Annotated in this window: 215 protein-coding genes, 2 tRNA genes, 1 pseudogene and 1 riboswitch (2 of these 219 running past the window's edge); of the genes and pseudogenes, 146 read left to right on the plus strand and 72 right to left on the minus strand. The window is 69.3% G+C overall.

Going from position 1 to position 228262, the window contains the following annotated elements:
* The 3 genes in view from ACX1D1_RS07600 to ACX1D1_RS07610 are tightly spaced (at most 4 nt apart) and all read right to left on the minus strand, a layout consistent with a single transcriptional unit that may run on beyond the window.
* Positions 1-260, minus strand: the 5' end (the start) of a protein-coding gene (locus tag ACX1D1_RS07600; protein WP_459054196.1) for a transglutaminase TgpA family protein. Its footprint begins 1900 nt before the window's first position; only the first 260 of its 2160 coding nucleotides appear in the window; the start codon lies at positions 258-260; the stop codon falls past the left edge of the window.
* Positions 257-1483 (minus strand): DUF58 domain-containing protein, encoded by a 1227-nt coding sequence (locus tag ACX1D1_RS07605; RefSeq protein WP_459054197.1) that lies wholly within the window; start codon positions 1481-1483, stop codon positions 257-259. The genes ACX1D1_RS07600 and ACX1D1_RS07605 overlap by 4 nt, the downstream gene beginning before the upstream one ends.
* 4 nt (positions 1484-1487) lie before the next feature.
* A complete protein-coding gene (locus ACX1D1_RS07610; protein WP_182782635.1) occupies positions 1488-2387 on the minus strand; it encodes an AAA family ATPase in 900 nt (299 codons plus the stop codon).
* Between the two features lie 233 nt (positions 2388-2620).
* Here ACX1D1_RS07610 and mraZ point away from each other — a divergent pair, with 233 nt between their 5' ends.
* The 25 genes from mraZ (at position 2621) to pyk (ending at position 26634) form a co-directional block, all read left to right on the plus strand.
* Positions 2621-3055 carry a division/cell wall cluster transcriptional repressor MraZ gene (mraZ, locus tag ACX1D1_RS07615; protein WP_182782601.1) on the plus strand — a complete coding sequence of 145 codons (435 nt, stop codon included), beginning with the start codon at positions 2621-2623 and terminating at the stop codon, positions 3053-3055.
* Between the two features lie 132 nt (positions 3056-3187).
* Complete coding sequence (gene rsmH / locus ACX1D1_RS07620; protein ID WP_459054198.1) at positions 3188-4150, plus strand: 16S rRNA (cytosine(1402)-N(4))-methyltransferase RsmH; 963 nt, start codon at positions 3188-3190, stop codon at positions 4148-4150.
* Positions 4147-4656, plus strand: a complete 510-nt coding sequence (gene ftsL, locus ACX1D1_RS07625) for a cell division protein FtsL (RefSeq protein ID WP_182782603.1) — start codon at positions 4147-4149, stop codon at positions 4654-4656. The genes rsmH and ftsL overlap by 4 nt, the downstream gene beginning before the upstream one ends.
* A 283-nt stretch (positions 4657-4939) precedes the next feature.
* Positions 4940-6697, plus strand: a complete 1758-nt coding sequence (locus ACX1D1_RS07630; RefSeq protein ID WP_459056557.1) for a peptidoglycan D,D-transpeptidase FtsI family protein — start codon at positions 4940-4942, stop codon at positions 6695-6697.
* A complete protein-coding gene (locus ACX1D1_RS07635) occupies positions 6697-8253 on the plus strand; it encodes a UDP-N-acetylmuramoyl-L-alanyl-D-glutamate--2,6-diaminopimelate ligase (protein ID WP_459054199.1) in 1557 nt (518 codons plus the stop codon). Before ACX1D1_RS07630 ends, ACX1D1_RS07635 begins: the two co-directional genes overlap by 1 nt.
* Positions 8231-9664, plus strand: a complete 1434-nt coding sequence (locus ACX1D1_RS07640; protein ID WP_459054200.1) for a UDP-N-acetylmuramoyl-tripeptide--D-alanyl-D-alanine ligase — start codon at positions 8231-8233, stop codon at positions 9662-9664. The genes ACX1D1_RS07635 and ACX1D1_RS07640 overlap by 23 nt, the downstream gene beginning before the upstream one ends.
* Positions 9661-10731, plus strand: a complete 1071-nt coding sequence (mraY, locus tag ACX1D1_RS07645; protein ID WP_182782606.1) for a phospho-N-acetylmuramoyl-pentapeptide-transferase — start codon at positions 9661-9663, stop codon at positions 10729-10731. The genes ACX1D1_RS07640 and mraY overlap by 4 nt, the downstream gene beginning before the upstream one ends.
* Entirely contained in the window at positions 10713-12182 is a 1470-nt protein-coding gene (murD, locus tag ACX1D1_RS07650; protein WP_459054201.1) for a UDP-N-acetylmuramoyl-L-alanine--D-glutamate ligase, read from the plus strand. The genes mraY and murD overlap by 19 nt, the downstream gene beginning before the upstream one ends.
* 16 nt (positions 12183-12198) lie before the next feature.
* Positions 12199-13431, plus strand: a complete 1233-nt coding sequence (ftsW, locus tag ACX1D1_RS07655) for a putative lipid II flippase FtsW (RefSeq protein WP_182782608.1) — start codon at positions 12199-12201, stop codon at positions 13429-13431.
* A gap of 1 nt (position 13432) precedes the next feature.
* Positions 13433-14524 carry an undecaprenyldiphospho-muramoylpentapeptide beta-N-acetylglucosaminyltransferase gene (murG, locus tag ACX1D1_RS07660; RefSeq protein WP_459054202.1) on the plus strand — a complete coding sequence of 364 codons (1092 nt, stop codon included), beginning with the start codon at positions 13433-13435 and terminating at the stop codon, positions 14522-14524.
* Positions 14525-15976, plus strand: a complete 1452-nt coding sequence (gene murC / locus ACX1D1_RS07665) for a UDP-N-acetylmuramate--L-alanine ligase (RefSeq protein ID WP_459054203.1) — start codon at positions 14525-14527, stop codon at positions 15974-15976.
* Complete coding sequence (locus ACX1D1_RS07670) at positions 15973-16701, plus strand: cell division protein FtsQ/DivIB (protein WP_459054204.1); 729 nt, start codon at positions 15973-15975, stop codon at positions 16699-16701. Before murC ends, ACX1D1_RS07670 begins: the two co-directional genes overlap by 4 nt.
* A 79-nt stretch (positions 16702-16780) precedes the next feature.
* The gene (locus tag ACX1D1_RS07675) at positions 16781-17350 is read left to right on the plus strand and encodes a hypothetical protein (protein WP_459054205.1); all 570 of its coding nucleotides are present in this window, start codon (positions 16781-16783) and stop codon (positions 17348-17350) included.
* Positions 17351-17353: 3 nt separating this feature from the next.
* Complete coding sequence (locus ACX1D1_RS07680; RefSeq protein ID WP_459054206.1) at positions 17354-17545, plus strand: hypothetical protein; 192 nt, start codon at positions 17354-17356, stop codon at positions 17543-17545.
* Positions 17542-18399 carry a hypothetical protein gene (locus tag ACX1D1_RS07685; RefSeq protein WP_459054207.1) on the plus strand — a complete coding sequence of 286 codons (858 nt, stop codon included), beginning with the start codon at positions 17542-17544 and terminating at the stop codon, positions 18397-18399. The genes ACX1D1_RS07680 and ACX1D1_RS07685 overlap by 4 nt, the downstream gene beginning before the upstream one ends.
* Complete coding sequence (locus tag ACX1D1_RS07690) at positions 18390-18998, plus strand: ATP-binding cassette domain-containing protein (RefSeq protein WP_459054208.1); 609 nt, start codon at positions 18390-18392, stop codon at positions 18996-18998. Before ACX1D1_RS07685 ends, ACX1D1_RS07690 begins: the two co-directional genes overlap by 10 nt.
* Positions 18995-20032, plus strand: a complete 1038-nt coding sequence (locus ACX1D1_RS07695; RefSeq protein ID WP_459054209.1) for a hypothetical protein — start codon at positions 18995-18997, stop codon at positions 20030-20032. Before ACX1D1_RS07690 ends, ACX1D1_RS07695 begins: the two co-directional genes overlap by 4 nt.
* A gap of 109 nt (positions 20033-20141) precedes the next feature.
* Positions 20142-21281, plus strand: coding sequence for a cell division protein FtsZ (gene ftsZ / locus ACX1D1_RS07700; protein ID WP_182782616.1), 1140 nt, complete (start codon positions 20142-20144; stop codon positions 21279-21281).
* A 107-nt stretch (positions 21282-21388) separates the two neighbouring features.
* Entirely contained in the window at positions 21389-21841 is a 453-nt protein-coding gene (locus ACX1D1_RS07705) for a cell division protein SepF (protein WP_182782637.1), read from the plus strand.
* Positions 21842-21844: 3 nt separating this feature from the next.
* On the plus strand, positions 21845-22129 hold the full coding sequence (locus ACX1D1_RS07710; protein WP_182782617.1) for a YggT family protein: 285 nt from the start codon (positions 21845-21847) through the stop codon (positions 22127-22129).
* Positions 22130-22240: 111 nt separating this feature from the next.
* A complete protein-coding gene (locus tag ACX1D1_RS07715; protein WP_182782618.1) occupies positions 22241-23182 on the plus strand; it encodes a DivIVA domain-containing protein in 942 nt (313 codons plus the stop codon).
* 105 nt (positions 23183-23287) lie between these two features.
* Positions 23288-23713, plus strand: coding sequence for a TraR/DksA family transcriptional regulator (locus ACX1D1_RS07720; RefSeq protein WP_182782619.1), 426 nt, complete (start codon positions 23288-23290; stop codon positions 23711-23713).
* Entirely contained in the window at positions 23677-24222 is a 546-nt protein-coding gene (gene lspA / locus ACX1D1_RS07725) for a signal peptidase II (protein WP_370585723.1), read from the plus strand. The genes ACX1D1_RS07720 and lspA overlap by 37 nt, the downstream gene beginning before the upstream one ends.
* Positions 24219-25139 carry an RluA family pseudouridine synthase gene (locus tag ACX1D1_RS07730; protein ID WP_459054210.1) on the plus strand — a complete coding sequence of 307 codons (921 nt, stop codon included), beginning with the start codon at positions 24219-24221 and terminating at the stop codon, positions 25137-25139. The genes lspA and ACX1D1_RS07730 overlap by 4 nt, the downstream gene beginning before the upstream one ends.
* A gap of 67 nt (positions 25140-25206) precedes the next feature.
* The gene (pyk, locus tag ACX1D1_RS07735) at positions 25207-26634 is read left to right on the plus strand and encodes a pyruvate kinase (protein WP_182782621.1); all 1428 of its coding nucleotides are present in this window, start codon (positions 25207-25209) and stop codon (positions 26632-26634) included.
* A gap of 57 nt (positions 26635-26691) precedes the next feature.
* On the opposite strand, the gene ACX1D1_RS07740 is transcribed toward pyk, so the two are convergent.
* A tRNA-Leu gene (locus ACX1D1_RS07740) sits at positions 26692-26774 on the minus strand.
* Positions 26775-26907: 133 nt separating this feature from the next.
* Here ACX1D1_RS07740 and ACX1D1_RS07745 point away from each other — a divergent pair.
* Positions 26908-27486, plus strand: a complete 579-nt coding sequence (locus ACX1D1_RS07745) for an ANTAR domain-containing response regulator (protein ID WP_182782622.1) — start codon at positions 26908-26910, stop codon at positions 27484-27486.
* A gap of 14 nt (positions 27487-27500) precedes the next feature.
* The gene (locus tag ACX1D1_RS07750) at positions 27501-27899 is read left to right on the plus strand and encodes a hypothetical protein (protein WP_182782623.1); all 399 of its coding nucleotides are present in this window, start codon (positions 27501-27503) and stop codon (positions 27897-27899) included.
* Positions 27900-28200: 301 nt separating this feature from the next.
* Here the strand turns inward: ACX1D1_RS07750 and ACX1D1_RS07755 are convergent, their stop codons facing one another.
* Positions 28201-28605 (minus strand): PaaI family thioesterase, encoded by a 405-nt coding sequence (locus tag ACX1D1_RS07755; protein ID WP_182782624.1) that lies wholly within the window; start codon positions 28603-28605, stop codon positions 28201-28203.
* 38 nt (positions 28606-28643) lie between these two features.
* Here ACX1D1_RS07755 and polA point away from each other — a divergent pair, with 38 nt between their 5' ends.
* Positions 28644-31319, plus strand: a complete 2676-nt coding sequence (gene polA, locus ACX1D1_RS07760; RefSeq protein ID WP_459054211.1) for a DNA polymerase I — start codon at positions 28644-28646, stop codon at positions 31317-31319.
* 3 nt (positions 31320-31322) lie between these two features.
* Here the strand turns inward: polA and ACX1D1_RS07765 are convergent, their stop codons facing one another.
* Complete coding sequence (locus ACX1D1_RS07765; RefSeq protein ID WP_459054212.1) at positions 31323-32093, minus strand: class F sortase; 771 nt, start codon at positions 32091-32093, stop codon at positions 31323-31325.
* Positions 32094-32296: 203 nt separating this feature from the next.
* Here ACX1D1_RS07765 and rpsA point away from each other — a divergent pair, with 203 nt between their 5' ends.
* Positions 32297-33736: a 30S ribosomal protein S1 gene (rpsA, locus tag ACX1D1_RS07770; protein WP_182783085.1), complete on the plus strand. Its 1440-nt coding sequence runs from the start codon at positions 32297-32299 to the stop codon at positions 33734-33736.
* Between the two features lie 56 nt (positions 33737-33792).
* On the opposite strand, the gene ACX1D1_RS07775 is transcribed toward rpsA, so the two are convergent.
* On the minus strand, positions 33793-33948 hold the full coding sequence (locus ACX1D1_RS07775; RefSeq protein ID WP_182783084.1) for a lmo0937 family membrane protein: 156 nt from the start codon (positions 33946-33948) through the stop codon (positions 33793-33795).
* 59 nt (positions 33949-34007) lie between these two features.
* On the opposite strand from ACX1D1_RS07775, the gene coaE reads away from it, so the two are divergent.
* Positions 34008-34604, plus strand: coding sequence for a dephospho-CoA kinase (gene coaE, locus ACX1D1_RS07780; protein ID WP_182783083.1), 597 nt, complete (start codon positions 34008-34010; stop codon positions 34602-34604).
* A gap of 10 nt (positions 34605-34614) precedes the next feature.
* Here the strand turns inward: coaE and gcvP are convergent, their stop codons facing one another.
* The 9 genes from gcvP to ACX1D1_RS07825 form a co-directional block, all read right to left on the minus strand.
* Positions 34615-37446, minus strand: a complete 2832-nt coding sequence (gcvP, locus tag ACX1D1_RS07785; protein ID WP_459054214.1) for an aminomethyl-transferring glycine dehydrogenase — start codon at positions 37444-37446, stop codon at positions 34615-34617.
* Positions 37443-37805, minus strand: a complete 363-nt coding sequence (gcvH, locus tag ACX1D1_RS07790; RefSeq protein WP_182783081.1) for a glycine cleavage system protein GcvH — start codon at positions 37803-37805, stop codon at positions 37443-37445. The genes gcvP and gcvH overlap by 4 nt, the downstream gene beginning before the upstream one ends.
* Positions 37806-37816: 11 nt before the next feature.
* Positions 37817-38929, minus strand: a complete 1113-nt coding sequence (gene gcvT / locus ACX1D1_RS07795) for a glycine cleavage system aminomethyltransferase GcvT (RefSeq protein WP_459054215.1) — start codon at positions 38927-38929, stop codon at positions 37817-37819.
* Positions 38930-39063: 134 nt separating this feature from the next.
* Positions 39064-39150: riboswitch (glycine riboswitch) on the minus strand.
* Positions 39151-39197: 47 nt separating this feature from the next.
* On the minus strand, positions 39198-40196 hold the full coding sequence (locus tag ACX1D1_RS07800) for an ABC transporter ATP-binding protein (protein ID WP_459054216.1): 999 nt from the start codon (positions 40194-40196) through the stop codon (positions 39198-39200).
* Positions 40193-41725 (minus strand): ABC transporter permease, encoded by a 1533-nt coding sequence (locus ACX1D1_RS07805; RefSeq protein WP_459054217.1) that lies wholly within the window; start codon positions 41723-41725, stop codon positions 40193-40195. Before ACX1D1_RS07805 ends, ACX1D1_RS07800 begins: the two co-directional genes overlap by 4 nt.
* 5 nt (positions 41726-41730) lie before the next feature.
* A complete protein-coding gene (locus tag ACX1D1_RS07810) occupies positions 41731-42777 on the minus strand; it encodes an iron ABC transporter substrate-binding protein (RefSeq protein ID WP_459054218.1) in 1047 nt (348 codons plus the stop codon).
* 100 nt (positions 42778-42877) lie between these two features.
* On the minus strand, positions 42878-43873 hold the full coding sequence (locus tag ACX1D1_RS07815; RefSeq protein ID WP_459054219.1) for a Gfo/Idh/MocA family protein: 996 nt from the start codon (positions 43871-43873) through the stop codon (positions 42878-42880).
* A gap of 54 nt (positions 43874-43927) precedes the next feature.
* Positions 43928-45982 (minus strand): excinuclease ABC subunit UvrB, encoded by a 2055-nt coding sequence (gene uvrB, locus ACX1D1_RS07820; RefSeq protein ID WP_459054220.1) that lies wholly within the window; start codon positions 45980-45982, stop codon positions 43928-43930.
* A 52-nt stretch (positions 45983-46034) separates the two neighbouring features.
* A complete protein-coding gene (locus ACX1D1_RS07825; protein WP_182800010.1) occupies positions 46035-46724 on the minus strand; it encodes a maleylpyruvate isomerase family mycothiol-dependent enzyme in 690 nt (229 codons plus the stop codon).
* A gap of 25 nt (positions 46725-46749) precedes the next feature.
* Here ACX1D1_RS07825 and uvrA point away from each other — a divergent pair, with 25 nt between their 5' ends.
* Positions 46750-49602 carry an excinuclease ABC subunit UvrA gene (uvrA, locus tag ACX1D1_RS07830; protein WP_459054221.1) on the plus strand — a complete coding sequence of 951 codons (2853 nt, stop codon included), beginning with the start codon at positions 46750-46752 and terminating at the stop codon, positions 49600-49602.
* An 846-nt stretch (positions 49603-50448) separates the two neighbouring features.
* Here uvrA and ACX1D1_RS07835 read toward each other — a convergent pair.
* Positions 50449-50838: a Rieske (2Fe-2S) protein gene (locus ACX1D1_RS07835; protein ID WP_459054222.1), complete on the minus strand. Its 390-nt coding sequence runs from the start codon at positions 50836-50838 to the stop codon at positions 50449-50451.
* Positions 50839-50869: 31 nt separating this feature from the next.
* On the opposite strand from ACX1D1_RS07835, the gene uvrC reads away from it, so the two are divergent.
* From uvrC to ACX1D1_RS07855, 4 genes are all read left to right on the plus strand, one after another.
* Positions 50870-52789, plus strand: coding sequence for an excinuclease ABC subunit UvrC (uvrC, locus tag ACX1D1_RS07840; RefSeq protein WP_182800007.1), 1920 nt, complete (start codon positions 50870-50872; stop codon positions 52787-52789).
* 65 nt (positions 52790-52854) lie between these two features.
* The gene (locus ACX1D1_RS07845; RefSeq protein WP_182783071.1) at positions 52855-53445 is read left to right on the plus strand and encodes a biotin transporter BioY; all 591 of its coding nucleotides are present in this window, start codon (positions 52855-52857) and stop codon (positions 53443-53445) included.
* Complete coding sequence (locus tag ACX1D1_RS07850; protein WP_459054223.1) at positions 53442-54137, plus strand: energy-coupling factor ABC transporter ATP-binding protein; 696 nt, start codon at positions 53442-53444, stop codon at positions 54135-54137. The genes ACX1D1_RS07845 and ACX1D1_RS07850 overlap by 4 nt, the downstream gene beginning before the upstream one ends.
* The gene (locus ACX1D1_RS07855) at positions 54134-54757 is read left to right on the plus strand and encodes an energy-coupling factor transporter transmembrane component T family protein (RefSeq protein ID WP_459054224.1); all 624 of its coding nucleotides are present in this window, start codon (positions 54134-54136) and stop codon (positions 54755-54757) included. Before ACX1D1_RS07850 ends, ACX1D1_RS07855 begins: the two co-directional genes overlap by 4 nt.
* Here the strand turns inward: ACX1D1_RS07855 and ACX1D1_RS07860 are convergent.
* A complete protein-coding gene (locus ACX1D1_RS07860; RefSeq protein ID WP_459054225.1) occupies positions 54754-57261 on the minus strand; it encodes a thioesterase domain-containing protein in 2508 nt (835 codons plus the stop codon). The genes ACX1D1_RS07855 and ACX1D1_RS07860 overlap by 4 nt on opposite strands.
* Entirely contained in the window at positions 57258-58559 is a 1302-nt protein-coding gene (locus ACX1D1_RS07865; protein WP_182783067.1) for an SWIM zinc finger family protein, read from the minus strand. The genes ACX1D1_RS07860 and ACX1D1_RS07865 overlap by 4 nt, the downstream gene beginning before the upstream one ends.
* Before the next feature lie 72 nt (positions 58560-58631).
* Between ACX1D1_RS07865 and rapZ the strand changes: the two genes are divergently transcribed.
* The 8 genes from rapZ (at position 58632) to ACX1D1_RS07905 (ending at position 65457) form a co-directional block, all read left to right on the plus strand.
* A complete protein-coding gene (gene rapZ, locus ACX1D1_RS07870; protein WP_182783066.1) occupies positions 58632-59495 on the plus strand; it encodes an RNase adapter RapZ in 864 nt (287 codons plus the stop codon).
* A complete protein-coding gene (locus ACX1D1_RS07875) occupies positions 59492-60439 on the plus strand; it encodes a gluconeogenesis factor YvcK family protein (protein ID WP_459054227.1) in 948 nt (315 codons plus the stop codon). Before rapZ ends, ACX1D1_RS07875 begins: the two co-directional genes overlap by 4 nt.
* 33 nt (positions 60440-60472) lie before the next feature.
* Positions 60473-61456, plus strand: coding sequence for a DNA-binding protein WhiA (whiA, locus tag ACX1D1_RS07880; RefSeq protein WP_182800003.1), 984 nt, complete (start codon positions 60473-60475; stop codon positions 61454-61456).
* A 121-nt stretch (positions 61457-61577) separates the two neighbouring features.
* Entirely contained in the window at positions 61578-62573 is a 996-nt protein-coding gene (gene gap, locus ACX1D1_RS07885; RefSeq protein WP_459054228.1) for a type I glyceraldehyde-3-phosphate dehydrogenase, read from the plus strand.
* Between the two features lie 100 nt (positions 62574-62673).
* Entirely contained in the window at positions 62674-63888 is a 1215-nt protein-coding gene (locus ACX1D1_RS07890) for a phosphoglycerate kinase (protein WP_182783062.1), read from the plus strand.
* Positions 63888-64667, plus strand: a complete 780-nt coding sequence (gene tpiA / locus ACX1D1_RS07895) for a triose-phosphate isomerase (RefSeq protein ID WP_459054229.1) — start codon at positions 63888-63890, stop codon at positions 64665-64667. Before ACX1D1_RS07890 ends, tpiA begins: the two co-directional genes overlap by 1 nt.
* A gap of 132 nt (positions 64668-64799) precedes the next feature.
* A complete protein-coding gene (secG, locus tag ACX1D1_RS07900; RefSeq protein WP_370585751.1) occupies positions 64800-65060 on the plus strand; it encodes a preprotein translocase subunit SecG in 261 nt (86 codons plus the stop codon).
* Between the two features lie 40 nt (positions 65061-65100).
* Positions 65101-65457, plus strand: coding sequence for an RNA polymerase-binding protein RbpA (locus tag ACX1D1_RS07905; protein WP_182783060.1), 357 nt, complete (start codon positions 65101-65103; stop codon positions 65455-65457).
* 24 nt (positions 65458-65481) lie between these two features.
* Here the strand turns inward: ACX1D1_RS07905 and pgl are convergent, their stop codons facing one another.
* Genes pgl through zwf form a run of 3 tightly spaced genes read right to left on the minus strand, consistent with a single transcriptional unit; the run spans position 65482 to position 68658 of the window.
* Positions 65482-66213: a 6-phosphogluconolactonase gene (gene pgl, locus ACX1D1_RS07910; RefSeq protein WP_459054230.1), complete on the minus strand. Its 732-nt coding sequence runs from the start codon at positions 66211-66213 to the stop codon at positions 65482-65484.
* 1 nt (position 66214) lies between these two features.
* Positions 66215-67117, minus strand: a complete 903-nt coding sequence (locus tag ACX1D1_RS07915; protein ID WP_182783058.1) for a glucose-6-phosphate dehydrogenase assembly protein OpcA — start codon at positions 67115-67117, stop codon at positions 66215-66217.
* Between the two features lie 11 nt (positions 67118-67128).
* The gene (zwf, locus tag ACX1D1_RS07920) at positions 67129-68658 is read right to left on the minus strand and encodes a glucose-6-phosphate dehydrogenase (RefSeq protein ID WP_220489349.1); all 1530 of its coding nucleotides are present in this window, start codon (positions 68656-68658) and stop codon (positions 67129-67131) included.
* A 111-nt stretch (positions 68659-68769) separates the two neighbouring features.
* On the opposite strand from zwf, the gene ACX1D1_RS07925 reads away from it, so the two are divergent.
* The 3 genes from ACX1D1_RS07925 to ACX1D1_RS07935 all read left to right on the plus strand — a co-directional run bounded on the left by ACX1D1_RS07925 (position 68770) and on the right by ACX1D1_RS07935 (position 72637).
* Positions 68770-69696, plus strand: coding sequence for a heme o synthase (locus ACX1D1_RS07925; RefSeq protein ID WP_182783056.1), 927 nt, complete (start codon positions 68770-68772; stop codon positions 69694-69696).
* 130 nt (positions 69697-69826) lie between these two features.
* Positions 69827-71152, plus strand: coding sequence for a DUF4921 family protein (locus ACX1D1_RS07930; protein ID WP_459054232.1), 1326 nt, complete (start codon positions 69827-69829; stop codon positions 71150-71152).
* Positions 71153-71206: 54 nt separating this feature from the next.
* On the plus strand, positions 71207-72637 hold the full coding sequence (locus tag ACX1D1_RS07935) for an MDR family MFS transporter (RefSeq protein ID WP_182799999.1): 1431 nt from the start codon (positions 71207-71209) through the stop codon (positions 72635-72637).
* A gap of 10 nt (positions 72638-72647) precedes the next feature.
* Here the strand turns inward: ACX1D1_RS07935 and ACX1D1_RS07940 are convergent, their stop codons facing one another.
* Positions 72648-73214: a DinB family protein gene (locus ACX1D1_RS07940; protein ID WP_182799998.1), complete on the minus strand. Its 567-nt coding sequence runs from the start codon at positions 73212-73214 to the stop codon at positions 72648-72650.
* An 85-nt stretch (positions 73215-73299) separates the two neighbouring features.
* Here ACX1D1_RS07940 and ACX1D1_RS07945 point away from each other — a divergent pair, with 85 nt between their 5' ends.
* The 5 genes from ACX1D1_RS07945 to ACX1D1_RS07965 all read left to right on the plus strand — a co-directional run bounded on the left by ACX1D1_RS07945 (position 73300) and on the right by ACX1D1_RS07965 (position 80971).
* A complete protein-coding gene (locus ACX1D1_RS07945) occupies positions 73300-75729 on the plus strand; it encodes a PEP/pyruvate-binding domain-containing protein (RefSeq protein WP_459054233.1) in 2430 nt (809 codons plus the stop codon).
* 1151 nt (positions 75730-76880) lie between these two features.
* Complete coding sequence (locus ACX1D1_RS07950) at positions 76881-77948, plus strand: DUF222 domain-containing protein (RefSeq protein WP_459054234.1); 1068 nt, start codon at positions 76881-76883, stop codon at positions 77946-77948.
* Positions 77949-78112: 164 nt separating this feature from the next.
* A complete protein-coding gene (istA, locus tag ACX1D1_RS07955) occupies positions 78113-79639 on the plus strand; it encodes an IS21 family transposase (RefSeq protein ID WP_459054235.1) in 1527 nt (508 codons plus the stop codon).
* Positions 79636-80433 carry an IS21-like element helper ATPase IstB gene (gene istB / locus ACX1D1_RS07960; RefSeq protein WP_291918600.1) on the plus strand — a complete coding sequence of 266 codons (798 nt, stop codon included), beginning with the start codon at positions 79636-79638 and terminating at the stop codon, positions 80431-80433. The genes istA and istB overlap by 4 nt, the downstream gene beginning before the upstream one ends.
* A gap of 73 nt (positions 80434-80506) precedes the next feature.
* Positions 80507-80971 (plus strand): HNH endonuclease signature motif containing protein, encoded by a 465-nt coding sequence (locus tag ACX1D1_RS07965; RefSeq protein WP_459054236.1) that lies wholly within the window; start codon positions 80507-80509, stop codon positions 80969-80971.
* Between the two features lie 720 nt (positions 80972-81691).
* Here the strand turns inward: ACX1D1_RS07965 and ACX1D1_RS07970 are convergent.
* Genes ACX1D1_RS07970 through ACX1D1_RS07985 form a run of 4 tightly spaced genes read right to left on the minus strand, consistent with a single transcriptional unit; the run spans position 81692 to position 85989 of the window.
* Positions 81692-83668 (minus strand): M3 family metallopeptidase, encoded by a 1977-nt coding sequence (locus ACX1D1_RS07970; RefSeq protein ID WP_459054237.1) that lies wholly within the window; start codon positions 83666-83668, stop codon positions 81692-81694.
* Positions 83619-84545 carry a COX15/CtaA family protein gene (locus ACX1D1_RS07975; protein WP_370585750.1) on the minus strand — a complete coding sequence of 309 codons (927 nt, stop codon included), beginning with the start codon at positions 84543-84545 and terminating at the stop codon, positions 83619-83621. Before ACX1D1_RS07975 ends, ACX1D1_RS07970 begins: the two co-directional genes overlap by 50 nt.
* A complete protein-coding gene (locus tag ACX1D1_RS07980; RefSeq protein WP_459054238.1) occupies positions 84533-85291 on the minus strand; it encodes an ABC transporter permease in 759 nt (252 codons plus the stop codon). Before ACX1D1_RS07980 ends, ACX1D1_RS07975 begins: the two co-directional genes overlap by 13 nt.
* Positions 85288-85989, minus strand: coding sequence for an ABC transporter ATP-binding protein (locus ACX1D1_RS07985; RefSeq protein ID WP_182783048.1), 702 nt, complete (start codon positions 85987-85989; stop codon positions 85288-85290). Before ACX1D1_RS07985 ends, ACX1D1_RS07980 begins: the two co-directional genes overlap by 4 nt.
* A gap of 149 nt (positions 85990-86138) precedes the next feature.
* Here ACX1D1_RS07985 and ACX1D1_RS07990 point away from each other — a divergent pair, with 149 nt between their 5' ends.
* The 11 genes from ACX1D1_RS07990 (at position 86139) to ACX1D1_RS08040 (ending at position 96322) form a co-directional block, all read left to right on the plus strand.
* Positions 86139-86819, plus strand: a complete 681-nt coding sequence (locus ACX1D1_RS07990; RefSeq protein ID WP_459054239.1) for a helix-turn-helix transcriptional regulator — start codon at positions 86139-86141, stop codon at positions 86817-86819.
* Positions 86820-86830: 11 nt separating this feature from the next.
* Positions 86831-88273, plus strand: a complete 1443-nt coding sequence (gene sufB / locus ACX1D1_RS07995) for a Fe-S cluster assembly protein SufB (RefSeq protein ID WP_459054241.1) — start codon at positions 86831-86833, stop codon at positions 88271-88273.
* Between the two features lie 64 nt (positions 88274-88337).
* On the plus strand, positions 88338-89516 hold the full coding sequence (gene sufD / locus ACX1D1_RS08000) for a Fe-S cluster assembly protein SufD (RefSeq protein WP_459054242.1): 1179 nt from the start codon (positions 88338-88340) through the stop codon (positions 89514-89516).
* The gene (locus ACX1D1_RS08005) at positions 89513-89842 is read left to right on the plus strand and encodes a non-heme iron oxygenase ferredoxin subunit (RefSeq protein WP_182783044.1); all 330 of its coding nucleotides are present in this window, start codon (positions 89513-89515) and stop codon (positions 89840-89842) included. Before sufD ends, ACX1D1_RS08005 begins: the two co-directional genes overlap by 4 nt.
* Positions 89843-89902: 60 nt before the next feature.
* Entirely contained in the window at positions 89903-90667 is a 765-nt protein-coding gene (gene sufC, locus ACX1D1_RS08010; protein ID WP_182783043.1) for a Fe-S cluster assembly ATPase SufC, read from the plus strand.
* A 30-nt stretch (positions 90668-90697) separates the two neighbouring features.
* Complete coding sequence (locus tag ACX1D1_RS08015; RefSeq protein ID WP_459054243.1) at positions 90698-91948, plus strand: cysteine desulfurase; 1251 nt, start codon at positions 90698-90700, stop codon at positions 91946-91948.
* Between the two features lies 1 nt (position 91949).
* Positions 91950-92396: a Fe-S cluster assembly sulfur transfer protein SufU gene (sufU, locus tag ACX1D1_RS08020; protein ID WP_182783041.1), complete on the plus strand. Its 447-nt coding sequence runs from the start codon at positions 91950-91952 to the stop codon at positions 92394-92396.
* Positions 92397-92458: 62 nt separating this feature from the next.
* A complete protein-coding gene (locus ACX1D1_RS08025; protein WP_182783040.1) occupies positions 92459-92857 on the plus strand; it encodes a metal-sulfur cluster assembly factor in 399 nt (132 codons plus the stop codon).
* A gap of 58 nt (positions 92858-92915) precedes the next feature.
* On the plus strand, positions 92916-93743 hold the full coding sequence (locus ACX1D1_RS08030; protein ID WP_182783039.1) for an alpha/beta fold hydrolase: 828 nt from the start codon (positions 92916-92918) through the stop codon (positions 93741-93743).
* A 55-nt stretch (positions 93744-93798) separates the two neighbouring features.
* Complete coding sequence (gene rarD, locus ACX1D1_RS08035) at positions 93799-94677, plus strand: EamA family transporter RarD (RefSeq protein WP_459054244.1); 879 nt, start codon at positions 93799-93801, stop codon at positions 94675-94677.
* A 46-nt stretch (positions 94678-94723) separates the two neighbouring features.
* The gene (locus ACX1D1_RS08040; protein WP_459054245.1) at positions 94724-96322 is read left to right on the plus strand and encodes an ABC-F family ATP-binding cassette domain-containing protein; all 1599 of its coding nucleotides are present in this window, start codon (positions 94724-94726) and stop codon (positions 96320-96322) included.
* A gap of 34 nt (positions 96323-96356) precedes the next feature.
* Here the strand turns inward: ACX1D1_RS08040 and ACX1D1_RS08045 are convergent, their stop codons facing one another.
* From ACX1D1_RS08045 to ACX1D1_RS08065, 5 genes are read right to left on the minus strand one after another with little or no spacing between them, the layout of a single operon-like run.
* Positions 96357-98324, minus strand: coding sequence for an alpha-glucosidase (locus ACX1D1_RS08045; RefSeq protein WP_459054246.1), 1968 nt, complete (start codon positions 98322-98324; stop codon positions 96357-96359).
* Positions 98302-99666, minus strand: a complete 1365-nt coding sequence (locus ACX1D1_RS08050) for a glycoside-pentoside-hexuronide (GPH):cation symporter (protein ID WP_459054247.1) — start codon at positions 99664-99666, stop codon at positions 98302-98304. The genes ACX1D1_RS08045 and ACX1D1_RS08050 overlap by 23 nt, the downstream gene beginning before the upstream one ends.
* A 25-nt stretch (positions 99667-99691) precedes the next feature.
* Entirely contained in the window at positions 99692-100483 is a 792-nt protein-coding gene (locus ACX1D1_RS08055; protein ID WP_459054248.1) for a putative RNA methyltransferase, read from the minus strand.
* A complete protein-coding gene (locus ACX1D1_RS08060) occupies positions 100480-101295 on the minus strand; it encodes an SURF1 family cytochrome oxidase biogenesis protein (RefSeq protein WP_459054249.1) in 816 nt (271 codons plus the stop codon). The genes ACX1D1_RS08055 and ACX1D1_RS08060 overlap by 4 nt, the downstream gene beginning before the upstream one ends.
* Positions 101292-101612, minus strand: a complete 321-nt coding sequence (locus ACX1D1_RS08065; RefSeq protein WP_182783032.1) for a DUF3099 domain-containing protein — start codon at positions 101610-101612, stop codon at positions 101292-101294. The genes ACX1D1_RS08060 and ACX1D1_RS08065 overlap by 4 nt, the downstream gene beginning before the upstream one ends.
* A 127-nt stretch (positions 101613-101739) precedes the next feature.
* Here ACX1D1_RS08065 and fabG point away from each other — a divergent pair, with 127 nt between their 5' ends.
* From fabG to ACX1D1_RS08090, 5 genes are all read left to right on the plus strand, one after another.
* The gene (fabG, locus tag ACX1D1_RS08070) at positions 101740-102393 is read left to right on the plus strand and encodes a 3-oxoacyl-ACP reductase FabG (protein WP_459056558.1); all 654 of its coding nucleotides are present in this window, start codon (positions 101740-101742) and stop codon (positions 102391-102393) included.
* 14 nt (positions 102394-102407) lie between these two features.
* Positions 102408-103181 carry an enoyl-ACP reductase FabI gene (fabI, locus tag ACX1D1_RS08075; RefSeq protein ID WP_182783031.1) on the plus strand — a complete coding sequence of 258 codons (774 nt, stop codon included), beginning with the start codon at positions 102408-102410 and terminating at the stop codon, positions 103179-103181.
* A 198-nt stretch (positions 103182-103379) separates the two neighbouring features.
* On the plus strand, positions 103380-104165 hold the full coding sequence (locus tag ACX1D1_RS08080; RefSeq protein WP_182783030.1) for an ABC transporter ATP-binding protein: 786 nt from the start codon (positions 103380-103382) through the stop codon (positions 104163-104165).
* The gene (locus tag ACX1D1_RS08085) at positions 104162-104638 is read left to right on the plus strand and encodes an NfeD family protein (protein ID WP_370585748.1); all 477 of its coding nucleotides are present in this window, start codon (positions 104162-104164) and stop codon (positions 104636-104638) included. Before ACX1D1_RS08080 ends, ACX1D1_RS08085 begins: the two co-directional genes overlap by 4 nt.
* 69 nt (positions 104639-104707) lie before the next feature.
* A complete protein-coding gene (locus tag ACX1D1_RS08090; RefSeq protein ID WP_370585754.1) occupies positions 104708-105889 on the plus strand; it encodes an SPFH domain-containing protein in 1182 nt (393 codons plus the stop codon).
* Here ACX1D1_RS08090 and ACX1D1_RS08095 read toward each other — a convergent pair.
* Complete coding sequence (locus ACX1D1_RS08095) at positions 105880-106836, minus strand: bile acid:sodium symporter family protein (RefSeq protein WP_182783028.1); 957 nt, start codon at positions 106834-106836, stop codon at positions 105880-105882. The genes ACX1D1_RS08090 and ACX1D1_RS08095 overlap by 10 nt on opposite strands.
* A complete protein-coding gene (locus ACX1D1_RS08100) occupies positions 106833-108554 on the minus strand; it encodes a chorismate-binding protein (protein ID WP_459054250.1) in 1722 nt (573 codons plus the stop codon). Before ACX1D1_RS08100 ends, ACX1D1_RS08095 begins: the two co-directional genes overlap by 4 nt.
* On the opposite strand from ACX1D1_RS08100, the gene ACX1D1_RS08105 reads away from it, so the two are divergent.
* Positions 108553-109404, plus strand: a complete 852-nt coding sequence (locus ACX1D1_RS08105) for a TrmH family RNA methyltransferase (RefSeq protein ID WP_459054251.1) — start codon at positions 108553-108555, stop codon at positions 109402-109404. The genes ACX1D1_RS08100 and ACX1D1_RS08105 overlap by 2 nt on opposite strands.
* Positions 109405-109416: 12 nt before the next feature.
* On the opposite strand, the gene def is transcribed toward ACX1D1_RS08105, so the two are convergent.
* Positions 109417-110034 carry a peptide deformylase gene (gene def / locus ACX1D1_RS08110; protein WP_459054252.1) on the minus strand — a complete coding sequence of 206 codons (618 nt, stop codon included), beginning with the start codon at positions 110032-110034 and terminating at the stop codon, positions 109417-109419.
* 101 nt (positions 110035-110135) lie between these two features.
* Here def and ACX1D1_RS08115 point away from each other — a divergent pair, with 101 nt between their 5' ends.
* Entirely contained in the window at positions 110136-111041 is a 906-nt protein-coding gene (locus ACX1D1_RS08115; protein WP_459054253.1) for a tyrosine recombinase XerC, read from the plus strand.
* 23 nt (positions 111042-111064) lie between these two features.
* Here the strand turns inward: ACX1D1_RS08115 and ACX1D1_RS08120 are convergent, their stop codons facing one another.
* Entirely contained in the window at positions 111065-111976 is a 912-nt protein-coding gene (locus tag ACX1D1_RS08120) for a M23 family metallopeptidase (protein ID WP_459054254.1), read from the minus strand.
* Between the two features lie 287 nt (positions 111977-112263).
* Between ACX1D1_RS08120 and rpsB the strand changes: the two genes are divergently transcribed.
* The 7 genes from rpsB (at position 112264) to gdhA (ending at position 118885) form a co-directional block, all read left to right on the plus strand.
* A complete protein-coding gene (gene rpsB, locus ACX1D1_RS08125; protein WP_459054255.1) occupies positions 112264-113208 on the plus strand; it encodes a 30S ribosomal protein S2 in 945 nt (314 codons plus the stop codon).
* A 30-nt stretch (positions 113209-113238) separates the two neighbouring features.
* Entirely contained in the window at positions 113239-114048 is an 810-nt protein-coding gene (gene tsf / locus ACX1D1_RS08130) for a translation elongation factor Ts (RefSeq protein ID WP_459054256.1), read from the plus strand.
* Between the two features lie 108 nt (positions 114049-114156).
* A complete protein-coding gene (pyrH, locus tag ACX1D1_RS08135; RefSeq protein ID WP_459054257.1) occupies positions 114157-114864 on the plus strand; it encodes a UMP kinase in 708 nt (235 codons plus the stop codon).
* Between the two features lie 31 nt (positions 114865-114895).
* Positions 114896-115450 (plus strand): ribosome recycling factor, encoded by a 555-nt coding sequence (gene frr / locus ACX1D1_RS08140; RefSeq protein WP_459056559.1) that lies wholly within the window; start codon positions 114896-114898, stop codon positions 115448-115450.
* Positions 115450-116310, plus strand: a complete 861-nt coding sequence (locus tag ACX1D1_RS08145) for a phosphatidate cytidylyltransferase (RefSeq protein ID WP_459054258.1) — start codon at positions 115450-115452, stop codon at positions 116308-116310. Before frr ends, ACX1D1_RS08145 begins: the two co-directional genes overlap by 1 nt.
* Positions 116311-116335: 25 nt before the next feature.
* Positions 116336-117457 (plus strand): dual-specificity RNA methyltransferase RlmN, encoded by a 1122-nt coding sequence (gene rlmN, locus ACX1D1_RS08150; protein ID WP_459054259.1) that lies wholly within the window; start codon positions 116336-116338, stop codon positions 117455-117457.
* Positions 117458-117544: 87 nt separating this feature from the next.
* Positions 117545-118885, plus strand: coding sequence for an NADP-specific glutamate dehydrogenase (gene gdhA, locus ACX1D1_RS08155; RefSeq protein WP_459054260.1), 1341 nt, complete (start codon positions 117545-117547; stop codon positions 118883-118885).
* 165 nt (positions 118886-119050) lie between these two features.
* Here gdhA and ACX1D1_RS08160 read toward each other — a convergent pair whose 3' ends face one another.
* Positions 119051-119743 (minus strand): phosphotransferase, encoded by a 693-nt coding sequence (locus ACX1D1_RS08160; protein WP_459054261.1) that lies wholly within the window; start codon positions 119741-119743, stop codon positions 119051-119053.
* Between the two features lie 64 nt (positions 119744-119807).
* Here ACX1D1_RS08160 and dxr point away from each other — a divergent pair, with 64 nt between their 5' ends.
* The 5 genes from dxr (at position 119808) to ACX1D1_RS08185 (ending at position 126335) form a co-directional block, all read left to right on the plus strand.
* Positions 119808-121007, plus strand: coding sequence for a 1-deoxy-D-xylulose-5-phosphate reductoisomerase (dxr, locus tag ACX1D1_RS08165; RefSeq protein WP_182783014.1), 1200 nt, complete (start codon positions 119808-119810; stop codon positions 121005-121007).
* Positions 121004-122290 carry a M50 family metallopeptidase gene (locus ACX1D1_RS08170; RefSeq protein WP_182783013.1) on the plus strand — a complete coding sequence of 429 codons (1287 nt, stop codon included), beginning with the start codon at positions 121004-121006 and terminating at the stop codon, positions 122288-122290. Before dxr ends, ACX1D1_RS08170 begins: the two co-directional genes overlap by 4 nt.
* 71 nt (positions 122291-122361) lie before the next feature.
* Positions 122362-123504, plus strand: coding sequence for a flavodoxin-dependent (E)-4-hydroxy-3-methylbut-2-enyl-diphosphate synthase (gene ispG / locus ACX1D1_RS08175; RefSeq protein WP_182783012.1), 1143 nt, complete (start codon positions 122362-122364; stop codon positions 123502-123504).
* Positions 123505-123514: 10 nt separating this feature from the next.
* The gene (locus ACX1D1_RS08180) at positions 123515-124351 is read left to right on the plus strand and encodes a GNAT family N-acetyltransferase (protein ID WP_459054262.1); all 837 of its coding nucleotides are present in this window, start codon (positions 123515-123517) and stop codon (positions 124349-124351) included.
* Between the two features lie 214 nt (positions 124352-124565).
* Positions 124566-126335, plus strand: coding sequence for a proline--tRNA ligase (locus ACX1D1_RS08185; RefSeq protein WP_182783010.1), 1770 nt, complete (start codon positions 124566-124568; stop codon positions 126333-126335).
* 3 nt (positions 126336-126338) lie between these two features.
* Here ACX1D1_RS08185 and ACX1D1_RS08190 read toward each other — a convergent pair whose 3' ends face one another.
* Positions 126339-127268: a hypothetical protein gene (locus ACX1D1_RS08190; RefSeq protein WP_459054263.1), complete on the minus strand. Its 930-nt coding sequence runs from the start codon at positions 127266-127268 to the stop codon at positions 126339-126341.
* Between the two features lie 65 nt (positions 127269-127333).
* Between ACX1D1_RS08190 and rimP the strand changes: the two genes are divergently transcribed.
* From rimP to ACX1D1_RS08210, 4 genes are all read left to right on the plus strand, one after another.
* On the plus strand, positions 127334-127819 hold the full coding sequence (rimP, locus tag ACX1D1_RS08195; protein WP_182799599.1) for a ribosome maturation factor RimP: 486 nt from the start codon (positions 127334-127336) through the stop codon (positions 127817-127819).
* Positions 127819-128793, plus strand: a complete 975-nt coding sequence (gene nusA, locus ACX1D1_RS08200) for a transcription termination factor NusA (protein WP_182783122.1) — start codon at positions 127819-127821, stop codon at positions 128791-128793. Before rimP ends, nusA begins: the two co-directional genes overlap by 1 nt.
* Positions 128794-128805: 12 nt before the next feature.
* Complete coding sequence (locus ACX1D1_RS08205) at positions 128806-130680, plus strand: LTA synthase family protein (RefSeq protein ID WP_182783007.1); 1875 nt, start codon at positions 128806-128808, stop codon at positions 130678-130680.
* A 92-nt stretch (positions 130681-130772) separates the two neighbouring features.
* Positions 130773-131915, plus strand: coding sequence for a resuscitation-promoting factor (locus ACX1D1_RS08210; protein ID WP_459054264.1), 1143 nt, complete (start codon positions 130773-130775; stop codon positions 131913-131915).
* 65 nt (positions 131916-131980) lie between these two features.
* On the opposite strand, the gene ACX1D1_RS08215 is transcribed toward ACX1D1_RS08210, so the two are convergent.
* A complete protein-coding gene (locus ACX1D1_RS08215) occupies positions 131981-132559 on the minus strand; it encodes a hypothetical protein (protein WP_459054265.1) in 579 nt (192 codons plus the stop codon).
* A gap of 127 nt (positions 132560-132686) precedes the next feature.
* Here ACX1D1_RS08215 and ACX1D1_RS08220 point away from each other — a divergent pair, with 127 nt between their 5' ends.
* From ACX1D1_RS08220 to ACX1D1_RS08240, 5 genes are all read left to right on the plus strand, one after another.
* A complete protein-coding gene (locus tag ACX1D1_RS08220) occupies positions 132687-132920 on the plus strand; it encodes a YlxR family protein (RefSeq protein ID WP_182799601.1) in 234 nt (77 codons plus the stop codon).
* Positions 132921-133118: 198 nt separating this feature from the next.
* Positions 133119-136043 (plus strand): translation initiation factor IF-2, encoded by a 2925-nt coding sequence (infB, locus tag ACX1D1_RS08225; RefSeq protein ID WP_459054267.1) that lies wholly within the window; start codon positions 133119-133121, stop codon positions 136041-136043.
* Entirely contained in the window at positions 136043-136483 is a 441-nt protein-coding gene (gene rbfA / locus ACX1D1_RS08230; RefSeq protein ID WP_459054268.1) for a 30S ribosome-binding factor RbfA, read from the plus strand. The genes infB and rbfA overlap by 1 nt, the downstream gene beginning before the upstream one ends.
* The gene (gene truB / locus ACX1D1_RS08235; RefSeq protein WP_459054269.1) at positions 136480-137349 is read left to right on the plus strand and encodes a tRNA pseudouridine(55) synthase TruB; all 870 of its coding nucleotides are present in this window, start codon (positions 136480-136482) and stop codon (positions 137347-137349) included. The genes rbfA and truB overlap by 4 nt, the downstream gene beginning before the upstream one ends.
* A 14-nt stretch (positions 137350-137363) precedes the next feature.
* A complete protein-coding gene (locus ACX1D1_RS08240) occupies positions 137364-138251 on the plus strand; it encodes a bifunctional riboflavin kinase/FAD synthetase (protein WP_459054270.1) in 888 nt (295 codons plus the stop codon).
* A 10-nt stretch (positions 138252-138261) separates the two neighbouring features.
* Here ACX1D1_RS08240 and ACX1D1_RS08245 read toward each other — a convergent pair whose 3' ends face one another.
* Complete coding sequence (locus tag ACX1D1_RS08245) at positions 138262-138741, minus strand: GNAT family N-acetyltransferase (RefSeq protein WP_182782999.1); 480 nt, start codon at positions 138739-138741, stop codon at positions 138262-138264.
* 205 nt (positions 138742-138946) lie between these two features.
* Between ACX1D1_RS08245 and rpsO the strand changes: the two genes are divergently transcribed.
* Positions 138947-139210 (plus strand): 30S ribosomal protein S15, encoded by a 264-nt coding sequence (gene rpsO, locus ACX1D1_RS08250; protein ID WP_182782998.1) that lies wholly within the window; start codon positions 138947-138949, stop codon positions 139208-139210.
* Between the two features lie 68 nt (positions 139211-139278).
* On the opposite strand, the gene ACX1D1_RS08255 is transcribed toward rpsO, so the two are convergent.
* Positions 139279-142626: a bifunctional proline dehydrogenase/L-glutamate gamma-semialdehyde dehydrogenase gene (locus ACX1D1_RS08255; protein ID WP_459054271.1), complete on the minus strand. Its 3348-nt coding sequence runs from the start codon at positions 142624-142626 to the stop codon at positions 139279-139281.
* Between the two features lie 211 nt (positions 142627-142837).
* Here ACX1D1_RS08255 and ACX1D1_RS08260 point away from each other — a divergent pair, with 211 nt between their 5' ends.
* Positions 142838-145039: a polyribonucleotide nucleotidyltransferase gene (locus ACX1D1_RS08260; protein ID WP_182782996.1), complete on the plus strand. Its 2202-nt coding sequence runs from the start codon at positions 142838-142840 to the stop codon at positions 145037-145039.
* Between the two features lie 136 nt (positions 145040-145175).
* On the plus strand, positions 145176-145916 hold the full coding sequence (dapB, locus tag ACX1D1_RS08265; RefSeq protein ID WP_182799604.1) for a 4-hydroxy-tetrahydrodipicolinate reductase: 741 nt from the start codon (positions 145176-145178) through the stop codon (positions 145914-145916).
* Between the two features lie 23 nt (positions 145917-145939).
* Here the strand turns inward: dapB and ACX1D1_RS08270 are convergent, their stop codons facing one another.
* Both ACX1D1_RS08270 and ACX1D1_RS08275 read right to left on the minus strand, forming a co-directional pair.
* On the minus strand, positions 145940-147613 hold the full coding sequence (locus ACX1D1_RS08270; protein ID WP_220489243.1) for a BCCT family transporter: 1674 nt from the start codon (positions 147611-147613) through the stop codon (positions 145940-145942).
* A gap of 115 nt (positions 147614-147728) precedes the next feature.
* A complete protein-coding gene (locus ACX1D1_RS08275) occupies positions 147729-148256 on the minus strand; it encodes a GNAT family N-acetyltransferase (protein WP_182782994.1) in 528 nt (175 codons plus the stop codon).
* A 47-nt stretch (positions 148257-148303) separates the two neighbouring features.
* Here ACX1D1_RS08275 and ACX1D1_RS08280 point away from each other — a divergent pair, with 47 nt between their 5' ends.
* From ACX1D1_RS08280 to ACX1D1_RS08335, 12 genes are all read left to right on the plus strand, one after another.
* A complete protein-coding gene (locus tag ACX1D1_RS08280; protein ID WP_182782993.1) occupies positions 148304-149980 on the plus strand; it encodes a ribonuclease J in 1677 nt (558 codons plus the stop codon).
* 121 nt (positions 149981-150101) lie between these two features.
* A complete protein-coding gene (gene rplU, locus ACX1D1_RS08285; RefSeq protein ID WP_182782992.1) occupies positions 150102-150410 on the plus strand; it encodes a 50S ribosomal protein L21 in 309 nt (102 codons plus the stop codon).
* Positions 150411-150422: 12 nt separating this feature from the next.
* Positions 150423-150674 carry a 50S ribosomal protein L27 gene (rpmA, locus tag ACX1D1_RS08290; protein ID WP_182782991.1) on the plus strand — a complete coding sequence of 84 codons (252 nt, stop codon included), beginning with the start codon at positions 150423-150425 and terminating at the stop codon, positions 150672-150674.
* Between the two features lie 90 nt (positions 150675-150764).
* The gene (gene obgE / locus ACX1D1_RS08295) at positions 150765-152273 is read left to right on the plus strand and encodes a GTPase ObgE (protein ID WP_459054272.1); all 1509 of its coding nucleotides are present in this window, start codon (positions 150765-150767) and stop codon (positions 152271-152273) included.
* Positions 152263-153360, plus strand: coding sequence for a glutamate 5-kinase (proB, locus tag ACX1D1_RS08300; protein WP_182799606.1), 1098 nt, complete (start codon positions 152263-152265; stop codon positions 153358-153360). Before obgE ends, proB begins: the two co-directional genes overlap by 11 nt.
* A gap of 90 nt (positions 153361-153450) precedes the next feature.
* Entirely contained in the window at positions 153451-154053 is a 603-nt protein-coding gene (locus ACX1D1_RS08305; RefSeq protein ID WP_182782988.1) for an SWEET family sugar transporter, read from the plus strand.
* A 123-nt stretch (positions 154054-154176) separates the two neighbouring features.
* Complete coding sequence (locus ACX1D1_RS08310) at positions 154177-155418, plus strand: glutamate-5-semialdehyde dehydrogenase (protein ID WP_182799608.1); 1242 nt, start codon at positions 154177-154179, stop codon at positions 155416-155418.
* A 598-nt stretch (positions 155419-156016) separates the two neighbouring features.
* A complete protein-coding gene (locus ACX1D1_RS08315; RefSeq protein ID WP_182782986.1) occupies positions 156017-156154 on the plus strand; it encodes a hypothetical protein in 138 nt (45 codons plus the stop codon).
* Positions 156155-156213: 59 nt separating this feature from the next.
* On the plus strand, positions 156214-156819 hold the full coding sequence (gene nadD, locus ACX1D1_RS08320; RefSeq protein WP_459056560.1) for a nicotinate-nucleotide adenylyltransferase: 606 nt from the start codon (positions 156214-156216) through the stop codon (positions 156817-156819).
* Positions 156806-157210, plus strand: a complete 405-nt coding sequence (gene rsfS, locus ACX1D1_RS08325) for a ribosome silencing factor (RefSeq protein WP_370585746.1) — start codon at positions 156806-156808, stop codon at positions 157208-157210. The genes nadD and rsfS overlap by 14 nt, the downstream gene beginning before the upstream one ends.
* Positions 157207-157824 carry a histidine phosphatase family protein gene (locus ACX1D1_RS08330; protein WP_182782983.1) on the plus strand — a complete coding sequence of 206 codons (618 nt, stop codon included), beginning with the start codon at positions 157207-157209 and terminating at the stop codon, positions 157822-157824. Before rsfS ends, ACX1D1_RS08330 begins: the two co-directional genes overlap by 4 nt.
* 7 nt (positions 157825-157831) lie before the next feature.
* Positions 157832-158848, plus strand: a complete 1017-nt coding sequence (locus tag ACX1D1_RS08335; protein WP_182782982.1) for an LLM class flavin-dependent oxidoreductase — start codon at positions 157832-157834, stop codon at positions 158846-158848.
* 6 nt (positions 158849-158854) lie between these two features.
* Here the strand turns inward: ACX1D1_RS08335 and hemQ are convergent, their stop codons facing one another.
* The 3 genes from hemQ to ACX1D1_RS08350 are packed head-to-tail and all read right to left on the minus strand — an operon-like array spanning position 158855 to position 161891.
* Positions 158855-159583, minus strand: a complete 729-nt coding sequence (gene hemQ, locus ACX1D1_RS08340; protein WP_255422208.1) for a hydrogen peroxide-dependent heme synthase — start codon at positions 159581-159583, stop codon at positions 158855-158857.
* Entirely contained in the window at positions 159580-160626 is a 1047-nt protein-coding gene (locus ACX1D1_RS08345) for a ferrochelatase (protein WP_370585744.1), read from the minus strand. Before ACX1D1_RS08345 ends, hemQ begins: the two co-directional genes overlap by 4 nt.
* A complete protein-coding gene (locus ACX1D1_RS08350) occupies positions 160623-161891 on the minus strand; it encodes a glutamyl-tRNA reductase (RefSeq protein ID WP_459056561.1) in 1269 nt (422 codons plus the stop codon). The genes ACX1D1_RS08345 and ACX1D1_RS08350 overlap by 4 nt, the downstream gene beginning before the upstream one ends.
* Before the next feature lie 56 nt (positions 161892-161947).
* On the opposite strand from ACX1D1_RS08350, the gene hemE reads away from it, so the two are divergent.
* The 8 genes and pseudogenes from hemE (at position 161948) to ACX1D1_RS08390 (ending at position 169974) form a co-directional block, all read left to right on the plus strand.
* Positions 161948-162955 (plus strand): uroporphyrinogen decarboxylase, encoded by a 1008-nt coding sequence (gene hemE, locus ACX1D1_RS08355; protein ID WP_370585743.1) that lies wholly within the window; start codon positions 161948-161950, stop codon positions 162953-162955.
* Positions 162952-164235: a protoporphyrinogen/coproporphyrinogen oxidase gene (locus ACX1D1_RS08360; RefSeq protein ID WP_459054274.1), complete on the plus strand. Its 1284-nt coding sequence runs from the start codon at positions 162952-162954 to the stop codon at positions 164233-164235. The genes hemE and ACX1D1_RS08360 overlap by 4 nt, the downstream gene beginning before the upstream one ends.
* A pseudogene (gene hemC, locus ACX1D1_RS08365) lies at positions 164232-165116 on the plus strand (hydroxymethylbilane synthase); the annotation flags it as partial. The gene ACX1D1_RS08360 and the pseudogene hemC (ACX1D1_RS08365), both read left to right, overlap by 4 nt.
* 150 nt (positions 165117-165266) lie before the next feature.
* Positions 165267-165866 carry a uroporphyrinogen-III synthase gene (locus ACX1D1_RS08370; protein ID WP_459056562.1) on the plus strand — a complete coding sequence of 200 codons (600 nt, stop codon included), beginning with the start codon at positions 165267-165269 and terminating at the stop codon, positions 165864-165866.
* Complete coding sequence (hemB, locus tag ACX1D1_RS08375; protein WP_463612234.1) at positions 165863-166828, plus strand: porphobilinogen synthase; 966 nt, start codon at positions 165863-165865, stop codon at positions 166826-166828. The genes ACX1D1_RS08370 and hemB overlap by 4 nt, the downstream gene beginning before the upstream one ends.
* Positions 166829-166830: 2 nt before the next feature.
* Positions 166831-168108, plus strand: a complete 1278-nt coding sequence (hemL, locus tag ACX1D1_RS08380; RefSeq protein WP_459054275.1) for a glutamate-1-semialdehyde 2,1-aminomutase — start codon at positions 166831-166833, stop codon at positions 168106-168108.
* A gap of 47 nt (positions 168109-168155) precedes the next feature.
* Entirely contained in the window at positions 168156-169808 is a 1653-nt protein-coding gene (gene hemC / locus ACX1D1_RS08385; RefSeq protein ID WP_459054276.1) for a hydroxymethylbilane synthase, read from the plus strand.
* A 93-nt stretch (positions 169809-169901) separates the two neighbouring features.
* Positions 169902-169974 (plus strand) — tRNA-Ala (locus ACX1D1_RS08390).
* Between the two features lie 48 nt (positions 169975-170022).
* Here the strand turns inward: ACX1D1_RS08390 and ACX1D1_RS08395 are convergent.
* Positions 170023-170706, minus strand: coding sequence for a ferredoxin--NADP reductase (locus tag ACX1D1_RS08395; RefSeq protein WP_459054277.1), 684 nt, complete (start codon positions 170704-170706; stop codon positions 170023-170025).
* Between the two features lie 103 nt (positions 170707-170809).
* Here ACX1D1_RS08395 and ACX1D1_RS08400 point away from each other — a divergent pair, with 103 nt between their 5' ends.
* Positions 170810-171223: a thioesterase family protein gene (locus ACX1D1_RS08400; protein WP_459054278.1), complete on the plus strand. Its 414-nt coding sequence runs from the start codon at positions 170810-170812 to the stop codon at positions 171221-171223.
* 62 nt (positions 171224-171285) lie between these two features.
* On the opposite strand, the gene ACX1D1_RS08405 is transcribed toward ACX1D1_RS08400, so the two are convergent.
* The 3 genes from ACX1D1_RS08405 to mmsA form a co-directional block, all read right to left on the minus strand.
* A complete protein-coding gene (locus ACX1D1_RS08405; RefSeq protein ID WP_182782972.1) occupies positions 171286-172404 on the minus strand; it encodes a substrate-binding domain-containing protein in 1119 nt (372 codons plus the stop codon).
* A 136-nt stretch (positions 172405-172540) separates the two neighbouring features.
* Positions 172541-173839, minus strand: a complete 1299-nt coding sequence (locus ACX1D1_RS08410) for a sugar ABC transporter permease (protein WP_182782971.1) — start codon at positions 173837-173839, stop codon at positions 172541-172543.
* A gap of 22 nt (positions 173840-173861) precedes the next feature.
* A complete protein-coding gene (gene mmsA, locus ACX1D1_RS08415) occupies positions 173862-175391 on the minus strand; it encodes a multiple monosaccharide ABC transporter ATP-binding protein (protein WP_459054279.1) in 1530 nt (509 codons plus the stop codon).
* A gap of 285 nt (positions 175392-175676) precedes the next feature.
* Here mmsA and ACX1D1_RS08420 point away from each other — a divergent pair, with 285 nt between their 5' ends.
* From ACX1D1_RS08420 to ACX1D1_RS08430, 3 genes are read left to right on the plus strand one after another with little or no spacing between them, the layout of a single operon-like run.
* A complete protein-coding gene (locus ACX1D1_RS08420) occupies positions 175677-176849 on the plus strand; it encodes an ROK family transcriptional regulator (RefSeq protein ID WP_182782969.1) in 1173 nt (390 codons plus the stop codon).
* Positions 176850-176854: 5 nt separating this feature from the next.
* Entirely contained in the window at positions 176855-177607 is a 753-nt protein-coding gene (locus ACX1D1_RS08425) for an ATP-binding cassette domain-containing protein (RefSeq protein ID WP_220489249.1), read from the plus strand.
* Positions 177608-177618: 11 nt separating this feature from the next.
* The gene (locus ACX1D1_RS08430; protein ID WP_459054280.1) at positions 177619-178623 is read left to right on the plus strand and encodes a LacI family DNA-binding transcriptional regulator; all 1005 of its coding nucleotides are present in this window, start codon (positions 177619-177621) and stop codon (positions 178621-178623) included.
* An 11-nt stretch (positions 178624-178634) separates the two neighbouring features.
* On the opposite strand, the gene ACX1D1_RS08435 is transcribed toward ACX1D1_RS08430, so the two are convergent.
* Positions 178635-178931 (minus strand): hypothetical protein, encoded by a 297-nt coding sequence (locus tag ACX1D1_RS08435; RefSeq protein WP_459054281.1) that lies wholly within the window; start codon positions 178929-178931, stop codon positions 178635-178637.
* On the minus strand, positions 178928-180172 hold the full coding sequence (locus ACX1D1_RS08440; protein WP_182782966.1) for an inorganic phosphate transporter: 1245 nt from the start codon (positions 180170-180172) through the stop codon (positions 178928-178930). Before ACX1D1_RS08440 ends, ACX1D1_RS08435 begins: the two co-directional genes overlap by 4 nt.
* 155 nt (positions 180173-180327) lie before the next feature.
* Between ACX1D1_RS08440 and ACX1D1_RS08445 the strand changes: the two genes are divergently transcribed.
* From ACX1D1_RS08445 to ACX1D1_RS08455, 3 genes are all read left to right on the plus strand, one after another.
* Positions 180328-181023, plus strand: coding sequence for a M48 family metallopeptidase (locus ACX1D1_RS08445; RefSeq protein WP_182782965.1), 696 nt, complete (start codon positions 180328-180330; stop codon positions 181021-181023).
* A 169-nt stretch (positions 181024-181192) separates the two neighbouring features.
* Positions 181193-182338 (plus strand): L,D-transpeptidase family protein, encoded by a 1146-nt coding sequence (locus ACX1D1_RS08450; protein ID WP_459054282.1) that lies wholly within the window; start codon positions 181193-181195, stop codon positions 182336-182338.
* 101 nt (positions 182339-182439) lie between these two features.
* The gene (locus tag ACX1D1_RS08455; RefSeq protein ID WP_182782964.1) at positions 182440-183381 is read left to right on the plus strand and encodes a DMT family transporter; all 942 of its coding nucleotides are present in this window, start codon (positions 182440-182442) and stop codon (positions 183379-183381) included.
* A gap of 432 nt (positions 183382-183813) precedes the next feature.
* Here the strand turns inward: ACX1D1_RS08455 and ACX1D1_RS08460 are convergent, their stop codons facing one another.
* Positions 183814-184458 (minus strand): hypothetical protein, encoded by a 645-nt coding sequence (locus tag ACX1D1_RS08460; protein WP_459054283.1) that lies wholly within the window; start codon positions 184456-184458, stop codon positions 183814-183816.
* An 84-nt stretch (positions 184459-184542) separates the two neighbouring features.
* On the opposite strand from ACX1D1_RS08460, the gene ACX1D1_RS08465 reads away from it, so the two are divergent.
* The 6 genes from ACX1D1_RS08465 to holA all read left to right on the plus strand — a co-directional run bounded on the left by ACX1D1_RS08465 (position 184543) and on the right by holA (position 193360).
* Positions 184543-185439 carry a DUF4192 family protein gene (locus ACX1D1_RS08465; protein ID WP_182782962.1) on the plus strand — a complete coding sequence of 299 codons (897 nt, stop codon included), beginning with the start codon at positions 184543-184545 and terminating at the stop codon, positions 185437-185439.
* A gap of 45 nt (positions 185440-185484) precedes the next feature.
* Positions 185485-186405 carry a carbohydrate kinase family protein gene (locus ACX1D1_RS08470; protein ID WP_459054284.1) on the plus strand — a complete coding sequence of 307 codons (921 nt, stop codon included), beginning with the start codon at positions 185485-185487 and terminating at the stop codon, positions 186403-186405.
* Between the two features lie 105 nt (positions 186406-186510).
* Positions 186511-188976 (plus strand): leucine--tRNA ligase, encoded by a 2466-nt coding sequence (gene leuS / locus ACX1D1_RS08475; RefSeq protein ID WP_459054285.1) that lies wholly within the window; start codon positions 186511-186513, stop codon positions 188974-188976.
* Between the two features lie 60 nt (positions 188977-189036).
* The gene (locus ACX1D1_RS08480; RefSeq protein ID WP_459054286.1) at positions 189037-189813 is read left to right on the plus strand and encodes a helix-hairpin-helix domain-containing protein; all 777 of its coding nucleotides are present in this window, start codon (positions 189037-189039) and stop codon (positions 189811-189813) included.
* A 180-nt stretch (positions 189814-189993) separates the two neighbouring features.
* On the plus strand, positions 189994-192336 hold the full coding sequence (locus ACX1D1_RS08485) for a ComEC/Rec2 family competence protein (RefSeq protein ID WP_459054287.1): 2343 nt from the start codon (positions 189994-189996) through the stop codon (positions 192334-192336).
* Positions 192337-192391: 55 nt separating this feature from the next.
* Positions 192392-193360, plus strand: a complete 969-nt coding sequence (gene holA / locus ACX1D1_RS08490; protein ID WP_182782957.1) for a DNA polymerase III subunit delta — start codon at positions 192392-192394, stop codon at positions 193358-193360.
* A 69-nt stretch (positions 193361-193429) separates the two neighbouring features.
* Here holA and rpsT read toward each other — a convergent pair whose 3' ends face one another.
* Positions 193430-193690 (minus strand): 30S ribosomal protein S20, encoded by a 261-nt coding sequence (gene rpsT, locus ACX1D1_RS08495; RefSeq protein WP_182783118.1) that lies wholly within the window; start codon positions 193688-193690, stop codon positions 193430-193432.
* A gap of 174 nt (positions 193691-193864) precedes the next feature.
* On the opposite strand from rpsT, the gene lepA reads away from it, so the two are divergent.
* Entirely contained in the window at positions 193865-195700 is a 1836-nt protein-coding gene (lepA, locus tag ACX1D1_RS08500; protein WP_182799651.1) for a translation elongation factor 4, read from the plus strand.
* 9 nt (positions 195701-195709) lie between these two features.
* On the opposite strand, the gene ACX1D1_RS08505 is transcribed toward lepA, so the two are convergent.
* The 16 genes from ACX1D1_RS08505 to pduA are packed head-to-tail and all read right to left on the minus strand — an operon-like array spanning position 195710 to position 208458.
* Positions 195710-196693, minus strand: a complete 984-nt coding sequence (locus ACX1D1_RS08505; RefSeq protein ID WP_459054288.1) for a malate dehydrogenase — start codon at positions 196691-196693, stop codon at positions 195710-195712.
* On the minus strand, positions 196690-198081 hold the full coding sequence (locus ACX1D1_RS08510) for an aldehyde dehydrogenase family protein (protein WP_459054289.1): 1392 nt from the start codon (positions 198079-198081) through the stop codon (positions 196690-196692). Before ACX1D1_RS08510 ends, ACX1D1_RS08505 begins: the two co-directional genes overlap by 4 nt.
* Positions 198078-199088: a cob(I)yrinic acid a,c-diamide adenosyltransferase gene (locus ACX1D1_RS08515; protein ID WP_459054290.1), complete on the minus strand. Its 1011-nt coding sequence runs from the start codon at positions 199086-199088 to the stop codon at positions 198078-198080. Before ACX1D1_RS08515 ends, ACX1D1_RS08510 begins: the two co-directional genes overlap by 4 nt.
* Positions 199089-199090: 2 nt before the next feature.
* Positions 199091-199363, minus strand: coding sequence for a EutN/CcmL family microcompartment protein (locus ACX1D1_RS08520; protein WP_459019972.1), 273 nt, complete (start codon positions 199361-199363; stop codon positions 199091-199093).
* Between the two features lies 1 nt (position 199364).
* Positions 199365-200102 carry a flavoprotein gene (locus ACX1D1_RS08525; protein ID WP_459054291.1) on the minus strand — a complete coding sequence of 246 codons (738 nt, stop codon included), beginning with the start codon at positions 200100-200102 and terminating at the stop codon, positions 199365-199367.
* Positions 200099-200920, minus strand: coding sequence for an ethanolamine utilization protein EutJ (gene eutJ / locus ACX1D1_RS08530; protein ID WP_459054292.1), 822 nt, complete (start codon positions 200918-200920; stop codon positions 200099-200101). The genes ACX1D1_RS08525 and eutJ overlap by 4 nt, the downstream gene beginning before the upstream one ends.
* Positions 200921-200924: 4 nt before the next feature.
* Entirely contained in the window at positions 200925-201560 is a 636-nt protein-coding gene (pduL, locus tag ACX1D1_RS08535; protein ID WP_459054293.1) for a phosphate propanoyltransferase, read from the minus strand.
* 1 nt (position 201561) lies between these two features.
* Complete coding sequence (locus tag ACX1D1_RS08540; protein ID WP_459019968.1) at positions 201562-201834, minus strand: BMC domain-containing protein; 273 nt, start codon at positions 201832-201834, stop codon at positions 201562-201564.
* A complete protein-coding gene (locus ACX1D1_RS08545; RefSeq protein WP_459054294.1) occupies positions 201831-202280 on the minus strand; it encodes a BMC domain-containing protein in 450 nt (149 codons plus the stop codon). Before ACX1D1_RS08545 ends, ACX1D1_RS08540 begins: the two co-directional genes overlap by 4 nt.
* A 13-nt stretch (positions 202281-202293) precedes the next feature.
* Positions 202294-202644 (minus strand): glycerol dehydratase reactivase beta/small subunit family protein, encoded by a 351-nt coding sequence (locus tag ACX1D1_RS08550; RefSeq protein ID WP_459054295.1) that lies wholly within the window; start codon positions 202642-202644, stop codon positions 202294-202296.
* Positions 202641-204464 carry a diol dehydratase reactivase subunit alpha gene (locus tag ACX1D1_RS08555; protein ID WP_459054296.1) on the minus strand — a complete coding sequence of 608 codons (1824 nt, stop codon included), beginning with the start codon at positions 204462-204464 and terminating at the stop codon, positions 202641-202643. The genes ACX1D1_RS08550 and ACX1D1_RS08555 overlap by 4 nt, the downstream gene beginning before the upstream one ends.
* A gap of 42 nt (positions 204465-204506) precedes the next feature.
* Entirely contained in the window at positions 204507-205034 is a 528-nt protein-coding gene (locus ACX1D1_RS08560) for a diol dehydratase small subunit (RefSeq protein ID WP_459054297.1), read from the minus strand.
* Positions 205035-205043: 9 nt separating this feature from the next.
* Positions 205044-205706 carry a propanediol/glycerol family dehydratase medium subunit gene (locus tag ACX1D1_RS08565; protein ID WP_459054298.1) on the minus strand — a complete coding sequence of 221 codons (663 nt, stop codon included), beginning with the start codon at positions 205704-205706 and terminating at the stop codon, positions 205044-205046.
* Between the two features lie 10 nt (positions 205707-205716).
* Positions 205717-207378, minus strand: coding sequence for a propanediol/glycerol family dehydratase large subunit (locus ACX1D1_RS08570; RefSeq protein WP_459054300.1), 1662 nt, complete (start codon positions 207376-207378; stop codon positions 205717-205719).
* Between the two features lie 14 nt (positions 207379-207392).
* On the minus strand, positions 207393-208169 hold the full coding sequence (gene pduB / locus ACX1D1_RS08575) for a propanediol utilization microcompartment protein PduB (protein WP_459054301.1): 777 nt from the start codon (positions 208167-208169) through the stop codon (positions 207393-207395).
* 1 nt (position 208170) lies between these two features.
* On the minus strand, positions 208171-208458 hold the full coding sequence (gene pduA / locus ACX1D1_RS08580) for a propanediol utilization microcompartment protein PduA (protein WP_459054302.1): 288 nt from the start codon (positions 208456-208458) through the stop codon (positions 208171-208173).
* Positions 208459-208637: 179 nt separating this feature from the next.
* Between pduA and ACX1D1_RS08585 the strand changes: the two genes are divergently transcribed.
* The 7 genes from ACX1D1_RS08585 to ACX1D1_RS08615 are packed head-to-tail and all read left to right on the plus strand — an operon-like array spanning position 208638 to position 214808.
* Positions 208638-208988: a BMC domain-containing protein gene (locus ACX1D1_RS08585; RefSeq protein WP_459019959.1), complete on the plus strand. Its 351-nt coding sequence runs from the start codon at positions 208638-208640 to the stop codon at positions 208986-208988.
* On the plus strand, positions 208985-209437 hold the full coding sequence (locus ACX1D1_RS08590; protein WP_459054303.1) for a EutP/PduV family microcompartment system protein: 453 nt from the start codon (positions 208985-208987) through the stop codon (positions 209435-209437). Before ACX1D1_RS08585 ends, ACX1D1_RS08590 begins: the two co-directional genes overlap by 4 nt.
* On the plus strand, positions 209425-210783 hold the full coding sequence (locus ACX1D1_RS08595; protein WP_459054304.1) for a PocR ligand-binding domain-containing protein: 1359 nt from the start codon (positions 209425-209427) through the stop codon (positions 210781-210783). The genes ACX1D1_RS08590 and ACX1D1_RS08595 overlap by 13 nt, the downstream gene beginning before the upstream one ends.
* Positions 210780-211883 (plus strand): 1-propanol dehydrogenase PduQ, encoded by a 1104-nt coding sequence (locus ACX1D1_RS08600; protein ID WP_459054305.1) that lies wholly within the window; start codon positions 210780-210782, stop codon positions 211881-211883. Before ACX1D1_RS08595 ends, ACX1D1_RS08600 begins: the two co-directional genes overlap by 4 nt.
* A 24-nt stretch (positions 211884-211907) precedes the next feature.
* Positions 211908-213098 (plus strand): radical SAM family heme chaperone HemW, encoded by a 1191-nt coding sequence (hemW, locus tag ACX1D1_RS08605; protein ID WP_182799659.1) that lies wholly within the window; start codon positions 211908-211910, stop codon positions 213096-213098.
* 56 nt (positions 213099-213154) lie between these two features.
* Entirely contained in the window at positions 213155-214000 is an 846-nt protein-coding gene (locus tag ACX1D1_RS08610) for a DUF3097 domain-containing protein (protein WP_182799660.1), read from the plus strand.
* A gap of 28 nt (positions 214001-214028) precedes the next feature.
* Positions 214029-214808: an inositol monophosphatase family protein gene (locus tag ACX1D1_RS08615; protein ID WP_182782947.1), complete on the plus strand. Its 780-nt coding sequence runs from the start codon at positions 214029-214031 to the stop codon at positions 214806-214808.
* Between the two features lie 13 nt (positions 214809-214821).
* Here the strand turns inward: ACX1D1_RS08615 and ACX1D1_RS08620 are convergent, their stop codons facing one another.
* Entirely contained in the window at positions 214822-215592 is a 771-nt protein-coding gene (locus ACX1D1_RS08620) for an MBL fold metallo-hydrolase (protein WP_182782946.1), read from the minus strand.
* Between the two features lie 64 nt (positions 215593-215656).
* Here ACX1D1_RS08620 and hrcA point away from each other — a divergent pair, with 64 nt between their 5' ends.
* Genes hrcA through tgt form a run of 4 tightly spaced genes read left to right on the plus strand, consistent with a single transcriptional unit; the run spans position 215657 to position 219804 of the window.
* Positions 215657-216661 (plus strand): heat-inducible transcriptional repressor HrcA, encoded by a 1005-nt coding sequence (hrcA, locus tag ACX1D1_RS08625; RefSeq protein ID WP_182799663.1) that lies wholly within the window; start codon positions 215657-215659, stop codon positions 216659-216661.
* A gap of 31 nt (positions 216662-216692) precedes the next feature.
* On the plus strand, positions 216693-217853 hold the full coding sequence (dnaJ, locus tag ACX1D1_RS08630) for a molecular chaperone DnaJ (RefSeq protein WP_182782944.1): 1161 nt from the start codon (positions 216693-216695) through the stop codon (positions 217851-217853).
* On the plus strand, positions 217850-218584 hold the full coding sequence (locus tag ACX1D1_RS08635; protein ID WP_182782943.1) for a 16S rRNA (uracil(1498)-N(3))-methyltransferase: 735 nt from the start codon (positions 217850-217852) through the stop codon (positions 218582-218584). Before dnaJ ends, ACX1D1_RS08635 begins: the two co-directional genes overlap by 4 nt.
* Positions 218581-219804, plus strand: a complete 1224-nt coding sequence (gene tgt / locus ACX1D1_RS08640; protein WP_182799664.1) for a tRNA guanosine(34) transglycosylase Tgt — start codon at positions 218581-218583, stop codon at positions 219802-219804. The genes ACX1D1_RS08635 and tgt overlap by 4 nt, the downstream gene beginning before the upstream one ends.
* Here the strand turns inward: tgt and ACX1D1_RS08645 are convergent.
* Positions 219786-220508 carry a queuosine precursor transporter gene (locus tag ACX1D1_RS08645; protein ID WP_370586091.1) on the minus strand — a complete coding sequence of 241 codons (723 nt, stop codon included), beginning with the start codon at positions 220506-220508 and terminating at the stop codon, positions 219786-219788. The genes tgt and ACX1D1_RS08645 overlap by 19 nt on opposite strands.
* 118 nt (positions 220509-220626) lie before the next feature.
* Here ACX1D1_RS08645 and ACX1D1_RS08650 point away from each other — a divergent pair, with 118 nt between their 5' ends.
* From ACX1D1_RS08650 to ACX1D1_RS08685, 8 genes are all read left to right on the plus strand, one after another.
* Entirely contained in the window at positions 220627-221061 is a 435-nt protein-coding gene (locus ACX1D1_RS08650; protein WP_182799665.1) for a DUF5709 domain-containing protein, read from the plus strand.
* A gap of 220 nt (positions 221062-221281) precedes the next feature.
* Complete coding sequence (locus tag ACX1D1_RS08655; protein WP_182782940.1) at positions 221282-222301, plus strand: PhoH family protein; 1020 nt, start codon at positions 221282-221284, stop codon at positions 222299-222301.
* On the plus strand, positions 222298-222756 hold the full coding sequence (ybeY, locus tag ACX1D1_RS08660) for an rRNA maturation RNase YbeY (protein ID WP_182782939.1): 459 nt from the start codon (positions 222298-222300) through the stop codon (positions 222754-222756). The genes ACX1D1_RS08655 and ybeY overlap by 4 nt, the downstream gene beginning before the upstream one ends.
* Positions 222729-223982 (plus strand): APC family permease, encoded by a 1254-nt coding sequence (locus ACX1D1_RS08665; protein WP_370586092.1) that lies wholly within the window; start codon positions 222729-222731, stop codon positions 223980-223982. Before ybeY ends, ACX1D1_RS08665 begins: the two co-directional genes overlap by 28 nt.
* A 47-nt stretch (positions 223983-224029) precedes the next feature.
* Positions 224030-225340, plus strand: a complete 1311-nt coding sequence (locus ACX1D1_RS08670; RefSeq protein ID WP_459054306.1) for a hemolysin family protein — start codon at positions 224030-224032, stop codon at positions 225338-225340.
* The gene (era, locus tag ACX1D1_RS08675) at positions 225333-226259 is read left to right on the plus strand and encodes a GTPase Era (RefSeq protein ID WP_182799667.1); all 927 of its coding nucleotides are present in this window, start codon (positions 225333-225335) and stop codon (positions 226257-226259) included. The genes ACX1D1_RS08670 and era overlap by 8 nt, the downstream gene beginning before the upstream one ends.
* 150 nt (positions 226260-226409) lie before the next feature.
* Complete coding sequence (locus tag ACX1D1_RS08680; RefSeq protein WP_459054307.1) at positions 226410-227684, plus strand: extracellular solute-binding protein; 1275 nt, start codon at positions 226410-226412, stop codon at positions 227682-227684.
* 73 nt (positions 227685-227757) lie between these two features.
* Positions 227758-228262 carry the 5' portion of a carbohydrate ABC transporter permease gene (locus tag ACX1D1_RS08685; protein ID WP_220490943.1) on the plus strand. It continues 452 nt past the right edge of the window, so only the first 505 of its 957 coding nucleotides appear in the window; the start codon lies at positions 227758-227760; its stop codon lies beyond the right edge, outside the window.

A 228262-nucleotide genomic window follows, 5' to 3' on the forward strand; every position in this document is an offset into this window, starting at 1 on the left:
TCCGTGATGCCCGCGCCGGCCAGCGACGTCGCCCGCCACACCACGTAGGCGCCGCCCGCGAGGATCTGGAGCATCAGCACCAGCATCCGCGGCAGGTGGAGCGCGGCGAGCGCGGCCCCGGTGACACCGACGATCCCCAGCACGACGGCGGACTCGACGAGGTAGCCCGCGCCCTGCACCATCGTCGAGAGCGGGAGCAGCCCGAGCCAGAGCGCGACCGCGGCCACGAGGCTGGTCCAGGGGTGGTAGCTGAACCTCACCGCGACACCCGCTTCCACACCTGGGGCATCGGCTCCCCCGGCGCGTAGGCCTCGATGGTCCAGCCGTGGTTGCGCAGCAGCCTGCAGGCGTCGTCGTGCTCGTCGTCGGCGGCCCCCCAGGCGCGCGCGTCCGGCACCAGCGCCACCAGGCTCCGCGCCCGCCCCCCGGCGGCCACCAGCGCCGCCGCGTCCGCCGCGCGCAGCAGGCCGGTGGCCGCGACGATCGAGGACGCCGAGGTGAGCGCCTCGGTGTCCGTGACGGCGCGCCCCAGCCACGTCTCCTCCGACGGCGCCAGGTCCGTCATGGCCTCCACCATCGCGTGCCGCGCCCCGTGCCCGACGGCGTGGCCAGACTCGAACACCGTCCCCGACGGCGCCACCACGGACAGCCGGTAGCGGCCCTCCACCAGCAGCGCCGCGATCGAGGTGACGGCGGAGACCGCCCACTCGAGGCTGCCCGTGGGGCCCTCGCCGAGGTGCGCGTCGAGCCTGTTGTCCACGATGAGCGTGCTCGACGGGTCCCACGGATGCTCCTCGAGCCGGACCATGAGGTCGCCCTGCTTGGCGCTCATCTTCCAGTGCACCCGACGCATGTCGTCGCCGTGGCGGTGCTCGCGCACCAGCACGTCGTCCTGACCGGCCTGCCCGATCCGCTGCGGGGTGGCGTCGCCGGCGGCACCGAGCCCGGCGCCCCCCGTGAGCTCGCCGAGCGGCCACACCCGGGGCGTGACGCGCAGGAGGGAGGTGTCGCCGGCGGCCGTGAACGTGCGGTGGGCCAGGCCGAACGGGTCCGCGGCGGAGCCCAGCAGCGGGCCGATCTCGAACCGCCCCCGGAGCGCAGCCTCCAACGTGTAGCCGACGGCCTGACGCCACCGGCCGAAGCCGCGCGCGATCACGAAGGCCGCCCCACCCCCCAGCGGGTCGGGTGCGGTGTCCAGGAAGCGCAGGGCGCTGGCCTGCGCCGGGGACTGGTTGGCCACCTGCAGCACCACCCGGGTGGAGGTGCCGACGGGGATGGTGGGCGGGGTGAGCGAGCGTTGGTGGCTGACGCGTGGGCGCGCCAGCACGAGGTAGCCCGCGGCGAGCAGGGGCAGCACCGCCAGGGTCAGCGCCACCCACATGAGGTCGCGCTCGCCCAGGTAGCCGGCCCCGGCGGTGGCCGCGACACCCAGGACCAGCAGCATGATGCCGCGGCCCGTCAGCCGGGTTCCCCGCTTGGGCAACGCCTCAGCCCCGGTTCGGTGCGGGGGTGGCGTCGACGATGGCCCCGATGATGCTCTCCGGGTCCCGCCGGGACACCTGGGCCTCCACCGTCGGCAGCACCCGGTGCGCCAGCACGGCCACCGCGAGGCTGCGCACGTCCTCGGGGATCACGTAATCCCGGCCCGCCAGCGCGGCCTCCACGCGGGAGGCCCGCATGAGGTGCAGCGACGCGCGGGGGCTGGCCCCCAGCCGGAGGTCCGGGTGGCGCCGGGTGCCCTCGGAGATGGCGACGATGTAGTCGTTGATCACCGGGGCCACGTAGACGCTGCGGATGGTGCGGACGGCGGCGGCGATGGCGGCGGCGTCGGTGACCGGCGAGATGCTGGCCAACTGGTCCCCGCCGGCGTTGTGGGTGAGCATCGCCACCTCGGCCTGCCGCGCCGGGTAGCCCATGGTGATGCGCGCCATGAACCGGTCGCGCTGAGCCTCGGGGAGGGGATAGGTGCCCTCCATCTCGATGGGGTTCTGGGTGGCGATCACCATGAAGGGCTCGCTCAGTTGATACGTGTGCCCGTCCGCGGACACCTGGCCCTCGGCCATGGCCTCCAGCAGCGCGGACTGCGTCTTGGGGGAGGCGCGGTTGATCTCGTCGCCCAGCACGATGTGGGCGAAGATGCCGCCCGGCTTGAACTCGAACTCGCGCGTGGCCTGGTTGAACACCGACACGCCGGTCACGTCGCTGGGCAGCAGGTCAGGCGTGAACTGGATGCGCTTGACGTTGCCGGAGATGGCGCGGCCCAGCGATTTCGCCAGCACCGTCTTCCCCACCCCGGGGACGTCCTCGATGAGCAGGTGGCCCTCCGCGAGCAGCACCGCCACGGCCATCCGGATCTGATGCGGCTTGCCCTCGATCACCCGGCCCATCTCTGCGGCGATGTCGCGGGCGAGCTTGGAGACCTCGGCGAGCGAGGGGGTGACGGGCTGGTTCACCGGGACTCCTTCTGGTGGCGGGCCGGGACGGCGGTTCCAGCGTAGTTGCCAGCGGCAACGACCAGCCAACACGCCACAAAGTGGTGCCCTTGTGGGGGGAAGTGGGGTACGGTGGGGCGAAATGGAGCGAAGTGGATGGCTAGTGGAGCGAAGGGGGGCGCACACCGATGTTTCTGGGGACCTACACACCCAAGTTGGACGAGAAGGGGCGCCTCATCCTGCCCGCCAGGTTCCGCGACGCCTTGGAGGCCGGACTGGTGGTCACCCGCACCCAGGAGCGGGCGTTGGCCGTCTACCCCAAGGACACGTTCGAGGCGCTGATGGCAGAGGCCATGAGCGCCCCGAGCACCGTGAAGCAGGTCCGCGACTATCAGCGCATGATGACGGCGGGCGCCAGCTTCGAAGTTCCGGACCGGCAAGGGCGGGTGACCATCCCCCAGATCCTGCGCGACTACGCCGGCCTGGATCGCGACGTCGTGGTGATCGGAGCGATGAACCGCGCCGAGATCTGGGACGCCGAGACCTGGCAGACCTACTCCGCGGCCAGCGAAGAGGGTTTCGCCGGCATGGACGACGAACTCAGCGCCTTCCACAGGCTCTGACGGCCCACCCGGTGGCTCCCGGCCGGCGGCCCTGACCTCACTTCCCCGATGTCAGGTCCACTCCGGAAGGGAACCTCCGGGTGGGGCGCACGAGACGGACGAATTTCCATCAGAAGACAAGGGTCGAGACACATGCAGGGCTACGCGGACGTTCACGAACCGGTCATGGAAGACCGCATCGTCGAACTCCTGCGCCCGGCCCTGCAGCGCCCGGGATCGGTCTACGTCGACGGCACCCTCGGCCTCGCCGGCCACGCGATCGCCGTGCTGGAGGCCTGCCCGGAGGCCCGCCTGATCGGCATCGACCGGGACCCCGACGCCCACGCCGTCGCCCGCGACCGCCTGGGCCCGCTGGCCGAGCGGGCCACCCTCGTGCACGCCGTCTACGACGAGCTCCCCCAGGTGCTGGAGGATCTCGGCGTCGCGAAGGTGGACGCCATCCTGCTGGACCTCGGCCTCTCCTCGCTCCAGATCGACCGCCTGGAGCGCGGCTTCGCCTACCGCGTCGACGCGCCCCTGGACATGAGGATGAACCCGACGGAGGGCCCCACCGCCGCTGACGTGCTCAACACCTACCCGGCCCGTGAGCTGGCGCGGATCCTCAAGTGGTACGGCGAGGAGCGGTTTGCCGACCGCATCGCCCGCGCCGTCGTCGACGAGCGGCAGCGCGCCCCGTTCACCAGCTCGGGGCGCCTGGTGGAGACCATCTCGGCGGCCATCCCCGCCGCCGCCCGCCACACCGGCGGCCATCCCGCCAAGCGCACCTTCCAGGCGCTGCGGATCGAGGTCAACCGGGAGCTGGCCGCCCTCGAGGGGGTCCTGCCGGCGGCCGTCGACGCCCTGGCCGTGGGCGGCCGGATCGCGGTGCTCAGCTACCACTCGCTGGAGGACCGCCTGGTCAAGCGCACCCTGGCCGCGAAGTCCGCGGACCGCGCACCCCGCGACCTCCCCGTCGTCCCCGAGTACCTCAAGGCCGAGTTGATGCTGCTGACCCGCGGCGCCGAGCGGCCCAGCGAGCACGAGACCGCCAGCAACCCCCGGGCCGCCTCCGCGCGGCTCAGGGCAGCGACACGAATCAGGGAGGCCACCGCATGAGCGCCCAGCCGATCACCGCCGCCGGGAGCCCGCCCGCCCCACGCCTGCGCGTCGTCAGGATGCCCGGCGGCACCGTCTCCCCCCTCGGCTTCGCCGTCATCGTGGTCCTGTTGATCGCCGCCGGCCTGGGCCTGGTGATGGTGGTCACCACCTCCGTGGGCGCCCAGTCCCGCGAGCTGGCCGGCCTCCGCAGGGAGGCCACCGAGCTCGGCTACACCCAGGCCGCCCTCACCTCCCAGCTCCAGAACGTCTCCAGCGCCAACGCGCTGGCGCTGCGGGCCTCCCAGCTCGGCATGGTTCCCAACCCGTACCCGGCGTTCATCCACCTGGCGGATCACACGGTCACCGGCGTGCCGACGGCCGTCACCGGAGACGAGCTGCCCTACCTGCGCGGCCGCCGCTCAGAGGCGCCCTCGACGGCGGCGCCAGTCACCACGCCGAGGCCGGAGGCGCCGGTGGTAGAGCTGCCCGACGATCTCGTCGCGGCCGGAACGACGGGGGAGTAAGGCCATGGCGGAACGCAAAGGGCGGCCGCGGGCCACCAACGGGACTCGTGCGTCATCGTCCTCGCGCCCCCAGAAGGGCGCCGCCGCGGGCGGGAGGAAGCCCTCCGGCGACCCGACCCAGCGCTCCACCGCGCGCCCGGCAGCCAAGCCCGCCGGCAGGTCGTCTGCCAAGCGAGCCTCGTCGTCGCGCCCGGGCGCGCCCAGCCGTCGGGCCGAGGCTCGGCGCTACCGCAAGACCCTGCGGCTCCCGGTGGGACGCACCAGCGTCCGGATCCGCGTGTTCATGGTGACGCTCGCGGTCCTGCTCGGGATCGCCGGCGTGCGCGCCGTCCAGCTGCAGGGGATCGACGCCCAGGCGTTCGCGGCGGAGGCGGCTGCCAAGATGAAGTCCACCAGGGACCTGCCCGCCACCCGCGGCACCATCACCGACCGCAACGGGGCGGTGATGGCGGCCACCGAGCCCGCCATGATCGTCTCGATCGACCCGGACATGATCCGCACCAACGGCGCGGACAAGCGCTACGCGATGAGCGCCAAGAAACAGGAGGAGGCCGCAGCCGCGCCCAGCGCAGTGGCCGACATCCTCGTCGAGCACCTCGGCGGGCAGAAGTCCACCTACCTCAAGCTGATCAACACGCCGGACTCGCTCTACGAGATCGTGAAGCGGAAGGTGCCGGCCGCAACCTACACCGCCATCCAGAAGGACATGAAGGAAGGCTTCGGCGGCGACGGCAGCCGCCCCTGGAAGGGCGTCTTCGGTGACCCGGACCCCATCCGCGTCTACCCGAACCGCTCGGTGGCCGCCAACGTGGTGGGCTTCGTCAACGGTGAGGGCGAGGGCGCCGCCGGGCTTGAGTACGCGCTCAACGCGGACCTCAACGGCACCGCCGGCAGCATGGTCTACGACTGGTCCACCTACGGACGCATCCCGCTGGGCACCAACATCATGACCCCGGCCGTCGACGGCAACTCCTACCAGACGACGCTGGACTCGGACCTCAACTGGATGACCGAGCAGATCCTGGCCGAGTACGTGAAGCAGGCGGGCGCCACCACCGGCAAGGCCTTGGTGATGAACGTCAAGACCGGCGAGATCCTCTCGCTGGCCAACGGACCCGGCTACGACGCCGCCAATCCCGGGCGCGCGGACACCTCCGACCTGGGCAACCGCGCCGTCACGGAGGCCTACGAGCCCGGATCGGTGCAGAAGGTCGTGACGATGGCCGCCCTGGCTGACCAGGGCCTGGTCACGCCCACCACCAAGGTGGTCGTGCCGGAGCGGATCGCCTCGGGCGCCGGCTACGTGCGCGACTCCTTCGATCACGGCCGCATCAAGCTCACCGGCGCCGGCGTGGTGGCGCAGTCCTCCAACATCGGCACCATCCTGCTGGCCCGGCAGATGGAGAAGGCCACGCTGGCCGAGTACCTCGCCGGATTCGGCCTCGGCACCAAGTCCGGCGTCGGCCTCCCCGGCGAGACCTCCGGCAGCCTGCCGGGCGCCGACATGGCGGACTACACCAGGGACCAGATCTCCTTCGGCCAGGCCCTGTCGGTCAACGCCATCCAGATGGCCGCGGCCGTCAACACCGTCGCCAACGGCGGCGTCTACGTCCAGCCCACCATCCTCAAGTCCGCGACGGCGGCCGACGGCACCCCCGTCGAGCTGCCCGAGCCCGTCACCCGCCGCGTGGTCTCCGAGGAGGCGTCCGACACCGCGCTGGCCATGATGGAATCGGTCATCACCCTCAACGAGAACCGGGCCATCCCCGGCTACCGCACCGCAGGCAAATCCGGCACCGCCCAGCGCTTCGACCCCTCCTGCAAGTGCTACAACGGCTTCACCGCCAGCTTCGTGGGCGTCGCTCCCGCCGAGGACCCCCAGATCCTGGTCTACGTGGTGCTGGATCAGCCCACCAACGGCAACCTCGGCAGCCGCCTGGCGCTGCCGGCCGTCAACGACATCCTCGAGCTCGCACTCCCGCGCTACAACGTCGCCCCGTCGACGACGCCGGCGCCCGAGATCCCGCTAACGTTCGAGTAATGAACCACACGCTCCGCCCCGCGACCACGCCGCCGGCGCCGCTCGCGGTGCTCGCCGCCGGGCTGGGCCTGCTGGGCGACGCGCAGGGCGATGTCGCGGTGTCGGGGGTCACGCTTGACTCCCGGGCCGTGCAACCCGGCTGGCTGTACGTGGCACTCCCCGGCACCCGCACGCACGGGGCCGCGTTCGCCGCCGCCGCGGTCGCTGCCGGCGCTGCCGCCATCCTCACGGACCACGACGCCGGGGGCGATCTCGCCCTGGGCGTCCCTGTGCTCTACACCGAGGACCCCAGGCACGCAGCGGCCGTGATCTCCGCCAGGTTCTACGGCGAGCCCGCCCGCGCCATGACCATGTTCGGCGTCACCGGCACCAACGGGAAGACCACCACCGTGGCGCTGCTCCAGGCGGGCCTCGCGGCGGCCGGACGGCTGGCCGGCACCATCGGCACCATCGGCTTCCGGCTCGGCGACGAGGAGCTGCGGACCGCCCGCACCACGGTCACCACCCCCGAATCGCCGGACCTGCAGGCGCTGCTGGCGGTCATGCAGCAGCGCGGAGCGGACTCGGTGGCCCTGGAGGTCAGCTCCCACGCCATGGCGCTCAGCCGCGTGGACGGGATCGAGTTCGACGTGGCCGGCTTCCTCAACCTCGGCCGCGACCACCTGGACTTCCATCCCAGCCTGGAGGACTACTTCGAGGCCAAGGCCGCGCTGTTCGCCCCCGGCCGGGCGAAGGCGAGCGTGGTATGGATCGACGATCCCAAGGGCCGCGAGATCGCCCGGAGGGTGACCAGCCACAGCGGCAGCCGCCTCGTCACCGTCGGCAGCACCCCGGATGCCCACTACGTGCTCTCGGACTACCGCGGCGTCGCCCCATTGGGCGGCCGAGCGAGCCTCACCAGGGAAGGGGAGCGGCTGGAACTCGAACTGACCCTCCCCGGGGCCTACAACATGATCGATGCCGCGGTGGCGTTCGCGATGCTCGAGGCGGTTGGGGTCCCCGCCGACGCCGCCCTGGCCGGGCTGCGCCGCGCCCAGGTGCCGGGGCGGATGCAGCGCGTGGACCTGGGGCCGCACGCTCCGCTGGTGGTGGTGGACTTCGCGCACACGCCGCAGGCCGTGGGCGCCGCCGTCGAGTCCCTGGCCGGCCTGGGGCGAGTGGTCACGGTGCTCGGCTGCGGCGGGGACCGCGACGCGGACAAGCGGCCGGAGATGGGCGCCGCGGCCGCGCGCGGCAGCGACCTCACCATCGTCACAGACGACAACCCGCGCACCGAGGACCCCGCCCTCATCCGCGCCCAGACCCTCGCAGGCGCCGAGTCCGCCCGACGCGACGGCGCCCGCGTGCTCGAGGTGGCCGGCCGACGCGCCGCCATCGAAGCAGCGCTCCGGGGCGCCGACGCCGGTACGGTGGTGGCAATCCTCGGCAAGGGACACGAACGAGGCCAGATTCTGGCCGACCGCGTCGTCGACTTCGACGATGTGGAGGAAGCGACGCGCGCCTGGCGCCGCCTGAGGCAGGAAGGAGCCACCCATGAGGCCCCGCCTGATGAGTGAACTCGTCGACCTGATGCAGCCCGCCCCCGTCGAACTCGTGGGGGAGGACGCCGTGGTGGGGCCCGCCGTGGTGATCGACAACCGCGAGGCCTCCGAGGGCGCCCTGTTCGTCGCCATCCCCGGGGAGCGCGTCGACGGCCATTCCTACGCCGCGGCCGCCGCCCGGTCAGGCGCAGGGGGCGTGCTGGGCATGACGGTCACCGAGGCGCCCGTCCCGCACATCCTGGCCGAGGACTCCGTGGCCGCGCTCAGCTGGCTGGCCCGCGGCATCGTCCGCGAGGCCCGCGCCCGCGGCATGGTCAGCATCGGCGTCACCGGCAGCTCCGGCAAGACCAGCACCAAGGACCTCATGGCGCAGGTGTTCGAGGCCGCCGGCCCCACCGTCGCCCCCGTCGGCTCGCAGAACAACGAGGTGGGGGTCCCGCTGACCGCCTGCCGCGTCGGCGACGACACCGCCTACCTGGTCTCCGAGCTCGGCGCCCGCGGGGTGGGGCACATCGCGTGGCTGACCTCGCTGGTGGGGCTGGACGTGGGCGTCTGCCTCAACGTGGGCCGCGCCCACGTCGGGGAGTTCGGCGGCCTGGAGGCCACCGCGCAGGCGAAGTCAGAGATCGTCGCGGACCTCGCCGAGGACGGCTGGGCCGTCCTCAACGCCGACGACCCGGCCGTGGCCGCGATGCGCGACCGGACCCGCGCAAGGATCGCCTGGTTCGGCGAGGGGGAACTCCCCGCCGGGCAGTTGCGCGTCACGGCACGTGACGTCTCCCTCAACGCCCTCAGCCAGGCAGGCTTCGAGCTGGTGGCCGACGACGGCGCGGGCGAGCGCACCGCGCCGGTGACCCTGCGGGTCATCGGGCGCCACCAGGTGGGCAACGCGCTGGCCGCCGCGGCGGCCGCCCTCGCCGTCGGGCTGGACCTCGAGCTGATCGCCGCCGCGCTGTCCGGCGCGGCGCCCCGCTCCAACTGGCGGATGGAGCTGCACCCGCGCGCCGACGGGGTCCTGATCCTCAACGACGCCTACAACGCCAACCCGGACTCGATGGCCGTGGCCCTCAGCACCGCCGTCGAGCTGCGCCAGGGCACCCGCGCCGAGCATCCCGATGCGCGCGTGATCGCCGTCCTCGGTGACATGCTGGAGCTGGGGCCCCTCGCGCCGCAGCTGCACGAGGAACTCGGCCGGCTCGCCGCCGATCTCGGCATCTCCGAGGTGGTCGCGGTGGGGGATCTGGCCGGGCATGTCGTGGCCGGCGCCGCCGCCGAGGGGCTACCGGCACGGGTCTCGGATCGGGAAAACGTGGCCGGTTCCCTTAGCCTTGGCCCCGGCGACGTGGTCCTCATCAAGGGGTCCCGCGGCGTCGGACTGGAAACCGTCGCGGCCGAACTGGCTGACGGAAACGGAGGCGTCAAGTGATCAACATCCTCACAGCGGGGGCTTTGTCCCTGCTGTTCGCCATGGTGGGCACCCCCATGCTGATCAAGTTCCTCACCCGCCGCCAGTACGGCCAGTTCATCCGCGAGGACGGGCCCACGGCCCACTACGTCAAGCGCGGCACCCCCACCATGGGCGGCCTGATCATCATCGGCTCCGCGGTGCTGGCCTACGCGCTGTCCCACCTGGTGCGCTGGCAGGCGCCCAGCCTGTCCGGGATCCTGGTGCTCGGCCTCGCCGTCGGCATGGGCTTCCTCGGCTTCCTCGACGACTGGTCCAAGATCTCCAAGGAACGCAGCCTCGGCCTCACCCCGCGCGGGAAGCTGCTCGGCCAGTTCCTCATCGGCGGCGTCTTCGCGCTGCTCGCCCTGAACTTCCCCGACGAGCGGGGCCTGACGCCCGCGTCGCCCGCGATCTCGTTCCTCCGCGACGTCCCATGGCTCACACTGCCGCTGGTGGTGGCGGTGGCGTTCATCATCTTCCTCATCATGGCCTGGTCCAACGCCGTCAACATCACCGACGGCCTCGACGGGCTGGCCGCCGGCAGCGCCACGCTGGTGTTCGCGGCCTACACCATCGTCAACATCTGGCAGTTCAACCAGTGGTGCGCCCGCACCTCCACCGCCGGGCCCCGCTGCTACGAGGTCCGCGACCCGCACGACCTGGCCGTCGTGGCGGTGGCCTTCGCCGGCGCCTGCTTCGGGTTCCTCTGGTGGAACGCCAAGCCGGCCAAGATCTTCATGGGCGACACCGGCTCGATGGCCATCGGCGCCGCGCTGGCCGGCCTGTCGATGATGACCCGCACCGAGCTGCTGCTGGTCATCCTCGGCCTGCTGTTCGTGATCGAGGTGGGATCGGTGGCGCTGCAGGTCAGCTACTTCAAGGCCACCAAGGGCAAGCGCATCTTCAAGATGTCCCCCATCCACCACCACTTCGAGCTGCTCGGCTGGGATGAGGTCACCGTCGTGATCAGGTTCTGGATCATCGGCGGGCTCTGCGTGGCGCTGGGGGTTGGCATCTTCTACGCCGAATGGGTGGTGGGTCAGTGACGAAGCACTGGATGACCGAGGCCACCCGACTCTCGGACTGGCCCTCCGCGCAGGTGGTCGTGGCCGGGCTGGGCGTCTCCGGCTTCGCCGCCGCGGACGGCCTGATCTCGCTGGGCGCGAGGGTGATCGTGCTGGACGAGTCGACGGCGCACGCGGACAAGGCCACGCTGCTGGAGCACCTCGACGCGACGGTGGTGCTGGGCCCCGGCGCCACCGCGCAGCTCCCGCCGGGCACGGACCTGGTGGTCACCTCCCCGGGCTGGCGGCCCAGCGCGCCGCTGCTGGGGCAGGCGGCCGCCGAGGGGATCCCGATCTGGGGCGAGACCGAGCTGGCCTGGCGGATGATGCAGCCGGACCGGGCCATCCCGTGGCTCGGCATCACGGGCACCAACGGCAAGACCACCACCACCCAGATGCTGGAATCCATGCTGATCGCCGACGGGAGGAAGGCCGCCGCGGTGGGCAACATCGGCCGGCCCATCATCGAGGCCATCCTGGACGACACCGACTACGACGTGTTCGCCGTCGAGCTGTCCAGCTTCCAGCTGCACTGGATGAACAACGTGAACCTGCACTCGGCCGCGGTGCTCAACCTCCACCCGGACCACCTCGAGTGGTACGAGGGCGACCCGGAGGCCATGGCGCTCTACGCCGCGGACAAGGCCAAGATCTATTCCGGTGTCACCCACTCCTGCGTCTACAACGTGGCCGAGGAAGCCACCGAGACCATGGTGGAGAACGCCGACGTGGTGGAGGGCGCCCGCGCGATCGGCTTCACGCTCGGCACCCCCGCGGTCTCGATGCTCGGGATCGTCGACGACCTCATCGTGGACCGCGCGTTCGTGGCTCAGCGCCGCGACTCGGCCCTGGAGCTGGCCAAGGTCTCGGATGTCCAGCCTTACGCCCCCCACAACGTGGCCAACGCGCTCGCCGCGGCCGCGCTGGCGCGCAGCTACGGGGTCAAGGCCACCTCCGTGGCCGCCGGCCTGAAGCGACTTCAGCTGGGCGGGCACCGGATCCAGCAGATCGCCGACGACGGCGGGGTCCGCTGGGTGGACGACTCGAAGGCAACCAACCCCCACGCCGCCAACTCCGCCATGCAGGCCTTCCCCTCGTTCGTGTGGATCGCGGGCGGCCAGGCCAAGGGCACCACGTTCGACGACCTGATCGCCCGCCACCACGACAAGATGCGCGGCGCCGTGGTCATCGGCGTGGACCGGCACCTCATCGCCGACGCGCTTGCCCGACACGCGCCGGAGGTCCCCGTGCGGGTGCTGGACAGCACTGAGACTGGGGTGATGGACGAGGTGGTGGCCCTGGCGGGCGCCATGGCCCGGCCGGGGGACACCGTCCTCCTGTCCCCGGGCTGCGCCAGCCTCGACATGTTCGACAGTTATTCAGCACGAGGCGAGAAGTTCGCCGAGGCGGTCCAGCGGTACCTGGCCGGGTAGGGGAGGAGAGCACCTGATGGCGTCCGACGCAGCGTCTCCCGCCCGGCCGGTCAGCCTCTGGTCCGAGGCCAAGGCCCTGGCGGCCTCCCCGATGGCACCGTTCTACTTCATCGTGGCCAGCGTCACCGTCCTCGTGCTCGTCGGCTCCCTCATGGTGCTCTCGGCCTCCTCCGTGCTGGCCCAGGCCACCGAGGACGGCCCCTACTACTTCATCATCCGGCAGCTGCAGTTCCTCGTCGTCGGCGTGGCCGCCGCGGTGGTGCTCAGCAGGCTCAAGCCCGACTACCTCCGACGGCTGGCCTGGCCGGCCTGGACGCTCGCCGTGGTGCTGCTGATCCTGGTGGTGGTGATGGGCGCCGAGATCAACGGCAACCGAAACTGGCTGGCCTTCGGGCGATTCCAGTTCCAGCCCTCCGAGTTCGCCAAACTCGCCCTGGTGGTGTGGTGCGGGGCGGTGTTTCACATCAAGCGTGGCCGGCTGCACGAGCCCGCCCAGCTGGCCATCCCCCTGGTGCCCCTCGGCGGCCTGATCCTCGCGCTCGTGCTGGCGGGCCGGGACCTCGGCACCGGCCTGATCATCGGCGCCATCCTCGTGATGGTGCTCTTCTTCGTCGGCACCTCGATGCGAGTGCTCGTGCCGCTCGGCGCCCTGGCGCTCGGCCTCGTCGGCCTGCTGGTCTACGGCTCCGGCAACCGCATGGACCGGATCAGCATCTTCCTCAACCCCGAGTCCAATACGGACCTCTCCTCCCAGCCCATGGCGGCTCTGTACGGGCTGGCCTCCGGCGGATGGTGGGGGCTGGGGCTGGGGGCCAGCAAGCAGAAGTGGGGTGGCCTGAAGACCGGCGCCCACACCGACTACATCTTCGCGGTGATCGGTGAGGAGCTTGGCCTGTTCGGGGTGCTGCTCATCATCGCCCTGTTCGCGCTGCTCGGCTGGGCCGGCCTGGAGGTGGCCATCCGCTCGGATGCCATGTTCAACAAGGTGGTGGCCGCGGGTATCACCGGCTGGTTCCTCGTGCAGGCCGTGATCAACATCTTCGTCGTGCTGCACCTGCTTCCCGTCCTCGGCGTGCCGCTGCCGTTCGTCTCCTACGGCGGATCCGCGCTGCTCTCCAGCCTGATGGCGGTCGGGGTGTTGCTGGCGCTCGCCCGCGACACACCGGACGCGCGGGCGTTCATCGCCTCCCGTTCCAGGAAGGCGCGGCCCCGGATGACCAGCGTCATGGCTGCCACCAAGGAGGATTGAGATGCCCAGCATCGTCATGGCCGGCGGCGGGACGGCGGGGCACACCTCGCCGCTGATCGCCACGGCCAACGCCATCAAGGAGCGGGCGGAGGTGTCGATCGTCTGCGTCGGCACCGCGAAGGGGCTCGAGACCCGGGTCATCCCGGAGGCCGGGCTCGAGCTGCGCCTGATCGACCCGGTCCCGCTGCCGCGCACCGTCAACCTGGACCTGCTCAAGCTGCCCGTCACCCTCACCCGGTCCGTGCGGCAGGCCCGCCGCATCCTCACCGACGCGCGCGCCGACGTGCTGGTGGGCTTCGGCGGCTACGTCTCCATCCCGGCCTACCTCGCCGCCCGCCTGTCGGGCGTGCCGGTGGTGGTGCACGAGGCGAACAAGCTGCCGGGCATCTCGAACCGGATCGGCGCCCGGTTCGCCCGCTTCGTGGGCACCACCTTCCGGGAGACGACCATGAAGGGCGCGCGCCTGATCGGGATGCCGATGCGCCGCTCCATCACCCACCCCACCGTCGCCCCGGCGGAGGCGAGGGTGTCGTTCGGGCTGGACCCGGACCGCCCCACCCTGCTCGTCAGCGGGGGGTCGCAGGGTGCGCGGAGCATCAATGTCGCGGTGACCGAGGCCAAGGACGCCATCCTCGCCGCCGGCATCCAGATCCTGCACGTGCTGGGGCCGAAGAACTTCACCCCGGAGCTGGTGCCAGTCCGCGGTGCCTCCGGCGCGGTCTACCTCCCGGTCGAGTTCGTCGACGACATGGCCCTGGCCTACGCCGCCGCGGACCTCATGCTGGGCCGGGCCGGGGCGGGCACCGTGATGGAGACCGCGGTCTCCGGGGTGCCGGTGATCTTCGTCCCGCTGCCCTACGGCAACGGTGAGCAGGCGCGCAACGCCGCCGAGCTCGTCGCCGCGGGGGCCGGTTTTCTCGTGTCGGACGACGAGTTGACGCCGAGTAGACTGACCGCGCTGGTGCTGGACACGTTCGGGGATCCCGGGCGGCTGGCCGCCATGTCAGAGGCGTGCCGCGGGATGTACCCGTCGGACGCCGCCGATGTGCTTGCAGAGGCCGTCCTCGCGGTGGCCTCAGACGGAAAGGTTTGATTGATGCTCCTCAATCCCGTTGAGGTCGTCCCGGTCGATCAGGTCGGCCCCGTCCATTTCATCGCCGCCGGCGGATCAGGCATGAGCGGCGTCGCCCGCCTTTACGCCGAGCTGGGGATCAGGACCTCCGGGTCTGACCGTTCGGATTCGACGGCGCTGCGGAGCCTGGCCCGCGCCGGCGTCACCACCTACGTGGGCCACGACGAGTCGCAGCTCGGCGATGCCCGCACCGTCGTCATCTCCTCGGCCATCCGGCCGGACAACGTCGAGCTGGTGGAGGCCCGACGGCGGGGTCTGCGGATCTGGCACCGCTCCGCGGCGCTCGCCGCCCTCATGCAGGGCAAGCGAGGCGTCTCCGTCTCCGGCACCCACGGCAAGTCCACCACCACCGCCATGACGGCCGTCATGCTGAGCGAGGCCGGGCGGGACCCCAGCTACGTGATCGGCGCGCCGCTGTCCACCACCGGCGCCAGCTCCGCCGTCGGATCCGGGCCGGCGTTCGTCGTCGAGGCCGACGAGTCGGACGCGTCCTTCCTGCAGTACCCCACCGAGATCGCCGTCATCACCAATGTGGAGGCGGACCACCTCATCAACTGGGGCACCCCCGAGGCCTACGCCGACGGCTTCCGCGCCTACGCCACCCGCCCGCACGTCCAGCACGTGGTGATCAACGTCGACGATCCGGGGTCCCGGGCGCTCGCTCACGACCTGGTCGGCGAGGCCAAGCACATCATCGCCTACGGCGAGTCCGAGGACGCGGACGTGCGGATCACCGACGTGGAGGCGCACGGCAACGGCGTCGCGGCCACGCTCACCTACGGCGAGGAGTCCGGCCGGATCGTGCTGCAGGTGCCGGGCAACCACAACCTGGCCAACGCGTCGGCCGCCTACGCGGTGGGCCGCATCCTGGGGCTCAGCCATCAGGAGGCCATCGACGCGCTCGGCCGCTTCGAGGGGACTCTGCGCCGATTCCAGCTCATCACGGACACCGCCGGGATCCGCGTCTACGACGACTACGCGCACCACCCCACCGAGATCCGCGCCGCGCTGACGGCCGCCCGCCGCGCCACCGCCGCCGGCAACGAGGCAACCGGGCTTCAGGGCCGCCTCATCGCCTGCTTCCAGCCGCACCTCTACAGCCGCACCGTGGACTTCTCCGACGAATTCGGGCAGGTGATGACGCTGGCGGATGTCGCGGTGATCAACGACGTCGACGGCGCCCGCGAGGATCCCGTCCCCGGCGTCACCGGCGAGCTCGTGGTGGACGCCGCCATCCGGCACGGCGCCAAGGACGTGGTCTACGTGAAGGAGAAGTACGACCTCCCCGCCGCCCTCGACGAGATCGCCCGCCCCGGAGACCTCATCATCACGCTCGGCTGCGGCGACGTGACCATCGTCGGCCCCCTGCTCGCGGACCTGTTGAAGCAGCGGCCGGACGCCCGGACGTCGTGACGGAGGCCCTGCCGCCGGGGGAGTTCGCCAAGGCGCTGCAGGAGAAGCGGACCTCCGAGCGGCGCCGTCGCTGGATCATCCGCGGCTCGCTGGCCGCCGCGGTGGTCCTGCTGATCGCGGGTGGCTGGCTGGCGTTCTTCTCACCGGTGTTCGAGGCCCGCGCCGTCGTCGTCGAGGGCACCTCGCTGCTCACGGTCGACGAGGTGACTGCGGCGGCCGGCGTCGAGCTGGGGGTGCCGCTGATGCGCCAGGACGTGGCCGCCATCACCGAGCGGGTCCGGGCGTTGACGCCGGTGCGCGAGGTGCGGGTGTCGCGGCGGGTGCCCAACACTGTCGCGGTGGAGGTGACCGAGCGGGAGGTCGCGTTCCAGCGGAGGCGGGAGGGCGAGTGGGACTGGGTGGATGCCGACGGCGTGGTGTTCCACCGCACCGCGGATCCGCGCCCGGGCACCATCCAGGTCACCAGCAGCAGCACCGACGAACGGCTCCTGCGCGACGTCGCGGTCGTCGCGGCGCACGTGCCCGAGGACCTGCTGCCCGAGGTGCGCAGGATGACGGCGGAGGCGGTGGACAGGATCACGCTCACCCTCGACGGGGGACGGACGCTGGTGTGGGGGAGCGCGGAGGAGTCCGAGCTCAAGGCGGAGGTGGCTGCGGCGCTGCTGGCGTCGGTGGAGGCGGAGGTCTACGACGTTTCGGCCCCCCGCCACCCCACCACCAAGTGAAGTGACCCACCCCGCCTGTTATGGTGCGTCACGATGCAATGTCGCGTCGAAAATTCACCGCGGGGGTCGAATGAATGCAATGAAGAGGAGTGCGTCGCTGATCTGGCGCTTGGCGCTCCTCCCGCTCGCGGCTCTGCTCCTCGCCGGAGGGTGTTCGCCCACCGTTGAGCCGGAGCCGTCGGCATGGCGCGAGGATGTGATTCGGGCGGCCGAGGAGGCCACCTCGCCGCTGGAGCGCGAGATCCTGAGCGACGGTGCCATCACCGAAGCGGAGTTCCGCGAGGCGTTCGCCGCGTTCCAGGAGTGCATGGATGGACTCGGCGTCGCCATCGAGATGACGGAGAGCCACGGCCAGTTCGCGGGGTTCAGCACGGGAAGCGGTGACGCGGACCAGGCGGCGGAGACCTGTCGCCCAGGGACGATCGACATCATCGAGCCCTGGTTCGTGCAGATTCGTGGTAATCCGGCGCGAGACTCCCAGCCGGAGGTCACGGTCCGGTGCCTCAAGCGGATGGGCGTCGTCGGCGAGGGTTACAGCGTGGCGGATCTGGAGCGCGACCAGACGTCCGCCGACACGGCGTACGGGCCCGGACTCCAGCTCTACCTGGACTGCCTCACCCTGGGCGATGCTCTGCCCAAGGCGGAGTAGCCGGTGACGCGCCCCGCCGGGGCCCAGCCGCCGGCCCGCTCGGTGGTGGTGCTGTTGATGCTGCTGTCGGCGGTCCTCGCCGGCGCCGCCGTGGCGGTGGGGGCGATGGTCGTCGGGCGGCAGGCGAAGGCGGTGTCGTCGAGGCCGGACTCGGTGGCCGTCAGCCCGGAGGCTTCGACGACGCGCGCCAGGTGACGCTCACCGTCACCCAGGGTCCGGAGTTGGCCGTGGACGCCCGGGCGGAGGGGATCCTCATCTGGACCGCCTGCGAACCCGGCCTGCAGTTGGCGTCCGCGGCTCCCGTGTTCCGGGTGCGGTCCGCCGTGGGCACGACCACCACCGTCGCGCTCTCTACGCAGCTGCCGTGGACGACACCTGTGGGCAGGCTGGACCGCGGCGCGGCCGTGGCCGATCTGCAGGCGGCGTTGGTCGCGGCGGGCGCGCTCGCCGACAACCCTGGCGAGGCCTTCACCGACGCCAGCTGGCGGGCCTTGACGGCGCTGGTCGAGGTCCCGGAGAAGGCTGATCAGATCCCGGCTTCTGCGCTGCTGTGGCTTCCGGAGTCGCCGATGAGTTGGCAGAGCTGCGCGAGCCCACGAGGGTCGCGCGTGGCTACGGATCAGCGGATTGGCGGGCTGACCTCGGTCACGGCCTTCTCCGTCGACCCCACCGTCGTCGGATCGATCGAGGGGGCCCGACACCTCGTCGTGGAAGACATCGAGGTCGTCGTCGAGGACGACCGGGTGACCAGCCAGCCCGACATCGCCGCGCTGATGGGCACGGCGGCCTACTCCCAGTGGAGGCTGACCGGTGGGCAGGTGCCCATCGTGGGCACGTATCGGTTGGCGGAGATGCTGGAGGTCGGGGTTGTCCCCGCATCCGCGGTTGTACCCGGCACGTCGGCCCCCTGCGTGATCTCGGACTCGGGAAGCGCCGTGTCCGTCGCGGTCGTGAGCTCCAGGTTGGGCAGGACACTCGTGGAGTTCCCGGGCGGATCGGCACCATCCGCCGTTCGCATCGACCCTGATGTGGCGTCGCGATGCCCGTGAGCGTGCGTGCGCTCGGGCACCGATTCGGCGATGCGTGGCTGTTCCGGAACGTCACATTCTCGGTGCCGCAGCAGGGGAGCGTGGCCGTGGTCGGTCCGTCGGGGAGCGGGAAGTCCACGCTGCTGCGCATCCTTGCCGGAACGCTGGCTCCGATCGAGGGGAGTGTGGAGATCCCACCTTCGACGAGGATCAGCCTGGTCCATCAGACCCCCCACGGCGTGGGTGCGCGCACGGTCGTCGACCACATCGCGCTGCCCTGGTGGGCACGCGGCGCCGACCTGAGGACGGGCTGGCATGAGGCCGAACGGATCGCCGCGACGCTGGGACTCGACGGTGCGCTGCACCGACCCTTTTCTGAGATGTCCGGCGGCGAGGCGCAGCGGATCAGGCTGGCGGTCGCCATGGCCGAGCAACCCGACCTCATCCTCGCCGACGAGCCGACGGCGTCCCTCGACGCCGGCAACGCCATGTCGGTGGTCGCCTCGCTGCGTCGCGTCACGGACCTGGGCGCCACTCTCATCGTGGCCACCCACGACCCACGAGTGGCGGACGCCTGTGGCCAGGCCTTCCGCCTGTCGGGACCGTCGGGGGACGGGTGAGGGCCCGGCTCGTGGCGCGCGAGGCGCGCGTCAACCTGATCACCGGGGCCGCGCACGCCGTCCCCCTCAGCCTCGCGGTGGCCGTCATCGTGGCGGTCCTCGGGCTCGTGGCCATGGAGGAGTCCTGGGTCGTCCAGGCGGAGGAGCAGCGCTATGTCGCCATGGGCGGCGACGTCGTCATCGTCGAGGCACCCGGCGCGATCGACGTGCGTCGCTGCGACGCTCTGCATGGGTCGTCCGCGGTGGAGGCGTCAGGCGCCGTGCGCCGCGAGGGGGCCGTGGCCCTCACCGTTCTGCCCGCCCACGACCTGGAGCTCTTCTCGGCCTCGCGCTCCTGGATTCAGTGGCACACCGGAGGTGCCGCGTCGGTGGTGGCGGCGTCGGCACTCAGCGATGCGTTGGGCGCCCGCCTGATGATGGAGGGCAACCTGACCCCCGTCGACGCGACGTTCGCCTGGCCCGAGGACGGACGCAGATCCCCTGTCGGGGCCGGCATCGTGCAGGGCGGCCTGACCGACGTCGCCGACCAGTGCTGGGTCCGGCTCGCGGACCCGAGGCGCGAGGCCCCCTCGTGGCTGACGGTGGTGGCGCTGGCGTCCACCGAGGATGCGAACCTGGCCGTGACGCCGCTGAATCCGGCCGCCGGCGGGGTGCTGAGCGCGCCGACGGGCGGTGTCCGCGCCTATGCCTGGTTGCTCGCGCTGATCTGTGGCGCCGTCGTCGGGTGGCTCTCCTGGCGGGCTAGGGCGGTCGAAGCCATCTCCGCTCGGGCAGCGGGGGTCCCGGCGGCGGCCCATGCGGCCCAGTCGCTGATCGAGTCCCTGGCATGGGGGACCGCCGGTGCCGCGCTGGGAGGGTCGATCCTGGTGATCGCCGCCGCCTTCCGGTGGTCCGCGGCGGCCGCTGTGCCGCTCGCCGAGCTGCTGCCGATCGCGCTGTCGGCGCCCCTGGGGGCGAGCTTGGCGGCGGCTCTGTCGCTCGGCTGGCACCGCCGTCGGCCCTTGGACAACTACCTTCGCGCGCGGGTGGGTTGAAGCGTCGGCGCGCCGATGTCTCAACCCTGAAGTAGCACTTGAGGTCAATCCTGATCGAATACGACGTGGCGTTGGACGCTGGACGTGGCGCTCCCATAGCCTTCGGGGCATGGCAAGCGCATCTCAGAACTACCTCGCGGTGATCAAGGTCGTCGGCGTCGGGGGCGGCGGCGTCAACGCCGTCAACCGCATGATCGAGGCCGGGCTCCGCGGTGTGGAGTTCATCGCAATCAACACGGATGCGCAGGCGCTGCTGATGAGCGACGCCGACGTGAAGCTGGACATCGGCCGCGAACTCACCCGCGGGCTCGGCGCCGGGGCAGACCCGTCGAAGGGCCGCCAGGCCGCCGAAGATCATTCCGATGAGATCGAGGAGGCGCTCAAGGGCGCCGACATGGTCTTCGTCACCGCCGGAGAGGGCGGCGGCACCGGCACCGGCGGCGCGCCCATCGTGGCCAAGATCGCCCGCTCGCTGGGTGCGCTGACCATCGGCGTGGTGACGCGCCCCTTCTCCTTCGAGGGCCGTCGCCGCTCCTCCCAGGCCGAGACCGGGATCGAGGGGCTGCGCGAAGAGGTGGACACCCTCATCGTCATCCCCAACGACAAGCTGCTCCAGATGACGGACCGCCAGGTGGCCATTCTGGACGCGTTCAAGCAGGCCGACCAGGTGCTGATGCAGGGCGTCTCCGGCATCACGGACCTCATCACCACCCCTGGTCTGATCAACCTGGACTTCGCGGACGTCAAATCGATCATGAGCCAGGCCGGCTCCGCCCTCATGGGCATCGGCTCGGCCCGCGGCGAGGACCGCGCCCGCGCCGCCGCCGAGATGGCCATCTCGTCCCCCCTCCTGGAAGCCAGCATTGATGGCGCACACGGCGTCCTGCTGTCGATCGCGGGCGGCTCGGACCTGGGCCTGTTCGAGGTCTCTGCCGCGGCCCAGCTGATCGAGGAGGCCGCGCACGACGAGGCCAACATCATCTTCGGCACCGTGATCGACGACGCCCTCGGCGACGAGGTACGGGTCACCGTCATCGCCGCCGGCTTCGACGGTGGCCAGCCCCAGAAGCGCCAGGCCCGCCCGGTCGAGCAACGCGCGGGCCAGCCGTCGCGCCCCTCGTCGCAGCCTCCGGTCAGCAACGCGCCGCAGGTCAGCCCCATGCCTGGCCAGCGCCCCGCACCGACGGCGCAGCCTTCGCCCCGCCCGATGGACGACGACGACCTGGACGTGCCCGACTTCATGAAGTGATCGGCGCGCTTCGGTGCGTCGCCCGCCCCACAGTTGCAAACGGGCGCTAGCCTCATTCCCATATCTATGAAGGAGGCACCGTGGGCGTTCGACAGCTTGCCGCGTGGATGGGTCTCGTCGAGGACGGCCGCTATCGTGACGAGGACCATCGTGACGACGACGCGGAGCTCACCGACGACGTCTACGTGGATGAGGAGAGCGAAGAGATGAGCAAGGTGGCTTCACTTCCCACGCGCCGCCCCACCGTGGTGCCGCCGGCCGCGCAGAAGGAAGTGGCCGATCTCAGCCGCATCGTCAGCGTCCGGCCCCGCTCCTACAACGAGGCCCGGGTGATCGGGGAGAACTTCCGCGACGGGATCCCGGTGATCATGAACCTCTCGGACATGGAGGACGGCGACGACAAGCGGCTGGTGGACTTCGCAGCGGGGCTGATCTTCGGTCTGCGCGGAAACATCGAACGCGTCTCAAGCAAGGTGTTCCTGTTGTGCCCGCACAACCTTGTGGTAGGGCCTGAAGACAAGGAGCGCATCGCAACCGGTGGCTTCTTCAATCAGAGCTGACCCGTGGTCGCCTACATCCTCTGGTGGCTGATCGGCCTCTACATCTGGGTGCTGCTGGCCCGGGTGCTCCTCTCATGGATCCCCATGTTCGCGCCCCAGTGGACCCCGAAGGGGCTGATCCTCGTCATCGTGGAGTTCGTCTACACGCTGACAGACCCGCCCGTGAAGGCGCTCGGCAAGGTGATCAAGCCCGTGCGCATCGGCAACGTGTCGTTGGATCTCAGCGTGCTGGTGTTGTTCATCGGATTGCAGATCCTGCAGTCATTCGTGGGATTCATTCCCTTCTAACAGAAGGTTGAACCCGTCCGTTAGCTGTTGGCACAGGCGCGAAGCGCTACGCTAGCCTGAAACTGAGCCGGGCTTGTCCGGCCCGATTCCTTTCGATCTATTGGAGCAACAATGAGCCTGACCTTGGATGAGGTTCGCCAGATCCGCTTCCGCATGTCGCGCCGTGGCGAGACCGGCTATCAGGTGGGTGACGTTGACACGTTCATCGACAAGGTGGAGCTGACCTTCGACGAATTCGACAAGGAGCGCGAGCGCATGCGCCGCGAGCTCGAGTCGGTTCAGCAGGCCAGCGTCTCGGGCGGCGACGAAGCCTCGGCGGGGCCAGCGCTCCAGGAGAAGGACCGCGAGATCGAGTCCCTGCGCTCAGAGGTGGACCGGCTCAACGGCGCCCTCAGCGAGGGTGGAGACGCCAACGCAGCGCTCTCGGCCTCCGAGCAGCGGATCCGCGAGCTCACGGCAGAGAACGAGCAGCTGCGCAACCAGCTGGAGCAGGTGCGTTCCGAGTACGACAGGCTGCGCTCCGAGCGTGTCACCTCCGTGGGCGGCGCCGAGCACCTCACCGTCACCTCCAGCGCCGAGGCCGCGCCCGCGGTCACCCGCCTGCTGCAGATGGCCACAGAGCAGGCCACCACACTCGTCAACGAGGCCCAGGTGGAGGCTCAGCGCAAGCTGGATGAGGCTGAACAGCGCGCCGGTGAGATCAAGACCGATGCCCGCACCAAGGCCGAGCGCATCGAGTCCGAGGCCCGCGTCAACGCGGAGCAGATGACCCACGAAGCCTCCACACGCGCCGCTGCGGTGGACCACCAGGCGGCCGAGCGTCGTCGCGAACTCTTCGCGGACCTGGAGCGCGAGCAGGGCGAGCTCACCACCAAGGTGGACCACCTGCGCGGCTTCGAAGCCAGCTTCCGCGAGAACATGTCCAGTGTCCTGCACCGCTTCATGAGCACCCTGGACGGGGCGAAGTCGGAGCCGGAGGACGTGCCCGAGCTTGCCCAGGGGCAGTCCGGCACCCCGCGCCTCGACGCGCTGGCAGGCGGCGATCAGGGCTAGTCACCCCAGCATCACCACACAGGCCGGCGCCCACGGGCGTCGGCCTGTTGACTTGACCGGCCGGTGGTGTACCCTTCCCGAACAGCCCTGACAGGAGAGCACAGAATGCCCACGTCGAAGAAAGCCGCAGACCCCAACGCGGTGCTGCCGGTCCTCGAGGGAGAGGAGCCCTGGACGCCCGAAGAGGTCGCAGAGCAGCGCGCCGAACTTCAGGACGAACTGGAGCGGCTCGAACGCCGGATCGAGGTCACCGAAGCCGAGTTGGAGGCGCTCCTGAAGGGCGGCACAGACGGCGCCGGACGAGATCCGGCAGACGTCGGCTCCAGCAACTTCGAGCGGGATCAGGAGTTGTCGCTGGCACAGAACGTGCGCGAGATGGCCGAGCAGCTGAGGCTGGCCATCCACCTGTTCGACAGCGGCGAGTACGGCAACTGCGAAGTGTGCGGCAACCCCATCGGCAAGGGTCGCCTCCAGGTGTTCCCCCGCGCCACCATGTGTGTCACCTGCAAGCAGCGCGAGGAACGGCGCTGACCCCCCGACGCCGCGGCATCCGTCGGATCGCCGTCGGCATCGGGCTCCTCGGCCTCGGTGTGGATCAGCTCGTCAAGATCGCCAGCGTGGCCTTCCTCGAGCCCGGCCAACCGGTCGAATTCGTCGGCCAGTTGCTGAAGCTGAACCTCATCCGCAACCCTGGCGCCGCCTTTGGCATGGGGGCGCAGGCCACCATCGTGTTCTCCATCTTCGCGATCGTGGCCCTCACGGCCTGCCTCGTCGTTGCTCTGCCCCGGATCACCAGGCTGTGGCACGGTGTGGCGCTGGGCCTGCTGCTGGCCGGCATCACCGGAAACCTGGTGGACCGCATCACACAACCGCCCTCGTTCCTCCGCGGACACGTCATCGACATGTTCCAGCTGCAGTATTTCGGCGCGATCTTCAACGTCGCCGACGTCTGCATCACCGCCGCAGCCGCGCTCATCGTCATCGGTGGATTCCGCGACGAGCGTGCGGAGGCCAAGCAGGCCGCCGAGGCGGACGCGTGAGCGTCTTCATCGTCCCGGACGCACTCGCCGGCGAGCGGATCGACGCCGCGGCCGCCCGAGTCTCCGGGTACAGCCGGTCCCGCATCGAGTCGATCATCGAGGCCGGGGGAGTGCAGCTCGACGGGGTGCTGGTGGCCAAAGGGTCCCAACGCGTATCCGGCGGAGAGCTCCTGGAACTGGCCGACGATGCGGCCCCCGCCGGGGTGCGGGTCTCCCCCCACCTGGCAGACGGGGTCCGGATCGTGTTCGAGGACTCGGACCTGGTGGTCGTCGACAAGCCGGTGGGCGTGGCGGCGCACCCCACCGTCGGCTGGGACGGGCCGTCTGTGGTGGAGCACCTGGCGGCGGCCGGGGTGCGGATCTCCACCTCGGGTGTCGCGGAGCGGCAGGGGATCGTCCAACGCCTCGACGTGGGCACCAGCGGGCTGATGGTGGTGGCCAAGTCCGAGATCGCCTACAGCGTGCTCAAGCAGGCGTTCCGCGACCGCACCGTCGCCAAGACCTATCACGCCCTTGTCCAGGGGCATCCGGATCCCTTCGAGGGCACCATCGAGGCCCCCATTGCACGCCATCCCGGGTCGGACTGGAAGATGGCGATCGTCGAGGGGGGCCGCCACTCCGTGACGCACTACGAGACCATTGAGGCACACCGCTCCGCCACCCTGCTCCGGATCCACCTGGAGACCGGGCGCACCCACCAGATCCGGGTCCACATGGCCGCCATCGGACATCCCTGCGCGGGCGATCCCCTCTACGGTGGAGATCCGGTGCTCGCGGCCCGGCTGGGGCTGGTGCGCCAATGGCTGCACGCCGTCGAGCTCGGGTTCACCCACCCGACCTCAGGGGAGCAGGTCACTTTCCGATCGCCGTATCCGCCGGACCTCAGTCGCGCGCTGGACATCGTCCGCGAGGGCTGAGCCCGCCTGTGGTGTCGTTGGCGCCACCTCCGCTGCGCCACGGCACCCATTCCGGTAGGGTTGCCCCGTGCGTAGAGCAAAAATCGTCTGTACCCTCGGCCCCTCCGCCGAGACCGTTGACCGCCTGATCGAGCTGATGAACGCGGGCATGAACGTCGCCCGTCTCAACATGAGCCACGGAGACTACGAGGAGCACGGAAACCGCCTCAGGAATGTGCGGGCCGCCTCAGAAGCCGTCGGCAAGACTGTGGGTGTGTTCGCGGACCTCCAGGGCCCCAAAATCCGCCTGGGCCGTTTCGTGGATGACCAGAAGGTCTTCCTCGCCACCGGCGCCCAGTTCACCATCACCACCGACGACATCCTGGGTACCGTCGAGCGCTGCTCGACCACCTACAAGGGCCTTCCGGGCGATGTCCATGTGGGTGACCACATCCTCATCGACGACGGCAAGGTGGGCCTCCAGGCCCTCGAAGTGACCGACACCGACGTGGTGTGCGTCGTCACCGTCCCCGGCCCCGTGTCCAACAACAAGGGCATCAACCTGCCAGGTGTCGCGGTGTCCGTCCCCGCCCTGAGCGACAAGGACGAGCGGGACCTCCGCTGGGCCCTCCACCAGGACATCGACATGGTCGCGCTGTCCTTCGTCCGCTCCGGCGACGACATCAAGCGCGTGCACGAGATCATGGACGAGGAGGGGCGCCACGTCCCCGTCATCGCCAAGCTCGAGAAGCCGCAGGCGATCGCCAACCTGCAGGACATCATCGACGCGTTCGACATGTTCATGGTCGCCCGCGGTGACCTGGGCGTCGAACTGCCCCTCGAAGACGTCCCGCTGGTGCAGAAGCGCATCATCCGCGCCGCCCGCAAGTGGGCCAAGCCGGTCATCGTCGCCACCCAGATGCTGGAGTCGATGATCACCAACCCGCGGCCCACCCGCGCGGAGGCCTCTGACGTCGCCAACGCCATCCTCGACGGGGCTGACGCGGTCATGCTCTCGGGCGAGACCTCCGTCGGTGACTTCCCCGTAGAGACCGTCTCCACGATGGCGCGCATCGTCGAGAAGACCGAGCGCGAGGGCCACGCCGAGATCCACATCATCGACTGGGACCCGCACACCACCGGAGGCATCCTGGCCAAGGCCGCCGCCGAGGTGGCCGAGCGCATCGGCGCCCGCTACCTGGTGGCCTTCACGAAGTCGGGCGATACGGGGCGCCGGCTGTCGCGGCTTCGTTCCCCCATCCCCATGCTGGTGTTCTCGCCGGAGCGCTCCACCCAGCAGACCATGACCCTGTCGTGGGGCGTGGACACCCAGATCACGCCCGAGTTCGCGGAGCAGGAGGAGATGGTCGAGGCCGTCGACCGCCACCTGCGTGACCGCGGCATGATCGAAGTTGGCGAGCGCATCGTCATCGTGTCGGGCTCGCCCATGGGCATCCCCGGCAAGACGAATACCCTGCGCGTGCACAAGGTCAAGGAGCTCGGCGAACTCAGCTGAGCCCGTCACAACAGCGAAAGGGAGCCCCTCGGGGCTCCCTTTCTGCGTTCCTGCTCGTGCCCGGGAGGGGAGTCGAACCCCTAAGGCCTTTCGGCCAGACGGGTTTGAGCCGTCCGCGTATGCCATTCCGCCACCCGGGCGCAGCGCGTGAAACATTGTGCCACACCGCCCACCCTCGGCGCTGAGTGGGAATCCCGCGGCAATGCCGAGTAGGATCAGCGCAGGTATTTCAGGCCCTCTTGCGGCCGGCCGCCAGAAAGAAGTGACCAACGGATGAATAAGAAGCCCACAGTGATCGTCGCCGAGGATGAGGCGCTGATCCGCCTGGACCTGGTGGAACTCCTGACCGAGGAGGGCTATGAGGTGGTCGGCGAAGCCGGCGACGGCGAAGAGGCCGTCAAGCTGGCCCGTGAGCTGGAGCCGGATCTGGTGATCATGGACGTCAAGATGCCCAAGATGGACGGCATCACCGCCGCGGAGATCATCGCCGAGGAGCGCATCGCCCCCGTCGTGATGCTGACCGCCTTCAGCCAGCGTGACCTCGTCGAGCGCGCGCGCGAGGCCGGCGCCATGGCCTACGTCGTCAAGCCGTTCGGCGCCTCCGATGTGGTGCCCGCCATCGAGATCGCGCTGGGCCGTTTCCAGGAGATCAAGGCCATCGAGGACGAGCTGGTCTCGCTCGAGGAGCGCCTCGAGTCGCGCAAGGTGATCGACCAGGCCAAGGGCATCCTGCAGCAGGACCTCGGACTCACGGAGCCCGAGGCGTTCCGCTGGATCCAGAAGACGGCCATGGATCTGCGCAAGTCCATGCGCGACGTCGCCGACGGCGTCATCTCGCACAAGAAGAAGTAGGTCGCGGGGTCGCGGTGACTCGATTCGTCGTCGACGCCCCCGTCCTGCTGTCGATCATCGACGGCGGGGTTCCGGTCCACCCAGACCACAGCCTCGTCGCGCCCAACCCTGTCCGGGCCCAGGCCCTCGAGCTGGTGCTCGCTCGCGTCCGCGACGGGTTGGACAGGCGGGATGCGCTGGGACTGTTGGATCGGGTGGCTGAGGCGAAGCTTCGGGTACTCAACGACCGGGTGTCGCGGCGGTTGGCCTGGGAGATGGCGCTCGAGCACGGCTGGGAGTCGCTGCGGGATGCGGAGTATGTCGCGGTGACGCGGCTTGCGGCGGATGCCCTGGTGTGTGGGGAGCCGCGGCTGGCCGGGCGCGCCGACGGGCTGGTCCGCATTGCGCCGTACGAGTCCTTGTTCCTTCCCTGAGGCACGACCCACCCCGTCGCGTGGCTGTGGACAGGCCGCAGGTCGCGCACGAAACGCCGTCGGAAGCTCTCTGTTTGGCCAGGGGTGTGGGTGGGAGCGGACTCGGGCGGCGTGTCGTGCTCCGGTGGGTGCCTCGGCATGGGGCGCGACGGTGGGGCGGGCGCATCGGTGGGGTGGGCACGAAACGCCGTCGGAAGCGCGTTGCTTGGCCAGGGGTGTGGGTGTGAGCGGACTCGGGCGGCGTGTCGTGCTCAGTTGGGTGGCTCGGAGCGGGCTCGACGGTGGGGCGAGAGCGACCGAACTACCGGGGCGGCGAGATCATGTGGCACGTCAACCGACCCGTCGCAGTGAGCCGACCCTCGTCGTCGACGATGTCGACGCGGTACGTGGCGATGGACCGGCCCAGGTGGATCGCGGTCGCCGTCCCCGTCACGCGCCCCGTCCTGGCCGCCCGAACGTGCGTGACGTTCAGGTCCACCCCTACACCGACGCGGTCCGGATAGCCGTGCGCCATCGCCCCCATCGACGCCAGCGTCTCCACCAGGACGCCCGAAGCTCCCCCGTGCAGGAGCCCGAACGGCTGCAGGTTGCCCTCCACGGGCATCGAGCCGACGACGCGCTCGGGCGTCAGCTCGGTGATCTCGACGCCCAGCTTGTCGTCGAGGGGCGAGGTGATGTCGGGCAGCCAGGGGGGCACGCTGTTCATGGGCCGCACTCTTCCACACCTTCGGTAGGCTCGCCGGTGTGACTGACTCGGGCAAGCTGCTGTTGATCGATGGCCATTCGGTGGCCTACCGCGCTTTCTTTGCGCTGCCCGTGGAGAATTTCGCCACCACGACGGGGCAACACACCAACGCGGTGTTCGGCTTCACCTCGATGCTGATCAATGTGCTGCGCGACGAGCAGCCCACGCATCTGGTGGTGGCGTTCGACGTGGCGCGGGAGTCGTTCCGGACCGAGCAGTACCCCGAGTACAAGGCCAACCGCGCCAAGTCACCCGAAGAGTTCAAGGGGCAGGTGGCGCTGGTCAAGGACGTCCTCGACGCGCTCAACGTGCCCTACCTGGAGATGCCGGGCTATGAGGCCGACGACATCATCGCGTCGCTCTCGACGAAGGCCGAGGCGGAAGGTTACGACGTCTTCATCGTCTCGGGGGACCGGGACGCCATGCAGCTGGTCACCGACCACGTCACCGTGCTCTATCCCCGCAAGGGGGTCTCCGACCTCGCCCGGATGACCCCCGCGACCGTCACCGAGAAGTACCTGGTTGCCCCCAGCCGATACCCGGAGCTCGCCGCGCTCGTCGGCGAGACCAGCGACAACCTCCCAGGCGTCCCGGGCGTCGGCCCGAAGACCGCAGCCAAGTGGCTGGACCAGTTCGACGGCCTGGACAACCTCGTCGCCCGGGCCGAGCAGGTACCTGGCAAGGCGGGGGAGTCGTTCCGCGCCCACCTCGACGGCGTGGTGCGCAACCGCCGACTCAACGCGCTCGTCCGCGACCTCGACCTCGACATCACCCTCGACGCCACCGCCCGCCACGAGTGGGACCGCGAGCGGGTGCACCAACTCTTCGACGCGCTCGAGTTCCGGGTGCTGCGCGAGCGGCTCCTGGACCTGGCGCCCGCCGAGCCCGTGGCCACCGAGAGCTTCGCTGTGCAGGGGGACCGTCTGGCGGAGGGTGAGGTCGCTGCCTGGCTCGACGCCCACGCCACGGAGCGCACCGCGCTGCACCTGGTGGGTCGCTGGGGCGGCGGCACCGGGGACGTCACGGCGCTGGCGCTGGCAGCCGCAGACGGCGCCGGAGCCTATGTGGACACGGCAGACCTCACCCCCGACGACGACGCCGCGCTCGCCGCCTGGCTGGCGGACCCGTCGCGCGGGAAGCTGGTGCACGAAGCCAAGGGACCCACCCTGGCGTGCTGGGCCCGCGGATGGGATCTGGTCGGCGTCGCGCAGGACACCCTCCTGGCGGCCTACCTGCTGCGCCCTGACCAACGGACCTACGACCTAGGGGACCTGGTTGTGCGCTACCTGCAGCGCGACCTCTCCGCAGAGCCCATGGCCCCGGACGACACGCAGGCCACGCTGGACTTCGGCGAGCCCGACGACGGGTCCATGGAGCGGGCGCTCCTGCTCGCCCGGGCCGTCTTCGACCTGGCCGAGGCGCTGGAAGGCCAGCTGATGGAGCGCAACGCGGCGGCCCTGATGGCCGACGTCGAGCTTCCGCTCCAACGGACCCTGGCGACGATGGAGCGGGTGGGTGTGGCCGTGAACATCGCCCGGCTGCAGGCCCTCCGCGATGAGTTCGACGGCGCCGTCGCGGCCGCGCAACAGGCAGCCTTCGACGTGCTGGGGCACGAGGTGAACCTCGGCTCCCCCAAGCAGCTGCAGTCCGTGCTGTTCGACGAGCTGGGCATGCCCAAGACCCGCAAGACGAAGTCCGGCTACACCACCGACGCCGATGCCCTGGAGTCGCTGTTCGTCAAGACCGAGCATCCCTTCCTGGGTCACCTGTTGGCCCACCGCGACCAGATCCGGCTGCGCCAGACCGTCGACGGGCTGCTGGCCGCCATCGGCGACGACGGCCGCATCCACACCACCTACGTGCAGACCATCGCGGCCACCGGCCGGCTGTCCTCGACGGATCCCAACCTGCAGAACATCCCCATCCGCACCTCCATGGGGCGCCAGATCCGTTCCGCGTTCGTGCCGGGGGCGGGGTTCGAGTCGCTGATGTCGGCGGACTACTCGCAGATCGAGATGCGGCTGATGGCCCACGCCAGCGGCGACGAGGGCCTGATCGAGGCGTTCACCTCCGGTCGCGACTTCCACAACGAGATGGCCTCGCTGGTGTTCCGCGTGGAGCCGCAGGACGTCACCGGGGAGATGCGCGCCAAGATCAAGGCCATGAACTACGGGTTGGCCTACGGGCTGAGTGCCTTCGGCCTGTCCAACCAGCTCAAGATCTCGGTGGGCGAGGCCAAGACCCTGATGGAGGACTACTTCACGCGGGTCGGGGGCGTGCGCGAGTACCTGGCCGCCGTCGTGGAGGAGGCCCGCAAGCGGGGCTTCACCGAGACGATGCTCGGCCGACGCCGATACCTGCCGGACCTCACCACCACCAACCGGCAGCGCCGGGAGATGGCAGAACGGGCCGCGCTCAACTCACCCATCCAGGGGTCCGCGGCTGACGTGATCAAGGTGGCGATGATCAACGTGGCGCGGGCCATCGAGGCGGAGGGACTGGCCAGCCGCATGCTCCTCCAGGTCCACGACGAGCTCGTGTTCGAGGTGGCCCCAGGCGAACGCGAGCGGTTGACTGACCTGGTCCAGGCGGAGATGACGGGTGCGTTCAGCCTTGCGGTTCCGCTGGAAGTCTCCGTTGGGGTGGGCGATTCGTGGCAGTCGGCGGCCCACTGAGGATCAGGCCGAGGCGCTGACCGGCGTGCCGTAGAAGAAGATCCGCGAGTCCCACTCCCCGCTGGAGCGGTTGTAGTCCCAGCAGATGATGATGGCCAGCTGCGGGGCTCCCTCGAAGTCCACCATCACGTCGGAGTTCGGGTCGTAGTCCGCCACCCACACCTTGGTGGAGCGGGTGAACTCGTAGCACTGGACCACGCCGTCGTCGCCGTACAGCTTGATCAGGTCCCCGGCCACGAGCTGCGGCTCACCGCCGGCGTACAGCTCGTTGCCCAAGGCCTTGCCCGTGCGGTACGTGTGGATGGAGAGGAGGGCCTTCCCCGCGTCGCCGCCGGGCATCGGGCCGGCGTTCCACCAGGACGCGGTTCGCGGTTCGTCCTTGGGCGGCGCGGCGATGTTGCCGTCTTCGTCGAGGTTGAGCGAGACCACGCGCTCGTCAGCGCCGACGGCCGGGATCGCGAAGCGGGTTGGGACAAGGCCGGCGGCCGGATCCGTGCAGTCAGGCGTCGCGGTGCCGAGGGTGGGGGGCCCGGCAGCCGGAGAGGAGCTCGCCGGCAGGGGAGAGGGGCTGACGGAGGGCGTCGGGGGAGCCGTCGACGGCGAGGGCCGCGCGGAGGCGGCGGGGACGGGCGTGGAGGTGGCCGGGACGGGGAGGGCGTCAGTGTCCTCGCCCCTGGGAATCATCAGCGCGATCAGCGCAACGACCACGAGCGCCGCGGCAAGGACGATGAGCAGGGGGAGGCGCGAGCGCGACTGCTGCGGAGGAGTGGTCACACACCAAGCTTAGGCAGCGCCCACGACCGGCGAGAAGCCCTGTGGACAACCCACCGTGGCAGGGGCTGACCCAGGTTGCTCCTGAACCCCATCAAAGCTAGGCTGGGGAGGCATTGTGGCCTGCGATCCCTCGGACGGAGTGGGGACCGCGCGTTTCGGCAGGGCTGCTGTGCACTGTCATTCACTTTCGGAGCCCTTACTACATGACCTCCTCCACTGAGGCACCGACCGTTACGGTCGATGACTACGGCACCCCAGAGGCCTTCATGGCCGCGGTCGACGCCACCATCAAGTACTTCAACGACGGAGACATTGTCTCTGGCACCGTCGTCAAAGTCGACCGGGACGAGGTCCTGCTCGATATCGGTTACAAGACCGAAGGCGTCATCCCTTCCAAGGAACTCTCCATCAAGCACGATGTGGACCCGTTTGACGTGGTCCAGGTCGGCGATGTGATCGAGGCCCTCGTTCAGCAGAAGGAGGACAAGGAGGGTCGCCTCATCCTGTCCAAGAAGCGGGCTCAGTACGAGCGCGCCTGGGGCACGATCGAGAAGGTCAAGGAAGAGGACGGCGTCGTCACCGGCCACGTCATCGAGGTGGTCAAGGGCGGCCTCATCGTCGACATCGGCCTCCGCGGCTTCCTTCCCGCCTCGCTTGTCGAGATGCGGCGCGTCCGCGACCTTCAGCCCTACGTGGGCATGGAGCTCGAGGCCAAGATCATCGAGCTGGACAAGAACCGCAACAACGTGGTCCTGTCCCGCCGCGCCTACCTGGAGCAGACGCAGTCCGAGGTGCGCCAGACGTTCCTCACGCAGCTGCAGAAGGGCCAGATCCGCAAGGGTGTCGTGTCCTCGATCGTCAACTTCGGCGCCTTCGTCGATCTCGGCGGAGTCGACGGCCTCGTGCACGTCTCCGAGCTCTCCTGGAAGCACATCGATCACCCCAACGAGGTGGTCGAGGTGGGCATGCCCGTCACCGTCGAGGTGCTCGAGGTGGACATGGATCGTGAGCGCGTCTCCCTGTCGCTGAAGGCCACCCAGGAAGATCCGTGGCAGACGTTCGCCCGCCTGCACCAGATCGGCCAGATCGTCCCGGGCAAGGTCACCAAGCTCGTTCCGTTCGGCGCGTTCGTGCGGGTCGGCGAGGGCATCGAGGGCCTGGTGCACGTCTCCGAGCTGGCCGAGCGTCACGTGGAGATCCCCGAGCAGGTTGTCTCCGTCGGCGACGACCGCATGGTCAAGGTCATCGACATCGACCTGGAGCGCCGTCGCGTCTCCCTGTCGCTGAAGCAGGCCAACGAGGGCGTCGACGTCGCAGCTGACGACTTCGATCCGCTGCTCTACGGCATGCAGGCGTCCTACGACGACCAGGGCAACTACATCTACCCCGAGGGCTTCGATCCGGAGACCAACGACTGGAAGGAAGGCTTCGACGAGCAGCGCGCTGCTTGGGAGGCCCAGTACGCCCAGGCGCACGCCCTGTGGGAGACCCACAAGCGTCAGGTCGAATCGGCCGAGACCGCGGACCGCGATGCGGCCACGGTTGCGGCTGCTGGCTACACCACCGAGTCCGAGGGCTCCGGCGAGCTCGCCTCGGATGAGACCCTGCAGGCACTGCGGGACAAGCTCACCGGCGGTCGCTGACTCGTAGCATCAAGGAGCCGCCCCCTCTCGATGAGAGGGGGCGGCTCCTTGCTTTGTCAGAGTGCGCGCCGGCCGGTGATCAGGTTGTAGACGAGGATGGCCAGGGCCACCAGCAGCAGCAGATGAATGAACCCGCCCGCCACCTTGGCGATCAGCCCGATGAGCCAGAGTGCGATGATGACTGCGAACACGATCCACAGAATTCTTGCCATGATTTACCTCCTGAGGTGGGATGATCGTGCATCCAGCCTAACCCCAGTAGCATCGGGCCATGGCACGCATCGCTTTGACCGGCGGGATCGCCTCGGGCAAGTCCATGGTGGCCGACGAGCTCGCCCGCCTGGGCGCCGTCGTGATCGACTCGGATCTTGTCGCCCGGGAGGTGGTGGAGCCCGGCACCGATGGGCTGCACCGCATCGTTGAGCGCTTCGGCTCCGGGATGCTGAATGCCGACGGGACGCTGGACCGCACCAAGCTGGGCGACCTGGTGTTCGTCGACGACGAGGCCCGCTCGGACCTCAACGCCATCGTCCATCCGCTCGTGCGGCAGCGCGCCGACGAGCTGGTGGCAGCCGCCCCGCCAGGCACGGTGGCGGTCCAGGTGATTCCGCTGCTGGTCGAGACCGGCCTGGACAAGGCCTTCGACCACATCATCTGCGTTGACGTGCCCACCGAGACCCAGGTCAGGCGGTTGATGCAGCGCAACAACCTGAGCCTGGACCGAGCGTGGGCCAGGGTCCGGGTCCAGGCGTCGCGGGCGGACCGGCGCGCGGCGGCGGATTGGGTGATCGACAACTCGGGGGACCAGGCCTCCACCGTGCGTCAGGTGGAGGCCCTGTGGCCCGCCCTCGTCGCCCTCAGCGGCTGAGCCGTCAGGCTCAGGCGTCGGTCCCCTCCCAGGGAGGGCAGGCGCAGACCAGGTTCCGGTCGCCGTAGGCGTTGTCCACCCGGCCGACGGGGGGCCAGTACTTGTCCACCCGGAACGCGCCCGGCGGGAAGCATCCCTGCTCCCTGGAGTACGGCCGGTCCCACTCGCCCACCAGGTCCTGGGCGGTGTGCGGGGCGCGTCTGAGGGGGGATTCCTCAGCGCTCATGCCGCCCGCGACCACCACGTCGGCCTCGCGGGCGATGTCCAGCATCGCGGTGACGAACCGGTCCAGTTCGGCCAGGGTCTCGGACTCGGTGGGTTCCACCATGAGGGTGCCCGGCACCGGGAACGACATGGTGGGGGCGTGGAAGCCGTGGTCCACCAGGCGCTTGGCGATGTCGTCGACGGTGATCCCGTGGTGGGCGTACTCCCGCGGATCCAGGATGCACTCGTGCGCGACGCGGCCCCGGGCCCCGCGGTAGAGGATGGGGAAGGCCCTGCCGAGCCGGGTGGCAAGGTAGTTGGCGCTCAGGATGGCCACCCGCGTGGCCTGGGTCAGGCCGGCCCCGCCCATGAGCAGGATGTAGGCCCACGAGATGAGCAGGATCGACGCCGAGCCCAGCGGAGCGGCCGACACCGCCCCCGCCTCACCGGTGCGCGGATCCGAGGGAAGGTGCTCCACCAGGTGGCTCTTCACGCCGATGGGACCCATGCCGGGGCCGCCGCCGCCGTGGGGGATGGCGAAGGTCTTGTGCAGGTTGAGATGGCTCACGTCGCCGCCGATGTCGCCCGGCCGTACCAGGCCCACCATCGCGTTCATGTTGGCGCCGTCGATGTAGACCTGCCCGCCGAACTCGTGGGTGATGTCGCACACCTGTCGCACCGACTCCTCGAACACGCCGTGCGTCGACGGGTAGGTGATCATCACCGCCGCGAGCGCCTCCCCGGCGGCGGCAGCCTTCGTGCGGAAGTCGTCGACGTCGATCTCGCCATCTGCGGTGGCCTTGACCGCCACCACCTTCATCCCCGCCATCTGCGCGGAGGCGGGATTCGTGCCGTGGGCAGAGGTGGGGATGAGGCACACGTCGCGCCGCTCACCGCGTGCACGGTGGTACTCGGCGATGGTCAACAGTCCCGCGTACTCGCCCTGGGCGCCCGAATTGGGCTGCATGGAGAACGCGTCGTAGCCGGTGATCGCGCACAGCTTCTGCTCCAGGTCCGCCACCATCTCCGCGTACCCGGCGGCCTGGTGCGAGGGCGCGTAGGGGTGCAGGGCCCCGAACTCCGGCCAGGTGAGTGGCATCATCTCGGCGGCGGCGTTGAGCTTCATCGTGCACGAGCCGAGCGGGATCATCGCCCGGTCGAGCGCCAGGTCGCGGTCGCTGAGGCGCCGCATGTAGCGCATCATCTCCGACTCGGCCCGGTTCATGTGGAAGACCGGATGCGTCAGGTAGTCGCTGGTGCGCAGCAGCTCGTCGGGGATGGCGGGCTCCTCGCCCAGGTCCGGCCGCTCGTCGATGCCGAACGCGTCCAGCACCCGCCACACGACGTCGAGGTCCGTGGTCTCGTCCACTGAGATGCCCACCCGGCTCCGGCCGACCCGGCGCAGGTTGATGCCACGCTGCTCGGCTGCGGCCAGGATCCCGGACTGGCCCACGCCGACCCGCACGGTGATGGTGTCGAAGAAGTGCCGAGGCTCCACCTCAGCGCCGTTGGCCCTGAGCGTGGCTGCCAGCGTGGCGGCCATCAGGTGCGTGCGCTGGGCGATGGCCCTGAGCCCGAGGGGACCGTGGAACACGGCGTAGAACGAGGCCATCACCGCCAGCAGCGCCTGGGCTGTGCACACGTTGGAGGTGGCCTTCTCGCGGCGGATGTGCTGCTCGCGGGTCTGGAGGGCGAGCCGGTAGGCACGGGTGCCCGCCGCGTCCACGGAGACGCCGACGAGCCGCCCGGGCATGGCGCGCTTCAGGTCGTCTCGGCAGGACATGAACGCGGCGTGTGGGCCTCCGAATCCCATCGGCACACCGAACCGCTGCGCCGATCCGATGGCGATGTCGGCGCCCATGGCGCCGGGTTCCTTCACCACGCAGAGGGCCAGCAGGTCCGTGGCCACGATGGACACCGCGCCCGCGGCGCGCAGCGCGGAGCACTGCGCGGTGAGGTCACGCACGTGGCCGTGGGTGCCGGGGTGGGCGAAGATCGCGCCGCACAGGTCGTCGGCGACGAAGTCCTCCGCCGGGCCGGTCACGAGCTCGATGCCCAGGGGCTCGGCGCGCGTGGCGAGGACCGCGAGCACCTGCGGGTGCAGGTCCTCGGCCGCGAAGAACCGCGAGCTCTTGGACTTGGCGGTCCGCTTGGCCATGCCCATGGCCTCGGCGGCTGCGGTGGCCTCGTCCAGCAGGCTGGCGTTGGCGATGGGCAGCCCTGTCAGGTCCTCCACCATGGTCTGGAAGTTGAGCAGCGCCTCGAGCCTGCCCTGCGCGATCTCGGGCTGGTAGGGCGTGTATGCCGTGTACCAGGCCGGGTTCTCCAGCACGTTGCGCTGGATCGCCGGTGGCGTCACGGTGCCGTAGTAGCCCTGGCCGATCAGGGAGGTGGCCACCTGGTTCCTGGCCGCGACGGCGCGCAGCTTCTGCGTCAGCCGGTACTCGGTCAGTGGCTCCCAGGTGAGGGGCTCAGACTGGCGCAGCCCCTCAGGGATGGTCTGATCGATGAGCTCATCGAGGGAGTCGACACCGATGGCCTCGAGCATCCGCTGCATCTCTGCCGGGCTGGGGCCGATGTGGCGACGGTGAGCGAAGTCGTCGGGGTTGTAGTCGACCCTCTGCCAGGCCCCCGTCATGCGCCGATGTGCGCCGCATAGGCGACCTCGTCGAGGAACTCCTCGGCCTCGGAGGGATCCGACGGCGCCACCCGGAAGAACCAGGTGCCCTCCGCGTCCTCGTTGACGAGCGCGGGATTGTCGGTGAGCTCCTCGTTGACGGCGGTCACCACGCCGCTCAGCGGCGACATGATCTCGGAGGCCGCCTTGACGGACTCGATGACCACCACCTCGATCCCCGCGGTCACCTCGGTACCCACCTCGGGCAGCTCGATGAAGACGATCTCGCCCAACTCGTTGGCGGCGTACTCCGTGATGCCGACGGCGAACTCGGGCCCGGTGGTGTCGATCCATTCGTGACTCTTGGTGTACTTGATCATGGCTGGTCTCCTCAACGCTTGTAGGACGGGGTGATGAAGGGGAGGTCGACGACTGAGACGGGGACGCGCCTGCCGCGCAGCTCCGCCACGACGGTGGGCCCGGTGCCCGCGGGGAGCATGGCCATCGCGATGGGGCCGCCGACGGTGGGGCCGAACCCGCCCGAGGTGACGGTGGCGATCGGCTCGGTGGCCGCGTCGTCGGCGTAGACCGGCACGCCCTCCCGGATGGGGGCACGGCCGTCGGGCCGGAGACCGCGGCGCACCCGCGGGGCACCGTCGCGCAGCTCCGCGAGGACCACGTCAGCGCCGGGGAAGCCGCCGGAGCGTGACCCACCCTCGCGGCGTACCTTCGGGACGGCCCACCCGAGCGCGGCCTGCGCGGGGGTCACGTCTGGGGAGAGATCGTGCCCGTACAGGGGCATGCCGGCCTCCAGCCGCAGCGAGTCCCGCGCGCCGAGGCCGGCCGGGAGCACGCCGTCGACGGAGAGGAGGGCGCGGGCGAACCGCTCGGCATCCGTGTCGGGCACCGAGATCTCGAAGCCGTCCTCGCCGGTGTAGCCGGACCGCGACACCCACACCTCGCGGCCGTCCCATTCCATGGGAAGGGAGTCCATGAAGGTGCACCGCGTCACTGAGGGGATCAGGGTGGCGAGCGCCGCCTCGGCCTCCGGGCCCTGGAGGGCCAGCAGCGCTCGATCGGTGACGTGTTCGACGGTGACGCCGTCGAGCTGCGCCAGCCATTGAAGGTCGTGGGCCGTCCGCGCTGCGTTGACCACCAGTAGGAACCGGTCGCCGTGGTGGGAGACCATCAGGTCGTCGAGGATGCCGCCGCGCTCATCGGTGAACAGGCCGTAGCGCTGCCGATGCTGAGCCAGGCCGAGGATGCTCGAGGGGATGAGCCGCTCCAGGGCCGCGGCCGCATCCTCCATCGAACCCGAGGCGGGGCGAACCAGGACCTGGCCCATGTGCGAGACGTCGAACAGGCTGGCCTGCGCCCGCGTATGCAGATGCTCAGGCATCACCCCGGCGAACTGCACGGGCAGCTCCCAGCCGGCGAACTCGACCATCTTCCCGCCTGTGGCGAGGTGGAGGCTGTGCAGCGCAGTGGTCAATGACGAGGTCATGTTTCTCTGCCCCTTCCGCCGGGTACCGGCGCCGTCGGGTGGCGTGTCCCACCCTAATAGTCAGCGCCCCCTCTGTCGCGGTGCCTGAGATCTTGATATCCGTCGGCGGGCCTGGCGGCCACTTTCCAGAGTGCAGTGCGTGCGCGGTCCTGGGGCCTGAGAGTTTCCGGGGCGGTTGCTCCTTCGGCATCGGCCTCGGCCGATTCTCCCGCGTACGCGCCCATCCTAGGCGATCGAGGGCCCCGGCGTCATCGGCCCCCGGCCAGGATCACGCCGCGCAGAAGAGCGCGGCGTGGGACACCCTGATCCGCACCTCGTCGCCGGGGGCGCAGGTGGCCCGCTGCACGCGTGCCACCATCTCGATGCCTCCCGGCAGCCCGTGGAGCTGGACGTCGGCGTCGTGACCGTAGAACGTCACGTCGCGCACCCGGGCCGACACCGCACCCTCCGGGTCAAGGGTGATCTGTTCCGGCCTGACCAGGACCATGCCCTCGCCGTGCGCGGACACCCCGAGTGGGATTCGGCCGACGGAGGTATCGGCGGCCATGCCGCGCGCCGTCGCGTGGATCATGAACGCATCGCCGGCCAGCAGCGCGGCCTGTGGGCTGACGGGGTGGTCGTAGACGTCACTCGGGGGTCCGTCCTGGATGACACGCCCGTCCGCCATCAGGATCAGGTGGTCGGCCAGGGACAGCGCCTCTTCGCGGTCGTGGGTGACCAGGATCGCGGAGGCGCCGGCGTCGTGGAGGACGCGCCGGACGTCGCTGCGCATCGCCGTGCGGGTGGCCGCATCCAGCGCAGAGAAGGGCTCGTCGAGGAGCACCAGGTCCGGCTGCACCGCAAGGGCGCGTGCCAGCGCCACCCGCTGGGCCTGGCCGCCGGAGATCTCGTGCGGCATGCGGTCGCCCAGGTCCTGCAGGCCCACCAACTCAAGCATCTCGGCGATCCGGCTCTGACGATGCCGCCCCCTCACCGCGAAACCGACGTTGCCGGCCACGCTGAGGTGGGGGAAGAGGGCGCCCTCCTGGGGCACCAGAGCGATGCGTCGGTGCTGCGCGGGGATCCCCGTGAGATCCCGACCGGCGAGCACGACGCTGCCCTGGTCTGGGCGGGTGAGGCCTGCGATGATGCGCAGCAGGGTGGTCTTCCCGCAGCCGGAGCGCCCGAGGATGGCGGCCAGGTGCCCGCGTTCCACCGTGAAGTCGACGTCGCGGAGCACAGTGTTGGCGCCGAAGGCGTGCCTCACTCCGCTGATCTGGAGGCTCATGGGGTTCTCCTTCCGCGCTCTGCAAGCGAGAGCGCAAGGGTGGCGGGGACGGCGGCCAGCACGAGCGCCACACCGTAGGGTGCGGCGGCCGCGTAGGCGAGGTTGTCGGTGTTCATCCACAGCCGGGTGGCGAGCGTGTCCACACCCGTGGGCTTGAGGAGGAGCGTGGCGGGAAGTTCCTTCATGGCGGTCAGCAGCACCAGAACGAACCCCGAGACCACCCCTGGGGTAGCCAGAGGGAGGGTGACCCGGAAGAAGGTGGCCAGCGGGCCAAGGCCCAGGGAGCCTGCCACCTCCTCCAGCGACGGGGGGCACTGCAGAACGGCGCTCCGGATGGCCCCCACGGCCAATGGGGCGAACAGCACCAGGTAGGCCAGGATGAGCACCGGCGTGCGCTGGTACCAGGGCTCGAGGAAGCGGACGCTGAAGAAGACCAGCGCCAAGGCCACCACCAGGCCAGGCAACGCGTGGGCGACGTAGAGGCTGTGCTGGACCCACGCCGAGGCCCTCGACTCGGAGCGGCCGGTGACCCACCCGACGGGCAGACACACGGCCACGATCACGGCCGCGGCGAGTGTACAGATCCAGAGCGTGGACCACGTCGCCAGGCCCAGGTCGGCCCAGTCCACGCCCGCGCTCCGCCCGGCGAACGTCCACCCGGTGACGACGCTCAGCGGGTAGGCGAGGCTGAGCCCGAGCACAACGGCGGCGGCGGTCGAGGCGGGTGTCGACCAGGCCCCGAGGAGCAGGGGCTGCTGGGTGCGGTGGGCCACCGCGTCGGATCGGGCCGCCCGGCCCCGCATCCGGATCTCCGCCCAGGTGATCGCCAGCGTGCACGCCATCAGGAGCAACGCGAGCACGGCCGCGGTGGTCCGGTCGAAGGAGGCGCGGTAGCTCATGAAGATCGCGCGGGTGAACGAGTCGTAGCGCAGCAGTGAGACGGCGCCGAAGTCCGAGAGCGCGTAGAGGGCCACCAGCAGGGCGCCCGCTGCCATCGATGGCCTCAGATGGGGGAAGGTGACCCGCCCGAACACCGCCCAGCCGGACAGGCCCATGCTGCGGGCCACGTCCTCGGCGTTCTGGTTCGCGCGGCGCAGAGCGGCGGACACGGACAGGAAGACATAGGGGTAGGTGCCCAGCCCCAACACCACCACCGACCACCAGAACCCCTGGGCGCCGACGGTGGAGACCCAGGCGTAGGCCGCCACGTAGCTGGGCACCGCCAAGGGCAGGGCGAGGGCCACGCGCCACACCCGTCGGCCCCGCAGGTCGGTGCGCTCGACGAGGAACGCCAGGATCACGCCCACCACGCAGGCCACCGCGGTGACGGCCGCCACGAGGAGCAACGAGCTGACCAGCAGCTCCGCCGCCCGGCTTTCCACCAGGATCTGCACCAGCCCGCCCAGCCCCGCCTGGCCGGCGCGGACGACAAGGTAGATCCCCGGAATCAGGGTCACCAGAACGACCGCCAGCGTCCACACCCACAGCGCGATGCGCGGGAGGTGCGGACGCTGAAGCGCGACGCTCATGACGCTCAGATCAGTCCGACCTTCCTCAACAGTGCCTGGGTGTCGGCCAGGGAATCGAGGTCGTTGAGATCGACGCCCTCCTGGCTCGACGCGTCGATGGGTGCGAGATCGAACTCGCTGGTGATGCCCGACACCACCGGGTACTCGGCGGTTTCGTCGGCGAAGAACTGCTGCGCCTCGTCGCTGACCAGGAAGGCAGCGACCTTCGCGGCGGCCTCCTGATCGTCGGCGGAGTTGAGGATGCCGACCCCGGCGACGTTCAGCAGCGCACCCGGGTCCCCGGCGTCCAGGTAGACGAGTTCGGCGACGATGTCATCGCCCACCTCGGCCTGCAGCTGGTGCCAGTAGTAATGGTTGATCAGTCCGATGCCGATCTCCCCGGAATCCACCGCCTCGAGGATCGCGGTGTTCTTCTCGTAGGTCTTCGGCTCGAGGGCGGTGAGCGAGGTGAGCCACTCCTCGGCCGCGGCCTCTCCCTTGGCGACGCGGAGCGCGGTCACGAACGATTGGAAGCTGGCGTTGGTGGGGGCGATGCCGATCTGGCCGCGGTTGGCGGGATCGAGAAGGTCGTCGATGGTCGAGTAGCCGAGGGCCTCCGGCGCCGTCTCGGGATTGACGGCGAGCACCCGGATCCGCCCGGACGTGGCCACCCAGCTGCCGTTGGGGTCGCGGAAGGCCGGCTCGACGGTGTCCAGGATGTCCTGCGGCATCGGGGCCAGCAGTCCGGCCTTGTTCAGCTCACCGAGCGCCCCGGCATCCTGGGAGAAGAACAGCGAGGCGGGTGAACGGTCGCCTTCCTCGAGCAGCTGGCCGGCCAACTCTGCGGTGCCGGCGTAGCGGACCTCGACCGTCACGCCGGTGGCACCTTCGATCTTCTCGAGCAGCGGGGCCACCAGATCCTCGCTGCGGCCGGAGTACAGCGTCAGGGTGGTGGCCTCATCCAGCGATGCGTCGGCCGCCGGCGTCGCCTCGGTGGCGGGCGTTTCCGGGGAGCAGGCCCCCAGAGCGAACAGGCTCACCACAAGGGGAAGAGCAAGAAGGGTCCGCGACATATAAATAGCTCCTAAGAACATTGCAAAAATGTAACTTAGGTAAGGCTAAGTCCTCGAGGTGACCCCCGGCAACTCTGTTCAGTCCATGGACACCGGGGCGTCAGGCCCAGGGGACGGCTCGCCGCGGCTCGAGCCCTGCCGCCCGGTAGCACGCGTCGATGACCTCCATGGTGGCGATCGAGTCCGCGGCGTCGATGACCACGGGGCCGCCCTCCTCGACGGCCGCCACGAAGGCGCTCAGCTGGGCCCCGTAGCTTGTCACATCCGGCGCCACGGTCTCCGTCGTGGAGTGGTCTCCCACCGTGACCGTGAGGCTGTTCCCGCCGTGTGGCTTGACGAAGCCCTCGAACTCGATGGTGCCGAGCGTGCCCACCAGGCGCGCGGTCTGGGCCTGGACGTCCTCCAGCAGCGAACTCGACGCCGTGGCCGTCACGCCGCCCGGGAACTCCAGCTGCGCGGTGAGGGCCTCGTCGATCTGGCCCCCCTCAAACCGCCGGGCCTGGGCCGACACGACGGTGGGCTCCGCCTTGAGCAGAGTGCGCAGCAGGTGGATGGAGTAGCAGCCCAGGTCCATGGTGGCGCCCCCGGCGAGCTCCCAGTTGTACCGGATGTTGCTGCGGTCAGGCACCTGGACGTCGAACACGGCGCTCGCGGAGGTGACGGTGCCGATGGTGCCGGCGGCGAGGATCTCCTCAACCCGGTGGATGAGGGGGTGGTGGCGGTAGTGGAAGGCCTCCATCACCACCACAGGCAGGCCCGCGATCTCGCTGACGACACGCCGGGCCTCCTCGGCGTTGGAGGCGTAGGGCTTCTCCACCAGGACGTGCTTGCCGGCGCTCGCCGCACGCACGGTCCACTCGGCGTGGGCGGAGTTGGGCAGCGGGATGTAGACGGCGTCCACATCAGGCGACGCGAGAAGGTCGTCGTAGGAGTCGAGCACCTGGTCGATGCCGTGCTCGGCGGCGAATTCCTCGGCGCGGGCCCGGTTGCGGGCGGCCACAGCAGTCAGCCGCACATCAGGGTTGGCGTGGGCGGGGGCGATGAGGGCGGACGGGGTGATCCCGGCGGCGCCGAGGATACCGAAACGCACGGTCATAGTGGGCCTCTCTCAGGTGGGGTGGGGTGAAGTCTAGGGGCGCGCCCGGAGGGGCTACTTCGTCGCCTCGATCATGCCGCGGAGCTCCTTCTTCAGGTCCGAGATCTCGTCTCGGTGCCGCGCCGCCACCTCGAAGTGAAGCTCGGCAGCGGCCTGGTGCATGGCCGCCGTGAGGTCCGCGATCAGTGTGGTCAGCTCGTCCTGGGCCAGCCTCGTCGGATCCAGGCCCTTGCGGCCCGACGGCCTGGCCGCCTCGAGCAGCTGATCCGTGTCCGCGTCCTCCCGTGCGAGCATCTCGGAGACATCTGCGATGCGCTTGCGGAGGGGCTGGGGATCCAGACCGCGCTCCTGGTTGTAGGCCACCTGGATGGTGCGCCGGCGGTTGGTCTCGTCGATCGCCTGGGCCATCGACGGTGTGATCTTGTCCGCGTACATGTGCACCTGGCCGGCCACGTTTCGGGCGGCGCGCCCGATGGTCTGGATCAAGGAGCGCGCCGAGCGCAGGAATCCCTCCTTGTCCGCGTCCAGGATGGCCACCAGCGACACCTCGGGGAGATCGAGGCCCTCGCGCAGGAGGTTGATGCCCACCAGCACGTCGTACTCGCCCAGGCGCAGCTCACGCAGCAGCTCGATCCGCCGGATCGTGTCGATGTCCGAGTGCAGGTACCGGGTGCGGATCCCGTGATCCATCAGGTAGTCCGTCAGATCCTCGGCCATCTTCTTGGTGAGAGTGGTGACGAGCACCCGCTCGTTGAGCTCGACGCGCTGCTTGACCTCCGCCATGAGGTCGTCGATCTGACCCTTGGTGGGCTTCAGCACCACCTCAGGATCCACGAGGCCGGTGGGACGGATGATCTGCTCGACGAAACCGTCCGAGCGCTCCATCTCGTAGGGCCCGGGGGTGGCCGAGAGGTAGACCGTCTGCCCGATCCGTTCCACGAACTCGTCGAACTTCAGCGGCCGGTTGTCGATGGCACTCGGCAGCCGGAAGCCGTGTTCCACGAGGGTGCGCTTGCGGGAGGCGTCGCCCTCGTACATGCCACCGATCTGGGGGATGGTGACGTGGGACTCGTCGACGACGAGCACGAAGTCCTCCGGGAAGTAGTCCACCAGGCAGCTCGGCGCCGACCCGGGGGCTCGGCCGTCGATGTGCAGCGAGTAGTTCTCGATGCCCGAGCAGGTGCCGATCTGGCGCATCATCTCGATGTCGTAGCTCGTGCGCATCCGGAGGCGCTGCGCCTCGAGGAGCTTGCCCTGCGACTCGAACTCGGCGAGCCGCTGCGCCAACTCCACCTCGATGGTGGAGATGGCCCGCTCCATCCGGTGCGCGCCCGCCGAGTAGTGCGTGGCAGGGAAGATGTAGGTCTCCTGCTCCTCCCGGATCACGGACCCGGTGAGGGGGTGCATGGTGGCGATCCGCTCGATCTCATCGCCGAAGAACTCCACCCGCACCGCGTTCTCCTCATACATCGGGAACACCTCCAGCGTGTCACCCTTGACCCGGAACGTGCCGCGGCCGGCGCCGATGTCGTTGCGGGCGTACTGGATGTCCACCAGGTGCCGCAGCAGCTGGTCCCGGTCCATCTCGTCGCCCACGCGCAGGGTGACCCGCTGCTCCAGGTACTCCTGAGGCGTGCCCAGACCGTAGATGGCCGAGACCGTGGCCACGACGATCACGTCTCGCCGCGTGAGCAGCGAGCTGGTGGCCGCGTGCCGCATCCGCTCCACCTCCTCGTTGAGCGAGGAGTCCTTCTCGATGTAGGTGTCCGTCTGGGGGAGGTAGGCCTCCGGCTGGTAGTAGTCGTAGTAGGAGACGAAGTACTCGATGGCGTTGTTGGGCAGGAGCTCCCGCAGCTCGTTGGCGAACTGGGCGGCAAGCGTCTTGTTGGGCTGCATCACCAGCATGGGCCTCTGCAGCCGCTCTGCGAGCCAGGCGACGGTGGCCGTCTTGCCCGTGCCGGTGGCGCCCAGCAGCACCACGTCCTTCTCCCCGGCCCCGATCCGGCGCTGCAACTCGGCGATGGCGCGCGGCTGGTCCCCGGCAGGCTCGTAGTCGGAGATCACCTGCAGCGGCGCCACCTGGCGCTGAAGCTCTTCGAGAGGACGCATGAGAGCCAGGGTAATAGTGCCCACCGACAGCCCGCCCGAGGGAAGGCTCCCGTCAGGAGAAGGTGCGGATCAGGCGGGGGGAATTGACGCCCCGCGCCAGCCACGCGATGAGGTCCGCGGCGGGGCCGCGCACCTCGGTGAAGTCGCCCTCGCCGTCGAGGACGGCCTCGTAGCCCTCGTCGGCCACCAGGCGCACGGCAGGGCGGTCGTGGCGATGCGCCAGCCGCTCGACCTGGAAGGCCAGCAGCGACACCGCGGTCTCAGATGCCAGGTCCATGGTGGTGGAGCGGCTGTCGAGATCCATCTCGTGCACGACCACCTCGCCGAGCCGGGACAGCGGGATCTGCCACGCCTTGATGCGGTATCCGGGCCGAAGATCCACCGGCGACGAATCGCCCTCCAGCGAGCCGAACAGCTCCTGCAGCTCGCTGGCGGTGGTGTCGAGCTGGATCTGCAGCTCCAAGCCACCGGCGAGGGCGCCCAACTCGATGGTGCGTCGCTCCTCGGCCTCGGAGTCGTACATCGTCCGCGACTGCCCGGAGTGGAGCCCGTCGATGACGCGCACGAGTCTACGGGCCCCGTCGACGAGATGAGCGGCCACGTGGCTGCGGGTCCAGCCGGGCAAGGCCGTCGGCGCGGCCCAGTCCTCGTCCGACAGGCCGATGGTCCGCCCCAGCAGTTGGGACGTGTGCTCGCGCACCGCGGCAACCACGTCGACGAAGGGGGCACGGCTCGTGGGCATGGCCCCAACCTAGCAAAGCCGTACCATGGCGGGCGTGAATGATCGGCTCGTCGTGCGGGGTGCCCGCGTGCACAACCTGAAGAATGTCTCCCTCGAGCTGCCGAGGGACTCTCTGATCGTCTTCACCGGGTTGAGCGGCTCCGGCAAGTCCTCGCTGGCCTTCGACACGATCTTCGCGGAGGGGCAGCGGCGCTACGTCGAATCGCTGTCGGCCTACGCGCGCATGTTCCTCGGTCAGATGGACAAGCCGGACGTGGACTTCATCGAGGGGCTGTCACCCGCGGTGTCGATCGACCAGAAGTCCACCAGCCGCAACCCGCGCTCCACCGTCGGCACCATCACGGAGGTCTACGACTATCTCCGCCTGCTGTTCGCCAGGATCGGTGTACCCCACTGCGAGGTGTGCGGGGCCGTGATCGGGCGGCAGACGCCGCAGCAGATCGTGGACCGGCTGATGTCGATGGACGAGGGGACCCGCTTCCAGATCCTCGCCCCGCTGGTGCGCGGCCGCAAGGGCGAACATGCCGAGCTGTTCCGCCAGCTCGTCGGGGACGGTTACAGCCGGGTCCGCATCGACGGTGAGACATACCCGCTCACGGAACTGCCGTCGATCGACAAGAACCGCAAGCACGACGTTGAGGTGGTGGTGGACCGCGCAGTGGTGCGGCCCAACGCCAAGCAGCGCATCACCGAGTCCGTGGAGACCGCGCTGGGCCTGGCCGGCGGAGTGGTGACCATCGACTTCGTGGACCTGCCCGAGACCGACCCGGAACGGGAGCGCCGCTTCTCGGAGAAGATGGGCTGCCCCAACGAGCACGATGTCAACATCGACGAACTGGAGCCGAGACAGTTCTCCTTCAACGGGCCATGGGGCGCCTGCCCGGAATGCTCAGGCCTCGGCACGCTGCTGGACCCGGACCCCGAGCTGCTCATCCCCAACGACGACCTGTCCGTGGCCGAGGGTGCCATCGCGCCCTGGACCACGCCCACCATCAAGTCACACTACGAGCATGTGCTGCGCTCCCTGGCCGAGGAGCACGGGTTCTCGGTGGACGAGCCGTGGCGCGAGCTGTCGCCGGCGGCGCGGAAGCTCCTCCTGCACGGCGCCAAGGGCAATGTGGTGGTGAGCTACCGCAACCGTTTCGGCCGGGTGCGGTCCTTCTCACAAAAGTATGAGGGTGTCATTCCCTTCATCCGCAGGCGCCACGAAGAGGCGGCGACCGACTCGGCACGGGACCGCTGGGGCGGATACATGCGGGAGATCAACTGTGCCGCATGTGGCGGGGCGCGGCTGAAGCCCTCCAGCCTGGCGGTCACGGTGGCCGGCCGCACCATCGCGGACCTGTCCAGCCTCTCCATCGGTGAAGCGTCCAGCTTCCTCGCCGCATTGGAACTCACCGAGCGCGACGCCGCCATCGCCGAGCGACTCGTCAAGGAGATCAACGCCCGGCTCCGCTTCCTGCTCGACGTGGGGCTGGACTACCTGACGCTGTCGCGGGCGGCCGGCACCCTCTCCGGCGGCGAGGCGCAGCGCATCAGGCTGGCCACCCAGATCGGTTCCGGCCTCGTCGGGGTGCTCTACGTGCTGGACGAGCCGAGCATCGGCCTCCACCAGCGCGACAACCTGCGCCTCATCGAGACCCTGCACAGGCTCCGCGACCTCGGCAACACGCTCATCGTCGTCGAGCACGACGAAGACACCATCCGAGCCGCGGACTGGGCCGTCGACATCGGCCCCGGCGCCGGGGAGGGCGGCGGCGAGGTGGTCGTGTCCGGCCCGGTCGAGGCCCTCCTCAACCATCCGGAATCACGAACCGGCGCCTACCTCTCCGGCCGGCTGTCCATCCCGGTCCCAGCGGTGCGGCGCCCCGGAAACGGACACCAGATCGTCGTCAAGGGCGCCCGCGAGCACAACCTGCGCGGCATCGACGCAGCCTTCAACCTGGGCCAGTTCATCGCCGTGACCGGCGTCTCCGGCTCGGGCAAGTCCTCGCTGGTCAACTCCATCCTCTACACCGCGGCGGCGAAGGCCATCTACGGCTCGAAGGCGGTACCGGGCCGGCACAAGTCGCTGGAGGGGCTGGAGCACATCGACAAGGTCATCCAGGTGGACCAGTCGCCGATCGGTCGCACCCCGCGGTCCAACCCCGCCACGTACACCGGCGTCTTCGACAAGATCCGGACCCTCTTCTCCCAGACGCCGGAGGCGAAGGTGCGCGGCTACCAGCCGGGCCGGTTCTCCTTCAACGTCAAGGGTGGCCGGTGCGAGCACTGCATGGGCGACGGCACCATCAAGATCGAGATGAACTTCCTTCCCGACGTCTACGTGCCGTGCGAGGTGTGCCACGGCGCCAGGTACAACCGGGAGACACTCGAGGTGCACTACAAGGGCAAGACCATCGCCGAAGTACTGGACATGCCGATCAGCGAGGCGGTGGAGTTCTTCGAGTCCATCCAGTCCATCGCGCGGTTCCTCCGCACCCTGACGGAGGTCGGCCTCGGATACGTGCGGCTTGGACAGCCTGCCACCACGCTCTCCGGCGGAGAGGCGCAGCGCGTCAAGTTGGCCGCCGAGCTGCAGAAGCGCTCAACCGGGCGGACCCTCTACGTCCTCGACGAGCCCACCACGGGCCTGCACTTCGAGGACATCCGGCGGCTCCTGGCGGTCCTACAGAGGCTGGTGGACGCCGGGAACACGGTGGTGACGATCGAGCACAACCTGGACGTGATCAAGTCGGCTGACTGGGTCATCGACATGGGACCCGACGGCGGCAACCGGGGCGGCCAGGTGATCGCGACGGGGACCCCTGAGGAGATCGCCGTCACCGAGGGGTCCGCCACCGGTACGTTCCTCAAGACCCTTCTCGACCGCTCCTGAGGAGCCCTGGGTTCCCATCGTCCAGCGCATCTGGTTGGGGCGCCCGCCCTGCCCGCGGTTGCTGTTCCTCCAGATCGGCTCTCGATGCCCCAGGGCTCCCGGCCATCGTTCTGGAGGAACAGGAACCGCGAGGGGCTTCGCGACATTGAACGATGGGACCCGAGGTTGGCGCGGGGTCGGGTTGGACGGCGGGTGGTGGGGGCCGGGCCGCCCATGATGCCGGCGGCGGCGCTTCGCGCTGCCGCGCCGTCATCAACGCCCACCCAACCTGCCCCGGCCCCCACCACCCGCCGTCCTGCTGTCCCCGTCTCGTCGCCTGGCTTATGTCTTGCGTTTAGTCGCCTGGCTTATGTCTCGGCGCCTGCGCTACAGCGCAGGCGCCCACCAGACGCCTGTCCTATATCTGGCCGCCGGCGCTGTAGCGCTGGCGGCCAGACTTACCGCAGGCGCCAGTTGGTCGCCTGTCTTGCGTTTGGTCGCCTGGCTCGTGTCTCGGTGCCTGCGCTACAGCGCAGGCGCCCACCAGACGCCTGTCCTATATCTGGCCGCCGGCGCTGTAGCGCTGGCGGCCAGACTTACCGCAGGCGCCAACGCTGCCGTCCTTCACCCTCGCGTCGTCTTCCAATGTGCCCCGCAGCTGTCGCCGTCGCCTGGCTGTCACTTCTGGGTAGTCGACACCAGAAGTGACGGTCAGCGCTCGTGCCTCCAACTTCCTCCCGCTAAACGTCAGAGGTGGTGCCGTAGTCGACACCAGAAGTGACATTTAGGCTGTCGGACCCCGTCGATCGGCTCGCAGGGCGTCCCAACCCCGACAGCGCGGGGGTATTCCCGGTCCGCCGCGTCGGGTCAGGCGGTGACGATCAGGTCGGTGCCCGATTCGGTGAGGGTGGCGCGCACCAGCGGGTCCGTGGCCGGGCCCTGAAGCGGAGTGCCGTCGAGGAGCGCGAACAGCGAGCCGTGGCACTTGCAGAAGATGCCGTCGTCGCGCACGTCGGAGACCGTGCAGCCCTGATGCGTGCAGCGCGACGAGAAGGCGAAGTACGAGCCCTCCTCGGGCTGGGTGACGACGAACCCGCCGTCGAGCACGAGGCCGCCGCCGACTGGCACCGAATCCTTGGCCACCGTCACCTCGTCGGCGGGGGCCGAGCTGGACGACGTCTCATCCGCCGCACATCCGGCCAGGAGGGCAGCGGCGATGGCGGCGCCGCCGGCGATCAGCTCTCTCCGCGTGGTCATGGCCTCAGCCTACGCACCTACACTTGCGCGCATGGCCGATCCCGCGAGCTATCGCCCCCCACAGGGCAGCATTCCCACAGGTCCCGGGGTCTACCGATTCTTCGACGCGTTCGGCAATGTCATCTACGTTGGCAAGGCCAAGAACCTGCGCCAACGCCTCAACTCGTACTTCGCTGACCCGTCGGCGCTGCACTTCCGCACTCAGACCATGGTCCGCACAGCCGCCAAGGTGGAGTGGACCGTGGTGGCCAACGAGCTTGAGGCGCTCCAGCTCGAGTACACCTGGATCCAGCAGTTCGACCCGCGGTTCAACGTCAAGTACCGCGACGACAAGTCCTACCCGTGGCTCGCGGTCACCATGAGCGACGAGTACCCGCGCGTCTTCGTGGGCCGCGGTGCCAAGAAGCGCGGCACCCGCTACTTCGGGCCCTTCGGCCAGGCCTGGGCCATCCGGGAGACGGTGGACCTTCTCCTGCGCGTCTTCCCCATGCGCTCCTGCACCCAGGGCGTGTTCAACCGCGCCCGTTCCTCGGGCAGGCCGTGCCTGCTGGGAGACATCGGCAAGTGTTCGGCGCCCTGCGTGGGGCGGGTCTCTGCAGAGGAGCACAGGGCCGTGGCGGAGGACTTCTGTTCCTTCATGGGCGGAAACACCGGTGGCATCATCGGCCGGATCGAGCGCGACATGTACGCGGCGTCCGCCGAGCTCAACTTCGAGCGGGCGGCGGTCCTGCGGGATTCGCTGGGGGCGCTCAAGCGGGTGCAGGAGAAGAACTCGGTGGTGCTGGCCGACGGCACCCGTGCGGACATCGTCGGGTTCGCCGACGACGGGCAGCAGGTGGCGGTGCAGGTCTTCCACGTCGTCGACGGGCGCATCCTGGGGGAGCGCGGCTGGATCGCGGACCGCGCCGACGACACGGAGCTCACAGAGCTGCTGGAGGTGTTCCTCGAGCAGGTCTACACCGACGACCTTGAGATCCCGCCGCACATCCTCACCTCCGTGGAGGCCGAGGACACCCTCGTCGAGCACCTGAGCGCGCGGCGCGGGGCGCGCGTCAGCATCAAGGTCCCTCTCCGCGGCGACAGGCGGGCGCTGCTGGACACGGCGGTGAGGAACGCGGAGATGGCGCTCGCTCAGGCCAAACTCCGGCGCGCCTCAGACCTCACGACCCGCAACATGGCTCTCGACGAGATCGCCGACGCCCTCGGGCTGTCCGAGCCGCCCCTGCGCATCGAGTGCTACGACATCTCCCACACCATGGGCGAGGAGGTGGTGGGCTCGATGGTGGTGTTCGAGGACGGGCTTCCCCGCACGAGCCAGTACCGGCGGTTCATCATCAAGAGTTTCGAGGGCTCCAACGACGTGGCGGCCATCAGCGAGGTGCTTCAGCGGAGGCTCCGCCGCCTGGTCGACGACCGCGCCTCGGAGGTCAAGGTGGACGCCACCACGGGCGAGGCGGCGAAGTTCTCCTATCCTCCGGCGCTGATCGTGGTCGACGGCGGCCTCCCGCAGGTCAACGCCGCCGCGGCCGCGCTGGCCGCGGCGGGGCTCGACGGTGAGATCGCGCTCTGCGGCCTGGCCAAGCGGCTCGAGGAGGTGTGGGTGCCGGGGGAGGAGTACCCGGTGATCCTGCCCCGGGCGTCGGAGGGGCTCTACCTCCTCCAGAGGCTGCGCGACGAGGCCCACAGGTTCGCGATCACCCACCACCGGTCGCGACGGGCCAAGCAGGTCGTCGAATCCGTCCTCGACGACGTTCCGGGCCTGGGCGAGCTGCGCCGCAAAGCGCTCCTCACGTACTTCGGAAGTCTGCGCAAGCTGCGGCAGGCCAGCGTCGACGAGATCGCCGCCGTCCCCGGATTCGGACCCCGGCTCGCGCTCACCGTCAAGGCGGCGGTGGCCGATACGGGCGGCGAGGCCATCAATCTCACCACCGGCGAGGTGACCGAGACGTGAGCCGATTTGAACAACGTTCAAACTCTGATGCAGGATGGGGCGACACCTCACCACAGGAGCCCTTCATGAGCGCCACCACCGCACCAACTGTCCGCAGCTTCGCCCCGGCGGACCTCGCCTACGTCGCCGTCTTCGCGGCGCTGATCGCAGCCCTCGCGCTGACACCGCCCATCCCGATCGGAAGCCTGGGCGTGCCCATCACGCTGCAGACGCTCGGCGTCGCGCTTGCCGGGCTCTGCCTCGGGGCCTGGCGCGGCGCCGCCGCGGTTGGGCTGTACCTGCTCGTCGGCCTCGCGGGGCTGCCGGTCTTCTCCGGGGGGCGCGCCGGCCTCGCCGTGCTGGTCGGCCCCACCGGCGGCTACCTCGTGGCCTTCCTGTTCTCGACGTTCGCGGTGGGCCTCGTCGCCCAGTGGGCGGTCCGCCGCGGTCTGAGCAGGTGGACGCCCGTGCTGTTCTTCCTCGGTGTCTTCGCCGCCCGGGTGCTGATCATCTGGCCGCTCGGCGTGGCGGGCATCGCGCGCGCGGTCGGCAAGCCCATCGGCGAGATCTGGCTGAGCGACCTGGCCTTCTGGCCCGGCGACATCCTCAAGGGAATCGTTGCCGCCGTCATCGCGTTCGCCGTGCACAAGGCATTCCCGAGGCTGCTCGGCCGATGATCAGCCTGCGCGGGGTCACCGTCGTCATCCCGGCCGTGCGCCGGGGCGACGCCGACCGCGTGCTCCTCCATCCCCTCACCCTCGACCTCGCCGAGCCGCGCATCGCGCTGGTCGGCGCCAACGGATCGGGCAAGTCCACCCTGCTGCGTCTCCTCAACGGCCTCCGGCGTCCGACGGTTGGCACGGTCACCGTCGACGGATTGGACACCGTCAAGGAGGCCAGGGCGGTGCGTGCGCGGGTCGGTTTCGTCTTCACCGACCCGCTCGCCCAACTGCTGATGTCGACGCCCATCGAGGACGTCGAGCTCAGCCTCCGTGGCCGGATCAGGGGTCGGGCCGAGCGGAACCGCCGCGCGCAGGAGATGCTTGACGCCCGTGGGCTGGGGCACCTGGCGCACCAGAGCATCTACGACCTCAGTGGCGGCGAGCGTCAACTCGTCGCGCTCACCAGCGTGCTTGCGGTGGACCCCGCGATCCTCGTCGCCGACGAACCCACCACCCTCCTCGACCTTCGCAACCGCCGAGCGCTGAGGCGGACGTTCGCCGGACTCGAACAGCAGATCATCTTCTCCACCCACGACCTCGACATCGCCGCCGATGCGGACCGGGTGATCGTGGTGCACGAGGGCCGCGTCGTGGCCGACGGAGTCCCCGCCGAGGCGCTCGCGGCCTACGAGGCGGTGGTGGTGTGAACGCGCACGCGTCCTTACTGGGGCTCTACGAGCCAGGGGAGGGCTGGTTGTTCCGGCTCGGCACGGGGGCCAAGTACCTGCTTCTTCTCGCGGTGACCATCCCTCCGCTGGCTGCCGGCACATGGTGGGTGACGGCCGCCGCTCTGGCGGTGGTGCTGGGGCTGTTGTGGAGTTCTGGCGTGATGCCGTCGCGTGCTCTGCGCATCGGTTGGGTGCTCTGGTTCCTGCTTGCAGCGATGGTCGGGTACCACCTCGTCACCTTCAACCCGTCCGGTGCGGTGGTGCAGTCCGGCAACATCCTCGTGGCGGTCCTGGCGGCGCGGATGCTCACCCTGACCACGTCGACGCCGGTCCTCATGGACGCGCTCGGCCGGGCGCTCACCCCGCTGCGATGGCTGAGGATCCCGCCTCAGCAGGTGGCACTCGCCGTCGCCCTGATGATCCGCTCAGTGCCGTACCTCATCGGCTCCATCGATGACGCGCGTGACGCCGCGGGCGCGCGGGGTCGCGATCGCAACACGATGCTCCTGCTGACGCCTGTCGTGGTGGGGGCCGTCGCCTACGCGGAGCGCACAGGCGAAGCCCTCCACGCGAGGGGCCTCCCCGAGGACGGTTCCTAGCCGGCCCCCGTGCCACCACGGAGCACGTCGCGCAGGCGTCGCGCCTCTGTGGCGATCCGGCTTCGACCCGGGCGTTCGGCCACCTCGTCCAGCCCGGGAACCTCGCCTCCTGCACCGATGGCCAGCGCAGCCTCCGCGGCCAGGCCCACCAGATCCGCCGCCCCGGCACGTTTCGCGAGGCCTGTGGGGAGCCCGAGCGCGAGCACCTGCCGGAGCACGTCCCAGACGTACTCGTTTCCGGCGACGCTGGAGCCCGCCACGTCGCGCAGGTGTGCGTGCCAGCGAGGCAGCTTGACCTGGTGATGGGGGACGAGCCTCGCCCAGGCGGCGCCCGCCGCGTCGCCGGTGATCTGCCCCGTCGCCAGCAGGCCCAGGGTGGCGTCGGTGGCTCCCGCCCGGGCCGGGATCTGATCGCTCGACGCTCCCAGGGCGAGCAGCGTTGCCGTCACGGGACCGGTCGGCCCCTGCTGGTGGGGGAGGAGGGCCAGCAGCGGGGTCTGTCCCCCCATCCAGAAGGCGACGGTGCGGAGGAGATACGCGGCGAGCAACTCCCGCTGTGTGGGGAAGAGCGCCACCTCGGGCAGCTGCGTCGACAGGTCGTACCTGTCCAGTGCCGGCAGGTCCCCCCAACTGGCCAGCACCTTTCCGCCGCGCCTCCTCGCCCCGGGCCAGGAACCTCTCAGGCGGACTTCCTCACCGGCGCCGCGTTCCCGCTGGACGTTCTGCAGAGCCAGGACCGGAGGCTCCAGCTTGTGCCCCAGCTGCGCCGACAGCCACGCCGCATCGGGGCCGCCCACAGCCGCGATCCGGGGGGCCAGGTCGGCGGAGTGATTCAGGGGGAGCCGGAGCCAGGCGACCTCCAGGTCGGTGGCGGGGACCCGGCGCCGCTCGGACAGCGCACGCTCGAGGCCCGCGATCACGGCGTCAGGGTCGACCAGGCCGGAGGCGTCCCGGGGGAACGACACCAACGGCGCGGACGTGCCGGCGCGGACGGCGGCCAGGACGTCGTCGGCCCGCTCGCCCTGTCCTCGCGTGATTCCGTTGCGTCGCGTGCCAGGCACGGAACCCAGGAGCCTCCCGAGGAGGCCGGGTGCCGGTCTGGTGAGGCCGTCGATGAGGAGATCGGTCAGCCCCCAGCCGGGACGGTGCTGCGAGAGCTCCGCCCTCTGCTCCCGGGTGAGCCGGGCGCCGAACGCGGCGACGCCATTGAGGAGGCGCTCGTCGTCGCCGAAGCGCCCCTCCACGCTCGCGATGCGCCGAGCAAGGTCCACCAGCTCATCGCCGGAGGTCACAGGTTCAAGAGGCGGGCAGGCGGGGAGCGGCGGCCGCTCCGGGAGCAGGTCGGACGCGCGCACCGTGGCGCCGCGCACCGTCGCGTCCACGCCCTCCAAGGCCCACGCCACCTCCGCGGATGAGGCGTCGTCGACGGGGCCCAGGTGCTCGATGAGCGCGAGAGCCTTTTCCTGGACGGCCCGCTTGGGGTGGCCCAGTCCGACCGTGGCCGCTCGAACGACCTCCGAGACGGCTGCCGGCTCCCGTGCCGCGAGGAGCCGCAGCCAGGAGAGCGCCGCCTGGGGCAGCGAGGTGTCCGCGCGGGACAGCAGTCGGGCACACGCGTCGGTGAGTGTCGCGGCGACGAGGTGCTCCTCCGCGTCCATGGCTCGGACCGACCGCAGGGCGCGAGCGGCGACGAATCCCTGCCGACTGTCCAGGAGTGCCAGATAGTCGCGCAGCAGGGGGCGCAGCTCAGCGGGGTCAGGAGCCAACTCCTCGAGGATCCACACCAGAACGCGCAGGTGCGGCTGCATCCCGCCGCGGATCAGGGCGGCGACCACCCGACGGTGCAGCTCGGCGCGGTCCAGCGCGCCCCAGGCGGCCCAGGCCGCGGCGATCTCGGCCCAGCGCCGCTCCCGGCCCTTGGCGTGGGGATTCACCCAGTCGGCCACGACTGCGTCGTGCAGGCGATCCGACTCAAGGGCGCGCAGCAGCAGGTGTGGCAGCGCGGGATCGACGGCGAGCTGCGCCGCGGCGTCGAGCCGCGGATCCTGCCTCCGCAGATAGTTCAAGGCGTAGTCCGGCGTGTCCAGGTGGCTGAGGCCGCAGCGGTCCAGCAGCGCGTCGACCACCTGCCACGGCACCTCCGCGCGCCCAGTCTCGGCGCTCACGCTCACGGTGGTCAGCAGAACGAGAAGCTTCGGCAGCCAGCTCACCCGCCGCTCCAGGATGACCTGAGTGCGGACCGGGTGGTCGCCCCCGCGCAGCACGCTCGCCGCACCCTCCGCCGACGGCGTGGTGGCGAGCCGCGCGGTGTCAAGGGCGAATTCCCCCACCGGTCGCGCCGGTCGGCGTCCGGTGCGCCAGTACTCGGAGCGCTCCTTCTGCAGAGCGCGAAGGAACGGGCGGACCTGCTTTCGATCCGCCTCGGAGGCGCCGGTGAACGCCGAGGCGACAGCGGCGGAATCGTCGCTGCGCAGGGCTGCCTCCAGCCGCCGCAGGTCGATCATCGTGTGAGCTCCACGGCCAGCGTATGCTTGCAGGGGCCGCGATGGCCCTCGTAGCGGGTCCACCACGGGCAGGTGCAAGCCCATCCATCGCCGTGACGGCGCAGCCGGTAGAGCGTGCCGTCGGAGTCGACGACAGCACGATCACCCTCCCACGTCACGGCGCCCGCGGCGACGAGCCGCTGGGCGCCGACGAGCCGGGGGTTCCGACGCGCAGCCGCTGCCGAGTCGTACGGCAGCTCGCGGTGGAAGTAGGTGCTCTCTGCCGTATCGAAGCCGACGCGCCCCGACGTGCCCAGCAGCGTGAGTGCGCGGACCACCCGCGACTCGTCCCAGCCGAGCGCGAACGCCACTGTGTCGGAGGCTGCACCGGGGGTCCATGCGAGTTGCTCCAGCACGGCGTCGGCATCCTCCGGGTCTCCCGCGGCCAGGTCCGTCAGGACAGCCCCTTCCCCGCTGAATCCGCGTGGGACCTCGGGGGAGATGGTCAGGGTCAGCCGGGCCGACCGAAGGACCAGCTCCCATGCGCTCGCTGTCGGGGACGCGTCGGGGGACTCAGGCGCGTGGACCCGCAGTGCGGTCGCCCAGCGCAGCAGCGGCTGCAGCTCGGTCAGGCGGGCGACGCCGTCGAGGTGGATCGCGCCTGGCGAGGCGACGGCGGAGACCCGCAGCGACCGACCCGAGGGGACGATCCAGAGGCGGCGGCCGTCGCGCGGAAGTGACCGGAGGAACCGGAGCGCATCGGCCGGCCCCACCTCCGCACGAAGTCTCATGGAGGAGGCCGCGACCGAGGCCTCCCCGAACCCGCGGATCCATCGCTCCGGCAGCTTCACCTTGCGCTCGGTGACCTCCCCGGTGACCGTGGACGCCTTGAGCGAGTCAGCGCCCACCTCGAGCCGAAGCGGCTCGCCCGAGCGCACCGTGGCGAGCGCGTGTCGCAGGGGCTGGTTGACGTCGATGTTCGTTGTCCCCAGCTCGCCGGGCGCTCCGGACAGGGCCTCTGGCAGCAGGTCGAAACGGGCGTAGACCCCGCCGCAGCCAGAGAACGACTCGAACCGCAGGCGCTCCCCGTCGCTGGTGACCACAGGGTCCAACGAACTCCACTCGATCCGCCGGTAATAGCTGGTGGCCGCCACGTCGGCGACGGCGAGGATCCCCCGAGCGCACTGTTCGGCGTCGACGACAGTTCCGGAGAAGAAGTGCGGACTCTCCACCCTCCCGGCGGGCCCGATGCCGGGGCCGGCGGCAAGGGAGACCGAGTGCGGCCCGGCGGTCGACGATGCGGCAGAGGTCAGCGACATGGACCGAGCATAGGGTCCGGGTTCGCCCAGCGTGGGGGCGCTCACTGGCGCTCCGGCTACTAGGCTGACGCCATGACCGATGCCACGCAGGAGATCGCCATCATCACCGGCCTGTCCGGCGCGGGCCGTCGCACCGCAGCTCACACCATGGAGGACCTGGGCTGGTATGTCGTGGACAACCTCCCGCCCGTGATGCTGCCGACGCTCGCCCAGACCCTGCGTGGCTATGGGGTGGTGCGGATCGCCGTGGTGGCGGACGTGCGCTCGCGCGAGCAGTTCGAGCAGTTGCCCGACGCCATCAAGCGGCTGAAGTCCGAAGGGGCCTCGGTGACCAGCGTGTTCCTCGAGGCCGCCGACGACGTGATCGTGCGCAGGCAGGAGTCCAACCGTCGTCCCCTCCCGCTGCAGGGTGGGGACCGGCTCATCGAGGGCATCGACCGGGAGCGGCGGCTGCTCGCCGACCTCCGCGCGGAGGCCGACATCGTCGTGGACACCACGTACCTGTCGGCGCGGCAGCTCACCCAACGGGTGTCGAACCACTTCGGTGACGAGGCGACGGACAAACTGAAGATCGCGCTGATCTCCTTCGGTTTCAAGAACGGGGTGCCGATCGACGCCGACATGGTCTTCGACGTGCGCTTCCTGCCCAACCCCTTCTGGATCCCGGAGCTGCGCCCGAAGTCCGGCCTCAGTAAGGACGTGGCGCAGTACGTGCTCAAGCACGACGCGGCCCAGCACTTCCTGGGGGCCATGCTCAACCTGGTGGAGACGGTTGCCCCCGGATACCTCGCGGAGGGGAAGCGCCAGGTCACCGTCGCCATCGGCTGCACGGGCGGCAAGCACCGCTCCACCTCCATGAGCGAGGAGTTCGCGGTCAGGCTCCGCGAGAAGGGCTTCCCCACCACGGTTCTCCACCGGGACCTGGGCAAGGAATGACCCTTCAGCGGCTTCCCCGAGTGGTGGCGCTGGGCGGTGGACATGGGCTGGCCGCGTCGCTGACCGCCCTGCGGCGTGTCACCGACCGGTTGACGGCGGTGGTGACGGTCGCCGACGACGGCGGCTCGTCGGGTCGTCTGCGTCAGGAGCTGGGTTGCCTCCCGCCCGGTGACCTCCGGATGGCGCTGGCGGCGCTCTGCTCGGACGATCACGTGGGCCGGACCTGGGCCAGTGTGCTGCAGGCCCGCTTCCATGGAGAGGGTCCGCTCGGCGGTCATGCCATCGGCAACCTCCTCATCGCCGGCCTCTGGCAGCAACTCGACGATCCGGTCGCCGCCCTGGACATGGTCGGGGACCTCCTGCGGACCCGCGGCCGGGTGCTGCCGATGAGCTCCGTGCCGCTGGAGATCGAGGCCGATGTGGTGGGGCTGGACCCGATGGCCCCCGACGAGGTGTGCACCCTGTCCGGGCAGGCCACCGTCGCGAAGACGCGCGCCACGGTCCAGTCGGTGAGGCTGATTCCCCACCGTCCCCCCGCGCGCCCGGAGGTGATCTCCGCGATCCGCGAGGCGGACAGCGTGGTGTTGGGCCCCGGTTCGTGGTTCACCAGCGTGATCCCGCATCTCCTGGTGCCAGATCTGGCGCGCGCCCTGCTCGAGACCTCCGCGCAGCGGATCCTCGTCCTCAACATCGCCTCAGCGGAGGAGACCGACGGGTTCTCGGCGTCGCGCCACATCGAGCTCCTCGCCGAGCACGCGCCTGGCCTCACGCTCGACGTGGTGATCGCCGACGGCCGCTTCGCCGACACCGACGAGCACCTCGCGGCCTACGTCCACTCGCTCGGCGGACGCCTTGTCACGGCAGACATCATGGCCCGCGACGGCTCTCCCACGCACGACCCCAACCGGCTGGCCGCCGTGTTCAGTGAGGTCATCGGCGGCTGACGGGCGCTCTGGAGGGTGTGGCAGACTGCCAGCATGGCGCTGACACAAAAGGTGAAGTCCGAGCTCGCGACGGTCGTCGCGCCTCACCCGTCAGTGCGCCGCGCGGAGGTTGCCGCCCTGCTGCGGTTCGCGGGAGGGCTGCACCTGGTGGGGGGTCGGATCGTCGTGGAGGCCGAGCTGGACACCGGCGCCGCGGCCCGCCGTCTGCGCACCTTCATCACCGAGCTCTACAACGTCGAGAGCGATCTGCTCGTGATCAACGGCTCCGGCGTCAGGCGCGGCCCCCGCTACACGCTGCGCGTGGTGCGCGACGGCGAACAGCTGGCCAGGCTCAGCGGCCTGGTCGACCAGCACCGCCGCCCCGTCCGCGGCCTGCCGCCCTCGGTCGTGGGCGGGTCTGTGGCTGATGCCGTGGCCATGTGGCGCGGTGCCTTCCTGGCCCGAGGCTCGCTCACCGAACCCGGCCGGTCGATGGCGCTGGAGATCACCTGCCCCGGCTCGGAGGCCGCGCTCGCGCTCGTCGGCGCCGCCCGACGGGTCGGTGTCGCGGTGAAGGCGCGCGAGGTGCGCGGGATCGACCGGGTCGTCATCCGCGACGGCGACGCCATCGCAGAACTGCTCACCCGCATGGGTGCGGGAGAGACCCGGCTCGCCTGGGAGGAGCGGCGCAAGCGGCGCGAGGTCCGAGCGAGCGTGAACCGCCTGGCCAACTTCGACGACGCGAACCTCCGTCGGTCGGCCCGCGCGGCTGTCGCGGCGAGCGCACGGGTGGAGCGCGCCCTGGAGATCCTCGGCGACGATGCCCCGGAGCACCTGCGGACCGCAGGCGAGCTGCGGCTCGCGCACCGCCAGGCGAGCCTGGAGGAGCTGGGCAGCCTCCACGAACCGCCCCTCACCAAGGACGCGGTGGCGGGCCGCATCCGTCGGCTCCTGGCCACGGCGGACAAGCAGGCAGAGGACATGGGCATCCCCACGACGGAGGCCAGCCTGCCCGCGGATCTCCGCGACGACGAATGACCGCGAAGTAGAGGTCAGGCGAAACTGACCCCCCATCTTCCCTGAAGGCCACAACTGGTTAGGATGAAGGCGTCCACATGCGCTTTTTCGCGCAAGGTAGCTGAAAGGGATCGATTTCCTCATGACCGTTAAGGTTGCAATCAACGGCTTTGGCCGTATCGGCCGTAACTTCTTCCGCGCGCTCGTCGCGTCGGGTGCCGATCTTGATGTCGTCGCAGTCAACGACCTGACCGACAACAAGACGCTGGCCCACCTGCTCAAGTACGACTCGATCCTCGGTCGCTTTCCCGGCGAGATCAGCTACGACGACGACGCCCTGACCGTCGACGGCAAGGAGATCAAGGCCTTCGCCGAGCGCGACCCGGCCCAGCTCCCCTGGGCGGACCTCGGCGTCGACATCGTCATCGAGTCCACCGGCTTCTTCACCGACGCCACCAAGGCCAAGGCCCACATCACTGCCGGCGCCAAGAAGGTCATCATCTCGGCCCCGGCCAAGAACGAAGACATCACCATCGTGATGGGCGTCAACGACGACAAGTACGACGCCGCGGCGCACACGATCATCTCGAACGCTTCGTGCACCACCAACTGCCTCGCCCCGATGGCCAAGGCGCTCAACGACGGCATCGGCATCGTCAAGGGCCTGATGACCACCATCCACGCCTACACCCAGGACCAGAACCTGCAGGACGGCCCACACAGCGACCTGCGTCGTTCGCGCGCCGCCGCCCTCAACATGGTGCCCACCACCACCGGTGCCGCCAAGGCCGTGTCCCTGGTGCTCCCCGAGCTCAAGGGCAAGCTGGACGGCTACGCCATGCGCGTGCCCACCCCCACCGGCTCCGCCACGGACCTCACCTTCGAGGCCGCCCGCGAGACCACCGTCGAGGAGATCAACGCGATCGTCAAGGCGGCCGCAGACGGCCGGTTCCTCGTCTACACCGACGACGAGATCGTCAGCAAGGACATCGAGACGGATCCCGCGTCCTGCGTGTTCGACTCCAAGCTCACCAAGGTGATCGGCAACCAGGTCAAGGTGCTCGGCTGGTACGACAACGAGTGGGGCTACTCCAACCGCCTCGTCGACCTGTCCGTCCTGGTCGGCTCGAAGCTCTGATCCGACTCCCAGTGGTCTGAACGACGGCCCTGTGATCCCCGCGGGGGTCGCAGGGCCGTCGTCGCCCCACCGAACAACACCGACCAAAGAAAGGCTCACTGTGAAGTCTGTTGCAGATCTGGGCGATCTCCACGGCACGCGGGTACTCATCCGCTGCGATTTCAACGTCCCCCTGGACGCTGACAAGAACATCGGGGACGACGGCCGCATCCGCGCCGCGCTCCCCACCCTCAACGCCCTGCGCGACGCCGGCGCCCGCGTCGTAGTCATGGCCCACCTCGGCCGCCCCAAGGGGCAGGTCAACCCCAAGTACTCGTTGGCTCCGGTCGCAAAGCGGCTCGGTGAGTTGCTCGGCGCCGAGGTGAAGCTCGCCGACGACGTCGTCGGCGAGTCCGCCAAGGCCACCGTCGACGCGCTCGCCGACGGCGAGGTGGCCCTGCTCGAGAACGTGCGCTACGAGCCGGCCGAGGAGTCCAAGGACGAGGCAGCCCGCCAGGAGCTCGCCGCCAAGTACGCGGCCTTCGGTGACCTGTTCATCTCCGACGGCTTCGGCGTGGTGCACCGCAAGCAGGCCTCCGTCTACGATGTGGCGAAACTGCTCCCCAACGCGGCCGGCTACCTCGTGGCCAAGGAGGTCGACGTGCTGCGTCGGCTCACCGAGACCCCCGAGCGCCCCTTCGTCGTGGTGCTGGGTGGCGCGAAGGTCGCGGACAAGCTGTCGGTGATCGACAACCTGCTCAAGGTGGCCGACACTCTCGTCATCGGCGGCGGCATGGTGTTCACGTTCCTCAAGGCCCAGGGCCACGAGATCGGTGACTCCCTGCTCGACGAGACCAACCTGGAGACCTGCCGCGGCTACCTGGAGGAGGCCAAGGCCAAGGGCAAGACGATCCTGCTGCCGGTCGACGTGCGCATCGCCGACGGGATGGACTTCGACGCCCGGGAGGTCAAGGGCGACGTGGACGTCGTCTCGGCTCATTCCATCCCCGCCGGGAAGCAGGGCCTTGACATCGGCCCCGAGTCCGAAAAGCTGTTCGCGGACGCCATCACCGGCGCCAAGACGGTGTTCTGGAACGGCCCCATGGGCGTGTTCGAGATCGAGGCCCTGTCGCACGGCACGGCCGCTGTGGCCAAGGCGCTGACCAAGGTCGAGGGTCTCTCGGTGGTCGGTGGCGGAGACTCCGCCGCGGCCGTGCGGGTCCTCGGCCACGCCGACGACGAGTTCGGCCACATCTCGACGGGCGGCGGCGCCTCCCTCGAGTTCCTGGAGGGCAAAGAACTGCCCGGCATTTCCGTTCTGGAGGAGGACAACTGATGACCCGCAAGCCGATCATGGCCGGTAACTGGAAGATGAACGTCGACCACATCGAGGCCACTGGACTGGTGGAGAAGATTCACTACGCACTGCTGGACAAGGACTACGACCCCTCGAAGTCCGAGGCCGTCCTCATCCCGCCGTTCACGGACCTGCGCACGGTGCGCACCCTGATCGACGGCGACCGCCTGCCGTTCCAGCTGGGCGCGCAGAACGTGTCGCAGTTCGACAACGGCGCCTACACCGGCGAGATCTCCACCTCGATGCTCACGAAGCTCGGCGTCAGCTACGTGGTCGTCGGCCACTCCGAGCGTCGCCAGTACTTCGGCGACACCGACGAGATCATCAACGCCAAGGCCGCCAAGGCCCTGGCCGCGGGCATCACGCCGATCATCTGCGTGGGCGAGGGTCTGGACATCCGCAAGGAGGGGCGCCACGTCGAGTACACCCTCGATCAGGTGCGCGGCACCCTGGCCGGTCTGACGGCCGAGCAGGTCGCCGGCCTCGTCATCGCCTATGAGCCCGTGTGGGCCATCGGCACCGGCGAGGTGGCCACCCCGGACGACGCGCAGGAGGTGTGTGGCGCCATCCGCAAGGAGGTCGCCGCGCTCTACGACGAGCCCACGGCCGAGTCCGTGCGCATCCAGTACGGCGGTTCCGTCAAGGCGGACAACGTGGCCCAGATCATGAGCAAGCCGGACGTCGACGGTGCCCTCGTCGGGGGTGCCGCCTTGAAGCCCGATGAGTTCGCGGCCATCGTGCGGTTCTACCAGCTCTGAGAAAAGCAAGCAGGCGGGCGGCGCGGGACGATAGGTCCCGCGCCGCCGGCGTTGCGGCCCACTGCGCCGTCCAGGGCCGGACAGGCGGGGGCGAATGTGGATAACCGGTCGTCGTCGGATAGTCTGTACGGCGTGATTGTCCCCCTCGTGTCTTGGCCGGTGACGACGCTCTCAATCATCGCGATTGTCCTCAGCGTCCTCCTCGCGGCCACCGTCCTCCTCCACAAAAGTCGTGGCGGCGGAATGTCTGATCTCTTCGGCGGCGGCATGTCGACCTCCATGGGTGGAGCGTCGACGGCGGAGCGCCGGCTGGACCGGATCACGGTCGTGTTGTCGCTGGTCTGGCTTCTGACGATCATCGGGCTGCTGGTGCTGTACCGCATCGGCGCCTGACCCGGCACGACCCCTTCATCACGTCTCAAGGAGAACACAAGTGGCAAGTGGCAACGCCATTCGCGGCAGCCGTGTCGGCGCCGGACCGATGGGTGAGGCAGAGCGTGGCGATACCGCGCCGCGGCTCCACGTCTCGTACTTCTGCGCCAGTGGGCATGTGACCCGGCCGGCCTTCGCCGTCGATGCGCCGATCCCCGAGTCGTGGGACTGCCCCCGCTGCGGGCTCCCGGCGAACATGGACGCAGACAATCCGCCGCCGCCGCCGAAGATCACCCCCTACAAGACGCACCTGGCCTACGTGAAGGAGCGCCGCACCGACGCGGAAGCTGCCCAGATCCTGGAAGAGGCCGTGTCCGCCCTGCGCGCGCGCCGCGCCTCCGGCGAGGTCATCTACTGAGTCCCCTGCGGTGCAGCTGCCTGCTCAGAACGGGCAGCTGTACTGCGCAGGAAGGCCGCTCGCGGCGGCGTCATCCAGATACCACAGGGTGACCTTCTCCCCGCGCACGTGAGAGGCGGGAAGCCTCCGATCCCCCTGCAGGGCCCCGGCGACGGCGCCGGCCTTGGCCGCACCGGTGGCCATGATCCACATCTCCGTGGACCTGTTGAGCGCCGGGATGGTGAGCGAGATCCGCTCCGTCGGGGGCTTGGGTGCATCCGTGACGCCGATCACGCTGCGCGTAGTGGGATCGAAGCTCGGGTGCCCCGGGAAGATCGAGGCGACGTGTCCGTCCTCCCCGACGCCCAGCAGCATGATGTCGAAATGGGTGGCACCCAGTTCGGCCTCGTACTCCGCGGCGCACTCGTGCGAGTCCTTCCGCCCGTCCTGCGCGGCCATCATGTGGGTGTCGGCCGACTTGATGGACACGGTTCGGGCCAGCCGCGACACCGCCTGCAGCGAGTTGCGCTCCGGATCCGTCGCGGGGACGAACCGTTCGTCGCCCCACCACAGCTGCAGTTTCGCGGCGTCGAGGTCTGAGCCCACGGCCAGCTCGGCGAAGCGTTCATACATGGCGTTGGCGGCATTGCCCCCGGTCAGGCAGACGTGCACGATCGGCTGGGTGTCCTGAAGCTCGACGAGGCGGTCCAGCAACCGCTGCGCCACCAGGTGGCTCACCTCGTCCGCGCCCGGCATCCGGACCACTCGGGTGTACACCTCAGCGCCCCTCGGCGTCGGCCACGAGACGGCTCGTGGCCGCCTCGAAGATGTCGTCGGCGTCCATGCGTTGCAGTTCCTCGGTCAGGAGGTCCGTCAGCGGCCGGCGCCTGAGTGCGACGGTGCGCTGCGGTTGATGCGGCACCTGGTAGAGGGCGGTGCCCTCCGCCACGCGACGCACCGTGATGTCGCCCTCGAGGGTGGTGAGCCGCACCTCGTTGACGCCGGGCTGGTCGCCGTCACGGCGTTCGACGTGGACGTCGAGCCTGTCGCTCAGCCACGCGGACAGGAGTGTCGCGGGGGCGTTGTCCGGGGCGGCGGAGACCATGGCGCCGATGACCTCGGAGCGCGTCTGGTCCATGGCCGCCGCGAGCAGGGCGCGCCACCGGGTCAGCCGGGTCCAGGTGAGGTCAGTGTCGCCTGGGGCGTGGTTGCGGGCGCGGCGCAGCAGCGCATCCTGAGGGTCGTGACAGCCGGCCGCGTCTGTGATGCGCCGATCGGCGAGGCCACCGATGGGGTCGTCGGCGAGATGGTCCGGCGCCTCGTGCGGCCACCACACGATGGTCGGGGAGTCCGGCAGCAGCAGCGGAAGGCAGATCGAGTCCCCGTGGTGGCGCAGCTCCCCGTGGAGCCTCAACACGACGAGATCCCCGGGAAGGCCCTCGCCCACCTCGATGGTCGCGTCGAGCCGGGCCTGGTCGGCCTCCACGTAGGTCACGAGGATGACCCGCGACGGGTGGGCGGTGGCTGAGGCCTTCGCGGCCTCTAGCACCTCGTCGAAGTGCCCGTCAGTGGTGACGATGAGGAGGGTCAGCACGAGGCCGCTGGCCCCAGCGGTGCGCTTGGCGCTGATGAGGGCGGACGCCACTTCTCGGGACGACGTGTCGGTCAGTTCGATGATCATGACAATCCTCCTCAGGGCCTACGCCAGTTGAAACCGTCACGGGCCAGCATCTCGTATGCGGAGGCGGGGCCCCAGGTGCCGGACGCGTACTGCTCAGGTTGACCCTCGACGGAGGCCCAGTACTCGATCACCGGGTCCAGGATGCTCCAGCTGAGCTCCACCTCCTCCTGCTGCGGGAACAGCGGCGGGTCGCCGAGCAGGACGTCGAGGATGAGCCGCTCGTAGGCCTCCGGGGACGATTCGGTGAACGACCCCCCGTAGCCGAAGTCCATCGACACCTCCCGGATCTCCATCTGGGTGCCGGGGACCTTGGCCCCGAACCGGAGCGTGACCCCCTCGTCGGGCTGGATCCGCATCACGAGGGCGTTGGTTCCGAGCTCCTCGGTATCAGTGGCGGTGAAGGGCAGGTGGGGTGCCCGCTTGAAGCTCAGCGCCACCTCCGTGACGCGGCGGGGCATGCGCTTGGCGGAGCGGAGGTAGAAGGGCACCCCGGCCCAGCGGCGGTTGTCGATGTCCACGCGCATCGCGGCGTAGGTCTCCGTCTTCGAGCCCTCCGGCACGCCCTCCTCCTGCAGGTACCCGATCACGGGCTTGCCGCCCTGCCATCCGGCGGCGTACTGGCCGCGCGCGGTGTGCAGGTCGTATCGCGAGGGGACGCGGGCCGCGGCGAGGACCTTCTGCTTCTCGGCACGCAGCTGGCTGGCCTCGAACGAGGTGGGCTCCTCCATCGCCGTCAGCGCCAAGAGCTGGAGGAGGTGGTTCTGGATGACGTCGCGGGCGATGCCGATCCCGTCGAAGTAGCCGGCGCGGCCACCGATGCCGATGTCCTCGGCCATCGTGATCTCGACGTGGCTGACGTAGTGGTTGTTCCAGATCGGCTCGAACATCTGGTTGGCGAAGCGCAGCGCCAGCATGTTCTGCACCGTCTCCTTCCCCAGGTAGTGATCGATGCGGAACACCTCATGGGGTTGAAACAGCGCTGAGACCACGTCGTCGAGCTCGCGCGCCGAGGCCAGGTTGTGGCCGAACGGCTTCTCGATGACCACCCGGTTCCAGTTGCCTTCGGAGCGCTCGGTCATGCCGTGGCGCCGCAGCTGCGTCATCACCTGCTCGAAGCTCGACGGGGGGATGGACAGGTAGAACGCGTGGTTTCCGCCGGTGCCGCGGGCAGTGTCCAGCTCCCGGATGGTGCCGCGCAGCCGCTCGAACGACTCGTCGTCGTCGAACGTGCCGGAGACGAACCGGATGCCTTCCAGGAGCTGCTCCCACACCTCCTCCCGGAAGGGTGTGCGCGCGTTCTCCTTCACCGCATCGTGGACGACCTGCGCAAAGTCCTGGTCCGCCCAGTCCCGGCGCGCGAATCCCACCAGGCCGAAGCCGGGGGGAAGCATGCCGCGATTGGCAAGATCGTAGACGGCCGGCATCAGCTTCTTGCGGGACAGGTCCCCGGTCACCCCGAAGATGACGAGGACGCAGGGCCCGGCGATCCGGGGGAGCCGTCGGTCCTGCGGATCGCGCAGTGGGTTCTCGTAGCTGTTCATCGTCGCCAACCCTATCCCTGCGAGGGCAGCGGGGGAACGGATCCCGCGCCGCGCTTTGGGTGCCCCCCATCGGGCGAGATAGACTGCCGGGAGCGAAGGTGAGGGAATGAGGTGCATGTGGCGGTCGGCTCTGTCGCTGCGTCCTCGGGGGCCCGCTTCTGGGATGTGGTCAAGGCGTATGTTGCCCTGACCAAGCCGCGCATCATCGAACTGCTGCTCGTCACCACCGCTCCGGCGATGTTCCTGGCGGCCGGCGGGCTGCCGCCGTGGGAGCTGATCGTGGTGGTCATGATCGGCGGGCTGTTCGCCGCGGCGTCGGCCAACACCTTCAATTGCGTGATCGACGCGGACATCGACGAGGTGATGCGGCGCACCCGCCGCCGACCCGTCCCGCGACACCAGGTCTCCACGCGCAACGCGCTGGTCTTCGGTGTCGTGCTCGGAGTCCTTGCCACGCTCGTGCTCGGATTCGGCGCCAACTGGCTCTCCGCCGTCCTGGCGCTCACCGCGAACGCGTTCTACGTGTTCGTCTACACCATGTGGCTCAAGCGCCGCACCTGGCAGAACATCGTGTGGGGCGGCATCGCGGGCTGCTTCCCGCCGCTCATCGGCTGGACAGCTGTGACGGGCAGCGTCGCCTGGCCGCCGCTGATCCTGTTCGCCGTCGTCTTCCTCTGGACGCCACCGCACACGTGGGCGCTGGCCTTCCGTTACCGCGAGGACTATGCGGCAGCCGGGGTGCCGATGCTGCCGGTGGTGTCGACCCCGCCGCGGGTCGCCGCTCAGATCTTCTGGTACACGCTGGCCACCGTCGTGGTGTCGCTGCTGCTGTGGCCCGTCACCCCCACCGGGCCGCTGTACCCGATTGTCGCGGGCGTGCTGGGCGCGGTGTTCCTCGCCGAGGCCGTGGCGCTGTGGCGTAGAGCCAGGGCGGGCGCCGAGGGGCCCCAGCTCAAGGCAATGCGGCTGTTCCACTGGAGCAACACCTATCTGGCCCTGCTGTTCCTCGCGGTGGCCATCGACCCGCTCCTGTTCTAGTGTCCTGCGCCAGAATTCGCTGCGATTGACGGCGCCCCAGCGGCGCCTCGCCGCGTTCTCCTCGCTCGACGAACAGTAGGAGCTGCCGAGCAAGCCTCCGCAGCCCGCCACTGCGCACTATCGTCGGGGGATGCAGCCCTTCGCCCGGGAGCCGGATTACGTCACTGTGCTGCGCGATGGCACCGTCAAGCAGATCAATCCCCTCACCGGCACCGAGGTGTGGACGGTCGCGGGGCGGGCCAACCGCCCGCTCGGCCTTCCCGTCCACGAACCGCGGCCGGTGGATCCCGGGCTGCACGGCCGGCACTGCCCGTTCTGCGAGGAGCGTTACCTGGAGACTCCGCCGGAGAAGTCCCGCGTGATCCTGGGGGAGCGTGGCTGGAAGACGATCTACCGGAACCCCGCGGAGGACCTCTTCGCCACCGTCGCTGAGTTCCGGCGCGTCCCCAACCTGTTCGAGATCCTGAGCTTCGACTACTGGCATCAGAACTACGGGTTCGAGCTGCCGGACCGGGTGCGCCTGCGCCGCGACGCGTACCTTGCCTCAGCCGAGGGCAAGGCTCACGTCCTCAGCGTCATCGGCGCCAAGCTGCGCGCCTCCGGGATGACCGACGCCGAGATCGCGGCCCTCCCCGAGGAGGAGAGGATCGGCCGCGCCTCCGGGTTCTTCGGCGGCGGCCACGACCTCATCGTGGCCCGTCGCCACTTCGTCGACGGGGCCACCGACGACTCCCAGCTCGCCTCGTCCGGGACCCTCACCCCCGACGAGCACGCCCGATTCGTCGCCTACACGATCGAGTCGGCCCGGATGGCCTACGAGATCAACCGGTACGCGCGCTACGTGGCCGTGTTCCAGAACTGGTTGAAGCCCGCGGGCGCCTCGTTCGACCACCTGCACAAACAACTCGTGACCATCGACGAGAGGGGCGCGCACCACGAGGCCACCCTTGCCCGGCTGAGGGGCAACGCGAACCTCTTCAACGAGGCCGGCCCCAACTACGCGGCTCGCCGCAACCTCGTCATCGCCGAGAGCGGCTATGCCGTCGCCTTCGCGGGATTCGGGCATCGGTATCCCACCATCGAGATCCACTCCACCAGCGAGGCCTCCGACCCGTGGGAGCAGCGCGACGACGAGGTGCGGGGGATGTCGGACATGATCCACGCCATGCACGCCGCCACAGGGTCGGCCATCCCCTGCAACGAGGAATGGCACTACCGCCCGATCGACGTCACCCTCCCGATGCCGTGGCGGGTGATGCTGAAGTGGCGCATCTCGACGCTGGCCGGGTTCGAGGGGGCCACGAAGGTCTACCTCAACACCATCGCACCGGCTACGCTGCGTGATCGGGTGGTCAGCGCTCTCCTCGATCTGCGCGGGCGCGGGCTCATTGCCCCGGGCCTGGCGATCGGTTCCGAGGCGCCGGGCCGTCCCAACCCGCTGCGGTACCGCCGCTAGCGAACCGCTGCAGTGTGGCGGGACGCACTCCGACCGCCACGAAGGGACTCTCCCATGTCCACCGATATGCCTCGGCCCACCGACCGCAGGGTCATCCCCATCCTCCTGGTCGCCGCGTTCGTCGTGATCCTGAACGAGACCACCATGAACGTCGCCCTGAGTTCGATCATGTCCGATCTCGGCATCACCGAGCGCTCCGCCCAGTGGCTCACCACCGCGTTCATGTTGACCATGGCCGTCGTCATCCCGGTGACCGGCTGGCTGCTGGACCGGCTGCCGACGCGCCGCGTGTTCGTCCTCGCACTGAGCCTGTTCAGCCTCGGGACACTGGCATGCGCGGTCGCGCCGAGCTTCGGGTTCCTGGTGCTGGGGCGCGTGATCCAGGCCACCGGCACCGCCATTATGATGCCGCTGCTGATGACCACCATCATGCAACTCGTCACCCGGGAGCATCGCGGCCGGGTGATGGGCAACGTCTCGATGGTGATCTCGGTGGCCCCCGCCGTCGGCCCCACCCTGTCCGGCGTGATCCTTCAGGTGGCGTCGTGGCGCGGGATCTTCTGGGTCGTGCTCCCGATCGCGCTCCTCATGCTGTGGCTCGGCTCCCGCCGATTGACCAACGTGGGGGAGACGAAGGACACGCCCCTGGATCTCGTCTCGGTGCCGCTCACCCTGCTGGGGTTCGGCCCTCTGGTCTACGGGCTGAGCCTGGTCGGGTCCGACGAGGTGGAGTTCTGGGTGCCCCTGCTGGCCATCGGGATCGGCGTCGCGGGCCTCGCGGCCTTCGTGGCGCGACAGTCCGCGCTCCAGGCCCGCGGCGCGGCGCTGCTGGACCTGCGGACTTTCACCTACGCCACCTTCACGGTGGCGGTGGTGATGATGGCGATCGCGATGATGGCGCTGTTCGGGACCATCATCATGCTGCCGCTCCTGCTCCAGCGGGCGTTCGGGCTTGAGCCTCTGCAGGTCGGGTTGATGCTGCTGCCGGGCGGAATCGCGATGGGGCTCCTGTCGCCGGTGGTCGGCCGGCTCTACGACCGGGTCGGGCCGAGGGCTCTCGTGGTGCCGGCGAGCGTCGTCGTGATGGGCGTGTTCGTGTTCTACTCCACGATCAGCCTGGCCACCCCGTGGTGGGCGATCATGCTCGGCCACGTGGTGATGAGCGTGGGGTTCGCGTCGATGTTCACCCCGCTGTTCACCGTGGCGCTGGGCTCGCTGCCGCGGCACCTGTACTCCCATGGGTCCGCCGTCGTGGGCACGGTGCAGCAGGTCGCGGGCGCCACGGGCACGGCCATCTTCGTCACGATCTTCGCCATCCAGTCGGCGGCGGCCGCCCCGACGGCCGCCTCAGAGGCCGAGGCCCTGCTGGTGGGTGCCCGGTGGGCCTTCATGGCGGCCGGAGCCATCTGGACCGCCGCCGTTGTCGCGGGGCTGTTCCTCAGGAAGCCTGCCGACGTGGAGAACCTGGTCGCCGCGGCTCACTGAGCAGCCTCGGTCACGCCTCGTCCGCGAGCCGGGTCAGCATCGTGCGGTGGGCCGCCCACCCTTCGGCCGGTACCCACAGGTTCGTGTTGCCGCTGAGTAGTCCGGCGGCCCCGTCGATCCCCTCCCGGATGATGTCGGCCTGCCCCGCGTGCCGGGTGATGTCGTTGAGAACGTGAACGAGGATCCTGGCCAGCGTGGTCTCGCCCCTCTCGCCCCACCAGGCGACGCGGCCAGGCGTCTCCAGGGGCATCTCTTCGATGGCGCTGTCCACCACCTGGCCCACCTCGCGGTACTGCCGGACGAGGTCCACGGCCCGCTCGTCGCGTGTGGCGTAGAAATCGGCATTGGGGTCGGCGCCGTAGTCCAGTGCCGGGATCACGATGGGGGAGGTCCTGGCGAAGCAGTCGATGAAGTATCCGTGCTCCACGAAGGCGCAGTGCTTGACCAGCCCCAGCAGGTTGGTCCCGGTGACGGTGCGGGGGAGTCTGAGCTCGCGTTCGCTCAGACCCTCGGTCTTCCACAGGAGCGCCTCTCGGGAGGATCGGAGGTGGTTGAGCAGGATCTCCTTGATGTCCATGCCGTCATTCTGCCCCTCAGCGCCGGCAGATGTCTGTGACTCCCGAAGCCGACGGGCCGCGCCCGGCCGGGGGTAGCGTGGCCCCATGGTGCGCCTCTGCCGTCCGCTATCGGACCTCACACGCGACGACCTCGCTCTGGCAGGTGGCAAGGCCGCCAACCTCGGTGAGTTGATCGGCGCCGGGTTCGACGTCCCGCCCGGGTTCGTGGTCACCACCGACGCGTACCGGCTCGCCGTCGGCCCGCTTCAGCCGACGAGGGCGGCGATCGCCGCGGCACCCATACCGGATGCAGTGGAGACGGCCATCCGGGAGGCGTACCGAAGCCTGGGGGAGGGCCCTGTGGCTGTGCGGTCCAGCGCGACGGCGGAGGACCTGCCGGGGGCCACCTTTGCCGGGCAGCAGGATTCGTTTCTCAATGTGATCGGGGCCGATGCGGTGGTCGCCGCGGTGCGCGGCTGTTGGGCGTCACTGTGGACCGACCGGGCGATCTCCTATCGCTCCCGGCTCGGTATCCCCGACGACGCCGTCGCGATGGCGGTGGTGGTGCAGACCATGGTCGACGCGGAGTGGGCTGGGGTGATGTTCACCGCGCACCCGGTGACGGGGGCGCGGGACCGGGTCGTCGTCGAGTCCAACCCGGGGTTGGGGGAGTCTGTGGTGTCGGGCGCGGTGACTCCGGACCACGCGGTGGTGGGCCCGGACGGAGCGGTCGTCGACCGGCGGATCGGCCACCGGGAGTCGGTCGTGCTCCCGGCCGCGGGTGGCGGGACGACGACGGCGCGGGGAGACAGGGGCGTCCACGAGTTGCCGGACGCCATCCTGCGCCGCCTGGCGGAGCAGGGCCGACGGGCGGCCGGGCACTTCGGCGCCCCGCAGGACATCGAGTGGGCCCTGGCAGGCGACGCGATCCTTCTCACTCAGTCGCGCCCCATGACGGCGTTGCCGCCTGCGCCGATCCGGCTCAGCCGCGTGCAGCGGTTGACCGGGCCGGTGGTACTCGAGCTGTTGCCCCGCCGCCCCCTGCCGATGGAGTTGACGGCCTGGATCGAGCCGGTTGTCTTCCCGCACCTGGAGCGCCTCACCGACGCAATCGTCGGAGTCAGGATGGGCGTGGCCGACTCCCTGCTGGCGAACGACGGCGTCCTCAGAGAGTTGGTCCCGCCGAGCCCGCGCCCCACGCGCAGGACCCCCGCGCGACTCGTCCGCACCTTCGTGCGGGCCGCGCGGCACAGGGCGAAGGACTGGCGCCTCGACCCTCGATGGCCGGACATCGTTCGCCGTGGGAGGGAACTGCAGGCGTTTCCTGTCAAGCGGGCGACCTGGGCGGAGCTGACCGCCATCCCGCACCGGGCCTCGGTTCTCGCTGTCGAGCTCGCCGAGCTCCGCGGCCGCTACCTCCCCGCGGGTGGGCGGGCCCTCGCGGTGCTCAGTCTGATCCTCCCGCGCCTGGGTGCCCCGGAGGGCGCGATGTCCGCGGCGCTCGAGGCCACCACCGACACGATGCGCGCCAACGCCGCGCTGGAGGCCCTCGCCGAGATCGTGCGGTCGAACGCAGCGCTGGCCCGCGACTTCTCCGCACTCTCGCCAGCCGAGCTCGTCCCCGTCGTCGAGGCGCTGCCCCGCGATGGCGAGTTCCGCACAGGCCTCGACGCGCTGATGGCCGGCTTCGGGCACCGCGAGACGGGGAGCATCCTCCTCCCGATGGATCCGTCGTGGGGAGACTCGCCGTCGACGGTCCTCGGCCTGGTTCAGGTGCTGGCCAGGCAGCCGGCCGGTGAGTCGAGGGACGAGGGCAGCGGAGCGAGCGCGGTCCTCGAGCTTCCCCGGGTGCGCCGACTCCGGCTCGGCCGCCCGCTCCGCTCGTTGCTGAGCGACGCCCGTGAGGGGATCGGGCTTCGCGAGGACACACACTTCGAGCTGGTCCGCACCATGCCCGCGGTCCGCCGCGCGGTGCTCGAGATGGGTCGTCGCATGGCCCTCCAGGGAGCGATCGACGAGCCGGAGGACGCCTGGTTCCTCGTGTGGAGCGAGGTCGACCGGCTGCCCGATCCCGCGAATCACCCCGTCGACGGCAGTCTGCGGGACGCCATCGCGCGGAGGAAACGCGCTGCCGCGGCACTCTCCGGCGCCCCCCTCATCGCGTCGTCGACGCTGTATCCACGCCGCCCCTCGGGTGAGGCCCTCGCTGCGGGCATGCCCGGGGGCGGGGGCCTCGCGACTGGCGCGGTCCGGGTCATCAGGAACCAGAGCGAGTTCCCCACCCTTCGCCCCGGCGAGGTGCTGGTGTGCCCCGCGACGAACCCGTCCTGGACGCCACTGTTCGCGGTGGCGGCCGCCGTCGTGGTGGATCACGGCGGTCCCGCGTCGCACGCTGCCATCGTCGCCCGCGAGTACGGCCTCCCTGCGGTGCTGGGGGTCGGTGACGGCACCTCGACGCTGGCAACGGGTCGGCGGGTCACCGTCGACGGCGACCACGGTCTGGTCCTCGCCGCAGAGGACACCCCTGGCGGCTAGGGGGCATCCTCATTGGTTCCTTGGGGTCCTGGTTCTGGCGGCGAGGTCGTCCCCTTCGCTCCCTGAGGAGGGCCGCCCGCGGAGCGGCGAGGCCCGTCCCCTTTCGGTCCCTGAGGAGGGCCGCCCGCGGAAGCGGCGTGACCGGTCGACTCCCGCTCCCTGAGGAGGGCCGCCCGCGGAAGCGGCGTGGCCGGTCGACTCCCGCTCCCTGAGGAGGGCCGCCCGCGGAAGCGGCGTGGCCGGTCGACTCCCGCTCCCTGAGGAGGGCCGCCCGCGGAAGCGGCGTGGCAGGTCGACTCCCGCTCCCTGAGCAGGGCCGCCCGCGGAGCGTGTCCCGTCCCTTCGGTCCCTGAGGAGGGCCGCCCGCGGAGCGGCGAGGCCCGTCCCCTTTCGCTCCCTGAGCAGGGCCGCCCGCGGAGCGTGTCCCGTCCCTTCGGTCCCTGAGGAGGGCCGCCCGCGGAGCGGCGAGGCCCGTCCCCTTTCGCTCCCTGAGCAGGGCCGCCCGCGGTGCGTGTCTCGTCCCTTCGGTCCCTGAGGAGGGCCGCCCGCGGAGCGGCGAGGCCCGTCTCGAAGGGTCGTGACTACCACCTTCGTGCGAATCTCATGGTCGGGTGCGGTGAGCCGTGAGTCGATGTCCGGGCGGCCGTTGTCCAGAGTCCCGTTGTCGACTGCTGGTCTGGTTGGTGGCTGGGGTGTTGAGGCCGCCCGGGCATCGTCTCCCGTCTCCCCGCACTCGGTCTGGGGTGGCGTGCCTGGCCCGGGTGCGGGCCGGCAGGGCGGCGTCGGGGTTGGGTCTGCTTGGGCGGGATGCCAGCTGGGTGATCGTCGGGTTGGGCACCGCTGCGCAGTGCCGCCCCGCCGTCCATCACCCTTGTTCTAGTGTGCGGGTTTCCATATTCCGAGACTTCCTCGGTTGCTTCGCGACGGGGCCCCTCGGGAACCGAGCTCCCTGAGGAGGGCCGCCCGCGGAGCGGCGTGGCCCGTCTCGAAGGGTCGTAACTGATGCTGACAAGCAATCTTGACCTGGCTGCAGGGCTGCGATGAGCCCCAGGGGCTCGTGTCAGGGGTGCTCAGAAATTGCCTGAACTTTCTTCTGCGGGGGCGGGGTTCTGGGCCCGGTTTTGTCGGTGGCCGGTGACAGAATTGTTCACATGAGCGAGACGGTGGCAGACCTGGGGCAGCGATACATCGCCGCCCTGTGGGACGCCGCCGCATCCATCGGGGCAGACGAGATCGCGATGCAACGCCTGGCCGGTCTGGTGGACTCCATCAGTGAGGCCGAGGCCCAACTGGCCGGGCTGCGTCTGCACCTCCTCCACGAGGCCAAGCTCTCGGCCGCGGACGCGGTGATCGACGGGGTGCGGCAGTCGGTGCGCACCACCCCCGCCCAAGACACCGCGACACTGCGCCTCGCGCAGGATTTGGGGGACCGGTTCCCGCTGATCGGCGCCGCGTTGAGTGAAGGCTCAGTGTCGGTGGCGCAAGCTGAGGCGATCGTCGCCGGGCTGCGGAAACTCCCGGCGCGCCTGACCCTCGCCCAGCTGATCGAATGCCAGGAACTGATCCTGGCCCACGTCGACACCCTCGGCCCCACCGAGCTACGCATCCTGGCATCGCGGCTGGTCGAGGTGATCGACCCCCACGGGTCGGATGCCGAGGACGCGACACGTCTGGCCCGGGAAGAGACCGCGGCGCGGCGCGACAGGTTCCTGCACTTGTCTCCCGATTTCCACGGGTCGATGCGGATCACCGGCCAACTCCCCGTCGCCGACGCCGCCCTCCTCACCGCCCAGCTCGATGCCCTGATGCCCGCGGCCTCCACCTACGGCACCACCGGCGAGACCCCGAGCCGCGGCGCGCGCCGCGCCGACGCCCTGGTGCTGCTGACCCAGCACGCCGCCAGTGGCGGCACCCTGCCCTCGCATGGGGTGGACCGTCCCCAGGTCCACATCGCCCTCAACTACGACACCCTCACCACCGGGCTGGGTGAAGTCAGCGTCCTCGGCGCCGGCGGGGTCGATGGTTTGTCGGCGGGGGAGGCCCGCCGCCTGGCCTGCGACGCGCGGCTGATCCCGATGGTGCTGGGCACCGCGTCGCGGCCACTGGACGTGGGGCGCACGCATCGCCTGTTCACCCCCGCCCTCCGGGCCGCACTCGTCGAGCGGGATCAGGGCTGTGTGTTCCCCGGCTGTCGGCGGACACGGAAAAATGCCCAGTGACGGTCATGTAGTTGCCCGCTGGCGGTCATGAAATCTGCCCGGTGGTGGCCATGGGATCTGCCCGACACGACATCCGTTGCCTGGCCGCGTCCGCGGTCGGCGTCCCTTCCTCGAGTGCGATGAGTGGTGCTGAAGCACTGTTCGTCACCCGGGGAAGGGACATCTTGAAGTCTGCCGAGGAAATCATGGAAATCTTGGATGCTTACGATCTGACTGGGTCGTTGCGTGATTCTGCCGAGTTGGTGGGGTGTTCTCATCACACGGTGAAACGCTATGTGGAGGCCCGCGACAAGCTGGGTGGCCCGCCGTCGGGGACGGCCCGCCGGCCTCAGTTGATCGACGACTACCTGGACAAGGTCGAGGAGTGGGTCGAGCGGTCGAAGGGGAAGGTCCGCGCCGACAGGGTCCACCAGAAGCTGGAGTGGCTGGGCTACACCGGCTCGGAGCGCACCACCCGCCGCGCGGTCGCGGCCGCGAAGACCGCGTTCCGGGTCGGGAACCGCAGGGTCCATCGGCCGTGGGTGACCGAGCCGGGGATGTGGTTGCAGTACGACTACGGCGACGGGCCGTTGATCGACGGGGTCAAGACGGTCCTGTTCGTCGCCTGGGTCGCGTGGTCGAGATTCCGGGTGGTGCTGCCGCTGCGGGACAAGACCCTGCCCTCGGTGTTCGCCGCCTTGGATGTCACGTTCCGCCGGATCGGGGGCGTCCCGACGTATGTGTTGACCGACAACGAGAAGACCGTCACCAGCGAGCACATCGCCGGGATCCCGGTCCGGAATCAGCAGCTGGTCGCCTTCGCTTCCCATTACGCGGTGACCGTTCATACGTGTCGGCCGGCCGATCCCGCGTCGAAGGGTGGCACCGAATCATCGGTGAAGCTCGCGAAGGCCGACCTGGTGCCCACCGACGCGAACCTGCGCGACGCCTACGACACGTTCGCCGACCTCGAAGCCGCCTGCGAAGCGTTTGGTGAGATGGTCAACGCCCGCCCGCATCGGGTCACCCGACGGGCCCCGGTCGAGATGCTGGCCGAGGAACGCCCACGGTTGCATCCTGTCGCGGCGGCGCCGTTCACGGTCGCGTTCGGGACCACGAGGGTGGTGCCGGACAACACGCCGATGGTGAACTTCGAACACGGCCAGTACTCCGTCCCTCACCGGCTCTGCGGGGCCACGGTCTGGGTCCGCGTCCACGGCCGCGGCGCGGATGAGCAGATCGTGATCACCCACCTCGACGCCGCGGGCCCGGTCGAGGTCGCCCGCCACCGACGCGCGACCCCCGGCACGCCGATGCTCGACGACACGCACTTCCCGCCCGCACCAGCCGGCGCCCTGGAACGGACCCCCACACCCAAGTCGGTGGCTGACAGCGAGTTCCTCGCCCTGGGTGAAGGGGCGCGGATCTGGCTGGTCGAGGCCGCCGCCGCGGGCACCGGGAAGATGCGGGTCAAGATGGCCGCCGCGGTCCAGCTGGCACGCCTGTTCAACCCCGCCGACGTCGACTGGGCATTGGGACATGCCGCCGTCCACGGCCGCTTCGCCGAGGCCGACCTCGCCTCCATCCTCGACCACCACCGCAGCAGACCGAACCCGACACAGCTGCAGGCCAGCGAGGACCAGTCCCTGACCCAAGGCACCCGCGGCTGGGCCACCTACGGCACCACCAACCCCGAGGAGATCGCCTCATGACCGGCCAGAGCGCCCCGGTGGCTGGGGTTCCGGTCGCCCCGCCGCTACCGGCCGACCTGGAAGCGTTGCTGCGCCGGATGCGGTTGCCCTACATGCGCACCGCAGCACCTGACATCCTCGCCACCGCCCGAGCGCAACGCTGGGACCCCGCCGAAGTCGTCAAAGCCCTCCTCGTCGAGGAGGTCACCGGAAGGGAACGCTCCGCGCTGGCCACCCGCCGGACCGCCGCCGGGTTCCCCACCGGCAAAACCTTCGACGCCTGGCAGGACACAGCATCCTCGATCCCGGCCCCCACCCAACAAGCACTGCGGACCCTGGAATGGGTCGGCCGGCGGGAGAACCTCGTCGTCTGCGGCCCCTCCGGCACCGGGAAGACGTTCTTCCTCGAAGCACTCGGCCACCTGGCTGTCGAACAAGGACTCCGCGTCGCCTGGTTCACCCTCGAAGACCTCGGCCTGCTGCTACGCCGGCACCGCGCCGACGACACCGTGTCGAAAGCCATCGCCCGGATCCTGCGCGCCGACCTGGTCGTCGTCGACGACATCGGCCTGCTACCCGTGTCCCACGACGCCGCCGAGGGCCTCTACCGCTTGGTCGACGCCGCCTACGAGAAACGCTCCGTCGCGATCAGCTCCAACCTGCACCCCGCCGGCTTCGACGAACTCATGCCCAAAACCCTGGCCACCGCCACCGTCGACCGGCTCCTCCACCACGCCCACGTCTGCCAAACCAGCGGCGACAGCGTCCGACTCACCCAAGCCCTCGCCGGCCGGGGGGTGACCCCCTTGCACTAACCCAGCCTCGACCGAGGTGGATGGCCAACAACCCCCCAGGGGCAGATCCCATGGCCACCACCGGGCACATCTCGTGACCGTCACCGGGCAGGTTTCATGTCCGCCTCCGGGCAGAAACCAGTGGCCCTTGACACCCGGCTGTGCCGCAACACCGGCCGGCTGTGAGGCGCATCACATCATTCCGTGGTGGCAAGGCGGCGCAACATGCCTCGCCAACGGCGTGTTGCTCTGCCCGTTCCACCACCGCCTCGTGGAACCCGACCCCCGCCAATCCGAAGAATCCCAATGGCAGGTCCACCTCGACCCCGCCACAGGTATGCCGTGGTTCACCCCACCCCGGCACATCGATCCGGCGCGCAGGCCGAGGCAGCATCAACGCCACCGGCTGCAGCAACTCACGCCCCTTGCCGGGGGACCACCCTGCCCACCCGACCCCGGCCTGCCTGACTCGGTCTCGCCGGTCGTGCCTGAGCGCCGTGCGCCGGATCTCGACGAACTCATCGGCCGCAGCTCCGCCGTCTGGGCTTCCGCCGGCTAGCGTCATCCGCGAGTGCAGCAGGGGTCAACGACCCGCTCACGAGCGCAGCGGCCTCGATACGTCAGGGATTGCTTGTCAGCGCCCAGTTACGACCCTTCGAGACGGCCCGCGCCGCTCCGCGGGCGGCCCTCCTCAGGGAGCGGATGGGACCTCCCGCGCCGCGCAGCGACCGCGCAGAATGTCTCGAAGAATCGAAAACCCACACCCGAAAGCCAGGGTGAGGGACGGCAGGGCGGCACTGCGCAGCGGTGCCCAACCCGAGGATCGCCCAACCGGCATCCCGCTCAAGCAGGCCCGACCCCAACGCCGCCCTACCGGCCCGCACCCGGGAACAGGCAACGCCACAAGCAGGGCGAGTGCGGGGAGACGCGAGACGATGCCCGGGCGGCCTCAACAACCCCGACCACAAACCCCGTCCGCGGCGATCTCAAGAACATGGACATCGGCCGCCCGGGCATCGACTCACGGCTCACCACACCCGACCACAAGACCCGCGTGAAGGTGGAAGTCACGACCCTTCGAGACGGCACCCGCGCCTTCGGCGGCGCGCCTCCTCAGGGAGCGATGGGGACGGGCCACGCTCCGCGGGCGGCCCTCCTCAGGGAGCGGGGAACCCAGGCCACGCCGGCTTCGCGGGCGACCCTCTTCCGCCCAGGGAGCGGCAGGAGACCGGCGCCGCCGCAGGACCAGAACCCCGGACGAACTAGCGAAGACGAACCATTAAAGGGTCAGGCCCAACCGGTCCAGCAGCGGGGCGAGCTGCGGATCCCGGCCGCGGAAGCGACGGTAGGTCTCCATCGGGTCCACCGAGCCGCCGGGGGCCAGCAGCGTCCTGCGGAAGTGGCTCCCGGCCTCGCGCAGAGGGCCGGTCTGCTCGTCGAACCATGCCACGGCGTCGGCGTCCATCACCTTCGCCCAGGCGTAGCCGTAATAGCTGGCCGCGTATCCGCCGCCCCAGATGTGGGCGAAGTACTGCGACCGGTAGCGCGGCGGGACCAGGTCGTCGACCAGACCCCAGCGCTCGAGGGCCGCTCGCTCGAAGGCCTCTACCTCATCCGGCGAGGACGGCAGCTCGTCGAGGGGGGTCATGTGCCAGGCCAGGTCCAGGAGTGATGCCAGCTCGGTCTCTGCCGTGGCGTAGCCCTGGCCGAACCTGCTGGCGTCCTCCAGCTTGGCCACCCACTCGGGCGGCAGCACCCGCCCCGGCGTCCAGGCCCAGTGCTCGTTGACCTGGCTGGGGAACTCCACGAAGTCGCGAGACACGTTGGCGCCCGAGCGGGACGCGTACTTCGACTGCGCGAGCAGACCGTGGAGGGCGTGCCCGAACTCGTGGAACATCGTGATCACGTCATCCCAGGAGATCGACGTGGTGGCACGGGTGTAGTTGCAGTTGTTGGTTACCACTGGCAGCGTCGAGTCACGGGTGGACTGGTCAACGATGTTGCTCATCCAGGCGCCGCCCTGCTTGGTGGGGCGGGCCCAGAAGTCCATGAGGAACATCCCGAGGGTGGTGCCGTCGGCGTCCCGAACCTCGAAGACCTGGGTGTCCGGCGCGTGCCCCACCACGCCGTCGACGGGGACGAACGTGATGCCGTACAGCTCGGTGGCGGCGGCGTACACGGCCGCCAGCACCTTCTCCACCTGGAGGAACTCGCCGAGTTCGGCCTCGTCGAACGCGAACCGTTCCCGGCGCACCACGGCCTCGACGAAGCCCCAGTCCGCCGCGGAGAACTCAGCCCCCGGGGCGAGCTCGGCGTAGCGCGCCCGCAGGTCCGCCGCCTCCTCGCGGGCCTTGGCGAGCGCTGCCTGCGCGAGCGGCACCAGCATCTGCAGGATGGCGTCCGTGCGCTTGGCGCACCCAGCCTCGGCGACGATCGCCGCGTGGTGCGGGTACCCCAGCAGGGTGGCGCGTTCGGCCCTGGCGCGGGCGATGGCGACCACCACGGCACGAGTGTCGAACTCGCCGTCGAGGGCCCGCGTGGTGGAGGCCTCGAAGAGACGACGGCGCACGCCCGCATCGGCGAGCTTCACCGCCAACGGCTGCTGCGTGGTGTTGACCAGCTCGATCCGGTAGCCGTCGCCCGCGCGGAGGGAGGACCGCTCGTCGTCGGCCAGCCCCGCCAGCTCCTGCTCTGTCACGACGACGCCACCGGCGTTGCGGGCCTCCCGGTTGAGCTGCTCGAATCTCGTCGACAACTCCGCCAGCTGCTGGTTCAGCGCCCGGACCCGGGCCTGGGCCTCGTCATCGAGTTCAACACCTGCCCGGCGGAAGCTGCGGAGGAGCTCGTCCAGTGCGTAGCGGTCCTGCTTGTCCGCTAGGGTCAGGCCGCCGTCGATTCGTGCGCGCAGCCCCTCCAGTCTGGCGAACAGCGCCCTATCCAGGAAGATCGAGTCTGCGTGCGCGGCAAGCCTCGGCGACATCTCCTCGTCGATGGCGTCCAGATCCGGGGAGCCATCGGAGGAGTGCACGGCGTAGAACGCGTTGAGGGCGCGCCGCAGCGTGGCCTCGGCATCCTCCCAGGCGCCCAGGACGTTCTCGACCGTGGTCTCCGACTCGCCGTCGCGGATGAGCGCCAACCCGGCCAACTGCTCGGCCATGCCGATCTCGAAGGCCGAGCGGTAGTCCGTCGGGGTAGCGGCGGCGAAGTCAGGAAGCGCGAACGGCAGCGCGTTCGTCAGGACCGGATTGGTGGGCATGGGATCTCCTCGTCGTCGACACCAGTAGCCACGACACTGCCGCCGTGAGCACGGTCAATCCCACCATATGCAGGATCACGATGCCGACGGGCAGGCCGAGGAAGTACTGCAGGTAGCCGATGACGCCCTGGAGGGCCACCGTGATCAGCGTCAGCCTGGCCGCGCGGGCGGGGCGCGCCTGACGGGTGCGGGTGAACAGCCATACACAGGCCACGACGAGGGCCACCACCAGCCACGCGGACAGCGCATGGATGCGGGCCACCGACTCGATGTCGGCGCCGTTGCGCGGCGAGGCGGCGTCACCGGCGTGCGGGCCGGCCCCGGTGACCACGGTGCCGAGAACGATGGAGACCATCGAGGCCGCGAAGGTCGCGACGACCAACCAGCGGGCACCCGGCGCCACGGGGGTGGGGGAGACCCCGTAGCCCACGCGCAGCGCCCAGACGCACACCACGATGAGAACCACCGACAGCAGGAGGTGCGGCGCCACCCACACCGGATCCAGCTGGGTGAGCACGGTGATCCCGCCGACGATGGCCTGCAGCGGGATGCCGAGACCCACGCCGAGCGTGATCCACCACAGCTTCGAGCGGGCCCCGCGGTTGCGCCAGGCGGCGATGAACGCGCCCAGCGCGGCAGCGATCAGGACGAACGTGAGCAGCCGGTTGCCGAACTCGATCACGCCGTGGATCCCGTAGGCCTCGTGAGGGGTGTAGGACTCGTCGGTGCAGCGCGGCCAGGTGGGGCAACCCAGCCCGGAGCCCGTCAGCCGCACGACGGCGCCGGTCACGATGATGCCCATGTTGCAGATGAGGGAGATCCACAGCCAGCTGCGCAGCGCGCGCTCGCCGTCGACAAGTTTGGTCAGGACGTCCACTTGAATACCTTCCACGCCAGCGCGAGGGCCGCCGCACACCACAGTGCGGCCACCAGTACCGGCCAGCCTAGGGCCTGGCCCTGTGCCGCCGCCCTGAGGGTCTCGCCGAGGGCGCCCGTCGGCAGCGCCGCAACTACTGGCTGGGCCCACCCGGGAAACCGCGACACCGGCAGCAGGACGCCCAGCGGCATGCCGACCAGGTAGAGCAGGTTGGCCACCGCCAGGGTGGCCTCGGGCCGCAACGATCCGGCGATCGCCAGGGCCAACCCCGCGAAGGCGCCCATCGCGAGGACAGTCACGATGAGGGCCACGAATAACGACAGGGGCGTGAACTCGGGCCGCCACCCCAAGGCTGCGGCGATCAGTGCCAGGACCGTCACCTGGCCGGCGGTGATCAGGCTGATGCCCAGTCCCTTGCCGACGAGGATGCCCGGCTTTCCGAGTGGCGTGGCGGCCATCCGCTCGAGGACGTTGTAGCGGCGCTCGAACCCGGTGGCGATCGCCAGGGTGGTGAGGCACGAACTCCACATCGCCAGCGCGAGCACCGAGGGGGCGGTGTCCTGGAGGGCCAGCCCCAGCCTGTCGCCGAAGAACCGTCCGCCCACCAGGATGGCCACCGGGATGACCACGGCCAGCAGCGCCTGCTCGCCGTTGCGCAGGATCAGCGAGGCCTCGGTCGTAGCGTGCGCCCACACCCGGCGCCCGAGCGGTGCCGCGACGGCTGAGGGGGTGAAGTCCAGTGTCATGGGCGGTCTCCGGTGGTGTGGTGGAGGAACGCGTCCTCGAGGCTGCCGTTGACCGTCAGGGCCGCCACGGTTCCCTGGGCGGTGACGCGCCCGCGGTCGACGATGTAGACGTGGTCCGCCAACGCCTCGGCCTCGTGCATGTCGTGGGTGGTGAGGACCACGGCGACACCGGCGTCGCGCAGCCGCTCCAACAGCTGCCACGTGGCTCGCCGCCCCCGCGGGTCCAGGCCTGCCGAGGGCTCGTCGAGGAAGACCAGGTCAGGGCGTCCGATCAATGCGCCGGCCAGGTTGACGGCCTGCTGTTGGCCGCCCGACAGCCGCCGGTAGGGCGTGCGGGCGAAGCCGTCGACGCCCAACAGGCCCATGAGTTCGTCCACCGGCTGTGGCGTGGCATACAACTTCGAGAGGTACCGCAGGAGGCGCTCGGGGGTGATACCGGACCAGGCGCCGGTGGCCTGGGGCATCAGGCCGATCCGGGGAAGGACCAGCGCAGAGCCGGGCGCCTCGCCGAAGAGCGTCAGCTCGCCGGCGTCGGGGTGCGCGAGCCCCGTGCAGCAGCGGATGAACGTCGTCTTTCCAGCCCCGTTCGGGCCGAGGAGGGCAGTGATCCGCCCAGCGTCGGCCTGCAGGGTGAGGCCGGCGAGGGCCTGGGTCTGGCCGAACGACACCGTGAGATCGCGGGCATCGAGGACGGGCACCGGGACAGCCTAGCGCCGCCCACACAGCCGATTGTTTCGCGGTGCGCACCCCACGGGGGTCTCGCACAGTGGACTTAGGGTGTCCTTGCTTGAAACTTGGAGGAGAATTGGAAAGACTGACGTAGGTTAATTCGAGCGGGAGGAGCGTCATGTCTGTTGAATCCATCGAGACGGTCGATCTTCCCACCCGTCGCCGCGTCGTGGACCTGATCCTCAACGACGGCCCGCAGACTGCCAAGCAGCTGGCGGAGCGCCTGCACCTGACCCCGGCCGCGGTGCGGCGTCACCTGGCGGTGCTCCTCACCAGCGGCGCCCTGACCTCCCATGAGCAGCGGGTGTTCGGCGCACGGGGCCGAGGCCGGCCATCGAAGGTGTTCGTGCTCACCGACGCGGGCCGCGCCGAGTTCCGGCAGGCCTACGACGACCTCGCCATCGCCGCACTCAGGAGGCTCGCAGTCGCCGCGGGTCCCAGCGCCATCCGGGGCATCGCCGAGGACCGGGTCGCCTGCATCGAGGAGCGGTTCAGCGCAGCCCGCGAGGCGGACCCGGAGCGACCGGCGGTGGAGATCCTCGTCGAAGCTCTGGCCGCGGACGGCTACGCGCCGTCCATCCGGCCGGTCCACAGCGGCGAGCAGCTGCTTCAGCATCACTGCCCGATCGCGCACGTGGCCGCCGAATTCCCGATCCTCTGCGAGATCGAGACCCAGCTCTTCGCCAGGCTGCTGGGCACCCACGTCCAGCGGCTGGCCACCATTGCCCACGGCGACGGGGTGTGCACCACCAACGTGCCCCACCGCCTGCCCACCCCTCAAATCCCGAGAAGAAAGTGACGGCAACTCATATGACTCAGACCGCACCGTTGGCCCCCGGACTGGGGTCCACGCAGGACGAACACATCGAGGCACTGTCCAACTACCAGTGGGGGTGGCACGACAGCGACTCCGCCGGCTCCACGGCCAAGCGCGGCCTCAACGAGGGCGTCGTGACCAACATCTCAGGGCTCAAGAGCGAGCCCGACTGGATGCGCGACCTTCGGCTCAAGGGGCTCAAGCTGTTCGAGAAGAAGCCCATGCCCACCTGGGGCGCGGACCTCAGCGGCATCGACTTCGACAACATCAAGTACTTCGTGCGCTCCACCGAGAAGCAGGCCCAGACCTGGGAGGACCTTCCGGACGACATCAAGAACACCTACGACCGACTGGGCATCCCTGAGGCGGAGAAGGCCCGCCTGGTTTCCGGTGTCGCGGCCCAGTACGAGTCCGAGGTGGTCTACCACAAGATCAACGAGGAGCTCGAGCGCCAGGGGGTCATCTTCCTGGACACCGACACCGCGCTGAAGGAGTACCCGGAGATGTTCCAGGAGTACTTCGGCACCGTGATCCCCGTGGGCGACAACAAGTTCGCCTCCCTCAACACGGCGGTGTGGTCCGGCGGCTCGTTCATCTACGTGCCCAAGGGCGTCCACGTCACCATTCCGCTCCAGGCCTACTTCCGGATCAACACCGAGAACATGGGCCAGTTCGAGCGGACCCTGATCATCGTCGACGAGGGCGCCTACGTGCACTACGTCGAGGGCTGCACCGCGCCGATCTACTCCTCTGATTCGCTGCACTCCGCCGTGGTGGAGATCATCGTGAAGAAGAACGCGCGCTGCCGCTACACCACCATTCAGAACTGGTCCACCAACGTCTACAACCTGGTGACCAAGCGCGCCATCTGCGAAGAGGGCGCCACGATGGAGTGGATCGACGGCAACATCGGCTCCAAGGTGACCATGAAGTACCCGGCGGTCTACCTGATGGGTGAGCACTCCCGCGGCGAGACGCTGTCGATCGCCTTCGCGGGCGCCGGGCAGCACCAGGACGCCGGTTCCAAGATGGTTCACTGCGCCCCGCACACGTCGAGCTCGATCATCTCCAAGTCCGTGGCCCGGGGCGGTGGCCGTTCCTCCTACCGTGGGCTGGTCAAGGTGGAGCCGGGTGCCTCGCACTCCGCGTCGTCGGTGAAGTGCGACGCACTGCTGGTGGACAACATCTCGCGCTCCGACACCTACCCCTACGTCGACGTCCGCGAGGACGACGTCTCGATGGCCCACGAGGCCACCGTGTCCAAGGTATCCGAGGACCAGCTGTTCTACCTCATGAGCCGTGGCATGGGCGAGGACGAGGCGATGGCCATGATCGTGCGCGGCTTCGTCGAGCCCATCGCCCGCGAGCTGCCCATGGAGTACGCGCTGGAGCTCAACCGGCTCATCGAACTGCAGATGGAAGGCGCGGTCGGCTGACCCCCGCCCGCAGACCGCACCCCCACCTTTTCAGAAAGTGAACGCTGCATTGACTACTGCAACCATGCCCATCCTCGACGGCGCCGCCAACGTCGCCGGGGCCATCGAGACCATCGAGTCGCACCTCCACCCGGAGCCCAGCTTCGACGTGGCCAAGCACCCCATGCCCACCGGCCGCGAGGAGATCTGGCGCTTCTCGCCGCTCAAGGCTCTCCGTCCACTCCTGGCCGAGGGCGACGCTCTTGGCGGCCTCGACTGGGCGGGCGAGCTTCCCGACGGCGTCGAGATGCGCGCAATCCCGGCGGCTGAGGCGCAGGAACGCGCCATTGAGCCCCCCGTCGACCGGATCGCAGCTATCGCCGCGCAGCGCACCGGCGAGGCGATCTACCTGAACGTGCCCGCCGAGGCCGTCATCGCCGAGCCCATCGTGTTCACCGCCACCGGCAGCGGCGGCCCCGCCGCCGAGTCGTTCATCGCGGACTTCGGGCGGCATTCCCGCGCCACCCTCGTGCTGCACTTCGAGGGCTCCGCCCAGTACGCCGCCAAGTACGACTTCCGCGTCGCAGACGGCGCCGAGATCAACCTCGTCTACGTCAACGACTGGGCCGAGGACACGGTGCACGGCGCCCAGATCTCCGTCCAGGTGGGCCGCGACGCGCACGTCCGCACCATCCACACCTCCCTGGGCGGCAAGGCCATCCGCATCGCGGAGCGCGCCAGCTTCGCCGGCCCGGGCGGCTCCGTGGAGCAGTTCGGCCTGTACTTCGTCAACGGCGGCCAGCACGTCGAGCACCGCATGTTCGTCGACCACAACGAGCCCCACACCAAGAGCAACGTGGACTACCGCGGCGCGCTGCAGGGCAAGGGCGCGCACTCGGTGTGGATCGGCGATGTCCTGATCCGCAAGGTCGCCAAGCAGATCGAGACCTACGAGTCCAACAAGAACCTGGTGCTGACCGACGGCTGCCAGGCGGACTCGGTGCCCAACCTCGAGATCGAGACCGGCGAGATCGCCGGCGCCGGCCACTCGTCGACCACGGGTCGCTTCGACGACAATCAGCTGTTCTACCTGATGAGCCGCGGCATCACTGAGGACGAGGCGCGGCGCCTCATCGTGCACGGCTTCTTCAACGACATCATCCGCCGGATCGGTGTTCCCGCCATCGAGCAGCGCCTGCTGGCCCAGGTGGAGCGGGAGCTGGAGCTGGTCCACGGGAGCACCGCGACGAAGGAGCACGAGTGAGCTTCGTCACCGTCGCCCAGGTCGTTCAGCTCGATCAGGCCAAGCCGCTCGCGGTGGACGTCGACGACGAGCTGACCGTGGCCCTCGTCCTCCACGGCACCGAGGTCTACGCCATCGAGGACCAGTGCAGCCACGGCAAGGTCGCGCTCAGCGAGGGCGACGTCGTCGGCGGCACCATCGAGTGCTATCTGCACGGCTCCACGTTCGACCTCGCCACCGGCCGCCCGCTCAACCTGCCCGCCACCGCACCCGTTCGGGTGTTCGCGTGCCGCATCGAGGGAGGCGACGTCCAGATCGACGTCGACGCCCCCGCCACCACCTACTGACGCACGGGGGCGAGCCCCCCGCGGACCCCCAACTCGATTCACTCAGGAGAACCAGCACCCATGTCCACTCTTGTCATCTCCGACCTGCACGTCGACGTCATCACCGAGGAGGGCAACAAGCCCATCCTCAAGGGCGTCAACCTCACCGTGAAGCCGGGCGAGATCCACGCCATCATGGGCCCCAACGGCTCCGGCAAGTCCACGCTGGCCTACGCCATCGCGGGCCACCCCAAGTACGTCATCACGCAGGGTTCCGTGACGCTCGACGGCGTCGAGCTCACCGAGCTGAAGGTTGATGAGCGCGCCCGAGCGGGTCTGTTCCTCGCCATGCAGTACCCCGTCGAGGTGCCCGGCGTCTCCGTCGCCAACTTCCTCCGCACGGCCAAGACCGCGCTCGACGGCGCCGCGCCGAAGGTCCGCACCTGGGTCAAGGAGGTCGAGGCCGCGCTCGGCCGGATGCAGCTCGACAAGACGTTCTCGGCGCGTTCCGTGAACGAGGGCTTCTCCGGCGGCGAGAAGAAGCGCCACGAGATCACCCAGCTGGAGCTGCTCAACCCGAAGGCCGCGATCCTCGACGAGACCGACTCCGGCCTCGACATCGACGCGCTGAAGATCGTCGCCGAGGGCGTCAACCGCTACTCGGAGCAGGGTGACCGCGCGGTGATCCTCATCACGCACTACACCCGCATCCTGCGCTACATCGAGCCCACGTTCGTGCACGTGTTCGTCGACGGCCGCATCGTCGCCGAGGGCGGCAAGGAGCTGGCCGACGACCTCGAGGCCACCGGCTACGAGGCCTACGTGAAGGCGTCCGCGAACGCATGATGACGCCCCCCGCTGGAGAGCTGACCGCAGATGACTGACGCCCTGGACGTCGAGCAGATCCGCGCGGACTTCCCGATCCTGCAGCGCGGGGTGGGGGAGTGGCCGTTGGTCTACCTCGATTCGGCGAACACGTCGCAGAAGCCGCGACAGGTGGTGGACGCGATCGCCGGGCACTACCTCCAGCACAACGCCAACGTCGCCCGCGCCATGCATCTGCTCGGGGCCGAGGCGACGGAGGCGTTCGAGGGGGCCCGGTCCAAGGTCGCGGGGTTCATCGGCGCGCCGCGGACCGAGGAGATCATCTTCACCAAGAACGCCTCGGAGGCACTCAACCTGTGCGCCCACACCTTGGGATCCCGGCTGAAGCCGGGCGACGAGGTGGTCATCTCCGTGATGGAGCACCACTCGAACATCGTGCCGTGGCAGCTGGCCTGCCAGCGATCCGGTGCAACCTTGCGCTGGTTCGACGTCACCGACGAGGGCCGGCTCGACCTTGAGGCCGCCGAGCGGGACGGGCTCATCAACGAGCGGACGAAGGTCGTGTCGCTGACGTGGGTGTCCAACGTGCTCGGCACCCGCAACCCGATCGCGCAGCTCGCGGCCCAGGCCCACGCCGTCGGCGCCGTCATGGTGGTGGACGCCTCTCAGGGTGTCCCGCATCAGGCCACCGACGTCGCGGCCCTGGGGGCGGATCTGGTGGCGTTCACCGGACACAAGCTGTGCGGGCCCACCGGCATCGGTGTGCTCTGGGGCCGCTACGACCTCCTCGCCGGACTGCCCCCCTACATGGGTGGCGGCGAGATGATCGAGGTCGTCGAGATGAGCCACTCCACCTACGCCCCGCCGCCGCACCGCTTCGAGGCCGGCACGCCTCCCATCGCCCAGGCCGTGGGGCTCGGCGCCGCTGTCGACTACCTGACAGGCGTCGGCATGGACCTGATTGCCGCGCACGAGCAGCAGCTCACCGAGTACGCCCTGGCGAAGCTGACCAGCATCGACGGCCTCGTCCTGCTCGGTCCGGGCGAGGCGGTGGACCGCGGCAGCGCCGTGTCGTTCAACATCGCCGGGGTGCACCCCCACGACGTGATGCAGGTGCTGGACTCCCGCGGCGTCGCGATCCGCGGTGGTCATCACTGCGCGCGCCCCCTTCACAAGCGGCTCGGCCACCAGAGCTCGACGCGGGCGTCGTCGTACCTCTACACCACACCCGCCGAGATCGACGCGCTCGCCGACGCGCTGGTGTTCACCCGCAACTACTTCGCGCCACGATTCGGAGGCTGACGTGAACATCGACGAGCTGTACCAGACGATCATCCTGGACCACTACCGCGAGAAGCATCACTCCGGGCTGCGCGAGCCGTACGAGGTGGAAGTCCACCACGTGAACCCGTCCTGCGGCGACGAGCTCACCCTGCGTGTGCACGTCGACGGCGACACGATCACCGACATCTCCTACCACGCCGAGGGCTGCTCGATCTCGCAGGCCTCCACCTCGGTGATGACGGACCTGCTGATCGGCAAGCCCGCCAGTCACGCCCTGGACCTGCACGACAAGTTCCTCGAGATGATGCAGAGTCAAGGCCGCATCGAGCCCGACGAAGACATCTTCGAAGACGCCATCGCGTTCGCCGGAGTCTCCAAGTTCCCCGCACGCGTCAAGTGCGCGCTCCTCGGCTGGTCCGCGGTCCGGGACGCCACCCTGCAAGCCACCGCCCACCCCGCTGGTTGAGCCGACGATCCGGCTCGAGCCCGGATCATCGTGTCGAAACCCCCTCGACCTCAAGGAGAACCATGTACACCCCAGAACAGCGGCCCAGCGATCTGGTCAAGGACCAGCTCCCCGACGTGGACCTGTCCCAGCCCGCAGCCCCGGCGTCAGCCGCGGCCACGGAGGATGAAGTCCTCGAGGCGATGAAGGACGTCGTCGACCCCGAGCTGATGGTCAACGTCGTCGACCTGGGCCTCGTCTACGGCGTCCAGGTCGACGAGTACGGCAACGCGACGATCGACATGACGCTCACCTCACCCACCTGCCCCCTCACCGACAAGATCGAGTACGACACCAAGTACGTGCTCGATGGCCTCGTGTCGTCGGTGACCATCAACTGGGTGTGGCTGCCGCCGTGGTCGCTCGAGGCGATCACCGAGGACGGCCGCGAGCAGCTGCGCGCAATCGGCTACAACCTCTGACGGCGGGCCTCCCGCGGGCTAGCCTCAGATCAAGGATCACTGAGACCAGGAGGCGACGATGCCCACGTTCACGACCGCAGATGACGTGACGCTCCACTACACCGACACGGGCGGCCGGGGCCGACCCCTGGTCCTCGTCCACGGCTGGCCCCTCTCGGGGGAGGCGTTCGCACGCAACCTCCCGGCCTTCGTCGAGGCCGGTCACCGCGTGATCACCTACGACAGGCGGGGGTTCGGACAGTCCGACAAGCCCGCCGGCGACGTCGACTACGACGTCCTCGCCGACGACCTCGAGGCGCTCATCCAGGACCTGGACCTGCAGGGCGCCGTGCTCCTCGGCTTCTCCATGGGTGGCGGCGAGGTGGCGCGCTACTTCAGCAGGCACGGCTCCGAGCGCATCGCCGCCGCGATCTTCTCCGGCTCCATCACACCCGCGCTGTGCATCTCCGACGACAACCCGGACGGCGCCATGCCCATGGACGGCTTCCAGGGGATGTCCGACCAGTGCGCAACGGACCGCGACGGTTTCCTCGACCAGTTCATCACCTGGTTCTACAGCACCGCCGACGGCGGCCTCCAGGTCGATGAGGACACCCGTCAGGCGGCACTGAAGATCGCCCACCAGTCCAGCCCCCATGCCGCGGCGCAGACGATCCTGATCTGGGCAACCGACCTGCGGGACGACTGCCGCGCCATCGACGTGCCAACGCTCGTCATCCACGGCGACGGAGACATCAACGTTCCCATCGACAAGTCGAGCCGTCGGATGGCCGAGTTCGTGCCGGACTCCGAGCTCGTGGTCATCCACGGCGGCCCACACGGCGTCAACGACTCGCACGCCGAGCACTGGGAGCGGGAGATCATCGGGTTCATCGGGATGCTCTAGCCGCCAGGCGTCGACTGCCGGGGTCCGGCCGGGCAGCCCGCGATAGGCTCAGCCGGTGCGCGACAACAGGGCCGGACTGGGCTACGGGCTGGCGGCCTACATCCTGTGGGGCCTGTTTCCGCTGTACTTCCAGTTCTTCGGCCGCTCCGGCGCGCTCGAGGTGGTGGCGCACCGGGCGCTGTGGTCGCTGGGGTTCTGCCTGCTCCTCATCGCGCTGCTGCGGCAGTGGGGGCTGCTGCGCGCCGCGCTGGCGGACAGGCGCACGGTCGCGGCGCTCGCCCTGGCGGGCGGCCTCATCGTCGTCAACTGGACCACCTACGTCTTCGCGGTCATGACTGAGCGGACCCTGGAGACGGCTCTCGGCTACTTCATCAACCCACTCGCGGTGGCGTGGCTCGGCATCCTCGTGTTGGGGGAACGGCTGCGACGCCTTCAGTGGGTGGCCATGGCGTTCGGGGTGGCCTCCGTCGCAGTGATGGTGGTGGGGTACGGGCAGGTTCCCTGGATCGCCCTGACTCTCGCGGGCTCGTTCGGGCTCTATTCGCTGGTGAAGAAGCTCGCAGGACGCTCTGTGGGTGCCCTGCCAGGCCTGGCGATCGAGACCGCCGCCGTCGCCCCGGTGGCAGCGGCCTACCTGGCCTACCTCGCGGCGACCGGGGGATCGACGGCGACCGGTGGCTACGGAGCGCTGCTCGCCACCACCGGCATCGTCACGGCGATCCCGCTGCTGCTGTTCGCCGCCGCGGCCCGGCGCATCTCCATGATCACCATCGCGATCCTGCAGTACCTGGCCCCCATCGGGCAGTTCCTGGTGGGCTGGCTCGTCTTCGATGAACCGATGCCGGCCGCGCGCTGGGCCGGGTTCACCCTGGTGTGGGCGGCGGTGGCGTTGTTCATCGCCGATGCGCTCCTGGCCAGCCGTAGGCGCCGCTGACCATCCTCGGTTTGCCCTGCGCGCGCCTGGCAGGGAGACTGTCAAGGTGCTACAGGTCAAGGACATCGAGGTGCGCGCGGGCGCCAGGCTGCTGCTGTCGCCGGTGTCCTTCCAGGTGATCGGGGGAGACCGGATCGGCCTGGTGGGCCGCAACGGCGCCGGGAAGACCACCCTCACCCGCATCCTGGCCGGCGAGTCGCTGCCGGCCGCGGGCACCGTGACGCGCGCCGGTCAGCTGGGCTACCTGCCGCAGGACCCGCGGTCCGGTGACCCGGAACAGATCGCCCGCGACCGTATTCTGGGCGCCCGCGGGCTGGACCAGGTGATCCAGCGGATGCGCCGAGCCGAAGAGGGCATGGGGAGCCACAGCGATTCCGTGCGCGAGGAGGCCATGGCCGCCTATTCGCGCGCCGAGGCAGATCTGGTGGCGGCAGGCGGCTACGCCGCCGAGGCCGATGCCGCGCGCATCGCGGCCAACCTGGGCCTGGCGGACCGGGTGTTGGGTCAGCCGCTGAAGACCCTCTCCGGTGGCCAACGCCGCCGCATCGAGTTGGCGCGGATCCTCTTCTCGGACGCCGAGACGCTGCTCCTCGACGAGCCCACCAACCACCTCGACGCGGATTCCGTGGTCTGGTTGCGCAGCTACCTTCAGGCCTTCCCCGGCGGCCTGATCGTGATCTCCCACGACACCGAACTGCTGAACGCGGTGGTCAACAAGGTGTACCACCTCGACGCCAACCGTGCCGAGCTGGACATCTACTCCATGAACTGGAAGCGGTACCTCCTCCAGCGCGAGACCGACGAGAAGCGACGCAAGCGTGAGCTCGCCAACGCCGAGCGCAAGGCCTCCCAGCTGATGCTGCAGGCGGACAAGATGCGCGCCAAGGCCACCAAGGCTGTCGCCGCGCAGAACATGGCCAAGCGCGCCGAGAAGCTCATGGCGGGCGTCGAGGGTGAGCGTCGGGTCGACGCCGTCGCCAAGATCCGCTTCCCGGAGCCCGCCCCGTGCGGCAAGACCCCGCTCCGCGGCCATGACCTCAGCAAGTCCTACGGATCCCTGGAGGTGTTCACCGCCGTCGATCTGGCCATCGACAAGGGATCCAAGGTGGTGATCCTCGGCCTCAACGGCGCAGGCAAGACCACCATGCTGCGCCTTCTGGCCAAGATGGAGGACCCGTCCGCCGGGCGGGTCGAACTGGGGCACGGCGCGAAGCTCGGCTACTACGCGCAGGAGCACGAGACCCTGGACGTGAAGCGCAGCGTGTTGGACAACATGAAGTCCGCCTCGCCCAACCTCAACGACACCGAGGTGCGCAAGGTCCTCGGCTCGTTCCTGTTCACCGGGGACGACGTGCAGAAGCCCGCGGGCGTGCTCTCCGGCGGCGAGAAGACGCGCCTGGCGCTCGCGATGCTCGTGGTCTCTGCCGCCAACGTCCTGCTGCTCGACGAGCCCACGAACAACCTGGACCCGGCCTCCCGCGGCGAGGTGCTCAACGCGATCCGCACCTACGCGGGGGCCGTGATCCTGGTCACCCACGATCCGGGAGCGGTCGAGGCACTGGAGCCGGACCGGGTGCTGGTGATGCCCGACGGCGTCGAAGACCTCTGGAGCGACGAGTACGCCGAGCTGATCGACCTGGCCTAGCGAGGTCTAGCGGTACGCCCCGGAGGAGCGCCGCTCAGAACACGCGGCTGACGGTCGCCTCCCACGGCTCCATCACGGGGCGGCGGGGGCCCCCCATCACCGGCACGATCGTCCCGCCCACATGCGGCCGCGGTCGCTGCTTGGCCGAGGTGTTGCATTCGATCAGGAACACCTCACCGGCCAGCTTGCGGTAGTAGGCGAAGTAGAACTTGTGGTGCGGGTGCACCCACTTCAACGCCCCGATGGTCAGGGCGCGGTGGTTCCGCCGCAGCCGGATGAGCGCCTTGTGCCACGAGAACACCGAGTCGGGGTCCGCAACCTGCTCCTCGGCGGAGAACCCCGGCTCGGTGTCGGTGCCCATCAGCCACGCGGTGCCCTCGGTGAAGCCGCCGTCGGGACTCCACCGGATCGGCACCCGGGAGTGGTCCCGCGACCCTGCCAGGATCTGTGCCCAAGCCGTGTCGGGTGCCATCCCACCGTCGATGAGCGCCTGATGGCGGTTGATCGACTCCACGTCGCGCAACTCCTCGACGCCTGCGAACGACTGGTTGATGGCCGCAAGCTCCTGCCCTTGGAACAGGAACGGGGTGCCGCGCATGGTGAGCTGGATGGTGGCCAGCATCTTCCCGATCGCGCTGCGCACCGCCGGGTCCTTCTCCAGGCCCATGCCGAACTTGCTGAGCATCCTGGGATTGTCGTGGTTGTCCAGGAACACCGCGATCCAGTCGCTGGGTGCCAGGTGCGAGTCGTAGGCGCGGTAGAACCGTTTGAGGTAGTAGAGCTGGTACCTGTAGGAGTCCCACCGCACGTGGCCCGGGTTGTCGAGCACGTCGAAGTTGAAGATCAGATCCAGTTCCCCGCGACCGTATCCGCTCAACAGTCGCCCCAGCTCCATGCCGATGCCGGGGGTCTCTCCCACCATCACCCCGATCATGTCCGGGGGGAGTGGCTCGTCGAGGGTGCCGTCGGGCCGGCGTCGACGGGGGCTCGAGACGGGCTGCTCGCGGCGCGTGAACCCGTCGCGACGCAGGCCGCGCAGGAACTCGTGCAGCCGCGGGCCGTAGAAGTAGTGCTCCACGCCGACGAACTCCAACAGCTTGCCGATGAATGGGTGCCCGTCCGGCAGACCGGGCTTCTTCGAGATGTAGTTGATGACGTCCAGCCGGAAGCCGTCGATGCCGCGCTGCATCCAGTACCGGACGATGTCGGCCACCTCGTCGCGCACGTCCTCGTTGTCCCAGTTGAGGTCCACCTGCCCGTCGGCGAACAGGTGCAGCACCCACCGCTCAGCCTCAGGCACCCAGCTCCAGCCGGGGCCGGAGAAGAAGGACGTCCAGTTGTTCGGCGGGGTGTCCGGGTCTCCCTCCACCATGAAGTAGTAGCCCCCGTAGCGGCCCGTGGGGTCCGCCACCGCCTTCCGGAACCACTCGTGCTCCGCCGAGGTGTGGTTCACGACGAGGTCGAGGATGAGCCGCATGCCGCGTTCGTGACAGGCGGCGATCAGCTGGTCGACGTCCTCCAGGGTGCCCATCTCGTCGTTGATGTCGCGGTAGTCGCTGACGTCGTAGCCCATGTCCTCGTTGGGGGACTTGAAGATGGGGGAGAGCCAGACGCAGTCCACCCCCAGTTTCTGGAGGTAGTCCAGCTTCCCGATCACGCCCTGGATATCGCCCACGCCGTCGCCTGAGGCGTCAGCGAAGGAGCGCGGATAGACCTGGTAGAACACGGCCTCGCGCCACCAGGGCGTGGGGTGCGGGGCGCGGCCATCCAGGGGGCGGTCGCGTTCCGAGTTGACCAGGTCCAGGATCACGTCCAACATCCCGGGGCCGGTGAGGGGCTGCAGCAGCCGCTCGATCCACTTCAGCTGCATCCACTCCACGGTGTAGACGAGACGGCGGGGCAGCGCGGTCTGCAGCAGCAGCTTGTCGATGACGTCGCGTCCGACGGGATGCTTGTACAGCTGGCGGACGGTGTGGCTCTTAGTCAACAGCTTGTTCGACACGTGCGTTCCTCTCGGCCAGGTCCTTGACGACGGTGGCGTAAAATTCCTCGTTCAGCTTGTACCGTGCGCGGAGCACAAGGTAGCTGACGAGGATGAGCGCCAGGGGGAGGCCCAGCATGGACATGCGCAGGATGCCGAGCCCTTCCTCGGTGACGTCATCTGGGGTTGTCGCCACGTCGATGCCGGACCAGATCAGCGTCACGCCCACCACGCCGCTGGCGATGGCGTTGCTGAGCTTGTAGATGAAGGGCTGCAGCGAGAAGGTGACGGACTCGTTGCGACGGCCCAGCTTCCACTCGCCGTACTCGACCGAGTCCGCGATGAACATCACCATCAGCAGCTGGATGGCTCCTTGCCCCGCAAACAGCAGAACCCCCGCGACACCCACCACCACGAGGGATCTGCCGGACACCAGGAACACGAGGTAGCCCGCGGCGCACAGCGCCGTGGCGAGCAGGTGAATCTGCGACCGAGTCAGCACCTTGGACGCCAGGGGGAACAGGGCAAGGGCCGCAATCTGGGAGATGCCCAGGATGGCGGCGAAGATCGCGTAGGCGCCCTCATCGAGGAAGTAGTACTTGAAGTAGTACAGCCCGAACGACGCGGTGGTGAGGTAGCCGGCCATGAACGCCACCATCGCCAACGTCACCCACAGGAGCTGGTCGTTGCGGGCGATCACGGAGAACAGCTCGCGCAGCGGCGTGGTCTCCCGGTGGCCCGCCACACGTTCTCGCGTGAATACCAGGGTCACGGACTGGAACAGCAACATGAGAACCACCAGCCCGGCCGCAAGCACGAACCACGCCGTCCGGGCATCGCCGAAGACGCCCGTCAGCCACGCCGTGATCGGCACCAACGCCACCACGATCGCGAAGAGGCCGATGTTGGCGCAGATGCGGGCCACCACCCCGATCTTCTCTCGCTCCTTCTGATCCTGCGTCAGAGACGGCAGCATCGACCAGTAGGAGATGTCGTTGATGGTGTAGGCCACCTCGTAGACGAGGTAGACCGCGGTGAACAGCACCACGTAGCCCCACCCGTCGACGCCCAGGTCCGCGAACATCAGCAGACTTGCCGCCCCCCACAGCACCGCACCCACGAGGATCCACGGCTTGAACTTCCCCCACCGGCTGCGTGTGTTGTCCACCACCACCCCCATGACGGGATCGTTGACGGCGTCGAAGACGCGCATCGCCACCAGGATGGCGGTGACGGCGGCGAGTTGCGCGCCAGAGACGTCCAGCACGTCGGTGAGGTAGAACATGAGGTACAGCGACACCAGCGCCGCAAGCATGTCGCGGCCGAGAGTGCCGAGCCCGAAACCCCAGCGTGTCGCGGTCATGGGCCCACCCTAGGGCCAACTCAGTTCACGAAGGGTGCGTCAGAGTCAGGATGCTCACTGCGAGGGTGGTCGACGCCGCGACGGTGACGCCGTGTCGGCCGTGGAACGCATTAGGGCCCATCGCGATGAGGTCCGCCACCTCCTCGGGCGCCAGGTGGAGTGGCTGGACGAGGGTGTCGAGAGCCTCCAGGCTCCAGCCGGGCAGCGAGGCCAGGACGGCGTCGGCCTTGTCGTCGGCCACCCCGAGCAGGCCGTACTCTGCGCGCACCTCGCCGAGGTGGGCGGGAGTCGGCACAGCCACGACGAGCCGGCCGCCGGGGGCGAGGACACGGGTGAACTCGGCCGGGTTGCGAGGGGCGAACACGCAGAGGAGGGCGTCGACCGCGCCGTCGCGGAGGGGGAGCCCCGCCCAGGTGTCGGCCACGATCGACGACGCCCGGGGGTGCGCCTTGGCGGCGCGTCGGGCGGCCGCCGCGGAGACGTCGGTGGCCAGGCCCTCAGCGGAAGGGTTCGCGTCCAGCGCCCGGCTGAGGTAGTAGCCGGTCCCGGCGCCCACCTCTGCGATGCGGGCTGCGCCCGAGACTTGGGCTGCCACCGCCTCCGCCAGCGGGGCGTAGTGGCCGGCGCCGAGAAACCGTGCTCGCGCCTCCAGCATGGACGGGGTGTCGGCGTTGCGCGGCGCGGCGCGGCCCAGCAGGTTGACGTAGCCCTGGCGTGCAATGTCGAAGGAATGCCCGGCCTGGCAGCGGAGGGTCTGGTCGGTGCGAGCCAACGGGAGCACGCAATGTGGGCAGCGCAGCCAGTCGAGACCGCTCACTGAGGGGGCGTCTCCTGCCCCTGAGGGGCCGCTGTCGCGGGAGGCGCGTGCTGCGACTCGAGAGGTTGCGTCTCTGTCTGCTGCGGCGTCTGTCCGCGTGCCTCCCTGCGGTCGCGGAGGTCCGCCCGCACCAGCACCACCATCCCGACCACCCCGATCAGCGTGAACGCGAACCACTGCAGCGCGTAGCTCAGATGCGGTCCCTCATCCAGCTCCGGTTCACCCAGAGGCCGCAGGACGTCCGTCTCGGGCGGAGTGGACTCAAGCAGCGCCACGTAGCCGTTGACGAGCTCCCTCCCGAGCGCCGTGCCGAGCGCCTCGGAGCTGATCAGCCGGATCTGGTTCTCGTGCGGGGTCATCGCCCCCTCGTCGCCCCGGTCGTTGCGGCGCACGAAGCCGGTGACGGTGACCTCACCCTCGGGCGGGGCAGGCAGCGCCCCGTCCGGATACCCGGGCTGCCGCACCAGGAAGCCTCGGTTGATCAGCAGGGAGTCGCCCTGGGCGGTGTCCAGCACCGCGACAGCCTCGCTGCCGTAGGCGCCGTCGAGGGAGCGGTAGCGCACCTGGAACTGCTCGCCCGTGTAGGTGCCGGTGGCCGAGACCCGGTACCACTGGTCCGCGTCGTCGATGACGCCGGTCATCACCTCGTCGTAGGACACCACAGGCAGCGCACGATGGGCCTCGACGACGGCGTTGTTCTCGCGTCGCTCGTCGAGCCGCCGCAGCTGCCACTGTCCGAGCATGACGAACACGGTGGCCAGCACCGCGGCGAAGACGCCCATGGCGATCCACCGCTTGACCTGCCTGCTCAATGATCCTCCTCGACGGTGCCCGGCACCACGTCCCCGCCCGTGATGGCGCCCCGGACCTCACCCCTGTCGTCGTCTGCCGCCACCACCGGAGGGGGGCGATGATCCGCGCTGTTGGCGAACAACACCGCGAAGGCAGGTAGAAGGGCGGCCGCGCCCAGCGCCACCACCTTCCACCAGCCCGGCACCACCAGAAACAACAGGAAGCAGGCGGTGCGCACCGCCATGGTGATGAGATAACGCCGCTGGCGTTCCTCCAGCTCAAGGGTGCGTCCGCGACCGGCGCTGGTGATCAGCGTCGAGTCGTCTCCCTTGGCCATGCCCGCCAGCATAGTCCGGGCCGCGGGAGACCCCCTCGAAACGGGGGGCGTGCGGTAGGTTGCTCCCGTGGTTTCAGAATCTAGAGTGGTCCTCGTCACCGGCGGATCCAAGGGCATCGGGCGCGCGATGGCGGAGGCGTTCCGCGACGCCGGGTACCGTGTCGCCGCCACCTACCGCTCAGGCGGCGTACCGGAAGGCGTCCTCGGCGTCCCGTGCGACATCACGGATCAGGGACAGGTGGACCAGGCGTTCACCACCGTCGAGGCCGAACTCGGCCCGGTGGAGATCCTGGTGGCCAACGCAGGGGTGACCAAGGACACCTTGCTCATGCGCATGTCGGACGAGGATTGGCAGTCGGTCATCGACACCAACCTCACCGGCACCTTCCGTGTGGTGCGCCGCGCCAGCCGCCCCATGATGCGGTCCCGCTTCGGCCGGATCATCCTCATCTCGTCCGTGGTGGGCCTTCTCGGTTCGCCAGGGCAGATCAATTACTCCTCGTCGAAGGCGGCTCTCGTCGGGATGGCCCGCAGCCTGACCCGGGAGATCGGGTCCCGCAACGTGACCACCAACGTGATCGCGCCGGGGTTCATCGAGACCGACATGACCGCCGTCCTGCCCGAGGGCACCATCGCGGATTACACCAAGCGGATCCCCGCGGGTCGCCTCGGCAGCGTCGACGACGTGGCCCAGGCCGCTCTTTTCCTGGCCGGCGAGCACGCCGGCTACATCTCCGGCGCCGTCATCCCCGTTGACGGCGGCCTCGGCATGGGTCACTGAGAAAGGACCTGACGATGGGTCTCCTTGAAGGCAAGAACATCCTGGTCACCGGCGTGACCATGCGGACCTCGATCGCGTACGCGGTCGCAGAGATCGCGCAGCGCGAGGGCGCCACGATCGTGGTCTCGGCGGCCGGTCGCGCCATCGGCCCGGCCCAGCGGGCCATCTCCAAGCTGGACCCGGTGCCGCCGCTGATTGAGCTGGACGTCACGGACCCCGAGCACCTCGCTGCGCTTCCGGGCGTGTTGGCCGAGCACTTCGACGGCGGCCTGGACGGCATCGTGCACTCGATCGCCTACGCCCACCCGGAGAAGGCCCTGGGGGGCGCGTTTCTCACCACGGACTGGGAGACGGTCGGAGCCGCCCTGCACATCTCCGCATACTCGCTGCAGTCGCTGACCATGGCCTGCAAGCCGCTGCTCAACCGCGGCGCCAGCGTGGTGGGCCTCACCTTCGACGCCCGGATCAGCTGGCCCACCTACGACTGGATGGGCGTGGCCAAGGCGGCGCTGGAGTCCACCTCGCGTTACCTGGCCCGGTACCTCGGCCCGGACGGCATCCGCTGCAACCTGGTGGCCGCAGGCCCCCTGGACACCGTGGCGAAGAAGGCCATCCCGGGAGCATCGTCCTTCAACGACACCTGGTCGACGCGCTCCCCCCTGCCCTGGGACACCTCGGACGCCGTCCCCTCCGCGAAGGCCGTCGTGGCGCTGCTGAGCGACTGGTTCCCCGCCACCACAGGCGAGATGATCCACGTCGACGGCGGGCTGCACTCCACCGGAGCCTGAGCGGTCGCGGGGAGGCCCGACAGCACGTGGTGGGTGGTGCGGGCCGGTCCCGCCCGTGACTCCGGGGGTGGCCCAAGCGCCTGCCCCTTCGCACATGCCCGACCAACCCGGCCCGGCCCGCACCCCCACCTCCCAGCGCGTTTCATCGTCCGCCCGGCCTGCAGTCACCCGCTGGCGGCGTCCGGTAGGTTGGGTGGCATGGCAGCGGTGGCAGAACTAGCGGGCGTGACGATCAAGCGTGGCGGGGCCACCCTCCTCGACGATGTGAGCCTCGTGATCGGCGAGGCGCAGCGCTGGGTGGTCATCGGCCCCAACGGCGCCGGGAAGACCACGCTGCTCCAGCTCCTGTCGGCCCAGCTGTACCCCAGCGACGGCATCGTCGGCATCCTCGGGGAGGTGGTGGGCACCGTCGACGTGTTCGAGCTTCGGCCCCGCATCGGGCTCACGTCCTCCGCGCTCGCGGACCGGATCCCCGCCGACGAGCGGGTCAGCGACGTGGTGCTCTCGGCCGCCTACGCCATCGTCGGCCGGTGGCGCGAGGAGTACGACGAGTACGACGTGGCCCAGGCGGACCACCTGCTGTCGTCGATGCGCGTCGCCCACCTTCGTGAGCGCACGTTCGGCACCCTCAGCGAGGGCGAGCGCAAGCGGGTGCAGATCGCCCGGGCGCTGATGACGGACCCCGAGCTGCTGCTGTTGGACGAGCCCGCTGGCGGCCTGGATCTCGCCGGGCGGGAGGCGCTGGTGGACACCTTGTCCGCCCTCTGCGTGGACCCCGACTCCCCGGCGACGGTGCTGGTCACCCACCACGTGGAGGAGATCCCGCAGGGTGTCACGCACTGCCTCCTGATGCGCGACGGGCGCATCGTGGCCGACGGGCCGATCAGCTCCACGCTCACCGACGAAAACCTCAGCCGCACCTTCGACATGCCGCTGCGCGTCACCCACGACGGCGGACGCTGGAGCGCGAGGAGCCGAATGTGAACGAGTGGCTGGAATGGATCCGGACCAACCTGTGGGCAGGCTGGGGCATTCTGGCCGCCCTCCTCGCCGCGGCCGAGCTCCTCACCATGGACCTCACCCTCCTCATGCTCGCCTCGGGGGCGGTGATGGGCGGCGTCACCGCGCTGATCTTTCCCGGTCTCGTCTGGCTGCAGGTCCTCGTCGCGCTCACCACCGCCGTCCTCACCCTGTTCGTGCTGCGCCCCACCCTCCTCGAACGCGTCCGGCGGGCCCCCGGCTACCGTTCCTCGCTGGACAAGCTGGTGGGGGCATCTGGACGCTCGCAGGGAGAGATCACCGGCAGCCGGGGCGAGGTGAAGGTCGAGGGTCAGATCTGGGAGGCGCGCTCCTTCGACCCGAACGTCGTGATCGGCCCCGACGAGGACGTCGAGGTGTTCGGCCTCGACGGCATCACGCTCATCGTCTATCCCACCCATCGTCAGCTCGGCAGCTAACCTCCTAGGAGAAAAACCATGCCCGACATCACTCTCTGGGTACTCATCGCACTCGTCATCCTCATCGTCATGACGCTGGCGGCCACACTTAAGATCATCCGGCAGCAGAAGGTTGCGCTGGTCGAACGGCTGGGCAAGTTCCGCAAGGCGCTTGAGCCGGGCCCCCACCTCGTCGTCCCGTTCTTCGACCAGGTCCGCTACGTGCTGGACATGCGCGAGGAGGTGGTGCCGTTCCCGCCGCAGGGCGTCATCACCGAGGACAACCTGATGGTCTCCATCGACTCGGTCATCTACTTCCAGATCGTCGATCCGGTGCGCGCCGCCTACGAGGCGCAGAACTACCGCGCCGCCATCGAACAGCTCACCATGACCACGCTGCGCAACATCATCGGCGGCATGGACCTCGAGGCCGCGCTGACCTCACGCGAGGAGATCAACCAGCGGCTTCGTGCCGTGCTCGACGAGGCCACCGGCAAGTGGGGCATCAAGGTCAACCGGGTGGAGCTGCGCGCCATCGAGCCGCCGCCCACCATCCGTGACGCGATGGAGAAGGGCGCCCGCGCCGAGCGCGACAAGAGGGCCTCCATCCTCATCGCCGAAGGGCAGCGTCAGTCTCAGATCCTGTCTGCGGGTGGCGACAGGGAGGCGGCGATCCTGCGCGCACAGGGCGACCGTGAAGCCGCTGTGCTGCGTGCCCAGGCCGACAGGCAGGCGCAGATGCTGCACGCCGAGGGTGAGGCGCAGGCCATCACCAAGGTGTTCAACGCCATTCACGCCGCAGAACCCGATCAGGCGCTGCTGGCCTACCAGTACATGCAGATGCTGCCGAAGCTCGCCAAGGGCGATTCGAACAAGGTGTGGGTCATCCCCAGCGAGCTCAACGATGCCCTCAAGGGCCTGGGCCAGGTGGCCGAGACTGGCGGGGTCCGCGACTACGTGTCTCAGGCCGCGCAGAAGTTCGAGGCACCCGAGATGGTGGACGTGCAGGCGGAGATCGAGGAACAGGCCGTGCGTGATCGTCAGCGTTCCAACGCCACCGTCGAGCAGGCGATCGCCGATGCGCAGGCCCTTGATGCGGGGCGCGCCGCGTCGAGGCGGGCGCACATCAGCACCACGCCCAGATCGTTGGCGCCCTCCGGTGAGGAACCGCTGTCCATCGGGGACGGTAACTCGTCCTCCTCACCCCAGCCGTCCTCCTCACCCCAGCAGGCCGGCGAGGAGCAGTCCAGCCCGTGGGGGCCTCAGTCCTGAGCCTCGCGCAGCCTCGTGGCCAGCACCGAGCTGGCCAGCAGTTGCGCCTGGTGGTACAGCATGAGCGGGATCACCAGCACACCGACGGTGGCGCCGGGGAACAGCACGCTGGCCATGGGCACGCCCGTGGCCAGCGACTTCTTGGTGCCGCAGAACATGAGCGCGATCCGGTCCTCGCGCGGGAAGCCGAGCCACCCGCCCAGCGCCCACGTGTAGGAGAACATCAGGGCCAGGAGTGCCAGCGCAAGGGGAACCAGCAGCAGGAGTTCGGTGAGCGCCAGCTGCTGCCAGACGCCGGAGACGCGCAGTTCGGAGAAGGCGCCGTAGACGATCAGCATGATCACCGCCTGGTCCAGGAACTTGAGGCGCGCCTTGTGCCGGGCCATGAATCCGGCCGTCACCACCCGCGACAGCTGCCCCAGCACGAAGGGCAGCAAGAGTTGCACCACCACGCCCCACACCTGCTCGAAGCCGATCGATCCGCCGCTGGCTGTGGGGATGAACACGATGGCCAGCAGCGGGGTGATCACCACCCCCAGGACGTTCGAGGCCGTCGCCGAGACCATGGCGGCGGCCACGTTGCCGCCGGCCAGCGAGGTGAAGGTGATCGACGACTGCACAGTCGAGGGCACCAGGCATAGGAAGATCAGCCCAACCCGGATGGGGGCCGACAACACGGCGTCGGGGATGGCCAGCACGGGGACCGCCAACAGCGGAAAGACGACGAACGTGGTGCTGAGGATGGCCAGGTGCAGCCTCCAGTTCTTCAACCCCGATCGGGTCTCGGCAGCGGACAGCCGCGCGCCGTAGCCGAAGAAGAGCACGAAGACGCCCACCCGGGTGACCAGGTCCAGGATCTCGGCGGGACGCCCGCTCACCGGCAGCAGCAGGCCGAGGGCCAAGGTGCCGAGGATGATCACGAGGATGGGGTCGACCTTCAGTTTCACTGACTCTCCTCCAGACGGGCCGCCAGGACCCCGCGCACGGCGTTGGTGACGGTGATGGCGTCGGCCCGGCGGAGTTCCGCCACCGTCACGGGGTACTCCGCCACAGACCCTGCTCCGAGCAGCGCGGGGTCGGAGAGGACCGCCGAGCGTTGGACGCCGTCGAGAATTCCCAGGTCGAGCGGCGGGGTGACCCAACGGCCGTCGAGGAGAGCGAACACCGATGTGCGTCCCCCTTCCAAGATGCGGCCATGGGCGTCGAAACCGATGGTGTCGAAGGCCCCAGCCGCGGAGGCCGCACGCACGGCGTCGTCGTAGAGTCCGCGCGCCGAGGTCTTGTGCCTGGCCAGCGGCCCGGGGACCCACGGCGCGTCGGCCAGCACGATTCGCGCCTGGGCCAGTGGGGGCTCCAGGGGGGTCCGGGTCACCGACGCCGCGCCCGTGGGGGCCACGTCGATGGCCACCCGCCAGGCACCGGTTGGAGTGTCGCGGACGGCCGCCTCCACCACCGCCTCGACGGGGCCGAAGCCCAGCTCGCGGGCCGAGGCGGTCAGCCGTGCCTGATGCCTGGTGCCGAGCGGCGCGACGCCATCGACCACGCGCAGGGTCTCCTTCAATGTCACGGTGGGTCTCAGGCCGGTGGCGAAGGCGGCCTTCGCGAGGCACTCGGCCCACTCGCCGTCAGGGGTGCTGTCCGCGACCACCCCGGAGCCGATGCCGAGCCGCACCCTGCCCTCGCCGTCGACCTCCAGGGTGCGGATGGCGATGCTGAGGTTCATGGCCCAGCCCAGTTCGTCGGCGGCAGGATCGATCAGGCCGAGGCTACCGGTGTAGAGCCCGCGACCGTCCCGCTCAGCGCGGCGGATGAGGCGCATGCTGGCCAGCTTGGGCGCCCCGGTGATCGACCCGCAGGGGAAGGTGGCGGCGAGGAGGTCCGCCGGCGTCGTGCCGGGGACCAGGCGGCCGCTGACCGTGCTGGTCATCTGCCACAGGTCACCGACCCGCTCCACCTCGAACAACCTTGACACCGCCACTGTTCCGGGCACCGCGACGCGGCTGAGGTCGTTGCGGAGGAGGTCGACGATCATCAGGTTCTCTGCCCGGTTCTTGGGGTCCTCGCGCAGGGCGACGGGGTCCGTCCAGGCCGGCGCCGTGCCCTTCATCGGCCTGGCCACCGCCGAACCATCGGCCACGCGGATGAACAACTCGGGGGAGAGGCTGAGCGTCCAGGGCGCCGCCGGCGCGGGAAGGCGCGCCAGTGCCCCGTACGCGGCCGGCTGCCGCCGGCGCAGCCTGGCGTAGAGGGCCATCGGGTCGCCGACGAGGCGGGCGGTGACCCGGTGGGTGTAGTTGACCTGGTAGCTGGTGCCGGCCGCGATGGCCTCCTGGAGGTCGGCCACAGCCAGGCCGAAGTGGGGGTGGTCCACGTCGTGCGCGATCTCCGCCAGCCACCCGTGGCCGTTGTCGGGCAGCACGTCGACGGGGTCCACGGGCGCCCGATCCTGGAACCAGTAGACCGCGCCCGGCGCGGTGTCCTGGAGCCCGGCGTGCGCCTCGCCCAGATCGTAGGGGAGCCAGGCGAAGGCGTGCAGCCCTTCCGCCCAGCCGTCGCGTAGCGCCGCGTCCAGGCCCTCCAGCGTGACCGGGGTCACCCGACGGAGCCCGGTGAGAAGGGTCGCGCTGCCCCGACGGGCGTCGTCGAGCAGCACGAACGGGTCCATGGCGCCCAAGGCTATCCCGATCGTCCGCATCGGGGTCGGGCGGTATCGTCGGGCCGTGCTGATCGACGTGACCGACCCCACCGACGAACGGCTCTCGGACTTCGCGGGCCTCCGCGATGCCCAGTTGCGGCGCTCTGATGAGAGTCGATTCATCGCGGAGGGCGTCAAGATCATCGAGCGGGCCCTCGCGGCCGGGTGCCGCCCCAGGTCCCTCCTGCTGCAGCCGAGATGGCTGACGGGCGTGGAACCGCTGCTGCAGGGCTGGCCCGACGTGCCGGTCTACGTATCGACGGAGGCGCTGATCGAGAAGATCAGCGGCTTCCACGTCCACAGGGGGGCGCTCGGCTCCTTCGACCGCCCGCCTGAGGCGACCTGGGAGCAGATCTTGGCGGCCCGGCGCGTCATCGTCTGCGAGGAGATCGTCGACCACGCCAACATCGGCGCCATCATCAGAGTGGCGGCCGGGCTCGGCTGGGATGCGGTCATTGTCTCCCCAGGCAGCGCCGACCCGCTCTACCGGCGTGCGATCAAGGCCTCCATGGGCGCCTCGCTCGCGTTGCCGTGGCGCCGCATGGACTCCGACGCGGACCTCACCCGCCTCCGCGAGGCCGGCTTTGCGCTTGTCGCCTCGACGCTGTCAACCGCGGCCGTGGAGCTCGCCGAATTCGAGGCGCCGGAGAGGGTGGCGCTGCTGCTCGGCACCGAGGGCCGCGGCCTGAGCGACGCGTGGCTGGCCGCCGCTGATCATCACGTGACCATTCCCATGGCCCAGGGCGTGGACTCGCTGAACGTGGCCGCGGCCGCCGCGATCCTCGCCTATGGACTGGGCCCGAGAGTTCACTCCCCTTAAAGGGGACCGAACTCAGGTCTGCGGGGGCTCGGGTTCTCCGGCAGGGGTGGCGTGGGCGGCCTTGGGGGAGATCGGCCAGTCCTCCGGATAGCGCCAGGCCAGCTCGGCCACCTTGGCGTCCAGCTGCCGGCGGGAGCGCGCGGAGAGGCGGTCACCGAAGACGGTGCCGTTGAGGTGATCGGTCTCGTGCTGGAGGCAGCGGGCGAGCAGGCCGGTGCCCTCCACGACGATCTCGTTGCCCCATGGATCCTGACCGACGCAGCGGGCCTTGTCCGGCCGCGCCAGCATGGCGTAACCGCCCGGGAACGACAGGCAGCCCTCGTCCGCGGCGTCCAGCTGGCGGTCGCTGCCCTCCGGCACGGTGACCACCGGGTTGCACACGACGCCGGTCTGGAGCCGGTCGTCACCGTCGGGGCATTCGTAGATGAACACCGCGAGCCCCACCCCCACCTGGGTGGCGGCCAGGCCCACGCCCTCCGAGGCGCGCATGGTGGCGAACATGTCACGGATGAGCGTGTGCAGCTCCTCACCGAACTCGGTGACCGGCTCGGTCCTGGCGTGCATGACGGGGGTTCCCCACCTGGTCATCGGGCGGACGGAGCCGCCCTGGGTGAGATCGTCCTGCGCCATGTGTCCTCCAGCAGTGCTCGTCCACGCTCTTTCGGGTGCCCAGTATGCCGCACGGGTGTCGTGCTGCGCCCCGGCGTGCGCGGTGCGCGACACTGACAGGTATGGAGCTTCCCCCGGGGTGGTCCGCCCTGCTGGACGAGTACTCGGCGCACCTCAGCGCCGAGCGTGGCCTGTCGCCCCACACGGTGCGCGCCTACCGCACTGATCTGGTGGATCTGGCACGCTTCGTCGACGTCGAGGTGGGCCGCGTCACCCTCGGGCGGCTGCGTGGCTGGCTGGCCCGGATGGCAGACGACGGCGCGGCGACGGCCACGGTGCAGCGCCGGGTGGCGTGCGCGCGGGGGTTCTTCGCCTGGGCTCAGCGCGAGGTGCCCTTGTCCGTGAACCCCGCCGCGCGGCTCCGGGCGCCGAAGCGTCGGCAGCACCTCCCCACCGTGCTGCCCGTCGGCGCCGTGGAGGCGGGCATCTCCGGGGCGGAAGCGCGGGTGGGCGAGGATGACGCTCCGCTCGCGAGAAGGGATCTGGCGCTGGTGGAGGTCCTCTACTCCGGCGGCCTGCGCGTCTCGGAGGCGTGCGGACTGCTGCTCCGCGACGTCGACAGGGAGCGTCAGTCCCTGAGCGTGCTGGGCAAGGGGGGCAAGCACCGCACCGTGCCGGTGGGACTGCCCGCGCTCCGCGCGATCGACTCCTGGCTCGACCTGCGCCCCCTGCTGGCAAGGGCGGGCAGCCCGGAGACTGTGTTTCTGGGGGCCAGGGGCGCCGCGCTGGATCCGAGGGTGGCCCGCAGGGTGGTCCATGCCCTCACCTCGGCAGGCGGCACGGGGATGGATGTGGGGCCGCACGGGCTCCGGCACGCGATGGCCACCCACCTCATCGAGGGCGGCGCGGACCTTCGCAGCGTGCAGGAGATGCTCGGCCACGCGTCGGTGGCCACCACCCAGATCTACACACATGTCACCTCCGAGCGACTCCGCGACGCCTTCCGGCAGGCACATCCGCGCGCCTGACTCCTGGCGGGCCGGGGAGCCGGTCACCCACCGGAGCCGGAGTGCAACGCAAGCGGATCGGTCAGGCTGCCGTTCCGCCACGCCATCCAGTGCAGGTGGCACCCGGTGGACAGTCCGGTGTTGCCGACGCTCCCGATGCGAGCCCCCGCGGCCACCTGCTGGCCCTCACGCACCTCCAGCCCCGGCAGGTGTGTGTACGCCATGGACAGGCCCCCTCCGTGATCGATCCTCACCCGGTAGCCATAGGCCACGTGGAAGGATGCGTCCACCACCACGCCGCCGCTGGGGGCGTGGACAGGGGTTCCGCAGGAGGCGGCCAGGTCCACGCCGTCGTGCAGTTTGACCACGCCCGTGACGGGGTGGCGGCGCATCCCGAACGGGGACGACACCCTCCCGTCCACTGGCAGGGACCCGACGGTGGTGACGTGGGCCGCAAGCAGCTCCGGCATCGGCCTGGGCTGCGACCCGGCGGGCAGCAGCCTGACCACGGCGGTCTCGAGGTAGAGCAGGGGATCGAGGTAGCGCTCACCGTCGGTGAGTCCCCAGTGCAGGCACGCCGCCCCGTCGCAATGCCCCGCCGCGAGCGTGCCGATGCGGTCCCCGGCGGCGACCACCTCGCCCTCGCCGATCCCCGGAGAGACCGGTTGATACGTGGTCCGCCACCCGTTCCCATGGTCGATGGAGACCGTGCCGCGGCCGGCCACGAAACCCGAGAAGTGCACGCGCCCAGCCGCCGCCGCCCTCACAGCCGTCCCCGCCGTGCCTGAAAGGTCCACCCCGCGATGACCGGGTGCGTAGGGCGAGGCGGGCGCGTCGAACCCACGCATGGGCCGGCCCTCAACGGGAGGCTCCAGGAGCAGGCCGGCATCCGCGGCCGCGGTGGCGACGCAGGACAGCATGGCGAACAGCCAGAGGGAGAGCAGGAATCGGCGCATGCCCCTTGTTCGTCAGCGTGCGCCCCGATCTCCCGCCGGCGCTGCCAGCTGTGGACAGGTGCGTTTGTCGCCGTCGGACGCACCCGTCTAAGATGACCCTGCAACCCTTGGGTTGACATCGCATGCGCCGCGCGGGGGACCGCCGGTGGCCGCGTGGTCCCGCTCCCCGGAGCGGGTGCGGCGCCGGGCGCATCAGGCATTGGCCCCGCTGGGGTCATCGTAACCACCGTGGGCCCTCGGCCCACCGAAGTCAGGCAGGGCGGAGCCCTGCCGCGAAAGGACCGGCCATGGCCGTCGTCTCCACCCGCCAGCTGCTCGAATCGGGCGTGCACTTCGGGCACCAGACCCGTCGTTGGAACCCCAAGATGAAGCGGTTCATCTTCACCGAGCGCAACGGCATCTACATCATCGACCTCCAGCTCTCGCTGAGCTACATCGACAAGGCGTACCACTTCGTCAAGTCCACCGTGGCGCGCGGCGGCCAGGTGCTCTTCGTCGGCACCAAGAAGCAGGCCCAGGAGGCCATCGCCGAGCAGGCCACGCGCGTGGGCATGCCCTACGTGAACCAGCGCTGGCTGGGCGGAATGCTCACCAACTTCCACACGGTCACCAAGCGCATCCAGCGCCTGAAGGAGCTGGAGGGCATGGACTTCGCCGACGTTCCCGGCTCCGGGCTCACGAAGAAGGAGCTCCTGCAGCTCGAGCGCGAGAAGATCAAGCTGGACAAGACCCTCGGCGGCATCCGCGACATGGCCAAGACCCCGCAGGCGGTCTGGATCGTGGACACCAAGAAGGAGCACCTCGCCGTCGACGAGGCACGCAAGCTGCACATCCCTGTGGTGGGCATCCTGGACACCAACTGCGATCCCGATGAGGTGGACTACGCGGTGCCGGGCAACGACGACGCCATCCGTTCCGTGGCGCTGCTGACCCGCATCATCGCCGACGCTGTCGCCGAGGGCCTCATCGAGCGCTCCGCCGGCCGCAGTGGCGAGCAGGTCGCCGCCGAGCCGATGCCTGACTGGGAGCTGGAGCTCCTCGGCGCCGAGGCCACCCCGGCCGAGGCCCCGGTCGCCGAGGCCGAGGTCGCCGCCCCCGCGGTGGAGGAAGCCCCCGCAGCCGAGGCCGCCCCGGCCGTTGAGGCTGAGGTCGCCCCCGCCGTCGAGGCCGAGGCCACCGCCGTCGACGCCGAGGCACCCGCCTCGGACGACGACACCACCGCCGCCAACTGATCCACACTAACAAGACGGGAAACACCACTCATGGCAATTGCTGCCGCTGACGTGAAGAAGCTCCGCGACGCCACCGGCGCGGGGATGATGGACGCGAAGAGGGCCCTCACCGAGGCCGAGGGTGACTTCGAGAAGGCCATTGAGCTGCTGCGCATCTCAGGCCTGGCCAAGGCCGCCAAGCGGGCAGACCGCGAGGCCACCAACGGCATCGTCGCCGGCCGCGACGGGGCACTCATCCAGTTCGCCTCCGAGACCGACTTCGTCGCCAAGAACGCCGAGTTCGTGGCCCTCGCCGACGAGATCCTCTCCGCCGTCCTCACTTCCGGTGCCACGGACGTCGCCTCCACCAACGAGGCCGTCCTGGCGTCCGGCGCCAAGGTGCTGGACGCGGTCCAGGAGCTGGGTGCCAAGATCGGAGAGAACCTCTCCGTGGTCAACACGGCCAACTTCGACGGCGCCACCCACCTTTACCTGCACCGCCGCGCCGCGGACCTGCCCCCGCAGGTCGGCGTCCTCGTCGAGTACAAGGGCGACGAGGCGCTCGCGCACCAGGTGACGATGCAGATCGCCGCCATGTCGCCCCAGTGGGTCACCCGCGACGAGGTGCCGGCGGACGTCGTCGAGAACGAGCGACGGATCGCCGAGGCCACCGCCAAGGAGGAGGGCAAGCCCGAGGGCGCCCTCCCGCGGATCGTCGAGGGTCGCGTCGGCGGCTTCTTCAAGGACGTCGTCCTGGTTGACCAGGCCGCAGTCTGGGAGGACAAGAAGTCCGTCGGTGACGCGCTCAAGGCCGGCAACACCGAGATCGTGCGCTTCGTGCGGTTCGCCGTCGGCTCCTGACCCAGGACAAGCAGCCCGCTGCACAGTGAAGTAGAGTGACGTGCGCCGCGACCCGCTCGGGTCGCGGCGCACGCGCATGAGGCGACCCAGCCAGAACGAGGAGGCCCAGTGGCTTATCGACGAGTCCTTCTGAAGCTGTCGGGGGAGGTGTTCGGCGGCGGAAAGCTCGGCGTGGATCCCATCGTGGTGGCCAACATCGCCGAGCAGATCGCCGAGGTGGTTCGATCCGGCACCCAGGTCGCGGTGGTCGTCGGCGGAGGCAACTACTTCCGCGGCGCCGAGTTGTCGCAGAACGGGATGGCGCGGGACCGGGCCGACTACATGGGCATGCTCGGCACTGTGATGAACAGCATCGCCCTGCAGGACTTCTGCGAGAAGGCCGGCATCGAGACCCGCGTCCAGTCGGCGATCAACATGGCTCAGGTGGCGGAGCCCTACATTCCACGGCGCGCCGAGCGACACCTCGAGAAGGGGCGCCTGGTCATCTTCGGCGCCGGTTCCGGCATGCCCTACTTCTCCACCGACACCGTAGCGGCCCAGCGGGCCCTCGAGATCGGGGCCGAGGTGCTGCTGATGGGCAAGCAGGGCGTCGACGGCGTCTACAACAAGGACCCCAAGACCCACCCCGAAGCCACCAAGTTCGATCGCCTGTCCTACGACCAGTTCCTCCTGGAGGACCTGAAGGTCGCTGACGCCACGGCCATTTCGCTGGCGCGCGACAACAACCTCAGTATCGTCTTCTTCAACCTCTCCACACCGGGCAACATCGGGCGAGTCGTCGCCGGCGAGCCGATCGGCACCCTGGTCTCGCGCTAGCCACCCCAGTCACCTCAGGAGCACTTTCATGATCGCCGAAACCCAGAACGACGCCTCCACCAAGATGCAGCACGCCGTGGACCACACCCGCGAGGACATGTCCACCATCCGAACGGGGCGGGCGCATCCCGCGATGTTCAACAGGATCACCGCGGACTACTACGGCGCGCCCACGCCCCTGCAGCAGCTGGCCAGCTTCACCTCGCCCGACCCGCGCTCCATGGTGATCACCCCGTTCGACAGGAGCGCCATCGGTGCCATCGAGCGCGCCATCCGCGACGCGGATCTCGGTGTCAATCCCAGTAACGACGGCAACTCGGTGCGCATCCTCGTGCCCCAGCTGACCGAGGAGCGTCGCCGCGAGTACATCAAGATGGCCAAGGCCAAGGCCGAGGACGGCCGCATCGCGGTGCGCAACGTCCGTCGGCACGCCATGGACCACCTGAAGAAGGCCCAGAAGGACGGCGAGATCACCGAGGATGACCTGGCGCGTGCCGAGAAGGCGCTCGACGCCAGCACGAAGAAGTTCGTGGAGAGCATCGACGAGCTGTTCAAGCACAAGGAAGCTGAGCTGCTCGAGGTCTGATGACCACCAGCGACAACCAGACCCGCACCCCGAAGGCCGGCCGGGACCTCCCGGTGGCCATCGGGGTGGGCGTCGCGTTGTTCGTGTCCTTCGCCGTGGGACTCATCTGGTTCCCCTGGCTGTTCATCGGCCTGGTCGCCGTGGGGTTGAGTGCCGCGGCCGTCGAGGTGCATCGTGCGCTCCTGAGGAAGGGGATGCGTGCCGAGATCCTGCCCATCGTGGCGGGCACCGCGCTCAGCGTGATCGGTGGCTACCTCGCGGCCGTCACGGATATGCGGGTCACCCCGACGTCGTTCGTCATCATCTGCCTGGGCGCCACCACCATCGTCGCGCTGGCGTCGCGGCTTTTCCGCGGCGCCGAGGGCTTCGTCCTCGACGTCGCGGCCAGCGCCCTGGTGATCGCCTACATCCCGTTGCTCGGCATGTTCGTGCCGCTCCTGATGGCGGCGCCCGACGGCCAGCTCCGGATCCTCACCGTCATCGCGTGCGTCGTCGCCTCCGATACGGGCGCCTACGCCGTGGGCTCGCTGATCGGACGGCACAAGCTCGCCCCGCACATCAGCCCGGGCAAGACGTGGGAGGGCCTGGCCGGCGGTGTCGCGGTGACCACCGCCGTGGCCGTCCTGGCCGCTGTGTCCCTCCTCGGAGCGCCGTGGTGGGTCGGTCTCCCGCTCGGAATACTGGTGAGTCTTGCAGCCACCACCGGTGATCTCGTCGAGTCCCTGCTCAAGCGCGACGCCGGAATCAAGGACATGTCCAACTTTCTCCCCGGCCACGGGGGTGTCATGGATCGCCTGGACTCGATGCTCGTGGCCGTTCCCGTCGGCTGGCTCGTCCTCCATCTCGCCCTCGGCGGCTGACCTCTCTCCATCGAAAAGGTGACCAATGTCCGGAACACAGCTGCCCATCGTCTTCGATGCGCCCGCCAGGGGTAAGGCCCCCAAGCACTGGCTGGATCTGAGCGTCGACGAGCGGATCGACGCCACCCAGAGGCTCGGCCTGCCCAAGTTCCGTGCCAATCAGATCTCTCGGCACCTCTTCGACAGGCTCGAAGACAGCGTCGCCGGGTTCTCCGACATTCCGGCCTCCATCCGCGACGACCTGGGGGAGCAGCTGTTCCCGCGCCTGCTCGATCAGGTGACCCAGCGCACCGCGGACCGCGGCACCACCATCAAGACCCTCTGGCGCCTGCACGACGGCTCCCTCCTCGAGTCCGTGCTCATGCGCTACCCAGGCCGCTCCACACTGTGCATCTCGTCGCAGGCCGGCTGCGGGATGGCCTGCCCGTTCTGCGCCACCGGCCAGGGAGGCCTGCAGCGCAACCTGAGCCAGGCGGAGATCACAGTCCAGGCACTGGCGGCCAACCAGATGCTCGCATCCGGCGTGGTGCCCGGTGCGTCGGGACGCCTCAACAACATCGTGTTCATGGGCATGGGGGAGCCGCTGGCCAACTACAAGGCGGTGCTGGGTTCCATCCGCACCCTCCTCGCACCCAGCCCGGACGGATTCGGGATGAGCGCGCGCGGCATCACGGTCTCCACCGTCGGCCTGGTCCCGAAGATCCAGCAGTTGACCACCGAAGGGCTGCCCCTCACCTTGGCAGTGTCCCTGCACGCCCCGGACGACGAGCTGCGTGACGAGATCGTGCCCATCAACACCAGGTGGAAGGTGGGCGAGGTGGTGGACGCCGCGTGGGAGTACGCGCGCACCACGAAGCGACGGGTGTCGATCGAGTACGCGCTGATGCGCGACATCAACGATTCCGTGGCACGGGCGGACCTGCTGGCGACGCTTCTGAAGAAGCGCGGCGACTGGGGCTGGGTGCACGTCAACCTCATCCCCCTCAACCCCACGCCGGGCTCGAAGTGGACGGCCTCCCGCAAGGAGGACGAGCGTGCCTTCATGCAGACCTTGGAGCGACGGGGCGTCCCCGTCACCCTCCGCGACACCCGCGGCTCCGAGATCGACGGCGCCTGCGGCCAGCTGGCCGCCTCCGTATCCCAGTAACTCATTGTCCGGATGGGGGACCCGCCCTCGACGCAGCCGGGCGGGTGGCTACTATCGTCCCGCTGAACTCAATCCGAAGGAGTATCGATGGAGCAACAACTGGAGGGCGTCTTCCAGAGTGTCGTGGCCCGCAACCCGGGGGAGGCCGAGTTCCACCAGGCCGTCCGCGAGGTCTTCGAGAGCCTCGAGCCCGTCATCAAGCGGCACCCCGAATACCTCGACTCCAAGATCCTCCAGCGCATCTGTGAGCCGGAGCGCCAGATCATCTTCCGCGTCCCGTGGATGGATGACATGGGCGAGGTGCACGTCAACCGCGGCTTCCGCGTGGAGTTCAACTCCGCCCTCGGACCCTACAAGGGGGGCCTCCGCTTCCACCCGAGCGTCTACCTCGGCGTGATCAAGTTCCTGGGGTTTGAGCAGATCTTCAAGAACTCGCTCACCGGGCTGCCGATCGGCGGCGGCAAGGGCGGCTCTGACTTCGACCCGCGCGGCAGGACCGACGCTGAGGTCATGCGCTTCTGCCAGTCCTTCATGACCGAGCTGTACCGCCACCTGGGCGAGTACACCGACGTCCCCGCCGGAGACATCGGCGTCGGCGGTCGCGAGATCGGCTACATGTTCGGCCAGTACAAGCGCATCACCAACCGTTACGAGTCGGGCGTCCTGACCGGCAAGGGCATCGCCTGGGGCGGGTCGCTCGTGCGCACCGAGGCCACCGGCTACGGCACCGTGGTCTTCGCCGACGAGATGCTCAAGACACGCGGTGAATCGTTCGACGGCAAGAAGGTCAGCGTCTCCGGCTCCGGCAACGTGGCCATCTACGCCATCGAGAAGGTCCACCAGCTCGGCGGCACGGTGATCACGTTCTCCGATTCGACGGGCTACGTCATCGACGAGGCGGGCGTTGACCTTGACCTGCTCAAGCAGATCAAGGAGGTCGAGCGCGGCCGCGTCAGCGACTACGCCGAGCGCCGCTCCTCCGCGAGCTATCACTCCAACGGCAGTTCCATCTGGGACGTGCCCGTGGATGTCGCCCTGCCGTCGGCCACGCAGAACGAGCTGAACGGCGACCACGCCGCCACGCTCGTCCGCAACGGCGTCATCGCCGTCGCTGAGGGCGCCAACATGCCCACCACCCCCGAGGGCATCAAGGTGTTCCAGGAGGCGAAAATCCTCTACGGTCCGGGCAAGGCGGCCAACGCCGGAGGCGTGGCCACCTCGGCGCTGGAGATGCAGCAGAACGCCTCTCGCGACTCCTGGAGCTTCGAGTACACCGAGGAGCGCCTGACTGCGATCATGCGCAACATCCACGACCTGTGTGCCGAGACGGCCGAATCCTACGGTTCGCCCGGAGACTATGTCGTGGGCGCCAACATCGCGGGCTTCGAGAGGGTCGCCTCGGCGATGCAGGCCTTCGGTCTGGTCTAGGGAACCACTGATCAATGCTGTTCTCGGTGAGGACGTGCCGGGCGGGATGAGATGGTGCCACTACATCTGGTGCGTGTACCTGACGTCCATATCCAGATGGAGGGGTGGCAGATCGCCCGAGCCGGTGCGCCGCAGCCAGGACATGATTGATCAGTGGTTCCCCAGTCACGGCTCGCCCCACAGGGTGCGGTAGCGCCGGATCCGTTCAGGGTCCGGCGCTTCGCCGTACCCGGCCCAGAACGCGTCTTCGTGGCCGGGGCCGAAGTTCCACTCCAGCGACCATGACGCGATGGCGAGATCAGCCCAGCGGTCCGCCACGCCCAGGTCGCCGACGTCGACGATGCCTACGAACCTTCCGTCGTCGGCGACCAGCGTGTTCGGGGCGCACGGGTCGCCGTGAGCCACCACCAGCACATCGACGTCGTCCTGCACACCGATCCAGTCGGCCGGACCGAAGGGGCAGTCGCTCGGATCAAGGCTGTGCAGCATCGCCAGCCCCTCCCCGATGGCGGCCGCCGCACGGTCGGGGTGTGCCTGCCCACGCGCGTCCACCGCGGAGTGACCGGGCAGCCCCATGGTGACGATCAACCAGCCGTCGTCGAGTTCTTCGTATTCCACCATCCGGGGGGACGGGAACCGGCTGGCCAACCACGAGAGCCGCTCGGCCTCCGGGAGGAGGTCGTGAGGGCTCCACTTGGCGAACAAGGGGGTGGTGTCAGGACCGACGACGCGGGCGGTGAGCCCGCCGAGCTCGTTGAGCCAGACCAACTCGTCGACGCGGCGCCGGTTCTGCGCGGCCCATCGGGTGATGGCGAACGGGACCGGGGTTCCGGCGGGGGGAGGGGTGGCAAGGGGCATGGGACGATCTTGGCACGACATCGCCGCCGGATCTCAGCCGACGGCGGGCGCATAGACTTACCTGGTGCGCACCATCGCCCTGCTGGGCTCCACCGGATCCATCGGCACCCAGACCCTGGAGGTGATCTCCAGCAGGAGGGACCAGTTCCGGGTGCTGGCGCTCTCGGCCTCGGGAGGCAATCTGGAGCTGCTCGCACGCCAGATCATCGAGTTCGAGCCGGAGACCGTGGGGCTGGCCAGGGCCAGCGCCGCCCAGGAGCTCCAACGTGCGCTGTATGCCGAGGCGGACCGTCGCGGATGGAGCACCGGCCAGTACCAGCTGCCGAAGCTGCTGCTCGGCCCAGAGTCCTCCACGCAGCTCGCCGGGGCGGGCGTCGACGTCGTGGTCAACGCCATCACCGGGGCGGCCGGTCTCGGCCCCACGCTCGCGGCGCTGGCCGCGGGAAGCACGCTGGCGCTGGCCAACAAGGAGTCGCTGGTGATCGGCGGCAGGTTGGTCGTGCAGGCCGCTGCCCCAGGCCAGATCGTCGCTGTGGATTCCGAGCACTCGGCGTTCGCCCAGGCGCTGAGAGCCGGACGGGCAGACGAGGTGCGCCGGCTGATCCTCACCGCCTCCGGCGGCCCGTTCCGAGGCTGGAACCAGGAGCAGATCGCTGAGGTCACTCCGGAGCAGGCGATGGCGCACCCCACCTGGAACATGGGACGGGTGATCACCATCAACTCCGCCACCCTGGTCAACAAGGGCCTCGAGCTGATCGAGGCCGCGCTGCTGTACGGCGTCGGCTTCGACGACATCGTCGTCACCGTGCACCCGCAGTCCATCGTGCACTCGATGGTGGAGTTCCACGACGGTTCCACGATCGCCCAGGCGTCGCCGCCGGACATGCGCCTGCCCATCGGTATCGCGCTGACCTGGCCGGAGCGGCTCGCTGACGCCGCCGCCCCGTGCGACTGGACCAGCGCGGCCACCTGGACGTTCGAGCCCCTGGACCATGAGACCTTTCCCGCCGTCGAGCTCGCTCGCAGGGCCGGCAAGGCGGCCGGTACCGCACCCGCCGTGTACAACGCCGCCAACGAGGCGTGCGTCGACGCCTTCTGCGCAGGGACCATCGGTTTCCCGGACATCACCAGGATCGTGGCCGCGTGCGTCGAGGAGCACCTGCAGACCGGACACGTGGGCGACGACGCGCTCACGGTGCCGGCGGTCCTCGCCGCGGACCGGTGGGGGCGCACCAGGGCGTCCGAGCTGGCGGTCGCGCGATGACCGCCGTGCTCACGGTCCTGTTCGCCATCCTCTTCTTCGCCCTCATCATGGCCTCGATCGCTCTCCACGAGGTGGGGCACCTGGTGCCCGCCAAGCTGTTCGGGGTCCGGGTCAGCAAGTACTTCGTCGGGTTCGGCAAGACGCTGTGGTCCACCACCCGGGGCGAGACGGAGTACGGCATCAAGGCCATCCCGCTCGGCGGCTACGTGCGGTTGATGGGCATGTACCCGCCCCGGCGTCCCTCAGCCAAGCCGGGTGGGTGGCTGACCCGGATGGCTGATGAGGCCCGCGCCGTCGAGTACGAGGACATCACCGCGGCTGACAAGGGCAGGTTGCTCTACGAGAAGAAGACCTGGCAGAAGATCGTGGTGATGCTGGGCGGGCCACTGATGAACATCCTGATCGCCTTCGCCATCTTCCTCGGGATCAACCTGGCCTACGGGGTCCCGACGGCAACCCTGACGGTGGCCTCGGTCTCCGAATGCGCCGTCCCGGTGGACCGCGCGGACCGCACCTGCCGCCCCGGTGACCCGGAGACCCCCGCTGTCCTGGCCGGGGTGCAGCCGGGCGACATCCTGCTCGCGTTCAACGGCGCCGAGCTCACCGGCTGGGAGCAGATGGGCGACCTGATCCGGGACAACCGCGACGGCGCGGCGCGCGTCGTCGTCGAGCGCGATGGCCAACGGATCGAGCTGCCAGAGGTCCGCACCGTCCTGAATTTCGTGCCTGACCGGTTGGACCCCTCCCGCACCGTCGAGGCCGGGTTCCTGGGGGTGAGCCCAACCATCGAGCAGCGGCGTGGAGGTGTGGCGGCGACAGCCGCCCAGATGTGGACCATGACGAAACAGTCGGTCGTCGCACTCGCCAGCTTCCCCGTGCGGGTCTACAACGTTGCGGCTGACCTGGTGACCGGGCAGCCGCGTGACCTCAACTCGCCTCTGTCGATCGTGGGCGCCTCCCGCGTGGCAGGGGAGATCGGTGCCAGCGACGAGCTCGAGGTGGCGGACAAGGCGGCCACCTGGCTGTCGCTGCTGGGATCTGTGAACCTGTTCGTCGCGCTGCTCAATCTCGTGCCGCTGCTGCCACTCGACGGCGGCCACGTGGCCGCGGCTATCTGGGAGTGGCTCCGCAGGCACACAGCCCGCCTGATGGGCCGGCCGGACCCCGGCCACACGGACACGGCCAAGGGCCTACCCGTCACCTACCTCGTCGGCGGTTTCCTCCTGCTCGGCGGCGTGGTGCTGATCCTTGCAGACATCATCTCGCCGATCCAGATCCTCTAGGAGGGGTGCGGTGATCCGGACCGCATCGCCGTGCGACCAGCGGTGTGCGCGATGCGGGTAGGCTGTGCGCCATGCCCGTGAACCTCGGTATGCCCCCCGCGCCGGCCCCCGTTCTCACCCCCCGCCGCAAGACCCGGCAGATCAAGGTGGGCAAGGTCATGGTTGGCGGCGACGCGCCGATCAGCGTCCAGTCGATGACCACCACAAAAACCACGGACATCAACGCCACGCTCCAGCAGATCGCGGAGCTGACGGCCACGGGATGCGACATCGTCCGCGTCGCGGTGCCCAGCCAGGACGACGCCGAGGCGCTGCCCATCATCGCGATGAAGTCGCAGATCCCCGTCATCGCCGACATCCACTTCCAGCCGCGCTACGTGTTCGCGGCCATCGACGCGGGGTGCGCCGCGGTGCGCGTGAACCCGGGCAACATCAAGCAGTTCGACGACAAGGTCGCGGAGATCGCGAAGGCGGCGGCTGACTCCGGGGTGTCACTGCGGATCGGCGTCAACGCGGGCTCGCTCGACAGGCGCCTGCTCGCCAAGCATGGTGCACCCACCGCGGAGGCGCTGGTCGAGTCGGCGCTGTGGGAGGCCTCGCTGTTCGAGGACGTCGGCTTCCACGACTTCAAGATCTCGGTCAAGCACAACGACCCGGTGGTGATGGTGCGCGCCTACGAGATGCTGTCGGAGAAGTGCGACTACCCGTTGCACCTCGGCGTCACGGAGGCCGGGCCGGCTTTCCAGGGCACCATCAAGTCGTCGGTCGCGTTCGGGGCGTTGCTCAGCCGCGGCATCGGCGACACCATCCGCGTCTCGCTGTCCGCCCCTCCGGCGGAAGAGGTCAAGGTGGGCCTCAAGATCCTCGAGTCGCTCAACCTCAAGCCCCGCAAGCTCGATATCGTGTCGTGCCCGTCCTGCGGCCGGGCCCAGGTGGATGTGTACACGCTCGCCGAGCAGGTGACCAAGGGGCTCGAGGGCATGCAGGCGCCGCTGCGCGTGGCGGTCATGGGCTGTGTCGTCAACGGCCCGGGCGAGGCCCGCGAGGCGGACCTGGGTGTGGCCTCGGGTAACGGCAAGGGCCAGATCTTCGTCAAGGGCGAGGTGATCAAGACGGTACCTGAGGACGAAATCGTCGAGACCCTGATCATCGAGGCGCAGCGCCTGGCCGCAGAGATGGGCGAGGTGGGCGCGCCGAGCGTCTCCGTCTCCTAAGCTGTCGCCCATGGCTTCCCGGGTGCGCGCGTTGGGCAGCGCCGACCGGGATGAGGCCCTGGAGTTCCTCGCCCGGAGCCCGGTGGAGAACCTGTTCCTCGCCTCCAAGGTGGCCACCTACGGGATAGACCGCCGTCGCCTCGGAACTGTCTACGCCTATCAGCGCGGCGGAGAGGTCTCAGCCCTCTTGCTGGACGGCGGCACCGTCTTCGTCGCCGGCTTCGATCCCGGGGCCCTGCCCGCGTTCGTGGGGCAGCTCGGCCCGGTGCGTCGCTGCACCTCCATTCTGGGTCCGGCCATCTCGGTGCTCGGGCTCCACCTCGGCCTGACCGAGCGCTGGCGTGGTTCGTGGGGCCCCGTCGCCAACATCAGGGCGCGCCAACCCCTCATGCTGCTGGATGCCGACCCGCAGGTTGCCGCGGATGAGCGGGTCCGGAAGCTGACCGTCGACGACTACGCCAGCTATCTCGACGCCTCGGTCCACATGTACACCGACGAGATCGGCAGCTCGCCGTTCAAGTACGGATCCGGTTATGAGCGTTTCGTGAGGCAGCGCCTCGTCGAGGGAGACGCCTACGGCATCGTCGACGAGCGTGGCAAGGTGATCTTCAAGGCGGACCTCGGCCCCAAGCTGGGGGGACAGGCGCAACTCCAGGGGGTGTGGGTGGACCCGGCGCTGCGCGGGCAGGGGCTGAGCGTTCCCGCCCTCTCCGGCATGCTCCACCTGGCGATGCGCCGCTTCCCCCGGATCAGCCTCTACGTCAACGACTTCAACACCCCCGCGATCAGGGCGTACGAGCGGTTGGGGTTCGTCGAGGTGGGGGCACTGGCCACGGTCCACTTCTAGGGATCCACTGATCAATGCTGTTCTCGGTGAGGACGTGCCGGGCGGGAAGAGATGGCGCCACTACATCTGGTGCGTGTACTCGACGTCCATATCCAGATGGAGGGGTGGCAGATCGCCCGATCCGGTGCGCCGCAGCCGGGACATGATTGGTCAGTGGTTCCCCAGGGCCATGGTCTAGGCTGACCCCCGGTCCACCCCGAGAAAGGCGCCACCCATGCTCACTCGCCTGTCGAGCCTGTTCGTCCGCACCCTCCGCGACGACCCAGCCGACGCAGAGGTGCCCAGCCACCGCTGGCTGGTGCGCGCCGGCTACATCCGCCGGGCCGCCCCCGGGGTGTACTCCTGGCTGCCGCTGGGCCTGAAGGTGCTGCAGAAGGTGGAGGCCGTCGTCCGGGAGGAGATGGACGCCATCGGCGCCCAGGAGGTCCGCTTCCCGGCGCTGCTGCCCCGTGAGCCCTATGAGCTCACCGGCCGCTGGTCTGACTACGGCGACAACCTGTTCCGGCTGCAGGACCGCAAGGGCGCGGATCTGTTGCTCGGCCCCACGCATGAGGAGATGTTCACCCTCATGGTCAAGGACCTCTACAGCTCCTACAAGGACCTGCCGTTGTCGCTGTACCAGATCCAGACCAAGTACCGCGACGAGGCCCGCCCGCGGGCCGGCCTGCTCCGGGGTCGCGAGTTCATCATGAAGGACTCCTACTCCTTCGATGTCGACGACGCCGGCCTCGAGGCGAGCTACCTCCGGCACCGCGACGCCTACCAGCGGATCTTCGAGCGCCTCGGCCTCGAATTCGTCATCGTCTCCGCCATGGCGGGCGCCATGGGCGGCTCACGCTCGGAGGAATTCCTGGCAGTGGCCGACAACGGCGAGGACACCTTCGTCCGCTCGCCCGCCGGCTACGCGGCCAACGTGGAGGCCGTGCGGTTCGCCGCTCCCGCGCCGCTGCCGGTCGAGGACGCACCCGCCATGGCGCCGATCGACACCCCGGACGCCGGATCGATCGCCGCCGTTGTCGACATCCTCAACCGCGACCGTCCCGATCGCTCCTGGACCGGTGCCGACACGCTCAAGAACATCCTGTTCCGGGTCACTGACGCCGACGGGTCCACGCGCGCGCTCGCCGTCGGGCTCCCCGGGGATCGGGAGGTGGACCTCAAGCGGTTGGCCGCAGCCCTCGAGCCGTCCGTCGCCGAGCCCTTCGGCGCCGAGGACTTCGCGAAGTTCCCAGACCTGGTGGTGGGCTACATCTCCCCGGTGTCGCTGGACGGGACCCGGGTGCTCGGCAAGGATTCGGCCACCGGCATCGAGTACCTCGTGGACCCCCGGGTGGTGGAGGGCACGTTCTGGGCCACCGGCGCCAACCTCAAGGACACGCACCTGGTGGGCGTCACCGCGGGCCGCGACTTCGTGGCCGATGGGGTCCTGGACGTGGCGGAGGTCCGAGAGGGCGATCCCGCGCCGGACGGCTCCGGGCCGCTGACCCTGGCCAGGGGAATCGAGATGGGCCACATCTTCCAGCTCGGGCGCAAGTACGCCGACGCGCTGGGTCTGAAGGTCCTGGATTCCAACGGGAAGCTGGTCACGGTCACGATGGGCTCCTACGGCGTGGGCGTCTCGCGAGCCGTGGCCGCGGTGGCAGAGACCACCTGCGACGACAAGGGCCTCTGCTGGCCGCTGGCGCTGGCGCCGTTCCAGGTACAGGTGGTGGCCACAGGCAAGGATGCGGCGGTGTTCGCCGAGGCCGAGCGGATCGCGGGAGAGCTGTCGGGCCGCGGGGTCGACGTCCTCCTCGATGACCGCAAGGCAAGCCCGGGCGTGAAGTTCGCCGACGCCGAGATCATGGGGATGCCCATCATCGTCGTGGTGGGTCGCGGACTGGCCGACGGTGTGGTGGAGCTGCGCGACCGGCGAACCGGCGGGCGGCAGGAGCTGCCCGTGGCCGAGATCGTTGCCCAGGTTCTGCTGGCAGCCGGGCGCTGAGCCTCAGACCCAGCCTGGCCAGTGGGGGAGGGGCCGGCCCATGGCCCCCACGGAATCGGCGGCCCCGACCATGAGCTCCAGCCAACGCTCACGGCCCGGCCCTCCCGCTGCCACCAGCCGGCCGAGGCCCTCCAGGAGCCCCAGCTCCAGCGCCCCCCATCCCGCCCGGATCTCCTCGCTGGTGGTCATCGCCGTGGGCAGCTCGAACGTCGCGGGCTGCACAGGTGCGACCGCCGGGAGCGCGTCGCGCAGCTCGTTGCGCAACTCCTTCGCGGTGGCCAGCCGGGCTGTTCCGAGGTCGCGCAGGGGGTCGTCGCCGTCGAGTCGGCCGATCCCCACGCCGAGCCCGTAGATCAGCGCCCAGGAGTGGCTGAGGGCGATGGGGAGCGAGGCGGCCACGGTGGTGCCCTGAAAGTGACGCGGCTCCGCCTCGCCTTCGACGGGTGCTGCCCCCACCGTCGTCAATCCGCGGGACGTGCACGCCGCGGAGGCGTACAGCAGCCTGAGCGGCTGGGCCTGTGCGGCCAGCGCGGCGCGGCGCAGCGAGGTCTCCGCCGCCGTCGACGCCGCCGCCAGCGACTCCTCAAGCCCCGCGGGCGGTGGGGTCTCGGGGGAGTGCGGTGGCAGGTCGAAGACGGGCTCTCCCCCCGCCACCGGGTCAGCTGCCCGCAGGCGGTCCAGCACGGCGCCCAGAGCGGTTACGGCGGCGTCGGCCCAGGCGGGATAACTCGTCGGGGCGCCCTCGGCGGAACGACCCGCCTCGATGGCGGCAACCAGCCCCGCCACCGCGGCGGTGGCCTCAGCGGCCTCGGCGGTCTGGCTGGGGGTCGGATCCGGCTCGGGCGCAGGGAGCGACGGCTGGGAAATGGTGGGGTCCAGGCCGCAGCCCGCAACGAGCAGGGCCGCCAGGACCGCGCGCCTGCCACATCTCATGGACTTCAGCCTATCGGTATGCTTGGTCTTCACAATTAGGCCAACAACCGGATATGGAGCCGAAGATGCAGGAGAACACGCTCGCGTCGGTCATTGAACCGATCCTCGCGGAGCACGGACTCGAGCTCGACAGCATGGAGGTCACACCTCTCGGCAAGCGCTCCGTACTACGGATCAGCGTCGACGGCGACGGGCCGCTGGGTCGGGGACCGCTGCTCGACGACATCGCCCGCGCAGCCTCGTCCATCTCGGCGGCGCTCGACGAGAGCGACGCCGTGGGCACACGTCCCTACACCCTCGAGGTGAGCTCGCGTGGCGTCAGCACCCCCCTCACCGCCGCCAAGCACTACCGCAGAAACACCGGCCGGCTCGTCAAGCTGTGGCTGGCGGAGGGGGACACCACCGGCCGGATCGTCGACGTCACCGAGGAGGGGGTCACTCTGGACGTCGAGGGGACGCACCGCACCGTCGCGCTCAGCGACATCAGGAAGGCCGTCGTCCAGGTGGAGCTCAACCGCTCCCTGGCCGACGATGACGGAGAGGAAGCATGATGGACGTCGATCTGGCAGCGCTGCGCGCAATCGAGCGGGACAAGGAGATCTCCGAGGACTACCTCATCAAGACCCTTGAAGACGCACTGCTCAACGCGTACAACAAGACCCCGCACGCCCTGCGCGGGGTCAAGGTCGAGGTCAACCGCAAGACCGGCAAGGTGAGTGTGCTCGCCCCCGAGTTCGACGACGACGACAAGATCATCGGCTACTTCGACGACACGCCTGATGACTTCGGCCGGATCGCGGCGGCCACTGCTCGTCAGGTGATCTTCCAGCGGCTCAGGGAGGCCGAGGATGATCAGAAGTACGGCCACTTCGCCGGCACCGAGGGCGACATCGTGGTGGGCACCATCCAGCAGGACCGCGACACCAGGGCGGTGCGGGTGGACCTCGGTTCGCTCGAGGCGATGATGCCGCTGGCCGAGCAGGTTCCGGGGGAGGACTACTCGCACGGCCGTCGGCTCAGGGTCTACGTGGTGGCGGTCCGCCGTGAACTGCGCGGTCCCCAGGTGATCGTGTCGCGCACGCACCCCAACCTGGTCAAGAAGCTCTTCGCCATGGAGGTGCCCGAGCTCGGGCAGGGGATGGTGGAGATCATGGAGATCGCGCGCGAGGCCGGGCACCGGACCAAGATCGCGGTGCGCTCGAACCACCCGGATGTCTCCGCCAAGGGCGCCTTCATCGGACCCATGGGACAACGCGTCCGCGCCGTGACCAACGAGTTGGGGGAGGAGAAGATCGACATCGTCGACTACTCCGAGGACCCGGCGAAGTTTGTCGCGGCGGCCCTGTCGCCGGCCAAGGTCCTGTCGGTGACGGTGATGGATCTCCAGGCGCGCGCCTGCCGCGCGATCGTTCCCGATTACCAGCTCTCGCTGGCCATCGGGCGCGAGGGGCAGAACGCGCGGTTGGCCGCCCGCCTCACCGGGTGGCGAATCGACATTCAGCCCGATACCGCACCGGGGGCGTAACATGTCCCAACGATGCCTGTTCACCGCCCGTTTGGTTCCCGTTTACTCAAGCCCCGCCACAAGTGGGGCCGCCTCGTCGTGCTCCTGCTGCCCGTCGCGCTCATGGGGGTGTGGCTGAAGTTCGCGCGCACCGGCGCGTACTTCCCGGACGCCGACCTCGGCGAGGTGGCCGCCCGCGTGTGGTCCGATGTGGCCTTCGGGTCCGCATGGGTGCTCCTGTGGGGGGTGCTGTCGGCGGTCGGCCCAGGGTGGTTGCGTACCATCGCGTTCTATCTGGCCCACGCCGCCACGCTGGTGCTGGGGCTCTTCCTGGTGGTCAGCCACAGCTATGTGATGACGACTGGCAACCCGCTCACCTGGATGCAGATCGAGTACGCGTGGCGCGGCGGGGGAGAGCTGCACGGTCTCCTGGAATCCCAGATCACCCCCGGCATGATCGCCCTGGCCGTCGGGGTGCTGGTGAACACCCTCGTCGCGCCCCTGCTGCTGGGGCCCCTGGTCTCGCGGGCCCTGAGGAAGCCCTCGCGGCTGGTGCGTCGGCTCGTGGTGGTGGCAGTGGCCGCTCTGTTGCTGGCCGCCTCGGCCTGGAGCGCGCCCACCGTCTCGGCCGCCTTCGCGCTCGCGCCGCCCGTTCAGCTCGTCGTCGCCCCGATCCGTGAGGCGGACGCCTATCCGGAGCCGGCCAGTGCGGTCGCCGTCGCTCAGGCTGTCGGTGAGACCCGGTTGGTGCCCCGGCCCGATGCCTCCGGGCGCAACCTCGTGGTGATCACCCTCGAGTCGCAGCGCGCCACCTCGACGCTGCCTCCCACGAGCCAACCCGTGACCCCTGTCCTCGATGCGCTTGCGGAGTCCAGCCTCACGCCGTCGCGCGGCTACTCGCTCCTTCCGCACACCTCGAAGGCCCTCACAGCCGTCCACTGCGGGGTCGCCGCACCTCCTGACCACGACAACACCGAGGCCGAGGCAGGCAGCATGCCGATGCCGTGCCTGGCCGAACTGCTGGGGGACCAGGGCTACGAGACCGCGTTCCTCCAGTCGGCCACCGAACACTTCGAGCGCAGGCGCGGGACGGTGGACAACCTCGGCTTCGATTTCTTCCGCTCCGTGGACAGCATGCCGAAGGTCGGCTTCGGGAAGGCCAACTACTTCGGCTACGAAGACGACATCATGCTCGGACCCGCTCGTGACTGGCTGGCCACCACCGACGGCGAGCCGTTCATGCTCGGCATGCTGACAGTCACGGGGCACCACGACTACGTGCTCGAGGGCCACGAGCCGATCGACTTCGTGGAGGATCCGCTCCTCAACTCGTACCTCAACGGCATCCACTACCAGGATGCCTTCGTCGGCCGCGTGATCGACATGTTCAAGGAGCTCGGACTCTACGAGGACACCGTCTTCGTGGTGACAGGCGATCATGGCGAGGGCTTCGGCGAGCACCGCGTCTTCCAGCACGACAACACGATCTACGACGAGGGCGTCAGGATCCCCTTCCTGGTGCACGACCCCCAGCGGGAGGGAGAGCAGCTGGGGCAGCCGGCGAACCAGCTGGCAGTCCTGCCCACCGCCGTCGACGCTCTCGGCTTCGACCTGGTCTCCGGGCACGCGTATCAGCCGTCGCTCTACAGCGGAGAGCCCCAAGGTCCGTTGGTGGCCACCTGCCTCGCGCGGGGGCGCTGCACGGCGGTCATCGACGGTGACCGCAAGCTCATCCACCACTTCGGAGACCGGCGCGACGAGGTCTTCGACCTCGCGGCGGACCCCTTCGAGCTCAACGACCTCGCCGCGACGGCGGATGAGGCGTGGATGGGCGAGCTCCGCGACGTCGCGCTGGCGTGGTACGTCGACACCGAGGCGATGTACGAGGCACACCGCGCCGGACAGTAGCCCACTACTGAGAGAATCTCAGGTTATTTTTGGTTTTCTCTCAACTTCCGGGTTAGCCTGATAGCACACTGCTGAAACTTGAGGAGTTCGTGTTGAAGGCGAAGAAGTTCTGGATCCCCGTGGCGGCCGGCGGCTGCGCGCTCGCGCTCGTGACCGCGGCGGGAGTCGCGACAGCCCTGCACAAGAACGACGTCACCCTCGTCGTCGACGGCGTCTCTCGCACCATTGCGGTGCGTGAGGACACAGTCGCCGAGGTGCTGCAGCTGGAGAACATCGAGCTGGGCCGGCATGATGTGGTCCTGCCCGGGCCGGACACCGAGGTCGACGACGACATGGAGATCAGCGTCGCCTTCGGCCGCGAGCTTGAAGTGACGGTCGACGGCGAGAAGCGGACCGTCTGGACCACCGCCCGCACCGTTGGCGAGGCGCTGTCGATGCTCAACCTGGGCGCCGCCGACTCGAAGCTCTCCACGTCCCGTTCCACCACGATCTCCCGCCAGGGGCTGACGATGGAGCTGGCCACCGCCAAGGACGTCACGCTGACGGTGGCGGGGACGCCCGCCCAGCTGACCGTGGCCGGTACTGTCGCGGATGCGCTGGCCCAGGCCGGCGTCAAGCCGGATTCCGACGACAAGGTGACCCCCGCGGCCGGCACCGTTCTGGAGGACGGACTAGCCATCACCGTGGTCGCTGTTGAGGTCAAGCAGGCCACCAAAGAGGTGGCGGTGCCCTTCGAGAAGACCTCGGTGAAGTCCGCGGACCTGGCCAAGGGAACCAGCAAGATCACCACCAAGGGAGTCAACGGCCTCGCCAGCGAGACCTACACCGAGGTGTATGAGGACGGCACACTGGTCAGCTCCGCCCTCGACGAGCGGGTGGTCACCCGTAAGCCCGTGACGCAGGTCACCACGGTGGGCACCAAGGTGTCCGCCCCTGCCACCTCGTCCACGTCATCCTCGTCCACGTCCTCCTCGACGTCGTCATCCGGCGGTGCCATCAACCTCGCCCGTGCGGACATGTGGGACCGGATCGCCCAGTGCGAGTCGGGCGGCCGCTGGGACATCAACACGGGCAACGGCTACTACGGGGGCCTGCAGTTCAACCTTGCCACCTGGCGCTCGGTCAACGGCCAGGACTTCGCGTCCTACCCCCACCAGGCCAGCCGCGCGGAGCAGATCACCGTGGCGAACCGCCTCTACGCGATCCGCGGCACCCAGCCGTGGAGCTGCGCCTGACACCCTGCGCCTCGGCGCACAGACAAGACCCGGTGGCCTGAGCCACCGGGTCTTGTCTGTGTCGATCAGCGGCCCCGGTGCCCACCGCCGCGGGTGGAGACGATGCCGGCGTCGATCGCCTTCTGCACTGTGTCCGCTTCGGCCTGGGTCAGCTTCCCGTCCGTGACAGCCTGGTCCAGGATCGCAGTGTCGGCCTCTGCCCGCTCGGCTGTGCGGGCGGCCTGGATCTCGTCGAGGGCGGCCTGCACCCTCGATTCGTCGATGCCGAGTTCGCCCGCGAGCGCGCTCACGTACGCAGCCTGCCGCTCCGTCCGCGCCGCCTCGCGTTCCTCGTCGGTGGCATCCGTTGAGGGTTGGACGAACTCCAGGCCCTCGCGGGCCGCATCCATCGCGTCCTCGAGCGCGTCCTCCTCCACGCCGAGCTTCTCGGCGAGGGTGGCCGCGTCGGCACCGGGCATTCCGCGGTCGCCGTGGCGGCCCTTGCCCTCGCGTGATCCGAGGGGGGCCGAGGAGTCCTCGCTGGCCGATGCCGACGCGCTCGGGGTGGGGGTGGTGGTGTCGGCGGTGGCGATCTGTGAGACGCCGAAGCCCAGGCCCGCGGCCATGGCGGCGGCGGAAATGCCGGCGATCAGTTTGTTCTGCATGTGTCCTCCTGATGGTGAGTAGATCTCGGGCCTGATGCCCGATGGATCAACCTTCCCGCCGCCCCCTGTCAGGACGCTGTGCGGTGCCTGGGGTGTTGCTGGCAATGTGGCCGTAGGCTTGGGTCCGATGACTCCCCAACGCACCTGCATCGGCTGCCGAGGCCGTGACGATCAGGACCGGCTCCTTCGGCTCGTCCGACGAGGCGACCTCGCCGTCGACGGCACCCGACCGCGCCTCCCGGGACGCGGAGCCTACGTTCACGCCGGCTGCCTGGAACTGGCGATCCGCCGCCGGGCGGTCCGGAGGGCCTTCGGTGCAGCCGTCGAGCTGGACCCGGCTGCGCACTGGCCTGCGGCTTGACACTCTGGCTGGATCAAGCCTCTTCGGGAGGATATGATGTCCAGCGGCCCACGTCTTTGTCGTGGCCGCATCGTTCCACGCCCGACAGGGCGACAACCAGAAGGTGGGCTCACGCTCATGACCACTCGATGAGAACCCAACGATGATTCAGCACAACTAAAGGTTCGCCCCTTGGAGGTCGGGCCGCAAAGGAGAGTAGTGGCAAAGCCTCGCGTCCACGAGATCGCCAAGGAAATCGGTAAGACAAGCAAAGACCTTCTGGCCTGGCTGGGAGAGAACGGCGAGTACGTTCGCGGACCGTCCTCCACGCTGGAGGCACCAGTCGTGCGCCGCATCCGGGAAGCGCTGGGTAGCGCGCCCGCCCCCGCCGACCCGACGACCGCTCCGAAGCCCGCCCCGGCTCCGGCCGCGCGCCCGAAGCCCGCCCCGGCTGCGTCGGACGCCACGCCCGCCGCCGCCACCCCGTCAGCTCCCGTGGCCCCGGCAGCCCCCGCGCCCGCCCCGTCCACGGATGCCCCGCGCCCCGCGGCACCAAGGCCCACCCCGGCACCGGCACCCATCCCGCCGGCGCCCACCCCAGCACCCGCGCCGGCCCCTGGCCCTCGGCCGACGACGCCCCCCGCGGCGCCCGTGACTCCGGCGCCCCAGGCGGCCCGCCCGGCTACGCCGGCCCCGCAGCGGCCTGCCGCCCCCGGACAGCGTCCCGGACCCGGCTCGTCAGCCCCCCGCCCAGGCGTCCCTGGTCCCAGGCCCGGAGCCCCCACACCAGGGGCCGGTTCCCGCAAGCCGGGCGCCCCTCGGCCCGGTAACAACCCGTTCGCTCCCGCCCAGGGGATGGGCACGCAGCAGCGTCGTCGCCCCGACGCGCCCGGCGCCCGCCCAGGCGCTCCAGGTGCCCGCCCAGGCGCACCTGCCGGTGCCGGTGACCGGATGCCGCGTCCCGGCGGCACCGGAGGGGTGCCGGGCATGCCCCGCCCCAACCCGGCGATGATGCCCAAGACATCCAACACCCAGCTCGGCGCCCCCGCCGCCCGTGGCGGTCGGCCCGCTGGGCCTGGCGGCCCCGGCCGTGGTCGCCCCGGTGGTGGCCGTCCGGGTGGGCCCGGCGGCGCCGGTGGAGCCGGCGGTCCCGGCATGGGCGGCGGCATGGGTGCCCCGGCTGGAGGCGGTCGCGGTGGCGGTCGCGGCCGTACCGGCGGTACGCAGGGAGCCTTCGGTCGCGGTGGCGCGGCCGGTCGCCGTGGACGCAAGTCGAAGAAGCAGCGTAGGCAAGAGTTCGACCAGATGGAGGCGCCGGCGATCGGCGGCGTGCGTCTGCGCAAGGGCGACGGAGCCACCGTGCGCCTGCGCCGCGGCGCATCCCTGACGGACCTCGCCGAGAAGATCGGCGTCGAGCCCGCGTCGCTGGTGCAGGTGCTGTTCCACCTCGGTGAGATGGTCACGGCCACCCAGTCCGTGGCAGACGACACCCTCGAGGTGTTGGGTGCCGAGCTCGATTACCGAATCGAGGTCGTCTCGCCCGAGGACGAGGATCGCGAGCTGTTGGAGAGCTTCGATCTGGAGTTCGGCGAGAACATCGGCGACGAGGACGACCTTGAAGCCCGTCCCCCCGTCGTCACGGTGATGGGTCACGTGGACCACGGCAAGACCAAGCTGCTGGACGCCCTGCGTGACACCAACATCGTGGCCAAGGAGGCCGGCGGCATCACGCAGGCCATCGGCGCCTACCAGGTGGTCACCGAGGTGGACGGCAACGTCCGTCCCATCACGTTCATCGACACCCCGGGCCACGAGGCGTTCACCGCCATGCGTGCCCGCGGCGCGAAGTCCACCGACATCGCCGTGCTGGTGGTGGCGGCGGATGACGGCGTGATGCCCCAGACCATCGAGGCGCTCAACCACGCTTTGGCGGCGAACGTGCCGATCGTGGTGGCGGTCAACAAGGTCGACAAGGAGGCGGCGGATCCCACGCGGGTTCGCGGGCAGCTCTCCGAGTACGGCCTCGTGCCGGAGGAGTACGGCGGCGACACCCAGTTCGTTGACGTCTCCGCCATCACGCACCAGGGTCTGGACGAACTCCTCGAGGCCATCGTCCTGACCGCGGATGCCGCTCTGGACCTGCGTGCCAACCCGGACATGCCCGCCCAGGGTGTGGCCATCGAGGCGCACCTGGACAAGGGCCGTGGTCCCGTGGCGACGGTGCTGGTGCACCGTGGCACGCTGCGGATCGGCGACTCGATCGTGGCCGGTTCGGCTCACGGGCGTGTCCGCGCCCTGATCAACGATCAGGGCGAGATCATGGACTCCGCCCCGCCGTCGATGCCCGTTCAGGTACTCGGACTCACGTCCGTGCCCGGGGCTGGTGACAACGTCCTGGTCGTCGAGGACGATCGCATGGCGCGTCAGATCGCCGACAAGCGGGAGGCCCGCATGCGCGCCGCCCAGCAGGCCAAGACGAGCCGTCGCAAGACCCTCGACCAGCTGTTCGAGCAGCTGGAGAAGGGCGAGGCGCAGGAGCTGCTGCTCATCCTCAAGGGCGACGGCGCGGGCTCGGTCGAGGCGCTCGAGGATGCACTGTCCAAGATCGAGGTCAACGATGAGGTGTCGCTGCGTGTCATCGACCGCGGTGTCGGTGCCATCACCGAGACCAACGTTTCGCTGGCTGCGGCCTCGAAGGCTGTCATCATCGGCTTCAACGTGCGGCCCACGCCGCACGCGGCGCAGATGGCGGACCGCGAGAACGTGGATATGCGGTTCTACTCGGTCATCTACTCGGCCATCGACGAGATCGAGGCGGCGCTCAAGGGCATGCTCAAGCCGATCTTCGCCGAGGAAGTGCGTGGCCAGGCGGAGATCCGCGAGATCTTCCGCTCGTCCAAGTTCGGCAACATCGCAGGCTGCATGGTCACCGACGGCACCCTCCGTCGCAACGCCAGTGCACGCCTGCTGCGCGACGGGGTGGTGGTGGCCACCAGCACTATCGCTTCGCTGCGGCGCGAGAAGGACGATGCCACTGAGGTCCGCGAGGGCTTCGAGTGCGGTGTCACGCTCAACAACTACAACGACATCCGGATCGGAGACGTCATCGAGACGTTCGAGATGGTGGAGAAGGAGCGCTCCTGATGCCAGGTCCAAGAAACGCCAAGCTGGCGGACCAGATCAAGGTCATCCTCGCCACCACCATCGAGCGACGCGTCAAGGATCCCCGTCTGGGCTTCGTGACCCTCACGGAGGTGAGGCTGACCGGGGACAACCGCGACGCCACGGCCTTCTACACGGTGCTGGGTGACGACGAGGCGCGTGCCGCATCCGCGGCGGCGCTCGAGTCGGCCACCGGCATGCTCCGCTCCACCGTTGGGCAGCACCTGGGAATGAAGTTCACGCCCACGCTGTCCTTCGTGCTCGACGCCACCCCCGAGGTGGCGCGGCACATGGAGGACCTGTTGGCGGAGGTGCAGGCCAAGGATGCCGCGGCGGCTCAGGCCGCCGCCGGCAAGACCTTCGCCGGCGAGTCGGAGCCGTACCGGAAGCCGCGCGAGTCCGAGGAGGACGACGAGCAGTGACCCGGACCTCGGGGGTGGTGATCGTCGACAAGGAGTCGGGGGTCACCTCCCACCAGGTGGTGGGTCGGCTGCGCAGGCTCCTGGGCACGCGGAAGATCGGGCACGCAGGCACCCTGGATCCCATGGCCACGGGCGTGCTGATCCTCGGCGTCAACCGGGCCACCCGGATGCTCGGGCACCTGGCCCTGCACGACAAGCGCTACCTGGCCACCGTGCGGTTGGGGGAGTCCTCGGCCACCGACGACGCCGAGGGCGAGGTGGTGTTCGTGGCGGACGCCTCGGCCGTCACGGAGTGGGAGCTGGAAGGGGCGCTGATCCCCTTACGGGGGGACATTCTGCAGGTGCCCAGCAGCTATTCGGCCATCAAAGTCGACGGGAAGCGTTCCTACGCTCTGGCGCGGGCAGGGGAGGCCGTCGAGCTGAAGGCGCGCCCTGTGACGGTGGCCCGGCTCGACGTGCTGGCCGTACGCGTCGACGGGGCACGCCTCGACGTGGACCTGGATATCGAATGCTCCTCGGGCACCTACATCCGGGCGATCGCCCGCGACCTCGGGGCCTCCCTCGGGGTGGGTGGTCACCTCACAGCTCTGAGGCGCACCCGTATCGGGCACTACGCGCTGGAGAACGCAGTCGTCCTCTCCGACGAGCCGCCGGAGCTGATGTCGATGGCGGACGCGGCGCGCCTCAGCTTCCCCGTCGTGGACCTCACCGACGACGAGGCGCGCGACGTCGGCTACGGTCGCCCCCTGGCCCGCCCCGTCCCGGGCTCACCCACCGGGATGCTCTCACCCTCCGGGGAACTCCTCGCCCTGTATGAACCGGCCGACGGCGGTGCGAGACCGCTTGCGGTGCTGGTCGGAGCATGACAGATTGAGCAACTGTGACTGAAACGGTCGTCGTCATCGGCAACTTCGACGGGGTACATGTCGGCCATCGCCGCGTGCTGGCCGAGGCGACGCGCGACGTCGATCACCCGCTGGTCGTGCTGACCTTCTGGCCACACCCGGTGACGGTGCTGCGCCCGGCCGCGGCCCCGAAGCTGTTGAGCGATCTCCGGACCCGCATAGAACTGCTCAAGGGTGCCGGGGCTCACGAGGTGCGCGTGATCCGGTTCACCCCGGAGGTGGCGGCGATGTCCCCGGCCGAGTTCGTGGACCGGTTCCTCATCCCTCTTCACCCGGTGCGCGTGGTTGTGGGGGAGAACTTCCGCTTCGGTCATCGCGCTGCGGGCGACGTGCGGACGCTCGCCGAGCTCGGCGCGGGACGGTTCGAGGTGATCCCGCTCCAGCTCGAGGTGATCAACCATGAGGTCACCTGCTCCACCGCCATCCGGGAGCTGTTGGCAGCCGGGGACGTGGCGGGCGCGGCCCAACACCTCACCAGGCCCTTCCGATTCCGCGGGGTGGTGGTCGTGGGTGACCAGCGCGGCAGGGACCTCGGCTTCCCGACGGCGAACCTCACCGTGTCCACCGAGATGGCCGTGCCCGCAGACGGCGTCTACGCCGGGTGGCTGACCAACCTCGACGAACGGGGCAGCGAGCCCATGCCGGCGGCCATCTCGGTGGGCACCAATCCCACGTTCGACGGTGCGGATCGCAGGGTGGAGAGCTACGTCCTGGACCGCACGGACCTCGAGCTGTACGGGGTGGAGGTGGCCGTGGACTTCGTCGAGCGGCTCCGCGGACAGGTGCGTTTCACCGGCATCGACGCCTTGGTCGAGCAGATGGGAGCCGACGTGGAGGCAGCCAGGCGGCGGCTCCTCGGCTGAGCCCCACCGGTCAGCGGGCGGTCAGCGACTTTTTGTAGATGGCGTAGTGCTGGCTGGGCTCAGCGTCGGGATCCACCTGCTGCACCTCGGGCTCGTCGACAAACAGGTGCTCGCCTGTGGGGTGATATTCGAGCGAGATGTACAGCGGCACGGCCTTCTCATTGTTGGGATCCACCGCGAGGTACACCGCTGCAAAGCCGCGGGCGCGAGCCTCCGACTCGAGAAACTGGCTCAATGCCCGGCCGGCGCCCTTGCGACGGGCCTCCGGGTAGACGAACATGTTGCGCAGCTCGGGAGTCATCGAGTCCGCGTCGAGGTCCAGCACCGCCGTGCCCAGAGGCTCGTCGCCGTCGAAGGCGACCGCGAAGATCAGTGCGCCGCGCTGCTGCGCCTCGAAGTGCTCGTCAACCAGACCGAGCTCCGGCCGCGACTGACGTGAGCGCAGGGCCTCAAGATCTGCTGATGTCGCAGGACGGACGGCGACGGCCATAGGGGCTCCTTGTTCACTCTGCAGGGGACTGGTCCCACCCTACCCCTTTCACGGAGTCCGACCCCCGGACAGTGAGCGGTTTGGGGGAGCTGCACTGGCGGTGATAGGGTTCCCAGGTTGCCGTTCGATCGGCCACGGACCCGTCAGAGCCCCGACAGCACCCGCAACGGGGGCGCCGTGCAGCGAACCGGAAGGACCCATATTTATGGACGCTGTGGACAAGAAGAAGATCATCGACGACTACGCCATCGCACCCGGGGACACCGGCTCGCCTGACGTGCAGATCGCGCTGCTGACCAAGCGGATCTCCCACCTCACTGAGCACCTCAAGGCTCACAAGGGAGACCACCACAGCCGCCGAGGCCTGCTGCTCATGGTCGGCCAGCGCCGCCGGCTGCTCAACTACGTCGCCAAGAACGATATTGAGCACTACCGCGCGCTGATCGCACGCCTCGGCCTGCGCCGCTGATCGCGGACCACTAATCACGGTTCAGGGCACCCCATCTCGGGGTGCCCTGAACCGTTTCCTCTCCCCTCCTACAGGTCGAGCTGGATCCGGGAGGCGTGCCCGAAGCGGTGCGCGGTGAGCGACACGGATTGTTCCCGCACGTAGGGCAGGCAGGCGAGGCGACCCGGCAGCGGGCCGCCGGGGTACACGGTGGCGTCGATCGAGCCGCCGAGGTCCGCGAGCAGATCGCGCCGCCCGAGGTGCCTGATCCGCCCTGTGGCTGCGGCGTCGAAGCGCGCGTCGTCCTCGACCCTCACCTCGAGACCGGCCTCGTCCAGCGCCGCCGCGACACCCCCGCTGAGCGGCCGGCGCACAGAGAAACCCGCCCGTGCGCCCACCGCCAGCGCGGCTGAGGCCTCGCGGAAAACGGCCCACTCCTCGCACTCCTCGACGCGGACGGTCACTGTCGCCGGCCGGTAGCGCAGGACGTTGCGCTCTGCGGACAGGGCGGTGGGGTCGTGCGAGGCGAGGAACACCGCCCGCGCCGCCTCCTCGTCACCCGCCGCGGCGGCGCCGAGCCGAAGCGCGTCGGCCTCGCCGAGGGCGGCCCGCGAGGCGCGGACCAACCGCGCCAGCATCGGTGAGGTGGGGACGGCGCCCGTGCCCGGCCACTCCTCATCGGCCTCCCAGCGGCCCAGGCTCTGCACGTAGTGCGGCCCGCCGGCCTTGGCGCCGGGGCCCACGGCTGAGCGCTTCCAGCCGCCGAACGGCTGCCGGCGGACGATGGCGCCGGTGATGGTGCGGTTGACGTAGCAGTTGCCCGCCTCGATGCCGTCCAGCCAGGTGTTGATCTCCCGCTCGTCCAACGAGTGGAGCCCCGCAGTGAGGCCGTAGGGGGTGCCGTTCTGCCACCGGAGAGCCTCCGTGAGTGAGGCGGCCTCCATCAGGCCGAGCACCGGGCCGAAGTACTCCACCTGATGGAACTCGCTGCCTGGGCGGACCCCGGCGCGGACGCCGGGGCTCCACAGCCGGTCGTCGTGGCGGCGGGGCCGGATCAACCAGCGCTGGCCCGGCTCGAGTCCGGTGAGGCCGCGCAGCAGCTTGTCCCTGGGTGGCTCGGTGAGGGGCCCCATCTGGGCCGCCGGGTCGATCGGCCAGGCCACCCTCAGCGACCCCACAGCGTCGAGCAGTTGGTCGAGGAACCGCCGCGACCGCGCCACGGACCCCACCAGGATCCCCAGGGATGCCGCCGAGCACTTCTGGCCGGCATGCCCGAACGCCGAGATCACCAGGTCCGCGACCGCCAGGTCGAGGTCGGCCGACGCCGTCACGACGATCGCGTTCTTGCCCGAGGTCTCCGCCAGCAGGGGCATCGACGGACGCCAGGACCGGAACAGTGACGCGGTCTCCGCGGCCCCGGTGAGGATCACGAGCTCCACCCGGGGATCCGACAGGAGGGACTCACCCAGGGGGCCGTCGTCGACCACCACCAGCTGCACCAGCCCCGGCGGCAGCCCCGAGCGGTCGCAGGCCTCGGCGAGCAGCGCTGCGGTCCTCCGGGCCGGGGGAGCGGGCTTGAGGATGACGGCGGACCCAGCGGCGAGGGCGGCCGCCACACCCCCCAGGGGGATGGCGATGGGGAAGTTCCACGGCGGCGCGACGACGGTCAGCCCAGGCGGGACGTGGTGAGCGCCCTCGATGCGGTCGATGGCCCGCTCGGCGTAGTAGTGGGCGAAATCAACCGCCTCCGAGACCTCCACGTCGGCCTGGTCGATCAGCTTGCCCACCTCGTCGGCCGCCACCGCCACGAGCGCCGTCCGGCCCGCCTCAAGCTCACCCGCCAGCCGGCGCAGGGCAGCGGCCCGCTCAACCGGTGGGACGGCGGCCCATACCCCTCCGGCGTCCCTGCCGCGGCGGAGCGTCTCGTCGATGCCTGCGGACGAGGTCACGGTGGCGTGGCTCACCCTCGCAGCGCCCAACCCCGGGCTGGGGAGGAGTGCGTGGATGCCGGCGGCCCACGCCTGGTTGGCCCGCAGCGCCGGTTCGGTGTCCTGCGCGTTGACGAAGCCGTGGCCGCCGGTGGGTCGGGCCTGGGTGGCCCACTGCTGAGGCACGGGGGAGTCGACGAGGGTGAGGGCATCGCGGAACCGCGCCTCCTCCCTGTCCAGGAAGCCGGCATCGCGGCCGAGGTGGGCGGCGCCCGACATGAAATTCTCCGGGGCGGCGTTCTCCTCGAGGCGCCGCACAAGGTAGGAGATGGCCGAGTCGAACTCGGCGCGCGGCACCACCGGGACGTAGAGCCGCAGGCGTCCGACCTCGCGGAGGATCACGCGCTGGAGCGGCGCCCCCATGCCGGAGAGCATCTCGACGTCGACCTGGCCGGTCACGCCCCTGGCTTTCGCGAGCTCCCACGCGGCGGCCACCGTGTACACATTGTGGCTGGCCACCCCCACCAGGAGCCGTGCGGCCCGCTCCGGGGTCAGGCAGAATTCCAGCGCGCGCAGGAAGCTGGCGTCGGTGGCCGCCTTGCCATCCAGGACCGGGTTCTCCCAGCCCCGAAGCTCGGCCTGCACCCGCTCCATCGCAAGGTTGGCGCCCTTGACGAGCCGGACCTTCAGCGGCGCGCCACCAGCCGCGACCCGTCGCCTGGCCAGCTCGTCGATTCGGCGAAGCACCAGGCCGGACTCCTTGAGGTAGGTCTGTACCGCCAGACCCGCCCGCAGCCCGAGCAGCTCCGGGTCGAGGACGAGCTCGGCGAACACGTCCAGGGTGAGGTGCAGGTCCCGGTACTCCTCCATGTCGAGGTTGACGAACTTGCCTGCGCGGGCGGCCAGGAGCATCAGGGGCCGGAGTCTCGTGACGGGCTCCTCCACGGTCTGGGCGTGCGCCCAGGGGGAGTGCGGTCCCAGGACGGCTGAGACCTTGATGGAGACGTAGTCCACGTCGTCGCGCGCCAGCAGGCGCATCGTCTCGCGGAGCCTCCCGGCGGCGTGGGCGTCCCCGAGGACGGCCTCGCCGAGGAGGTTGACGTTGAGGTCTGCGCCGCGCCGCCGGGCGTGCCGCAGCGATGGGCCCAGCCGCCGCCCCACGTCGATGACCAGGTCGCCCACCAGCGCGGCGAAGGCCGCGCGGACCAGAGGGAGGGCGGGCCTGGGTGCGATGCGGACCGCCCGGAGGCCCCACCGCAGCGGAAGGGGCAGGAACGGGGCCGGGCGTCGCGCCAGCGCCCCCAGCGCCGCGCCGGCCACCGTAGGATCCTCGGGGCGGAGCACCCCGTCGACGAAATCCAGGGTGAACGCCAGGCCGCGCGGGTGGGCGAGGACCCTCGCCAGCAGCCGCGCCGCGGGGGGCTCGGAGCGGCCGGCGGTCTCGGCAGCCCATCGTCGTGCGGTGGCCACCGCGGCCTCCACGGACTGCGGGGTGGTGACACTGAGCATTCAACCATCGTGGCCCAAGCGGCTAGACTGCACCGGACAACTGAATATGTTTCATACCACCCCGCCGCCCAGCGCACGTGTCCGTCTGGTCCTCGGTAGTGGCTTTCGGGCGCCCAGAGAGCGCGCACCCGCGGGCCTCGATCGAAGACCGGCAGGCGTGGCGAGCATCGCCGTGCGCGGGTGGCGACACCCAATCGAAAGGAGCCTGTCCATGGAAGGACCAGGCATCGAATTCGCTGAAGCCGTGATCGACAACGGCAAGTTCGGCAAGCACACTGTACGTTTCGAGGCCGGCGTGCTGGCCCAGCAGGCCGATGGCTCGGCCGCCGTCTACCTGGACGGCGACACCATGTTGCTGTCGGCCACCACCGCGCAGAAGACCCCGCGCGACGCTCTCGACTTCTTCCCCCTCACCGTCGACGTCGAGGAGCGCATGTACGCCGCGGGCAAGATCCCCGGCTCGTTCTTCCGTCGCGAAGGCCGCCCGGGCGAGGGCGCCATCCTCGCCTGCCGCCTCATCGACCGCCCGCTGCGCCCCGCGTTCGTCAAGGGCCTGCGCAACGAGGTCCAGGTGGTTGTCACCGTCCTGTCGCTCAACCCCAACGTCATGTACGACGTCGTCGCCATCAACGCTGCGTCGATGTCCACCCAGATCGCCGGGCTGCCGTTCTCCGGCCCCATCGGCGGCGTTCGGGTGGCCCTCATCGACGACCAGTGGGTGGCATTCCCCTCCGTCGAGCAGGTGTCCAAGTCCGTCTTCCAGATGGTGGTGGCCGGCCGCGTGCTGGCCGACGGCGACGTCGCCATCATGATGGTTGAAGCCGGCGGCACCGAGGCCACATGGGAGCTCGTCCGCTCCGGCAAGACCGCCCCCACCGAAGAGGTCGTGGGCCTGGGTCTCGAGGCGGCCAAGCCCTTCATCAAGGCGCTGTGCGACGCCCAGTCCGAACTGGCCGCGAAGCTGCCCAAGGAGACCTACGACTTCCCGGTCTTCCGTGACTACCAGGACGACGTGTTCGAGGCCGTCTCCGAGCTGGCCAGCGCCCGCGTGGCCGAGGCCATGCAGATCGCCGGCAAGCAGGAGCGTGACGAGGCCACCCACGCCATCCGTCAGGACGTCACCGAGCAGCTCGCCCAGCGCTTCGAGGGTCGCCTCAGTGAGGTGTCCGCCTCACTCAAGGCGCTGACGAAGAAGCTCGTGCGCCACCGCACCCTCACCGACGCGGTCCGCATCGACGGTCGCGGCCCGGCTGAGATCCGCGAGCTGGCGGCGGAGGTCGCGGTCATCCCGCGCGTCCACGGTTCGGCTCTCTTCCAGCGCGGCGAGACCCAGATCATGGGTGTCTCGACCCTGAACATGCTGGACATGGAGCAGAAGATCGACACCCTCTCCCCGGAGCGCACCAAGCGCTACATGCACAACTACAACTTCCCGCCCTTCTCCACCGGTGAGACGGGTCGCGTCGGCTCCCCGAAGCGCCGCGAGGTCGGACACGGCGCGTTGGCTGAGCGGGCGCTGATCCCCGTGCTGCCCACGCGCTCGGAGTTCCCCTACGCCATCCGTCAGGTCTCGGAGGCGCTGGGCTCCAACGGTTCCACGTCGATGGGCTCGGTGTGCGCCTCGACGCTCTCGCTGCTCAACGCGGGTGTCCCGCTGAAGTCCGCTGTCGCGGGCATCGCAATGGGACTCATGTCCGAGGAGGTCGACGGCGAGACGAAGTACATCGCGCTGACCGACATCCTGGGCGCCGAGGACGCGCTGGGTGACATGGACTTCAAGGTGGCCGGCACGAGGGACTTCCTCACCGCCCTGCAGCTGGACACCAAGCTCAACGGCATCCCCGCCCTCGAGCTCCAGAAGGCCCTCCTGCAGGCCCGTGACGCCCGGCACACGCTGTTGGACGTCATGAATGAGGCCATCGACGTGCCCGATGAGATGAGCCCGTTCGCCCCCCGCATCATCACGGTGCGCATCCCGGTGGACAAGATCGGCGAGATCATCGGCCCCAAGGGCAAGATGATCAACCAGATCCAGGATGACACCGGCGCGAACATCTCGATCGAGGACGACGGCACGGTCTACGTCGGCGCCGAGACCGGTGAGGCCGCGGATGCCGCTGTCGCGGCCATCAACGCCATCGCCAACCCGCACCTGCCGGAGCGCGGCGAGCGTTACCTGGGCACCGTCGTCAAGCTCACGACCTTCGGCGCCTTCGTGTCGCTGCTGCCTGGCAAGGACGGACTCCTTCACATCTCGAAGCTGCGCCCCCTGGCCGGCGGCGCCCGCGTCGAGAACGTCGAGGACATCCTGTCTGTGGGCCAGAAGCTCCAGGTGGAGATCTCCGACATCGACGATCGCGGCAAGCTGTCGCTGATCCCGGTGGTGGAGGAGAAGGCCGAGTCGAACGACTGACCTCGGTCACACAGGCACACACCGCAGGGGCGGGTCCGGATGAACCGGGCCCGCCCCTGCGGCGTTCCCCGAAGGGTGGCGCCACCCTGCCGTCGATGCTTGGATGGAGATGGAAGAGAACCAGAAGGGATCACCTATGACAGAGATTCGCGTGGGCGTGTTCGGAGTCAGCGGCAAGATGGGCAGCGAGGTGGTCCGGGCCGTCACCCGCGCCGAGGGCATGACCCCCGTGGGTGGCGCGGACCTGGGGGAGCCCCGGGAACTGGTCAACCGGGCCCAGGTGGTGGTGGACTTCACACACCCTGACGCGGTGATGGACAACATCGAGTGGTGCCTCGGGCGCGGGCTGCACATGGTGATCGGCACCACCGGCTTCAACGATGAGCGCCTCGCGAGAGTGCGGGAGCTCTGCGCCGCGCACCCCGAGGTGGGGGTGCTGATCGCCTCCAACTTCTCCATCGGGGCGGTGCTCATGATGAAGTTCGCCGCACTGGCAGCGCCCTTCTACCCGTCGGCGGAGATCATCGAACTGCACCACCCCAACAAGGCCGACGCCCCCTCCGGCACGTCGGCCACGACGGCGCGTCGGATCGCGGCGGCCCGCGCGGAGGCGGAGTTGGGCCCGGTCCCGGACGCCACCGTCCATGACGACGGCGCCCGGGGTGCCGTGGTGGACGGCATCCACATCCACGGCATCCGGTTGCAGGGACTGGTGGCACACCAGGAGGTCCTCTTCGGCGACACGGGAGAGACGCTGACCGTCCGCCATGACTCCTTCGAGCGAGTCTCGTTCATGCCCGGCGTGGTGGCAGGCATCCGCCATGTTGTGGACCACCCCGGCCTGACGCTCGAGATGGAGTCAGTGCTGGGACTCTGACGAGCCCCAGCCCTCACCTCACCTCACTGGGGCGGGTCCGCGGCGAGCTTGGCGGCCTCCTCAGCCAGCTCGCGGCGCAGAAGTGTCTCCTCGGCCCGTTCCCACACCGCGACGTCGTGCCGGAGCGCCTTGACCACGGAGAAGCACATGCCGATCATCACCAGCGAGAACGGTGCCGCCGCCACGATCGTCAGGGCCTGGAGAGCGGAGATCCCCGAGGTGTCTCCGCCCAATGCGGCAGAGCTGGCCCAGATGAGCACCGCAGCGATCGAGCCCTCCAGCACGGACCAGAAGACCCGGGACCACACAGGCGGATTCGGGTTGCCGTTGTGGGTCAACATGTCCACCACGAACGAACCCGAGTCCGAGCTGGTGACGAAGAACACCAGCACGAGAACGATCGCCACCCCTGACAGGAGTGAGCCGCCGGGCAGCTGGCCCAGCATGTCGAACAGGGCGGTGTTGGTGCTCACCGAACCGTCGACGATGTGGTCTGCCCCGCCGAAGATCTGCTGGTAGAGGGCGGTGCCGCCCATGACCGAGAACCACAGCATGGTGACGGCGGTGGGAACCAGCAGGACGCCGGAGACGAACTCCCGCACGGTGCGGCCGCGGGAGATGCGGGCGATGAACACACCCACGAACGGGGACCAGGCGATCCACCATCCCCAGTAGTAGGTGGTCCAGGCGCCGAGCCAGGACTCGCCCCGATCACCGTAGAACGCGAAGGTCTGGAAGGACATCGACACGAAGTTCTGGATGTAGCCGCCGAATCCGGAGACCAGTTCGCGCAGCACGAACAGGGTGGGTCCGAGGATCAGCACGGCCACCATGAGGAGCGCGGCCAGCCACAGGTTGGCGCGCGACAGGAAGGCGATGCCGCGATCCAGCCCGGAGACCACCGACAGGGTCGCGAGCACGGTGATGCCGGCGATGATCAGCAGCTTGACGGTGGTGCTGCCGTCGACTAGACCGAGGTGCTCCAGGCCGGCCGCGATCTGGTTGACGCCGAGACCCAATGAGGTGGCCACGCCGAACAGGGTGCCCACGACAGCCGCGATGTCGATCGCGTCACCGATGGGCCCGTTGGTCCGCTTGCCGAGGATCGGCTCGAGGGCCCACCGGATGGAGACGGGGCGCCCCTTGCGGTGGACGGCGTAGGCCACAGCCAGTCCGACGACCACGTACACGGCCCAGGCGTGCACGCCCCAGTGCAGGAAGGTCTGCGCCATGGCCCGGCGACCCTGCGCCTCGATACCCGACTCCCCGAATCCGGGCGGCGGCGCCGCGAGGTGCCACAGGGGCTCCGCGACGCCCCAGAACACGAGCCCGATGCCCATCCCGGCGGCGAACAGCATCGCGAACCATGTCCGCCACGGATACTGCGGGGCCTCGTCGGAGGGTCCGAGCCGGATGGTGCCGAGCTTGCTGAAGGCGACGACGAGAGCGAAGATGACGAAGCCCGAGACGAGGGCCACGTAGTACCAGCCGATCGAGTTGACCACGACGGTGTTGATGGCCGAGACGACGTCATTGAACGCCTGCGGTGCGATGAGCGCCACTGTCAGGGCGGCGAGGATGATGAGCGCCGACGAGCCGAAGACCCAACGGTTGAGGCCCCCACCCTCCGTCGGCGGTTCGCACGCATCAGTGGCCATGTCGCGCTCGACGGCGCGCGGGGTCAGGGGTGTGGGCACTGCGGGCTCCCTCGGTCAGGTTCAGGTTCAGTAGGCTCAGAGTCACTCGGTTACGCGAAAAACAAGCCTCCACCCTGTCACGGGCCGTGGACGGGTCGCAAGTCTCCTGTCTCGATCACACCGAGATGTCGGTGTGCATCCGGATCAGCTTGATGCCGGGGGCGCCATCGTCGGTCCCGATCTCCTGGTGCGCACCGTCCGCAGCCCAGCCGCAGCCGGACAGGAAGGCCCGCAGCGCATCGTCGGAGGCCCGAACCCACATCGTCGCCACCAGATAGCCGTCCCGGCGCAGCGTGTCGACGGCGGCGTTGATCAGACGCGATCCGTGGCCGGCGCCCCGGTGCCGAGGGTCGACGACGAACTCCGCGACCGTCCCGTCGCGCTCGGCGCGGTCCGGATCCCCGCTCGGCCCGGTGACGGCGAACCCCACCACGCCCACGTCGCCGATGGCCACCAGCACGCGCAGGTGGGCCAGCGGGGGCTTGACGATCGCCTCGTGCCACACTCGCGTCGCCTCGTCTGCCGGGAGGCCGCCGCCCGCAGCCGCCAGCAGGCCGGATTCGGCCCAGGCGCGCCGCTGGACGCGGGCGACGTCGACGGCTTCGGCGGGCATGGCCAGGCGGACGGTGTCGGTGACAGACATGGCGCCATCGTAGGGGCGGCCGCCCCCCTATCCACTAGCCTGAGCCCATGACCGACGTGACACTACCCCCCAAACTGGCCCCAGGAACGTTGCGGGTGATCCCGCTCGGAGGGCTCGGGGACATCGGTCGCAACATGACCGCCTTCGAGATCGACGGGCAGATCGCCCTGGTGGATTGTGGTGTGCTGTTCCCGGAGGATCACCACCCCGGTGTCGACCTCATCCTCCCCGCGCTGGGCTACCTCGACGACAGGCTCGACGACATCGTCGCCCTCGTCCTCACCCACGGCCACGAGGACCACATCGGAGCGGTGCCCTATCTGTTGAAGAAGCGCCCCGACATCCCGATCTACGGCTCGAAGCTGACCCTGGCGTTCCTCGCCACGAAGCTGCGCGAGCACAAGATCCGCAACTTCGACCTCGACGCCGTCGAGGAGGGCGACATCGTCGAGATCGGCAATTACGAGTTCGAGTTCCTCGCCGTCACCCACTCCATTCCGGACGCCCTGGCGGTGGCGATCCGCACCAAGGGCGGGCTGGTGCTGCACACCGGCGACTTCAAGATGGACCAGCTGCCGATGGACGGCCGCCTGACCGACCTCCGCGGCTTCGCCCGCCTGGGTGAGGAGGGTGTGGACCTGTTCATGGTGGACTCCACCAACGCGGAGTCCCCAGGGTTCACCACCCTGGAGCGGGACCTCGAGCCCGCCATCGCGCGCGTCTTCGATCAGGCCACGGGCAAGCTGATCGTGGCCAGCTTCGCCAGCCACGTGCACCGCATCCAGCAGATCCTGAACATGGCCGTCAAGCACGACCGCAAGGTTGTCTACGTGGGCCGCTCGATGGTGCGCAACATGGGCACCGCGCGGGATCTGGGCTTCCTCAAGGTGCCGGCCGGGACCCTCATCGAGCTGAAGGAAATCGACAAGTACCCGCCGAGCAAGGTGGTCATCGTCTCTACCGGATCGCAGGGCGAGCCGATGGCCGCGCTCAGCCGGATCGCCAACAGCGACCACCCCGTCGTCGAGGTCGGCCCGGGCGACACCGTCCTGCTGGCCAGCTCGCTGATCCCCGGCAACGAGAACTCCGTGTACCGGGTCATCAACGGACTCTCCGCACTAGGCGCCACCGTCGTCCACAAAGGCAACGCGCTGGTCCACGTCTCGGGGCACGCCTCAGCGGGCGAGTTGTTGTACTGCTACAACATCCTGAAGCCCCGCAACGTGCTGCCCGTCCACGGCGAGGCCCGCCACCTGATCGCCAACGCCAAGCTCGCGCAGGCCACGGGCGTCCCCGCTGCGCGCACCATCGTGGCCGGCGACGGAGACGTGATCGACCTCAAGGACGGCATCGCCAAGAAGGTCGGCTCGATCGATGCGAGCTACGTCTTCGTCGACGGCTCGTTCGTGGGCGACATCTCGGAGTCCATCATGGACCGCCGGATCCTGGGCGAGGAGGGCTTCGTCTCCGTGATCACGGCTGTGGACGTGCACAACCGCACCATCGTCAGCGGCCCGGACATTCACGTCCGCGGCATCGCCGAAGACAGCAGCGTCTTCGACGAGGCCCGCCAGCGGGTGGCCGATGCACTCACCGACGCGATGCGCGACGGGGTCAACGACTCCTTCCGCCTGCAGCAGGTGACCCGCCGCGTGGTGGGCCAGTGGGTGGCGCGGTCACTGCGTCGCCGCCCGATGATCGTGCCGGTGGTTGTCACCACCTAGAATGGGCATGCCCGGTTTGACCGGGTGCGGGGCGCCCACGTACAGTTGGCCCTCGGTGCTTTGCCCCCTGTCGGGTCGGGCGCGCCGCAAGGCTTGAAGCAAACAAGAAGGTAGGTCAGTCGTGTACGCGATCGTGCGCAACGGTGGACGTCAGCACAAGGTGGCTGTTGGCGACGTCCTGGACATCGATCTGGTGTCCGAAGAGGTCGGCAACACCGTCACCCTGCAGCCGCTGCTGCTGGTCGACGGCGACAAGATCACCTCAGATGCCAAGGGACTCGGCAAGATCAGCGTCACCGCTGAGGTGCTGGGCATGAAGAAGGGTCCGAAGATCCGGATCCTGAAGTACAAGAACAAGACCGGCTACAAGAAGCGCCAGGGTCACCGTCAGCGGTACACCCAGGTCAAGGTCACCGGGATCGAGAGCTGAGGAGCTGACACTATGGCACACAAAAAGGGCGCGTCCTCGACGCGCAACGGTCGTGACTCGAATGCCCAGCGCCTCGGCGTGAAGCGCTTCGGAGGCCAGGTCGTCGGCGCGGGCGAGATCCTCGTGCGCCAGCGCGGCACCCATTTCCACCCGGGTGACGGTGTGGGTCGCGGTGGCGACGACACCCTCTTCGCCCTGGTCGAAGGCCAGGTGGAGTTCGGCGTCAAGCGCGGACGTCGCGTCGTCAACGTCGTGACAGCCTGATCCTTCGGCGGACACTCATCACAAGAACGGCCCTCCGGGGCCGTTCTTGCTTTTTCGATACACTCAGCCTCGGCTGATAAGGAGCTTTCCATGGCTATTCCCTCGTTCGTCGACCGGGTCAAGCTGACCGTTCAGGCCGGCAACGGCGGCCACGGCTGCACCTCCATCCACCGCGAGAAGTTCGTTCCGCTGGGGGGACCGGACGGCGGCAACGGTGGCACGGGAGGCTCCATCATCTTCCGGGTCGACGACTCCCTCTCGACCCTGGTCGAGTTCCACCGCCAATCTGTCCGGAAGGCCGTCAACGGGCAGCCGGGCAAGGGCGACCACCACGACGGAGCCAACGGCGATGACGTCGTCCTGGCGGTCCCCAGCGGCACGGTCGTGACCGACGCCGAGACAGGGGAGGTGCTGGCAGACCTCACCGAGCCGGGGGCTGAGTACGTCGCCGCAGCCGGGGGCAAGGGCGGGCTCGGCAACGCAGCGCTGGCCTCGGCCGCACGCAAGGCTCCCGGCTTCGCGCTGCTCGGCGAGGAGGGGGAGAGCCGGCTGGTCCAGCTCGAGCTCAAGGTGATCGCCGACGTCGGCCTCGTCGGGTTCCCGTCCGCCGGGAAGTCGTCGCTGATCGCCGCCATCTCCCGGGCGCGGCCGAAGATCGCCGACTACCCGTTCACCACGCTGATTCCCAACCTGGGCGTCGTGGTCGCCGGGGACGTCACCTACACCGTCGCCGATGTGCCCGGCCTGATCGAGGGCGCCTCCGAGGGTCGCGGCCTGGGCTTCGACTTCCTGCGCCACATCGAGCGGTGCCAGGCCATCGTGCACGTCATCGACCTCGGCACCTACGAGCCGGGGCGTGACCCGCTGACGGACCTGGAGATCATCGAGGCCGAGCTGACCGCCCACGGGGGCCTGGAGGACCGGGTGCGCCTGATCGCCCTCAACAAGGTCGACCTGCCGGACGCGCACGAGATGGCGGAGATCGCACGCCCGGATCTGGCGAAGTTCGGGCACCGGATCTTCGAGATCTCCACCAAGACGGGGGAGGGGCTCAACGAGCTGAAGTTCGCCATGGCTGAGATCGTGGCCGCCCGGCGTGCCGCGCTGCCCGAGGCCGCCAAGCCCAGGCAGGTGCTCCGCCCGGCGCCCGTCGCACGCCGCGCGGCCGGGCCGGAGTTCACCATCGTGCAGAAGGGCGACGGCGAGGGCGGCCTCGTCTGGCGGGTCCGCGGCGAGAAGCCAGAGCGTTGGATCAAGCAGACGGACTTCGCCAACGCCGAGGCCGTGGGCTACCTGGCGGACCGGCTCAACAGGTTGGGCGTTGAGGAGAAGCTGCTCGAGATCGGCGCGCGCCCCGGAGACGCGGTCGCGATCGGAGGCGAGAACGCAGTGGTGTTCGACTTCGCCCCGCAGGTGGAGACCGGCGCGGAGATCCTGAGCCGTCGCGGCGAGGATGTCCGCCTGGAGACGCCTCGGCCCGCCGCCTCGCGCCGCCGTCGGATGGACGCCGACTACCACGCGGCCAAGGCTTCGGGCATCGACTTCGCCACCACCGGCTACGAGCCAGCGCCGGAGGTGGGCGACGACGATGAGGGCTGAGGTCGCGGGTGCTGACCGGGTGGTCGTCAAGGTCGGCTCGTCCTCGTTGACCAGGCCCGACGGCCACCTGGACCCGGCCCGGGTGGCGATGCTGGCGCGGGTGCTCTCGGCGCTGCACGGTCGCGGGGTCCGGGTGGTCCTCGTCACCTCCGGCGCCATCGCCGCCGCGCTGGGCCCGCTCGGGCTGAGGCGCCGGCCGCGGGACCTGGAGACCCAACAGGCGGCCGCCGCCGTCGGCCAGGGGCTCCTGATCAGGCACTACTCAGACGCGTTCGCCGAGCACGGCGTCACCGTGGCGCAACTGCTCCTCACTGTCGAGGACGTGTTGCGGCCCAGGACCTACCGCAACGCGCTCAACACCATCTCGCGGATCTTCCGGCTCGGGGTGATCCCGATCGTCAACGAGAACGACACCGTGGCCACCCACGAGATCCGCTTCGGAGACAACGACCGCCTCGCGGCCCTCATCGCCCACCTGGTCCGCGCCGATGCGCTGATCATCCTCAGCGATGTCGACGGCCTGTACACGGCCCATCCCGACACCCCCGGCGCCCGTCGGATCGATCGGGTCGAGGACATCTCCACCCTCAAGGTCGACACGTCCCGGGTGGGGTCAAAGGTCGGCACCGGGGGGATGCGCACCAAGGTGCAGGCGGCCGAGATCGCCACCCAGGCGGGCGTCAGCGTGGTGCTGAGCCTGGCAGACCACCTTGAGCGCGCGCTGGCTGGCGAGGACGTGGGCACCTTGTTCCTCCCCACCCGGAAGCGCCGCCCACGACGGTTGCTGTGGCTCGCCTTCGCGGCGGAGCCCCGCGGTTTCCTCCACGTCGACGCCGGCGCGAGGCGGGCACTGGTGGAGAAGAAGGCGTCCCTGCTGGCGATCGGGGTGCGCGAGGTGGTGGGCATCTTCGCCGAGGGCGAGCCGGTGGAGATCGTCGGGCCGGACGGGGAGCCTGTGGGTCGCGGATTCGTCGGCTACTCCAGCGCGGAACTGATCGCCGAGATGGGACACAGCAGCGTGGAGGATGGTCATCGCGGCCAGCGCCCGGTCGTGCACCGCGACCACATGATGCTCGCCGAGGACTGAGCGCACGCCCCTTCGTGCAGCGGAGGCGGACGAATTTGGGCGACGATGCGCCGATTTCTCGGGGGAGTCGCGCTGGCTTACCCTGGACGGGTGATCGAGGTCTTCGGGTGGGTGGCTGCAGCCATCGGTGTGGCGTCCAACCTTCCCCAGTTGATCCGGATCCTGCGTGCCAGGACCAGCGCCGGGGTGTCGCTGCGGCTGTGGCAGATCTCTGCGGCCACCACGGGCGCATGGATGGTGCACGGCTTCCTGGTCCAGAAGGCCCAGATGCAGTGGCCTAACCTGGTGATGTCGCTGCTCGCGCTGGTCATTGTCGTGTTCGTCCTTCGGGACCGGAGGCAGGCCATCGCACCTCAGCTCGTCCTCCCGGTGGTGCTGGCCGCGTCATTGACCGGCGTGGAGCTGGTCTTCGGAGCGATGGCGTTCGGGTTCGTGATCGCGGTGCCCCAGCTCTTCGGCCAGTTCTCCCAGTTGCGTGAGATGGTCAGCGCGCCGGACCTCTCCGGAGTGTCGGTGGGCTACCTGTCGATCATGCTGCTCGTCCAGGCGATGTGGTTCACGTTCGGCCTGTTCACCTCCGACTGGGCCCTCATCATCTGCGCTGGAGCCATGACGGTGGTGTGCACCGTCAACCTCGCTGTCTACGTCGTCCGGCACCTGCGCGCCCGCGGCCGCGTCGCGCTCGCGGTCTGAGCCCGGCGAAGCCCGACCGCCACAGCGCCGCGACATAGCGGCGTCCGGCCAGCGCCGGCGTGCGCCAGCCGCGTCAGGCGAGATTCCCCGAGACGACGGTGGGACTCGGCCTAGACTCGGCGCATGGAATTCCGGACCCAAGCCACTGCCGCCCGCAAGGCAGCCATCGAGTTGGCCACGCTGAATCGCGCCGCCAAGGATCGGGCGCTGGCAGCCATGGCAGACGCCCTCGCCGCGGCCGAACCCAACCTGCTCGAGGCCAACGCCGTCGACGTCGCGGGGGCGCGCGCGGCCGGGACTCCCGAGTCCATCGTCGACCGACTGGCACTCACGCCCGCCCGGATCGCGGGCATGGTCCAGGGTCTCCGCGACCTTGCAGCCCTCCCCGACCCCGTCGGCGACGTCGTCCGGGGATGGAAGCTGGCCAACGGCGTCTCGGTCACGCAAGTGCGGGTGCCTTTCGGCGTGGTCGGCATCATCTACGAGGCCCGCCCCAATGTCACCGCGGACGCGGCCGGCATCTGCCTCAAGTCCGGCAACGCCGCCCTCCTGCGAGGCTCGTCCTCGGCGCTCAACACCAACCGCGCCACCGTCGCCGCGCTCCGCAGCGGTCTGGAGACCGCAGGCGTCACCCCCGACGCCGTCCATCTGGTCGAAGGCGGCCGGGAGGTGACGGGCGAGTTGATGCGCGCCCGCGGCCTGGTGGACGTCCTGATCCCGCGCGGCGGCGCAGGGCTCATCCAGGCAGTCGTCGATGGGTCGACGGTGCCGGTGATCGAGACCGGCACCGGCAACTGCCACGTCTATGTCGACGCGGACGCGGACCTCGACCAGGCGCTCACCATCCTGCTCAACGCCAAGACCCAGCGCCCCAGCGTCTGCAACGCCGCGGAGACCCTCCTTGTCCACCGCGACATTGCCGACCAATTCCTCCCGCGGGCACTTGAGGCCCTCGGCCGCTCCGGGGTCACCGTCCACGGCGACTCCGCCACTGCGGCCTACTCCGACGCCGTCGTCCCGGCCAACCCGGACGAGTACGACGCCGAATACCTGACCCTGGATCTCGCCGCCAAGGTGGTCGGCTCCCTCGACGAGGCGCTCGAGCACATCCGGTCCCACACCACCGGCCACTCGGAGACCATCGTCACGCGGAGCAGGAAGGCGGCCGAGCGTTTCGTCGCCGAGGTGGACGCCGCGGCGGTGCTCGTCAACGCCTCAAGCCGCTTCGTCGACGGCGGGGAGTTCGGCTTCGGCGCCGAAATCGGCATCTCCACCCAGAAGCTGCACGCCCGCGGCCCCATGGGGCTCCCGGAGATGACGAGCAGCAAATACATCATCGAGGGCGACGGGCAGGTCCGCGCCTAGGACATCCCGGGTGGGTCCAGCATCCGGACTCACCAGCGAAACCCCTGAGGGTCCCTCGAAGGGTCGAGAACCCGGACCTGACAGCGAGGGTGGGGGACGGCAGGGCGGCACTGCGCTGCGGTGCCCAACCCGACGATCACCCAACCGGCGTCCCGCTCAGGCAGACCCGGCCCCTACGCCGCCATGCCGGCCCACACCCGAACAAGACAACGCCACAGACAGGGCGAGTGCGGGGAGATGGGAGACGATGCCCGGGCGGCCTCAACAACCCGACCACCGACCCAGGCGGCCGGAACATCGAGACCCTAGACAACGGCCGCCCGGGCATTGACTCACGGCTCACCGCACCCGACAACGAGATCCGCGTGAAGGTGGCAGTCACGACCCTTCGAGACGGTCCCCGCCGCTTCGCGGGCGGCCCTCCTCAGGGAGCGATGTCGCTTCGCGGGCGGCCCTCCTCAGGGAGCGATGTCGCTTCGCGGGCGGCCCTCCTCAGGGAGCGATGTCGCTTCGCGGGCGGCCCGCATTGCGGGGGGTGCGGGACGACCACCAGCCGAGAGGACGACTGCCGGGGGATCCCTTGCTAGGATCGGGCGCCATGAGCCTTCTTCTGGAGACCGCCGCAGCCGCACCCGCCGTGCCGAGCTGGGTGATGGGCGCACTCGCGCTGGCCACGCTGCTCGGCGTGATCGCGTGGATCGTCGGCATGGGTTCGGGTCGCCCGCACTCCAAGTGACCACCACCGAGCTCGCACTGGCGCGCACGGAGTCCTCCCGCCGCTACCGCCTCGGCGTGATGGGCGGCACCTTCGACCCCATCCACCACGGGCACCTCGTCGCCGCCTCCGAGGTGGCGGCCAAGTTCGGTCTGGACGAGGTGGTCTTCGTCCCCACCGGCATGCCGTGGCAGAAGAGCCACCGCGAGGTCTCCCTCGCCGAGGACCGCTACCTGATGACGGTGATCGCCACCGCGTCCAACCCGCGGTTCTCCGTGTCCCGGGTGGACATCGATCGGCCCGGCAACACCTACACCGTCGACACGCTCAAGGACCTCCGCGCAGAGCGTGGCGACAACACGGATCTGTTCTTCATCACCGGCGCCGACGCCGTCCGCCAGATCCTCACCTGGTACGGGGCCGATGAACTGTTCGATCTCGCGCATTTCGTGGGCGTGACGCGCCCCGGCGTGCCGATGACCCCCGATGATCTCGCCCATCTCCCCGAGGACGCGGTGACTCTCCTCGAGGTTCCTGCCCTGGCCATCTCGTCGACCAACTGCCGCGAACGCGTCCACGCCCATGAACCCATCTGGTACCTCGTGCCGGACGGCATCGTCCAATACATCGCCAAACGGGGGCTCTACCCGGCCCCCCAGTCAGGAGTACCCAGTGACCGTAGCTGACGAGGTGCTGAAGCCCGTCCAGATCGCGGCACAGGCCGCGGCTGATAAGCGGGGCCACAGGATCGTCGCCTTCGACGTGTCCGAACAGCTCGCCATCACCGACATCTTCCTCATCGCCTCCGCCGGGAATGAGCGCCAGGTCGGCGCCATCGTCGACGGCGTGGAGGAGAAGCTGATCGCGGCCGGCTACAAGGCGGTCCGCCGCGAGGGGGACCGGGAGAACCGCTGGGTGCTGCTCGACTACATCGACTTCGTCGTGCACGTCCAGCACACGGAGGAGCGCACGCTCTACAACCTCGAGCGTCTGTGGAAGGACTGCCCTCAGATCCCGCTGGAGCTCCATCTTCCCGAGCCCGACGACGACGAGGTCAGCGACGACGCGGCGCAGTGAGGCTCGAGCACTCGACGCGCCTGCTTCTCCTCAGGCACGGCCAAACCGATTGGAACGCGCAGCAGCGTTTCCAAGGACAGGCCGACGTGCCGCTGAACGCGGCGGGGCGGCAGCAGGCCGAGGCGGTGCGCGGGGTCTTCGCGGACGTCCACCTGGACGCTGTCTACTCCTCCCCTCTCTCGCGCGCCCTTGACACCGCGCGGCTGGCCCGGCCTGGGGCGGAGATCCTCACCGACCCACGGCTGATGGAGATCGACGTCGGCAGCTGGTCCGGTCTCACATGGGACGAGGTCAAGGCCTCGATGCCGGACTACGAGGCCAAGTACGCCAATGGGGTGGATTTCCGGCGCTCCCCTGAGGGTGAGACGCTGGCCGACGTGGTGGCACGCGGCCTGCCGGCGCTACTCGAGATCGCGGCCTCGCACGAGGGAGGGACAGTGCTGGTGGTGTCGCACGGCCTGCTCCTGAACCGCGTCATCCACGCCATCGTGGGTGCACACGGCAGAGTCCTCGGAGGGCTCGGCAACGCCCACTTCTCGGAGCTCGGCCACGCCCACGGCGCCTGGCGGCTGCTTGCCCACAACGTCGGAATATTCCCCACTCCGCCGCGTTAGCCCAGGTATGAAGCGGATCGGGTTCCTGTCCTTCGGGCACTACCGGGCGGTGGTGGGGGCGAGGGTGCCCGACGCCGCCGCTGCCCTGCGCCAACACGTCGCCTTCGCGGAAGCAGCCGATGAGGTTGGCCTCGACGGCGCCTGGGTGAGGGTCCACCACTTCGAGGAGTCCCACGCCACACCGTTCCCGCTGCTCGCGGCGATGGCAGCCGTGACGTCGCGCATCGACGTGGGCACCGGTGTGGTGGACCTCCGCTACGAGAACCCGCTGCACATGGCCGAGCAGGCCGCCGCCACGGACCTCATCTCCGGGGGCAGGCTCCAGCTGGGCGTCAGCCGGGGCAGCCCGGAACACGCCGCCGACGGGGAGAAGCAGTTCGGCTACCGGCTGACCGACGGCGAATCCTGGGCCGACCACGCCCAGGCCAAGGTGGCACGGTTCCGCCGCGCCATCGCTGGCGAACCGGTCGCCCACTCCGCCGCCGCCCAGTTCTCCGGCGACGGCCCGGACCTTCCCATCCGGCCGATCAGCCCAGGCCTGCCGGACCGGATCTGGTGGGGTGCGGGCAGCGTGGAATCGGGGGTCTGGACGGCGGAGCAGGGCATGAACCTGTTGAGCTCGACGTTGCTGTTGGCCGACGACGGCCGTCCATTCCATGTCCAGCAGGCGGACCAGGTCCGCAGCTACCGCAGGGTGTTTCGTCGGATGGGACATCCCGGCCCCGGCCTGACCGCTGTGACCCGGCCTGTCTTCCCGATCACCAACGACGACGACCGCCGCTACTTCGGACTCAGGGGCGACGCCCACGACAGCGTGGGCATTCTGGACGGCTCGAAGGCCCGCTCTGGGCCGCAGATGGTGGGCACAGTCGAGGAGGTCGCTGAGCTGCTGCGCGCCGACGAGGCCGTCACCGAGGCCGATTACGTCCTGTTCGCCATGCCCAGCCAACTCGGCGTGGACTACAACGTCCATTGGATGGAGAACCTGGTGGCCGTGGCCCGGGAGCTCGGCTGGAAGGAGTGAGGCGGGTCAGGCCATCGGCTGCCGGGCGATCCATTCGTCGATCCCGACACGCGGGCCGGTGAAGAACGGCGTCTCCTCGCGGACGTGCAGCCGGGCCTCGACGGAACGCTGGTGGCGCATCGCGTCTGTCAGACGGTGCAGTTCGTCGGCCTCGAAGGCCAGGATCCACTCGTAGTCGCCCAGCGCGAACGACGAGAGGGTGGAGGCCACGACGTCCGGGTACTCTCGCCCGGCCATGCCGTGCTCCATCAGCATCTTCGAGCGATGCGCGTCGTCCAGGTAGTACCAGTCGTAGCTGCGGACGAACGGGTAGACGGTGATCCACGGCCGTGGCGCGAAGCCGGCGAAGCAGCTGGGCACGTGGGTGCGGTTGAACTCGGCGGGGCGGTGCACGCCCATCACGGACCAGACGGGCGACAGGTAGGCTCCGAGGCCGCTCTGCCGCACCGCGTGGTACGCAGCCTGGAGCGGGGCCGGATCATGGGCCAGCGTCCACACCATCAGATCGGCGTCCGCGCGGAAGCCGCCTACGTCGTAGAAGCCACGCACGCTCACCCCGGTGTCCTCGAGGGCCGCGGTGACGCCGGCGCCCAACGCCGATGCCTCGAGGGTGGAGGCGGGCAGTGGTGCGCGGGTGGCGAACACCGAGTACATGGCGTACAGCGGCTGGGCGTTGATGGCCTCGAGGTCCACGTCCTGCTCGTCGCGCTCGTCTCGACCGGGGTGCTTGCTCATCGGGAACCTTCCAGGGGGCGGGGCAGACAGCAGCGGCCGGTGGAGAACCGGCAGCGACCCTCGGCGGGCACTTCGCCTCGCGCGGCGGCGGCCTTCGCGAGCAGCTGGTCAACCAGCAGGACCGCGAAGCCGGCGTCGGTTCCGACGGTGGCCGCCCGCTCGTAGGGGAGGCCGAGCTCGGCGGCGGTTTCCCTGGCCTGGGTGTCCAGATCGTAGGCCACCTCCATGTGATCGGAGATGAACCCGATGGGCGCCGCCACCACGCCCGCGACGCCGTCGGCCTGCACCTCGGGCATCCGGTCGTTGACATCGGGCTCCAGCCAGGGGATGTGCGGGGCGCCGGAGCGGGAGCAGAACGTGAGCTCCCAGGCCAACTCCTCGCCCACCAGCGCCGACGCCTCAGCGGCCACCGCAGCCGCGACCCTCAGGTGCTGCGCGTCGTAGCGGCGCTCCGGCTCACCCGTGGACGACGCCTCATTCATGGCGCTCGGGATGGAGTGGGTCACGAACAGGACCCTCAGCGTGTTCTCACCGATCCGGGCCCTCAGGCGCCGCACGGCCTCGCCGAGGGCGCGGGCGTTGGCCGAGACGAACCCGGGGGTTTCCGCGAAGGGGTCAACCTTGTCGATGTGGATCGGGCGGCCGTCAGCGGCCCGTTGCAGGTCTTCGTTGTACTGGCGGCATCCACTGTAGGAGGAGTAGGCGGAGGTGGCCAGCGCGAGCACGCGCTCGTGGCCGGCATCCACCAGCTCCTGCACCGTGTCGGCGAAGTAGGGATGCCAGTTGCGGTTCCCGATCACCACCGGCACCACGACGCCACGCCGGGCCAGCTCGTCGCGGACCGCCTCCATCAGCGCAGCGTTGAGCTCGTTGATCGGTGACCTGCCCCCGAACAGCTCGTAGTGCCTCGAGACCTCGATGAGCCGCTCGTCCGGGATGCCCCGTCCGGCGGTGGCGTTGCGCATGAACGGCAGCACATCGGCCGACTCGTTGGGGCCGCCGTAGGAGGCGAACAGGACCGCGGTGTACGGGGCGATACTCACATGGCCTCCTGGGCGTCGGCGGAGTCGAGGTCGTTGACGGCCAGGTGCGTGACCGGGCAGTGCTGCGACTCCATCGCCTCGGGGTCCACCACCTCGCCGGCACCGATCCCGAAGAGCTCGGCCATGGCCAGCAGGTATTCCTCGGTGCGTCCCTGTTCGGCAGCCATCCTGGCCCGCGTCGACGGGATGTGCAGCAGCCTCGTGGCAAGTCGGCGCAGCGCGAGGGCCGCGTCGTCGTGGGTGAGTGGCCGCTGTGGAAGGCGGGCCGCCTCGTCGTCGACCAGCGCCATGACCGCCTGCCGCAACCCCACGACGGCCGGGTCCACGATGCGTGAGCGAAGCTTCATCAGCACCTCGGCAACCCCTGCCTCGACCAGCGCCTCAGCGCGCCGGGTGTCGTCGGCGAAGCACGGCCGGATCGAATTCTGGATGGAGGCCAGATCGACGACGCGCACGCCGACCAGCGCGGCGACCTCAGGGGCCACGTCACGCTGCAGGGACAGGTCCAGGAAGCGCTGCGGGCCCTGCACGTGGGCGACCTCGATGACGGGGGAACCCAGGCCGCGACAGGTGACGACGAGGTCCGTGCCTGCGAGGGCCTCCTCGAGGGTGGCGACGTGGTTGAGGTCATGGCTGTCGGCGAACGCGGAGCCCCGACCGCTGGCGGAATGCACGCGGATGTGGGCGACGCCGCGCGCACGCAGGGCGGCGACGACGGCCCCGGCGTAGGAACCAGTGCCCACGATGGTGACGGTGGCGGTGGGCCAGTCGTCGAGACCCATCAGGTCCAGGCCCACGCTCACCACGGAGCGCCCGGCGCTCTCCAACGCGGTTTCCCGCGCGATCCGCCGGGACGTCTTGAGCGCCTCGTCGACGGCGATGGTCAGCGGCAGCGATGTGGATCCGTCCTGCTGTGCCGCGGCCAGCGCGCGACGCAGCTGGCCGGCGATCTCCCGCTCGCCCACCACCATGGAATCCAGGCCGGCCGCCACGCGGAACACGTGCCCGAGCGCGGCCTCGCCGAGGTACAGGTCCCAGACGGGAGGGGTGTCGAACGCGGTGTTGAGGGCGGCACGCAGGCGCGTGTTCGACGCCTCCCCGGTGGTGTCGAGGAGCACCTCGACCCGGTTGCAGGTGTTGAGCACGACGGCCCCGTTGACCTCCGGGAGGGAAGTCAGGCGGGAGGCAACGTCGTCAACGCAAGGGCTGATGCGTTCAACCTCCGGCAGTCCCTGCCGGTCGTGCTGAATCGAGAACACGCGCATAGTCACAGTGATCCCTATTCAATCACGCTTGTCTGATGAGGCAGAATCGTCCACAAATGAATCCCATGCTTTCCGCGCTCAGCGGACACCGCCCCGAAAGACTGCCCGTCTGGTTCATGCGCCAGGCGGGCCGGTCGCTGCCCGAGTACCGCGCCATCCGCGAGGGGACCACCATCCTCGAGGCCTGCCTCATCCCCGAGCTGGCCGCCGAGATCACTCTGCAGCCGGTGCGGCGGCACCACGTGGATGCCGCCATCCTGTTCTCGGACATCATGACGCCGCTGGTCCTCGCGGGGGTGGAGGTGGAGATCCACTCGGGCGTGGGCCCGGTGATCGACAAGCCCGTACGCACGGCCGCCGACGTGGACCGCGTCACCCGGCACGCGCTCATGGAGACCACCCCCATTACGGAGGCGGTGCGCCTGGTGGTGGCCGAGCTGGGGGAGGCCACCCCGCTGATCGGCTTCGCGGGTGCTCCGTTCACCCTGGCCGCCTACCTGGTGGAGGGTCGCGGCTCCCGCGACCACCTCGCGGCGCGGGCGATGATGCACGCGGATCCGCGCTCCTGGCATCGGCTGCTCGCCTGGTGCGCGGACCTGTCGGGCCAGTTCCTGGGCGTCCAGGTGGATGCCGGGGCGCGCGCGGTCCAGCTGTTCGACTCCTGGGCAGGTGCGCTGACCCGCGCCGACTACGTCCGGCACGTCGCCCCCCACTCGGCGGCGGTCCTGCAATCGGTGGAGGGCCGCGTCCCGCGCATCCACTTCGGCACCGGGACCAGGCACATCCTGCCCGACATGGCCGCATGCGGCGTCGAGGCGATGGGCATCGACTACCGCACCCCCCTCGACGAGGCCGCCGCGCTGCTCCCCGGACTCCCGCTGCAGGGCAACATCGATCCGGCTCTGCTGGCCGCCGGCTGGCCCGCACTCGAGGCCCACGCCCGGGATGTCGTCGACCGGGGTCGTGCCGCTCCCGCGCACGTCGTCAACCTCGGACATGGGGTTCCGCCCACCACAGACCCGGGGGTGCTCACCGACCTGGTGGCGCTCCTGCACAGCCTGTGACCGCCGTCGTCGTCGGGGGCGGCCTCGCCGGCGTCCTGGCCGGCTACCGTCTCGCCCGGCAGGGCCGTCGGGTCACGGTCCTTGAGGCCTCGACGCGCTTCGGCGGGATGCTCTCCGGCATCGACATCGGCGGGGTTCGGGTGGACTCGGGCGCGGAGGCCTACGCGGTCCGTGGCGGCGTCGGGCGAGCCCTGTGCGAGGAACTGGGGCTGGAGGTGGCAGGGCCTGCCGGACAGCCGCACATCTGGCGCCCCGACGGCGTCTGGCCGATGGCGGAGGGGGTGCTCGGGATCCCCTCGACGTTGGAGGATCCCGCACTCGCCGCACTGACCGCGCAGGGCCTGGCGAGGCTCAGGCAGGACGCCGACCTGCCCGCTGAGGTGGGAGCCGACGCGGTCACCGTCGGTGAACTGGTGCGGGCCCGTCTCGGCGACGGCGCCCTCGCCACCCTGGTGGCGCCCGTGGCACACGGGGTCTACTCGCTGTCGCCCGATCGGATGCCGCTGGCCGCCTTCGCCCCGGGCCTACTGCAGGCGATGGCCGAACACGGGACCCTGCTGGGTGCGGTCGCAGCGGTTCGGCGCCCCGGAGTGGCGGCCGTCGAGCAGCCGGTGGGCGGCATGTTCCGGCTCATCGAGGCCCTCGAACAGGCGATCGTCGCGGCAGGTGGAGAGATCCGGCTGGCCTCGCCCGCGGTGTCGCTGCGTCACGCCGGACACGAGTTCGCGGTGGGGCTGCCCGACGGCGAGGTGCTGCGCGCGGACCGGCTCGTCCTCGCGTCGTCGGCGGCCTCCGCCTGCTCGCTGCTCGCCCGGATCGGGGTGGAGCTCACGCCGCCGCCCGTCGCGACGGCGCGGCTGGCGGTGCTCGGCGTGTCCCATCCTGGGCTGGCCGAGGGGCCGGTCGGCTCGGGGCTCCTCGTGGGGGAGCGGGACGACGCCATCCACGCCAAGGCGCTGACCCACTACTCGCTCAAGTGGCCGTGGGCCCGGCGCGAGGGGCAGGAGATCCTTCGCCTGTCCTATCCCGAGCAGCTCATCCCCACGAGGGCCGAGGCGTTGGGGGACGCGTCCCGGTTCCTCGGGTTGGACCTGGCCGACGACGACGTGACCGGTTTCGCGTCGGTGTCGTGGGAGGCCATGCCCACCCGGATGGAGCACGCCACCCGCCAGTACTACCTGGAGACGGTTGAGGCGGCAGGCGTGGACCTGGTGGGTGCGTGGCTGGACGGCAACGGGATCGCCTCCGTGATCGCCGGCTGTGATCGGCTCAGCCGATGAGGCTCCGGCTCGGCACGCGTGGCTCCGCGCTGGCGGTGGCGCAGTCCGGGCAGGTGGCAGATTCGCTGCGCGCGCTCGGCCACGACGTGGTCCTCGAACGGATCAGGACCGGCGGCGACGTCGAGCAGGGGTCCCTGACCCGCCTCGGGTCCCTTGGCGTGTTCGCGGCGGAGCTGCGCACGGCGCTCCTGGAGGGTCGCTGTGACTTCGCCGTCCACTCCCTCAAGGACCTGCCCACGGCGGCCGTGCACGGGCTCGTCATCGCCGCGGTGCCTCGGCGTGCCGATGCGCGCGATGCGCTCTGCGCCCGCGACGGCCTGACGCTGGCCGGCCTGCCGGCGGGCGCCACCGTCGGGACTGGTTCCCCACGGCGCGTGGCCCAGCTGCGGGCGCTGCGCCCGGACCTCCGCTTCGTGGACGTGCGGGGAAACGTCGGCACCCGCCTGGCGCGGGTGGCGGACGGTGACCTCGACGCCGTCGTCCTGGCCGCGGCCGGCTTGGAGCGGCTGGGCCTCACCGCCCACATCACGGAGGTGTTGGGCATCCTCCCAGCACCCGGTCAGGGCGCCTTGGCGCTGGAGTGTCGGGCGGACAACCCCGCTCTGGTGGCCGAGTTGGCCGTTCTCGAGGACCCCGCGACACGTGAGGCCGTGGACGCCGAGCGGGCCGTCCTGGCGGGCCTCGGCGGTGGCTGCGCGGCGCCGATCGCCGTCTGGGGGCGCGACGGGGAGCTCACGGCCGGCGTCTTCGCCGTCGACGGATCAGCGGCCACCCGGACGACGGTGCAGCTCGGCCCGGGGGCGGGTGAGGCAGCGGCGGAGGAGCTCAAGCGGCGCGGCGCTGACGAGGTGGCTGACCTGGGCGCGAGCCGTCCGTCGAGGCTCCACGAGCTGCACGACGACAGCTCGCTCTGGCGAGGCGACGCGGTGCTCGCCGGGCTCAGGATCCTGCTGACCCAGGCCGACGGACCCCTTGCTGACGGGATCCGGGCAGCCGGCGCTGAGGTGGTGGCCCAGCCCGTGCAGCGGCGGGTGACCCTCCGCGCGGAGGAATGGCCGGAGGAGGCCGACTGGGTGGCGTTCACGTCGGCGGCGACGCTTGAGGTGATGGCGGAGCTCGGACTGAGCGTGCCTCCGGGTGCCAGGGTGGCGGCCGTGGGGTCGCGGACGGCGGCGGCGGCCGAGGCTGCTGGCCTGGAGGTGGCATTGGTGCCGGAGGGTGAATCGAGCGCGGCGGCCCTGGCGAGGGCCTGGCCCGAGGGCGGTGGCCGCGTGCTGATTCCCGGCTCGGCGCTGTCGTCGAGCGTGCTCGAGGGCGCGCTGAGGGCCAAGGGATACACCGTCGAGATGGTTCCCCTGTACACGATGGAGTCGCTCGGCGAACTGCCGGGAGGCCTGGTCGGGGAGTGGCGCGAGGGACTCTTCGACGCGGTGGCGGTGACCTCCGGGTCGGCGGGCGAGGCCGTTGGGAGGCTGCTCGGCTGGCGCGACACAACAGCGGTGGTGGCGTTCGGGCCGCCATCTGCGGCGGCGTTGCGATTGGCGGGGGCGAATGTCGCGGCGGTGGCCGTCACTCAGGACGCGGAGGGGCTGATCCACGCGATCGCCTCCCTCAGAAGGGACGATGCATGATCCAGATCAGGCCGAGAAGGCTCAGGACCACCCCCGCGATGCGCCGCCTGGTGCGGGAGGTGGAGCCGCGACCCTCGCAGCTGGTGTTGCCCGTGTTCGTCGCCGAGGCGTCCGCTGACATCTCCTCGATGCCCGGCGTGCGGCGCCACGACCTCGACGGCCTGCGCAGGGTTGCCGAGCAGGTGGTCACCGCCGGGCTCGGCGGCATCATGATCTTCGGCGTGCCCGAGGATGCGGACAAGGATGAGCTCGGGTCTCAGGGCTGGGCCGAGGAGGGGATCCTGCAGCGGGCCCTGCGGGCCGTCCGCGACACCGTCGGCGACGACACCGTCGTGATGGCAGACACCTGCCTCGACGAGTTCACCACGCATGGGCACTGCGGCTTCCTCACCCCGCAGGGCCGTGTGGACAACGACGCCACTCTGGCCGCCTACGCGTCGATGGCCCTCGCGCAGGCCGACGCGGGCGCGCATGTGGTGTCGCCGTCGGGGATGATGGACGGCCAGGTGGAGGCCATCCGCGCCGCGCTCGAAGGTGCCGGACACACCGACACCGCGATCCTCGCCTACGCCGCCAAGTACGCCTCCTCGTTCTACGGCCCGTTCCGGGAGGCCGTGACCTCCACGCTGAGCGGGGACCGCAAGAGCTACCAGCAGGACCCGGCCAACCGTCGCGAGGGACTCCGCGAGGCCGAACTGGACCTCGCGGAGGGCGCGGACATGGTGATGGTGAAGCCCGCTGGCTACTACCTGGACGTGCTGGCCGATGTCGCCGCGGTCTCTGACGTGCCGGTGGCCGCCTACCAGGTGTCGGGGGAGTACGCCATGATCGAGGCCGCCGCCGAGCGCGGGTGGATCGACAGGCAGGCGGCCGTGTCAGAGTCGGTGACCGCCATCGTGCGGGCCGGGGCTGACATCGTGTTGACTTATTGGGCGCTTGAACTGGCGGGGTGGATGAAGTGAGCATGGACCAACTCTTCGAGCGGGCGCGCGGCGTGATTCCCGGCGGGGTGTCGTCGCCGGTGCGGGCGTTCGGGTCCGTCGGCGGCACGCCCCGGTTCGTCTCGTCGGCCCGCGGGCCGTATGTGGTGGATGCCGACGGCGTCGAGTACGTGGACCTGGTGTGTTCCTGGGGGCCGGCCCTGTTGGGCCACGCGCACCCCGAGGTGGTGGCCGCGGTCCAGGAGGCGGCCTCACGCGGGCTGTCTTTCGGCGCGCCGACGGCGGCGGAGGTGGAACTGGCCGAGGTCATCAGGTCGAGGGTGCCGATGGCGGAGCAGGTGCGGTTCGTCTCCACGGGCACCGAGGCCACCATGACGGCCATCCGGCTCGCCCGCGGCGCCACGGGCCGCGACGCCATCGTCAAGTTCGCCGGGTGCTACCACGGCCACTCGGACGCGCTGCTCGCCGCGGCCGGCTCCGGCGTCGCCACGCAGGGCCTCCCGGGTTCCGCGGGGGTGACCCGGGCCTCGGCGGCCGACACCATCGTCGTGGACTACAACGACGTCGAGGCGCTGACCCGCGTCTTCGACGAGGCGGGTGACCGGATCGCGGCCGTCATCACGGAGGGGGCTCCCGCCAACATGGGAGTGGTGCCCCCGGCGCCCGGCTTCAACGCCGCCATCCGCGAGCTCACCGCCCGGCACGGCTCGCTGATGATCCTCGACGAGGTGCTCACCGGCTTCCGGGTGGCGCCGTCTGGATGGCTGGGACATGAGGGCGGCTACGAGCCGGACCTGGTGACCTTCGGCAAGGTGGTGGGCGGCGGCATGCCGCTGGCCGCGCTCGCCGGACCTGCCCGGTGGCTGCAGCTCCTGGCTCCCGTCGGGCCGGTCTACCAGGCGGGCACCCTGTCGGGAAACCCGCTGGCGACAGCGGCGGGCCTCGCCACCCTCAGGCTGGCCGATGCGGGCGTCTACGCGGCTGTGGACCGCAGATCCGCCGAGCTGCAGAGGGCCGTCGCGGAGGCCCTGAGCGCTGCCTCCGTTCCGCACGTGGTGCAGCGCGCCGGCAGCCTGTTCTCGGTGTTCTTCCGCGAGGGGGCCGTCGCGGACTACGAGGAAGCGAAGAAGCAGGACACCGCCGCCTTCGCCCGCTTCTTCCATTCCATGCTGGACCACGGCGTCGCGCTGCCCCCGTCGGCGTTCGAGGCGTGGTTCCTGTCCGCGGCCCACGACGACGAGGCGATGGCGCGCATCGCGGACGCTCTCCCCGCCGCCGCACGCGCCGCCGCCCATTCGTGAGAAGCTAACCCCGTCACTCAGGGAGGGAATCAACGGTGAGACTGCGGTTGGGTACACGAGGATCGGCGCTGGCACTGGCGCGTTCGGAGAAGGTGGCGGCGACGCTGCGAGACGGTGGGCTCGAGGTGGAGATCGTGCCCGTCGCGACGGCGGGTCAGGACACCGTCCACATGCCCGACGGCTACTCCCAGGGCCTTTTCGCCAACGAGTTGCGCGATGCGCTGCGCTCGGGCCAGGTGGACGTGGTGGTGCATTCGGTCAAGGATGTCCCGCTGCGCGAGAAGCCCGAGGACCTCATCTTCCCGGCGGTGCTTCCGCGCGGTGACCACAGGGACGTGCTCTGCACGCGAAGCGGCATCACCCTGGCCGCGCTGCCTCGCCACTCCCGGGTCGGAGTCACGTCGCTACGGCGCATCGCCCAGCTGCGTGCGCTGAGGCCTGATCTCACCTTCGTCGACGTCGGCGGCTCGCTGGAGGAGCGGCTGAGGCATCTCGAACCCGGAGATCTCGACGCCGTGGTGCTGTCTGCTGCCGGCGTCGAGACGCTGGGGCTCACGGACCGCATCGCCGAGTACCTGCCCATCCTCACGGCGCCCGGGCAGGGCGCAATCGCCCTCGAGTGCCGCAAGGACGACGCGGACATCGTCTCCGCTCTGAAGCTCTTCGACGACATCGAGACCCGCATCATCATCGACGCGGAGCGAGCCGTCCTGACGGGCCTGGGCACCACCTATATGGCGCCGGTGGGCGCTCTGGCGTCGCGGCGCGGCATCCTGTCGCTGAAGGCCGGGGTGTTCTCCATCGATGGCACCAAGCGCAACGTGCTCGAGGTGGGGCTGCCCACCTCCGAGTTCCACGCCGTGCGCACCGGTGAGAATGCCGCCGCCGCGCTCAAGGCCCGCAGGGCGGACCGGTTCTTCTCGCCGGAGGCGCTCGCCTCGGTGAAGCTGTCGGCCGAGCACGACGACGAGTCCCCGTTCATCGAGGTGCCCGGAGACGATCGCATCCGAGTCCTCCTCGCCAGGCAGGAGGGCCGGCTCGCGCAGGCCCTGCGCAAGAACGGGCTCCGGGTGGATTGCGTCTCGCTGCAGGAAGCGAAGCTGATCTCCGCGGACAACATCCTCGGCTGGGCGGACTGGGTGGTGCTGCCGTCCGCGCAGACGGTGTGGGCCCTGCGCGAGCGCGGCTGGGACATCCCGGAGGGGAAGCGGGTGGCGGCGATGGGGTCAACCACCCAGCGGGCGGCCGAGGAGAGCGAGATAGATGTGGAGCTCAGCCCGGAGGGCACGGCCAGCTCGCAGAAGCTGGTCGAGATGTTCCCGAAGGCCGAGGGCGAGCAGCGGGCGGTCGTCGTCTGCGCGGACCAGCTCTCGACGAACCTCGAGGTAGGCCTACGCGCCAAGGGTTACACCGTCGAACGCCTCGAGGTCTACACCATGGTGGACGTTGAGGACCTGGATCCGCGGATCAAGCAGATGTGGGACGACGGGGCCTGGCAGGCCGTGCTGCTCAGCCAGCCGTCGTTCGCATCCGCCTATGTGAACCTCCTCGGGCATCGCGACGGCGTGCATGTGCTGGCCTGGGACGAACCCACCGCGCAGGCACTCACCCAGCTCGACGTTCCGGTTCTGGCAACGGCGAAGTCGAAGGACGAGTTCGGTGTCGCGGCGTTGGCCAGGGATCTCGCCAAGCAGAAGTGAGCCCCCTGGGCGGTCGGCCGCGGCGGGCCGCCCAGGATTTTTCAAGTCCCTCCGGATGCGCTATCGTTCTTCGAGTCGCCTCCGGGCGGCACTGGGGCTATGGCGCAGTTGGTAGCGCGCTTCCATGGCATGGAAGAGGCCAGGGGTTCGAATCCCCTTAGCTCCACCGAGAACAGAGAACCCCGCCTCAGGCGGGGTTTCTTCGTCTCTGCCCTCAGATGTCGTCGGCGGTGTAGCCAGGGAAGAAGTCCTCCTTCAGCTGGGGGTCTGGAAGCCCGGCCTCGCGGAGCGCCTCGCCGAGCGTCTCCACCATCGGCTCAGGTCCGGATACATACACGAGGCACCCCATCAGGTCGGGGACCAGACGGGTCAACTCCTCGACGGTGAGCGGCTCGCCCACCACCCGGTGCAGCGTCAACGAGTGGTCCGCCTCCTCCCAGCCGCTCAGCTCGTCCCCGAACGCCACGTCGTCGGATCCGCTCCCGTAGATGAGCGTGACCTCGAGGGCTTCCCCCTCATGGATGCGTTGCTTGAGGATGCTGTGGAAGGGCGTCACGCCGATGCCTCCGGCCACGAAGACCACAGGCACGTCGGTCTCCTCCCAGGTGAAGTCGCCCTCCGGATCCTGCTTCAGCTCGATCCGGTCTCCGGGCTCCAGCCGCGACAACGCCTGCTTGAACGTGGTGTCGGTGACGCGGGTGGTGATCTGCATGACGCCCTCGTAGGGCGCGGCCGCGTTGGTGAACCAACGCTCAATGCCCTCATCGTCCGGGTCGTCGTGGGGGATCTCCACCTGGACGTACTGCCCGGCCTCCCAGACCAAGGGCTCGTCACTCCGGAAGCGGAAGGTCCAGATGTCTGCGGTCTCGTGGGCCTTCTCGATGAGCGTCAGGGACATGAGCTTCTCCTTCGAAGAGTTCGTCCCGCCCGACGCTACCCCGCGCCCGCCCGGCGCGCGCCGGTTAGCATGTGGCTACCTGCCGCGAGCTGAGGAGAGCCACGTGAAAGCGTCCCTGCGCCCAGGCGTGTCACACACGATGCGCTATCTGGTCCCCGAGAACCGGACGGTTCCGCACCTGCTGCCCGAGTCCGCGGACTTCGCCTCGATGCCGGAGGTGCTGGCCACGGGCTACATGGTGGGCATCATCGAGTGGGCCTGCATCGAGGCCCTCGGCGGCCATCTCGACGACGGCGAGATCACACTCGGCACGCACCTCGACCTGTCCCACCAGGCGCCCACGGTGCCCGGCTCGACGGTGGTGATCGACGTCACCGTGACCCGGGTGGACGGCCGCCAGGTCGCCTTCGACGTGCGGGCTCACGATGAGCACGCGGTGATCAGCGCAGGGACCCACGGCCGGGTGGTGGTGAACCGCGAGCGGTTCGTGTCGCGGCTCCCGCACCCGCGTCCCTGACCCGGCGACGCCGAAGGGGGTGGGTCCTCTCGGACCCACCCCCTTCATTCGTCAGATCAGGATCAGCCCTCGAGGAGAGCCAGACGATCGGGATCGTTGGCGAAGACCTCGGCGGCGTTGGCCTTGGTCACCACGACGGGGTCGAGCTGGTAGATGTTGACGTCCACCTTGCCGTTGTTGGCCGTGTCCTCGGTGGCGGGGAGACCCTCGCCCGTCTGGAGCAGCTGGATCAGCTCGACTGTCTTGGCGACGAGCGCATCCGTGGGCTTGGCGACGGTGGAGTACTGCTCACCGGCGGCGATCGAGATGATCGACTCGTTCTCGGCGTCGAGGCCGGTCACGATCGGCAGGTCCATACCGGCCTGCTTCACCGAGGTGAGGATGGCGCGGGCGATGCCGTCGTTGGGGGAGAGCACGCCGTCGACCGTCTTGTCCGAGTAGTTGCCCGAGAGCAGCGAGTCCATGCGGGCCTGCGCCTTGGCGTTGTCCCAGTCCGGGGTGGCCACCTGGGTGAACTCCTGCTGGCCGGAGACGACCACGAGGGTGCCGTCATCGATCTTCGGCTGCAGGACGCTCATGGCGCCGGTGAAGAAGTTCGGGGCGTTGGGGTCAGCCGGGCCGCCGCCGAACAGCTCGATGTTGTAGGGGCCGGGGCCCGTCGCCTCGAGACCCTCGAGGAGGGACTCGCCCTGCAGCTCGCCGGTCCGGATGGAACCGAACTGGACGACGCCGTCGATGGCGGTTGTGTTCTCGATGAGGCGGTCGTAGCCGATCACCTCGATGCCGGCGTCGGCCGCCTTCTCGAGCACGGAGCCGAGCTGGGTACCGTCGACGGGGCCGACGACGATGACCTCGGCGCCCTGCTCGATCATGGCCTCGATCTGCTGCTGCTGCTGGGGCACCTTGTTGTCAGCGGCCTGGATCAGGGCGGTGAACCCGGCGGCCTCAAGCTGCTCGGCGAACATGACCTCGGCCTCCTTCCAGTTCTGGGTACCGAGCCACGGCAGCGCGATGCCGATGGTGGCATCGGCGGCGAAGCCCTCGCCGCCGGCGCTGGCCGAGGTGGAGGCCTGTCCGGAGGTGGTGGGGTCGGTGGTGCCCTCGCGTCCGCCGCCGCAGGCGGTCAACGCCAGGGAGGTGACGAGGAGGCCGGTGAGGATGCCTGCTGCCTTCAACTTCATGGGTGTTTCCTTTCGGAAGATCCCGACCGGCCGATCCGGTTCGGGGGTGGGCATCGATGCCCGGTCACGTACGCGATTGGGCGCACTGGGGAGGAGAGGCGCCGCTGGGGCGCCGCTCGCGGGGTCTGGGGGTGGACTACTTGGTCTGGGTCGTCGGCATGGTGTCGGCGGCATCCACGGCGGTGCCGGTCTCCACCGGCACGGCCGGCTCGGAGGTGGACGCCGGCTCGCTGCGGAAGTTCCGCATCAGGGTGCCGATCAGGGACGGGCGTCCCTGCTGCTTGTTGTAGACATCGAAGGCGACGGCGGCCAGGAGCACGAGGCCCTTGATCACCTGCGTCTGGTCAGCGCCCACGCCCATCAGCATGAGGCCGCTGTTGAGGACCGCCATCACCAGGCCACCGATCATCGAACCGACGACGGTGCCGATGCCGCCGGAGACCGCGGCCCCACCGATGAAGACGGCTGCGATGGCGTCGAGCTCCCACATGGTGCCGTCGGAGGGGCCGGCGGCGGTGGCGCGGCCCACGAACAGGATGCCGGCGATGGCCGCGAGGAAGCTCATGTTGAGCATGACGAGGAAGTAGGTCTTGGCGGTGTTGACGCCCGAGAGCGCGGCTGCGGCCTTGTTGCCGCCGACGGCGTATATGTGGCGGCCGAAGCGGGTGCGCTGGGTGAGCACGTGGTAGATGATCACCAGGATCACCAGGATCACGCCGGGGATCGGGAACGAGGTGCCGGGGCGGCCGCTGCCGAACAGCCAGGTGACGTAGCCGATGACGGTGACGATCAGGGCGATCCGCACGACGGTGGCCCACATGGGAGCCTCAACCCCGCGCTCGAGGGCGTGGGCCCTGCGCTTGAACTCGCTCCAGATGAACCACGCTGCCGCGAGGATGCCGAGCAGCAGCGTCGAGTTGTTGAGCCCTGTGAAGGACGGACCCCACTCGGGCAGGTAACCGGCGCCGAAGAACCGGTACTCCTCGGGCACGGGAACCGAGATGGACTGCGACATCCAGATCACCAGGCCGCGGAAGATCATCATGCCCGCCAGGGTGGTGATGAAGCCCGGGATGCCCACCTTCGCCAGCCAGAAGCCGTGCCAGGCGCCGATCAGGATTCCGGCCAGCAGCCCGGCGAGGATACCGGCCCACCAGGGGAAGCCGTACGTGGCTGTGGTCAGGGCGGTCGTCATGCCGACGAATCCGGCCACTGAGCCCACCGAGAGGTCGATCTGGCCGATGACGATGACCATCACCATGCCGATGGCCAGAATCAGCACGTAGGCGTTGCCTGAGATGAGGTTCTGGAAGTTGGACGAGGTGAGCATCCGGCCACCGGAGACCACGTCGAAGACGACGGCCAGGAGCACCAGCGCCAGTGCCATCGTGTACTGCTGGAGGTTTCCTCCGAGGACTTGCTTGAGAGCCTTCATGATTGTGTGTTCCCCGTTCAGGTCAGGCCGGCAACGCCGCGGCCGAGGTGCTGGTGGTGGTCATTCGTCGCATCAGCGTTTCCTGGTCGGCGTCCGATGCCGCCAGGTCGCCGGTGATCCGGCCCTCGCAGATGGTGTAGATGCGGTCACAGATGCCGAGCAGTTCCGGCAGCTCAGAGGAGATCACCACAACGCCCTTGCCCGAATCGGCGAGTGCATGGATGAGCTTGTAGATCTCGTACTTGGCGCCGACGTCGATGCCGCGCGTGGGCTCGTCGAGGATCAGCAGCTTCGGATCGGGGTACATCCACTTGGCGAGCACGACCTTCTGCTGGTTGCCGCCGGAAAGGGTGGCCACGCCGACGTCCACGCTGGGCGCCTTGATGCGCAGGTCCTTCCGGTACTTCTCGGCGACGGCGGACTCCTTGCGCGGGTTGAGCAGGAACCGCGTCACGATGTCCTTGAGGTTGGCCGACACGATCGTGGACTTGATGTCGTCGATGAGGTTCAACCCCAACGTCTTGCGGTCCTCGGTCACGTAGGCGATGCCCTGCTCGATGGCCCGCGCGACGGTGTGGGTCTCGATCCGCTGCCCGGCCAGGTGCATCTCGCCGGAGAGCCACCGGCCGTAGGAGCGCCCGAAGATGGAGCGGGCGAGCTCGGTGCGTCCAGCGCCCATCAGCCCCGCGAATCCCACCACCTCGCCGGCGCGGACGGTGAACGCCGCATCCTTGCTGACCAGGCGCCCGGGGATGGACGGGTGTTCGACGTTCCAGCCGGAGACCTCGAACAGCACATCCCCGACGTGCGGGGTGCGCGCGGGATAGCGGTTTTCGATGGATCGGCCCACCATGGCGCGGATGATGCGGTCCTCGTCGACCTCCCCGGCCACGACGTCGTAGGTTTCAACCGTGCGGCCGTCGCGGATGACGGTCACCGCGTCGGAGACCGCGGCGATCTCGTTGAGCTTGTGGGAGATCATGATCTGGGTGATGCCCTTGGCCTTCAGGCCACGCATCAGGTCCAGCAGGTTGCGGGAGTCGTCCTCGTTGAGGGCGGAGGTGGGCTCGTCGAGGATGAGCAGCTTGACGTTCTTGGCCAGGGCCTTGGCGATCTCGATCAGCTGCTGCTGGCCCACGCCGAGTGTCTTGATCGGGGTATCGGGGTCGATTTCCAGGCCGACGCGGGCCAGCAGGTCAAGCGCCTTGAGCCGGGCGGCCTGCCAGTCGATCAGCATCCCGGAGACCACTTCGGAGCCGAGGAAGAGGTTCTCCGTCACCGACAGCTCTGGGATGAGAGCCAGTTCCTGGTGGATGATGACGATGCCGCGCTCCTCGGAGGCCTTGATGCCGCCGAAACGCACCACCTCGCCCTCAAACTCGATGTCGCCGTCGTAGGTGCCGTGTGGGTAGACACCCGAGAGCACCTTCATGAGGGTGGACTTGCCCGCCCCGTTCTCCCCGCAGATGGCGTGAATGTCGCCGCGGCGCACATTCATGGTGACGCCGTCGAGGGCCTTGACCCCTGGGAACTCCTTGGTGATGCTGCGCATCGCAAGTATCACGTGACCGTCAACCATGCGTATCCGTGTCTCCTTCGACTCCGGCCTGTGACCATTCGCTGCCACCGTGCCCCGATGGATAGAACGTACGACCGCAGGACCCTTGGCGTCAACTCTTAAAGTCAAGCGTTATCAAAATGTTATCTTGCAATCGATACCACCGTGTTTGACTAGGCCCTTTCGTGGAACCGGGCGTCTCCGTGGCGCTGGCCAGCTTGTGTTTGGGAACAAAACTTAAGGGCGACACCATTCGGGGTACTGCGGTAGCCTTCAAGCGTGAACAGGGTTGTCGGCGCGCCGGGCTCACAGCCTTCGCTGCGCGAGGCCAACAGCGCGCGCATCGTTGAAGCAGTGAAGGCGTACGGGCGCATCACGCAGGTGGAACTGGCCAGCGCCACCGGGTTGTCCGCTGCCACCGTGTCCAACATCGTCAAGCAGCTGCTCGAGCAGGGCGTGGTGGAGACCAGCGCCACCACACGCTCCGGTCGCCGGGCCCAGCTGGTCTCGCTCAGGCCCTCGTCCGCCCTGGCCGTGGGCATGCACATCGGCCGGAGGTCCCTGGATCTCGTCCTCGCGGACGCCACACTGGAGGTGGTCGCCTCGACGAGGATGCCCCTCCCGGCAGACCACAGGTCAGACACCACCCTGGACAGGGCGGCGCTGCTGGTGGCCGACCTCGCGGACCAGGTGGGGGCGGACATGGAGCACATCGGGGGAGTGGGCCTGGCGCTGCCCTCCAGCGTGGGTCGCGGTGGCCGCACCGGCGCGTTCCAGCTGCCCGGCTGGGAGGAGCTCGACGTCGACGAGCTGTCCGCCAGGATCCAGCGCAGGGTGCTGGTGGTCAAGGAGGCCGACGCCGGGGCGTTGGCGGAATCGCGGCTCGGCGCCCTGCGCGGCGTCGAGGGCGCTCTCTATGTGCACGCCTCGCACACCACCGAGTCAAGCCTGGTCCTGCGCGGAGTGGTGCATGGTGGATTCAGAGCTGGCGCCGGCGCACTCGGGCATGTACGGGTGGATGCGGCCGGCCAGATTTGCCGCTGCGGAGCGCGGGGCTGCCTCAACACCGTCGTGTCCGGGGAGGCGCTGGCAGAGCTGGTGCGGCTCAGCCATGGACCCATGGATCTACGCTCCATCGTCAAGGCGGCGCGCGACGGTGACCCGGGCTGTCGCCAGGTGGTCGCGGACGCCGGAAGCGTCATCGGAACGGCGCTCGCGGACCTCGCCACCGTCGTCGCGCCGGAACGGATCACCTGGGGCGGCGAGTTGGCGACGGTGGGGGAGGCCTTCGTCGGACCGCTGCGCGACGCGATGCGGAGCCGCCCGTTGCTGCCGCCCGTCGAGGAGCTCCTGGCGGAGCCTGCGTTCCCCGTCGACGGGTGCGCCCGGGGTGCGCTGGTGGCCATTCACGACCTGATCAACGCCGCGCCGGCCGGATCGGTGGAAGGATGACAGGCATGGACGCCCGCCCCCCGCTCCTCGAGCTGCGCTCGGTCAGCAAGCACTTCGGCGGGGTGCTGGCACTGGTGGACGTGGACCTGACGGTGCGGGCCGGCGAAGTGGTTGCGCTCGTCGGAGACAACGCCGCTGGAAAGTCCACCCTGGCACGGATGATCTCCGGGGTCCACCAACCCGACGCGGGGCAGATCCTCCTCGGGGGCATCGAGGTGACCATCGCCTCGGCCCAGGCGGCATTCGCCATGGGTGTCGCGGCGGTGTTCCAGGAGTTCGCGCTCGCCGAGAATCTGGACGTCACCTCGAACATCTTCCTGGGGCGAGAGCTCAGCTCCGGTGGGCTGCTGGATGTCGACCGGATGGACGACCTCGCGCGGTCCTACCTCGCCCAGCTCAACGCCCGCATCCCAGATCTGCGCACTCCGCTCGTGCAGCTCTCGGCCGGCCAGCGGCAGAGCGTCGCCATCGCCCGCACTCTGGTGCGGCAGCCGCGGTTGGTGGTGCTCGACGAGCCGACGGCCTCGCTGTCGGTGGCCCAGACGGCGGAGGTGCTCAGCTACGTCGAACGGCTGCGCGACATGGGGCTGGGGGTCATCCTGATCAGCCACAACCTCTATGACGTGCGGGCCGTCGCAGACCGGATCGAGGTCCTCCGGCATGGGCGCAACAACGGCTCGTTCGACGCCGGGACCGCCAGCTACGAGGAAGTCCTCTCCGCGATCACGGGCGCGACGAGGCGGCGGGTGTCGCGGTGAGGGATGGCAGGGTGGCACGCCCCACCATGAAGGACGTCGCGGCCATTGCCGGCGTGGCCGTCACCACCGTCTCGCGGGTGATCAACCGGGATCCGAAGGTGGCCGAGGAGACTCGGGCACGGGTGGTGGCCGCCATCTCCGAACTCCACTACCAGCCGGACCTTCACGCCGGAAACCTGCGCCGTCGCGGCCGTACCAACACACTCGGGCTCCTGGTGGGCAACGTCGCCAACCCCTTCTCTGCCTCCCTGCATCGCGCCGTCGAGGACGTGGCACGCCCTCACCACGTGGCTGTCTTCGCCTCGAGCCTCGACGACGATTCCACCCGTGAGCGCGAGGCCGTCGAGGCGTTCCTGCGGCGCAGGGTCGACGGTCTCATCCTCACCACCATCGGCCGGGACCACTCCTACCTCGCCCGCGAGATGGACCGAGGGACCCCTGTCGTGTTCGTGGACCGCAGGCCCTCGGGTGTGGTGGCCGACACCGTGCTGTCGGACAACTACGCCGGCGCGAGGGTGGCGGTGGCGCACCTCGCCGACCATGGCCATACACGCATCGCATTTCTGGGCGACAGCGAAGAGATCTTCACGGCCCGTGAACGGCGCCGAGGGTACCTCGACGAATGCCGCGACAGAGGGTTGCGGGTGGGACCCGGCCTGGTGGTGGGCGGCCTGGGCGACGAAGTGGCCGCCGCCAGAGCGGTGGCCGGCCTGTTGGCGTCGGCGGATCCGCCCACGGCGTTGTTCACCGCCCAGAACCTCATCACCATCGGCGCCGTCGAGGCGCTGAGCGCCGCGCAGAAGCTTGCGGCGGTGGGGCTGGTGGGATTCGACGACATCCCCATGGCGGCGCATCTGGCGGTGCCTGTGACGGTGGTGGCTCAGGATCCCAGCCTGATCGGACGCACGGCCGCCGAGCTGGTGTTCGGGAGGCTCGACGGGGACACCTCGGAGCCCCGGGAGATCGTGGTTCCCACCACACTCGTGCAGCGTGGCTCCGGAGAGGTGGCGCTCTAGCGTCTACTGGGTCACTTGGCCACGAACGAGGGGAGGAGTCCGTCCATGACCAGCCTCATCCCGAGACCGTGCGCCACGATGACGCCGATTCCAGCGGCGACGGCCACCAGCACGACGGCGAAGCAGAGATAGGCCACCACCCGGGCCGCCGGGTGCGGGACGTGATCAGTGGCGTCCGCGTCACCGCCCACCCCATAGGAGAGCGCACGGATACCGAGGGCGAAGATGGCAGGCAGGCCGGCCCCCAGGAGCAGACCCACCCACAGCACGTTCCAGGCGCCGCCCAGCGCCAGCCACAGGGTGTTCATGCGTTCGTTCCCTCCCGGTCCGGATCCTTGGTGTGGCTGGGCAGTACCCGGTCCGTCACCTGCTCCACCCACTCGTCATTGACGTTGCTGTGGTCCACCATCGAGCGGCGCGACCGGTGGTACATCCAGGCCGATGAAGCGAGCAGGACAAGGAAGACGACGATGGCCCCGGCGAGGCCTCCGATGGTGTGACCGATCAGCCACATCAGCGCCCCCACCAGCCCCGCCGAGGGCAGCGTGATCAGCCAGGCGATCCCCATCCGGCCGGCGATCCGCCAGTTGACGGTGGCGCCCTTCTTGCCGATGCCGGTACCGAGTATGGATCCGGTGGCGACGTGCGTGGTGGACAGGGCGAAGCCGAGATGACTGGAGACGAGGATGACCGCCGCCGACGAGGACTCCGCCGCCATGCCCTGGGGTGACTCGATCTCCACCAGGCCCTTTCCCAGGGTGCGGATGATCCGCCAGCCGCCCAGGTAGGTGCCCAGCGCGATGGCGAGCGCACAGCTCAGCTTCACCCAGAAGGGCACTGCCTCCAGATCCGTCCAGGTCCCGGTGGCGATGAGTGCCAGGGTGATGACGCCCATCGTCTTCTGGGCGTCGTTGGTGCCGTGGGCGAGAGAGACCAGGGACGCGGAGCCGATCTGGCCCCAGCGGAAGCCGGACTCGCGGTACTTCGCAGCCACGCCGCGCGTGATCCTGAACACCAACCAGGTGCCGACAGTGGCCACGATCACCGCGACCACCGGCGACATCAGGGCCGGCAACACCACCTTGCCGATCACCCCGTCGAGCTTGGTCCCGTCCCCGGTCCACTTGACCCCCTGGACGCCTAGTCCGGCCATGGTGGCACCGACGAGGCCACCGAACAGGGCGTGTGAGGAACTCGAGGGAAGGCTGAATAGCCAGGTGAGGAGGTTCCACACGATGGCGCCGACGAGGCCTGAGAGGATGATCAGAAGGAGGGCTAGGCCCCCGTCGGCGATGAGCTCCGGCCTGGGTGCGCCGGTCTTGTCCTGGATGTTGACCACAGCGTTGGTGACCGTCAGTGCGACCTCGACCGAGAGGAATGCGCCCACCAGGTTCAGGACGGCCGACAGGGCGACGGCCGTTTTCGGCTTGAGGGCACCGGTTGCGATCGAGGTGGCCATGGCGTTTCCCGTGTCATGGAAACCATTGGTGAAGTCGAAGACCAGAGCGGTCACGACGACGAGCGTTAACACGATTAACTCGGGTGGCACGTGCCCAGTCTGCTACGCCGCGGCTCCTCCCGCGTAATCGGGGCATGTGAGCGAGCCTGAGGTTCATTTTTGACGCCTCCAGATGAACCTCAGGTGAATTCCCGGGGCCGCATGGCTGAATCTCTTCGTCGGTGGCCCGTTGTAGCATGACGCCCATGCCCAGACGCGCCCAACCCTCCTCCCGGCTCCGTGTGGCCGGCATCGAAACCACGGTGACGTACAAGCCCATCAAGACAATCCGGGTGCGGGTCCTTCCCCCGGACGCCCGGGTGGCCGTCTCGGCGCCCGTGGGGGTGTCGGAGGAGGCCGTTGAGGACTTCGTGCGGCGGCACAGCGCGTGGATCGTCGACGCGCAGGCACGGGTCAGGATGGCCGCGCCGGTGGCCGAGCCGCTTGTCGATGGCGGACGGGCCCGGGTCTGGGGGAGGTGGCATGAGCTGCGGACCGTGCCCGGGGTCACAGCCGGGGCCACGCTTGAGGCGGGAAGTGTTCTGCTCGGAGGGTCGGACGAGGAGGCCCGACGGCGCGGCCTCGAAGGGCTGTACCGGCGCGAGCTCGAGGCGGCGCTTCCAGGGCTCCGAGCCGAGTGGGAACCAAGGGTGGGCAGGTCCCCCTCGCTCATCCGTCTGCGGAGGATGACCACCAGATGGGGCACCTGCAACACGCGCAGCGCCGCGATCACCCTCAACGTCGCCCTCGCGGAGCATCCGCCGTCAGCGCTCGAGTATGTGCTGGTGCACGAACTCGTCCACCTCCACGAGCGCGGACATGGGCCCGGGTTCGTCGCCTGGATGGACCGTCTCATCCCCGACTGGAGAGTCCGGCGGCGGTCGCTCCACGGCCGCGCTTGACCGGACAGGGAGTGCAACCGGAGCACCGGTCCCATGCGTAGGGAGGGTATGGATCGAGGAAAGGACCACCATGACCCGCTGCGCCCCTGAGGGTGTCATGTCCAGGCGTGACCTGGGGGGAGACTATGCTACCCGTGACGTGTTCGATCTTCCCCCTGCGAGGTGCACCGTGTTCAGCCCATCTGGCGCCCGGCGGGTCGCCGTCGGCATGATCGCCGCCGTGGCCCTGCTGTTGGCCGGTTGCGCACCCGGGGCGGTCTCTCCGGACGCCACACCACTCCCGGCGCCGAGCAGCCCCGTGGCCGAGCCCGTCCCGGCAACCCCGTCGGCGCCGGCACCCAGCCCGTCATTCTCGCCGGATCCGGTGCCCTCCATCACTGAACCGCCCACGCAGGAGACGGCCCCCCCGGCACCCCCGCCGCCCCCGGCACTGCTTGAGCTCAGCGACGAGGGCGACGATGTGCGTGACCTGCAGCACCGCCTTCTGCAGCTTGACTGGTTCTCCGGCAAGATCACGGGGGTCTACGCCGAGGACACCAGGCTCGCCATCGAGGGTTTCCAGGCCAAGCGCGGCATCCCCGTGACCGGTGCGGTGGATCAGGTGACGCTGGACAGACTTCATTCCATGACGCGCGAACCCACCCGGGACGAGATGTACAACGTGCTGACCCCCGGCCCCGCGATCTACGCCCAAGGCAGCAAGGGTGACGGCGTCAAGGACCTGCAGGCCAGGCTGAAGCAGATCGGCTGGTACTCGCCCAAGATCGACGGCATCTTCGGCGTGCAGACCCTTGAGGCGGTGAAGGGCTTCCAGGCCAAGCGCCAGATCCCCGTCACTGGGGAAGTGGATCAGCGCACCAAGGACCGGTTGTACGGCATGACCCGCAAGCCCACCGCGGACGAACTCAACAACGTGGTCCGCGCTGCAACGCCTTCGACGATGACGCTGGACGATCGCTGCCTGACCGGGCGCGTCATCTGCATCTCCAAGGCGCAGCGCCGCCTGGCGTGGGTGATCGACGGAACCATCGTCGACACCATGTCCGTGCGCTTCGGCTCAGAGCTGACTCCCACCCGCAACGGCGTCTTCTCGGTCTACTGGAAGTCGAAGAACCACGTCTCCAGCCTCTACGACACACCCATGCCCTACGCCCTGTTCTTCAGCGGCGGCCAGGCGGTCCACTACTCGGCGGACTTCGCGCGCAACGGCTACAACGGAGCCTCGCACGGTTGTGTCAACGTCCGGGACAAGTCAGCCGTGGCGGCGCTGTTCGACGCCGCCCGCGTCGGTGACAAGGTGGTTGTCTACGCATGAGGGTAGCGACCGGGGTCGATGCGGAGCAGGACCGCGGTCGCACCCCGGCCTTCCTATGGGCCTGTAGTCTTCCAGCCACGATCGACTGAGAGGCCGCGCACGTGATCTGGCTAGCCATCGGGATGCAGGTTGTGTCCTCCTTCTTGTTCGCCAGCGGTGCCGTCCTGCAGAGCCTGGGGGTCAAGTCCACCTTCGATCCGTCGGGAACCGCGTCGTCGAACACGCTCACGTTCGCTGGGCTGCTGCGGTTGTTCAAGATCCGGAAGTGGCTGCTCGGGCTCCTGTTCGTCTTCTCCGGGGCGGCCATCCACCTGGTGGCGCTGTCATTCGCACCCGTGGCTGTAGTACAGCCGGTGGGGATCCTGGCCGTGCCGTGGTCCGTGCTGCTCGCAGCCCGTATCCACAAGCACAAGCTGAGCCACAAGATGTGGATCGCTGTGGGCATCACTGTGGCCGGCGTCGTCGGCTTCACGGTCTTCTCGTCGCTCTTCGCCACCGGCGTCAAGCAGGTTGAGTTCGCCCCCATGTTCATCGCCTTCCTCGTGGTGTGCGCCATCTGCGGTGTGCTGTCCTACTTCGCGACAAAAGCGGCCCCGTGGGCGAAGGCCATGATGTGGTCCTCGGTTGGCGCCACCTTCTACGGCCTCGCCTCCGGGTTCATGAAGGCGGCGATGGATCTGGTCCTCAAGCACGGCCAGTCCTTCGCTGGTTTCGAAGTCGTCGCGACGGTGGCGATGATGCTGGCCTGCTACGGACTCGGGGTGTGGATGATCCAGCAGGGGTATGCATCCGGGCCCGCGGAGATCACCGTGGGCACCATGACGACGGTGGACCCGTTCGTCGCCGTCCTCTTCGGGCTCATCGTGCTGGGAGAGGGCATCGGCATGGGCGTAGGCCCAGCCGTGGGAATGGCCGTCACGGGAGCCATCGCGGTCTACGGCGTGCTGCTGCTGTCCAAGGATCACCCGGACGCCATCGAGGAGCGGCGCGTGTTGGCCGAGGCCAGCGAGAACGCGCCCGCCTCGGACCCACCCATGAGCTAGCCCGACTACCGGATCGCTCCCTGAGGAGGGCCGCCCGCGCAGCGGCGTGTCCGGTCCCCATCGCTCCCTGAGGAGGGCTGCCCGCGTAGCGGCGTAGCCCTGTCTCGAAGGGTTGTGACTACCACCTTCATGCGGATCTTGTAGTCGGGTGCGGTGAGCCGTGAGTCGATGCCCGGGCGGCCGCTGTCCATGGTCCCCATGCTCCGGGCAGCCGGGTCGGTGCTCGAGTTGTCGAGGCCGCCCGGGCATCGTCTCCCGTCTCCCCGCACTCGTCCGCCGTGTTGCGTGGTCTTGTCCGGGTGCGGGTCTCGACCCTTCGAGGGCGGCGCGGCAAACCGGGCATCGACTGTTCCGGGGCAGCCGTCTCAGTCCATCAGTCGGACGACCTGCCCACCCAACTGCCCGTGATCACGGGTGGACGAGTGAGGATCGCTACCCGGCCTCCACCGGAAGGGCGTTCAGCGCCACGCGGCCCGACGGCGTGGCCAGCACGATGGTGGAATCCGCATTCGGCATGACGAAGAACACGTCGGCCTCGTACGGCACGCCGGCGCGGACGGTGAACGGGAAGGGATCCACCGGGTCGAACGCCTCGCGTGACTCGTTGGTGAAGGAGAAGAGGCCGAACTGGTACTCGCCCTCCTCCACCTCGACGCGGATCTTCAACGCCAACCCATCGTCGGTCCACTCGTGGCTCACGATCTCGAAGATCCCGTCGCCGTTGCCCTCGAAGGGAATGAAGTTGCCGGATCGGGTGGGCGACGGCTCAGCCGCGACGGAGGGGGTGGGGGAGGCCTCCGGGGCCGCAGCCGGATCTCCGCCGAGGAACTGCATGCCCAGGATGAGAGCCCCGATGAGGACGATCACGCCCACGACGATCCACAGTGTGGGACCGGGCGTGCGGGGCGGACGGACAGTGTCGGGGTCTGGGGGCGGCGCCGGTGGCTGACCGAACGGCTGGCGCGGATCGCGGCCCTGCACGTCGTGGAACTGTGTGGGGCGGTAGCCAGGATCCTGGTGGGACCACGGCGAGTTGTCCCGTCCCTCGCCCGGCGGCGGCCACTGCTGGTTGCTCATAGTGCTGCCAGCGTACCCAGAGCGGTTGTCCACAGTTCCGCTGACAGGTGGGAAACAACCCAGCGTCTTCCCGAGTAATGGACAATGAGCAGCACACCAGTTCTCCGCGGCACCACGCGTGCCGATCTTCTCGCCATGCCCGCCGTCCTGCTGGGCTTCCACCCCACTGACTCCTGCGTCATCCTGGCGTTGAGCGGCAAGTCCGTCGCCTTCTGCGCCCGCCTGGATCTCGACTGGTTCGTCTACCACTTCGACGACGTGGCGGATCAGATCATCAACGCCTCCTCCCAGGTGGAGGACTGCCGGTTCGTGCTGATCGGCTTCGGTGAGCCGGACGAGGCGGGTCTCGCCGTCACTGAGCTGGCATCAGTGGTGGGGGAGTCGCGGGTTATCGACGCCATGGTGACCAACGGGCAGACCACGTGGGTGCTGGACGCGGACCTGCAGGTGCACGAGATCGAGTGCCACACCAGCGCGCTCGAGGCGCAGGCCGTCTATGAAGGAGTCAGGATCTGCGCGGACCGGGAGGAAGCTGTGGCACCCGTCGAGCAGCACGTCCCGCTGCCGGATGCGGAGGTGGCGGCGGCGCAGACCCTGGTCCGCGCCTTGTCCCCGGAGGATGCGATGGACCTCCTTGCGGACCTGGCGGAGTCCGAGGAACGGCTCACCCCCACCGAGGCCTGCACCCTGGCTGTCCTGTTGGGAGACGAAGACCGGCTCGGCGCCTTGCTCACCCGCCTCAGCATCACGAACGCGGATGCCGTGTGGCCCAATCTGGTGGCGGCCCGTCGTGTCGCGCCCGAGGACGTGCAGGCGAACGTGATCTCGCTCCTGGGGATGGCGTCCTGGCTGAGCGGCCGGGGCGCTGCCCAGACTTCATGCCTTGAGCAGCTGGCGAGGTCAGATCCCCGGCATGCGGTGGCGAGCCTACTCAGGCGTCTCCACCAGTGCGGGATCCCGCCGCGTCGCTGGGACGAATGACCCCTCGGGGGCGCCGGCCCCCCGGGCGTGCCGTAGGGTTCTGCCATGCGTTTCGTCGTGTGTGGAGAAGCCCTGATCGATCTGATGCCGGAGGAGATGATCTCGCCGGCGGAGAGCCGTTGGATCGCCAGATCGGGTGGAGGTCCGTTCAATACAGCTGCCGCCCTCGCGCGCCTCGGCAAGGACACCAGATTCCTTGGTCGGCTGAGCACTGATGCGTTGGGGCGCCAGTTGCGCAGCCACCTCGAGCACGCGGGCGTGGACCTCGGGTTGGCCGTCCCCACGGAGGACCCCACCTCGCTCGCGGTCGTGTCCCTCGACGAGCAGGGCCGGGCCAGCTACCACTTCCACTTCGCGGGCACGTCCGCATTCAGCTGGAGGGCAGGCGAGCTGCCGGAGTTGGAGCACTCGGACTGGCTGCACTTCGGCTCCATCGGCGCCGTCATCGGCAGCGGCGCGAAGCACATCCTGGACTTCGTTCGCAGCACCGACGCCGCGGTGAGCTTCGATATCAACGTTCGGCCGTCCACCCTGCCGGACAGGGCAGAGTACTTCGGTCTCGTCTCAGACCTTCTGTCGGCCGTCGGCAAGAACGGTGGCATCGCCAAGGCCTCGGACGAGGACATCGCGTGGCTCGTCGACGACGATTCGGATCCCTTGGGCTACGCGGAGGGATGGGTAGGGGAGCACGGGTTGTCGATGTTCATCGTCACGCTCGGCGCTGACGGCGTGGTGGCCGTCAAGCCGGACGGTCGCCGCATCCGCACACCTGGGCGTCGCATCGACGTGGTGGACACGGTGGGCGCCGGTGACACGTTCATGGCCGGCTTCCTGTCGGCCTACGCCGATGACCCGGGAGATGTGGAGGCGGCGCTGGCGCGCGGCGTTGCCGCGGCCGCGATCGTGTGCACCCGGAAGGGTGCCCAGCCGCCCACCGCCGCCGAAGTGGACGCCCTTCTCGCCTGAGGCAGCCATGATGCCTGGGTGCACGGTGGGTCCGGCTCAGGGCGGACGGGTATATTGAGCCACCGTGCCGCCAGGCGCAGTAGATGCCGATTGCAGGAGATGGTCGTGAGCCAAGAGGTGGGTCAGTACGACAGGGTCCAAGCCCAGGAGAAGTGGCAGGCCTTCTGGGAGGAGAACGGAACCTTCACCCCCCTCGACGACGGCAGCCGAGAGCGCCGCTACGTGCTGGACATGTTTCCTTATCCATCCGGTGACCTGCACATGGGACACGCCGAGGCGTACGCGATGGCAGACGTGCTGGCCCGCTACTGGCGCCTCAAGGGTTTTGACGTCATGCACCCGATCGGCTGGGACTCCTTCGGCCTGCCCGCCGAGAACGCCGCGATCAAAGCTGATGCCCATCCGGCCACCTGGACCTACAACAACATCGAGACCCAGGCCCGATCCTTCAAACGCTACGGGCTCAGTTTCGACTGGTCCCGCCGGCTGCACACCTCGGACGAGGACTACTACAAGTGGACACAGTGGCTGTTCGCCCGCTTCTACGAGCGGGGACTGGCCTACCGGAAGGACTCGTTCGTCAACTGGTGCCCGACGGACCAGACTGTGCTGGCCAACGAGCAGGTTGTCGACGGCAGGTGCGAGCGCTGCAAGACGGAAGTCACCAAGCGCAAGCTGAACCAGTGGTATTTCAAGACCACGGCCTACGCGCAGCAGTTGCTCGACGATATGGCGCAGCTTGAGGGGGGCTGGCCGGATCACGTCCTGGCTATGCAGCGCAACTGGATCGGACGATCCGAGGGCGCGCACGTCCGGTTCACCGTCGAGGGGCGCGCGGAGCCCATCACGGTTTTCACCACGCGCCCCGACACCCTGTTCGGTGCCACCTTCATGGTGGTGGCGCCCGATGCGCCCCTCGCGGCCGAGCTGGTCACCGACACCCAACGGGAGACCTTTGAGGCCTACCTGGAGAAGGTCAAGCGGGAGACCGAGATCGAGCGGCAGTCCACCGAGCGAGCCAAGACGGGTGTCTGGCTGGGGTGCCACGCCGTCAACCCCGTCAACGGCGAGCAGATTCCGATCTGGGCCGCCGACTATGTCCTGGCCGACTACGGCACAGGCGCCATCATGGCCGTGCCGGCGCACGACCAGCGGGACCTGGACTTCGCCCGGCAGTACGGGCTCCCGGTGCGCACCGTCATCGACGTCGACGGCACCGATCCGGCCCTCACCGGGGTCTCCACCAGCGGCAACGGCGCCTACATCAACTCGGGCACGTTGGACGGTCTGACGGACAAAGCCTCCGGCGTGGCGCGGATCATCGCGCAACTGGAGGCCGACGGTCTCGGCACGGGCACGGTGCAGTTCCGGCTCCGTGACTGGCTCCTGTCCCGCCAACGGTTCTGGGGCTGCCCCATCCCCGTGGTGCACTGTCCGTCGTGCGGGGAAGTGCCCGTCCCCGACGACCAGCTGCCGGTCCGCCTGCCGGACCTGCGGGGCGCCGCACTGGCACCCAAGGGCACCTCCCCGCTGGCCTCGGCCACCGAATGGGTGTCCACGGAGTGCCCCCGCTGCGGCGGACCGGGACAGCGCGACACAGACACGATGGACACCTTCGTCGACTCATCGTGGTACTTCTTCCGCTACTGCTCCCCGGGCTACGACAAGGGCCCCTTCAACCCCGACGACGTTCGCCGCTGGATGCCGGTCGCGCAGTACGTCGGCGGCGTCGAACACGCGATCCTGCACCTGCTCTACATGCGCTTCTTCACCAAGGTGCTGCGCGACATGGGGTTGGTGGACTTCGACGAGCCGATGCTTCGCCTGCTCAATCAGGGCCAGGTCATCAACCAGGGCAAGGCGATGAGCAAGTCGCTGGGCAACGGCGTAGATCTCGGCAAGCAGATCGACGAGTTCGGTGTGGACGCTGTGCGCCTCACCATGGTGTTCGCGGGGCCCCCCGAGGACGACATCGACTGGGCTGACCTGTCTCCGGCCTCGAGCCTGAAGTTCCTGCAGCGTGCGCACCGCATCGCCGCAGACGTCGCCTCGGATCGTCGCGTCGATTTCGCGCTCGGCGACCCCGCGCTGCGCAAGGCGGTCCACAAGGCCATCACCGAGGTGTCCATGCTCCTGGAGTCCGGCCGGTTCAACGTGGCCGTGGCGCGCACCATGGAAGTGGTCAACGCCACCCGTAAAGCGATCGACGGAGCCCCCGGACCCGCAGACCCCGCCGTGCGCGAGGCCGCGGAGTTCGTGGCTCAATCGCTCAGCATCGTCGCGCCCTACGTGGCGGAGGAAATGTGGGAGCTGCTGGGCCACGCGCCCTCCGTGGCCACCAGCACCTGGCCGACGGCGGACCCGAGCCTCACCGTCGACGACACGGTCACCATGGTGGTGCAGATCCAGGGCAAGATCCGCGCCAAGCTTGAGGTGCCCGCAGATATCACCGAGCAGGACGCGCTCGCGGTGGCGCTGGCGGACCCGGGCGTCCAGAGGTCGCTGGACGGCCGGGAGATCGCCAAGGTGATCCCCAGGCTCCCGAAGATGCTCAGCCTCGTTCCGCGCTGAGTTCTCCACAGGCGTGCACCCGGCCGAGAAACCGGCGGCTCCACGTGCGAACAAGGGGATATGGAGCCCCGAGACGCCGAAGAGTTGGCCAGGGCCCGGCTGGCCTACGTCAGTGCGGGTCGGCCCGCGCTGTGCGGGCCGCGGCGCGCGGCAGCAGAGCCCGTTCCAGAGCCCGTCGGCCCGGCCGCCCCACCGCCTCCGACGCCTGCGCCCCGGTCGACCGGGCTGCCGCCACGACGCACCATCACCCTCAAGCATCTGTGGGTGGTGGCCATCCTGCTGTTGTGCGGAGTGGGAGTCGCCGTCGCGGCCTTGGCTCGGTCATCGGCCACCGAGGTGCCTCTCCCTTCCGTGTCGGTGGTCTCTTCCCCAGCGGCGCCGGCACCGAGCCCCAGCCCCACGCCCATGGTGCGCGTCCACGTGGCCGGGGCGGTGCTTCACCCGGGGGTCATCACGCTTCCTGAGGGCTCGATCGTCCAGGATGCGATCGAGGCGGCCGGCGGGCTCTCACCAGATGCGGATCCGGCGCAGCTGAATCTGGCTGCGCCGGTGAGCGAGGGGATGCAGGTGATCATCGGAACCTCCGGGGATCCCCAGGGCGAGCTCAACGGGGCCTCCGGCGCCAGCGCGGGCGGAGGATCCCCAGGGGCTGTCGACCTCAACAGCGCGACGGTGGCCGAACTGGAGACCCTCCCCGGGGTGGGTCCAGTGATGGCGGGCGCCATCGTGGCGTGGAGGGAGGAGAACGGCCGATTCACGGCCGTCGAGGAGTTGCAGGAGGTCAGCGGGATCGGGCCTAAGACCTTCGAGAAGCTGAAACTGCTGGTCCGGGTCTAGCGCGAACGTGGTGCGCGCCAAGCGACAGCTCCCGCGCCCTCCTCTCCCGATGGTTGGCATCCATAGACGACACGTCCAGAAGCGTCCGACCCGTCTTAGGTCGGGGCGCCCCAGCACCGCCGTTATCCACAACTGATCGGCGCGGAGGGAAATGGCGTCAGGTCCTACCGAGAGTGGGTCATGCAGGTCGGGAATGAGGGTGGGCAGCCACGGGCCGCTGGCCATGACTGGCGGTTGGTTCCGCTGGCGGCAGCGGCCTGGAGTGCCTCCTGGATCGCCACCACCGGCTGGCGTCCGGATCCTGGGCCGCTGCTGGCCATGGTTGTGGGGCTCGGACTGATTGCCCTTGTGGCGGCACGACTGGGCCGGATGTGGACCTGCGTGGTGGTCGTTGTCTTCACCGTCACCGGACTGACCTCCGGGGTGCAGGCTTGGCAGCGACACAGCTCTCCCGTCGCGGCCTTCGCCGAAGCCGGTGCCGTGGGCACGGTGAGAATCCGGATCCTCGCCGAACCCCAGCAGACCGCAGAGGCCGTCGTGGCCAGGGCACGGCTGGTCTGGGTGGAGGCCCGTGGCCGCCGCGTCGAGGCCGCCGTGCCCGTCGTCGTCCTTGCCTCTGGACGCAACGGCACCGCGTTGGTGGAGTCGGTGCCGGGGGCGGAGTATCTCGCCCGGGTGCGGATGGGCGAGCCTCGCCCGGATGATTCTGCCGTCGCGGTGCTGAGCCTCCGCGAGCTCCTGGACATGGTGCGGGCTCCCCACCTGTTCGATGCGGGGGCCACGGCCATGCGCCACGGACTCCGAGAGGCTGTCGCCCAGTCGCCGCCGCGGCAGGCCGCACTGGTGCCCTCGCTCGTGGTTGGCGACACCTCGGGCGTGGACGACGAGATGCGAGACCAGTTCCAGGTCACGGGCCTGACCCATCTGATGGCGGTGTCCGGAGCCAACCTCACCCTGATGCTGGGGGTCGTGCTCGCCGCCGTCAGAGCGGTCGGGCTTCGTGGCTGGTGGGTGCGCGCGGCCGCGGTGGGAGGGGTGGCGGCGTTCGTGCTCGTGTGCGGGCAGGAGCCATCGGTGCTCCGCGCCACAGCGATGGGCCTGGTGGCATTGGCCGCCGTCGGCGTCGGGACCGGGGGGCGCAGCATGCGCGCCCTGAGCGTGGCAATCCTGGCGCTGACCTGGCTTGACCCGTGGCTGGCCAGATCAGCAGGTTTCGCGCTGTCGGTGACTGCCTGCGCGGGCATTGTGTTGCTGGGGCCGAGCCTGGTCCGGGCACTGACGAGGTGGGCACCGCGGTGGGCAGCAGAGGCCATCGCAGTGCCGATGGCGGCCCAGCTCGCCACGCAGCCCATTGTCACCGGAATCAGCGATCAGGTCTCCATGGTGGGAGTGATCACCAATGCCCTGGCCGGGCCGTTCGTCGGCCCCACCACCGTGCTTGGGCTGGCGGCGGCCCTCTTGTGCTGGGCTCCCGCACTGGCAGCCGGTCCTGGTTGGCTGGCCGGGTGGTGCGCGCAACCCATCCTGTGGCTCGCAGAGGGCGGTGCCGCGCTTCCTTCCGCCGCCTGGGACTGGGAGGCGTCCGCCGCTGGGATGCTGGTGGTGATGGTGGCCGTGGCTGCGCTGGCGATGCTTCTGCCGAGCCTGCTCCGGACGCCTCTGGGGGCGGCGTCGGTCGTGATGGTGCTGCTCGTCTCCTGCATGGTGCGGCCCACTCCGCCGGGGTGGCCCGGTGACTGGGGGGTCGTCTTCTGCGACGTGGGGCAGGGTGACGCGACGGTCTTCGCGGCTCAGACCGGCGCCGTCGTCCTCGTCGACGCTGGTCCGGACGCTGGCCCCACCGTGGGCTGCCTGTCCGCTCTCGGGGTAGGGGCAGTGCCGTTGCTGGTCCTCACGCACTGGCATGCGGACCACACGGGTGGAGCGGAGGAGGTGATCCGCCGATACCGGCCAGGACTGATACTCACCCGTGCAGGGCGGCAGCCGGCATGGCTGCTGTCAGCCGCCCGGGAGGCGGGTGCCGAGGTCCGCTCCGCGCGGGCAGGGGAGCAGCTGTCTGTGGGGGACGTGGTGTGGCGCACCGCCTCAGCCTGGGAGCAGGCAGGGGGATTGGAGCCCGAGGCGGAGGGGGAGGGATCACCCGAGAACGACGCCTCCGTGGTGGGGACGGTCGAGGTGCGTGGGCTCCGGGTACTGGTGGCAGGGGACGTTGAACCCGCTGGCCAGTCCGTGGCCTTGCGCAGCGCCGCCGCCCACGGCGTCGGGCTCGAGGTCCACGTGCTGAAGCTTCCCCACCATGGCTCATCCCGTCAGGAGCCGCGGTTCTTCGCCGCGACCGGTGCCGCACTGGCCGTCGCGTCGTCGGGTCTCGACAACGACTACGGCCACCCTGCGCAGAGCACCCTGCGCCTAGCCGCCGAGCATGGGATGGAGGTGGCCCGGACGGACCAGGACGGCTCCGTCGCCGTGGGACTGCAGGGCGCCACTCTTGTGGTGAGGCGGTGGCGTGGCGCCACGACGTGACCCGTGGGGTCGACACCGGAGGCGCATCGTCGTGGACCACTGGCATGCTAGGGCTGTGACTTCTACGGCGTGGGGTACGGCCCTGCTCATCACGGGCCCCGAGGCGCTTCTCGCGCACAGGCTCGTCGCGGAGACCAAGGCCCGCGCGCTTGCCGCGCATCCAGAGGCGGACGTCAACGAGATCTCGGCCGAAGAGCTGGAGGACTCGATGCTGTCCGAGGTGGTCGGCGGCTCGCTGTTCTCCTCCCACATCGTCGCCGTCATTGAGGACGTCGGCGGCTGTCCGCCCTCGGTCGTGGATCAGCTGGTGGCGGTGGCGAGCAATCCGCCCGAGGATTTGTGTCTCATCCTGGTTCACCCAGGGGGCATGAAGGGCAAGGGGCTCATCGACAAGCTCAAGAAGGCCAAGGTCCGCACGGAGACCGTCGCTGCCGTCAAACCATTTGAGCTCCCGAGGTTCGTCGGCGACGAGGCACGTCGACGCGGGGTGAGGATCGGACCGGACGCGGCGGGGGAGCTGGTGGCCGCCGTCGGCCACGACCTGCGCAGCCTCGCCGCAGCCGTGGAGCAGCTCGCCTCGGACGGGGACAGCGGCGAGATCGACGCCGCGTTGGTGAAGCGTTACTTCGCGGGACGGGCGGAGGTCACAAGCTTCGCCGTGGCGGACGCCGTTCTTGCCGGCAACCCGAGCCTCGCTCTGGAGCGCCTGAGGTGGGCGTTGAGCACAGGTGCGGCACCGGTGCTGATCACCAGCGCGCTCGCGGGCGCACTGCGCGGAATGGGCAAGTACCTGGAGGCCCAGGGTCTGCGCATGTCAGAGGGAGACCTGGCCCGTCAGCTGGGCATTCCCCCGTGGAAGCTCAAGGACTACGCGAAGCACTCACGCCTCTGGCAGGCCGGTGGCGTGGCCGATGCCATCCGCCTCGTGGCCCGCGCCGATGGTGAGGTCAAAGGAGCCGCCACCAACGCGGACTTCGCCCTCGAGCGCATGGTGCTGGGAGTGCTGCGACTCCGGCGTCACTGACACAGGGGACGCAAAACAGCGCCTTGACGACCGACGGTCAAGACGCTGAAGCGGGTGACGCGGGGTGCGTCAGAGGGAGGCGACGGCCAACGAGATGGCCGACTTGCGGTTCGCGGCCTGGTTCGAATGGATGACGCCCTTGCTGACTGCGCGATCAAGAGCGCGGTTCGCGACCTTGGCGAGCTCAGCGGCCTTCTCGGCGTCGCCTTCGGTGGCGGCCGTGCGGAAGGCGCGGACGTGCGTGCGCAGGGCCGACTTGACGGCCTTGTTGCGCTGACGCGCGATCTCGTTGGTCTTGTTGCGCTTCTTCTGGGACTTGATGTTCGCCACTGGGCAAGCCTCTTTACGGGTGATAATGGTTTCGGTCATGCGTGGGACACGCGACGGTCAAGGTTACCTGAGGCGCTGGCGGCTAGCAAAATCGCCGCCAGCCAGGCGGGTTTAGCCCCATCGCCGGATCCGTGAGATTATGGCCTGTCCCCATGTTCATCGACGAGGAGATGCATGCCCGCTCCGCGCCCCGGCAAGACCGACCCGGCGATTATCCGCAACTTCTCCATCATCGCGCACATCGACCATGGCAAGTCCACCCTGGCGGATCGCATGCTGCAGTTGACGGGCGTCGTCGAAGGCAGGCAGATGCGTGCGCAGTACCTGGACCGGATGGACATCGAACGCGAACGCGGCATCACCATCAAGTCCCAGGCCGTGCGGATGCCGTGGGTCAGGGACGGCGTCACCCACGTCCTCAACATGATCGACACGCCGGGACACGTCGACTTCACCTACGAGGTCTCCCGGTCCCTCCAGGCCTGTGAGGGCGCCATCCTGCTCGTGGACGCCGCGCAGGGCATCGAAGCCCAGACCCTGGCCAACCTCTACCTCGCGCTCGAGGCGAACCTGCACGTCATTCCCGTTCTCAACAAGATCGATCTGCCCGGCGCCAATCCGGAGAAGTACGCCGCCGAACTCGCCGGGATCATCGGCTGCGATCCCGACGAGGTCCTCCGGGTATCAGGGAAGACGGGCGAGGGCGTGTCGCTGCTCCTGGACGCCGTCGTCGAACAGGTTCCCGCCCCGCAGGGTGATCCGGACGCCCCGGCGCGCGCCCTCATCTTCGATTCGGTCTACGACACCTACCGCGGCGTGGTCACCTACGTCCGCGTGATCGACGGCGAACTGAGCCACCGCGAACGCATCCGGATGATGTCCACCCAGGCCACCCACGACCTCCTGGAGGTGGGTGTCATCGCCCCCGACCCGGTCAAAACCGATGCCATCGGCGTGGGGGAGGTCGGCTACCTCATCACAGGCGTCAAGGATGTGCGCCAATCCCGCGTTGGTGACACCGTCACCCTCGACACCCGTCCCGCCTCCTCGGCTCTCGCGGGCTACCGCCACCCCAACCCCATGGTGTACGCAGGGCTGTATCCGATCGACGGCGACGACTTCAACGTCCTGCGCGAGGCGCTCGAGAAGCTGCAGCTCAACGACGCCGCGCTCACCTACGAACCCGAAAGCTCCAGCGCCCTCGGATTCGGGTTCCGCATCGGGTTCCTCGGCCTCCTCCACATGGAGATCGTCCGCGAACGCCTAGAGCGCGAATTCAACCTCGACCTGATCTCGACGGCCCCCAACGTCGTCTACCGGGTGGTGATGGAGGACGGCTCCGAGCACACCGTGACCAACCCGTCCGAATATCCGGAAGGCAAGATCGCGGAGGTGTACGAGCCGGTGGTGCGCAGCACCATCCTGGCGCCCGCGGAGTACATCGGCACCATCCTCGAGCTGTGCCAGACCCGCCGCGGCATCCAGCGCGGTCTGGACTACCTCAGCGAAGACCGCGTCGAGATCCGCTACACCCTGCCGCTGGGTGAGATCATCTTCGACTTCTTCGACGCACTGAAGTCGCGCACGAAGGGCTACGCGTCGCTGGACTACGAGCCCGACGGCGAGGAGACCTCGGATCTGGTCAAGGTCGACATCCTTCTGCACGGCGATCCCGTCGATGCCTTCTCCGCGATCGTGCACAAGGACAAGGCGTACTCCTACGGGCTGCTGATGGCCTCCAAGCTGAAGGAACTCATCCCGCGCCAGCAGTTCGAGGTACCCATCCAGGCCGCGATCGGTTCCCGGGTGATCGCGCGGGAGACCATCCGCGCCATCCGCAAGGACGTGCTCGCCAAGTGCTACGGCGGCGACATCTCCCGCAAGCGCAAGCTGCTGGAGAAGCAGAAGGAGGGCAAGAAGCGGATGAAGATGGTCGGACGCGTCGAAGTGCCCCAGGAGGCATTCGTCGCCGCACTGTCGACCAACGAGTCCACTGCGAAGAAGGCCTGAGCGCCGGGCTCAGATCAGTCCCAGCCGGGCAACCGCGGCCTCCTCGGACCGGAGCTCCGCCACCGAGGCGTCGATCTTCGCGCGGGAGAAGGCGCTGTGGCTGAGGCCCTGCACGATGCTCCAGGAGCCGTCGTGGGTGGTGACGGGGAAGGAACTCACGAGCCCCTCCGGCACTCCGTAGGAGCCGTCGCTCACCACCGCCATCGAGGTCCAGTCGTCGCCCGGGGTCCCAGCGAACCAGTCGCGCACGTGCTCGATGGTCGCGTTGGCCGCCGACGCCGCACTGGACCTCCCCCGGGCGGCAATGACGGCCGCCCCCCGACGGGCCACCTCGGGGAGATAGTCGAAGGCCACCCATCCGTCGTCGACCCAGTCTGCCGCGGGACGCCCGCAGATCCGGGCGTGGTAGACGTCCGCGTACTGGGTGGTGGAGTGGTTGCCCCAGATGGTCATCCTGGTGATCTCCTCGGCCCGACGTCGGGTCCGCCGGGCCAGGAGCGAGACCGCACGGTTGTGGTCCAGCCGGGTCAGGGCGCTGAAGCGCTCCGGCGGAACCCCGTGGGCGTTGCGCTGGGCGATCAGCGCGTTGGTGTTGGCGGGATTGCCGGTCACCACAACCCTCAGATCTCCGGCCGCGGCGGCAGCCAGCGCCTTGCCCTGCTCCGCGAAGATCGCCCCGTTGGCCTGCAGCAGGTCTGAGCGTTCCATCCCGGCCTTGCGCGGCGACGCGCCCACCAGCATCGCCACATTGACCCCGTCGAAGAGGCGGCGGGGGTCGTCGCCAACCTCAACGCCGGTAAGGACGGGGGAGGCGCAGTCGTCCAGCTCCATGGCCACGCCCGCCAGCGCGGGCATGGCCGCAGGCAGGTCCAGCAGCCGGAGCTCGACCTGCCGGTTCCCGAACACGTCGCCCGCGGCGATCCGGTAGACCAGCGAATAGCCGATCTGGCCCGCCGCGCCGGTGACCGCGATCCTGACCGGCGCCATGGTCACCGGACGTTCAGGTCGCCGACGAGGACGCAGCGACGCAGGCGTGCGAAGTTCCGGGCCCGGGTCAGACCTTCACCCGTTGGGCCCGCGATGGTGAAGGTGCAGTAGCCCTCGCCGCCGATCCCGATGCCGTTGAAGGAGGATCCGTTCTTGACGAAGATCGTGGTCTGGATGCGCTTGGCCATCCTGGTCAGGTGAGACACGTCACGCGAATGCATGATGGCGGTGTGCCGGTTGCCGTGCTCCAGCTCGCAGGCCAGGTCGATGGCCGCGTCCACATCGGGCGCGCGGACCATCCCGATCACCGGCATCATCAGCTCATGCACCACGAACGGGTGGTCCCGGTCCGCCTCGCAGACGAGCAGTCGCACGCCCGCTGGGGGCTCCACGCCGATGGCCTTCAGGATCGATGAGGCCGGCTTGCCCATCCACTCGACGGCCGGGGTGCCGCGGGCGGTGAGGATGACGCCCTCGACACGGGCCCGCTCGTCGGCGTTCAGCTCGTAGGCGCCGTGCTTGACCATGGAGAACTTCAGCAGGTCCGCGATGGCGTCGACGGCGACGATCTCCTTCTCCGAGGTGCAGGGGAGGTTGTTGTCGAAGCTTGCCCCGTCGACGATGCACTTGGCGGCGCGGTCGATGTCGGCGGTGTCGTCGACCACCACGGGGGGGTTGCCCGCGCCCGCGCCGATGGCCTTCTTCCCTGAGCTGAGCACCGTCTTGACGATGCCGGGACCACCTGTGGCCACGATCATGCGCACGTCCTCGTGCGCGATCATCGCGGTGGTGTTCTCGATGGAGGGTTCGGCGACGGTCACCACCAGGTTCTCCGGGGCGCCCACGGCGGTGAGCGCCCTGTTGATCTGCTTGACCTGCCAGACGGAGAGGTCCCGGGCCCTCGGATGCGGACTGAACACCACGGCGTTACCGGCGGCCAGCATCCCGATGCTGTTGCACGTGATGGTCTCCGTGGGATTGGTGGTGGGGGTGATGGCACCGATCACTCCGAAGGCGGAGTACTCGACGGTGGTCAGGCCGTCATCGCCGGAGTAGGCGTCGGTGACCAGGTCCTCGACGCCCGGGGTGAGCTCTGCCGCCAGCTTGTTCTTGAGGTACTTGTGCGCGACGTCGCCCATCCCCGTCTGCTGAACCGCCTCAACCGCCATGTAGTCCAGGTTCTCGGGGCGCAGCATGACCTCGCGGACGGCCGCGACGTAGCGGCGCCGGTCCGACATCGACCGGGTGCGGTACTCCCGTGACGCCTTGGCAGCGGCAGCGATAGCCGACTCCATGTCGGCGAAGACGCCGTCGCCAGTGGTGTCCCCGTCGGTCGGTAGCTTGGCCAGCACCCGGCGGATCGTCGCTTCGAGCAGAGCAGGATCCAGCTTCATGATTGTTCTCCCATCACAGCGTTCAGTGCATGTCTCACGATGTCGCAGTCCTGCTCGACGGTGCCGCCGGAGACGCCGAAGCCCCCCACAAGGGTCGGCCCGTCGAAGAGCGGCACGCCACCGCCGAACAGCACGACGCGGCCCGCGTTGCCGTCGGACAGGCCCGGAAGCGGTCCACCATCCCCGGCCAACCGGCCCAACTCGGACGTGGAGGTCCTGAACGCGGCCGCGCTCCAGGCCTTGTTGGCGGCGATGTCGAGGGAGGCCAGCAGCGACCCCGTCATCCGGTGCAGAAGCACCGGGTTGCCGGCGGCGTCGACGACCGCCACCACGACGGGCACGTTCAGCTCCGCGGCCCGGCATTCGGCAGCATCGGCCAACTCCCTCGCGCGGCCCAGGCAGGCATCGGCGGACAGGCCCGCGCCGTCTGCGGGGCCGTCGAGGGCGGCCGCTACCGCGGCGCGGACCATGCGCTCGATCCGGTCACGGTCCGCCCAGGTCTCCGTCAGGCGGGCCATGGCGTAGACGGCGTCGGAGAGCCGGTTGAGGTACTTGATGAGCTCCGGGCGCACCGGCTCGGACTCGGAGAGGGTAAGGGTGCGGCGCTCGGCGCGGCGCACCACCGTCCGCGCCTGGTGGAACGCCGACGAGCGCTGATCGCGCCCGGGCACCACGAAGGCGCGCTGTGGCCCGGTGATGGCCAGGCAGTCGTCGATGAGCCGCTCGAGATCGGTGATGTCCACGTCGCCGACGGTGTCGCCGAGCGTGGCCGCGCCCTTGGCGTCGCTGGCGAGTTCTGCGGCCAGGACGAAGAGTCGCTGCTGGACCTGATGGAGCCGGGCGCGCCAGGGGCCGTCGTCGAGGGCGGCCTTGGCCGCCCCAACCGCGGCGTTGGCCTCGTCGACGGTGCCGTAGGCCTCGACGCGCAGGCTCTGCTTCGCCACGCGCGATCCCCCGAAGAGCCCGGTGTCGCCCCGGTCTCCGGTGCGGGTGTAGACGGCGGGCATGGCTAGGCGTTCTCGATCTCGACGGCGTCGACGATCCCCACAATGGTGGCGTCGAGGGGAGCCTGGGGGCGATCGGCGGCGAACCGGGCGGAGGAGCCCTTGGTGACGATGACGGTCTCCCCGGTGCCCGCGCCCACCGTGTCCACACACACCTCGGGCGAACCCGTGGCCTCGCCGTTCTCGTCGACCCGGCGGGTCAGCATCAGCTTGAAGCCGATGAGGCGTTCGTCCTTGCTCGTCGACACGACGGTGCCGATCACCTTGGCGAGGTACATGTCAGGACCCTTCCTGCAGAGTGATGTGGCGCTTCGCGGCGGCCTCGCGGGCGAGGTCGGTGACAATGGCGCGGGGGTGGAGTCGGATGATGGCGCCGTCGGCCCTGGCGGCGACGGTGGCCTCCGTGACTACGCGCTCGGCCGGGGCCTCCGGCTGTGGGACGCCGCCCGCATCTCCGGCCTGGCGGAGGACCGCCCTGTCGAGCCGCGACGCGTCGGACAGCTGCACCCCGAAGGACCGCAGCGTGGCGAGGTTCTTCCGGAGCATCGCCTGGTAGCCCGAGGGCATGTGGGGGAACCAGGAACGCTTGCCCTCGCTGTCGGGGCAGGCGGCGTTGGTGACCACCACGACGGGCTTGCCGCTCATGATGAACTCGGCGATGACGTTGGAGGCCAGACAGTCACCGACGCCGTGGACCACCTTCGCCACCATGTTGACGGTGAGCGTGGGCACGATGAGGAGGTCGTGGCTGGCCACCAGCGACTTGTCCGCCGGCGTCATGCCGATGCCCGCGATCGTGTCCTGGTCCAGGACCCTGCGGGCCGAGTCCGTCTGGATCCAGTCCAGCGACATCTGGGGGTTCAGACGGGTGAGCGAGGCGCAGGCCTCCTCGAACCCGAGGAGTGCGCCGGTGAACAGGACGAGCCCGGTCGTCGACGAAGGACGGGGAGCGACCCGCTGGGGCATGAGGCCGGCGATCACCTCACGGATGAGGTCTCGCAGCTGCGATTCGTTCAAGGGGTCCTCCGCATCGCGGTGCCGAGTGGGGTGGGGAACAGCGGCTCGACGGAGCGCACGACGTCGTGGCCGAGCACATCGTCGAAGACCTCGGCAGCCCGGGGGAAGGAACTCGATCCGCCGACCAGGTGGATGGTCCCCGGGTCACCGGCGCCATGGAGGGCGTCGCGGGCGATGGTGGCCATCTTTTCCAGCGTGGGGCGGATCAGGCCGAACACCAGCTCCGCATTGGCCGGGTCACGCTTGAAGTCCTCGGCGTCGTCGTAGTCCATGCCGAGGGCGCCGGAGATCACCAGGGTCATGTGGTGGCCGCCGGTGGCCTCATCGATGGAGAACTCCACCTGCCCGTCGCGCAGCAGCGAGACGCCGGTGGTGCCGTGGCCGACGTCGATGACGGTGCCGTCGCGCACCCCGAGCGCTGTCGCGGCCGCCACCGGCTCGTCGACGATCTCCGCGGTCTGCAGCCCGCAGGACTCCAGCACGTTGCCGAACACTTTCGCGGTGCCCGCGTCGATGCCCGGCGGCGCCGCGACCGTGGCGCGCTCGAAGCGGGTGCCGACCCGCTCCTCCAGCGATGCTTTCAGCGCGCCGACCACGCGGACGGCGCCGAGCCAGTCCACCACCACCCCGTCGCGCACCACGGTGGCGCGACGCCACGCCCCGGCGACGGGCGCGCCGGCGTCGTCGACCACCCCGAGCACGATGTTGGCCGTGCCGAGGTCGACGCCGAGGCGCAGTGCGCCGGTGCCGGGGGTGACCTGCTCGGTGCGCACGAGGTGTGCGAACGTCTGCAGGTGGCGGCTGGGGGAGGCGAGCATGGGATCAGTCCTTCACGATGCGCACGTAGTCGCCGGTCCGGGCACCGACGGCGTTGCCTTCGTCGGTGTCCAGATGCAGTTCGGCGAGATAGGAGTCCTTCACGCGGATGAGGAAGTGGTCCAGCCGGCCGCCGCGCTCGCCCTCGAAGAGCACGCTGACGCGGTCCTGGTCGGAGAGCCCCAGTGCGGCCGCGTCGGCGGGACTCATATGGATGTGGCGTCCTGCGACGATGGCCGCATTGGTGCACGCCACCCGCCCAGCTGGTCCGGAGATCTCGATCGGCGCCGCGTCCTCCAGGTGACCCGATTGGGCCATGGGTGCCGCGACGCCCAGCGCGTAGGCGTCCGTGCGGCTGAGTTCGACCTGTGTCGCGGGGCGGTTGGGCCCCATGACGCGCACCCGATCCATGGAGCCCTTGGGCCCATGCAAGGTGACGGTCTGCTCCGCGGCGAACTCACCGCGTTGCCGCACCATCTTCCTCACGCTCGGCCGGGGGGAGCCGAACAGGGTGAGGAAGTCGGCGTCGGACAGGTGTACGTGCCGGTTGGAGATGCCGACGATCACCCGAGTGGGGTCTGCCTCGCACAGTCTGGTGAGGACCCTTTCGGCGATCTCGGAGATCAGCTGGGCTTCGGTCATATCAGGCCTTCGGGAGCAGCTTCTCGACGTCTGCGTGGGGACGCGGGATGACGTGCTGGCTGACGAGTTCGCCGACCTTGGCGGCGGCGGCCGAGCCGGCGTCGACGGCGGCCTTGACGGCGCCGACGTCACCGCGGACCATCACGGTGACGAAGCCGGCACCGATCTTCTCGCTGCCGATCAGCGTGACGTTGGCGGACTTGGTCATGGCGTCGGCGGCCTCGATGGCCCCGACGAATCCTTTGGTCTCGACGAGACCGAGCGCTTGGCTCATGCTTGCTTCCTCCTGCTGGTGGTGGTGGCGGGGGAGTCCGCCGTCGCCGGGGCGGGTGCCGCGGCGGGTTCTGGGGTGGGGGCGACCTGAGGTGCCTCGGGCACGGCGGCCGGCTCCTCGGCAGCAGGGAGCGCTGCGGAGGGCACTGGCTCCTGGGGGTGATAGCCGACGGTGGTGCGGTTGAAGACCATCGTCTCGACCTGGTCCGAGGGTCGGGCGATGACGAGCTTGCTCACCACGCGGCTGACGCGCGCGGCAGCGACGGCGGCGGCGTCGATCGCGGCGTTGACCGCGCCGACCTGGCCGAGGACCTTGATGGTGACGTAGCCGCCGCCCTTGGCCAGTTCGTAGCCGACCAGTTCGACGTTGGCGGCCTTGCAGGCCACATCAGCGGCCTCGATGCCGGCGGCGAGACCGACGACCTCGATCGTCCCTAGCGCTTGCATGGTGGGTCCTTTCCTAAGTGGTGCGGGTGAAGTTCCGGAGCGGAATGCGTTTGACGATGCGGGCGGCGTTGGAGCCGACGATCCGGTCGGCCGCACCCCGCTCGAAATGGCGTGCCACGTAGGGGCGGTGTTCGGGCAGCTTGTCGGTGGTGATGACCACGTAGTCCAACGCCACGCCGAGGCCGATTCCCAGCCGGGAGGTGACGGCCGCATCGTGGGCGAGCACCAGGGGATTGAGGTGGTCGTGCCGCGATACCTCCACGGGGACGCCCTCCTCCTCGATGCCGAGCAGCAGGTCGGTCAGCTGCGCGTCCGTGGTGGCCTCGTGCACGTGGACGCAGATGGCAGGCGGGCCGTCGATCATCGGGCACCAGCTTCCTCGGCCCAGCTGAGGGCCAGGCCGGTGGCGACGGCGTTGCGGGGTCCCTCGGTGCCGCGGATGTTGGCTCGCCCCGCGACGACGCGGTACTCGGCCAGCGCCTTGGTCACCAGTTGGGGGATCTCGAAGTCGAGCGCCGAGCCGCCCACCAGGACCACGAAGTCGATGTCGCGGACGTTGGCGGTGGGGCTGACCTTGCGGAGTGCGCGCACGGCGTTGGTCACGAAGACGCGCTCCTTGGCGCGGATCCGGACCTGACGGATGGTCTCCAGGGGAAGATCCAGATCCAGGGGCACCATGCCCTCGGGCTTGAGCACCACCACGCGCGCGTAGGCATGCGGCGGCAGCGGCTCCTCGAAGAACTGGACGGTGCCGTCCTCGTGCCGGATGTTGAAGACCGTCTCCACCCGGGCCAGCGGATGGCGCTTGATGTCCTCGGCGGCGTCCCACGAGTCCAGGCCGAGTTCGGACTGGATCATCAGGGTGACCATGTTTCCGGCACCCGCGAGGTGGATCGAGGTGCCTGAGCCGTCGGCGTGCATGACGGAGGCGTCGGTGGAGCCGGCGCCGATGTCGAGGATGGCCAGCGGGACGGCCGTCCCCGGGGTGGTGAGCGCGCCGCGGATGGCCATGTCGGCCTCCACTCCGCCCACCTCGACGGGGATCCCCAGCTCGGCGGCCATGTCGGTGGCGATGCGTTGCATCTGCAGCCGGTCGGTCTTGACCATCACCGCGATGCCGACGGCGGCCTCCATGGAGAACTCGTTGGCGATACCGCCGGAGACCTGGCGCGGAACGTGGGTGTCCACGGCGAGCAGATCCGTGATGCGGATGTCGCGGGGAGAGTGGTTGGTGAGCTGCCCCATCGTGACGCGCACCTTCTCCATCATGCCGCCGACGTTGGTGCCGGGTTCCCCGACGATGTCCTCGACGTGGCGCACCTGTTGGGCGGCGTCCATGATCTCCTCGGAGCCGCGGTCGACGTCGACGTCCACCTGGCGGTTCTCACCACGGAACGTGAGGGTGCCGGCGGGGATGCGGCGTTCCTTGACGTCACCCTTCGGGGTCTTGATGACCACCGCGGAGCGGTTGCCGACCAGCGATCGGGCCAGGGGCACCACCTGCTTGGTGTCCTCGGGGTCCAGCCCGAACAAGGTGGCCAGGCCGAAGGGGTTGGACAACACCTCGACGATCCGGCCCACCTCGGCCACCTCGATGGCGGCCAGCATGCCCAGGGGCACCTTCTCGATGAGCGAGACCTCGTCGACGATGGGGATCTTGGTGTGCAGCCGGTTGTGGACGAGGTTGCCGTCGTCGGCCTGAAGGATGGCGCCCGTGATGGTCAGGTGGCCGGACGCGTGGTTGAGGCGCCTGGCCACGTCGTCGTGCGCGTGGCTGCGGTCGGCCACCACGATGAGTGGCTCCGTGGTCGAGGTCGAGTCCAGGTCCTCGATGGCGACCGTCTTCCCGACGCCGATGCCGAGGCCGCCGGGGGTGGAGGGGTTGTGGCCGATCATCGTGGACTCGGTGATGATCGTCTCGGTGATGGTCTCCATGGCCACGTCGCCGATGACGGGGGCCGCCTCGTTGATGCGGATCACCTCCACGTCGTCCATCAGCCTCCCGGCGCGGTCGAGGGCCACCCGCAGTGCGTGGACAACGCCCTTGATGTTGGCGTCGGTGCCCTTGATCCCGGTGGTGGGGATGGTCGAGCTCGCCAGAAAGACGAGCTCACCGCTGCGACGCTCGGCCAACGCGACCTCGGTGGTCGCGTTGCCGATGTCGATGCCGGCAACCATCCCCATCGTCGGAAATCCTCTCTTCGGTGTGTGCAGTGGAGTTGAGGGTCAGTCGACGCGCAGGCGTCCGCGGCCCTCGTAGACGTCGGCTGCCTCGCGGACGAAGCCTGCCGAGATCTTCGCCCCGTAGCTGCCCTCGAGCTCGGCGGCGATGTCGTAGAGCTCGGCCTTCGTCGAGCGGTACGGGCGCAGCGCGTTGTAGATCTCGAGGAGCCGCTCGTCGGGCACCTTCACCAGTTCCGCCGCGCGCCGGAGGTTCCGCGCCAGGCTGGCGCGTCCGGAATCCTCTGCCACCTGGGCCTGGAGCTCCAGCGTCTCCGAGGAGATGCGGAAGTCTTCGGGCTTCAGTGCGCCGGAGCGCAGCCCCGCGAACGTGAGCTCGGAGAGAGGCTTACCGTTGTTGGTGGTCACCAGCTCCGGGTGCTTCTCCGCCAGCGGGTAGTGCTGACGGCCGATGGTGGCAGCCCCTCCAGAGGCTGTCGCCCCCGCGGGCTTCTTGGCGAACGAGACCTGCTCGCCGTTGAGGTTGGCCATGACCTCGGCCATGATCTGTCGGATGAGTTGTTCTTGATCCATGTCGATTCCTCAGGCCTGGCTGACCTGCAGCGTTTGGGTCTTCTTGGTCAGGTCACACAGCCGCGTTTCCTTGTTGTGCAGCAGTGCGGCGATGGCCTGATACTTCGGGCGGGCCATCTGGTCGTTGCGGGTGGGCACCGGTGAGGGGGACTCGCCCTTGGCGTACTTGGCAGCGTTCTTGCCGATGGCGCGGAACACATCGAGGTCGATGAGCGGTGACTGGCTGAACAGCTCCAGGTTGCTCAATGGGGGCAGATCCTTCTGGTGGATCACGGTGGTGCCGCGCGACTGCAGCCCGATGCCGATGCCGGAGCCTGACAGCTTGGCCGCCTCGTGGGCGATGAAGCCCACGTCGGCCGTGCGGTACACCTTGAGGATCCGGTAGTGCAGACCCTCCTCCTCGATGCCCGCGCAGATCTGCTTGAGCACCTCGCCGTGCGGGAGCCCGATGATCGTGGCGAAGATCTGGGAGCTGAACGCCGGCGACAGCGCGATCACCACCTCCTTGGGGTCCGTGCCGCGCTGCGCGGGCCCGGTCTCGGTGAGGGTGATCCGGCCGGCCAACGACTCGGCCGGGATGGAGGGTGACGTCGGTGCTGCGGCCGCCTCGCCGGCCATCTCGCGCACCACCTGCTCGATGATCTGCTTGAGCGTGCTCTGATCGATACTCATTGCGGTCACCTCAAATACTTTCCGGGCTGACGGCCTGACGGATGTCCTTGATCCGGTTCCACAACTCGTCCGAGATCTGGTAGCCGGTCATCGGGCCCGCGTAGTCGTTGGGGTAGTTGACGGCGGAGTTGACGTTGAACTGCTCGTCGAAGATCGCCGCCGTGTGCAGGTAGTCGCCCGCCACACGGCACTTGAGGAGCTTGAACACGGACTCGGCCACGTCCTCGAAGCCGCCCTTGATGAGCGCCTGGACGACGTCGAAGCCGGTCACGGTGCGCTTCATCATCTCCTCGGCCGCCTTGAGGTCCTCCACGACGTTGCGCTTAGGCATGTCGTTGGAGCTGTGGGCGTATGTCGCGGCCTCCACCTCGGCGTCGGTGATCGGCGGCAGCCCGAGCTCCCGGAACACGGCCTGCAGCGCGCGGGTGGCCTTGCGGCGCACCGCCACCACGTCGTCCTCGAGGACGGGAACCAGGCCGCCATCGACCCGGAGGTCGCGCTGGATGATGTTCCAGTCGTCGTAGTCCTCGGCGTCCCAGTTCGATCCGGCGAACATGTTGTCCAGGTTGGGCGTGGCGCTGTAGCCGGAGCAGATGAAGTCCGTGCCGGGCACGAACTGCATGAGGGAACGGGCAACGCGGCGCAGGTCTGAGTGGGTGAACGTCTGGTCGTTGCTGGAGGCGCATTCGAGGTCCATCATCATCGCGATGAGGTTCTCGGCCAGGATCGCGCGGATCCCCTGCGGGACCGCTGCGGGGACGCCGACGCAGCTCACGGAGCCGTTCTGCGTGCCCTGGGAGCCGGCGGCCTTGGTGATGAACTGGCAGCGGGCCTCGAGGTAGAGCATGGACTTGCCCTCGGCGTATCCCATCTGCACCTCGGATCCGGTGCCGGAGGTGAAGCGCATCTTCAGGCCGCGCGACGCATAGCTGGAGGCGAGGAACGCCTTCGACCACGGGGTGTCGTCTCCGTCCATGAAAACGGCCTCGGTGCCGTACACCGACACGGTCTCGGCGTAGGCGGTCAGTCCGCGCATGCCGAGCTGCAGCTCGGTGGCCTCCTCGACGGCGCACTGGGTCAGCACACCCGGGCGTCCCGTCTGGGCGCCCACCAGCAGGCTGAGGGCGTTGAACGGGGCGTAGCGCACGACGGCGACCGTGGTCTCCATCTCGGCGAAGCCCCGGATGCCGGCCTCGGCCGCGTCCGCCGCGATGAGGACCGGGTGGTCCTGCACGTTGGTGACGTGGCACTGGTTGGCGGGCTGCTTGCGGGCGCGCAGCTTGGTGACCGCCATCATCATCTCGAGCACGCTCATCATGCCGACCACCTCGGTGGCCTTCGCCGGCGTCATGGCGGTGGTCAGGGGGATGATCTGGCTGCGGGGGACGTTGATGTCGCACAGCATGCGGGCGAACTGGAGCGAGTCGATGGCCATCGACTCTTCGGCCCGCTCCAGGTTGATGCCGTAGGTGGCGATGAACGTGTCGAGCATGTCGAAGTCGGCGCAGGCCTTGCCGTCCAGCTCGACGACCTTGCCGCCCTGGATGCGGATCGACGGCTTCGGGTCGTTGGGGCTGTCCATCGCGATCAGGCCCACCTCGGGCCACTCGCTGACGAACCCGTCCTGGTTGACCGGGCGCGCGTCGAGCGCCTCGAACCTCTTGGATCTCATGGGTTGGTCATCCTTCAGATGTAGGGAGTCGTCGAGGACTCGGGGTAGGTGCCGAGCGAGCCGAGCAGGGCGCGCCCGACCTCGCGTGCGGCGACGATGGCCTGCCGGACCGCGCCGGAGTCACCGCTGAAGAAGGAGATGACCTCGTTGGAGTAGCTGGTACCGGCGGCGGGGCTGGCGTAGCCCACCACCTCGATGGTCGAGGCCTTCACGGCGGTGTCGGCGAGCACGACGCCGATGGCGGCCGGGGCTCCGACGGTGATCCCGAACGCCTTGCCGATGGGGGCGTTGAACGCCTTCGCCAGAGCATGGGAAGCACGCGCGGTGTACTGGAACTCGAGGTGGCCGGCTTCGTTGCCGTACACGTCGCCGAAGGTCCGGTCCAGCTCGGACAGCGTCACCTCGACGGCGCGGCGGGCGTCGGAGACATCCTCGGCACCGAACACGATGAGGGAGCCGTGGCCGGCGCCGCCCTTGGTGTCGCGGGGGAGCTCGATGGTGAGGACCTCGCAGTTGGTGGCCTTGACGGCCTCGTCGGCGGCGAAGATGTGGGGCCCGGCGCCGGTGCGTGCTCCGACGATGCCGATGGAGCGGTACTTCGGGTCCAGGTTCATCATCTGGTGCAGCTGGGGGTCCACGTTGGCGATGACCAGGCCGATGGTGTCACCCAGGGCGTTGGTGCCGACGAACTCGGTGGCTGCGGGCCGCGCGGCGGCGGCCGGGGTGGGGGCGTTGTCGCCCATCTTCTTCATGACCTCAGCCATGACCTTGTTGATCATTTCATCCGACATGTCAGGCCTGCTTCGCGTATCCGGGGAGGATCTTCTCGACGTCGGTGTGCGGGCGCGGGATCACATGCACGCTCACCAGCTCGCCGACCTTGCTGGCGGCCGCCGCGCCAGCGTCCGCTGCCGCCTTCACGGCCCCGACATCGCCTCGGACGAAGACGGTCACGAAACCCGCGCCGATCTTCTCGCTGCCGATGAGTTGGACGTTGGCCGACTTCACCATCGCGTCAGCCGCTTCTACGGCCGCCACGAATCCCTTGGTCTCGACCATGCCTAGTGCTTCTTGCATCACTCGACTCCTTCGTCGTTTCGAAAGTGGCCGACTCTGGTCACCTCGCTGGTCACGATAGGCAGGCTTCCGGTACACGGAGTCGGCCACTTGTTACACATTCCTGCTCAGGCTCGCCCCAGCCATTGAGGATCCTGGGGGCCGGGTTAGTGTGGTGCTCGCACAGTGGAACGAGGTGGTTCATGGACGTGCAGGACAAGCAGCGCATCATTCAGGAATTCGTGCCGGGCAAGCAGGTCACGCTCGCCCACGTCATCGCCAACCCCGACGAACATCTCTACGCCAAGATCGGGTTGACGTCGAAGAGTCGGGGGGCCGTCGGCGTCCTCACCATCACGCCGGGGGAGGCAGCCGTGATCGCGGCTGACGTGGCCACGAAGTCGGCCGGCGTGGAGTTGGCCTTCGTCGACCGGTTCTCGGGGTCGCTCCTCATCGTCGGCCGGTTGGGCGACGTCGAGGCCGCCCTACGCGGTGTGGTGGACACCTTGGAGTCGGTGCTCGGTTTCACTCCGGCGCCGGTGACGCGGACATGACGGCGGCCAGCGTGGAGTGTCCGTCGATCCTGCTGGTCGGCAGTGTCGGATCCGGCAAGACGACCTTCCGGCAGCGGCTCCGCGACGAGGACATCGAGTACGTCAAGACGCAGGCGATCGAGGCCTTCGACGGCATCGTCGACACCCCTGGGGAGTTCCTGCAGCACGGCCGCCTCCGGAGCGCGCTCCAGGTGGTGGCCTTCGACGTGGATCTCGTCGTGCTGATGGTGGATCCCACCACGGGCGGCGCGCGGATCCCCCCCGGGTTCGCCACCTCGTTCAACCGTGACGTCATCGGCGTGGTCACCAAGACCGACCTGGCCACCGTCGAGGAGGTCGCCGCGGCCAGCGCGCTCCTGCGCGACGCGGGCGCCGCGCCCGTCCTGCCCGTCGATTCCGTCAGCGGCGCGGGGTTCGATGCCGTCCGGGAGGTGCTGTGTCCGTCGTAGAGGTGCGCGACGACCGCCTCGCGGGCCTGGACCTGCGCACGCTGATCGACCTGGAGCAGCTCCAGCGCATCCAGGACGACTTCGCGGTGGAGACCGGCCTCGCGATGATCACGGTGGACTCCATGGGCACGCCCGTGACGCGCGCCTCCGAGTTCAGCGCCCTCTGCCAGTTCCTCCGCCAGGATCCGGAGATCCGGCGCCGCTGCTTCTCCTGCGACGCGCACGGCGGGTTCCAGTCCGCGCTGGAGGGAAAGCCGTTCCTGTACCGATGTCACGCGGGCCTCGTCGACTTCTCGGTGTCCATCGTGATGGGCCAGCACTACCTCGGCGCCATCCTTGCCGGTCAGGTTCTCCTGACGAAGGGGCAGGAATCGCTGGGCAAGATCCTCGGCAGCACGGATTCGCTCACCGACGCGGGGCCGGTGGCCGACCTGCTCGACCAGGTGAAGGTCGTTGAGCTCTCGAAGCTCGAGTCGGCCGCCGACGCCATCGTGCGGCTGGCCAACGACTCTCTGACTCGGCGCGGCACCAGCTACCACCTCCCGGCTGCGACCGGGCCCTACCTGGGGCGGCTTCAGCCCATCGCAGTGGCGGCCTCGCCGCAGAACCAGGTGCTGGCGCCGCTCCTGCTCGGCAAGTCCAAGGCGCTGCCGCTGGTACCGATCCAGTCCGACCCTCAGCCCCCGTCAGCCGAGCTCGACGCGAGCAGGGTCGCGGCGAATCTCCACGACGCCAACGTCGCCGCCAACCTGGAGCTGCTCGGTCTGTATCTCGACCGGCTGCTGCCCCGGTGGAGCCAGAAGATCCAGGCCTCGAAGCTGGCGGAGTTCGAGGACCTGCTCATCGGGTTGGCGTCGAGCGAGGGCGTGCACCACGGCCGCGACATCTCCCAGGTGGTGATCCGCAACCGCAACAAGCGCCGACCGGACCTCAACCGCTACGAGTGCCAGGTGTACTGCGAGAAGCTGATCATCCTGCTGCACAACCTGGTGGAGCCGGACCTGCTGCCCAGGGAGCGCACGATCGCCACCCTGCTCAACGAGGTCGAGAAGGACCCCACCAGCTTCCTCACCTCCGCCAAGGCGGCCGAGTACCTCATGTGGTCCGAGTCCCACTTCGCCCGACGATTCAAGGACAAGACGGGCCAGAGCTTCATCAACTACGTCACCGGCAAGCGCCTCGAGCGGGCCAAGTTCATGCTGATCCACACCACCAAGCCGGTGCTGAGGATCGCCACCGAGCTGGAGTTCCAGCCCGCCAACTACTTCTCCCGCACGTTCAAGAAGCTCGTCGGCGTGACGCCGAGTCAGTACCGCCAGGAGCACGCGCAGAAGGGCCAGCCATGAGGGAGTTCCGGCTGGGCACGCACGTCCGGATGGGGCCGGACGCGCTCACCGCGCTCGACGACTTCGCGTCTCGGCGGGTCTTCCTCGTCACCGACGAGTTCCTCTCCACCACACCGGTCTTCGCGCGGGTTCTGGAGCGGTTGGGGAAGCGGGTGACCAGGTTCATCGACGTGGTGCCCAACCCCACCATCGCCACCATCAGCAAGGGGGTGGCGGTGTACCTGGAGGCGCGGCCCGACGTCGTGGTCGCCTACGGCGGTGGCTCGGTGATGGACGCGGCCAAGGCCATGCACAAGGCGGCGCTGGACTCCGGCTTCGGCGCCACCGAGGGTCTGATCGCCATCCCCACAACGAGCGGTTCGGGGTCCGAGGTCACGTCCTTCGCCGTGCTGACCGACGAACGCACCCACACCAAGATCCCGCTCGTCTCCCCGGACATGGTGGCGAAGCTCGCCATCCTGGACCCGGAGGCGGTCATCGGTGTGCCTCCTCGGATCACCGCCGACTCCGGCATGGACGTCCTCACCCACGCCGTCGAGGCGTACGTGTCGACGGGTGCCTGCGACTTCTCCGACGCCCTGGCGGAAAAGGCGGTGGAACTGGTCTTCGCTCACCTCGTGCGCTGCTACACCCACGGTGAGGACCGCGACGCCCGCGGTCACATGCACAACGCGTCCTGTCTGGCGGCGATGGCCTTCGACAATGTGGGGCTGGGGATCACCCACAGCCTCGCGCACGCCCTCGGCGGTCACTTCCCGGTGGCCCATGGCCGGCTCAACGCGATGCTCCTGCCGCACGTCATCGCGTTCAACGCGGAGCGCAGCACGCTCGCCGCAGCCCGCTATGCCCGTCTTGGCCGGCTCGTGACCCCGTCGGCCACCGGCTCGGCGGCGGTGCCCTCCCTGGTGGCGGGCGTCCGCCGCCTCAACCAGCAGCTGGGCATCCCTGAGCTGATCGTCGAGGCAGGGGTGGCGCAGGACGAGTTCCGGGCCGCGATCGACCAGATGGCGTCCTCGGCGTTGGAGGACGGCTGCACCCCGTCCAACCCGGCGCAACCCACCCGCGAGGATCTGGTGCTTCTGCTGCGGAAGCTCGGCTGAGCCGTCGCGCCGTAGGCTGGCGGGGTGGCACAACTCCCCGACGGCGACCCGGCCCCCCGCGACGGCTCCCTCCCCGCGTCCGCCCTGGATCCCGGCCGCCCGCTGTCGCTCTATGTCCACGTGCCCTTCTGCAGGGTGCGCTGCGGTTACTGCGACTTCAACACCTACACACCCAGCGAGCTCGGCGACCTGTCGCCCGACACCTATGTGGGCGCGGCGGTGGCTGAGCTGGACCTCGCGGCCCGCATCCTGGGGAGCCGCCGCGTGCAGACGGTGTTCTTCGGGGGCGGGACCCCCACCATGCTGCCAGCCGAGGGCCTCGCCGGGCTGCTGCGCGCCGTCGGGGAGCGCTTCGAACTGGAGCCCGACGCGGAGGTGACCACCGAGGCGAACCCCGAGACACTCACCCCGGACTATCTGGACACGCTCCGCGCGGAAGGATTCACCCGCCTCTCGCTCGGCCTGCAGTCGGTGGTGCCGCATGTGCTGCGCGTCCTTGAGCGTCAGCACACCCCCCGCCGCGGCCTGGAGGCGGCGCGGTGGGCGAGGGAGGCCGGGTTCGAGCACGTGAGCCTGGACCTCATCTACGGCACGCCGGGGGAGTCCCTCGACGACTGGCGCGCCAGCCTCGACGCGGTGACCTCCGCCCCCGTGGACCATGTGAGTGCCTACTCGCTGATCGTCGAGGAGGGCACCAGGCTCGCCGCGCAGGTGCGCCGCGGAGAGCTGCCGATGCCCGACGAGGACGACCTCGCAGACAAGTACCTCCTCGCCGACGAGACCCTGGGCGCGCTCGGGCTCGCCAACTACGAGGTGAGCAACTGGGCCCGTCCGGGCGGAGAGTGCCGGCACAACCTCGCCTACTGGAGGGGAGCCGACTGGTGGGGGGTGGGCCCCGGGGCCCATTCGCACATCGGCGGAGTCCGATTCTGGAACCGCAAGCACCCCCGCAGCTACGCCGCGGCCCTGGCCGCCGGCGAGTCACCGGCGCTGGCCCGCGAGATCCTGGGGGACAAGGAACGCCACGTTGAGCGGGTGCTGCTCGAGCTGCGCCTGGCCGACGGCGTCCCCCTGGACGTCCTGACCCCCTCGGAGCGGGGGCGGATCCCCGACATCGCCTCCCGTGGGCTGGCTGTGGTGCACGACGACCGCCTGAAGCTCACCCGTGAGGGCCGGCTCCTGGCCGACGGCGTGGTCCGAGACCTGCTGGACTGACGCGAGCGGGTGTCGTTGAAGCAGAAGGGCATGCGGCGCTGATAGCGTCGCACCCCGTGGATCGCTACTCACGAGACGTGCTCACCCCCGGATGGCAGAAGGCGCATCTCAAGCAGACGCGTGACGTGCCCGTCGAGTTGGACCTTGTGGTGGAGTTCGACGACTTCTGCGGCGCCGTCGTCGGCTGGGAGAACGCCGTGGTGCTGCTCGAGGACCGGCGGGGCAAGCGCCGCGCCGCGCCCTTCGGCCCGGGCTTCCTCCTCGAGGGGCAGCCGGTGGCGCTGCGCCCCCCTCTGCGGGGCGCCCCGGCCGGCCCCAAGTACACGGCCTCAGGATCCCGATCCTCCACAGGGCCGACGAAGGCCCGGGTTGCGCTGCCCAGCCGGATCTACGTCGAGGGCCGGCATGACGCCGAGCTGATCGAGAAGGTCTGGGGCGAGGATCTGCGTCACGTCGGCGTCGTCGTCGAGTTCCTGGGGGGCATCGACGATCTCCCCGGGATTGTTGCTGAATTCGCTCCCGAGCCGGGGCGGCGGCTCGGCATCCTCGTCGACCATCTCGTGCCGGGCAGCAAGGAATCCCGGATCGCGAAGCAGGTCTACACGGCCGGCTACCGCGACACGGTGCTGGTCGAGGGGCACGAGTTCATCGACATCTGGCAGGCGGTCCGGCCCCAGCGCGTCGGGTTGAAGTCCTGGCCCCAGGTGCCCAGGGATGTGGACTTCAAGAAGGGCACCCTGAAGGCGATGGGGCTGCCACACGAGGATCAGGCCGACGTGTCGCGCGGCTGGCAGGCCATCCTCGCGCGGGTGGCCTCCTGGCGCGACCTGGAGCCCCAGCTGCTCACCAAGGTGGAGACTCTCATCGACTTCGTCACCCAGGACCATCTCGAAGACGAGTGATCGCCCACACGCCGATAGGGTGAGTCGCATGGACACCCAAGGCATCCTGGACCTGCTGAAGGAAACGGCCTCAGAGGTGGTGGTTCCGCGCTTCCGGCAGCTGGCCGCCGGTGACGTCGAGGAGAAAAATCCCGGAGACTTCGTCACCGTGGCGGACCGCGAAGCTGAGGTGTATCTGAGTGGGCTCCTCCGTGGCGTCTACCCATCGGCAGTCATCGTCGGAGAGGAGGGCGTGTTCGCCGACCCGAGCCTGCTCGACGGTGTCCACGGGGCAGAGCACGCGTTCCTCATCGATCCCATCGACGGCACGCGCAACTTCGTCTCAGGACGCGACGAGTACGGCGTGATGCTGGCGGAGGTGCGCAACGGGGTCACCACCCGTGGCTGGATCTATCAGCCGCAGACCGGCCGCGCCTACGTGGCCGAGCACGGCGCAGGCGCCGCGCTCAACGGCGCCCCCATCGCGCGGACCCCCAACGGGCGCCTCCCACTAGGGGCGACGGCCAAACGTGCTCTGCACGGGTTCACGGCAGCTGGACGCCTCAGCCCCGTCACCCGGAGCGCCTGGTGTTGCGCATTCGACTACCCGATGGTGCTGCATGGTGACGTGGACTTCCTCGTGTACTCCACCCTGCACCCGTGGGACCATCTCGCGGGGTCGCTCATGGTCACCGAGTCCGGGGGCGTGAGCAGAACGGTCGACGGCGTGGACTACGGCCTCCAGACACGGAGCGGGGGGCTGATCGTGGCGCGGGATGCCGACACCTGGCAGACCGCTCTGGAGACGTGGCCCGTTCACCAGAGCTGACCACAGGATCAGATCACAGGTTGAGGATGGGCAGCTGCCGTTTCGGCTCCACACCCTTGGCCGCCAACTCGGCGTAGGCCTTGGGCAGGGCGAGGGCAAGAGTCTCCGGGCCGAAGGGCCACTCGACGGCGGTGGCCGCCTCCTCCGCCCGCACACCCTGCTGGATGAGCATCTCGCACGAGCTGTAGAGCATCGCGATCTCCGCCCTCTGCACGAACGCGAACTCACGGTCCACCACCGCCCCGTGGCCGGGAACGAACCTGGTGAGGGAGCTGCTGGCGCCGAGTACGCCGTCGAGGACGGTGGGCCAGTTGGCAAGCGAGGTGGACTCGTCGATCTGCGGGTCCGCGCCCTCCTCCAGGAGATCCCCGACGAACACCACGTTCGCCTCCGGGACGAACGCCACGATGTCCGCGCGGGTGTGCGCCTCGCCGAAGTGCAGCAGCTCCACCCGTTGTCCGCCGAGGTGCAGCGCCAGGGCCATCGAGAACCTCCGTGTCACCCCGGGGTCGTCCAGGTCCTCGTGCGCGACCACCTGGACACCCGACATGCCTGGGAGGCCGCCGACGTGATCGTGGTGGCCGTGCGTCAGCGCCACATGCGTCACCGGGACACCCGCCAGCGCGGTGGCCGAGGCCAGCAGCTCGGCGCCCTCGGCGGCTGTGTTACCGGCATCGATGAGGAGTGCCGCGTCATCACCGACGATGAGTCCCACGTTGACCCGGTGCTGATCGAGCGTGGTCACGTACACGCGGGGAGTCACGGGGGTCCAGATCAGCGTCATGGCAGCCAGCATAGATGCAGCTACACTGGCACTCGCCGTCTATGAGTGCCAGCTGGGAGGTGACATGCTCGACGACCGCAAACTGGACGTGTTGAAGGCCATCGTGACCGACTATGTGGCCAGCCGCGAGCCGGTCGGCTCCAAGGCGCTGGTTGAACGCCACAAGCTGGACGTCTCCGCCGCCACGGTCCGCAACGACATGGCCGTGCTGGAGGAGGAGGGCTACATCATGCAGCCCCACACCAGCGCCGGCCGCATCCCCACCGACAAGGGCTATCGGCTCTTCGTGGACAGGCTCGCCCACATCAAGCCGCTGTCGCCCGCTGAGCGCAGCGCCATCACCACCTATCTCAACGGCACCGCCGACGTCGACGATCTGGTCATGCGCACCGTCCGGCTGCTGGCCCAGCTGACCCGCCAGGTGGCCATCGTGCAGTATCCGGTGGCGCAGCGCACCCAGGTGCGCCACGTCGAGCTGCTGCTCCTGACGCCCGAGCGCCTGATGGTCATCGTGGTCCAATCCTCGGGGCGCGTTGATCAGACCATGTTGGAGACTCCGCTCACGGACGAGGGCCGGCTGCAGGCGTTGCGGAACCGGATCGCCGAGGCCATTGTCGGACGGACGCCTGCGGATGCGGCCGGGGCTCTGGCCGCCATGCTGGAGGGAGTCGCACCCGATGACAGGCCGTTCGCGGGCCCGGTGGTCGCCGCGGTCCTGGAGGCCATCGCCGCCGAGCCGGCCGCGCACGTTGTGGTGGCCGGGCTGCCCAACCTCGCCTCAAGCCAGGCGTTCGAGACCAACCTGCGCCCACTGCTGGAGGCGCTGGAGGAGCAGGTGGTGCTCATGCGACTCCTGGGCGAGGCGGCGGGCGACGACGTGACGGTACGCATCGGCGAAGAGAACACCGCCGAGGGATTCCGGGGCAGCAGCCTCATCGCGTCCGGCTACGGTGTGGAGCGCACTGCCAGCCTCGGCGTCGTCGGACCCACCCGCATGGACTACGCGTCCCACATCTCCGCGGTGCGAGCAGTGTCGCGGTACGTGAGCAGATTCCTCAACGAAGGCTAGATCCCCCACCCGAAGGCTGAAGCAAGAAGATATGAGCAAGGACTACTACGACATCCTTGGCGTCGAGCGGGACGCAACCCCCGAGGCCATCAAGAAGGCCTACCGCCGCCGCGCCATGAAGGTGCACCCCGACGTCGCCCAGGAAGAGGGCGCCGCCGAGAAATTCAAGGAACTCAACGAGGCCTACGAGGTCCTGAGCGACCCCAACAAGCGCGCCGTGTTCGACCGGGGCGGCGACCCCATGAGCCAGGGCGCCGGCTTCTCCGGCTTCGGCGGTGGGTTCGCCGGGGGGTTCGACTTCTCCAATCTGGTCGACGCCATGTTCGGCGCGGCAGGAGGGCGTGGCCCCCGATCCCGCGTCCGTCAAGGCCAGGACGCGCTGGTGAGGGTTTCCCTCCAACTGCACGAGGCGGTCTTCGGCGTGACGAAGCCTCTCAAGGTGGACACCGCCGTGGTGTGCCCCAAGTGCAGCGGCGCGGGCGGCGAGCCCGGCTCGGAGCCGGTGACCTGCACCACGTGCGACGGCGCGGGCGAGGTCAGCCAGATCCAGCGCAGCTTCCTCGGCGACATCCGCACCGCCCAGGCCTGCCCCACCTGCCGCGGATACGGCACGGTCATCCCGCGTCCGTGCGGTGAGTGCTCCGGCGAGGGACGGGTGCGCACCACGCGGACGCTGCAGGTCCGGATTCCCGCCGGCGTGTCCACGGGCATCCGCATCCACCTGGAGGGGCAGGGCGAGGTGGGCCCGGGCGGCGGACCTGCCGGAGACCTCTACGTGGAGCTGTCCGTGCTGCCCCACGAGACGTTCCGCCGCGAGGGCGACAACCTGGAGGTGGTGGTCAGGCTCCCGATGACCGCGGCCGCGCTGGGGACCACGGTGGACGTCGCGACTCTCGAGGCCGACTGGGACCAGTCCGCGGTAGAGGACCGCACCGTGTCCGTCGAGGTCCCGGCCGGGACGCAGGCGGGCACCCGGATCGGGATCAAGGGGCGCGGGGTTCCGAGACTGCGCGGCGGCGGCCGCGGGGACCTGGGCGTCACACTGCTGGTCCAGACCCCCACCAAGCTCGATGACCGGCAGCGCGAGCTGCTGCGCCTCCTCGCTGAGGAGCGCGACGAATCGGTCCCGGAGGCCATCGCGGCGAAGGGGCACAAGGGAGTGTTCGGCAAGCTCTCCGAGTGGTTCTCGTGACCGACCCCCTCTTCCTCGCCGAGTTCACGGGCGACCTGTCACCAGGTGAGCTGGTCGTCGTGACGGGGGATGAGGCTCACCACGCCGTCGCGGTCAAGCGCGTCGCGGTGGGGGAGAACGTCCTGCTGTCCGACGGCCGCGGGATCGGGGTTCGGGCCGAGGTGATCGAGGCGGACCGGCGCCAACTGGTGGCCAGGATCCTCGAGGTCATCGCGGCCCCTTCGCCGTCGCTCGTCTGGGGCGTGGTGCAGGCACTGGCCAAGGGGGACCGCAGCGACCTCGCGGTGCAGATGGCCACGGAGCTGGGCGCCCGCGAGATCCTGGCGTGGCAGTCCGCCCGCTCCATCGTGCGCTGGCAGGGCGATCGGGCGGACAAGTCGCTGGACAAGTGGCGAGCCACGGCCCGCGAGGCGGCCAAGCAATCACGGCGGATGTTCGTGCCCGAGGTGTTGGCGGTGTCCACTGCGGACGTCGTGGGCGCCATCGCCGGCGTTGACGTGGCGCTGGTCCTGCAGGAGGACGCGTCCCAGCACATCGCAGACGTCGAACTCCCCGAGGAGGGCACCGGCCTGGTGATCGTCGGGCCCGAGGGCGGCATCGCGCCCGAGGAACTCGACCGGTTCGTGGCGGCCGGCGCGCAGCTGGTCACCATCAGCGACGGCGTCCTGAGGACCTCGACGGCGGCCGCCGTGGCGCTCGGCCAGCTGGATGTGCTGGCCAGGCGCCCGTGAGCTTCTCATTCGAGGTCGGCGAGCGGCTCGAGGATGCGGGGGGTCGCACGGGCGTCATCCACACCCCACACGGGCAGATCCAGACCCCGGCCTTCGTAGTGGTGGGCACCAAGGCCACCGTGAAGTCCGTGCTGCCGGAGGCGGTGGCCGGCCTGGGCGCGCAGGCGGTACTGGCCAACGCCTACCACCTCTACCTGCAGCCGGGCTCGGACCTCATCGACGAGGCCGGCGGGCTGGGCCGCTTCATGAACTGGCCCGGGCCCACCTTCACGGATTCTGGCGGGTTCCAGGTGATGAGCCTCGGGGCGGGCTTCAAGAAGGTGCTGGCGATGGACACCACCGGCCTGGCCGACGACGACGTCATCGCAGAGGGGAAGACGCGGATGGCGCATGTCGACGACGACGGCGTCACCTTCAAGTCCCACCTCGACGGCACCCGGCACCGGTTCACGCCGGAGTCATCGATGCGCATTCAGCACCAGCTCGGCGCGGACGTCATGTTCGCCTTCGACGAGCTGACCACGCTGATGAACACGCGCGCCTACCAGGAGTCCTCGGTTGAGCGGACGCACAGCTGGGCAGTGCGCTGCCTCGCGGAGCATCGGCGGCTCACGCTCGAGCGCGAAGGCAGGCCGTACCAGGCCCTCTTCGGGGTGATCCAGGGGGCGCAGTACGAGGATCTACGTCGCCGGGCCGCGCGCGACCTCGCCGGGCTGGACGTGGACGGGCAGTCGTTCGACGGCTTCGGCCTGGGCGGTGCCTTGGAGAAGGAGAACCTGGGCACCACGATCGGATGGATGGTGGAGGAGCTGCCGGAGGACAAGCCTCGACACCTCCTGGGCATCTCCGAGCCCGACGACCTGTTCGCCGCAGTAGAGCGGGGCGCAGACACGTTCGACTGCGTGAACCCCTCACGTGTCGCGCGCAACGCCGCCATCTACACCGCCGATGGCCGCTACAACGTCAACACCGCCCGGCATCGCCGATCCTTCGAACCGCTGGAGGACGGGTGCGACTGCTACACCTGCACCCACTACACCCGCGCCTACCTGCATCACCTGTTCAAGGGCAAGGAGATGCTGTCGGCCACGCTGGCCACGATCCACAACGAGAGATTCACGGTGCGTCTGGTGGACCGGATGCGCGAGGCGCTGCAGTCAGGGGACTTTCACGCCTTCCGGGACGAGAGCCTGGGCCGGTTCTACGCCAATCGGCCGTAGCTCGGCTCGCGCCTCTTCACCATCGCTATCACCCGGTAGGTCACCGGCAGGAAGAGCGCCTCCACCAGCACCTTGTAGAGGTAGCCCACCGCGATGTAGTTGAGCAGGGTGGCGCCGCTCACCACCCCGGCGAACGCGACCACGCAGAAGATGACCGTGTCGGCCGCCTCTCCCACCACTGTGGAGCCCAGCAGCCGGGCCCACAACGATCCGTCGTGGGAGCGGCGCTTCATGGCCACCAGGACCCAGGCGTTGAGGAACTGGCCGGCCAGGTACCCCAGCAGGCTCGCCGCGACGATGCGCGGCACGAACCCCAGCACCGCGGTGAAGGCCTCCTGGTTGGGCCACTCGGCGGCCGCGGGTGCGGCGCCCACCGCGAGGAACGTGACCGACGCCAGTATCGACACCGCGAAACCGAGGACGATGGCCCGCCGGGCGCCCTTCAGGCCGTAGACCTCGGCGAGGACGTCGCCCAGGACGTAGGTGAGGGGGAAGAGGAACGCGCCGCCGTCCGTGATGAGGGGCAGCACCGGGATCCCGAACGGGGTCCACTCCGGTCCGAACTGGATCAGCTTGACCGCCGAGACGTTGCTGATCAGCAGCAGCGCCACAAACAGGGCCACGACAACGTCAAACACCCCGCGAGGACGCTCGGCGAACCTCACGTCGGCTCCGGATGGTGGGGCGTCCTGGGTCTGATGCACCGCCGCATTATACGCCGCTGGTGCCGTTGCTCTGGAGCCTTCAGCGAGGTCCAGGCGAGTTCCCCGGGAGCCTGCGCGTTACGCCGCGGGGGGTCCCGCAGGGTGGCAAGATTCATTTATGGACGACATTGCAATGGAGTACATGCCCGACGAGTCCGAGCAGCTCGACCAGTTGCAGCCCGCCGATTCGTTGATTGACCGCGGGGTAGAGGACGTCCTGGACGAGGGCTACGTCACCCCGGAGAAGTGGTCTCCAGCGCAGGGCTTCGGGAACACACCTGAGGAGATGCACCGCGGTGAGACCCTCGAGATGCGGATGAAGCAGGAGGAGCCAGAGCCTGCCCCAGCCGAAGACGACTGGAACCCCACCCGCGAGCCCCGCGAGGTTGGCGCAGCCCGGGCAGGTCGCCTGATGGCGGTACAGGCCGGAGGCGGTACTGAGCACACGCTGGGCGTGGACGTCGGATTCGGGGGCGGCGCCGCCAGCGCGGAGGAGGCGGCGATGCACATCATCTCGGAGGACGAGGACGACCTCTCGCTCCTGGAGCGCTGAACTATCCGACGGCGCGCCCAGGGAAACCACTGAGCAATCATGTCCTGGCTGCGGTGTACCGGATCGGGCGATCTGGCACCCCTCCATCTGGATATGGACGTCAAGTACACGCACCAGCTGTAGTGGCACCATCTCATCCCGCCCGGCACGTCCTCACCGAGAACAGCATTGATCAGTGGTTCCCTAGACTGAAGGCTGTTCGGCGGGACACGCCGATCGCATGTCAGACAAGGATCACGCCCTGAACACGCACTCGTTGGACCAGCAGCACGCCATCCGCACCGTGTCGGTTCCCCCCTCGATTGACCTGGTCAATCTGCTGGGCCCCCGCGACGACTTCCTCCGCATCCTCGAGGACGAGCTCGACGCGGACCTGCACGTCCGCGGAACTCAGATCACCCTGTCCGGCCCGTCCAACGAAGTCGCCAAGGCCGCCGAGGTGATCACCGAACTGGTCACCATTCTCCGCACGGGGCAGGGACTCACCGCTGAGACCGTGGAGCGGGTCATCCAGATGGCCGACGACCCCCACGCGCTGGCCGCGGAGATCCTCACCCAGAACATCGTGTCCTCGCGAGGCAAGACGGTCCGGCCGAAGACGCTCAACCAGAAGCGCTACGTCGACGCGATCGACCGACACACCGTCGTCTTCGGTATCGGGCCCGCGGGCACGGGGAAGACGTACCTGGCCATGGCTAAGGCCGTCCAGGCGCTGCAGGCCAAGGAAGTGAGCCGGATCATCCTGACCCGGCCGGCGATCGAGGCGGGGGAGCGCCTCGGATTCCTGCCCGGCACCCTCAACGACAAGATCGACCCCTATCTGCGGCCGCTCTACGACGCGCTTCACGACATGGTCGACGCCGACTCGGTGCCGAAGCTGCTCACCTCGGGCACCGTCGAGGTGGCGCCGCTCGCCTACATGCGCGGCCGCACCCTCAACGACGCCTTCATCATTCTTGACGAGGCGCAGAACACGTCCATGGAACAGATGAAGATGTTCCTCACCAGGCTCGGCTTCGGGTCCAAGGTGGTGGTGACGGGCGACATCACCCAGATCGACCTCTCGGGGGGCGTGAAGAGCGGTCTGCGCGGGGTGATGCAGGTGCTCGACGGCGTCGACGACATCGAGTTCTGCACACTGACCAGCCGCGACGTCGTGCGCCACAAGCTGGTGGGCAAGATCGTGGCCGCCTACGATCAGTTCGAGAGTCTGTCCGCGGAGAACCGGGGTGCCAAGTGATCGATCTCAACAACGAGTCCGGCGTCGAGGCCGATGAGCTGGGGCTCATCGAGCTGGCACGCTTCGCGCTGGACAAGCTGCGGATCCACCCCCAGGCCGAGTTGTCGATCCTCCTCGTCGACGAGACCACCATGGCGGACTACCACGAGCGGTTCATGGACCTGCCCGGCCCCACCGATGTGATGAGCTTCCCCATGGACGAGCTGCGGGCACCCGAGGACGACGAGGAGCCGCCGATGGGCCTGCTCGGCGACATCGTGCTCTGCCCCCAGGTGACGGCCCGTCAGGCGCCGGACAACGGGCGCAGCGTCGACGGTGAGGCCGAGTACCTGCTGATCCACGGCCTGCTGCATCTGCTCGGCCACGACCACGCCGAGCCGGAGGAGAAGGCCCTCATGTTCGGACTCAACGACAGGATCATCGCAGCGTGGGATCAGGCCCGCGGTCGCAGCTGAGGCGCAGCCTCGGCCTGACCGACGCCATCGCGATCGGTGTGGCATCCATGGTGGGGGCGGGGGTCTTCGCGGTGTGGGCTCCAGCGGCGCGCGCCGCAGGCGGCGCCCTGCTCCTCGGGCTTGTGCTCGCGGCCGTGGTGGCGTGGCTCAACGCGACGTCCTCGGCTCAGTTGGCTGCGCAGTACCCGTCAGCCGGCGGCACCTACCTGTACGGGCGTGAGCGGCTGGGGGAGTGGCCCGGCTTCCTGGCCGGGTGGAGCTTCGTGGTCGGCAAGACGGCGTCGGTAGCGGCGATGGCGATGACCATGGCCGCCTACCTGGCCCCTGACGTGTGGCGGGTGCCGGTGGCGATCGGAGCTGTGTGGCTGATGGTGGGCGTCAACCTGCTCGGCGTCACCCGGACGGCGAAGGCTGCACTGGTGTTGGCCGGGCTCGCCCTCCTCTCGCTCAGCGTGACGTTGGCCCTGGGGTGGGCTGAATCCTCCGGCCCCACCGGGGCCCTGGTCACCCTGCCAAGTGGGGCCTCCGGCTGGTACGGCGTCCTCCAATCCGCGGGCCTGCTGTTCTTCGCCTTCGCCGGCTACGCCCGGGTGGCGACCATGGGCGAAGAGGTCCGCGACCCACGCCGCACCATCGGTCGGGCCATCGTCACGGCGCTGCTGATCGTGCTCGTGCTCTACGCCCTCGTCGGGGTGAGCCTGCTGCTGCTCGTGGGCGATGAGGCCCTCGCCGCGTCCACGGCACCGCTGGCGCTGCTGGTGGGCGGCCACCCCGTCGCGCTGGCTGCGCTGCAGGTCGGCGCAGTCGCGGCGGTGGGCGGCGCGCTGCTGGGCCTGTTGTCGGGGATCGGGCGGACGTGGCTCGCGATGTCGCGGGAGGGGGATCTGCCCCGGTTCTTCGACCACACGCACCCCCGCACCCTGGTGCCGCACAGGATCGAGCTGACCATCGGCGCGGCGCTGACCGCGATCCTGCTGGTCGCAGACCTGCGCGGAGCCATCGGCTTCTCATCCTTCGGTGTCCTGCTCTACTACTTCGTCGCCAACGCCGCCGCTTTCACGCAGGCGCCGGCCGAGCGGCGCTATGCCCGGGTCTGGCAGGTCCTCGGCGCGGTGCTGTGCCTGATCCTGGTGGTGGCGCTGCCGTGGCAGTCGATCGTCGGCGGACTCCTGGTGCTCGGCGCAGGGGCCGCCTGGCGCCTCGTGACCGTGTCCAGGCTGCGATAGACTCGCGGCGCACAGCATCCCCGACCCGAGCGAGTTGAACACCCCACGTGACACAGTCCGAGTGGATAGAACTGGGCATCGCGCTCGCGTGCGCTCTGGCCGCCTCCATCCTCGCCGCGGTCGAGACGGCGGTGAGTGTCACCACCAAGGCCCGCGCCGAGCGGATGGCGGATCATGATGAGCGTGGGGCCGAGCGGATCAAGCTGATCGCGCAGGATCCGGCGCCGTCGATCAACGCCGTGATGTTCACCCGGATGACGCTGGAGATCACCTCGATCGTCCTGGCAGGCCTCGTGGTGTTCACCCAGTTCCAGATGGATTGGCAGCGCGCGCTGGTCACCATCGGCGTGATGCTGGCTGTGTCGTTCATCCTGTGGGGCGTGGCCCCACGAACCCTGGGCAGGCAGAACCCCGAGCGAACCATGCGGATGTTCGGATTCCTCGTCTCGGGCCTCACCTCGCTCTTCGGGCCGATCGCCCAGTTGATGATCCTCCTCGGCAACGCGCTCACTCCCGGGCGCGGCTACGCCGACGGCCCGTTCGCCACGGAGGCCGAGCTGCGAGACCTCGTCGACATCGCCGAGAAGCAGGAGCTCATCGAGGCGGGGGAGTCGAAGATGATCCATTCCGTCTTCGAGCTCGGCGACACGCTGGTCAAGGAGGTCATGGTTCCGCGCACGGACGTGGTGTTCGTCAAGCAGGACACCACCTTGCGCCAGCTGCTGTCGTTGGCGCTGCGCTCCGGGTTCTCCCGGATCCCGGTGGTCGGCACGGACCTCGATGACATCCTCGGCATCATCTATCTCAAGGACGTGTCCAAGCGCGTCTACGACTTCCCGGACTCCGAGCGCCGGGAGACGGTCGCGGAGCTGATGCGGCCCGCCACCTTCTGCCCTGACTCAAAACCAGTCAGCAATCTGTTGCGCGACATGCAACTCAGTCACTCTCACCTGGTGGTGGTCGTCGATGAGTTCGGCGGCACCGCGGGGCTGGCCACGATCGAGGACATCCTCGAGGAGATCGTCGGCGAGATCGTCGACGAATACGACCTGGACGCCCCGGTCATCGCGGACCTGGGGGAGGGACGCTACCGGATCTCGTCGCGGCTTCCCGTCGACGAGCTGGGCGCCCTCTTCGGCGTCGATCTCGACGACGATGACGTGGAGACCGTCGGCGGCCTCATGGCCAAGCAGCTCAATGTGGTGCCCATCCCCGGCGCCCGCACGGTGGTCGGCGACATCGAGCTGATCGCGGACCGCGCCGTCGGCCGGCGCCACCAGATCGGCACCGTCCTTGCCCGACGCCTCACCGAGGCGGACCTCACCCCTACTGAGTCCCCGGAAGGCGACGATGACTGAGCCCGTTTACCGATCCGGATTCGCCTGCTTCGTCGGCCGGCCCAACGCCGGCAAGTCGACGCTGACCAACGCCCTCGTCGGCCAGAAGATCGCCATCGCTTCGAGCAAGCCGCAGACCACCAGGCATGCAGTGCGCGGGATCGTGACCCGGGACGACGGCCAGCTCATCGTCATCGACACACCTGGCCTGCACCGCCCCCGCACCCTGTTGGGGCAGCGCCTCAACGACCTGGTCTTCCAGACGTGGGGATCTGTCGACGTGGTGGGCGTCTGCCTGCCGTGCGACCAGCGCATCGGGCCAGGCGACAAGTTCATCATCGGTGAGATCGCCAAGCTCCCGCGCAGGCCCATCCTGGTGGCTCTGGCCACGAAGACGGACCTGGTGAGTAAGCAACGGCAACTCTCACACCTGGTGGACATCGGTGAGGTGGCCACCGAGCTGGGGATCGAATGGTCCGAGGTAATCCCGTGCTCGGCTACCGAAGGCGATCAAATCGATCTCGTCCGAGACTCGCTCGTGGCGCTGCTCCCCGAAGGTCCGGTCTACTACCCGGACGGCGAGATCACCGACGAGCCCGAGGAGACGCTCATCGCGGAGTTCATCCGCGAGGCCGCGCTGGAAGGGGTGCGCGATGAGCTGCCCCACTCGATCGCGGTGATCATCGACGAGATCCTCCCCCGACCCGACAGGCCGGAGGACAAGCCGCTGACCGACATCTTCGCCTCCATCGTGGTGGAGCGGGACTCGCAGAAGGGCATCATCATCGGCCACAAAGGCGCCCGCCTGCGCGAGATCGGAACTCAGGCGCGCGAACAGATCAACGCTCTGCTCGGCACGCGCGTCCATCTGAATCTGCACGTCAAGGTACTCAAGGAGTGGCAGCGCGACTCGAAGCACCTCAACCGGCTCGGATTCTGAGCACAGCGATCAGCCATTCTGCGCGTTTGGCATGTTAACGGTAACTATTTGATTACGGCGCGGGCGATTCGCGCGCACCCTCGTGGGCGGCTCCTAGTATCACGGGCAACAACCATTCCTGGTTGATCGAAAGACAGGAAGGAACCGCACGTGAAGAAGCGTGTCCTCAAGTTCAGCGCGGTGGCCATCGTCAGCGCCGTCACCCTCGCGGCATGCGGCGGCGACACCACCACCCCCTCCTCGACAGGCGACGCCACCTCGGTGGATGCCGGCTCGTTGGAGACCACCATCAAGGTCATGGCCCCGTCCTACTCGGACACCTCGAAGGCCGACTGGGATGCAGTCATCGCCGCGTTCAACGAGACCTACCCGGACGTCACCGTCGAGCTCCAGATCGAGGGCTGGGACGGGTTCTCCGACAAGGTGTCCGCCCGCATCCAGGCCAACGACTACCCCGACATCCTCAACGACAACGCGTTCGCGGCGTCGGCCGAGGCCGGGATCCTCTATCCCATCGATGAGGTCATGTCCGCTGAGACCCTCGCCTCCATCGAGCCCTCCCTGCTCGCCAACGGCGTGGGCACCGACGGCACCCAGTGGGCTGCGCCAGACATCGCGACGTCGCGCATGATGGCCTACAACGTGGACATGTTCGAGGCTGCCGGCATCGCCGAGCCGCCCACCACATGGGCGGAGCTCGAAGAGGCGTCGGCGAAGCTGGTCGCGCTGGGCGGCGACGTCCGCGGCTACGGAATGCCGCTGGGCCGCGAGGAGGCGCAGGTGGAGTCCTCGCTATGGCTCTGGGGCGCCGGTGGCGACTGGGCCGACGGCGACGCGTTGAAGGCGGACACCCCTGAGGCCGTCGAGGCCTTCGGCCAGATGAAGAAGATGTTCGAGGCCGGCTACACCCAGGCCAACCTCGAGGACAACCGGATCGACGTCGCCGACCTGTTCCAGGCCGGCAAGCTCGGCATGATGATGGCGCATTCGGCGATCGTCTCCGACGCGCAGGCCAAGGGCATCAACGTCGCCCTCGCCCCGATCCCGGCTAAGGACGGTGGCGACGGCGTGGCGCTCGGCGTGACCGACTTCATCGTCGCTTTCGACAACGGCGACGAGGACCGCAAGGCGGCCACCGCGGCCTTCCTCGACGTGTTGTACTCCGACGAGCTCTACGAGGGGTGGTACAAGGGCACAGGCCTGCTGCCTGTGACCACCTCGATGATCGAGAAGGGGCAGGCGGAGTCCGACGAGATCGGCGCCGCGTTCCTCGAGGCCCTCTCCATCGTCCAGTTCCTGCCTGTCGGCAACCCCACGTGGGATGCTCTCCAGACCGCGCTCCAGGGCTCGGCCTACAAGGTGGGCACCGGCGATCCGGCTGAGGTTCTCGGCGAGATCCAGGCACAGGTCGACGCCCAGGCCTGACCACACGCAGGACGGGGTGGCATCGTGATCCGGTGCCGCCCCGTTCCCATGGCCCCACCGAGGAGGAACTGAAGTGTCATTGACCGCCACGCCCACGAGCGTGCCCACGAGCACGCGTCGTCGGTCGAAGAACTCCGGTCTCAGGGCGACCCTCACGTCCCTTCCCTGGCTGCTCCCCACCGTCGCCCTGATCGCGGGCGTGGTCCTCTTCCCCGCGGCGCTCATGATCTACACGTCGTTCTTCAAGTTCAACAACCGCGGCATCAAGCGCAGCCCTGATCCGATCGGCCTCGACAACTACATCGGTCCCGCTGGGGCATTGACGTTCCCGGGCGTGCCGGTGGAGCGGATTCTCCTCAACACCGTCGTGTGGGTCGTCGTGGTCGTCGCAGTCACCGTCGTGCTCTCCCTGCTCCTTGCCCAGTTCCTCAACATCGAGTTTCGTGGCCGCAAGGCGCTGCGCCTGTTCATCATCCTCCCGTGGGCCTGTTCCGTGGTCATGACCGCGACAGTCTTCCGTTACGGACTTCAGGAGAACGTGGGCCTGTTCAACCGGCTCATGGTGGACACCGGCATCA

It is taken from the genome of Tessaracoccus luoxuelianae, assembly GCF_054483915.1.

Excerpts from the sequence above, each read along its gene's own strand:
- ACX1D1_RS07675 (WP_459054205.1), top strand. The coding sequence starts at position 16,781 with ATGAAGAGGAGTGCGTCGCTGATCTGGCGCTTGGCGCTCCTCCCGCTC.
- ACX1D1_RS07805 (WP_459054217.1), bottom strand. The coding sequence starts at position 41,725 with ATGAGCGTCGCGCTTCAGCGTCCGCACCTCCCGCGCATCGCGCTGTGG.
- rpsA (WP_182783085.1), top strand. The coding sequence starts at position 32,297 with ATGACCTCCTCCACTGAGGCACCGACCGTTACGGTCGATGACTACGGC.
- murD (WP_459054201.1), top strand. The coding sequence starts at position 10,713 with ATGGGTGGTGGGTCAGTGACGAAGCACTGGATGACCGAGGCCACCCGA.
- ACX1D1_RS07845 (WP_182783071.1), top strand. The coding sequence starts at position 52,855 with ATGAGCGCCACCACCGCACCAACTGTCCGCAGCTTCGCCCCGGCGGAC.
- ftsL (WP_182782603.1), top strand. The coding sequence starts at position 4,147 with ATGAGCGCCCAGCCGATCACCGCCGCCGGGAGCCCGCCCGCCCCACGC.
- uvrC (WP_182800007.1), top strand. The coding sequence starts at position 50,870 with ATGGCCGATCCCGCGAGCTATCGCCCCCCACAGGGCAGCATTCCCACA.
- ACX1D1_RS08220 (WP_182799601.1), top strand. The coding sequence starts at position 132,687 with ATGACTCCCCAACGCACCTGCATCGGCTGCCGAGGCCGTGACGATCAG.
- ACX1D1_RS08465 (WP_182782962.1), top strand. The coding sequence starts at position 184,543 with ATGAGCAGCACACCAGTTCTCCGCGGCACCACGCGTGCCGATCTTCTC.
- ACX1D1_RS08065 (WP_182783032.1), bottom strand. The coding sequence starts at position 101,612 with ATGGCCAAGGGAGACGACTCGACGCTGATCACCAGCGCCGGTCGCGGA.
- ACX1D1_RS07610 (WP_182782635.1), bottom strand. The coding sequence starts at position 2,387 with ATGGGCCGGGTGATCGAGGGCAAGCCGCATCAGATCCGGATGGCCGTG.
- ACX1D1_RS08115 (WP_459054253.1), top strand. The coding sequence starts at position 110,136 with ATGGAGCTTCCCCCGGGGTGGTCCGCCCTGCTGGACGAGTACTCGGCG.
- rpsB (WP_459054255.1), top strand. The coding sequence starts at position 112,264 with ATGGCCGTCGTCTCCACCCGCCAGCTGCTCGAATCGGGCGTGCACTTC.
- ACX1D1_RS07825 (WP_182800010.1), bottom strand. The coding sequence starts at position 46,724 with ATGCCCACGAGCCGTGCCCCCTTCGTCGACGTGGTTGCCGCGGTGCGC.
- ACX1D1_RS08315 (WP_182782986.1), top strand. The coding sequence starts at position 156,017 with ATGAGCCTTCTTCTGGAGACCGCCGCAGCCGCACCCGCCGTGCCGAGC.
- gcvP (WP_459054214.1), bottom strand. The coding sequence starts at position 37,446 with ATGACGGGGGCCTGGCAGAGGGTCGACTACAACCCCGACGACTTCGCT.
- ACX1D1_RS08600 (WP_459054305.1), top strand. The coding sequence starts at position 210,780 with ATGAGGGAGTTCCGGCTGGGCACGCACGTCCGGATGGGGCCGGACGCG.
- ACX1D1_RS08310 (WP_182799608.1), top strand. The coding sequence starts at position 154,177 with ATGGAATTCCGGACCCAAGCCACTGCCGCCCGCAAGGCAGCCATCGAG.
- mmsA (WP_459054279.1), bottom strand. The coding sequence starts at position 175,391 with ATGCGCAGCATCACCAAGGAGTTCCCAGGGGTCAAGGCCCTCGACGGC.
- ftsZ (WP_182782616.1), top strand. The coding sequence starts at position 20,142 with ATGGCAAGCGCATCTCAGAACTACCTCGCGGTGATCAAGGTCGTCGGC.
- ACX1D1_RS07950 (WP_459054234.1), top strand. The coding sequence starts at position 76,881 with ATGAGCGAGACGGTGGCAGACCTGGGGCAGCGATACATCGCCGCCCTG.
- ACX1D1_RS08650 (WP_182799665.1), top strand. The coding sequence starts at position 220,627 with ATGGACGACATTGCAATGGAGTACATGCCCGACGAGTCCGAGCAGCTC.
- ACX1D1_RS07720 (WP_182782619.1), top strand. The coding sequence starts at position 23,288 with ATGCCCACGTCGAAGAAAGCCGCAGACCCCAACGCGGTGCTGCCGGTC.
- ACX1D1_RS08120 (WP_459054254.1), bottom strand. The coding sequence starts at position 111,976 with ATGCGCCGATTCCTGCTCTCCCTCTGGCTGTTCGCCATGCTGTCCTGC.
- ACX1D1_RS07775 (WP_182783084.1), bottom strand. The coding sequence starts at position 33,948 with ATGGCAAGAATTCTGTGGATCGTGTTCGCAGTCATCATCGCACTCTGG.
- ACX1D1_RS08540 (WP_459019968.1), bottom strand. The coding sequence starts at position 201,834 with ATGAGCCAAGCGCTCGGTCTCGTCGAGACCAAAGGATTCGTCGGGGCC.
- ACX1D1_RS08655 (WP_182782940.1), top strand. The coding sequence starts at position 221,282 with ATGTCAGACAAGGATCACGCCCTGAACACGCACTCGTTGGACCAGCAG.
- ispG (WP_182783012.1), top strand. The coding sequence starts at position 122,362 with ATGCCCGTGAACCTCGGTATGCCCCCCGCGCCGGCCCCCGTTCTCACC.
- ACX1D1_RS07755 (WP_182782624.1), bottom strand. The coding sequence starts at position 28,605 with ATGAACAGCGTGCCCCCCTGGCTGCCCGACATCACCTCGCCCCTCGAC.
- eutJ (WP_459054292.1), bottom strand. The coding sequence starts at position 200,920 with ATGCTCGCCTCCCCCAGCCGCCACCTGCAGACGTTCGCACACCTCGTG.
- ACX1D1_RS08410 (WP_182782971.1), bottom strand. The coding sequence starts at position 173,839 with ATGAAGGCTCTCAAGCAAGTCCTCGGAGGAAACCTCCAGCAGTACACG.
- ACX1D1_RS08470 (WP_459054284.1), top strand. The coding sequence starts at position 185,485 with ATGCGTTTCGTCGTGTGTGGAGAAGCCCTGATCGATCTGATGCCGGAG.
- ACX1D1_RS07815 (WP_459054219.1), bottom strand. The coding sequence starts at position 43,873 with ATGACCGTGCGTTTCGGTATCCTCGGCGCCGCCGGGATCACCCCGTCC.
- ACX1D1_RS08280 (WP_182782993.1), top strand. The coding sequence starts at position 148,304 with ATGACCGACGTGACACTACCCCCCAAACTGGCCCCAGGAACGTTGCGG.
- dapB (WP_182799604.1), top strand. The coding sequence starts at position 145,176 with ATGACAGAGATTCGCGTGGGCGTGTTCGGAGTCAGCGGCAAGATGGGC.
- ACX1D1_RS07690 (WP_459054208.1), top strand. The coding sequence starts at position 18,390 with ATGCCCGTGAGCGTGCGTGCGCTCGGGCACCGATTCGGCGATGCGTGG.
- nadD (WP_459056560.1), top strand. The coding sequence starts at position 156,214 with ATGGGCGGCACCTTCGACCCCATCCACCACGGGCACCTCGTCGCCGCC.
- ACX1D1_RS08335 (WP_182782982.1), top strand. The coding sequence starts at position 157,832 with ATGAAGCGGATCGGGTTCCTGTCCTTCGGGCACTACCGGGCGGTGGTG.
- ACX1D1_RS07875 (WP_459054227.1), top strand. The coding sequence starts at position 59,492 with ATGACCCTTCAGCGGCTTCCCCGAGTGGTGGCGCTGGGCGGTGGACAT.
- rapZ (WP_182783066.1), top strand. The coding sequence starts at position 58,632 with ATGACCGATGCCACGCAGGAGATCGCCATCATCACCGGCCTGTCCGGC.
- ACX1D1_RS07705 (WP_182782637.1), top strand. The coding sequence starts at position 21,389 with ATGGGTCTCGTCGAGGACGGCCGCTATCGTGACGAGGACCATCGTGAC.
- proB (WP_182799606.1), top strand. The coding sequence starts at position 152,263 with ATGAGGGCTGAGGTCGCGGGTGCTGACCGGGTGGTCGTCAAGGTCGGC.
- gcvT (WP_459054215.1), bottom strand. The coding sequence starts at position 38,929 with ATGACCTCGTCATTGACCACTGCGCTGCACAGCCTCCACCTCGCCACA.
- ACX1D1_RS08460 (WP_459054283.1), bottom strand. The coding sequence starts at position 184,458 with ATGAGCAACCAGCAGTGGCCGCCGCCGGGCGAGGGACGGGACAACTCG.
- ACX1D1_RS08590 (WP_459054303.1), top strand. The coding sequence starts at position 208,985 with ATGACGGCGGCCAGCGTGGAGTGTCCGTCGATCCTGCTGGTCGGCAGT.
- ACX1D1_RS07630 (WP_459056557.1), top strand. The coding sequence starts at position 4,940 with ATGGTGACGCTCGCGGTCCTGCTCGGGATCGCCGGCGTGCGCGCCGTC.
- ACX1D1_RS08480 (WP_459054286.1), top strand. The coding sequence starts at position 189,037 with ATGGAGCCCCGAGACGCCGAAGAGTTGGCCAGGGCCCGGCTGGCCTAC.
- pduB (WP_459054301.1), bottom strand. The coding sequence starts at position 208,169 with ATGTCGGATGAAATGATCAACAAGGTCATGGCTGAGGTCATGAAGAAG.
- ACX1D1_RS08275 (WP_182782994.1), bottom strand. The coding sequence starts at position 148,256 with ATGTCTGTCACCGACACCGTCCGCCTGGCCATGCCCGCCGAAGCCGTC.
- ACX1D1_RS07990 (WP_459054239.1), top strand. The coding sequence starts at position 86,139 with ATGTCTGTTGAATCCATCGAGACGGTCGATCTTCCCACCCGTCGCCGC.
- gcvH (WP_182783081.1), bottom strand. The coding sequence starts at position 37,805 with ATGATCAAGTACACCAAGAGTCACGAATGGATCGACACCACCGGGCCC.
- ACX1D1_RS08515 (WP_459054290.1), bottom strand. The coding sequence starts at position 199,088 with ATGCCCGCCGTCTACACCCGCACCGGAGACCGGGGCGACACCGGGCTC.
- uvrB (WP_459054220.1), bottom strand. The coding sequence starts at position 45,982 with ATGCGTCCTCTCGAAGAGCTTCAGCGCCAGGTGGCGCCGCTGCAGGTG.
- ACX1D1_RS08395 (WP_459054277.1), bottom strand. The coding sequence starts at position 170,706 with ATGTCCCTGACGCTCATCGAGAAGGCCCACGAGACCGCAGACATCTGG.
- istB (WP_291918600.1), top strand. The coding sequence starts at position 79,636 with ATGACCGGCCAGAGCGCCCCGGTGGCTGGGGTTCCGGTCGCCCCGCCG.
- whiA (WP_182800003.1), top strand. The coding sequence starts at position 60,473 with ATGGCGCTGACACAAAAGGTGAAGTCCGAGCTCGCGACGGTCGTCGCG.
- ACX1D1_RS08255 (WP_459054271.1), bottom strand. The coding sequence starts at position 142,626 with ATGCTCAGTGTCACCACCCCGCAGTCCGTGGAGGCCGCGGTGGCCACC.
- ACX1D1_RS08520 (WP_459019972.1), bottom strand. The coding sequence starts at position 199,363 with ATGTACCTCGCCAAGGTGATCGGCACCGTCGTGTCGACGAGCAAGGAC.
- ACX1D1_RS08560 (WP_459054297.1), bottom strand. The coding sequence starts at position 205,034 with ATGGATCAAGAACAACTCATCCGACAGATCATGGCCGAGGTCATGGCC.
- ACX1D1_RS07810 (WP_459054218.1), bottom strand. The coding sequence starts at position 42,777 with ATGTCGCGGACCCTTCTTGCTCTTCCCCTTGTGGTGAGCCTGTTCGCT.
- tpiA (WP_459054229.1), top strand. The coding sequence starts at position 63,888 with ATGACCCGCAAGCCGATCATGGCCGGTAACTGGAAGATGAACGTCGAC.
- def (WP_459054252.1), bottom strand. The coding sequence starts at position 110,034 with ATGGCGCAGGACGATCTCACCCAGGGCGGCTCCGTCCGCCCGATGACC.
- ACX1D1_RS08145 (WP_459054258.1), top strand. The coding sequence starts at position 115,450 with ATGACCACCAGCGACAACCAGACCCGCACCCCGAAGGCCGGCCGGGAC.
- ACX1D1_RS08245 (WP_182782999.1), bottom strand. The coding sequence starts at position 138,741 with ATGGCCGTCGCCGTCCGTCCTGCGACATCAGCAGATCTTGAGGCCCTG.
- mraZ (WP_182782601.1), top strand. The coding sequence starts at position 2,621 with ATGTTTCTGGGGACCTACACACCCAAGTTGGACGAGAAGGGGCGCCTC.
- ACX1D1_RS07980 (WP_459054238.1), bottom strand. The coding sequence starts at position 85,291 with ATGACACTGGACTTCACCCCCTCAGCCGTCGCGGCACCGCTCGGGCGC.
- ACX1D1_RS08550 (WP_459054295.1), bottom strand. The coding sequence starts at position 202,644 with ATGATCGACGGCCCGCCTGCCATCTGCGTCCACGTGCACGAGGCCACC.
- ACX1D1_RS07850 (WP_459054223.1), top strand. The coding sequence starts at position 53,442 with ATGATCAGCCTGCGCGGGGTCACCGTCGTCATCCCGGCCGTGCGCCGG.
- ACX1D1_RS08080 (WP_182783030.1), top strand. The coding sequence starts at position 103,380 with ATGGCAGCGGTGGCAGAACTAGCGGGCGTGACGATCAAGCGTGGCGGG.
- gap (WP_459054228.1), top strand. The coding sequence starts at position 61,578 with ATGACCGTTAAGGTTGCAATCAACGGCTTTGGCCGTATCGGCCGTAAC.
- ACX1D1_RS08190 (WP_459054263.1), bottom strand. The coding sequence starts at position 127,268 with ATGAGATGTGGCAGGCGCGCGGTCCTGGCGGCCCTGCTCGTTGCGGGC.
- ACX1D1_RS08215 (WP_459054265.1), bottom strand. The coding sequence starts at position 132,559 with ATGCAGAACAAACTGATCGCCGGCATTTCCGCCGCCGCCATGGCCGCG.
- ACX1D1_RS08015 (WP_459054243.1), top strand. The coding sequence starts at position 90,698 with ATGACTGACGCCCTGGACGTCGAGCAGATCCGCGCGGACTTCCCGATC.
- dnaJ (WP_182782944.1), top strand. The coding sequence starts at position 216,693 with ATGAGCAAGGACTACTACGACATCCTTGGCGTCGAGCGGGACGCAACC.
- ACX1D1_RS07860 (WP_459054225.1), bottom strand. The coding sequence starts at position 57,261 with ATGATCGACCTGCGGCGGCTGGAGGCAGCCCTGCGCAGCGACGATTCC.
- ACX1D1_RS07945 (WP_459054233.1), top strand. The coding sequence starts at position 73,300 with ATGGTGCGCCTCTGCCGTCCGCTATCGGACCTCACACGCGACGACCTC.
- ACX1D1_RS08205 (WP_182783007.1), top strand. The coding sequence starts at position 128,806 with ATGCCTGTTCACCGCCCGTTTGGTTCCCGTTTACTCAAGCCCCGCCAC.
- ACX1D1_RS08510 (WP_459054289.1), bottom strand. The coding sequence starts at position 198,081 with ATGAAGCTGGATCCTGCTCTGCTCGAAGCGACGATCCGCCGGGTGCTG.
- ACX1D1_RS08405 (WP_182782972.1), bottom strand. The coding sequence starts at position 172,404 with ATGAAGTTGAAGGCAGCAGGCATCCTCACCGGCCTCCTCGTCACCTCC.
- sufC (WP_182783043.1), top strand. The coding sequence starts at position 89,903 with ATGTCCACTCTTGTCATCTCCGACCTGCACGTCGACGTCATCACCGAG.
- ACX1D1_RS08425 (WP_220489249.1), top strand. The coding sequence starts at position 176,855 with ATGGACGCCCGCCCCCCGCTCCTCGAGCTGCGCTCGGTCAGCAAGCAC.
- gdhA (WP_459054260.1), top strand. The coding sequence starts at position 117,545 with ATGGAGCAACAACTGGAGGGCGTCTTCCAGAGTGTCGTGGCCCGCAAC.
- ACX1D1_RS07940 (WP_182799998.1), bottom strand. The coding sequence starts at position 73,214 with ATGGACATCAAGGAGATCCTGCTCAACCACCTCCGATCCTCCCGAGAG.
- ACX1D1_RS07715 (WP_182782618.1), top strand. The coding sequence starts at position 22,241 with ATGAGCCTGACCTTGGATGAGGTTCGCCAGATCCGCTTCCGCATGTCG.
- sufD (WP_459054242.1), top strand. The coding sequence starts at position 88,338 with ATGCCCATCCTCGACGGCGCCGCCAACGTCGCCGGGGCCATCGAGACC.
- lepA (WP_182799651.1), top strand. The coding sequence starts at position 193,865 with ATGCCCGCTCCGCGCCCCGGCAAGACCGACCCGGCGATTATCCGCAAC.
- nusA (WP_182783122.1), top strand. The coding sequence starts at position 127,819 with ATGGACGTCGATCTGGCAGCGCTGCGCGCAATCGAGCGGGACAAGGAG.
- ACX1D1_RS08570 (WP_459054300.1), bottom strand. The coding sequence starts at position 207,378 with ATGAGATCCAAGAGGTTCGAGGCGCTCGACGCGCGCCCGGTCAACCAG.
- ACX1D1_RS08030 (WP_182783039.1), top strand. The coding sequence starts at position 92,916 with ATGCCCACGTTCACGACCGCAGATGACGTGACGCTCCACTACACCGAC.
- ACX1D1_RS07835 (WP_459054222.1), bottom strand. The coding sequence starts at position 50,838 with ATGACCACGCGGAGAGAGCTGATCGCCGGCGGCGCCGCCATCGCCGCT.
- rpmA (WP_182782991.1), top strand. The coding sequence starts at position 150,423 with ATGGCACACAAAAAGGGCGCGTCCTCGACGCGCAACGGTCGTGACTCG.
- fabI (WP_182783031.1), top strand. The coding sequence starts at position 102,408 with ATGGGTCTCCTTGAAGGCAAGAACATCCTGGTCACCGGCGTGACCATG.
- hrcA (WP_182799663.1), top strand. The coding sequence starts at position 215,657 with ATGCTCGACGACCGCAAACTGGACGTGTTGAAGGCCATCGTGACCGAC.
- ACX1D1_RS07930 (WP_459054232.1), top strand. The coding sequence starts at position 69,827 with ATGCAGCCCTTCGCCCGGGAGCCGGATTACGTCACTGTGCTGCGCGAT.
- ACX1D1_RS08180 (WP_459054262.1), top strand. The coding sequence starts at position 123,515 with ATGGCTTCCCGGGTGCGCGCGTTGGGCAGCGCCGACCGGGATGAGGCC.
- sufB (WP_459054241.1), top strand. The coding sequence starts at position 86,831 with ATGACTCAGACCGCACCGTTGGCCCCCGGACTGGGGTCCACGCAGGAC.
- ACX1D1_RS07935 (WP_182799999.1), top strand. The coding sequence starts at position 71,207 with ATGTCCACCGATATGCCTCGGCCCACCGACCGCAGGGTCATCCCCATC.
- murG (WP_459054202.1), top strand. The coding sequence starts at position 13,433 with ATGCCCAGCATCGTCATGGCCGGCGGCGGGACGGCGGGGCACACCTCG.
- uvrA (WP_459054221.1), top strand. The coding sequence starts at position 46,750 with ATGGCGGGCGTGAATGATCGGCTCGTCGTGCGGGGTGCCCGCGTGCAC.
- ACX1D1_RS08350 (WP_459056561.1), bottom strand. The coding sequence starts at position 161,891 with ATGCGCGTGTTCTCGATTCAGCACGACCGGCAGGGACTGCCGGAGGTT.
- ACX1D1_RS08025 (WP_182783040.1), top strand. The coding sequence starts at position 92,459 with ATGTACACCCCAGAACAGCGGCCCAGCGATCTGGTCAAGGACCAGCTC.
- hemB (WP_463612234.1), top strand. The coding sequence starts at position 165,863 with ATGATCCAGATCAGGCCGAGAAGGCTCAGGACCACCCCCGCGATGCGC.
- ftsW (WP_182782608.1), top strand. The coding sequence starts at position 12,199 with ATGGCGTCCGACGCAGCGTCTCCCGCCCGGCCGGTCAGCCTCTGGTCC.
- rpsO (WP_182782998.1), top strand. The coding sequence starts at position 138,947 with ATGGACGCTGTGGACAAGAAGAAGATCATCGACGACTACGCCATCGCA.
- ACX1D1_RS08545 (WP_459054294.1), bottom strand. The coding sequence starts at position 202,280 with ATGCAAGCGCTAGGGACGATCGAGGTCGTCGGTCTCGCCGCCGGCATC.
- hemQ (WP_255422208.1), bottom strand. The coding sequence starts at position 159,583 with ATGAGCAAGCACCCCGGTCGAGACGAGCGCGACGAGCAGGACGTGGAC.
- ACX1D1_RS08105 (WP_459054251.1), top strand. The coding sequence starts at position 108,553 with ATGGCGCCCAAGGCTATCCCGATCGTCCGCATCGGGGTCGGGCGGTAT.
- ACX1D1_RS07865 (WP_182783067.1), bottom strand. The coding sequence starts at position 58,559 with ATGTCGCTGACCTCTGCCGCATCGTCGACCGCCGGGCCGCACTCGGTC.
- hemL (WP_459054275.1), top strand. The coding sequence starts at position 166,831 with ATGGACCAACTCTTCGAGCGGGCGCGCGGCGTGATTCCCGGCGGGGTG.
- obgE (WP_459054272.1), top strand. The coding sequence starts at position 150,765 with ATGGCTATTCCCTCGTTCGTCGACCGGGTCAAGCTGACCGTTCAGGCC.
- ACX1D1_RS07635 (WP_459054199.1), top strand. The coding sequence starts at position 6,697 with ATGAACCACACGCTCCGCCCCGCGACCACGCCGCCGGCGCCGCTCGCG.
- ACX1D1_RS08100 (WP_459054250.1), bottom strand. The coding sequence starts at position 108,554 with ATGGACCCGTTCGTGCTGCTCGACGACGCCCGTCGGGGCAGCGCGACC.
- ACX1D1_RS08585 (WP_459019959.1), top strand. The coding sequence starts at position 208,638 with ATGGACGTGCAGGACAAGCAGCGCATCATTCAGGAATTCGTGCCGGGC.
- hemE (WP_370585743.1), top strand. The coding sequence starts at position 161,948 with ATGAATCCCATGCTTTCCGCGCTCAGCGGACACCGCCCCGAAAGACTG.
- ACX1D1_RS08160 (WP_459054261.1), bottom strand. The coding sequence starts at position 119,743 with ATGCCCCTTGCCACCCCTCCCCCCGCCGGAACCCCGGTCCCGTTCGCC.
- ACX1D1_RS07800 (WP_459054216.1), bottom strand. The coding sequence starts at position 40,196 with ATGAGCCTCCAGATCAGCGGAGTGAGGCACGCCTTCGGCGCCAACACT.
- ACX1D1_RS07745 (WP_182782622.1), top strand. The coding sequence starts at position 26,908 with ATGAATAAGAAGCCCACAGTGATCGTCGCCGAGGATGAGGCGCTGATC.
- tsf (WP_459054256.1), top strand. The coding sequence starts at position 113,239 with ATGGCAATTGCTGCCGCTGACGTGAAGAAGCTCCGCGACGCCACCGGC.
- ACX1D1_RS07640 (WP_459054200.1), top strand. The coding sequence starts at position 8,231 with ATGAGGCCCCGCCTGATGAGTGAACTCGTCGACCTGATGCAGCCCGCC.
- pduL (WP_459054293.1), bottom strand. The coding sequence starts at position 201,560 with ATGACCGAAGCCCAGCTGATCTCCGAGATCGCCGAAAGGGTCCTCACC.
- ACX1D1_RS08260 (WP_182782996.1), top strand. The coding sequence starts at position 142,838 with ATGGAAGGACCAGGCATCGAATTCGCTGAAGCCGTGATCGACAACGGC.
- ACX1D1_RS07970 (WP_459054237.1), bottom strand. The coding sequence starts at position 83,668 with ATGCCCACCAATCCGGTCCTGACGAACGCGCTGCCGTTCGCGCTTCCT.
- ACX1D1_RS08620 (WP_182782946.1), bottom strand. The coding sequence starts at position 215,592 with ATGACGCTGATCTGGACCCCCGTGACTCCCCGCGTGTACGTGACCACG.
- ACX1D1_RS08445 (WP_182782965.1), top strand. The coding sequence starts at position 180,328 with ATGCCCAGACGCGCCCAACCCTCCTCCCGGCTCCGTGTGGCCGGCATC.
- rlmN (WP_459054259.1), top strand. The coding sequence starts at position 116,336 with ATGTCCGGAACACAGCTGCCCATCGTCTTCGATGCGCCCGCCAGGGGT.
- ACX1D1_RS08435 (WP_459054281.1), bottom strand. The coding sequence starts at position 178,931 with ATGAACACCCTGTGGCTGGCGCTGGGCGGCGCCTGGAACGTGCTGTGG.
- rsmH (WP_459054198.1), top strand. The coding sequence starts at position 3,188 with ATGCAGGGCTACGCGGACGTTCACGAACCGGTCATGGAAGACCGCATC.
- ACX1D1_RS07915 (WP_182783058.1), bottom strand. The coding sequence starts at position 67,117 with ATGATCATCGAACTGACCGACACGTCGTCCCGAGAAGTGGCGTCCGCC.
- ACX1D1_RS08555 (WP_459054296.1), bottom strand. The coding sequence starts at position 204,464 with ATGGGGATGGTTGCCGGCATCGACATCGGCAACGCGACCACCGAGGTC.
- era (WP_182799667.1), top strand. The coding sequence starts at position 225,333 with ATGACTGAGCCCGTTTACCGATCCGGATTCGCCTGCTTCGTCGGCCGG.
- rbfA (WP_459054268.1), top strand. The coding sequence starts at position 136,043 with ATGCCAGGTCCAAGAAACGCCAAGCTGGCGGACCAGATCAAGGTCATC.
- ACX1D1_RS08185 (WP_182783010.1), top strand. The coding sequence starts at position 124,566 with ATGCTCACTCGCCTGTCGAGCCTGTTCGTCCGCACCCTCCGCGACGAC.
- zwf (WP_220489349.1), bottom strand. The coding sequence starts at position 68,658 with ATGAACAGCTACGAGAACCCACTGCGCGATCCGCAGGACCGACGGCTC.
- ACX1D1_RS08615 (WP_182782947.1), top strand. The coding sequence starts at position 214,029 with ATGGACACCCAAGGCATCCTGGACCTGCTGAAGGAAACGGCCTCAGAG.
- ACX1D1_RS08170 (WP_182783013.1), top strand. The coding sequence starts at position 121,004 with ATGACCGCCGTGCTCACGGTCCTGTTCGCCATCCTCTTCTTCGCCCTC.
- rimP (WP_182799599.1), top strand. The coding sequence starts at position 127,334 with ATGCAGGAGAACACGCTCGCGTCGGTCATTGAACCGATCCTCGCGGAG.
- coaE (WP_182783083.1), top strand. The coding sequence starts at position 34,008 with ATGGCACGCATCGCTTTGACCGGCGGGATCGCCTCGGGCAAGTCCATG.
- ACX1D1_RS08565 (WP_459054298.1), bottom strand. The coding sequence starts at position 205,706 with ATGAGTATCGATCAGAGCACGCTCAAGCAGATCATCGAGCAGGTGGTG.
- ACX1D1_RS08050 (WP_459054247.1), bottom strand. The coding sequence starts at position 99,666 with ATGACCGCGACACGCTGGGGTTTCGGGCTCGGCACTCTCGGCCGCGAC.
- ACX1D1_RS08485 (WP_459054287.1), top strand. The coding sequence starts at position 189,994 with ATGCAGGTCGGGAATGAGGGTGGGCAGCCACGGGCCGCTGGCCATGAC.
- ACX1D1_RS08090 (WP_370585754.1), top strand. The coding sequence starts at position 104,708 with ATGACGCTGGCGGCCACACTTAAGATCATCCGGCAGCAGAAGGTTGCG.
- fabG (WP_459056558.1), top strand. The coding sequence starts at position 101,740 with ATGGCGGAGGCGTTCCGCGACGCCGGGTACCGTGTCGCCGCCACCTAC.